This is a genomic window from Streptomyces sp. C10-9-1, from assembly GCF_024497955.1.
In the GTDB taxonomy this organism is placed as follows: domain Bacteria; phylum Actinomycetota; class Actinomycetes; order Streptomycetales; family Streptomycetaceae; genus Streptomyces; species Streptomyces sanyensis.
Window position 1 is genome coordinate 1 of record NZ_JANHKP010000003.1, and the last position, 227,753, is coordinate 227,753.

Annotated in this window: 196 protein-coding genes, 5 tRNA genes, 2 pseudogenes and 1 riboswitch (1 of these 204 running past the window's edge); of the genes and pseudogenes, 56 read left to right on the top strand and 147 right to left on the bottom strand. The window is 73.7% G+C overall.

Annotated features, from left to right (window positions below):
- Positions 1–218: 218 nt before the first annotated feature.
- The 3 genes from NPS70_RS04585 to thyX form a co-directional block, all read right to left on the bottom strand.
- A complete protein-coding gene (locus tag NPS70_RS04585; RefSeq protein WP_256522708.1) occupies positions 219–1,904 on the bottom strand; it encodes a ribonuclease J in 1,686 nt (561 codons plus the stop codon).
- 184 nt (positions 1,905–2,088) lie between these two features.
- Complete coding sequence (gene dapA, locus NPS70_RS04590) at positions 2,089–2,988, bottom strand: 4-hydroxy-tetrahydrodipicolinate synthase (protein WP_256522709.1); 900 nt, start codon at positions 2,986–2,988, stop codon at positions 2,089–2,091.
- 241 nt (positions 2,989–3,229) lie between these two features.
- The gene (thyX, locus tag NPS70_RS04595; RefSeq protein WP_256522710.1) at positions 3,230–3,967 is read right to left on the bottom strand and encodes an FAD-dependent thymidylate synthase; all 738 of its coding nucleotides are present in this window, start codon (positions 3,965–3,967) and stop codon (positions 3,230–3,232) included.
- A 248-nt stretch (positions 3,968–4,215) separates the two neighbouring features.
- Between thyX and NPS70_RS04600 the strand changes: the two genes are divergently transcribed.
- Positions 4,216–4,479, top strand: coding sequence for a hypothetical protein (locus tag NPS70_RS04600; RefSeq protein WP_256522712.1), 264 nt, complete (start codon positions 4,216–4,218; stop codon positions 4,477–4,479).
- Positions 4,480–4,578: 99 nt separating this feature from the next.
- Entirely contained in the window at positions 4,579–5,127 is a 549-nt protein-coding gene (locus tag NPS70_RS04605) for a hypothetical protein (protein ID WP_256522713.1), read from the top strand.
- Between the two features lie 79 nt (positions 5,128–5,206).
- On the opposite strand, the gene NPS70_RS04610 is transcribed toward NPS70_RS04605, so the two are convergent.
- The 6 genes from NPS70_RS04610 to eccD all read right to left on the bottom strand — a co-directional run bounded on the left by NPS70_RS04610 (position 5,207) and on the right by eccD (position 12,407).
- Complete coding sequence (locus NPS70_RS04610; RefSeq protein ID WP_256522714.1) at positions 5,207–5,659, bottom strand: hypothetical protein; 453 nt, start codon at positions 5,657–5,659, stop codon at positions 5,207–5,209.
- Between the two features lie 12 nt (positions 5,660–5,671).
- Entirely contained in the window at positions 5,672–6,424 is a 753-nt protein-coding gene (dapB, locus tag NPS70_RS04615) for a 4-hydroxy-tetrahydrodipicolinate reductase (protein ID WP_256522715.1), read from the bottom strand.
- Between the two features lie 46 nt (positions 6,425–6,470).
- Positions 6,471–7,850: a pitrilysin family protein gene (locus tag NPS70_RS04620; protein ID WP_256522716.1), complete on the bottom strand. Its 1,380-nt coding sequence runs from the start codon at positions 7,848–7,850 to the stop codon at positions 6,471–6,473.
- A complete protein-coding gene (locus NPS70_RS04625) occupies positions 7,847–10,060 on the bottom strand; it encodes a polyribonucleotide nucleotidyltransferase (protein WP_256522717.1) in 2,214 nt (737 codons plus the stop codon). Before NPS70_RS04625 ends, NPS70_RS04620 begins: the two co-directional genes overlap by 4 nt.
- Positions 10,061–10,466: 406 nt before the next feature.
- On the bottom strand, positions 10,467–10,754 hold the full coding sequence (gene rpsO, locus NPS70_RS04630; RefSeq protein ID WP_033529274.1) for a 30S ribosomal protein S15: 288 nt from the start codon (positions 10,752–10,754) through the stop codon (positions 10,467–10,469).
- Between the two features lie 156 nt (positions 10,755–10,910).
- Complete coding sequence (eccD, locus tag NPS70_RS04635; RefSeq protein WP_256522718.1) at positions 10,911–12,407, bottom strand: type VII secretion integral membrane protein EccD; 1,497 nt, start codon at positions 12,405–12,407, stop codon at positions 10,911–10,913.
- Between the two features lie 232 nt (positions 12,408–12,639).
- On the opposite strand from eccD, the gene eccCa reads away from it, so the two are divergent.
- Positions 12,640–16,605, top strand: coding sequence for a type VII secretion protein EccCa (eccCa, locus tag NPS70_RS04640; RefSeq protein ID WP_256522719.1), 3,966 nt, complete (start codon positions 12,640–12,642; stop codon positions 16,603–16,605).
- 179 nt (positions 16,606–16,784) lie between these two features.
- On the opposite strand, the gene NPS70_RS04645 is transcribed toward eccCa, so the two are convergent.
- From NPS70_RS04645 to eccB, 4 genes are all read right to left on the bottom strand, one after another.
- A complete protein-coding gene (locus NPS70_RS04645) occupies positions 16,785–17,087 on the bottom strand; it encodes a WXG100 family type VII secretion target (RefSeq protein ID WP_256522720.1) in 303 nt (100 codons plus the stop codon).
- A gap of 126 nt (positions 17,088–17,213) precedes the next feature.
- On the bottom strand, positions 17,214–17,552 hold the full coding sequence (locus NPS70_RS04650; protein WP_256522721.1) for a WXG100 family type VII secretion target: 339 nt from the start codon (positions 17,550–17,552) through the stop codon (positions 17,214–17,216).
- 476 nt (positions 17,553–18,028) lie between these two features.
- Positions 18,029–19,306: a type VII secretion-associated serine protease mycosin gene (mycP, locus tag NPS70_RS04655; RefSeq protein WP_374211941.1), complete on the bottom strand. Its 1,278-nt coding sequence runs from the start codon at positions 19,304–19,306 to the stop codon at positions 18,029–18,031.
- Between the two features lie 11 nt (positions 19,307–19,317).
- A complete protein-coding gene (eccB, locus tag NPS70_RS04660) occupies positions 19,318–20,841 on the bottom strand; it encodes a type VII secretion protein EccB (protein WP_256522722.1) in 1,524 nt (507 codons plus the stop codon).
- 179 nt (positions 20,842–21,020) lie between these two features.
- Here eccB and eccE point away from each other — a divergent pair, with 179 nt between their 5' ends.
- The 9 genes from eccE to NPS70_RS04705 all read left to right on the top strand — a co-directional run bounded on the left by eccE (position 21,021) and on the right by NPS70_RS04705 (position 32,960).
- Positions 21,021–22,385 (top strand): type VII secretion protein EccE, encoded by a 1,365-nt coding sequence (gene eccE / locus NPS70_RS04665; protein WP_256522723.1) that lies wholly within the window; start codon positions 21,021–21,023, stop codon positions 22,383–22,385.
- Positions 22,385–23,098, top strand: a complete 714-nt coding sequence (locus tag NPS70_RS04670; RefSeq protein WP_256522724.1) for a hypothetical protein — start codon at positions 22,385–22,387, stop codon at positions 23,096–23,098. The genes eccE and NPS70_RS04670 overlap by 1 nt, the downstream gene beginning before the upstream one ends.
- A gap of 203 nt (positions 23,099–23,301) precedes the next feature.
- On the top strand, positions 23,302–23,535 hold the full coding sequence (locus tag NPS70_RS04675; protein ID WP_256522725.1) for a DUF397 domain-containing protein: 234 nt from the start codon (positions 23,302–23,304) through the stop codon (positions 23,533–23,535).
- A gap of 329 nt (positions 23,536–23,864) precedes the next feature.
- Positions 23,865–26,888, top strand: coding sequence for an SCO5717 family growth-regulating ATPase (locus tag NPS70_RS04680; RefSeq protein WP_256522726.1), 3,024 nt, complete (start codon positions 23,865–23,867; stop codon positions 26,886–26,888).
- 201 nt (positions 26,889–27,089) lie between these two features.
- Positions 27,090–29,003 carry an ABC transporter substrate-binding protein gene (locus NPS70_RS04685; protein ID WP_256522727.1) on the top strand — a complete coding sequence of 638 codons (1,914 nt, stop codon included), beginning with the start codon at positions 27,090–27,092 and terminating at the stop codon, positions 29,001–29,003.
- Between the two features lie 81 nt (positions 29,004–29,084).
- Positions 29,085–30,062, top strand: coding sequence for an ABC transporter permease (locus tag NPS70_RS04690; RefSeq protein ID WP_256522728.1), 978 nt, complete (start codon positions 29,085–29,087; stop codon positions 30,060–30,062).
- Positions 30,059–31,009 (top strand): ABC transporter permease, encoded by a 951-nt coding sequence (locus NPS70_RS04695; protein WP_256522729.1) that lies wholly within the window; start codon positions 30,059–30,061, stop codon positions 31,007–31,009. The genes NPS70_RS04690 and NPS70_RS04695 overlap by 4 nt, the downstream gene beginning before the upstream one ends.
- Positions 31,006–31,983, top strand: a complete 978-nt coding sequence (locus NPS70_RS04700; RefSeq protein WP_256522730.1) for an ABC transporter ATP-binding protein — start codon at positions 31,006–31,008, stop codon at positions 31,981–31,983. The genes NPS70_RS04695 and NPS70_RS04700 overlap by 4 nt, the downstream gene beginning before the upstream one ends.
- Positions 31,980–32,960: an ABC transporter ATP-binding protein gene (locus tag NPS70_RS04705; protein ID WP_308314979.1), complete on the top strand. Its 981-nt coding sequence runs from the start codon at positions 31,980–31,982 to the stop codon at positions 32,958–32,960. Before NPS70_RS04700 ends, NPS70_RS04705 begins: the two co-directional genes overlap by 4 nt.
- A 99-nt stretch (positions 32,961–33,059) precedes the next feature.
- Here NPS70_RS04705 and NPS70_RS04710 read toward each other — a convergent pair whose 3' ends face one another.
- The 9 genes from NPS70_RS04710 to rimP all read right to left on the bottom strand — a co-directional run bounded on the left by NPS70_RS04710 (position 33,060) and on the right by rimP (position 44,620).
- The gene (locus NPS70_RS04710) at positions 33,060–34,034 is read right to left on the bottom strand and encodes a bifunctional riboflavin kinase/FAD synthetase (RefSeq protein WP_256522731.1); all 975 of its coding nucleotides are present in this window, start codon (positions 34,032–34,034) and stop codon (positions 33,060–33,062) included.
- Positions 33,935–37,453, bottom strand: coding sequence for a serine protease (locus tag NPS70_RS04715; RefSeq protein ID WP_256522732.1), 3,519 nt, complete (start codon positions 37,451–37,453; stop codon positions 33,935–33,937). Before NPS70_RS04715 ends, NPS70_RS04710 begins: the two co-directional genes overlap by 100 nt.
- Before the next feature lie 212 nt (positions 37,454–37,665).
- A complete protein-coding gene (gene truB / locus NPS70_RS04720; RefSeq protein WP_256522733.1) occupies positions 37,666–38,562 on the bottom strand; it encodes a tRNA pseudouridine(55) synthase TruB in 897 nt (298 codons plus the stop codon).
- Positions 38,559–38,996 carry a 30S ribosome-binding factor RbfA gene (rbfA, locus tag NPS70_RS04725; RefSeq protein ID WP_256522734.1) on the bottom strand — a complete coding sequence of 146 codons (438 nt, stop codon included), beginning with the start codon at positions 38,994–38,996 and terminating at the stop codon, positions 38,559–38,561. The genes truB and rbfA overlap by 4 nt, the downstream gene beginning before the upstream one ends.
- 62 nt (positions 38,997–39,058) lie before the next feature.
- Positions 39,059–39,352, bottom strand: a complete 294-nt coding sequence (locus NPS70_RS04730) for a DUF503 domain-containing protein (RefSeq protein WP_256522735.1) — start codon at positions 39,350–39,352, stop codon at positions 39,059–39,061.
- A 137-nt stretch (positions 39,353–39,489) separates the two neighbouring features.
- Positions 39,490–42,555 (bottom strand): translation initiation factor IF-2, encoded by a 3,066-nt coding sequence (gene infB, locus NPS70_RS28680; protein WP_256522736.1) that lies wholly within the window; start codon positions 42,553–42,555, stop codon positions 39,490–39,492.
- Positions 42,556–42,708: 153 nt separating this feature from the next.
- On the bottom strand, positions 42,709–42,987 hold the full coding sequence (locus tag NPS70_RS04740) for a YlxR family protein (protein WP_256522737.1): 279 nt from the start codon (positions 42,985–42,987) through the stop codon (positions 42,709–42,711).
- A gap of 134 nt (positions 42,988–43,121) precedes the next feature.
- On the bottom strand, positions 43,122–44,120 hold the full coding sequence (nusA, locus tag NPS70_RS04745) for a transcription termination factor NusA (RefSeq protein WP_256522738.1): 999 nt from the start codon (positions 44,118–44,120) through the stop codon (positions 43,122–43,124).
- 2 nt (positions 44,121–44,122) lie between these two features.
- Positions 44,123–44,620 carry a ribosome maturation factor RimP gene (gene rimP, locus NPS70_RS04750; protein ID WP_256522739.1) on the bottom strand — a complete coding sequence of 166 codons (498 nt, stop codon included), beginning with the start codon at positions 44,618–44,620 and terminating at the stop codon, positions 44,123–44,125.
- A gap of 357 nt (positions 44,621–44,977) precedes the next feature.
- Between rimP and NPS70_RS04755 the strand changes: the two genes are divergently transcribed.
- The 3 genes from NPS70_RS04755 to NPS70_RS04765 are packed head-to-tail and all read left to right on the top strand — an operon-like array spanning position 44,978 to position 46,901.
- On the top strand, positions 44,978–45,520 hold the full coding sequence (locus tag NPS70_RS04755) for a hypothetical protein (RefSeq protein ID WP_308314980.1): 543 nt from the start codon (positions 44,978–44,980) through the stop codon (positions 45,518–45,520).
- On the top strand, positions 45,517–45,966 hold the full coding sequence (locus NPS70_RS04760; protein ID WP_256522740.1) for a ferritin-like domain-containing protein: 450 nt from the start codon (positions 45,517–45,519) through the stop codon (positions 45,964–45,966). Before NPS70_RS04755 ends, NPS70_RS04760 begins: the two co-directional genes overlap by 4 nt.
- Positions 45,967–45,989: 23 nt before the next feature.
- Positions 45,990–46,901, top strand: a complete 912-nt coding sequence (locus tag NPS70_RS04765; protein WP_256522741.1) for an aminoglycoside phosphotransferase family protein — start codon at positions 45,990–45,992, stop codon at positions 46,899–46,901.
- 100 nt (positions 46,902–47,001) lie between these two features.
- On the opposite strand, the gene NPS70_RS04770 is transcribed toward NPS70_RS04765, so the two are convergent.
- From NPS70_RS04770 to NPS70_RS04830, 13 genes are all read right to left on the bottom strand, one after another.
- Positions 47,002–48,696, bottom strand: a complete 1,695-nt coding sequence (locus NPS70_RS04770; RefSeq protein ID WP_256522742.1) for a proline--tRNA ligase — start codon at positions 48,694–48,696, stop codon at positions 47,002–47,004.
- Between the two features lie 65 nt (positions 48,697–48,761).
- Entirely contained in the window at positions 48,762–49,310 is a 549-nt protein-coding gene (locus NPS70_RS04775) for a GNAT family N-acetyltransferase (protein WP_256522743.1), read from the bottom strand.
- A 153-nt stretch (positions 49,311–49,463) separates the two neighbouring features.
- Positions 49,464–50,324: a GNAT family N-acetyltransferase gene (locus tag NPS70_RS04780; protein ID WP_256522744.1), complete on the bottom strand. Its 861-nt coding sequence runs from the start codon at positions 50,322–50,324 to the stop codon at positions 49,464–49,466.
- Between the two features lie 175 nt (positions 50,325–50,499).
- Positions 50,500–51,657 (bottom strand): flavodoxin-dependent (E)-4-hydroxy-3-methylbut-2-enyl-diphosphate synthase, encoded by a 1,158-nt coding sequence (gene ispG, locus NPS70_RS04785; protein WP_256522745.1) that lies wholly within the window; start codon positions 51,655–51,657, stop codon positions 50,500–50,502.
- Between the two features lie 162 nt (positions 51,658–51,819).
- A complete protein-coding gene (locus tag NPS70_RS04790; protein WP_256522746.1) occupies positions 51,820–53,118 on the bottom strand; it encodes an RIP metalloprotease in 1,299 nt (432 codons plus the stop codon).
- Positions 53,115–54,386: a 1-deoxy-D-xylulose-5-phosphate reductoisomerase gene (dxr, locus tag NPS70_RS04795; protein ID WP_256522747.1), complete on the bottom strand. Its 1,272-nt coding sequence runs from the start codon at positions 54,384–54,386 to the stop codon at positions 53,115–53,117. The genes NPS70_RS04790 and dxr overlap by 4 nt, the downstream gene beginning before the upstream one ends.
- A gap of 139 nt (positions 54,387–54,525) precedes the next feature.
- Positions 54,526–55,812, bottom strand: coding sequence for a 3-phosphoshikimate 1-carboxyvinyltransferase (gene aroA, locus NPS70_RS04800; RefSeq protein ID WP_256522748.1), 1,287 nt, complete (start codon positions 55,810–55,812; stop codon positions 54,526–54,528).
- Between the two features lie 154 nt (positions 55,813–55,966).
- Complete coding sequence (locus NPS70_RS04805; protein WP_256522749.1) at positions 55,967–57,961, bottom strand: acyl-CoA dehydrogenase family protein; 1,995 nt, start codon at positions 57,959–57,961, stop codon at positions 55,967–55,969.
- Between the two features lie 146 nt (positions 57,962–58,107).
- Positions 58,108–58,422 (bottom strand): MazG-like family protein, encoded by a 315-nt coding sequence (locus tag NPS70_RS04810; protein WP_256522750.1) that lies wholly within the window; start codon positions 58,420–58,422, stop codon positions 58,108–58,110.
- Positions 58,423–58,618: 196 nt separating this feature from the next.
- The gene (locus NPS70_RS04815; protein WP_256522751.1) at positions 58,619–60,064 is read right to left on the bottom strand and encodes an aldehyde dehydrogenase family protein; all 1,446 of its coding nucleotides are present in this window, start codon (positions 60,062–60,064) and stop codon (positions 58,619–58,621) included.
- A complete protein-coding gene (locus NPS70_RS04820) occupies positions 60,061–61,209 on the bottom strand; it encodes an EamA family transporter (protein ID WP_256522752.1) in 1,149 nt (382 codons plus the stop codon). Before NPS70_RS04820 ends, NPS70_RS04815 begins: the two co-directional genes overlap by 4 nt.
- 250 nt (positions 61,210–61,459) lie before the next feature.
- Positions 61,460–63,034 carry a PucR family transcriptional regulator gene (locus NPS70_RS04825; protein ID WP_256522753.1) on the bottom strand — a complete coding sequence of 525 codons (1,575 nt, stop codon included), beginning with the start codon at positions 63,032–63,034 and terminating at the stop codon, positions 61,460–61,462.
- A gap of 131 nt (positions 63,035–63,165) precedes the next feature.
- Positions 63,166–65,460 (bottom strand): ATP/GTP-binding protein, encoded by a 2,295-nt coding sequence (locus NPS70_RS04830; RefSeq protein ID WP_256522754.1) that lies wholly within the window; start codon positions 65,458–65,460, stop codon positions 63,166–63,168.
- Positions 65,461–65,953: 493 nt separating this feature from the next.
- Between NPS70_RS04830 and gabT the strand changes: the two genes are divergently transcribed.
- Together gabT and NPS70_RS04840 are read left to right on the top strand one after the other, a co-directional pair.
- On the top strand, positions 65,954–67,288 hold the full coding sequence (gene gabT, locus NPS70_RS04835) for a 4-aminobutyrate--2-oxoglutarate transaminase (RefSeq protein WP_256522755.1): 1,335 nt from the start codon (positions 65,954–65,956) through the stop codon (positions 67,286–67,288).
- 379 nt (positions 67,289–67,667) lie between these two features.
- Positions 67,668–68,252 (top strand): phosphatase PAP2 family protein, encoded by a 585-nt coding sequence (locus tag NPS70_RS04840; protein ID WP_308314981.1) that lies wholly within the window; start codon positions 67,668–67,670, stop codon positions 68,250–68,252.
- On the opposite strand, the gene NPS70_RS04845 is transcribed toward NPS70_RS04840, so the two are convergent.
- The 8 genes from NPS70_RS04845 to NPS70_RS04880 all read right to left on the bottom strand — a co-directional run bounded on the left by NPS70_RS04845 (position 68,203) and on the right by NPS70_RS04880 (position 78,005).
- On the bottom strand, positions 68,203–69,999 hold the full coding sequence (locus tag NPS70_RS04845; RefSeq protein ID WP_256522757.1) for a glycoside hydrolase family 18 protein: 1,797 nt from the start codon (positions 69,997–69,999) through the stop codon (positions 68,203–68,205). The genes NPS70_RS04840 and NPS70_RS04845 overlap by 50 nt on opposite strands.
- 112 nt (positions 70,000–70,111) lie before the next feature.
- Positions 70,112–70,597, bottom strand: a complete 486-nt coding sequence (locus NPS70_RS04850) for a hypothetical protein (protein WP_256522758.1) — start codon at positions 70,595–70,597, stop codon at positions 70,112–70,114.
- A 211-nt stretch (positions 70,598–70,808) separates the two neighbouring features.
- Entirely contained in the window at positions 70,809–72,221 is a 1,413-nt protein-coding gene (locus tag NPS70_RS04855) for an FAD-binding oxidoreductase (protein ID WP_256522759.1), read from the bottom strand.
- Between the two features lie 33 nt (positions 72,222–72,254).
- The gene (locus NPS70_RS04860) at positions 72,255–73,052 is read right to left on the bottom strand and encodes an ABC transporter permease (protein WP_256522760.1); all 798 of its coding nucleotides are present in this window, start codon (positions 73,050–73,052) and stop codon (positions 72,255–72,257) included.
- A complete protein-coding gene (locus NPS70_RS04865; protein ID WP_256522761.1) occupies positions 73,052–73,981 on the bottom strand; it encodes an ABC transporter permease in 930 nt (309 codons plus the stop codon). The genes NPS70_RS04860 and NPS70_RS04865 overlap by 1 nt, the downstream gene beginning before the upstream one ends.
- A complete protein-coding gene (locus tag NPS70_RS04870; protein ID WP_256522762.1) occupies positions 73,978–75,129 on the bottom strand; it encodes an ABC transporter ATP-binding protein in 1,152 nt (383 codons plus the stop codon). The genes NPS70_RS04865 and NPS70_RS04870 overlap by 4 nt, the downstream gene beginning before the upstream one ends.
- A 39-nt stretch (positions 75,130–75,168) precedes the next feature.
- Positions 75,169–76,416, bottom strand: a complete 1,248-nt coding sequence (locus tag NPS70_RS04875; protein WP_256522763.1) for a spermidine/putrescine ABC transporter substrate-binding protein — start codon at positions 76,414–76,416, stop codon at positions 75,169–75,171.
- Positions 76,417–76,487: 71 nt separating this feature from the next.
- A complete protein-coding gene (locus NPS70_RS04880) occupies positions 76,488–78,005 on the bottom strand; it encodes a gamma-aminobutyraldehyde dehydrogenase (protein ID WP_256522764.1) in 1,518 nt (505 codons plus the stop codon).
- Between the two features lie 175 nt (positions 78,006–78,180).
- On the opposite strand from NPS70_RS04880, the gene NPS70_RS04885 reads away from it, so the two are divergent.
- On the top strand, positions 78,181–78,726 hold the full coding sequence (locus tag NPS70_RS04885) for an NADAR family protein (RefSeq protein ID WP_256522765.1): 546 nt from the start codon (positions 78,181–78,183) through the stop codon (positions 78,724–78,726).
- A gap of 101 nt (positions 78,727–78,827) precedes the next feature.
- Here the strand turns inward: NPS70_RS04885 and NPS70_RS04890 are convergent, their stop codons facing one another.
- On the bottom strand, positions 78,828–79,526 hold the full coding sequence (locus tag NPS70_RS04890; RefSeq protein WP_256522766.1) for a DUF4190 domain-containing protein: 699 nt from the start codon (positions 79,524–79,526) through the stop codon (positions 78,828–78,830).
- Positions 79,527–79,637: 111 nt separating this feature from the next.
- Between NPS70_RS04890 and NPS70_RS04895 the strand changes: the two genes are divergently transcribed.
- Positions 79,638–80,663 (top strand): adenosine deaminase, encoded by a 1,026-nt coding sequence (locus NPS70_RS04895; protein ID WP_256522767.1) that lies wholly within the window; start codon positions 79,638–79,640, stop codon positions 80,661–80,663.
- On the top strand, positions 80,660–81,397 hold the full coding sequence (locus NPS70_RS04900) for a glycerophosphodiester phosphodiesterase (protein WP_256522768.1): 738 nt from the start codon (positions 80,660–80,662) through the stop codon (positions 81,395–81,397). Before NPS70_RS04895 ends, NPS70_RS04900 begins: the two co-directional genes overlap by 4 nt.
- A gap of 169 nt (positions 81,398–81,566) precedes the next feature.
- Here NPS70_RS04900 and NPS70_RS04905 read toward each other — a convergent pair whose 3' ends face one another.
- A complete protein-coding gene (locus tag NPS70_RS04905; protein WP_256523054.1) occupies positions 81,567–82,727 on the bottom strand; it encodes a spermidine/putrescine ABC transporter substrate-binding protein in 1,161 nt (386 codons plus the stop codon).
- A 172-nt stretch (positions 82,728–82,899) separates the two neighbouring features.
- Here NPS70_RS04905 and NPS70_RS04910 point away from each other — a divergent pair, with 172 nt between their 5' ends.
- On the top strand, positions 82,900–83,262 hold the full coding sequence (locus NPS70_RS04910) for a DUF1304 domain-containing protein (protein ID WP_256522769.1): 363 nt from the start codon (positions 82,900–82,902) through the stop codon (positions 83,260–83,262).
- A complete protein-coding gene (locus tag NPS70_RS04915; protein WP_256522770.1) occupies positions 83,259–83,813 on the top strand; it encodes a TetR/AcrR family transcriptional regulator in 555 nt (184 codons plus the stop codon). Before NPS70_RS04910 ends, NPS70_RS04915 begins: the two co-directional genes overlap by 4 nt.
- A gap of 111 nt (positions 83,814–83,924) precedes the next feature.
- On the opposite strand, the gene NPS70_RS04920 is transcribed toward NPS70_RS04915, so the two are convergent.
- Positions 83,925–85,364: a gamma-aminobutyraldehyde dehydrogenase gene (locus NPS70_RS04920; protein ID WP_256523055.1), complete on the bottom strand. Its 1,440-nt coding sequence runs from the start codon at positions 85,362–85,364 to the stop codon at positions 83,925–83,927.
- 167 nt (positions 85,365–85,531) lie between these two features.
- Here NPS70_RS04920 and NPS70_RS04925 point away from each other — a divergent pair, with 167 nt between their 5' ends.
- The 4 genes from NPS70_RS04925 to NPS70_RS04940 all read left to right on the top strand — a co-directional run bounded on the left by NPS70_RS04925 (position 85,532) and on the right by NPS70_RS04940 (position 89,547).
- Positions 85,532–86,044 carry an Lrp/AsnC family transcriptional regulator gene (locus NPS70_RS04925; RefSeq protein WP_256522771.1) on the top strand — a complete coding sequence of 171 codons (513 nt, stop codon included), beginning with the start codon at positions 85,532–85,534 and terminating at the stop codon, positions 86,042–86,044.
- Positions 86,029–87,417 carry an aspartate aminotransferase family protein gene (locus NPS70_RS04930; RefSeq protein WP_256522772.1) on the top strand — a complete coding sequence of 463 codons (1,389 nt, stop codon included), beginning with the start codon at positions 86,029–86,031 and terminating at the stop codon, positions 87,415–87,417. The genes NPS70_RS04925 and NPS70_RS04930 overlap by 16 nt, the downstream gene beginning before the upstream one ends.
- A gap of 259 nt (positions 87,418–87,676) precedes the next feature.
- Positions 87,677–88,405, top strand: a complete 729-nt coding sequence (locus tag NPS70_RS04935) for an ABC transporter ATP-binding protein (RefSeq protein ID WP_256522773.1) — start codon at positions 87,677–87,679, stop codon at positions 88,403–88,405.
- The gene (locus NPS70_RS04940) at positions 88,387–89,547 is read left to right on the top strand and encodes a hypothetical protein (RefSeq protein ID WP_256522774.1); all 1,161 of its coding nucleotides are present in this window, start codon (positions 88,387–88,389) and stop codon (positions 89,545–89,547) included. Before NPS70_RS04935 ends, NPS70_RS04940 begins: the two co-directional genes overlap by 19 nt.
- A 51-nt stretch (positions 89,548–89,598) precedes the next feature.
- Here the strand turns inward: NPS70_RS04940 and NPS70_RS04945 are convergent, their stop codons facing one another.
- The 9 genes from NPS70_RS04945 to rpsB form a co-directional block, all read right to left on the bottom strand.
- A complete protein-coding gene (locus NPS70_RS04945; RefSeq protein ID WP_256522775.1) occupies positions 89,599–90,627 on the bottom strand; it encodes an ABC transporter ATP-binding protein in 1,029 nt (342 codons plus the stop codon).
- The gene (locus NPS70_RS04950) at positions 90,627–92,243 is read right to left on the bottom strand and encodes an iron ABC transporter permease (protein WP_256522776.1); all 1,617 of its coding nucleotides are present in this window, start codon (positions 92,241–92,243) and stop codon (positions 90,627–90,629) included. Before NPS70_RS04950 ends, NPS70_RS04945 begins: the two co-directional genes overlap by 1 nt.
- Positions 92,244–92,311: 68 nt before the next feature.
- Positions 92,312–93,406 carry a thiamine ABC transporter substrate binding subunit gene (locus NPS70_RS04955; RefSeq protein WP_256522777.1) on the bottom strand — a complete coding sequence of 365 codons (1,095 nt, stop codon included), beginning with the start codon at positions 93,404–93,406 and terminating at the stop codon, positions 92,312–92,314.
- Positions 93,400–93,505: riboswitch (TPP riboswitch) on the bottom strand. (Overlaps the previous gene by 7 nt.)
- A gap of 103 nt (positions 93,506–93,608) precedes the next feature.
- Positions 93,609–94,715 carry a 23S rRNA (adenine(2503)-C(2))-methyltransferase RlmN gene (rlmN, locus tag NPS70_RS04960; RefSeq protein ID WP_256522778.1) on the bottom strand — a complete coding sequence of 369 codons (1,107 nt, stop codon included), beginning with the start codon at positions 94,713–94,715 and terminating at the stop codon, positions 93,609–93,611.
- Between the two features lie 78 nt (positions 94,716–94,793).
- Entirely contained in the window at positions 94,794–95,936 is a 1,143-nt protein-coding gene (locus NPS70_RS04965) for a phosphatidate cytidylyltransferase (protein WP_256522779.1), read from the bottom strand.
- Positions 95,936–96,493, bottom strand: coding sequence for a ribosome recycling factor (frr, locus tag NPS70_RS04970; protein ID WP_256522780.1), 558 nt, complete (start codon positions 96,491–96,493; stop codon positions 95,936–95,938). The genes NPS70_RS04965 and frr overlap by 1 nt, the downstream gene beginning before the upstream one ends.
- 211 nt (positions 96,494–96,704) lie before the next feature.
- Positions 96,705–97,469 (bottom strand): UMP kinase, encoded by a 765-nt coding sequence (gene pyrH, locus NPS70_RS04975; protein WP_256522781.1) that lies wholly within the window; start codon positions 97,467–97,469, stop codon positions 96,705–96,707.
- Between the two features lie 158 nt (positions 97,470–97,627).
- On the bottom strand, positions 97,628–98,464 hold the full coding sequence (gene tsf, locus NPS70_RS04980; protein ID WP_256522782.1) for a translation elongation factor Ts: 837 nt from the start codon (positions 98,462–98,464) through the stop codon (positions 97,628–97,630).
- Between the two features lie 140 nt (positions 98,465–98,604).
- Entirely contained in the window at positions 98,605–99,489 is an 885-nt protein-coding gene (rpsB, locus tag NPS70_RS04985) for a 30S ribosomal protein S2 (protein WP_256522783.1), read from the bottom strand.
- A gap of 257 nt (positions 99,490–99,746) precedes the next feature.
- On the opposite strand from rpsB, the gene NPS70_RS04990 reads away from it, so the two are divergent.
- Positions 99,747–100,526, top strand: coding sequence for a M23 family metallopeptidase (locus NPS70_RS04990; protein ID WP_256522784.1), 780 nt, complete (start codon positions 99,747–99,749; stop codon positions 100,524–100,526).
- A gap of 171 nt (positions 100,527–100,697) precedes the next feature.
- Here NPS70_RS04990 and NPS70_RS04995 read toward each other — a convergent pair whose 3' ends face one another.
- From NPS70_RS04995 to NPS70_RS05075, 17 genes and pseudogenes are all read right to left on the bottom strand, one after another.
- Positions 100,698–101,255 (bottom strand): TetR/AcrR family transcriptional regulator, encoded by a 558-nt coding sequence (locus NPS70_RS04995; RefSeq protein ID WP_256523056.1) that lies wholly within the window; start codon positions 101,253–101,255, stop codon positions 100,698–100,700.
- A 60-nt stretch (positions 101,256–101,315) separates the two neighbouring features.
- Positions 101,316–102,152, bottom strand: a complete 837-nt coding sequence (whiG, locus tag NPS70_RS05000) for an RNA polymerase sigma factor WhiG (protein ID WP_256522785.1) — start codon at positions 102,150–102,152, stop codon at positions 101,316–101,318.
- A 240-nt stretch (positions 102,153–102,392) separates the two neighbouring features.
- Positions 102,393–103,673, bottom strand: a complete 1,281-nt coding sequence (gene dprA / locus NPS70_RS05005) for a DNA-processing protein DprA (protein ID WP_374211944.1) — start codon at positions 103,671–103,673, stop codon at positions 102,393–102,395.
- A gap of 83 nt (positions 103,674–103,756) precedes the next feature.
- On the bottom strand, positions 103,757–105,388 hold the full coding sequence (locus tag NPS70_RS05010) for a YifB family Mg chelatase-like AAA ATPase (protein ID WP_256522786.1): 1,632 nt from the start codon (positions 105,386–105,388) through the stop codon (positions 103,757–103,759).
- Positions 105,388–105,750 (bottom strand): YraN family protein, encoded by a 363-nt coding sequence (locus NPS70_RS05015; RefSeq protein WP_256522787.1) that lies wholly within the window; start codon positions 105,748–105,750, stop codon positions 105,388–105,390. The genes NPS70_RS05010 and NPS70_RS05015 overlap by 1 nt, the downstream gene beginning before the upstream one ends.
- 258 nt (positions 105,751–106,008) lie before the next feature.
- Positions 106,009–106,317 (bottom strand): DUF2469 domain-containing protein, encoded by a 309-nt coding sequence (locus tag NPS70_RS05020; protein WP_055510545.1) that lies wholly within the window; start codon positions 106,315–106,317, stop codon positions 106,009–106,011.
- A 55-nt stretch (positions 106,318–106,372) separates the two neighbouring features.
- Positions 106,373–106,897, bottom strand: coding sequence for an NUDIX hydrolase (locus tag NPS70_RS05025; protein WP_256522788.1), 525 nt, complete (start codon positions 106,895–106,897; stop codon positions 106,373–106,375).
- Positions 106,887–107,627, bottom strand: a complete 741-nt coding sequence (gene lepB, locus NPS70_RS05030) for a signal peptidase I (RefSeq protein ID WP_256523058.1) — start codon at positions 107,625–107,627, stop codon at positions 106,887–106,889. Before lepB (NPS70_RS05030) ends, NPS70_RS05025 begins: the two co-directional genes overlap by 11 nt.
- A gap of 148 nt (positions 107,628–107,775) precedes the next feature.
- A complete protein-coding gene (gene lepB, locus NPS70_RS05035; RefSeq protein ID WP_305885504.1) occupies positions 107,776–108,588 on the bottom strand; it encodes a signal peptidase I in 813 nt (270 codons plus the stop codon).
- Positions 108,589–108,598: 10 nt separating this feature from the next.
- A pseudogene (gene lepB / locus NPS70_RS05040) lies at positions 108,599–109,673 on the bottom strand (signal peptidase I); the annotation flags it as partial.
- Entirely contained in the window at positions 109,666–110,451 is a 786-nt protein-coding gene (gene lepB / locus NPS70_RS05045) for a signal peptidase I (protein WP_256522789.1), read from the bottom strand. The gene lepB (NPS70_RS05045) and the pseudogene lepB (NPS70_RS05040), both read right to left, overlap by 8 nt.
- 79 nt (positions 110,452–110,530) lie before the next feature.
- On the bottom strand, positions 110,531–110,881 hold the full coding sequence (gene rplS / locus NPS70_RS05050; protein ID WP_256522790.1) for a 50S ribosomal protein L19: 351 nt from the start codon (positions 110,879–110,881) through the stop codon (positions 110,531–110,533).
- Between the two features lie 128 nt (positions 110,882–111,009).
- A complete protein-coding gene (trmD, locus tag NPS70_RS05055) occupies positions 111,010–111,831 on the bottom strand; it encodes a tRNA (guanosine(37)-N1)-methyltransferase TrmD (RefSeq protein ID WP_256522791.1) in 822 nt (273 codons plus the stop codon).
- Entirely contained in the window at positions 111,828–112,436 is a 609-nt protein-coding gene (gene rimM, locus NPS70_RS05060) for a ribosome maturation factor RimM (RefSeq protein ID WP_256522792.1), read from the bottom strand. Before rimM ends, trmD begins: the two co-directional genes overlap by 4 nt.
- Before the next feature lie 148 nt (positions 112,437–112,584).
- Entirely contained in the window at positions 112,585–112,824 is a 240-nt protein-coding gene (locus NPS70_RS05065) for an RNA-binding protein (RefSeq protein WP_071267134.1), read from the bottom strand.
- A gap of 2 nt (positions 112,825–112,826) precedes the next feature.
- A complete protein-coding gene (rpsP, locus tag NPS70_RS05070) occupies positions 112,827–113,264 on the bottom strand; it encodes a 30S ribosomal protein S16 (protein ID WP_256522793.1) in 438 nt (145 codons plus the stop codon).
- A gap of 358 nt (positions 113,265–113,622) precedes the next feature.
- A complete protein-coding gene (locus NPS70_RS05075) occupies positions 113,623–114,216 on the bottom strand; it encodes a hypothetical protein (RefSeq protein ID WP_256522794.1) in 594 nt (197 codons plus the stop codon).
- A gap of 809 nt (positions 114,217–115,025) precedes the next feature.
- Here NPS70_RS05075 and NPS70_RS05080 point away from each other — a divergent pair.
- Positions 115,026–115,886 carry an SAM-dependent methyltransferase gene (locus NPS70_RS05080; protein WP_256522795.1) on the top strand — a complete coding sequence of 287 codons (861 nt, stop codon included), beginning with the start codon at positions 115,026–115,028 and terminating at the stop codon, positions 115,884–115,886.
- Positions 115,887–115,960: 74 nt separating this feature from the next.
- On the opposite strand, the gene ffh is transcribed toward NPS70_RS05080, so the two are convergent.
- From ffh to NPS70_RS05105, 5 genes are all read right to left on the bottom strand, one after another.
- Complete coding sequence (gene ffh, locus NPS70_RS05085; RefSeq protein ID WP_256522796.1) at positions 115,961–117,511, bottom strand: signal recognition particle protein; 1,551 nt, start codon at positions 117,509–117,511, stop codon at positions 115,961–115,963.
- A 188-nt stretch (positions 117,512–117,699) separates the two neighbouring features.
- Complete coding sequence (locus NPS70_RS05090) at positions 117,700–120,150, bottom strand: [protein-PII] uridylyltransferase (protein WP_256522797.1); 2,451 nt, start codon at positions 120,148–120,150, stop codon at positions 117,700–117,702.
- 128 nt (positions 120,151–120,278) lie between these two features.
- Positions 120,279–120,617, bottom strand: a complete 339-nt coding sequence (locus tag NPS70_RS05095) for a P-II family nitrogen regulator (RefSeq protein WP_256522798.1) — start codon at positions 120,615–120,617, stop codon at positions 120,279–120,281.
- On the bottom strand, positions 120,614–121,972 hold the full coding sequence (locus NPS70_RS05100; protein WP_256522799.1) for an ammonium transporter: 1,359 nt from the start codon (positions 121,970–121,972) through the stop codon (positions 120,614–120,616). Before NPS70_RS05100 ends, NPS70_RS05095 begins: the two co-directional genes overlap by 4 nt.
- 372 nt (positions 121,973–122,344) lie before the next feature.
- A complete protein-coding gene (locus NPS70_RS05105) occupies positions 122,345–123,820 on the bottom strand; it encodes a hypothetical protein (protein ID WP_256522800.1) in 1,476 nt (491 codons plus the stop codon).
- 426 nt (positions 123,821–124,246) lie between these two features.
- On the opposite strand from NPS70_RS05105, the gene NPS70_RS05110 reads away from it, so the two are divergent.
- Entirely contained in the window at positions 124,247–124,912 is a 666-nt protein-coding gene (locus NPS70_RS05110; protein WP_256522801.1) for a bifunctional DNA primase/polymerase, read from the top strand.
- Positions 124,913–124,996: 84 nt separating this feature from the next.
- Here NPS70_RS05110 and ftsY read toward each other — a convergent pair whose 3' ends face one another.
- The 5 genes from ftsY to NPS70_RS05135 form a co-directional block, all read right to left on the bottom strand.
- Complete coding sequence (gene ftsY / locus NPS70_RS05115; RefSeq protein ID WP_256522802.1) at positions 124,997–126,223, bottom strand: signal recognition particle-docking protein FtsY; 1,227 nt, start codon at positions 126,221–126,223, stop codon at positions 124,997–124,999.
- Positions 126,224–126,424: 201 nt separating this feature from the next.
- Positions 126,425–127,846 carry a sugar porter family MFS transporter gene (locus NPS70_RS05120; protein WP_256522803.1) on the bottom strand — a complete coding sequence of 474 codons (1,422 nt, stop codon included), beginning with the start codon at positions 127,844–127,846 and terminating at the stop codon, positions 126,425–126,427.
- A 225-nt stretch (positions 127,847–128,071) separates the two neighbouring features.
- Positions 128,072–131,635, bottom strand: coding sequence for a chromosome segregation protein SMC (smc, locus tag NPS70_RS05125; RefSeq protein WP_256522804.1), 3,564 nt, complete (start codon positions 131,633–131,635; stop codon positions 128,072–128,074).
- A 204-nt stretch (positions 131,636–131,839) separates the two neighbouring features.
- Positions 131,840–132,058, bottom strand: a complete 219-nt coding sequence (locus tag NPS70_RS05130; protein ID WP_256522805.1) for a hypothetical protein — start codon at positions 132,056–132,058, stop codon at positions 131,840–131,842.
- Positions 132,059–132,471: 413 nt separating this feature from the next.
- Positions 132,472–132,753, bottom strand: coding sequence for an acylphosphatase (locus tag NPS70_RS05135; protein ID WP_256522806.1), 282 nt, complete (start codon positions 132,751–132,753; stop codon positions 132,472–132,474).
- Between the two features lie 149 nt (positions 132,754–132,902).
- Between NPS70_RS05135 and NPS70_RS05140 the strand changes: the two genes are divergently transcribed.
- The 3 genes from NPS70_RS05140 to NPS70_RS05150 all read left to right on the top strand — a co-directional run bounded on the left by NPS70_RS05140 (position 132,903) and on the right by NPS70_RS05150 (position 134,888).
- Positions 132,903–133,808 carry a CAP domain-containing protein gene (locus NPS70_RS05140; RefSeq protein ID WP_256522807.1) on the top strand — a complete coding sequence of 302 codons (906 nt, stop codon included), beginning with the start codon at positions 132,903–132,905 and terminating at the stop codon, positions 133,806–133,808.
- Between the two features lie 244 nt (positions 133,809–134,052).
- Positions 134,053–134,355, top strand: a complete 303-nt coding sequence (locus NPS70_RS05145) for a DUF1540 domain-containing protein (RefSeq protein WP_256522808.1) — start codon at positions 134,053–134,055, stop codon at positions 134,353–134,355.
- A 110-nt stretch (positions 134,356–134,465) separates the two neighbouring features.
- Positions 134,466–134,888, top strand: a complete 423-nt coding sequence (locus NPS70_RS05150) for a helix-turn-helix domain-containing protein (protein WP_256522809.1) — start codon at positions 134,466–134,468, stop codon at positions 134,886–134,888.
- Here NPS70_RS05150 and mutM read toward each other — a convergent pair.
- The 9 genes from mutM to NPS70_RS05195 form a co-directional block, all read right to left on the bottom strand.
- Positions 134,855–135,721 (bottom strand): bifunctional DNA-formamidopyrimidine glycosylase/DNA-(apurinic or apyrimidinic site) lyase, encoded by an 867-nt coding sequence (gene mutM, locus NPS70_RS05155; RefSeq protein WP_256522810.1) that lies wholly within the window; start codon positions 135,719–135,721, stop codon positions 134,855–134,857. The genes NPS70_RS05150 and mutM overlap by 34 nt on opposite strands.
- Before the next feature lie 153 nt (positions 135,722–135,874).
- Positions 135,875–136,711, bottom strand: coding sequence for a ribonuclease III (rnc, locus tag NPS70_RS05160; RefSeq protein ID WP_256522811.1), 837 nt, complete (start codon positions 136,709–136,711; stop codon positions 135,875–135,877).
- Positions 136,712–136,730: 19 nt separating this feature from the next.
- Positions 136,731–136,904 (bottom strand): 50S ribosomal protein L32, encoded by a 174-nt coding sequence (gene rpmF, locus NPS70_RS05165; RefSeq protein WP_026165248.1) that lies wholly within the window; start codon positions 136,902–136,904, stop codon positions 136,731–136,733.
- A gap of 2 nt (positions 136,905–136,906) precedes the next feature.
- Entirely contained in the window at positions 136,907–137,545 is a 639-nt protein-coding gene (locus NPS70_RS05170) for a DUF177 domain-containing protein (RefSeq protein WP_256523060.1), read from the bottom strand.
- A 147-nt stretch (positions 137,546–137,692) separates the two neighbouring features.
- The gene (locus tag NPS70_RS05175; RefSeq protein WP_256522812.1) at positions 137,693–138,799 is read right to left on the bottom strand and encodes a cell division initiation protein; all 1,107 of its coding nucleotides are present in this window, start codon (positions 138,797–138,799) and stop codon (positions 137,693–137,695) included.
- A gap of 146 nt (positions 138,800–138,945) precedes the next feature.
- Positions 138,946–139,428 carry a pantetheine-phosphate adenylyltransferase gene (gene coaD, locus NPS70_RS05180; RefSeq protein ID WP_256523061.1) on the bottom strand — a complete coding sequence of 161 codons (483 nt, stop codon included), beginning with the start codon at positions 139,426–139,428 and terminating at the stop codon, positions 138,946–138,948.
- Positions 139,429–139,454: 26 nt separating this feature from the next.
- On the bottom strand, positions 139,455–140,039 hold the full coding sequence (rsmD, locus tag NPS70_RS05185; protein ID WP_256522813.1) for a 16S rRNA (guanine(966)-N(2))-methyltransferase RsmD: 585 nt from the start codon (positions 140,037–140,039) through the stop codon (positions 139,455–139,457).
- A gap of 87 nt (positions 140,040–140,126) precedes the next feature.
- Complete coding sequence (gene recG, locus NPS70_RS05190) at positions 140,127–142,343, bottom strand: ATP-dependent DNA helicase RecG (protein WP_256523062.1); 2,217 nt, start codon at positions 142,341–142,343, stop codon at positions 140,127–140,129.
- A gap of 157 nt (positions 142,344–142,500) precedes the next feature.
- Positions 142,501–144,093, bottom strand: coding sequence for a DAK2 domain-containing protein (locus NPS70_RS05195; RefSeq protein WP_256523063.1), 1,593 nt, complete (start codon positions 144,091–144,093; stop codon positions 142,501–142,503).
- A 265-nt stretch (positions 144,094–144,358) separates the two neighbouring features.
- Between NPS70_RS05195 and rpmB the strand changes: the two genes are divergently transcribed.
- Positions 144,359–144,544, top strand: coding sequence for a 50S ribosomal protein L28 (gene rpmB, locus NPS70_RS05200; RefSeq protein ID WP_003957616.1), 186 nt, complete (start codon positions 144,359–144,361; stop codon positions 144,542–144,544).
- Positions 144,545–144,710: 166 nt separating this feature from the next.
- Here rpmB and thiD read toward each other — a convergent pair whose 3' ends face one another.
- A complete protein-coding gene (gene thiD / locus NPS70_RS05205) occupies positions 144,711–145,499 on the bottom strand; it encodes a bifunctional hydroxymethylpyrimidine kinase/phosphomethylpyrimidine kinase (protein WP_256522814.1) in 789 nt (262 codons plus the stop codon).
- Positions 145,500–145,509: 10 nt separating this feature from the next.
- A complete protein-coding gene (locus tag NPS70_RS05210) occupies positions 145,510–146,499 on the bottom strand; it encodes a thiamine-phosphate kinase (protein WP_256522815.1) in 990 nt (329 codons plus the stop codon).
- Positions 146,500–146,756: 257 nt separating this feature from the next.
- On the opposite strand from NPS70_RS05210, the gene NPS70_RS05215 reads away from it, so the two are divergent.
- Both NPS70_RS05215 and NPS70_RS05220 read left to right on the top strand, forming a co-directional pair.
- A complete protein-coding gene (locus NPS70_RS05215) occupies positions 146,757–146,990 on the top strand; it encodes an Lrp/AsnC ligand binding domain-containing protein (protein WP_256522816.1) in 234 nt (77 codons plus the stop codon).
- Positions 146,991–147,010: 20 nt separating this feature from the next.
- Positions 147,011–147,484 carry a DUF3515 domain-containing protein gene (locus NPS70_RS05220; protein WP_256522817.1) on the top strand — a complete coding sequence of 158 codons (474 nt, stop codon included), beginning with the start codon at positions 147,011–147,013 and terminating at the stop codon, positions 147,482–147,484.
- Between the two features lie 44 nt (positions 147,485–147,528).
- Here the strand turns inward: NPS70_RS05220 and NPS70_RS05225 are convergent, their stop codons facing one another.
- The 3 genes from NPS70_RS05225 to NPS70_RS05235 are packed head-to-tail and all read right to left on the bottom strand — an operon-like array spanning position 147,529 to position 150,480.
- Positions 147,529–148,686 (bottom strand): D-alanine--D-alanine ligase family protein, encoded by a 1,158-nt coding sequence (locus tag NPS70_RS05225; RefSeq protein ID WP_256522818.1) that lies wholly within the window; start codon positions 148,684–148,686, stop codon positions 147,529–147,531.
- A gap of 34 nt (positions 148,687–148,720) precedes the next feature.
- Entirely contained in the window at positions 148,721–149,731 is a 1,011-nt protein-coding gene (locus NPS70_RS05230) for an NAD(P)H-dependent glycerol-3-phosphate dehydrogenase (protein WP_256522819.1), read from the bottom strand.
- On the bottom strand, positions 149,728–150,480 hold the full coding sequence (locus tag NPS70_RS05235) for a lysophospholipid acyltransferase family protein (RefSeq protein ID WP_256522820.1): 753 nt from the start codon (positions 150,478–150,480) through the stop codon (positions 149,728–149,730). The genes NPS70_RS05230 and NPS70_RS05235 overlap by 4 nt, the downstream gene beginning before the upstream one ends.
- Before the next feature lie 204 nt (positions 150,481–150,684).
- Here NPS70_RS05235 and cofC point away from each other — a divergent pair, with 204 nt between their 5' ends.
- The gene (gene cofC, locus NPS70_RS05240) at positions 150,685–151,329 is read left to right on the top strand and encodes a 2-phospho-L-lactate guanylyltransferase (protein ID WP_256522821.1); all 645 of its coding nucleotides are present in this window, start codon (positions 150,685–150,687) and stop codon (positions 151,327–151,329) included.
- A 150-nt stretch (positions 151,330–151,479) separates the two neighbouring features.
- Positions 151,480–151,683 carry a hypothetical protein gene (locus tag NPS70_RS05245; protein WP_256522822.1) on the top strand — a complete coding sequence of 68 codons (204 nt, stop codon included), beginning with the start codon at positions 151,480–151,482 and terminating at the stop codon, positions 151,681–151,683.
- 148 nt (positions 151,684–151,831) lie between these two features.
- Here NPS70_RS05245 and NPS70_RS05250 read toward each other — a convergent pair whose 3' ends face one another.
- The 4 genes from NPS70_RS05250 to leuC form a co-directional block, all read right to left on the bottom strand.
- The gene (locus tag NPS70_RS05250) at positions 151,832–152,488 is read right to left on the bottom strand and encodes an HU family DNA-binding protein (RefSeq protein ID WP_256522823.1); all 657 of its coding nucleotides are present in this window, start codon (positions 152,486–152,488) and stop codon (positions 151,832–151,834) included.
- Positions 152,489–152,631: 143 nt separating this feature from the next.
- Positions 152,632–152,859 (bottom strand): hypothetical protein, encoded by a 228-nt coding sequence (locus tag NPS70_RS05255; protein ID WP_256522824.1) that lies wholly within the window; start codon positions 152,857–152,859, stop codon positions 152,632–152,634.
- 104 nt (positions 152,860–152,963) lie between these two features.
- Positions 152,964–153,557, bottom strand: a complete 594-nt coding sequence (leuD, locus tag NPS70_RS05260) for a 3-isopropylmalate dehydratase small subunit (RefSeq protein WP_256522825.1) — start codon at positions 153,555–153,557, stop codon at positions 152,964–152,966.
- A 6-nt stretch (positions 153,558–153,563) separates the two neighbouring features.
- The gene (gene leuC / locus NPS70_RS05265; protein WP_256522826.1) at positions 153,564–154,994 is read right to left on the bottom strand and encodes a 3-isopropylmalate dehydratase large subunit; all 1,431 of its coding nucleotides are present in this window, start codon (positions 154,992–154,994) and stop codon (positions 153,564–153,566) included.
- A 144-nt stretch (positions 154,995–155,138) separates the two neighbouring features.
- Between leuC and ndgR the strand changes: the two genes are divergently transcribed.
- Together ndgR and NPS70_RS05275 are read left to right on the top strand one after the other, a co-directional pair.
- Positions 155,139–155,855: an IclR family transcriptional regulator NdgR gene (gene ndgR, locus NPS70_RS05270; RefSeq protein ID WP_256522827.1), complete on the top strand. Its 717-nt coding sequence runs from the start codon at positions 155,139–155,141 to the stop codon at positions 155,853–155,855.
- A gap of 121 nt (positions 155,856–155,976) precedes the next feature.
- On the top strand, positions 155,977–156,225 hold the full coding sequence (locus NPS70_RS05275; protein WP_256522828.1) for an SCO4226 family nickel-binding protein: 249 nt from the start codon (positions 155,977–155,979) through the stop codon (positions 156,223–156,225).
- 76 nt (positions 156,226–156,301) lie between these two features.
- Here NPS70_RS05275 and NPS70_RS05280 read toward each other — a convergent pair whose 3' ends face one another.
- Complete coding sequence (locus tag NPS70_RS05280; protein ID WP_256522829.1) at positions 156,302–156,781, bottom strand: DUF4188 domain-containing protein; 480 nt, start codon at positions 156,779–156,781, stop codon at positions 156,302–156,304.
- A gap of 76 nt (positions 156,782–156,857) precedes the next feature.
- On the opposite strand from NPS70_RS05280, the gene NPS70_RS05285 reads away from it, so the two are divergent.
- On the top strand, positions 156,858–157,502 hold the full coding sequence (locus NPS70_RS05285) for a MerR family transcriptional regulator (protein ID WP_256522830.1): 645 nt from the start codon (positions 156,858–156,860) through the stop codon (positions 157,500–157,502).
- Positions 157,503–157,629: 127 nt separating this feature from the next.
- On the opposite strand, the gene NPS70_RS05290 is transcribed toward NPS70_RS05285, so the two are convergent.
- The 9 genes from NPS70_RS05290 to NPS70_RS05330 all read right to left on the bottom strand — a co-directional run bounded on the left by NPS70_RS05290 (position 157,630) and on the right by NPS70_RS05330 (position 161,806).
- Positions 157,630–157,702: transfer RNA gene (locus NPS70_RS05290), tRNA-Glu, on the bottom strand.
- 27 nt (positions 157,703–157,729) lie between these two features.
- A tRNA-Gln gene (locus NPS70_RS05295) sits at positions 157,730–157,801 on the bottom strand.
- Between the two features lie 18 nt (positions 157,802–157,819).
- A tRNA-Glu gene (locus NPS70_RS05300) sits at positions 157,820–157,895 on the bottom strand.
- Positions 157,896–157,956: 61 nt separating this feature from the next.
- Positions 157,957–158,029 (bottom strand) — tRNA-Glu (locus NPS70_RS05305).
- 21 nt (positions 158,030–158,050) lie between these two features.
- Positions 158,051–158,122 (bottom strand) — tRNA-Gln (locus NPS70_RS05310).
- A gap of 91 nt (positions 158,123–158,213) precedes the next feature.
- Positions 158,214–158,936: an HAD family hydrolase gene (locus NPS70_RS05315; protein WP_256522831.1), complete on the bottom strand. Its 723-nt coding sequence runs from the start codon at positions 158,934–158,936 to the stop codon at positions 158,214–158,216.
- Positions 158,937–159,080: 144 nt separating this feature from the next.
- Positions 159,081–160,556, bottom strand: coding sequence for a glutamate--tRNA ligase (gene gltX, locus NPS70_RS05320; RefSeq protein ID WP_256522832.1), 1,476 nt, complete (start codon positions 160,554–160,556; stop codon positions 159,081–159,083).
- Positions 160,549–161,322: a fumarylacetoacetate hydrolase family protein gene (locus tag NPS70_RS05325; RefSeq protein WP_256522833.1), complete on the bottom strand. Its 774-nt coding sequence runs from the start codon at positions 161,320–161,322 to the stop codon at positions 160,549–160,551. Before NPS70_RS05325 ends, gltX begins: the two co-directional genes overlap by 8 nt.
- A gap of 307 nt (positions 161,323–161,629) precedes the next feature.
- Positions 161,630–161,806 (bottom strand): hypothetical protein, encoded by a 177-nt coding sequence (locus tag NPS70_RS05330; RefSeq protein ID WP_256522834.1) that lies wholly within the window; start codon positions 161,804–161,806, stop codon positions 161,630–161,632.
- Between the two features lie 569 nt (positions 161,807–162,375).
- Between NPS70_RS05330 and NPS70_RS05335 the strand changes: the two genes are divergently transcribed.
- The 8 genes from NPS70_RS05335 to NPS70_RS05370 all read left to right on the top strand — a co-directional run bounded on the left by NPS70_RS05335 (position 162,376) and on the right by NPS70_RS05370 (position 172,922).
- Positions 162,376–166,047: a nitrate- and nitrite sensing domain-containing protein gene (locus tag NPS70_RS05335; RefSeq protein ID WP_256522835.1), complete on the top strand. Its 3,672-nt coding sequence runs from the start codon at positions 162,376–162,378 to the stop codon at positions 166,045–166,047.
- Between the two features lie 9 nt (positions 166,048–166,056).
- On the top strand, positions 166,057–166,470 hold the full coding sequence (locus NPS70_RS05340) for a roadblock/LC7 domain-containing protein (protein ID WP_142214992.1): 414 nt from the start codon (positions 166,057–166,059) through the stop codon (positions 166,468–166,470).
- Between the two features lie 128 nt (positions 166,471–166,598).
- The gene (locus NPS70_RS05345) at positions 166,599–167,003 is read left to right on the top strand and encodes a DUF742 domain-containing protein (protein ID WP_256522836.1); all 405 of its coding nucleotides are present in this window, start codon (positions 166,599–166,601) and stop codon (positions 167,001–167,003) included.
- Positions 166,984–167,565, top strand: coding sequence for an ATP/GTP-binding protein (locus NPS70_RS05350; protein WP_159686641.1), 582 nt, complete (start codon positions 166,984–166,986; stop codon positions 167,563–167,565). The genes NPS70_RS05345 and NPS70_RS05350 overlap by 20 nt, the downstream gene beginning before the upstream one ends.
- A gap of 336 nt (positions 167,566–167,901) precedes the next feature.
- The gene (locus NPS70_RS05355) at positions 167,902–171,231 is read left to right on the top strand and encodes a nitrate- and nitrite sensing domain-containing protein (protein ID WP_256522837.1); all 3,330 of its coding nucleotides are present in this window, start codon (positions 167,902–167,904) and stop codon (positions 171,229–171,231) included.
- Between the two features lie 10 nt (positions 171,232–171,241).
- The gene (locus tag NPS70_RS05360) at positions 171,242–171,655 is read left to right on the top strand and encodes a roadblock/LC7 domain-containing protein (protein WP_256523064.1); all 414 of its coding nucleotides are present in this window, start codon (positions 171,242–171,244) and stop codon (positions 171,653–171,655) included.
- 96 nt (positions 171,656–171,751) lie between these two features.
- Complete coding sequence (locus NPS70_RS05365) at positions 171,752–172,360, top strand: DUF742 domain-containing protein (protein ID WP_256522838.1); 609 nt, start codon at positions 171,752–171,754, stop codon at positions 172,358–172,360.
- Positions 172,341–172,922, top strand: coding sequence for an ATP/GTP-binding protein (locus NPS70_RS05370; RefSeq protein WP_050791473.1), 582 nt, complete (start codon positions 172,341–172,343; stop codon positions 172,920–172,922). Before NPS70_RS05365 ends, NPS70_RS05370 begins: the two co-directional genes overlap by 20 nt.
- Positions 172,923–173,123: 201 nt before the next feature.
- Here NPS70_RS05370 and NPS70_RS05375 read toward each other — a convergent pair whose 3' ends face one another.
- Both NPS70_RS05375 and NPS70_RS05380 read right to left on the bottom strand, forming a co-directional pair.
- Complete coding sequence (locus tag NPS70_RS05375) at positions 173,124–173,333, bottom strand: acyl-CoA carboxylase subunit epsilon (RefSeq protein ID WP_256522839.1); 210 nt, start codon at positions 173,331–173,333, stop codon at positions 173,124–173,126.
- 25 nt (positions 173,334–173,358) lie between these two features.
- A complete protein-coding gene (locus tag NPS70_RS05380) occupies positions 173,359–174,942 on the bottom strand; it encodes an acyl-CoA carboxylase subunit beta (RefSeq protein ID WP_256522840.1) in 1,584 nt (527 codons plus the stop codon).
- A 367-nt stretch (positions 174,943–175,309) separates the two neighbouring features.
- Here NPS70_RS05380 and NPS70_RS05385 point away from each other — a divergent pair, with 367 nt between their 5' ends.
- Positions 175,310–175,906, top strand: coding sequence for a YceI family protein (locus NPS70_RS05385; RefSeq protein WP_256522841.1), 597 nt, complete (start codon positions 175,310–175,312; stop codon positions 175,904–175,906).
- Positions 175,907–176,058: 152 nt separating this feature from the next.
- On the opposite strand, the pseudogene NPS70_RS28850 reads toward NPS70_RS05385, so the two are convergent.
- The 7 genes and pseudogenes from NPS70_RS28850 to ureA form a co-directional block, all read right to left on the bottom strand.
- Positions 176,059–177,246: pseudogene (locus NPS70_RS28850) on the bottom strand (S8 family peptidase).
- A gap of 111 nt (positions 177,247–177,357) precedes the next feature.
- A complete protein-coding gene (locus tag NPS70_RS05395; protein WP_256522842.1) occupies positions 177,358–178,731 on the bottom strand; it encodes a hypothetical protein in 1,374 nt (457 codons plus the stop codon).
- Positions 178,732–178,883: 152 nt separating this feature from the next.
- The gene (gene cimA, locus NPS70_RS05400; RefSeq protein WP_256522843.1) at positions 178,884–180,497 is read right to left on the bottom strand and encodes a citramalate synthase; all 1,614 of its coding nucleotides are present in this window, start codon (positions 180,495–180,497) and stop codon (positions 178,884–178,886) included.
- A 316-nt stretch (positions 180,498–180,813) separates the two neighbouring features.
- A complete protein-coding gene (locus NPS70_RS05405) occupies positions 180,814–181,419 on the bottom strand; it encodes a TetR/AcrR family transcriptional regulator (RefSeq protein WP_256522844.1) in 606 nt (201 codons plus the stop codon).
- A gap of 95 nt (positions 181,420–181,514) precedes the next feature.
- Positions 181,515–182,522: an agmatine/peptidylarginine deiminase gene (locus NPS70_RS05410; protein ID WP_256523065.1), complete on the bottom strand. Its 1,008-nt coding sequence runs from the start codon at positions 182,520–182,522 to the stop codon at positions 181,515–181,517.
- 21 nt (positions 182,523–182,543) lie between these two features.
- The gene (locus NPS70_RS05415; RefSeq protein WP_256523066.1) at positions 182,544–184,226 is read right to left on the bottom strand and encodes an urease subunit alpha; all 1,683 of its coding nucleotides are present in this window, start codon (positions 184,224–184,226) and stop codon (positions 182,544–182,546) included.
- A gap of 47 nt (positions 184,227–184,273) precedes the next feature.
- Entirely contained in the window at positions 184,274–184,966 is a 693-nt protein-coding gene (gene ureA / locus NPS70_RS05420; RefSeq protein WP_256522845.1) for an urease subunit gamma, read from the bottom strand.
- 139 nt (positions 184,967–185,105) lie between these two features.
- Between ureA and NPS70_RS05425 the strand changes: the two genes are divergently transcribed.
- On the top strand, positions 185,106–186,578 hold the full coding sequence (locus tag NPS70_RS05425) for a cytosine permease (protein ID WP_256522846.1): 1,473 nt from the start codon (positions 185,106–185,108) through the stop codon (positions 186,576–186,578).
- 102 nt (positions 186,579–186,680) lie between these two features.
- Here the strand turns inward: NPS70_RS05425 and NPS70_RS05430 are convergent, their stop codons facing one another.
- The 6 genes from NPS70_RS05430 to NPS70_RS05455 all read right to left on the bottom strand — a co-directional run bounded on the left by NPS70_RS05430 (position 186,681) and on the right by NPS70_RS05455 (position 192,672).
- Entirely contained in the window at positions 186,681–187,769 is a 1,089-nt protein-coding gene (locus tag NPS70_RS05430) for a branched-chain amino acid aminotransferase (RefSeq protein ID WP_256522847.1), read from the bottom strand.
- Positions 187,770–188,046: 277 nt separating this feature from the next.
- Positions 188,047–189,090: a 3-isopropylmalate dehydrogenase gene (locus NPS70_RS05435; protein ID WP_256522848.1), complete on the bottom strand. Its 1,044-nt coding sequence runs from the start codon at positions 189,088–189,090 to the stop codon at positions 188,047–188,049.
- 197 nt (positions 189,091–189,287) lie between these two features.
- Positions 189,288–189,416: a hypothetical protein gene (locus NPS70_RS05440; RefSeq protein ID WP_256522849.1), complete on the bottom strand. Its 129-nt coding sequence runs from the start codon at positions 189,414–189,416 to the stop codon at positions 189,288–189,290.
- A 291-nt stretch (positions 189,417–189,707) separates the two neighbouring features.
- On the bottom strand, positions 189,708–189,947 hold the full coding sequence (locus NPS70_RS05445) for a hypothetical protein (RefSeq protein ID WP_256522850.1): 240 nt from the start codon (positions 189,945–189,947) through the stop codon (positions 189,708–189,710).
- Between the two features lie 112 nt (positions 189,948–190,059).
- Positions 190,060–191,691: an L-glutamate gamma-semialdehyde dehydrogenase gene (gene pruA, locus NPS70_RS05450; protein ID WP_256522851.1), complete on the bottom strand. Its 1,632-nt coding sequence runs from the start codon at positions 191,689–191,691 to the stop codon at positions 190,060–190,062.
- 54 nt (positions 191,692–191,745) lie between these two features.
- The gene (locus NPS70_RS05455) at positions 191,746–192,672 is read right to left on the bottom strand and encodes a proline dehydrogenase family protein (protein WP_256522852.1); all 927 of its coding nucleotides are present in this window, start codon (positions 192,670–192,672) and stop codon (positions 191,746–191,748) included.
- Positions 192,673–192,850: 178 nt separating this feature from the next.
- Between NPS70_RS05455 and NPS70_RS05460 the strand changes: the two genes are divergently transcribed.
- The gene (locus tag NPS70_RS05460) at positions 192,851–194,092 is read left to right on the top strand and encodes a helix-turn-helix domain-containing protein (protein ID WP_256522853.1); all 1,242 of its coding nucleotides are present in this window, start codon (positions 192,851–192,853) and stop codon (positions 194,090–194,092) included.
- Between the two features lie 35 nt (positions 194,093–194,127).
- Here NPS70_RS05460 and NPS70_RS05465 read toward each other — a convergent pair whose 3' ends face one another.
- Positions 194,128–194,853 carry a hypothetical protein gene (locus tag NPS70_RS05465; RefSeq protein ID WP_256522854.1) on the bottom strand — a complete coding sequence of 242 codons (726 nt, stop codon included), beginning with the start codon at positions 194,851–194,853 and terminating at the stop codon, positions 194,128–194,130.
- The gene (locus NPS70_RS05470) at positions 194,850–195,311 is read right to left on the bottom strand and encodes a MerR family DNA-binding protein (protein WP_256522855.1); all 462 of its coding nucleotides are present in this window, start codon (positions 195,309–195,311) and stop codon (positions 194,850–194,852) included. The genes NPS70_RS05465 and NPS70_RS05470 overlap by 4 nt, the downstream gene beginning before the upstream one ends.
- A 198-nt stretch (positions 195,312–195,509) precedes the next feature.
- Here NPS70_RS05470 and NPS70_RS05475 point away from each other — a divergent pair, with 198 nt between their 5' ends.
- Entirely contained in the window at positions 195,510–196,964 is a 1,455-nt protein-coding gene (locus NPS70_RS05475; protein WP_256522856.1) for a hypothetical protein, read from the top strand.
- Between the two features lie 66 nt (positions 196,965–197,030).
- On the opposite strand, the gene serA is transcribed toward NPS70_RS05475, so the two are convergent.
- From serA to NPS70_RS05505, 6 genes are all read right to left on the bottom strand, one after another.
- Complete coding sequence (gene serA / locus NPS70_RS05480; protein ID WP_256522857.1) at positions 197,031–198,623, bottom strand: phosphoglycerate dehydrogenase; 1,593 nt, start codon at positions 198,621–198,623, stop codon at positions 197,031–197,033.
- Positions 198,624–198,856: 233 nt separating this feature from the next.
- Positions 198,857–199,858 carry a ketol-acid reductoisomerase gene (ilvC, locus tag NPS70_RS05485; RefSeq protein ID WP_256522858.1) on the bottom strand — a complete coding sequence of 334 codons (1,002 nt, stop codon included), beginning with the start codon at positions 199,856–199,858 and terminating at the stop codon, positions 198,857–198,859.
- A gap of 99 nt (positions 199,859–199,957) precedes the next feature.
- On the bottom strand, positions 199,958–200,482 hold the full coding sequence (gene ilvN / locus NPS70_RS05490) for an acetolactate synthase small subunit (protein ID WP_071263920.1): 525 nt from the start codon (positions 200,480–200,482) through the stop codon (positions 199,958–199,960).
- A gap of 20 nt (positions 200,483–200,502) precedes the next feature.
- Entirely contained in the window at positions 200,503–202,356 is a 1,854-nt protein-coding gene (locus NPS70_RS05495; RefSeq protein WP_256522859.1) for an acetolactate synthase large subunit, read from the bottom strand.
- Positions 202,357–202,577: 221 nt separating this feature from the next.
- On the bottom strand, positions 202,578–205,415 hold the full coding sequence (locus tag NPS70_RS05500; protein ID WP_374211942.1) for a putative bifunctional diguanylate cyclase/phosphodiesterase: 2,838 nt from the start codon (positions 205,413–205,415) through the stop codon (positions 202,578–202,580).
- 377 nt (positions 205,416–205,792) lie between these two features.
- Entirely contained in the window at positions 205,793–206,746 is a 954-nt protein-coding gene (locus tag NPS70_RS05505) for a 2-hydroxyacid dehydrogenase (protein WP_256522860.1), read from the bottom strand.
- Positions 206,747–206,821: 75 nt separating this feature from the next.
- Here NPS70_RS05505 and NPS70_RS05510 point away from each other — a divergent pair, with 75 nt between their 5' ends.
- From NPS70_RS05510 to NPS70_RS05520, 3 genes are all read left to right on the top strand, one after another.
- Positions 206,822–207,820 carry an aldo/keto reductase gene (locus tag NPS70_RS05510; protein ID WP_256522861.1) on the top strand — a complete coding sequence of 333 codons (999 nt, stop codon included), beginning with the start codon at positions 206,822–206,824 and terminating at the stop codon, positions 207,818–207,820.
- Positions 207,821–208,024: 204 nt separating this feature from the next.
- On the top strand, positions 208,025–209,188 hold the full coding sequence (locus NPS70_RS05515; protein ID WP_256522862.1) for a PQQ-dependent sugar dehydrogenase: 1,164 nt from the start codon (positions 208,025–208,027) through the stop codon (positions 209,186–209,188).
- A gap of 102 nt (positions 209,189–209,290) precedes the next feature.
- Positions 209,291–209,515 (top strand): DUF6191 domain-containing protein, encoded by a 225-nt coding sequence (locus NPS70_RS05520; protein ID WP_256522863.1) that lies wholly within the window; start codon positions 209,291–209,293, stop codon positions 209,513–209,515.
- 34 nt (positions 209,516–209,549) lie between these two features.
- On the opposite strand, the gene NPS70_RS05525 is transcribed toward NPS70_RS05520, so the two are convergent.
- The 4 genes from NPS70_RS05525 to NPS70_RS05540 all read right to left on the bottom strand — a co-directional run bounded on the left by NPS70_RS05525 (position 209,550) and on the right by NPS70_RS05540 (position 215,547).
- The gene (locus NPS70_RS05525) at positions 209,550–210,311 is read right to left on the bottom strand and encodes a GNAT family N-acetyltransferase (protein WP_256522864.1); all 762 of its coding nucleotides are present in this window, start codon (positions 210,309–210,311) and stop codon (positions 209,550–209,552) included.
- Positions 210,312–210,393: 82 nt separating this feature from the next.
- Positions 210,394–210,963, bottom strand: a complete 570-nt coding sequence (locus NPS70_RS05530; RefSeq protein WP_256522865.1) for a GNAT family N-acetyltransferase — start codon at positions 210,961–210,963, stop codon at positions 210,394–210,396.
- A gap of 72 nt (positions 210,964–211,035) precedes the next feature.
- Entirely contained in the window at positions 211,036–213,273 is a 2,238-nt protein-coding gene (locus NPS70_RS05535) for an MMPL family transporter (RefSeq protein ID WP_256522866.1), read from the bottom strand.
- A gap of 168 nt (positions 213,274–213,441) precedes the next feature.
- Positions 213,442–215,547, bottom strand: a complete 2,106-nt coding sequence (locus tag NPS70_RS05540; RefSeq protein WP_256522867.1) for a phosphocholine-specific phospholipase C — start codon at positions 215,545–215,547, stop codon at positions 213,442–213,444.
- A gap of 285 nt (positions 215,548–215,832) precedes the next feature.
- Here NPS70_RS05540 and NPS70_RS05545 point away from each other — a divergent pair, with 285 nt between their 5' ends.
- Complete coding sequence (locus tag NPS70_RS05545) at positions 215,833–216,738, top strand: hypothetical protein (RefSeq protein WP_308314984.1); 906 nt, start codon at positions 215,833–215,835, stop codon at positions 216,736–216,738.
- 63 nt (positions 216,739–216,801) lie between these two features.
- Here NPS70_RS05545 and NPS70_RS05550 read toward each other — a convergent pair whose 3' ends face one another.
- The 10 genes from NPS70_RS05550 to NPS70_RS05595 form a co-directional block, all read right to left on the bottom strand.
- A complete protein-coding gene (locus tag NPS70_RS05550; protein ID WP_256522869.1) occupies positions 216,802–217,065 on the bottom strand; it encodes a hypothetical protein in 264 nt (87 codons plus the stop codon).
- 139 nt (positions 217,066–217,204) lie between these two features.
- Positions 217,205–218,713, bottom strand: coding sequence for an Asp-tRNA(Asn)/Glu-tRNA(Gln) amidotransferase subunit GatB (gatB, locus tag NPS70_RS05555; protein WP_256522870.1), 1,509 nt, complete (start codon positions 218,711–218,713; stop codon positions 217,205–217,207).
- A 14-nt stretch (positions 218,714–218,727) separates the two neighbouring features.
- Positions 218,728–218,970, bottom strand: coding sequence for a hypothetical protein (locus tag NPS70_RS05560; protein WP_256522871.1), 243 nt, complete (start codon positions 218,968–218,970; stop codon positions 218,728–218,730).
- Positions 218,967–220,466: an Asp-tRNA(Asn)/Glu-tRNA(Gln) amidotransferase subunit GatA gene (gene gatA / locus NPS70_RS05565; RefSeq protein WP_256522872.1), complete on the bottom strand. Its 1,500-nt coding sequence runs from the start codon at positions 220,464–220,466 to the stop codon at positions 218,967–218,969. The genes NPS70_RS05560 and gatA overlap by 4 nt, the downstream gene beginning before the upstream one ends.
- Positions 220,467–220,471: 5 nt before the next feature.
- A complete protein-coding gene (gene gatC / locus NPS70_RS05570) occupies positions 220,472–220,768 on the bottom strand; it encodes an Asp-tRNA(Asn)/Glu-tRNA(Gln) amidotransferase subunit GatC (RefSeq protein ID WP_256522873.1) in 297 nt (98 codons plus the stop codon).
- A gap of 159 nt (positions 220,769–220,927) precedes the next feature.
- A complete protein-coding gene (locus tag NPS70_RS05575) occupies positions 220,928–223,045 on the bottom strand; it encodes a bifunctional diguanylate cyclase/phosphodiesterase (RefSeq protein ID WP_256522874.1) in 2,118 nt (705 codons plus the stop codon).
- Positions 223,046–223,459: 414 nt separating this feature from the next.
- Positions 223,460–225,658 carry an NAD-dependent DNA ligase LigA gene (gene ligA / locus NPS70_RS05580; protein ID WP_256522875.1) on the bottom strand — a complete coding sequence of 733 codons (2,199 nt, stop codon included), beginning with the start codon at positions 225,656–225,658 and terminating at the stop codon, positions 223,460–223,462.
- 30 nt (positions 225,659–225,688) lie between these two features.
- Positions 225,689–226,693 (bottom strand): methionine synthase, encoded by a 1,005-nt coding sequence (locus NPS70_RS05585; RefSeq protein ID WP_308314985.1) that lies wholly within the window; start codon positions 226,691–226,693, stop codon positions 225,689–225,691.
- 161 nt (positions 226,694–226,854) lie between these two features.
- The gene (locus NPS70_RS05590) at positions 226,855–227,544 is read right to left on the bottom strand and encodes an SDR family oxidoreductase (RefSeq protein ID WP_256522876.1); all 690 of its coding nucleotides are present in this window, start codon (positions 227,542–227,544) and stop codon (positions 226,855–226,857) included.
- A 16-nt stretch (positions 227,545–227,560) separates the two neighbouring features.
- On the bottom strand, positions 227,561–227,753 hold the final stretch of the coding sequence (locus NPS70_RS05595; RefSeq protein ID WP_256522877.1) for a TIGR00730 family Rossman fold protein. Its footprint extends 347 nt past the window's final position; the window shows 193 of its 540 coding nt (coding positions 348–540); its start codon lies off the right edge, out of view; it ends in the stop codon at positions 227,561–227,563.

Here is a 227,753-nt window from a genome sequence, read left to right on the forward strand (position 1 = left end):
GGCGGGACTGCCTCAAAGGGGCCGCTCTCGCGTTTTCCTTTTCAGCGCAGCCGACTTTATCAGAGATTCTGAGTCGGAATTTCCCGCCCCGGCCCGGGCTGCCTCCCGCAGCACGTCGTGTGCGGGCGCCCCGTTCGAGCGGAGGTGACAACGTACTGGAGCGGGGCGCCCCGATGCAAATCGAGGCGCCCCGCTCCCGTGTGCGGCCCGACGGACCGTCAGACCTCCACCACCACGGGCAGGATCATCGGGCGTCGGCGGTAGGTGTCGGAGACCCACTTGCCGACCGTGCGGCGGACCAGCTGCTGGAGCTGATGGGGCTCGGCGACGCCGTCGGCTGCCGAACGTCCGATCGCCTCCTCGACCTTGGGAAGCACGGCGGAGAACGCCCCGTCGTCGATGCCGGAGCCCCGGGCGTGGATGTGCGGCCCTCCCACGACCTTGCCGGTGGTGCTGTCCACCACGACGAAGACCGAGATGATGCCCTCCTCCCCGAGGATGCGGCGGTCCTTGAGTGCGGGCTCGGTGACGTCACCGACGGAGAGCCCGTCGACGTACACGTAGCCCGCCTGGACCTTGCCGACGATCCGGGCCCTGCCGTCGACCAGGTCGACGACCACGCCGTCCTCGGCGATCACGATGTGGTCCTTGGGGACGCCGGTGAGCGCGCCGAGCTCGGCGTTGGCCCGCAGGTGGCGCCACTCGCCGTGGACCGGCATCAGGTTCCGCGGCTTGCAGATGTTGTAGAAGTACAGCAGCTCGCCGGCCGAGGCGTGGCCCGAGACGTGGACCTTCGCGTTGCCCTTGTGGACGACGTTCGCGCCCCACCGGGTGAGCCCGTTGATCACGCGGTAGACCGCGTTCTCGTTGCCCGGGATCAGGGACGAGGCCAGGATGACGGTGTCGCCCTGGACGATCCTGATCTGGTGGTCGCGGTTGGCCATCCGGGACAGGGCCGCCATCGGCTCGCCCTGGGAGCCGGTGCAGACCAGCACGACCTCGTCGTCCGGCAGGTCGTCGAGGGTCTTGACGTCCACGACCAGGCCGGCCGGGACGCGGAGGTAGCCGAGGTCGCGGGCGATGCCCATGTTGCGGACCATGGAGCGGCCGACGAAGGCCACCCTGCGCCCGTACTCGTGGGCCGCGTCGAGGATCTGCTGGATGCGGTGCACGTGACTCGCGAAGCTGGCCACGATGATGCGCTTCTGCGCGTTGGCGAACACCGTGCGCAGCACGTTGGAGATGTCGCGCTCCGGCGGGACGAAGCCCGGCACCTCCGCGTTGGTGGAGTCGGAGAGCAGCAGGTCGATGCCCTCCTCGCTGAGCCGTGCGAAGGCGTGCAGGTCCGTGAGGCGGCGGTCCAGCGGGAGCTGGTCCATCTTGAAGTCGCCGGTGTGCACGGCGAGGCCCGCGGGCGTGCGGATGGCCACGGCCAGGGCGTCCGGGATGGAGTGGTTGACCGCGATGAACTCGCAGTCGAAGGGCCCGATGCGCTCGCGGTGGCCCTCGGCCACTTCCAGCGTGTACGGGCGGATGCGGTGCTCCTGGAGCTTGGCCTCGATCAGGGCCAGGGTCAGCTTGGAGCCGATCAGCGGGATGTCCGGCTTCAGCCGGAGCAGGAACGGCACGCCGCCGATGTGGTCCTCGTGGCCGTGGGTGAGGACGATGCCCTCGATGTCGTCGAGGCGGTCCCGCAGGGTGGTGAAGTCCGGAAGGATCAGGTCGATACCGGGCTGCTCCTCCTCCGGGAAGAGCACGCCGCAGTCGACGATGAGCAGGCGGCCCTCGTACTCGAAGACCGTCATGTTGCGGCCGATCTCGCCGAGGCCGCCCAGGGGGGTGACGCGCAGGCCGCCCTTGGGCAGCTTCGGGGGCGCGCCGAGTTCGGGATGCGGATGACTCAAAAGACTCTCCTCACCATGTACGCCACGCACCGCGTGGGCACGTGGCGTACATGACATTCGTGCACGTGCTGTCGCCCGGCCTGCCGACCCGGGTGCAGGCACTCCGCCCTCGGGGCCGCGTCGGCCGGTTCCTTCTCTCTCGTGTGCAGCTCAGCTGCCGTTCTTCAGTTGTGAAGTCCTGGTGTCAGATGTGTACCCCGCCCGCGGCAAGGTCCAGCCTGAGCTGCTGGGTCTCCTCGGGGGAGAGCTCGACCAGCGGCAGGCGCAGGGGGCCGGCGGGCAGGCCCTGGAGGGACAGGGCCGCCTTCGTCGTGATGACGCCCTGGGTGCGGAACATGCCTGTGAAGACGGGGAGCAGCTTCTGGTGGATCTCCGTGGCCTTCTGGACGTCGCCGCCCCGGTGGGCGTCGACGAGGGCCCTCAGCTCCGGGGTCACCACATGGCCGACGACGGAAACGAAGCCGACGGCGCCGACCGAGAGCAGCGGCAGGTTCAGCATGTCGTCGCCGGAGTACCAGGCGAGGCCGCTGCGGGCGATGGCCCAGCTGGCCCGCCCGAGGTCGCCCTTGGCGTCCTTGTTGGCGACGATCCGCGGGTGGCTCGCAAGGCGCACGATCGTCTCGGTGTCGATCGGGACACCGCTGCGCCCGGGGATGTCGTAGAGCATCACGGGAAGTCCGGTGGAGTCCGCGATGGCCGTGAAGTGCCGGAACAGGCCCTCCTGAGGGGGCTTGTTGTAGTAGGGCGTCACGGCGAGCAGGCCGTGGGCGCCGGCGCGCTCGGCCGCGCGGGCGAGTTCGACGCTGTGGCGGGTGTCGTTGGTGCCGACGCCGGCGACGACGTGGGCGCGGTCTCCGACCGCCTCCAGCACGGCCCGTACGAGCTGGTCTTTCTCCGCGTCGCTGGTGGTGGGCGACTCCCCGGTGGTGCCGTTCACGACGAGGCCGTCGTTGCCGGTGTCCACCAGGTGGGCGGCCAGGCGCTGGGCGCCCGCGATGTCGAGTGCGCCGTCCGCCGTGAACGGCGTGACCATGGCGGTGAGGACCCGTCCGAAGGGGGTCTGCGGAGTGGAGATCGGAGCCATGGGTGACACGCTACTCGCTGCTCAGTGCGCGGTGTCCCCTCGGGGGACGTGACGTACGCCGTGGGATGGGGAACCCGGCACTGCCTGCTCGGGGGTTCAAGCAGTGCCGGGTCCGTTTGATCAGCCTAGATGAACTTCTCGAAACGCCGCAATACGGACACTTCACCTGGGTTACTCGTACATGAGTGCCCCGATCCGTCCCCTTGAGGGTCCGGCGGGCGCCGGCACCCCGCGGCGCGGGTCAGGGGGCGATACGGCCGTTGGCGTTGAAGGCCGCGTAGGTGAGCGGCATCAGCGCCGCCCAGTGCCGCTCCATCCGCTCGCCGACCATCTCGATCTCCCGCTGCGGGAACGAGGGCACCCGGGCGTCCTCGTGCTGCGTCCGCAGGCCGAGGAAGTGCATGAGCGAGCGGGCGTTGCAGGTGGCGTACATCGAGGAGTACATGCCGACGGGCAGCACCGAACGCGCCACCTCCCGGGCGACGCCCGCGTCGAGCATCTCCCGGTACGCCTCGTAGGCGTGCGCGTAGGCGTCCTCCATCGCCCGGCCCGTGAGCTCCTGCTGCGCCTGCGTCCCCTCGACGAAGGTGTACTTGCCCGGGCGGCCCTCCTGGACCAGCTTGCGCTCCGCGTCCGGGACGTAGAACACCGGCTCCAGCTGCCGGTAGCGGCCGGACTCCTCGTTGTACGACCAGCCCACCCGGTGCCGCATGAACTCGCGGAAGACGAAGATCGGGGCACTGATGAAGAAGGTCATCGAGTTGTGCTCGAAGGGGCTGCCGTGGCGGTCGCGCATCAGGTAGTTGATCAGGCCCTTGGAGCGCTCCGGGTCACGGGAAAGCTCGTCCAGGGACTGCTCGCCCGCGGTCGAGACCCGGGCCGCCCACAGCACGTCCGAGTCGCCGGCCGTGTGCTTCACCAGCTCGACCGTGACATCGCTGCGATAGGTCGGCTTGACGTCTGCGGGGGTTTCGGGCACGGGGAGTCCTTCCGGTGGTCGCGAGGGGCGGCGCTCACCTTAACGACGAGCGGCCGCTCGCGTTTCCCCAGGGTGGTCCTCCCCCTCCGGCGGGCCCCCGCGGCGGGCGCAGAACGCCGGGACGAAGGCCGGGACGGAAGAATCTCGCCGGAATCGGGCACCGAACGGCTCCCGGATGCGTCTTCAGAGACGACAGCGCCTGCTGCGGCGGTCCCCGCCCGCCGCACCGAACCGAGGAGATGTGCCCGATGTCCCTGCCCCGCCCCGCCGGTGGTGGCTCCAGCCCGGAAGCCGTACCCTTCGCGTTCGTCGCCGAGGCCGGCGCCTTCCGGAGCAATGTCGCTCCCCCTCCGCGGCGGCGGGCGAGCGCGGGCGAGCTGCTGGGTCGCGCGATGGTGGGGATGGCCGTCGTCGGGGGCATCGTCGGCGCCCTGCTGCTCGGGGTTCCCGCCCTGGACACGGAACGGGCGCCGGGGCAGACGCAGAGCTCGGAGGCCGCTCCGGGCCGCTGACGGCGCGCCCGGAGGCCCCGGGGGTGGTCCCCCACCAGCCGTCTCGATAGCCTCACCGGGCACAGTTCCATCGAGCGTGCTGGTGAGTGAGGATCCGCCGTGCCCCTGCCCTTCCTGACGGCCGACCGTGCATACGACGCGCAAACGGACGACGTCGCGCTGCCCTTCGACGACCACGACCAGTGGCGGCGGCCCTACCGGCCCGGTCCCTGGCGGGTCGGCACGGCGGCCGTGCTGCTGCTGCTCGCGTCCTTCGTGTTCATCGCCGGGATGATCATCGTCTTCGCGGGTGCCGTCACAGGCGCGTCGGTGTGCATGCTCCTCGGCCTCGCCCTCGTCGCCGGGGCCCTGCGCCTGCTCCGCGTGGGGACCTGGGTCAGCCGCCACGGCGTCCGCCGGGTCGGCTTCCTCACCACCACGACCCTCCCGTGGAACCGCACCACGGCCCTGCGCACCGTGCAGCAGCCGGTGCGCTGGCTGGGGCTGCCGCGGACGGTCCAGGGGCAGGCCCTGACGCTGGTGCGCCAGGGCGCGGACCCGCTGGTGCTGCTCACCGACCACAACGCGGACTTCCTCGCCCGGCTGGAGGCCTTCGACCGCGCGGCCGACACCGTCGAGGCGTGGGGCGCGGAGTACCGGGGCGCCTGACCGGCCGCCTCGTGTGTGCGGGGCCGACCCCTCTGAGAGGGGTCGGCCCCGCACACACGAGCGGCGGCGGGCGGCCGGTTCAGCCGGCTGCCGGACGGCCCCCGTGGAGGGCGATCGCGCGCTGCATCGCCCGGCGGGCCCGCGGGGTGTCCCGGGCGTCGTGGTAGGCCACGGCGAGCCGGAACCAGCAGCGCCAGTCGTCCGGGGAGTCCTCCGTCTCGGCCTTCCGGCGGGCGAACACCGCGTCGGCGGAGTCCCGGTCGATCCGGCCCCCCGCGGTGCGCACCAGCTCGTCGACCGGAAGCCCTCCCTCGGCCTCCAGCTCCGCCGCGAGCCGGTTGGCCCGGCGGACGAACTGCGTGTTCTTCCAGAGGAACCAGACGCCGATCAGCGGGATGACCAGCACGGCCACTCCGAAGGCGACCGTCAGCGGGGTCCCGTGCCGGATGAGCACGACGCCCCGGCCTCCGGCCAGCACGAAGTAGACGACCAGGACGGCCGCCGTGACGGCGTAGGTGATCTTCGCTCGCATGGCCGCCACCGGTCAGCCGAGGTCGAGGAAGTTCTCGAGGCCGAGGGTGAGGCCCGGAGCGGAGACGACGCGGCGCACGCCCAGCAGGACCCCCGGCATGAAGCTGCTGTGGTGCAGGGAGTCGTGGCGGATGGTGAGGGTCTCGCCCTCGCCCCCGAGCAGGACCTCCTGGTGCGCGAGGAGTCCGCGCAGCCGGACCGAGTGCACGGGCACGCCGTCCACGTCGGCACCGCGGGCCCCGTCCAGGGCGGTCACGGTGGCGTCCGGCTGAGGGGCGCAACCGGCGTCGGCCCGCGCCTGCGCGATCAGCCGGGCGGTGCGCGTGGCCGTGCCGGAGGGGGCGTCGGCCTTGTTCGGGTGGTGCAGCTCCACCACCTCCGCCGACTCGAAGTAGCGGGCGGCCTGCCGGGCGAACATCATGCTCAGGACCGCACCGATGGAGAAGTTCGGGGCGATGAGGACCCCCGTCTCCGGGGAGGCGTCGAGCGAGGTGCTCAGCTGGCCGAGCCGTTCGTCGGTCCAGCCCGTCGTCCCGACCACCGCGTGGATCCCGTGGCGCACGCAGAAGTCGAGGTTGCCCATCACCGACGCCGGGGTGGTCAGCTCCACGACGACCTGCGCCCCGGCGTCGACCAGGCTCTCCAGCCGGTCGCCCCGGCCGAGGGCGCCGACCAGCTCCATGTCCTCCGCGGCCTCCACGGCCCGGACGGCCTCCGAGCCGATACGGCCCTTGGCTCCGAGAACGGCCACGCGCAGCTTGCTCATCGACTACTTCCTCACGGGTTCACGGTTCACGGGTTCACGGCACGGGTCAGGCGACCGCGTCGTGCAGGCGGTCGGCCTGCCGGTCCTTCAGCGGGCCGATGACGGCCAGGGACGGACGGCGGCCCAGGACCTCACCGGCCACCGCGCGCACCTCGTCCGGGGTGACGGCGGATATCCGGGCGAGCATCTCGTCCACGGACATCTGGGAGCCCCAGCAGAGCTCGCTCTTGCCGATGCGGTTCATCAGCGCACCGGTGTCCTCCAGGCCGAGCACGGTCGAGCCGGACAGCTGGCCGACGGCCCGCGCGATCTCGTCGTCCGACAGGCCCTCGGCGGCCACCCGGTCGAGCTCCTCGCGGCAGATCTTCAGCACGTCGTGGACCTGGGCGGGACGGCAGCCCGCGTACACGCCGAACAGCCCGGTGTCGGCGAAGCCGGAGGTGTACGAGTAGACGCTGTAGGCGAGGCCCCGCTTCTCGCGCACCTCCTGGAACAGCCGGGAGGACATGCCGCCGCCCAGGGCCGCGTTCAGCACGCCGAGCGCCCACCGGCGCTCGTCGGTGCGGGCGAGGCCCGGCATGCCGAGGACCACGTGGGCCTGCTCGGTGCGGCGGCCCAGGTGCTCGATCCGCCCGGCGGTACGCAGCGCGCGGGTGCCGTCCCGGGGCGGGACGGGGAGGGCGTCGGAGCGGTCCAGGGCACCGGAGCGCTCGAAGGCCCGGCGGACCTGGCGGACCACGGCGGCGTGGTCGACGTTGCCCGCCGCGGCGACGACGAGGTGGGTCGGGTCGTAGTGCCTGCGGTAGAAGCGGCGGATGCGCTCCGCGGTCAGGGCGTTCACGGTCTCGACCGTCCCGAGGACGGGACGTCCGAGGGGCGAGTCGCCGAACATGGTCCGGGCGAAGAGGTCGTGGACGCAGTCGCCCGGGTCGTCCTCCGTCATCGCGATCTCTTCGAGGATCACGCCGCGCTCGGCGTCCACGTCCTCCTGCCGGATCAGCGAACCGGTGAGCATGTCGCACACCACGTCGATCGCGAGCGGGAGGTCGGTGTCGAGCACCCGCGCGTAGTAGCAGGTGTACTCCTTGGCGGTGAAGGCGTTCATCTCGCCGCCGACCGCGTCGACCGCGGCCGAGATGTCGAGCGCGGAGCGCCTCCCGGTGCCCTTGAACAGCAGGTGCTCGAGGTAGTGGGTGGCACCGCCGAGGGAGGGGGTCTCGTCGCGGGAGCCGACGTGGGCCCAGATGCCGAAGGTGGCCGAGCGCACCGAGGGCAGCGTCTCGGTGACCACGCGCAGCCCGCCGGGCAGGGTGGTGCGCCGGACGGTGCCGATGCCGTCCCGGCCCTTGAGCAGGGTTTGGGTACGGGCGACGGCCCGCGCCTCCGAGGAGGTGCGGGCCGTCGCTCGCGGACTACGGGACGTCACTGCTGGGCGTCGTCCTTCTTCTCGTCGTCCTCGCCCTCGATCACGGGGATGAGGGAGAGCTTGCCGCGGGAGTCGATCTCGGCGATCTCGACCTGGACCTTGGCGCCCACGGCGAGCACGTCCTCGACGTTCTCCACGCGCTTGCCGCCGGCCAGCTTGCGGATCTGCGAGATGTGCAGCAGGCCGTCCTTGCCCGGGAGCAGGGAGACGAACGCACCGAAGGTGGTGGTCTTGACGACCGTGCCCAGGTAGCGCTCGCCGACCTCCGGCATGGTCGGGTTGGCGATGCCGTTGATCGTGGCGCGGGCGGCCTCGGCGGCCGGGCCGTCGGCGGCACCGATGTAGATGGTGCCGTCGTCCTCGATCGTGATCTCGGCGCCGGTGTCCTCCTGGATCTGGTTGATCATCTTGCCCTTGGGGCCGATGACCTCGCCGATCTTGTCCACGGGGATCTTCACGGTGATGATCCGCGGGGCGTTGGGGGACATCTCGTCCGGGGTGTCGATCGCCTCCATCATCACGTCGAGGATGTGCAGGCGGGCGTCGCGGGCCTGCTTGAGGGCCGCGGCCAGGACGGAGGCCGGGATGCCGTCCAGCTTGGTGTCGAGCTGGAGGGCGGTGACGAACTCCTTGGTGCCGGCGACCTTGAAGTCCATGTCGCCGAAGGCGTCCTCGGCCCCGAGGATGTCGGTGAGCGTCACGTAGTGCGTCTCGCCCTCGATCTCCTGGGAGATCAGGCCCATGGCGATACCGGCGACGGGGGCCTTGAGCGGCACACCGGCGTTCAGCAGCGACATCGTGGAGGCGCAGACCGAGCCCATCGAGGTCGAGCCGTTGGAGCTCAGCGCCTCGGAGACCTGGCGGATCGCGTAGGGGAACTCCTCGCGGGTCGGGAGCACCGGCGTCAGGGCGCGCTCGGCGAGGGCGCCGTGGCCGATCTCGCGGCGCTTGGGGGACCCGACGCGGCCGGTCTCGCCGGTGGAGTACGGCGGGAAGTTGTAGTTGTGCATGTAGCGCTTGCGGGTCACCGGGGAGAGGGTGTCCAGCTGCTGCTCCATGCGGAGCATGTTGAGGGTGGTGACGCCCAGGATCTGGGTCTCGCCGCGCTCGAACAGGGCGGAGCCGTGGACCCGCGGGATGGCCTCGACCTCGGCGGCCAGGGTGCGGATGTCGGTGACACCGCGGCCGTCGATGCGGACCTTGTCCTTGATCACGCGCTCGCGGACCAGGGCCTTCGTCAGGGAGCGGTAGGCGGCGGAGATCTCCTTCTCGCGGCCCTCGAAGGCCGGGAGGAGCTTCTCGCCGGCCAGCGCCTTGACGCGGTCCAGCTCGGTCTCGCGCTCCTGCTTGCCGGCGATGGTCAGCGCCTGGGCGAGCTCGCCCCTGACCGCGTCGGACAGGGCGGCGTAGACGTCGTCCTCGTAGTCGAGGAAGATCGGGAACTCGCCCTCGGGCTTGGCGGCCTTGGCGGCGAGGTCCGACTGGGCCTTGCACAGGACCTTGATGAAGGGCTTGGCGGCCTCCAGACCGGCGGCCACGATCTCCTCGGTCGGCGCCTCGGCGCCGCCCTTGACGAGCTCGATGGTCTTCTCGGTGGCCTCGGCCTCGACCATCATGATCGCGACGTCGCCGTCCTCCAGGACGCGGCCCGCGACGACCATGTCGAAGACGGCGTCCTCGAGCTCGGTGTGCGTCGGGAAGGCGACCCACTGGCCCTTGATCAGCGCCACGCGGGTGCCGCCGATCGGGCCGGAGAAGGGCAGGCCGGCGAGCTGCGTGGAGCAGGAGGCGGCGTTGATCGCGACCACGTCGTAGAGGTGGTCGGGGTTGAGCGCCATGATCGTCTCGACGACCTGGATCTCGTTGCGCAGGCCCTTCTTGAAGGAGGGGCGCAGCGGGCGGTCGATCAGGCGGCAGGTGAGGATCGCGTCCTCGGAGGGGCGGCCCTCCCGGCGGAAGAAGGAGCCGGGGATCTTGCCGGCCGCGTACATCCGCTCCTCGACGTCCACCGTGAGCGGGAAGAAGTCGAGCTGGTCCTTGGGCTTCTTGGAAGCGGTGGTGGCCGACAGCACCATGGTGTCGTCGTCCAGGTACGCCACGGCGGAACCGGCGGCCTGGCGGGCGAGCCGGCCGGTCTCGAAGCGGATGGTGCGGGTGCCGAAGGCGCCGTTGTCGATGACGGCCTCGGCGTAGTGGGTCTCGTTCTCCACTAGCGGTTTCTCCTACGTTTCGTCTTTGCGTTCCGGCGCCCGTGTGGAGCCGGACCGGTGGAGGAGAAGCACGCCCTGTGTGCGGGCCGGTCTTCGATCGAAGCACCCGGACTGGTGTGTCGCGTATGTCCGGGGGCCACTACCGAGGACCGGCGGCGGGCAGGCGGCTTCCCTCCTGTGTCGCTGGTGCGTTTGTGACCAGACTAGTTGCCGTACGGCCGGTCGCGCACGCACAGGCGGGCGCGGCGGCGGTGCGGCGGCCGCCCCGAGGGGGGTCGGAGCGGGGTACGGGCCGTGCCGGAACAGGGCGGGAGCCCCGTTCCCGGCGGTGCGGCGAAGACGGCCGCGGGCCGGTACGGCGAAGGGAGCGGCTCCCGACTGCGGGAACCGCTCCCTTGCGAGCGCGTTACTTGGCGCCGGCCGCACCACGGCGGATGCCGAGGCGGTCGACCAGCGTACGGAAGCGCTGGATGTCCTTCTTGGCCAGGTACTGCAGCAGACGGCGGCGCTGGCCGACCAGGATCAGCAGACCACGGCGGGAGTGGTGGTCGTGCTTGTGGGTCTTGAGGTGCTCGGTCAGGTCCGAGATGCGGCGCGAGAGCATGGCGACCTGGACCTCGGGGGAGCCGGTGTCGCCCTCCTTGGTGCCGAACTCGCTGATGATCTGCTTCTTCGTGGCGGCGTCGAGAGACACTCGGTACTCCTCTTGGTGTGCGATGCGCCCGCGAGTGCCCCTGGTCTCTTTCTCAGGGGAGCTTCCGTGACTCGGAGGCGGAGGTCCGATGGGCGCCGCCCCCGGGGAACCGGGGAGCGCGCACACATACGGCCACCGGACACCCTACCAGGCGGTTCAGGAGGTCAGTGCGCGGATGGAGTGGTAGACGCCGAAGACCGCCAGGCACAGCGGGATCAGCGTGAGCAGGACGAAGCTCTCGGCGATCTCCAGGAAGCGGCCCCAGAAGGGGGTCACTCCCTTGCGCGGGACGATCAGGCCGATGGCCGTCAGCGCCGCGGCGACGGCGGCGACCGCGGCCGACAGCCAGATGGTGCGGACGTCGAGGGCCGCGCCCTGCCCCCGCAGGGCGTCGTGCACCATCTCGGCGGGCGGGTTCAGCGCGAGACCGGTGCCGAGCAGGAGCAGCGCGCCGAGTCCCGCGGCCAGGGCGCAGGCGACCTGTGCGGTGTAGCGGAAGAGGTGGGCGCGCATCAGCATCGCGACGCCGGTGGAGAAGGCGAGCAGCCGGGCCCAGACGTCGTCCGAGAACCCCAGCACCGCGGCGGCGCCGACCGCGGTGAGGGCGCAGCCCCCGACGAGGCCGACCAGCAGCTCGTGGCCGCGGCGCGCCTGTGCGCCGATGCGCTCGGCGTCCACCGGCCCGGACGGCTCGGGGTCGGGGTCGCCGCCGACGCCCGTGCGGGGCGGGTCGAAGCCGATCGGCAGCCGGGCGAAGCGCGTGGAGAGCCCGGGCAGGAAGGCGAGGGCCCCGACGGCGACGGGGGCGCAGAGCGCGGCGGCCTCGGAGGGGGTGAGCTCGGCCAGGACGGCGGTGAAGGTGGCACCCATGCCCAGGGCGGCGGCGAGGGCGAAGGCGACGAAGGGCCCGTCCCCGGCGGGTGCCACGAAGGTGAGCACGACGGCCCAGAGCAGGACGGCGGCACAGGCCAGCAGGAACTGGAGCCTGCCGACGCCCTCGCCCGCCCCGGGTGGCAGCAGTCCGGAGCCGCCGACGGCGGCGTTCGCCATCGCGCCGATGCCCACGGCCACGGCGGACGCACGGTCGTCGTAGACCCGGGCGCGGGTGCAGGCCAGCGCGAGGAGCAGCACGGCGGCGACGCCGGCGAGGATGCCGGGCAGCCCGTGCATGTCGTGGCGCGGGTCCGCGGACCAGAGGACGAAGGCGAGCAGCACGAGCAGGGCGGAGCCCGCGAGGAGTCCCGCGCCGCGCATCAGGGCGTCCGACCACAGGGTGCGGTCGCGCGCCACGGCGGAGGCGACGGCGTCGGAGACGTCGTCGAAGACCGCCGGGGCCAGGGACTCGGCGAAGGGGCGCAGGGACAGCAGCTCCCCGTCGAGGATGCGCTGGTGCGCGAGGGAGCGGCCGCCTTCCAGGACCGTGCCGTCGCGGCGCACCAGGTGGTAGCCGACCGGGGCGCCCTCGGCCGGGGTCTGGCCGGACAGGCGGAGGATCTCCGGGTACAGGTCGGCGACGGCGATGTCGTCGGGCAGGGCGACGTCCACCCGGCCGTCGGGTGCGACGACGGTGACGCGGCAGAATCCGGTGCCGCCGCCGGTCACGGTCACGGCGGCCGCCTGACCGGTGCCGGCGGCCGGCGCTGAGGCCGTCATGCTCACGTACTGCTCCCCCTCGTGGTGATCTGGCCTGCTGGTGGGGCCTGTTCGGCGCGGGCGCTCCCAATGACCCTTTTTGCAGTAGTTCACCGGAACGCAAAGAACGCCGCGCCACCCTACCCCTCAGCCGCGCGGCACCGCGCAAGTAGGATCCCTCACCGCGGGCGGAAGCCGTCGCCACGGGGGCGCCGATAGGAACATTCCGCCCGGCAACGGGAATTGGTGAGCTGTGAGTCAGATCGTCGTCAAGCGCCCACCACGGGCGCTGCCGTCCGAAGTACCCAGTGAGCAGGTGCTGCTGCAACCGCCGCCGGAGCTTCCCCGCGGCCAGCAGGAGGGCGCGCTGATGCAGCTCCTGCCGATGCTCGGCATGGGCGGCTCGGTCGTGTTCTTCTTCATGACGCCCAATCCCGTGATGCGCATCATGGGCATGGTCATGATCGCGTCCACGGTGGCCATGGCCATCGCCATGCTGGTGCGCTACCGGCGGGGGACCCAGGGGCAGTTGGCGGACTTGCGCCGGGACTACCTCAAGTACCTGACGCAGACGCGGCGTGCCGTGCTGCGCACGGCGCACCGGCAGCGCGACGCACAGTTCTACCTGCACCCTTCGCCGGAGCAACTGTGGGCGCTGGTGGCCGAGGGCAGCCGGCTCTGGGAGCGCCGGACCGGGGACGACGACTTCGCGCAGGTGCGCGTCGGCCTCGGCAGCCAGCAGCTCGCGACGCCGCTGGTGGCGCCGGACACCGCCCCCGTCGACGAGTTGGAGCCGCTGACCGCGGGCGCCATGCGGCAGTTCCTGGCGGCCCACGGCACCGTCGACGACCTCCCCATGGCGCTCTCGCTGCGGGCCTTCTACCAGGTGGCCGTCGGCGGCGAGCGGGATGCGGCCCGTGCCACGGTGCGGGCCATGGTCGGCTCCCTGGCCGCGCTGCACTCCCCCGAGGACCTGGTCGTCGCGGTGGGCGCGGGCCCCGAGGCGGCGGCGCACTGGGAGTGGGCCAAGTGGCTCCCGCACAGCCAGGACGGCGGGCCGGGCGACGGCGCCGGCACCCGGCGGCTGATCGCCACCGACCCGCACGCGCTGGAGGACCTGCTGGCGGTCCGTCTGGAGGGGCGGCCGCGCTTCCAGGGCGCCGAGCACCCGCTGCTGGACCAGCCGCACATCGTGGTCGTGCTCGACGGCCTGTCCGTTCCGCCGACCTCGGCGCTGGCCTCGCCGGAGGGACTCCAGGGCGTGACCCTGGTGGAACTGGTGCCCGGTGAGGCGGCGCAGCAGCGCGGCGGGCTCAGCGTCACCGTCCGTCCGGGGCTGCTGCGGCTGGAGTCCGGCCACGGCTTCGTCTACGACGGGACCCCGGACCAGCTCGGCCCCGAGGCCGCCGAGGCGCTCGCGCGCCAGCTGGCTCCGCTGCGCGCCGGCGGAGGCTCCGACGACGACGAACCCCTGCTCGCCAACCTGGACTTCACGGACCTGCTGAACCTCGGCGACGCCGCCTCCGTGGACGTCGGGCGGACCTGGCGGCCGCGCTCGCAGTCGGAGCGGCTGCGGGTGCCGATCGGTGTCGGCGAGGGCGGCTCCCCGGTGATGCTGGACCTGAAGGAGGCCGCGCAGGAGGGCATGGGCCCGCACGGCCTGTGCGTCGGGGCGACGGGTTCGGGCAAGTCGGAGCTGCTGCGCACGCTGGTCCTCGGGCTGGCCGTGACCCACTCGTCCGAGACGCTCAACTTCGTACTCGCGGACTTCAAGGGCGGCGCGACGTTCGCCGGCATGTCCCAGATGCCGCACGTCGCGGCCGTCATCACCAACCTCGCCGACGACCTGACGCTGGTCGACCGCATGGGCGACTCCATCCGGGGCGAGCTCAACCGCCGCCAGGAGATGCTGCGGGACGCGGGCAACTACGCCAACATCCACGACTACGAGAAGGCGCGTGCCGCCGGGGCGGCGCTCCAGCCGATCCCCTCGCTGGTCCTGGTGATCGACGAGTTCAGCGAACTGCTCACCGCCAAGCCCGACTTCATCGAGATGTTCGTGCAGATCGGCCGGATCGGCCGGTCCCTCGGCGTGCACCTGCTGCTGGCCTCCCAGCGGCTGGAGGAGGGGCGGTTGCGGGGTCTGGAGACCTACCTGTCCTACCGGATCGGTCTGCGCACCTTCTCGGCCGCCGAGTCGCGCGCCGCGATCGGCGTGCCGGACGCCTACCAGCTCCCGAACGTCCCCGGCTCCGGCTTCCTGAAGTACGGCACCGACGAGATGGTGCGCTTCAAGGCCGCCTATGTCTCGGGGGTGTACCGGAGCGGCCGGCACACGGCCGGCACCGGCGGCCCCCGTCCGGTCGACCGGCGGCCCGCGCTGTTCACCGCCGCACCGGTCCCGGTGCGGTACGTGCAGCAGGAGCAGCGGGCGGAGGTGCCGCAGGCGCGCACCTCCGAGGACGACGCCCTCGCCGACTCCGTGCTCGACGTCATCGTCCGCAGGCTGGAGGGCCGCGGCGTGGAGGCGCACCAGGTCTGGCTGCCCCCGCTGGACAACCCGCCGCCGCTGGACGAGCTCCTGCCGGGGCTCACCGCCGTGGAGGGGCGCGGCCTGACCCAGCCCGGGTACGAGGGCGCGGGCCGGCTCGTGGTCCCGCTGGGCGTGGTGGACAAGCCCTTCGAGCAGCGGCGCGACGTGCTCCTGCGGGACTTCTCGGGCGCCGCCGGGCACATGCAGATCATCGGCGGACCGCAGTCGGGCAAGTCCACGCTGCTGCGGACGCTGATCGCCGCCTTCGCCCTCACCCACACCCCGCAGGAGGTCCAGTTCTACGGGCTGGACTTCGGCGGCGGCGGCCTGTCCTCGGTGGCGGGCCTGCCGCACGTCGGCGGCGTGGCATCCCGGCTGGACCCCGAGCGGGTGCGGCGGACGGTCGCCGAGGTGTACGGCATCATGAACGCCCGCGAGGAGTACTTCCGCAGCGCGGGGATCGACTCCATCGCCACCTACCGCAGGCTCCGCGCCCGCGGGGAGATCTCGGCCGCGGAGCAGCCCTGGGGGGACGTCTTCCTGGTCGTCGACGGCTGGGGCAGCTTCCGCGCCGACTACGAGGGGCTGGAGCACGCGGTCCTCGACATGGCCTCCCGCGGTCTCGGCTACGGCATCCACGTGGTGCTCACGGCCTCCCGCTCCATGGAGGTCCGCTCCAACATCAAGGACCACCTCATGAACCGGCTGGAGCTGCGGCTCGGCGACGTCATGGACTCCGAGGTGGACCGCAAGATCGCGGTGAACGTGCCGAGCGGGGTGCCCGGGCGCGGCCTCGTACCGGAGAAGCTGCACTTCATGGCCGCGGTACCGCGGATCGACTCGATCAGCTCGGACAGCGACCTGTCCGAGGCCACCGCGGCGATGGCGCAGGAGGTCGGGCGGCACTGGACCGGGGCCGGGGCCCCGCAGGTGCGGCTGCTGCCGCGGGAGCTGCCCGCGCACCGGCTGCCCGCCGGCCACGCCGAGCCGCGGCGCGGGGTGGCGTTCGGTATCGACGAGAACGCCCTGGAGCCGGTGTTCGTCGACTTCGACCGGGACCCGTTCCTCCTGGTGTTCGGCGAGAGCGAGTCCGGCAAGTCGAACCTGCTGCGGCTGCTCATCAAGCAGGTGACGGAGCGCTACGACGGCGCCGCGGCCAAGTTCTTCGTGATCGACAACCGCCGTGCGCTGCTGGACGTCACCCCCGCCACCCACCTGGCGGAGTACGTGCCGATGTCCAACGCCATGGACCACCACGTGGACGCGCTGGCGGAGCTGATGCAGCGGCGCACGCCGTCGGCCGACGTCACGGCCCAGCAGCTGCGCGACCGCAGCTGGTGGACGGGCCCGTCGGTCTTCGTGGTCGTCGACGACTACGACCTGGTCTCGACGTCGAGCGGCAACCCGCTCGCCCGGCTGACCGAGCACCTGCCGTTCGCGCGGGACGTGGGTGTCCGCTTCATCATCGCCCGCAGCAGCGCGGGCGTGAGCCGGGCCGCGTACGAGCCGTTCATGCAGCGGATGACGGAGCTGGGCGCTCAGGGCGTGCTGCTGTCCGGCGACCCGCACGAGGGTGACGTCCTCGGCGCCCGGATGCGGCCGATGCCGCCGGGCCGGGGCGTCTTCGTCTCCCGGCAGCGGGGCAACCCGCTGGTCCAGACGGGGTGGCTGGGCGACCCCGAGTGAGCACGAACGCCCCGCCTCCCCGGTCCGGGGAGGCGGGGCGTTCGTGCTGCCGCCGCGGAGCGGCCGCCCGGCACCGGGGCCGGCTCCCGCGGGCAGACGCCCCGGGAACGGCTCGGGGTGGGCACCCCTCGCGCGTGCCCACCCCTGGTCGCCGCCGTGCGGCGTACCGCCCGTCGCGCTCAGGCGAAGTAGCTGGCGGCCTTCTTGTCGCCGCCCATGTAGTCGCCGCCCGCGTTGGCGACGACCTGGGCGATCTGGGTCAGGGCCCGGTGGATGTCCTCGGCCTCCTTGTCCCACTTCGCCTGCTGCTCGACGTAGAAGGTGTGCGCCTCACCCTCCCAGCCCGCGGCGACGCTGGCCACGGCCGTCTTGATGGACCGCAGGTCCTCCTCCAGGCGCTTGGCCTGGTTGCCGAGGACAGTGGCGGTGGCGTCGAGAGCGCCGTACTTGACGACGAGCTCGTCGCTCGAGTGCATTCCCATGGTTACCTCTTCCGTCTTCTCGTGGTGTCCGGCCGGCTCCCGCGACGGGACCGCAGGCCGGCTCCGGCCGGCCCCGTCGGCCGGCGGGACCGGGCCCCGTGGGGGGTCTCGGCTCCCCGGCCGGGACTACAGGCCGGCCAGGCTCGACTTCGGCGCGCCGTCGTTGACGTTGATGGCCTGCACGGCGGCGCGGACGTCGTCCTCGGTACCCGCCTTGATCTTGCGCGTCGCGTTCATCGCCTCGAGGTACTTGGCGAGGATGTTGCCGATGTTCACCATCGAGGTGTTGATCTCGTACTGCTTCTTGTCGAAGGCACCGGCTCCGATGCCCTTCCACTGGCCTTCGAGGCTGTCGATCGTGCCCTGGATCTGGTGGAGCTGACCCTTGATCGAGTTGAACTTCTCCAGGATCTGCTTCTCCAGTGCGATGAGTTGCTCATCGGAAAGCTTCTGGCCCTGCGACACGGTGGTGGTTTCCTTTCTGAACTGCCGTTCCTGCTGGCTGTGCTGCCGGGGGGTTCGTGCGCCCGGCCGCCGGCGGGGTCACGCTCCGGAGCGGGATCCGCTCCGGGCGGCCGGGCGCGGCGCCGGGCCGCCCCCGGTGCGCTCCGCGGCGCCGGGGGGCGGGGCCGGGGGTCCCGCGAGGGCCGCGCCCGCCGCAGGGGCGCCGGGCGCCGCCGGCGCGACGGTCCCGCGCGGGTACCCGGGGGACGCAGCGGCCTCCCCCGTCACCGTCAGCTCGGACATGAGCCGTTCCTCCCCGTTTGCTACCGTCGTCCTGCGTTGCGATCGTGGTAGCCCGCCGCCCTCCGGCGGCGTCCCGCCTCACTCTAGCCTCTGCTGACACGGGCCCAAGTGTCTTATCCGTCACGAGACTTCAACAGTCCGGGCCATGGCTGCGCATGTGCGGCTGCAACCGCGGGGAGGGGCGTCCGCCCATGTCACCGCGCGGGGGCGCCCTGCCCGGCCCGCCGCCGCCTGCGTCGTGAGTCCCGGACCGCCACGGCGCCGCCGCTCGCCGCGGCGACCAGCACGACCCCGCCCACGACCACGTAGGTCGCGAGGCGTGCCGTGCGCTGCTGGGGGCTCTCCCCGAGATGGACCTCCGCGGGGGTCGGCGCCTCGGCGCGGGTGACGCCCTCGTGCGCCACGGGCTCCTCGATCCGCACGTCGTCCTCGGTGAGGGCGCGCACCGGGTCGACCACACCCCAGCCGACGAGGCGGTCGTGACCGGCGACGGAGCGCTCCGCGGTCTGCTGGATCTGGGCCACGATCTCCCTGGCCGTCCAGTCGTCGTGCTTGGCCTTCACGAGCGCGGCCAGGCCGGCGACGTAGGGCGCGGAGAAGCTCGTGCCGTGGTCGGCGCAGTGGCCGCCACCGGGCACGGTGGAGACGATGTCCACCCCCGGGGCCGCGACGCCCACGAACTCGCCGGACTGGGAGAACGGCGCCCGCTCGTTGTTGCGGTCGGAGGCGGCCACGGCGAGTACCCCGGGGTAGGAGGCGGGGTAGGTCTTCTTGACGTTGCCGCCCAGCCCGTCGTTCCCGGCCGATGCGACGACGACGATCTCCTCCGCCAGGGCGGCGTCGACGGCCTGCTTCAGCTCGGGTTCCGGCTCGACGGCCTCGGCGGTGTCCTGGGAGATGTTGATGACGTCGGCGTCCTGGGCGATGGCGTGCCGGATGGCCTGCGCCAGGGTGGCCGCGTTGCCGTTGCCGTCGGCGTCGTTCTGCTGGATGGGGATGATCACGGCGTCCGGGGCCAGCCCGACGAAGCCGGTGCCCTTGGCCGGGCGGGCGGCGATGATGCCCGCCACCCTGGTGCCGTGGCCGGCGGTGTCGGTGGTGCCGTCCTCCCTGCCGCGCTCCAGCTTGTTGCCCCCTGCGTCCTTGGCGTCCTTCGGCAGCAGGTTGGCTCCGGCCCCGGTGTCGACGGCCTTCCTCAACTGCGGGTGGCGGGCGTCGACACCGCTGTCGATCACCGCGACCCGGACGCCCTTCCCGGTGGACTGCTTCCACAGTTCGTCCAGCAGGACGCGCTGCAGCGCCCAGGGCCGTCCCGTGTAGACCTCGCCGGGGTAGGAGCAACTGGACCCGTCGGCGGTGGCGGTGGGCAGCGGCAGGCCGACGAAGGCCAGGGCCGCGGCGGCCGTGACGACCGCCGGGCGGAGTGCCGTGCGGTGCCCGCGGGCGCTCTTCATCAGTGGTGCGCTCGTCATCCCGTCCGCCCTCAGGAGCCCTGCGGCTGGCTGGCGGCGCCGGTGGAGAGCCGGGGACCGGTGGGCAGGAACGTCGACCACGCCGCGGGGACGGGCAGCGGTTCAACGCCCTTGTACCCCAGGCGGTTCTGCGCCTGTGCGGCCTCCGTGGCGCGCTGCCGCCGCTCCTCCTCGGTACCCGAGGAGCCGATACCGGAGTCGTCCGAGGCGCTGTCGCCGTTGGACTGCATCGCATAGCGCAGACCGGTGTCGGTGACGAGGAAGAGGAAGCCGGAGTCCGTCTTGGCCCCCTTGAACTGACGGAACAGCTGACCGGATCCGGGGGTGACGTAGGCGCTGGTGGCACCCGTGGGCAGCGGGGCGGGGAAGTCGTCGCCGGCCCAGGTGCTGAGGGTGGTGGTCCCCTTGTTCCGGTCGACCTTCCGCAGCACGTTGCAGACGGTGTTGCGGCTGCCGGACCGGGTACCGGCCTCGTTGACCGGCACGGGCTCGGCGGTGGGCCACCGCCTGTCCTCGTTGAAGGCGCGCCCCGGGCGGAAGGCTCCGGCGCTGACGGCGGACGCCTGGCCGTTCTGCCCCAGCTCCACGTGGCGGCTCGCGTTCAGCAGCAGCTTGGCCGTGAAGTCCGAGACGGGGGCGACGCTGCCCTCCAGGACCACGTACCGCTGCTTGCGGGTGCCGTCGGTGGCGGAGATGACCATGCCGACCCTGTCCACCTCCTCGGGGAGGCCCTCGACCCCGGCGGGCGCGCCGGGCTGCCCGGGGATCTCGGGGAAGGTGACGGCGTCGCCCTTGTGCAGGGTGTCCAGCCAGGCGCCGGAGACCTTCTGGGGCGCGCCCTCCCGGCCGACGATGGTGCGCAGCAGCAGTTCGTCCTCGGCCACCGGGTACGCCGTGCCCCGGGCGTCGACGATGTACCGCTTCCCGTCGGGGTCCTCGACGTAGAGGAGTTCACCGCCGGTGAGCCGTTCGGACCCCTCGGTGCGGTCCTGCTCGCGCTCGGCGAGGACGAAGGCGGCCTTCTGGATCGACCGGCCGCCTCCGCCGGGCCGTTCGCACACCACCCACCGCTTGGCCGAGCCGGCCTCCTCCGCACTCGGCAGGCGGTCGGGGGCGTAGGGGATGCCGAGCGTGGGGCCGTGGGGGATCTTGCCGCTGTCCAGCACCGACTCGTCGACGTTGATGACCTTGCCCTTGTCCGGGTAGAGCAGCAGCTTGGCCGAGGACATGTTGAGCACGGGGTGGAGCTGGACCTTCTTGCCGGTCTTCAGCACCACGTAGCGGGTGGTCGACTTGCTGGCGATGATGACGTTCTCCCCCGGGGTGTCCCACCCCTTGGGCGCGACCGGCTTGAACATGCCCCAGGCGCCGAAGACGGCGAGCACGACGACTCCGACGATGGCACCGGGTGCGACCGCCCGCAGGGGACGCGGGGCGCCCTCCTCCGAGCCCGTGGTGTTCGGCTGAAGGAACTGCGCCACCAGTCTCCGCTTCGCGAAGGTGTAGGCGTTCAGCTCGTCCCGTCGTGATGCCATCTGTCCGCAGTCCCTCTTCCCCGTCGGGCGGCCGGGTTCCCACACACGTCGGTCACGGCCCGACCGTGCCCCCCTACTATGCCTGTCGCGATCGGCGCCCATGTGCTCAGGTAGGCTGATCGCCCGGTCAACACCCAAGCGGAAGTTGGCCAATACGGACACGAGGGGGCAACGCGGCGATGGGTACGGCGACGCGCGCGCGCAACGGGCGCACCACCGGCCGGCCGCCCGGCAGGCGTGCCGGGACTTCCCGGCGGCAACGCAGCAACCCCTCCGCCCGGCACCAGTCCGCCGCGGCCCCCGCCACGCCGGGGCCCCCCGCGCGGACGGTGCTGCGTCCGCTGTCCCGGGCGGACCGCATCGGCCCGTTCCCGCTGCGTCAACTGGTGCTGCTCCAGGCCGCGCTGGCCCTGGTCGCCGTCGGCCTGGTGCTCGGCGGGCTGTGGCTGGTGCCCGCGGCGACGGCGGCCGGGCTGCTCGCCCTGCTCGCGGTCGTGCGCCGGCGCGGTCAGGCCGTACAGGACTGGCTGGCCACCGCCCGTGCACTGCGCACCCGCAGGAAGCGCACCCTCCCGGCACCGCCGGAGGCCGACGCCTCGCTGGCCCCGGTCGCCGAGAGCGTGCCCGGCCTCGGGCCGTTCCCCTATGTCGACCGCGACCGGCGCACGGTGGGGATGCTCGGCGACGGGTCCTTCCTGACCGCCGTGGTCCGGGTGGAGGCGGAGGGTGCCGCCCTGCGGCCCTCCTCCGGCGCGCGCGCCCTGTCACTGGCGCTGCTGGGCGACGCGCTGCGGGTGGACGACATCGCCGCGGAGTCCGTGCAGTTGGTGCAGCAGGTGCGCCCGGCCCCGGCTCCCCACCTGCCGCAGCAGTCGGTGGCCCGCCTGTCCTACGCCCCGCTCCAGGAGCGCACCGGTGCACCGGCCCTGCGGATGACCTGGATCGCGGTGAAGCTGGACCCCGAGCAGTGCCGGGAGGCCGTGCAGGCCCGCGGCGGAGGCGTCCCCGGCGCCCAGCGGTGCCTGGTGCGGCTGGCCGACCATGTGGCGAGCCGGGTGACCGGGGCCGGGTTCCGTGCCGCGGTGCTCGACCAGGAGGGGCTCAACTCGGCGGTGGCCACGGCCGCCTGCGCCTCGCCCCGGGCGGCCGCCCGCGCCGGGCGGCCCGACACCGCGGCGCAGCGCCGCACCGCGGAGACCTCCCGCGTCTGGCGCTGCGACGACCGCTGGCACACCGCCTACGCGGTCGGCCGCTGGCCGGAGTTGGGCCGGGCGGCCACGCCGCTGCCGAAGCTGGTCGCCCTGCTGACCGGGGTCCCGGCGTATGCGACGACGATCAGCCTCACCGTGCGGCGGGGCGTGCGGCAGGGGGCGGTGGACATCGCGGGCCATGTGCGCATCACCGGCGCCTCGGACACGGAACTGGTCGGCGTACGGCGCGACTTGGAGCAGGCCGCACGCGGTGCGAAGGTCGGCCTGCTGCGCCTGGACCGCGAGCAGCTGCCGGGCGCCCTGGCCACCCTGCCGCTCGGAGGTGTCCGCTGATGGCCGGCCCGACGACCAGGAGCCTGCGCTCCCTGCTGGGTCCCCGTCAGGCGGGGCACTCGCTGCCCGCGACGGACCTCGGTGCGCTCTCCCTGCCCGTGGGTGATGACGGCGTGGTCCTCGGCGAGGACGCCGAGGGCCGGTCCCAGGTGCTGGGGCTGCACCGCTCGACCCCCTACGACGTCCTGCTGATCGGCGGCCTGTGGACGGCCCAGGTCCTGGCGCTGCGCGCGGCCGGCACCGGTGCCCGCGTGAGCGTGGAGACCGGACGGCCGCAGGCGTGGACGACGCTCGCCCAGGCGGCGGGGGCGGGGCTGGAGTGCATCACCCTGCACGAGGTGGGGCGGGTGCCGCCGATGGGTGCCTCCGTCGGAAGCCCCGTGGTCGTCCTCCGGGACTGCGGCATGCGGCCGCCGCGCGGCCGGGTGGTGTCCTCGCCCTGGCAGTCGGTGGTGACGCTGCTGCCGTACCTGAGCCCGGTGGCACCCCGGTTGCTGCGGTCCTCGACGCTGGTGGGCATCCAGCGGGTGTCCCCGCAGGAGGCCGGGCAGATCGGGCGCATCCTGGGGTTGACGGAGCAGGAGGTGGCCGCGCTGCCGACGCTGGCCGACGGCGTCACGCTCTGGTGCGCGGGCAAGGACCGCCAGTGGATCATGACGAGCGCGACGGACGCCGAGTCGGGGCTGCTCGGTTCGCCGCGCCGGATGGACTGACCCCCTGCTCCCGGGCGGGCGAGGGGGTCCTCGGCCCGTACCGGGTCGCGGCGCACTCCCTTCCCGCCGGCCGGACTTCGCCCGCAGCGGGGCGGGCACCGCCCGGCGCGGCACTAGGATGCAGGGGTGGCGCCGGGGCGGGACTCCCGCGGGGCGTCGCACGACCTCCGGTCATCGGCAGGGCAGCGGCGGAAGGGGAACACGTGGGCAGCGCGCAGGAGAAGGACGAGCTGTACGCCTTGGACATCTCCGGCGTGGAGTGGCAGGGCCCTCCGGGAACCAGCCCCGACGAGGAACGGGTCGAGATCGCGCATCTGCCCGGCGGCGCCGTCGCGATGCGCTCGTCGCTGGACCCGGACACGGTGCTGCGCTACACCGAGGCGGAGTGGCGGGCGTTCGTCCTCGGCGCCCGGGACGGCGAGTTCGACCTCACGTGAGCGGGGGCCGCTCCTGAGAGCCCCCTGCCCGGATCCCGGCGCCCGCCCCGGTGCGGGCGCCATCGGCCCCTGCGGCTGCGGACGTTGACGGTACACACCCCGAAGGCGCGTCCCGCCGTCCTCCACGGCGTGACGCACGGGACACCGGCCGGGGGCGGACGGGCCTGACGAAGTGGCGCGGGCGGCGACTAGGGTGGGTGGGGCGCGCGGTGCGCGGCCCTTCGGTCGCGCATGCCGTGCGCAGGGGGAGAGCCGGGCCCGTCCGGAGTGAAACGGTGGCCCCCACACCCATGACGGCACCAGGGTGCTCGACCACTTCAGGAGGCACAGTGAACGGCGATCGGGACGACATCCACGGGGGCTGGAACCTTCCCGTCGACGAGTCCGACGCGGAGTCCGTCGAGCTGACGGGCGAGTTCACCATCGACTACACCCCTCCCGCCTGGTACACGCAGAACGCGTCGGCGGACACCGCCGGAGGAGCGGCCGCGCAGGACCCGTCCCCTCCTCCGCCGCAGGGGACTCCCGTGCCGGGGCTGCCCTCGGACGGCGGGTACGAGCCCAACTGGTCCATCGCGCCGCCGAATCCGCCCGCCGCCGCCCCGGCGCCGGACCGGGCTCCCGGGCCGGACGGGGGACCGTCGGCGCACCAGCCACCCGGGCCCTCCCCGTACGCCCCCGGTCCCGGGGCCCTCCCGCCGTCGGCAGCCGGGGCGCACGCCCCCTCCGCCGCCCCCGAGGCGGCGGCCGGCGATGCGGCCGGCGACGTCGAGAGCGGCGCGACGATGCGCTTCTCCCCCGCGGCCCTCCGCCGGGAGATCGCCGAGCGCACGGCCGCCGAGGAGGCGGCCCGGGGCGGTGCCCCGACGGCGCCGGAGGCCGGTCCCGGTGCGGCCGGTGCCCCGGACACGGCGGCGGACGCCGCCGCCCCCGCACCCCCGGCGGCCGCCGCGGACGGCCCCGGCGCCCCGGCGCCGCACGAGGCCGCACCGGCAGCCCCCGAGGCCGGCCACCCGGCGGGTGCACACGAGGACGCCCCGCCGGCAGCCGCCGGGGACGAGGACCCCGCCGAGGAGCCGTCCGCCCCGACCGCCCCGCCGGCTCTTCCGGCCGACGGCCCGCTGCCGGACGGCGGCGGTGCTCCGCAGGCCGACGGCTCGGCCGAGCAGGGGCGGGACCTCGGCGGCGACGGCCCGCTGCCGGACGGCGGCGGTGCCCCGGCCGTCCGTCCGGGAGTGCCCGGAGCCGCCCCGGAGGGCGGCACCGGCGTGCCGGAGGCCGCCGCGCCCGCTCCCGCCCCGGCGCCCGAGCCCGGACCCCCCGTCCCGGACGTCCCGGTGGCGGTGGCCCCCCCGGGCCCCTCCGTGCCCGGCGCCCCGGATGCCGCGCTGCCTCCGGGTCTGCCGCCGCTGCCGCCCTCGTACCACCCGGCCGCGCCCGCCGCCGCGCAGCAGTGGCCCGGGACCGGGCAGCCGGCACCGCAGGCCGGGGGCCCCGCGCAGGGCCCGGCCGCCCCGCAGCCCCCGTCGGACGCGCCTGCCGGGGCGCACGGTGCCCCGCAGCCCCCTCACGCGCCCGGACACCTGCCCCCGCAGGCGCCCCCGCCCGGACCGGGCGGCTACGGCTTCCCCCAGCAGGCACCGCCGACCACCGTCCCGCCCCAGGCGCCCCCGGCCCCCCACGCGCCCGGACACCAGCCCCCGCAGCCGCCGCCACCCGGACCGGGCGGCTACGGCTTCCCCCAGCAGGCACCGCCGGCACCCGGCACCACCGGCTACGGTTTCCCACCCCCCGGCCACGCCCCCCAGCACGGGCACCCCGCACCCCCGGCCCCCCACGCGCCCGGACACCAGCCGCCGCAGGCGCCCCCGCCCGGACCGGGCGGCTACGGCTTCCCCCGGCAGGCACCGCCGGCCGGGCAGGCGCCGGGGGCGGCGGTCGACCCGAGGACCGGCGGCGCCTGGCCGACGCCCGTCGCGCACGACCAGCGGGAGCGCTCCGTCCCGGGTGCGCCGCTCGGCTACACCGCGGCCGTGGAGCTCTCCTCCGACAGGCTGCTGCGCAGCAACAGGCAGAAGCCCAAGTCGAGTCGCGGCCCCTCGGCCGCCTCCCGCTTCAAGCTCGGCGGGAAGAAGGAGGAGGCGGAGCGCCAGCGGAAGCTGGAGCTGATCCGCACGCCGGTGCTGTCCTGCTACCGGATCGCGGTGATCTCCCTGAAGGGCGGGGTCGGCAAGACGACCACCACCACGGCGCTGGGCTCGACGCTCGCCACCGAGCGCCAGGACAAGATCCTCGCCATCGACGCCAACCCCGACGCCGGGACGCTCGGGCGCCGGGTGCGGCGGGAGACCGGGGCCACCATCCGGGACCTGGTGCAGGCCATCCCGTACCTGAACTCGTACATGGACATCCGGCGCTTCACCTCGCAGGCGCCCTCCGGGCTGGAGATCATCGCCAACGACGTGGACCCGGCCGTGTCCACCACGTTCAACGACGAGGACTACCGGCGGGCGATCGACGTGCTGGGCCGCCAGTACCCGATCATCCTGACGGACTCGGGAACGGGCCTGCTGTACAGCGCGATGCGCGGGGTGCTGGACCTGGCCGACCAGCTCATCATCATCTCCACTCCCTCCGTGGACGGCGCGAGCAGCGCCTCGACGACCCTGGACTGGCTCTCGGCCCACGGGTACGCCGAGCTGGTGCAGCGGTCCGTCACGGTGATCTCGGGGGTGCGCGAGACCGGAAAGATGATCAAGGTCGACGACATCGTGGCGCACTTCCAGACGCGCTGCCGGGGGGTGGTCGTGGTGCCCTTCGACGAGCACCTGGCCGCCGGGGCCGAGGTCGACCTCGACATGATGCGGCCCAAGACCCGGGAGGCGTACTTCAACCTCTCGGCGCTGATCGCCGAGGACTTCGCCAGGGCCCAGCAGCAGCAGGGGCTGTGGACGGCTGACGGCAACCCGCCGCCGCAGGCGGCACCGCCGATGCCCGGACACCCCGGCGGTCCGCACGGGGCGCCGCAGATGCCTCCGGGGGCGGCGGGCGGGCAGCCCTGGCAGCAGGGACACCCCCAGGCGCCCGGGCAGCCCTATCCACCGCAGGCGCAGCCCCCGGCGCCGCCCCAGCACCCGCACCCGCCGCAGGGGTACGCCGGGCCTCCGCAGGCACCGGCGCCCCCGGCGTGGCAGCAGGGGCCGTTCCCCGGCCAGGGTGCCGCCCCGGGGGCACCGGGGTCTCCCGCCGCCCCGCAGGACCCCGCTCCCGCCGACCCGGCCCAGGGGGGGCACGTCCCGCCTCACGGCTGGCCCGGTCAGCAGCCTCCGCCGCCGCCGGCCCCTCAGCAGTAGGGCGGCAGAGGTCTACACCCTCGCAGGGCCCGCACCGGATTCCCGGTGCGGGCCCTGTGCCGTGTCCCCGCAGCCCACCGGGGGTTTGGGCGGCCGCTGGCGCGGCATGACCACAGGGATGCACCGTCGCTTCACCCGAGCGCGAACCCGAGCCCACCCGCCCGTCTCGTCCCGGCGACACCTGACGCGAGGTCACCGCCCATGCGCCTGCCTGCATTAGCCCGCACTCCGTGGCACCGCACCCCCGCTCGCCGCGCCCCCGTCCGGCGCGCTCCCGTCTTCCGCGCCTCCGCCGTGGCGGCCGCACTCGCCGCCCTGCTGCTCCCCGCCCTGCCCTCCCCCGCAGCCGCCTCGCACCCTCCTGCCCACGCACCCGCCGCCGCACCGGGCCGGACCGCCGCCGGCGACGGGGAGCGCCGGGTGCTCACCGTCGCCGTCTCGCAGAGCGTCGACTCGCTCAGCCCGTTCCTGGCCCAGCGCCTGGTCAGCACCTCGATCCACCGCCTCGCCTACGAGTACCTGACCAACTACGACCCCGCCGACGGCCGCACCGTCCCGGGCTTCGCCACCGCCTGGAAGGCCTCGGCGGACAAGCTCACCTGGACGTTCACCATCCGCTCCGACTCGACCTGGTCCGACGGGCGGCCCGCCACCGCCGAGGACGCCGCCTGGACCTTCACCACGATGATGCGGGACCGGGACGCCGCCACCGCGAACGGCAGTTTCACCGCCAACTTCCGCAAGGTCACGGCGCCCGACCCGAGGACCCTGGTCATCGAGCTGAAGAAGCCCCAGGCGACGATGACCGCGCTGGACGTGCCGATCGTGCCCCGGCACGTCTGGGAGAAGGTCGACGACTTCGCCGCTTTCGGCAACGACGCCGCCTTCCCCGTGGTGGGCAACGGGCCCTTCGTGATCACCGGCTTCGAGGTGGACCGCTTCATCCGGCTGGAGGCCAACAAGGACTTCTGGCGCGGCGCGCCCGGCTTCGACGAACTGGTCTTCCGCTACTACAAGGACGGGGACGCGGCGGTGTCCGCGCTGCGCAAGGGGGAGGTCTCCTTCGTGCAGGGGCTCACCCCCGCCCAGGCGGACTCGCTGGAGGACGCGGCGGACATCGCGGTCAACGACGCGCCCGGGCGCCGCTTCCTGGCCCTGGCCGTCAACCCGGGCGCCCGCGCCCAGGACGGCACGTCCTTCGGCAACGGCCACCCCGCGCTGCTCGACCCCGACGTACGCAGGGCGCTCTTCCACGCCGTGGACCGCACCGCGCTCGTCGGCAGGGTCTTCCAGGGGCACGCGGTGGAGGGCGAGGGGTACATACCTCCTCGCTTCTCGCAGTACTTCTGGAAGCCCGCACCCGACCGGCGCATAGGCCACGACCCGCAGCGCGCGGCACGGCTGCTGGACGAGGCGGGGTACCGCAAGGACGGGGACGGCCGCCGCGCAGGTCCCGACGGCAGACCGCTGGAGCTGCGGCTGCTGTGCCACGCGACGGACCCCAACGACAAGGCGGTGGGCCGCTACCTCCGGGAGTGGTGGGGCGCGTTGGGCATCACGCTCACCGTCGAGTGCCTGGACAACGTCTCCGACCCGTGGCTGAAGGGGGACTACGACCTCGCCTTCGACGGCTGGTCGGTCAACCCCGACCCGGACTTCGTGCTCTCCATCCACACCTGCGCCGCCCTGCCGGAGACCCCCGGGGCGAGCGGCGCGACGGACAACTTCATCTGCGACCGGACCTACGACGAGCTGTACGAGCGGCAGGCGGCCGAGTACGACCCGGAGAAGAGGGCCGCGCTGGTCAGGCGGATGCAGTCGCGGCTCTACGACACGGGGTACATGAACATCCTGGCCTACCCGAACGCGATGGAGGCCTACCGGACCGACCACATCGCCTCCCTCACCACAATGCCGGAGGCAGCCGGGAACATCTACGGGCAGGACGGCTACTGGAGCTGGTGGTCGGCCGAGCCGGCCGCCCCCCGCGAGGCCTCCGGCGGCGGCGCGGCCACCGGGTTCGCGCTCGGCGCCGGGGCGGCCGTGCTGCTGGCGGTGGCGGCCGGTTCGGTCGTGGTGATGCGCCGCCGGTCCACGGCGGACGACCGTGAGTAGCCGGGCGGCACTCCGGTGAGCGCCGCCGCGGGCGGCGCCGCGACCGCCCCCGCGGTGGGGGCCCCGGGGGGCCGCGGGCGGATGCGCGCCTATGCGTCCCACGCGGCCGGTCGGCTCGGCGGGGCAGCCGTCTCGCTGGTGGCGGTCCTGGTCACGGGCTTCTTCCTCTTCCGCGTCGTCCCGGGCGACCCCGTGCGGGCCATGACGCACGGGATGCCCACCTCGGCCGAGCAGATGGACACCCTGCGCCGCCAGTTCGGCCTCGACCAGCCGCTGTGGCGGCAGTTCACCGACTACTGCACCGGGGCCCTCACGGGGGATCTGGGCACCTCGTACCAGTTCCGCGCCCCGGTGGCGGAGCTGATCGCGGACCGGCTGCCGGCCACCCTGCTGCTGACCGGCACGGCGGTCGTGCTGTACTCGGCGCTGGGGCTGTGGCTCGGCACCCGGTCGGCATGGCACCGCGGCGGGCCCGGGGACCGGATCAACACCGGTGTGGCGCTGACCCTGTGGTCGATCCCCTCCTTCTGGCTGGGCCTGCTGCTGATCACGGTCCTCTCGGTGGGGGTGGGGCCGCTGCCCGGGCTGTTCCCGACGGGCGGGATGGACTCCGGGGACACGGCCGGAGCGGCCCGTGTCCTCGACACCGCCCACCACATGGTCCTGCCCGTGCTGACGCTGGTCGCGGTCGGCTACGCGCAGACCCTGCTGGTGATGCGCTCCTCACTGCTGGACGAGATGGGCGGGGACTACCTCACCACCGCCCGCGCCAAGGGCCTGCGGGACGCGGCCGTGCGCCGCCGCCACGCCGTGCCCAACGCGCTGCTGCCCACGGTGACCATGGTCTTCATCAACCTGGGCCATGTGGCCGCGGGTTCGATCCTGGTCGAGACGGTGTTCTCCTGGCCGGGTCTCGGCGGGCTGTTCTACCAGGCGCTGAGCGTGCCCGACCTGCCCCTGGTCCAGGGGCTGTTCCTCGTCTTCGCCGGAGCCATGATCCTGATGAACCTGCTGGCGGACCTGCTGTATCCGCTGCTCGACCCCCGGGTGGCACGATGACCGCGGGTCCCGGGCCGGGGGCCGTCCCCTCCCCCGCCGCGGAGGGCGACGGGGTACCGACGGCCCGGGCGCTGGCCCGGGCCCGCCGCCGCCGCTCCGCGGCGCGCTTCCTCGCGGCGTACCGCGCCCACCGCGGCGGCGTCGCCGGGCTCGGCGCCCTGGTGCTGATCGGGATCCTGGCGCTCGGGGCACCGCTGCTCGTCGGCTCCGGAGTGCGCAGCGTCGCCGACGCCCCCGGCTCCGCGCTGGAGCCGCCGAGCGCCCGGTTCCCCCTCGGGACGGACCGCTTCGGGCGGTCGCTGCTGGGGCTGCTGGTGTGGGGCGCCCGGATCTCCCTGACGGTGGGCCTGCTCGCGGCGGTGCTGTCGGTGGCCATCGGCACGCTGGTGGGGATCATCGCGGGGCACTTCGGCGGGTGGCCCGCCACCGTGCTGATGCGGGTCACCGACTGGTTCCTGGTGATGCCCACCCTGGTCCTGGCGATCGTGCTGGCGACGGTGATGTCGCGCGGCGTCGCGACGGTGGTCGTCGCGATCGGCGTCACCAGCTGGCCGACGACCGCGCGCCTGGTGCGCGCCCAGACGATCGCCGTGGAGTCGCGCCCGTACATCGAGCGGGCCAGGGCCCTCGGGGGCGGCCACGGGCATGTGATGCGGCGGCACGTGCTGCCCAACGTGATGCCGCTGGTCCTGGCGCAGACGACGCTGGGCATCTCCGGGGCGATCCTCACCGAGGCGACCCTGGCCTTCCTGGGACTGGGCGACCCGACGGTCGTCTCCTGGGGCGGCATGCTCCAGGACGCCCGTGAGGCGGGGGCCGTCTCCTCCGGCCACTGGTGGTACCTGGCACCGCCGGGCATCGCCATCGCGGTGGTGGCGCTGGCGTTCACCCTGTGCGGGCGTGCCGTGGAATCGGTGCTCAACCCGAGGCTGGGGGTGGGGCGGTGACGCTCCTGAGGGTCAGGGACCTGCGGGTGACCTACGGTTCGGGCGCGGGGGCCGTGCCCGCGCTGCGCGGCGTGGACCTCTCCCTGGAGGCGGGGCGCACACTGGGCCTGGCGGGCGAGTCCGGCTGCGGCAAGTCGACCCTGGCGCTGGCACTGCTGCGGCTGCTGCCCGCCTCCGCCCGGACCACCGGCGAGGTGCTGCTCGCCGGTGAGGACGTCCTCACCATGCGGTGGGGGCGGCTGAGGGCGGTGCGCTGGGCGGGGGCGTCCATCGTCTTCCAGGGCGCGATGCACTCGCTGAACGCCGTGCACCGCGTCGGTGACCAGATCGCCGAACCGGTCCTGCTGCACGAGGGCGTCTCCCCCGGCGAGGCGCGCTCCCGGGCAAACGTGCTGCTCCGCCAGGTCGGACTGCCCGCCTCCCGGGCGGACGCCTATCCGCACGAGCTCTCCGGCGGCCAGCGCCAGCGCGTCATGATCGCCATGGCGCTGGCCTGCCGTCCGCGGCTGCTGGTCGCCGACGAGCCCACCACGGCGCTGGACGTGATGGTCCAGGCACAGGTGCTGCGGCTGATCGGCGGGCTGGTGGCCGGACAGGGCATCGCCCTGCTGATGATCAGCCACGACCTGGGGATGCTCGCACGGACCTGCGACACGCTCGCCGTGATGTACGCGGGGCGGATCGTCGAGGAGGGCCCCGCGCGGGCCGTCCACGAGGCGGCCCGGCACCCCTACGGCCGGGCGCTGTCCGCCGCCTTCCCCCGGATCGGCGACCCGGCCTCCCGCCGCGCCCCGCAGGGCCTCCCGGGAGATCCGCCCGACCCGGCGGCGCTGCCCGCCGGCTGCGCCTTCCATCCGCGCTGCCCCGTCGCCGTCGCGGCCTGCACCACCGAGGACCAGGTCCTGGTCGCGGCGGGCGAGGCCCACCGGGCGGCCTGTCTGCACCTCTCTGCCCCGGAGGCGAGTACACCGTGACCGCACCCGCCCTGCTGTCCGCCACCGGCCTGCGCGTCGCCTTCCCCGGGCGGCGGGGCACGGCTGCCGCCCGGGCGGTCGACGGCGTCGACCTGGACGTCGGACGCGGGGAGATCGTCGCCCTGGTCGGCGAGTCCGGCTGCGGGAAGAGCACCCTCGCCCGTGCGCTGCTGGGACTGGTCGCCCCCACGGCGGGGCGGGTCCTCTTCGACGGGCGGGAGCCGGGACGCGGCACCCGGGCGCTGAAGGAGTACCGCAGACGGGTGCAGCTGGTGCTCCAGGACCCCAACGGCTCCCTCAACCCCCGGCACACGGTGTACGAGGCGGTCGCCGAGGGGCTGCGGATCCACGGCCTGAGGGGGGACGAGCGGGCCGCCGTCGCAGGGGCGCTGGCGAGGGCCGGGCTGCGTCCGCCGGAGCGGTACCTGCTGCGCCACCCCCATGAGCTGTCCGGGGGGCAGCGCCAGCGAGTGGTGATCGCGGGGGCTCTGGTGCTGGGCCCGGAGCTGATCGTCGCGGACGAGCCAGCGGCCTCGCTGGACGCCTCGGTACGCGGCGAGATCCTCGCGCTGCTGCTGCGGCTGCGCGGGGAACTCGGCCTGTCGGCCCTGGTGGTGACGCACGATCTGGGGCTCGCCTGGAACGTGGCGGACCGGGTGGCGGTGATGTACCTGGGGCGGATCGTGGAGTCCGGGCCGGTGGAGGAGGTGCTGACGGCACCGCGGCACCCCTACACCCGGGCGCTGCTGTCGGTGCTGCCGGAGTCGGGGGCCGAGCCGGTGGTCCTGGAGGGCGAGCCGCCGGACGCCTCACGGATCCCGGCGGGGTGCCGGTTCCACGTCCGCTGCCCGGTGCTGGCGTCCGGGGCGGCGGAGCGGGCCGGGGTGGCGCGGGCGTGCCGCGGGACGGAGCTGCCGGTCCTGCCGGGCGGCCCGGCCCCGCGGGTGGCCTGCCACTGGGCGGCCGCCGGGGCGTGACGGTCGGACGTCCGCGGGGCGGTGCGCTGGCCGGCCGCCCGGGGGCTCCGGGCGGCGGTCAGCGGCGCCCGGCGGTCCGGGGCATGCGCCGGGCGGTGCTCAGGCGCCGCCGCCCGGGGCACCGGCCCCGTCGGCGTCGGCGACGAGCTGCCGGCAGCGGGTGACGTCGGCGGCCATCGCGACCAGCAGGGCGTCGATCGAGTCGAACTTCCGCTGGCCCCGCACGTACGCCAGGAAGTCCACGGTCACGTGCAGTCCGTAGAGGTCGAGGCCGACCCGGTCGATGGCGTAGGCCTCGACCGTCCGCTCGGTGCCGTCGAACTGGGGGTTGGTCCCGACGGAGATGGCCGCGGGCATCCGCTCGCCGTCGGCGGTGAGCCATCCGGCGTAGACGCCGTCGGCGGGTACGGCGGTGTGCGGGAGGGTCTCCACGTTGGCCGTCGGGAAGCCCAGTTCGCGCCCGCGCTGGGCGCCCCGGACCACCACGCCCTCGACCCGGTGCGGGCGGCCGAGGATCTCCGCGGCGCCGGTCATGTCGCCCTCGGCGACCAGCCGGCGGGTGAGCGTGGAGGAGAAGGGCTCCCCGCCGCCCGCCTCGCCGCGCACGAACAGGTCGACGACCTCGACCTCGTAGTCGTAGGTGCGGCCGAGTTCGGTCAGGTACGCCACGTCCCCCGCGGCCTTGTGGCCGAAGCGGAAGTTGGGGCCCTCGACGACGGCCCGGGCGTGCAGCTTGTCGACGAGGACCTTCACGATGAAGTCGGCGGGCGACAACCGGGAGAAGTCCGGGGTGAAGGGCAGGACGAGCACGGCGTCGACCCCGAGCGCGGCCATCAGCTCGGCGCGGCGGTGATGCGGGGCGAGCAGCGGCGGATGGCTGCCCGGCCGCACCACCTCGCTGGGGTGCGGCTCGAAGGTGACGACGACGACGGGCACGCCCAGTTCGCGCGCCCGCTCCACGGCACGGCCGATGATCAGCTGGTGGCCGCGGTGCACCCCGTCGTAGGAGCCGATGGTGACGACGCTGCGCCCCCAGTCCTGGGGGATGTCCTCCAAGCCACGCCAGCGCTGCACTGTGACCGCTCCTCGCCCGAACCCGTGTTTTCGATGACCGACTGCGCAGGTCTAAGACTGCCATGCCCGCCGTCCGCCGTCGGCAGCGGCTCCGGCATCCGCGCCGGGCCGGCGGACAGCAGGCGCCAGGTCCGCGGTCCGGCGACCCTGGCCCATTCCTCCGGGTCCGCCGCGGCCCAGCTCTGCAGTGCGAGCGCGAAGGACGGCGCCCGGCGGGCCAGCTCCTCCAGCCTGCGGTCCAGCCGGGCGGCGCCGAGCGGGCAGCGGACCAGCAGCAGGGCCGTGCGGTGCACCAGGTGGCGCGCGAAGGGGCGGTCGGCCGGCTCCCGGTCCGCCGCCGTGCAGGAGAGGGCCGCGGTCGTCAGCACCGCCTCCAGCACCTCCAGGTCCCGCGCCGCGTACTGCTCGTAGTGCAGCAGGACGTCGAGGAGTTCGGCCCTCAGCACCCGCGAGGCGGCGGTGCCCGGCGAGGCCAGTACGGGCGCCAGGGCGGCGCGCACCGCAGGGGGCCGGGCCCGGACGAGCCGGGTGACCAGCGGGAAGAGCACCGCCCGGTCGGGTGGCTGCTGTTCCAGGCGGTGGTCGACGTAGGCGGCGGCGTGGGCGGCGCCGTCCGGCCGGTGGTCGACGTACTCGCACACCAGGGCCGCGACGGGGCGCGCGGTGGCGGGTGTGGTGGCGGCGGCGAGCGCGGCCGTCAGGGCGGCGCCGTCGGCCGCGCCGGGGGCGAGGAGCCGGGCTCGGACGGCGGCGAGCACGGGAGTCGGGTGGGTGTCGAGGGCGGCGAGGACGGTGGCCGGGCCCGTGCCGCCGCGGAGGAAGCGGGCGAGGGCCTCCTCCAGATGGGCACCGCGGCTCTCCGGGTCGCGGACCAGCAGGTCGAGGGCGGGGGCCCGGTGGCGGGGCTCGCCCCGGGCCAGGAGCGACCGGGCGGCGGCGCGCAGCAGGGCGCGGTCGCTGCCCGCGGTGGCCCTCGCCGCGGCGGCGGCCAGATGGGAGGCCGCGGCGGCCCGGCGGCGCGGCCCGGGGTCGGTGGCCGCATGGTGCACGGCGCGGCAGTACGCGGTGGGGAGGTCGTCGGCGAGGGCGGCGAGCAGTTCCCGGGCCCGTGGGTGGCCGCTGTCGAGGAGCACCTGGGCCAGCGGCCCCGGGGCGTGGGCGCGCCGGGCGTAGAGCAGTGCCTGGGCGGCGGCGGCGACGGTGGGGCGGACCGCGGCGGACGGGTCGGCGGCGAGCGGGGTGTCGTCGTCGAACCAGTGGCACAGCAGCGGCTGGACGACCTCGGGGGCCGCCGCGAGGCGCTGCGCCGCGCGGTCGAGGTGGCGGGGGGCGCCGTGTGCCCGGTCGGGGGGCGGGTCGGCGGGGACGAGGACGCGCAGCAGGGCGAAGCGGGTCTCCTCGCCGAGGGCGAGACCGTCCCAGAAGCCGGGGCCGAAGGTCTCCCGGTCGCCGGGCGTGGCGGCGGTGTGGCGGGCGAGGGCGTCGAGCACCTCGCGGCAGGGCTCCGCGTCGGGCAGGCCCGCCAGGGTCCCGGCGAGCAGGCGGGCCGCCCACCAGCGGGGCTCGTCCGCGGTGGGGCCGCCCAGGGTGCGCACCAGGCCGAGGAGGCGGCCGGTGAGGGCCGCGGGGCCCTGGCGGCGGGCGGCGAGCAGCAGGGCCTGGACGAGCGTTCCGGCCCGGTGGCGCGGCACGGGGGTGCCGGGGCCGGGAGTGTCGTGGACCAGGCTGCGAAGAGCTGCGTCGAGGTCGAGGTGGGCGCCCTGGATCCAGTCCGCGAAGGCCTGGTGGCGGAACCGGTACCCGGTGCCGGCGGGGGTGAGCAGCCCTTCGGTGAGCACGGCGGCGGCCCAGCCGTCCCGCCAGGGGAACAGGGTCTCGAAGGCGGTGCCGTCCAGGCCGCCGCCGGAGGCGAGGCAGTGCCGGGCGGCCTCGTGGACGCGGCCCGCGGCGCGGGCGGCGAGGCGGCGCACCCGGCCGCCGCACGGCGGCCCCGCGGCGGTGGCGGCCACCCGCACGGCGATCCGCAGGCAGACCAGGTCCAGCCAGGCGGCGTGGACCTCGTCGCGTCCGGGCGTGCCGGGGACGGGGCCGGGCAGGGCGGCGTGCACCTCGGCGAGCAGCCGCAGGGTGAGCGGATGGCGGGCGTCGCGTTCGGCGAGGGCTCCCTCGGGCAGTCCCCAGGCCGCGCGCAGCCGCCGGGCCTGCTCGGCGCCGAGCAGGCCGAGGGTCGCGCGGTCGCGCGGACCGGCACCGTAGTGGGCGGCCGCCTCCTCGAAGTGCTCGGGGCCGCAGCCGAGGACGAGCCGGGCGCCGTGGCCGTCCAGCCATGCGCGGGAGCGGGCCGCCCAGGCGGCGAACCGGTCGCCGGACTGGGCGGGCATCTCCTCGGGGCCGTCGAGGACCACGAGGAGCGGGCGGCCCGCCGCCGCGGCCAGGAGTGCGACGTCCCCGGGGGCTGCGGGGGCCGGGGCGGGGCGCCCGTCGGCCGCGGCGGTGATCCGCCCCGCGCGGCGCAGCACGCGGGCGAGGGCGTCCGCGAGTGAGGCGTCCCCGGGTTCGGTGTCGGCCCCCCGCAGCCACAGGGTGGGGCCGGGGCGCGGTCCGCGGGCGCGCTCGGCGGCGAGGGCGGCGAGACGGGTGGTGCGCCCGGTCCCCGGGGCGCCGACCACGGCGCGCACCGGGGCGTCCGGGCCGTGGAAGGCCGGGGGCGTGCAGGGGGCGCCGCGGCCGCCGTCCGGCGGCGCGGGGACGGTGGTGGCCGCGAGCAGCAGGACGGCGGCGAGGTTGAGGTCCCGCCCGTAGGCGGGGGCGCAGCCGGCGTTGCGGCGGAGGAGCTCGGCGAGCGGGTCCGCCTCCTCGGGCTCCTCGGGTCCGGCCGCGCCGGCCGGACCGGAGCGGTGCCGCGGGGCGGGCGGGGCCAGCAGGCGACGGGCGGGCACGGTGGTGCGGTGGGCGGGCGGGCGTCCCAGGACGGCGAGGACGGCGCCGGTTCCGGCGTCGAGCACGGGCCCGCCGGCGCTCCCGACGAGCCGGAGGGCGTCCCGGGCGTCGGCGCCCATGGCCAGCTCCAGGGCCGGCCCGCCGCCGTCGAGGACCCGGGCCTCCCGCCAGCCGGCGGCGGCGAGGCGGACATAGGTGCCGGGCGGGACGGTCCCCCGGGTGCTGATCGGCACCGGGGGCAGGGCGAGGCCCTCGGTGCGGACCAGGGTGACGCCGTGCTCGGGAAGGGGGACGAGGGCGTCGGGGCCCGCCCTGTACGAACGGCCGTCCGGGGCGCGGACCGTCACGGCCCGGTGGCCGTCGAGCGCGTCGCCGCCGACGACGACCGTGCCGAGGTCGTCGGCGGCGAAGCCGGTGGCCAGGGGCCTGCCGGCGGTGTCCGAGATCCGGGCCGGTGCTGCCGGTGTGCCGCAGTGCATGGGACCGACGGTAGGGCGCCGGTGATCTTCCCAGGACCCCGGAGGGGAAAGCGCCCCCGAGTGCGCCCCGCCGGTACTCCGAGCGCCCGCACGAAGAGGTGAATCCGGCGTGTCGGAGGGACAGACCTCTGGGTGGGGGAAACGAGGGGGTCGTGGAACGGGCGGCGCCGCCGCCCGTTCCACGCGCGGCCCCCGGAGCCGGGGGGCCGCTCTCAGACGAACACCGCGAGGCTCTTGGCCTTGCCCTTGTGCTCCTCGACGAGCGCGAGCAGCCGGCCCTCGGGCCCGAAGACGGCCACCGGCGAGCGCTCGCCGGTGGGCATGTCCAGCCGGACGCCGTTGGCCAGCAGCCGGGCCCGGTGGGCGTCGACGTCCCAGCGGGGGAAGGCCGCCGCGGCCGCCTCGGCGACGGGCATCACCGTCAGCTCCTCCTGGAGCTGCTCCAGGGTGCGCGCCGCGTCGAGACCGTAGGGGCCGACCCGGGTGCGCCGCAGCGCGGTCAGGTGGCCGCCGACGCCGAGCCCGGCGCCCAGGTCCCGGGCGAGGGCCCGGATGTAGGTGCCGGAGGAGCAGACCACGGAGACGACGAGGTCGACCACCGCGTGGCCGTCCTCGGTGGTCGCCTCGCGCACGTCGTAGACGCGGAAGGAGGAGACGGTGACCGGCCTCGCCGGGATCTCGAACTCCTCGCCGCCGCGGACGCGCGCGTAGGACCGCTTGCCGTCGATCTTGATGGCGCTGACCTTGGAGGGGACCTGCATGATGTCCCCGGTGAGTGCGGCGACCCCGGCGTCGACGGCCTCCCGGGTCACCCCGGAGGCGTCGGCGGAGGCGGTGATCTCCCCCTCCGCGTCGTCGGTGACCGTGCTCTGGCCGAGCCGGATGGTGCCCAGGTACTCCTTCTCGGTCAGGGCCAGGTGGCCGAGGAGCTTGGTCGCCCGCTGCACGCCCAGGACGAGCACCCCGGTCGCCATGGGGTCGAGGGTCCCGGCGTGCCCGACGCGGCGGGTCCTGGCGATGCCGCGCATCTTGGCGACGACGTCGTGCGAAGTGAAGCCCGACGGCTTGTCGACGATGACAAGGCCGTCGGGCACGGTGTGCTGTGTCATTCCGAGACGTCGTCCTCGGGCTTGCGGTACGGGTCGGCTTCACCGGCGTACGCGGCCCCCGAGGACGCCTCGCGCACCTTGGCGTCGGAGGCCCGCGCCTGGTCGAGGAGGTCCTCGATGGTCCGGGCGTTCTCCGGCAGGGCGTCGGGCACGAAGGTCAGGGTGGGCGTGAACTTGGTTCCCGCCGCGGCACCCACCGCCGACCGCAGGACGCCCTTGGCGCTCGCCAGACCGGCCGCGGCGCTGGCGCGGTCCTCGTCGTCGCCGTAGACCGTGTAGAAGACCGTGGCCTCCCGCAGGTCACCGGTGACACGGGTGTCGGTGATGGTCACGTGCGTCCCCAGACGAGGGTCCTTGATGCCGCGCTGAAGCTTCTCGGCAACCACCTCCCGGATGAGGTCTGCCAGTTTCTTCGCCCGCGCGTTGTCGGCCACTGGTCCTTCTCCCTTTTGCTGCTGAAACTGCTGTTGCTGCTGTTGTTGCCGTTGCTGCTCATTCAGTCTTCGTCGCCGTGGAGCCGGCGTCTAACCGAGAGCAGTTCCACCTCGGGGCGGGCGGCGACGAGGCGCTCGCACCGGTCGAGCACGTCCGTGACGTGCCCGGTGTCCCCGGAGACGACCGCGAGGCCGATCTCGGCCCGTCGGTGGAGGTCCTGCCCGCCGACCTCGGCCACGCTCACGGCGTACTTGCGCTGGAGCTCGGCGATGATCGGGCGGACCACGGAGCGCTTCTCCTTCAGCGACCGTACGTCGCCGAGAAGCAGATCGAAGGACAGTGTCCCCACGTACATGTGTGTGCCGGATGTCCCGCCGGTACGGGGTCGTCAGTCCTGCCGGTCGATGGCAGGGGCATCAGAACCGTACACGCAACGGCCGGGGCCGATCGACGGAAATTCCTTCCGCCGACCGGCCCCGGAGTCGATGCGTGTCAGCCGCGGGGCTTCTCGCGCATCTCGTACGTCGCGATGACGTCGTCGACCTTGATGTCGTTGAAGTTTCCGAGGTTGATACCGCCCTCGAAGCCTTCGCGGATCTCGGTGACGTCGTCCTTGAAGCGGCGCAGGCCCTCGATGGTGAGGTTCTCCGCCACGACCTTGCCGTCGCGGACGAGGCGGGCCTTGGTGTTGCGCTTGACCTCGCCGGAGCGGATGAGGACACCGGCGATGTTGCCCAGCTTGGACGAGCGGAAGACCTCGCGGATCTCCGCCGTGCCGAGCTCGACCTCTTCGTACTCCGGCTTGAGCATGCCCTTCAGGGCCGCCTCGATCTCCTCGATGGCCTGGTAGATCACCGAGTAGTACCGGACGTCCACGCCCTCGCGCTCCGCCATCTGCGCGGCACGGCCGGCCGCTCGGACGTTGAAGCCGATGACGATCGCGTCCGAGCCCATGGCCAGGTCGATGTCGGACTCGGTGACCGCACCCACGCCGCGGTGCAGCACGCGGATGTCGACTTCCTCGCCCACGTCGAGCTGGAGCAGGGACGACTCGAGCGCCTCGACGGAACCGGAAGCGTCACCCTTGATGATGAGGTTGAGCTCCTGGATCTGCCCGGCCTTGAGGACCTTGTCGAGGTCCTCGAGCGACACCCGGCGGGTGCGCTTGGCGAACGCGGCGTTGCGCTCGCGCGCGGCGCGCTTCTCGGCGATCTGGCGTGCCGTGCGGTCCTCGTCGACGACGAGGAAGTTGTCGCCGGCCCCCGGGACGTTGGTGAGACCCAGGACGAGGACGGGAGTCGACGGGGTCGCCTCCTCGACGTTGTTGCCCTTGTCGTCGAGCATGGCCCGCACGCGGCCGTAGGCGTCGCCCACGACCATCGTGTCGCCGATGCGCAGCGTGCCGCGCTGGACCAGCACCGTGGAGACGGCACCGCGACCGCGGTCGAGGTGGGACTCGATCGCGATGCCCTGCGCGTCCTGCTCGGGGTTGGCCCGCAGGTCGAGCGAGGCGTCCGCGGTCAGGACCACGGCCTCCAGCAGGTCCTCGATGTGCAGGCCCTGCTTGGCGGAGATGTCGACGAACATGGTCTCGCCGCCGTACTCCTCGGCCACCAGGCCGAACTCGGTGAGCTGGCCGCGCACCTTGGTCGGGTCCGCGCCCTCGACGTCGATCTTGTTGACCGCGACCACGATCGGCACCTCGGCCGCCTTGGCGTGGTTCAGCGCCTCGATCGTCTGGGGCATCACACCGTCGTTCGCCGCCACCACGAGGATCGCGATGTCGGTGGACTTCGCACCGCGGGCACGCATGGCGGTGAACGCCTCGTGACCCGGGGTGTCGATGAAGGTGATCGCCCGGTCCTCGCCGTTGACCTCGGTCGTGACCTGGTAGGCACCGATGTGCTGGGTGATGCCGCCGGCCTCGCCCGCCACCACGTTGGTCTTGCGGATGGCGTCGAGCAGCCGGGTCTTGCCGTGGTCGACGTGACCCATGACGGTCACCACCGGCGGACGGGAGACCAGGGCCTCCTCGCCGCCCTCGTCCTCGCCGAACTCGATGTCGAAGGACTCGAGCAGCTCGCGGTCCTCCTCCTCCGGGCTGACGATCTGGACGGTGTAGTTCATCTCGTCGCCGAGGAGCTGCAGCGTCTCGTCGGAGACGGACTGCGTCGCGGTGACCATCTCGCCGAGGTTCATCATGACCGCGACGAGCGACGCCGGGTTGGCGTTGATCTTCTCCGCGAAGTCGGTGAGCGAGGCACCGCGCGACAGGCGAATGGCTTCGCCGTTGCCGCGGGGCAGCATCACGCCGCCGACCGACGGGGCCTGCATGGCCTCGTACTCCTGGCGCCTCTGCCGCTTCGACTTGCGACCGCGACGGGCCGGTCCGCCGGGACGGCCGAAGGCGCCCTGCGTGCCACCGCGGCCACCCGGGCCGCCGGGACGGCCGCCGAAGCCGGGACGGCCGCCGAAGCCGCCGCCACCGGGGCCACCGCCGCCGGGACGACCGGCGAAGCCGCCGCCGCCACCGGGACGGCCACCGCCGCCGGGACGACCGGCGAAGCCGCCGCCGCCACCGGGACGACCGCCGCCGCCGGGACGACCCGCGCCGCCGGGACGGCCGCCGCCACCGCCCGGACCGCCGCCCGGACGCGGGCCGGCAGCGGGACGCTGCGGCATCATGCCGGGGTTGGGCCGGTTACCGCCGGGGCCGCCGCCGGGGCGGGGCGCCTGCGGACGGGGCATGCCGCCCGGAGTCGGGCGCGGAGCGCCGCCCGGACCGCCGGCGGGGCGCTGACCGCCGCCGGGGCCGCCCTGCGGGCGGGGACCCGGGGCGGCACCGCCGCCGGGGCGGGGGGCACCGCCGGGACGGGGCGCCTGCGGGCGCGCCATGCCGGTGGAGCCGCCGGAGGTGAAGGGGTTGTTCCCCGGACGCGGGCCGGACGGGCGCTGCCCGCCGGGACGCGGGGCGCCCTGGCCCGAGGCGGGACGCGCGGGGCGGTCGCCGCCGCGCTGGCCGCCGCCGGGACCCGGACGCTGGCCGCCCGTGGGACGGGGGCCGGGGGTCGCGCCGGGGCGCGGGGACTGCGGTGCCGCGGGCTGCGCCGGGGCCGGGGCCGAGAACTCGGCGGCCGGGACCGGCGCCGAGGGCTTGGCCGGGGCCGGACGCGGACCCGGGGTGGGGCGCGGACCCGGCGTCGGGGCCGCGGACGGGGTGCCGCCCGAGGGTGCCGGCTTGGGGGCCGGTGCACCGGGCTTGGGGGCGGCGGGACGGGCCGCCTGCGCCGGGGAGGGCGCGGCGGGGCCACCCGGGCGGTTCTGCGCCGCCGGGGAGGGCTTGGGTGCCGCCTTGCGGGGCGCACCCGGCTTCGCTGCGGTCTTGCCGGCGTTGCCACCGGGACCCTGCAGCGCGTCGGTCAGCTTGCGTACAACCGGCGCCTCGATCGTCGAGGACGCCGAACGGACGAATTCACCGAGTTCCTGGAGCTTGGCCATGACGACCTTGCTCTCCACACCGAACTCCTTGGCGAGCTCGTATACCCGGACCTTAGCCACTTCGCTCCTTTGAGGTCCGGTTACCGCCGGACCGTCGCTACTTCATGGGCGTACTCATCGCGTACTCATCGAGTGCTCATCGCAATCTCGACCTACTTCCAACTCGCGAGGTACCTGACCGCACGGGGGATCCCGTGCCGTACTTCTTTCATCTCACTGTGCCGTCTGCTCGACGAACCGCCTCAGACCGTCGGTGGCGAGCGGTCCCGGGACCCGGAGGGCCCGCGGGAACGCCCGTCGGCGTACCGCCTGGTCGAGACAGACCACGGCGGGGTGCACGTACGCACCCCGGCCGGGCAGCGTACCGCGATCATCGGGGACGCACTCGCCCTCGATCACCACGATGCGCAGCAAGTCGCTCTTGGCCGCTCGCTCCCGGCAACCCACACAGGTTCGCTCAGGGCACACGCGGGCATGCGTCCGGCCAGACACGCTTAAGTCTACCTCCCCGCACCGACCTCACCCCTTTGGGGCAAAAATCGAACGGTTGTTGTCCTGATCTACCCGAGGTTTCGCCCGGTGGGGCGCGCCCCTGGAGGGAGCGCCGCCCTGCGCGGGCGTGCTCCTCAGTCCCGCTCCGGGGCCTGCTGCTCTGTGTCGGGGCGGATGTCGATGCGCCAGCCGGTGAGCCGCGCGGCGAGGCGGGCGTTCTGCCCCTCCTTGCCGATGGCCAGCGACAGCTGGTAGTCCGGCACGGTGACGCGGGCGGAGCGGGCACCGAGGTCCACGACCTCGACCCTGCTCACCCGGGCGGGGGACAGCGCGTTGGCCACCATCTCCGCCGGGTCCTCCGACCAGTCGACGATGTCGATCTTCTCGCCGTGGAGCTCGGCCATCACGTTGCGCACCCGGCCGCCCATCGGGCCGATGCAGGCACCCTTGGCGTTGAGGCCGGAGCGGGTCGAGCGGACCGCGATCTTGGTCCGGTGGCCCGCCTCCCGGGCGATCGCCGCGATCTCCACGCTGCCGTCCGCGATCTCCGGGACCTCCAGCGCGAAGAGCTTCTTCACGAGGTTGGGGTGGGTGCGCGAGAGGGTCACGGACGGGCCGCGCACGCCCTTGGCCACCCGCACCACGTAGGTGCGCAGCCGCAGGCCGTGGGTGTACTCCTCGCCGGGCACCTGCTCCTGCACCGGCAGGATGGCCTCCAGCTTGTCGTCCAGCTTGACCAGGACGTTCTTGGGGTCCTTGCCCTGCTGGACCTGGCCGGCCACCACGTCCCCCTCGCGGCGGGCGTACTCGCCGAAGGTGACGTCGTTCTCGGCGTCCCGCAGCCGCTGCTGGATGACCTGGCGCGCGGTGGTGGCGGCGATCCGGCCGAAGTCCGACGGGGTGTCGTCGAACTCCTTGGGCTCCTGGCCCTCCTCCAGCTCTGAGGGGTCCTCCCTGGCCCACACCGTCACGTGGCCGGTCTCCCGGCTCAGCTCCACGCGGGCGTGGCGGCGGCTGCCCTCGGTGCGGTGGTAGGCGATGAGGAGGGCGGACTCGATGGCCTCGACCAGCAGGTCGAAGGCGATCTCCTTCTCCTGTGCCAAGCCCCTCAGGAGCTTCACGTCGATGTCCACGGCTACGCCTCCTCTTCCTTCTTGTCCTTGCGGTTGAACTCGATCTCCACGCGCGCCCGGGCGATGTCCCCGAAGGCGATCCGGCGGGCGGTGGGCCTGCGGCCCTTCACGCCCGGGACCTCGGTGTCGAGCCCCTCCTCGTCGACGGCGAGGACGCGGGCCACCACCTCCTGGCCCTCGTGCAGCCGGAAGGCCACCAGGCGGCCGGTGGCGCGCACGTAGTGGCGGTGCCGGGTCAGCGGGCGGTCGGTTCCGGGGGACGTGACCTCCAGGACGTACTCGTCCTCGCCCATGGCGTCGGTCTCGTCGAGCTTCTGCGAGAGCACGCGGCTCAGGTCCGCGCAGGCGTCCAGCTCCACACCGTCGTCGGAGTCCACGATGACCCGCAGCGTCCGCCGCCGCCCTGCCCGGGAGACCTCGATCTCCTCCAGGTCCAGTTCCGCGGCGCTGACGAGCGGTTCCAGCAGCCCGCGCAGCCTCTCGCTCTGGGTGGTGCTCATCCGGGTGACTCCTCGGCCGCGTGTGCTGTTGTGGGATCCGTCGCGTGTCGAGGGAAAGGGTATCCGGTCCCGGGGGGTGTTGCCGTCCACCCGCGCTGCTGCCACGGGTACGCTCGCCTGCGGCGACGATCACCAGGAGGGTCCCTCTCCCGGATCGGTCCACACCGGTGGGCGGGCCCGCGCACGGACGGGCGCGGCAGGCCCGGCGCCGGGCACCGCGGAGCGGAGAAGGGAGACGAGGGCGCAGCCATGGCGAGCGACGCTGAACGTGCGGGATGCGGAACCAGGCCCCGCGGGACCCGGCGGGACCCGGGCGGCCGGGCGGAACCCGGGACGGGCGCGACCACCCGCCGGGCGGTGCTCCTGGCCGCCGGCGCGGCGGGAGCCGCCGCGCTGACGGGCTGTTCCTCCGGCGCGCCCCCCGGCGGGCGGACCGTCGCCGCCGTCGACCCGGTGCGGGCCGAACGGGCGCTGCGGAGCCGCCTCGCCGCCCGCAGCACGGCCCTGCTGGGCGAGTACGACGCGGTGCTCGGGAGCCATCCCGGGCTGGCCGGCCGGCTCGGTCCGCTGCGCGCCGCGGTCGCCGCGCACGCGGCGGCGCTGGCGGGCGAGTCGGCCCCGCAGCGCCCGTCCGGCCCCGGGGAGGGGTCCGCCTCCCCGTCCGGCGCCCCCGCGCGGCCCGCCGCGCCCTCGGGCTCCGCTCCCGCCGTCGCCGCCGGGCCGGTGCCCGAGGATCCGGGCGCCGCGCTGAAGGCGCTGGCCGCCGCCGAGCGCAGGGCCTCCGACGAGCACCTGGCCGCGGTGACCGAGGCCGGACCGGAGCTCGCCCGGCTGCTGGCCTCCGTGGCCGCGGCGGACGCCGCCCACGCGTACCTGCTGACGAAGGGTGAGGAACGGTGAACGAGGCTGACACCGCAGGCACCCTGACGGCGGTTCAGGCCGCGCTGGCCGCCGTGCACGCCGCCGTCTACGGCTACGGCGTGGTCGGTGCCCGGGTCGGCGCCCCGAGGAAGGCCGAGGCCGCCGCCGCGCACACCGCGCACCGCGCCCGGCGCGACGCGCTGGCCCGGACCGCCCGCGACCTCGGCGCGGCCCCGGCCGCCGCGGCGGCCGCGTACGCACTGCCGTTCCCGGTGCCCGACGAGGCCGCGGCGGTGCGCCTGGCGGCCGTCCTGGAGGACCGGGTGGCGGGCGCCTGGTCGGACCTGGTGCGGGCCTCGCAGGGCCCGCTGCGCCGTGAGGCGGCCGCCGGGCTGCGCGAGGCCGCGGTCCGCGCGGTGCGCTGGCGCGGCAGCGGCGTAGCCTTTCCTGGGCTCGCGGAGCGTGCCCCCGGCCGAACCGGCTGACGGCGAAAGGGAACACACGGCGTATGGCTTTCGAACCGCCCCAGCGGCTGGTCAGGGCTCTCGGCGGCGACGGGGGGTGGCTCGGGCGGCTGCCGGGGATCGTCACGGAGGCGGTGGACCGGCGGAAGCTGGACGTCGAGCGGATCGTCTCGCCCGGCGGGCGCAGCAGCGTGGTGCTGCTGGTCCGGCAACCGGACGGCACACCGGCCGCCCTGAAGCTCACTCCCCCGGCCGCCGCGCCGGACCGGGAGCGTGCCGCGCTCGCGGCCTGGGGCGGTGGCGGCGCGGCCCGGCTGCTCGACGGCGGCATCGGCGGGGAGACCGGTGGCGACGGGGGCGCCCCGGAGGCGGCGGCCGGCGGGGAGCTGCTGCTGGAGCGGCTGCACCCCGAGGTCTCCCTGCGCTCCCTGCCGGAGGCGAAGGCACTGCTGGAGGCCGCGGGCACCGTACGGCGGCTGTGGGTGGAGCCGCCGCCCGGCCACGGCTTCGAGACGGTGGCGGCGCGGACGGCACGGCAGTCAGAGGCTCTGCGGGCGGTCGGCGGCCCCCTGGCCGGGGCGGCCCTGGCCGCCCGCGAGGAGCTGCTGGCGGAGGAGCCGGAGGAGCTGCTGCTGCACGGCAACTTCCGCCAGGGCAAGGTCCTCGCCGGGGACCGTGCGCCGTGGCTGGCGGTCGGGCCGGAGCCCGTGGTCGGCGAACGCGCCTACGAACTGGCCCGGCTGGCGCGCGACCGGGTCGAGGACCTGATCGCCGCCGCAGCGGGTGCCGCGGCGGCACGCCGCCGGGTCAAGCGGCTGGCGGACTCCCTGGAGGTGGACCGCGACCGGCTGCGCGGATGGACGCTGTTCCGCGCCGTGGAGTCGGGCACCCGCGCCCTCGCGGACGGCCGCCGCACGGAGGCCGAGCACGCGCTGGAGTTCGCCGGCTGGCTGTAGGACCGCCCGGCCGCGCGGCCCCCGCACGGCGGGGTGTCCGCCGGGACGCGGCGAGGGCCCCCGGCAGCCGTCTGCCGGGGGCCCTCGCCGCGTCGTACGGTCAGGCGCTCAGGCGCGCGACCGCCTCGGCGACGGGCAGTTCCTCGCGCTCGCCCGTGCGGCGGTCCTTGAGCTCCACCACGCCCTCGGCGGCACGGCGGCCGGCCACCAGGATCTTCGGCACGCCGATGAGCTCGGCGTCGGTGAACTTCACGCCCGGGGAGACACCGGCGCGGTCGTCGACCAGGACCCGCAGGCCCGCGGCACCCAGCTGCCCGGCGACGTCCAGCGCCAGCTCCGTCTGGGCCGCCTTGCCGGCGGCCACCACGTGCACGTCGGCCGGGGCGACCTCGGCGGGCCAGCACAGCCCCTGCCCGTCCGCCGTCTGCTCGGCGATGGCGGCCACCGCACGGGAGACGCCGACGCCGTAGGAGCCCATGGTGACGCGGACGGGCTTGCCGTTCTGCCCGAGGACGTCGAGCTGGAAGGCGTCGGTGTACTTGCGGCCGAGCTGGAAGATGTGGCCGATCTCGATGGCGCGGTCCAGCTTCAGGCCGGTACCGCAGGAGGGGCAGGGGTCGTTCTCCTCGACCACCACGACGTCCAGGTACTCGTCGACCTCGAAGTCCCGGCCGGCCACCACGTTGCGGGCGTGCCTGCCCTCCTGGTTGGCACCGGTGATCCAGGCGGTGCCGGGGGCCACCCGGGGGTCGGCCAGGTAGCGCACCTTGTCCAGGCCCTGGGGGCCGACGTAGCCGCGCACCAGGTCGGGGCGGCCGACGAAGTCCTCCGCGGTGACGAGCTCCACGGAGGCGGGTGCCAGCCGGTCGCCCAGCTTGCCCAGGTCCACCTCGCGGTCGCCGGGCACGCCGACGGCGACGATCTCGCCGTCGACCTTGACGAGCAGGTTCTTCAGGGTCGCGGAGGCCGGGACGCCCAGGTGCTCGGCGAGGGTCTCGATGGTGGGGGTGTCGGGGGTGTCCAGCTCCTCGACGGGGCCGTGCGCGGTGCCGTCCGCGGCGGACAGCGCGAAGGTGACCGCCTCGGTGTTGGCCGCGTAGTCGCAGGAGGGGCAGTAGACGAAGGTGTCCTCGCCGGCGGGCGCGGGGGCGAGGAACTCCTCCGAGGCGGAGCCGCCCATCGCGCCCGAGACCGCGGAGACGATCTTGTGCCGGAGGCCGAGGCGCTCGAAGATCCGCACGTACGCCTCGCGGTGCAGTGCGTAGGACTCGGCCAGGCCCTCCTCGGTGGTGTCGAAGGAGTACGAGTCCTTCATGTGGAACTCGCGGCCGCGCAGGATGCCGGAGCGGGGGCGGGCCTCGTCGCGGTACTTGATCTGGATCTGGTAGAGGATCACCGGCAGGTCCTTGTAGGACGTGCACTGGTCCTTGACCAGCTGGGTGAAGATCTCCTCGTGGGTGGGGCCGAGCAGGTACTCGGCGCCCTTGCGGTCCTTCAGGCGGAAGAGCTCCGCGCCGTACTCGTCCCAGCGGCCCGTCGCCTCGTAGGGCTCCTTGGGCAGCAGGGCGGGCAGCAGCACCTCCTGGCCGCCGATGGCGTCCATCTCCTCGCGCACCACCCGCGCGACGTTCTCCAGGACCCGCTTGCCCAGGGGCAGCCAGGACCAGATGCCCGCGGCGTTGCGGCGGACGTACCCCGCGCGGACGAGGAGCTTGTGGCTGAGCGTCTCGGCGTCCGCCGGGTCGTCACGCAATGTCTTGACCATCAGACGGGACATGCGCTGGACCTGGGCCATGGTGAACTCCTGCTCGGAACGTGTGATGGGCAGGAGGTTATCCGGGCGGGACCGGCTGGCGGAAATCAGTTCCCGCGCAGCAGCGGCAGGGGGGCGCCCATGACGGCGTACCGGCTCGGTGCGCTCGGGAAGGCCACCCGGCGGGCGAGATCCTGGTAGCCGAGGCTCCGGTAGAGGCGGCGCGCGCGGCTGTCGATGTCGACGGCCGACAGGATGGAGCGCGGCTCCGCGGCCGAGTCGGTGATCGCGGTGATCAGCTCCCTGCCGATGCCGCGCCCCTGGTAGGCGGGGTGGACGTGCAGTTCGGTGATGGCGAAGGAGTCGTCGAGCCAGCCGTCGCGGCCGTCGGCCCGCAGGTAGGGCTCGACCACGCCGGACCACCAGTGGGAGCGGTCGTTGGGCATGCCGTAGACGAAGCCGACGAGCCGGTCGTCCGCCGTGGTGGCGCCGAGCGCGCGGGCTCCGGGGCCGGTCAGGTGCCGCAGCACGATGTACCGGCGGATGTCCACCTCCTCCGGTCCGAGCCCGAAGGCGAGCGCCTGTACCGCGAGGGCCTCGTCGACACGGTCCGCGAGGTCGAGCGGGCCGATGGCGACGTGGGGGTCTGCTGCCATGGCCGCACCCTACTGGCCGCCGGGACCGCCCGTGTACCGGAGCGGGCACGGGGAGCGCGGGCCCGCGGTGCGGAGGCCGGGCGGCAGGGGGGACCCGCGCCTCCCGCCGGGGCGGCCCGCCCGCGAGGGCGTCCGGGCAGCACGCCCGGGAACTCAGAACAGCACGCTCATGAAGGTGCCGACCTCGCGGAATCCGACGCGTCGGTAGGAGGCCCGGGCGGGGGTGTTGTAGTCGTTGACGTAGAGGCTGACGACGGGCGAGACATCGGCCAGCGCATAGCGCAGGACGGCGGCCATCCCGGTCTCCGACAGACCGCGGCCCCGGTACTCGGGGGCCACCCACACGCCCTGGATCTGGCAGGCCCTGGCGGTCGCGGCGCCGATCTCCGCCTTGAAGACGACCTTGCCGTCCTCGATGCGGGCGAAGGAGCGCCCGGCGGCGACCAGCTCGGCGACGCGGGCCTGGTAGAGCAGTCCGCCGTCGCCGGCGAGCGGGGAGACGCCGACCTCCTCGGTGAACATGTCCACGCACGCGGGCATGATCAGGTCCATCTCGTCCTTGCGGATCCGGCGGACGCAGGGGTCGGGCTCGATGTCGTCCGGGACCTTCTCGGTCACCATCAGCGGCTGGTTGGGGCGGACGTCGCGGGCCGGTCCCCAGCTCGGTTCGAGCAGTTTCCACAGGGCGGCGGTGGGCTCGGCGGCCCCGACGATCGAGGAGCAGCGGCGGCCGGCCCGGCGGGCGCGGTCGGCGAAGGCGCGGACCGCGGCGGGGGTGGCGCAGATCGGCACCAGGTTGGCGCCCGAGTAGCACAGCGAGCGCAGCCGGTTGTCCTCGTACCAGCCCCAGAGCTCGCCGCCGAGGCGCCAGGGGTCCAGGCCGGCGACCTGGACGCGGGCCGTGACGAAAGCATTCTCCACGGGCGCGCTCTCCAGGACGGCGAGCGCCGCGCCGAGTTCGCCCGGGTCGAGGACCCGCGTGGTGGTCTGGGTCAACACAAGGGGCCTCACCATACGGTTTGCTGGTTCTGGCACTGTACCCGGAGCTTCGGCGGGGTGCCGATCGATCGGGGAAGGGAGCCCGGGCCGAGGGGTGCCCCGCAGGCGGCCGGCCCCGCAGCCGTCGGGCTGCGGGGCCGGTGGCACCGGGTCGTGCGGGGCCCGCCGGGGCGCCGCGTGGGCCGTGTCCTCAGCCGGCCACGGAGATCTGCGGTTCGCCGGAGGCGACGCCGTCCTTCTCCATCTGCTCGGCGATCTTCATGGCCTCGTCGATCAGGGTCTCCACGATCTTGGACTCGGGCACGGTCTTGATGACCTCTCCCTTGACGAAGATCTGCCCCTTGCCGTTGCCGGAGGCGACGCCGAGGTCCGCTTCGCGGGCCTCGCCGGGGCCGTTGACGACACAGCCCATGACGGCGACGCGCAGCGGCACCTCCATGCCCTCCAGGCCCGCGGTGACCTCGTCGGCGAGCTTGTAGACGTCGACCTGGGCGCGGCCGCAGGAGGGGCAGGAGACGATCTCCAGGCGGCGCTGGCGCAGGTTGAGCGACTCCAGGATCTGGATGCCGACCTTGACCTCCTCCGCGGGCGGGGCGGAGAGGGAGACGCGGATGGTGTCGCCGATGCCCTCGGACAGCAGGGCGCCGAAGGCGACGGCGGACTTGATGGTGCCCTGGAAGGCCGGCCCGGCCTCGGTGACGCCGAGGTGCAGCGGGTAGTCGCAGCGGGCGGCCAGCTGCCGGTAGGCGTTGACCATCACCACGGGGTCGTTGTGCTTGACGGAGATCTTGATGTCGTGGAAGCCGTGCTCCTCGAAGAGCGACGCCTCCCACAGCGCGGACTCGACCAGGGCCTCGGGGGTGGCCTTGCCGTACTTCTCCAGCAGGCGGCGGTCGAGGGAGCCCGCGTTGACGCCGATCCGGATGGGGGTGCCGGCCTCCCCGGCCGCCTTGGCGATCTCCCTGACCTTGTCGTCGAACTGCTTGATGTTGCCCGGGTTGACGCGGACCGCGGCGCAGCCGGCGTCGATCGCGGCGAAGACGTACTTCGGCTGGAAGTGGATGTCGGCGATCACCGGGATCTGCGACTTCCGGGCGATGGTCGCCAGCGCGTCGGCGTCGTCCTGGGTGGGGCACGCGACACGGACGATCTGGCAGCCCGAGGCCGTGAGCTCGGCGATCTGCTGGAGGGTGGCGCCGACGTCGGAGGTGCGGGTGGTGGTCATGGACTGCACCGAGACCGGTGCGTCACCGCCGACCGCGACGGAGCCGACCTGGATCTTCCGGCTGACCCTCCGGTCGGCGAGCTTCGTCGGAACGGACGGAATTCCGAGAGAAATTGCAGTCATCTGCTGTGCAACCCCAAGATGTGGATCGAGGTCCCGGCGTCGGCGGGCTCCAGACCCCGAGGTTACGGCACGGGCGTTCGGCCCGGCACATCGCACGCGGCGAGTCCACCCGATGGAGACGGCGGGCGCGGTGCGCGCCCGCCGCCCCCGGGCGGGTGGGGATCAGCTGATCTTCACCGGGTTGACGATGTCGGCGACCAGGACGAGCAGCGTGAAGCAGATGAAGATCCCGGCCACCACGTAGGCCACGGGCATCAGCTTGGCCACGTCGAAGGGCCCCGGGTCGGGGCGCCGGAACAGCCTGGCGAAGCCCCGCCGCAGCGACTCCCACAGCGCCCCCGCGATATGGCCGCCGTCCAGCGGCAGCAGAGGGAGCATGTTGAACAGGAACAGCGACAGGTTGAACCCGGCGAGCAGCATCATGAACGTGGCGACGATGTTCTGCGTCGGCATGTCGAGGTTCAGCACCTCGCCGCTGAGGCGGGCCGCCCCGACCACGCCGACCGGGGAGTCGTCCTTGCGCTCGCCGTCGCCGAAGGCCGCGTCCCACAGGTCGGGGATCTTGGTCGGCAGGGCGATGATCGCCTCGGCGCCGTTCTCGATCATGTCGCCCATGCGGTCCACGGAGTCGCCGAAGGACAGCGGCACGATCTCCGTGCGGGCGGCGAAGCCGAGGTAGCCCGCCGACTCGAAGCCCTCGACCACCTCTCCGTCGGCGTCCTTCTTGACGACCGTGTTCTCGATGAGCGTGGCCTGCAGCGTGCGCTCGGATCCGTCCCGCTCGACGGTGAGGGTGGCGGGGCCGATCGTCGCGCGGATGCGCTCGGAGAGGGTGGGCCAGTCCTCGATGGGCGTGCCGTTGAAGGCGACGATCCGGTCGCCCGCCTCCAGCCCGGCGAGCAGCGCCGGGGACTCGGGGTCGCCGGGCGCGCAGGTGTCGCGGTCCTCGCTCTGCTCGATGACGCACTTCTGCACCCCCGCGACCTCGGTGGTCTGGGTGGGGGTGCCGAAGGTCATCAGCACGCTCAGGAAGATCGCCACCGCGAGGACGAGGTTCATGAAGGGGCCGGCGAACATCACGACGACGCGCTTCCACGGCTTGCGCGTGTAGAACAGGCGCGTCTCGTCCCCGGGCTGGAGCTCCTCGTACGCCGCCGAGCGGGCGTCCTCGATCATGCCTCGCCACGGCGAGGTGGAGCGCGCCTCGATCCTGCCGTCCTCACCGGGCGGGAACATGCCGATCATGCGGATGTAGCCGCCCATGGGGATGGCCTTGATGCCGTACTCGGTCTCCCCCTTCTGGCGGGAGAACAGCGTCGGGCCGAAGCCGACCATGTACTGCGGCACCCGGATGCCGAACATCTTCGCCGTCGACAGATGGCCCAGCTCGTGCCAGGCGATGGAGATCAGCAGCCCCACGCCGAACAGCACTATGCCGAGGACCGTCAACAGAATCGTCATGCGCGAGCCTCCGCAGGCCGTTCACCGCCGCTGTGGGCGTACTTCGCTGCCGTCTCACGGGCCCGGACCCGGGCCCAGGCGTCCGCCTGGAGGACGTCCGCCACCGTGAGGGAGGTTCCGGGCGCGGGGGTGCCGTGCTCGGAGACCACCTCCGTGACCGTATCCATGATGGCGTTGAACGGCAGCCGTCCGGCGAGGAACGCCTCGACGCACTCCTCGTTCGCCGCATTGAACACCGCCGGAGCCGTGCCGCCCAGCCCGCCCACGTGCCGGGCGAGTCCCACCGAGGGGAAGGCGTCCTCGTCCAGGGGGAAGAACTCCCAGGTGGAGGCCGTGGACCAGTCGAAGGCGGGCGCCGCGTCCGGCACCCGCTCCGGCCAGCCGAGCCCGATGGCGATCGGCCCGCGCATGTCGGGCGGGGTGGCCTGGGCGACGGTGGAGCCGTCGGTGAACTCCACCATCGAGTGGACGTAGGACTGGGGGTGGACGACGACCTCGATCCGCTCGAAGGGGATGTCGTACAGCAGGTGCGCCTCGATGACCTCCAGCCCCTTGTTGACCAGGGTGGCGCTGTTGACGGTGATCACCGGACCCATGGCCCAGGTGGGGTGGGCCAGCGCGTCCTCGCGGGTGACGCCCTCCAGCTCGGCCCGCGTGCGACCGCGGAACGGGCCGCCGGAGGCCGTCACGACCAGCTTGCGGACGTCGGCGCGGGTGCCGGCGGCGAGTGCCTGGAAGAGCGCGGCGTGCTCCGAGTCCACCGGGATGATCTGCCCCGGCTTGGCGAGGGCCTTCACCAGCGGGCCGCCGACGATGAGCGACTCCTTGTTGGCGAGCGCGAGGGTGCGGCCGGCCTCCAGGGCGGCGAGGGTGGGTGCGAGGCCGATGGAGCCGGTGATGCCGTTGAGCACGGTGTGGCAGGGGGACGCGGCGAGGTCGGCCGCCGCGTCCGGGCCGGCCAGCACCTCGGGCAGCGGCTCGGTGCCGAACTGCGCGGCCAGCGCCTCGCGCAGGGCGGGCACGGCGTCCTCGCGGGCCACCGCGACGGTCCGGGCGCCGAGTCTGCGGGCCTGTTCGGCGAGCAGGTCCACCCGTCCGCCGGCGGCGGACAGCGCGGTCACACGGAAGCGGTCGGGGTTGCGCAGGACGAGGTCGATCGCCTGCGTGCCGATGGACCCGGTCGAGCCGAGGACGACGATGTCGCGCCGTCCGTGGGAGGCGTCGAACCTCAGATGCGGGTCGGCGAGGGGTGCTGGGCTGTCGCTCATCCCCCCATTGTGGCCGGTGATCCCCCGGCTCCGGGCGGCGCGCCCCCCGCACGGGCGCGCGCCGCTCCCTCCCGGGGCGCCGGGGCCCGGGAGGGAGGGGCCTCCAGGGGGGCGCGGGCGGGGCCCGGCCGGGAGGCGGTCAGCGGGCGCCGGCGGTCCCGGGGAGGACGCCCGGCGCGGGGTGCCCGGTCTCCCAGGCGGCACGCAGTGCGGCGAACTCCTGGTGGAAGCCGGGGAAGGTCTTCCGGACGCAGCCGGGGTCGTCGAAGGTGATCCCGGGGGTGCGCAGGCCCGTGACGGCGAAGGACATGGCGATGCGGTGGTCCGAGCGCGTGGCGATCTCGGCCGCGCGGGGGGTGCCGGGCCGGATGTCGATGTGGGCCGGGCCGGTGGTCGCCGCGACACCCAGCCGGGCGAGGTTCTCGGCGCAGGCGTCGAGCCGGTCGCACTCCTTGACCCGGGTGTTGGCCACGTCCTCGATGCGCACCGGGCCGTCGGCGTAGGGGGCGATGCCTGCGAGGGTGGGCATGGTGTCCGAGATGTCCCGCATGGCGACGGTCAGGCCGTGCAGCCGGCCGGTTCCGCGGACGGTGGTGGCGTCCGCGGCGACCCGCACGTCGGCGCCCATCCGGCCCAGCACCTCGACGAAGCGCAGGTCGCCCTGGAGGGCGCCGGTGCCGAGCCCCGGGACGGTGACCTCCCGCCCCGGGGTCAGGGCGGCCGCCGCGAAGAAGTAGCTCGCCGTCGAGGCGTCGGGTTCGACGGCGTAGTCCGTGGCGCGGTAGCCGCCGGGCGGCACGGCGAAGACGTTCCCCTCGCGCTGCACCTCGACGCCGAAGCTCCTCATCATCGCCAGGGTGATCTCCACGTACGGGGCGGAGACCAGGTCGGTGACGGTGATCCGCAGTCCCCTGCGGGTGAGCGGCCCGAGCATCAGCAGGGCCGTCAGGTACTGGGAGGACTCACCCGCGTCCAGGGTGAGGGCGCCGCCCTCCACACCCCGGGCGGCGACGGTGAGGGGGTGGTGCCCCTCGGCCCCCGGGTGCCGCAGGTCGGCGCCGAGGGCACGCAGCGCCCGGGTGAGCGGGCCCAGCGGGCGGCGGCGCATCTGCGCGGAGGCGTCGAAGCGGTAGGTGCCGCGGGACCCGGCCGCGGCGAGGGTCGGCAGGAACCGGGCGGTGGTGGCGCCGTCGCGGCAGTGGACGTCGGCCTCGGGGGCCGCGGGGCCCTCGGGGCGGCCCTCGACGCGCCAGACGGCGGGCTCGCGCTCGACCCGGTAGCCGAGGGCGAGCAGCCCCTCGGCGAAGCCCTCGGTGTCGTCGGAGGCGAGGGGGCGGCGGAGCGTGGTCGTGCCGTCGGCGGCCGCGGCGAGGAAGAGCGCGCGGGCGGTGACGGACTTGGAGCCGGGGATCTCTATGACGGTCACGTGCGCCCATCCTGCCGCGTGGGACGGGCCCGGGCGGGGGGTGTCCAGGGTGTGGACGCACCCCGGGACACGGAGGCGCCCCGCGCGCCGGGGCCACCGGGGGAGGGCGGGACGGCGCCCCGCCCTCCCCCGGGTCCGGGCCTTCCCGCCGGCCTCAGGGGATGGGGCGGTGCAGGTTCTCCCGCGACGTCGGCCCCGGGGTGGCGTCGGCGATCCAGGCGCCCTCGCCGCTCGGGTCGACGATCCCCTCCTCCAGCCAGGTGTACGTCCCCGACAGCACTCCCCTGACCACGGTGCGGTCGAGGTCGTCGGTGTTGGACCAGAGCCGGCCGAAGAGCTCCTCCACCCGCAGCCGGGCCTGGCGGCAGAAGGCGTCCGCGAGCTGGTACGCCTCGCGGCCGTGGTCGCCGGACGCCCGCAGGTGCTCGGCGCGCACACAGGCCGCGCTCATCGCGAACAGCTCCGCGCCGATGTCGACGATCCGGCCGAGGAAGCCCTGCTTGGTCTCCATCCGCCCCTGCCACCGGGACATGGCGTAGAAGGTGGAGCGGGCCAGCTTCCGCGAGGTGCGCTCGACGTACCTGAGGTGGACGGCGAGGTCGGGGTGGCCGGAGGGGCGGAAGTCCCCGTAGGCGCCGGGCAGCTGCCCCGGACCGGCGACCAGTCTGGGCAGCCAGCGGGCGTAGAAGGCGGCCGCGTTCGCCCCGGCCCTCGCCTTGGCCCCGACGGGCTTGTCGGGGTCGATGATGTCGCCGGCCACCGAGAGGTGGGCGTCCACGGCCTCCCGGGCGATCAGCAGGTGCATGATCTCGGTCGAGCCCTCGAAGATGCGGTTGATCCGCAGGTCGCGCAGCAACTGCTCGGCGGAGACGGCCCGCTCGCCGCGCGCGGCGAGCGACTGCGCGGTCTCGAAGCCCCGGCCGCCGCGGATCTGGACCAGCTCGTCGGCCATCAGCCAGGCCATCTCCGAGCCGTAGAGCTTGGCGAGGGCGGCCTCGATACGGATGTCGTTGCGGTCCTCGTCGGCCATCTGGGAGGCCAGGTCGACCACGGCCTCCAGGGCGAAGGTGGTGGCGGCGATGAAGGAGATCTTGGAGCCCACGGCCTCGTGGCGGGCGACCGGCCGCCCCCACTGCTCGCGCACCGCCGACCACTCACGGGCGATCTTCAGGCACCACTTGCCCGCGCCGACGCACATCGCGGGCAGCGAGAGCCGGCCCGTGTTGAGCGTGGTGAGGGCGATCCTCAGCCCGGCGCCCTCCGGCCCGATGCGGTCGGCTGCGGGGACGCGCACCCGGTGGAAGCGGGTGACGCCGTTCTCCAGACCGCGCAGGCCCATGAAGGCGTTGCGGTTCTCCACCGTGACGCCCTCGCTCGCGGCCTCGACGACGAAGGCCGTGATGCCGCCCGGGTGGCCCTCGCTCCGCGGGACCCGGGCCATCACGACGAGCAGGTCCGCGACCACCCCGTTGGTGGTCCACAGCTTGACCCCGTCGAGCACGTAGTGGTCCCCGTCGGGTACGGCGGTGGTGGCGAGCCGGGCGGGGTCGGAGCCCACGTCGGGCTCGGTGAGCAGGAAGGCCGAGATGTCGTGCCGCGCCAGGCGCGGCAGGAGGCGCTCCTTCTGCTCGTCGGTGCCGAAGAGCTTCAGCGGCTGCGGCACGCCGATGGACTGGTGGGCGGAGAGCAGGGCGCCGACGGCCGGGCTGACCGAACCGACGAGCGACAGCGCCTTGTTGTAGTAGACCTGGGTCAGGCCGAGACCCCCGTAGCGGGGGTCGATCTTCATGCCGAGGGCGCCGAGTTCGCGCAGGCCCTGGACGACCTCGTCGGGGATCAGCGCCTCGCGCTCGATGCGCGCGCCGTCGATCCGCGTCTCGCAGAAGCGCCGCAGCTTCGACAGGAACTCCTCGCCGCGGCGGACGGCCTCGCCGGTGGGCTGCGGGTGGGGGTGGATCAGGTCGAGGCGGAAGCGCCCCAGGAAGAGCTCCTTGGCGAAGCTCGGCTTGCGCCACTGCTGTTCGCGCGCCGCCTCGGCGACCTGGCGCGCCTCGCGCTCGGTCACCTTGGGTGCGCTCCCGGAGGCACCGGGGGCTGTCCCGGGGACGCCGGAGTCCGTGCCGATCGGCTTGTCGGGTGGGGCGGTCATGAGGCTCACCTCGCCGCGAGTCGGGGACGTGACCGGACGGGGTACCGGTCGGTCGCTACTCGTTCCTCGTACCCGATATCGCGGACGGCCACCAGCCCGGTGGCGCACCGGCGGTACGCCGGAGGCCGGTACCGGCCGATCGGGTGTCAGACGCCGGCCCGGTCCACCAGGTGCCCCAGGCGCTCGCGGAGGGCGGCCGGGGCGTCGGGGCGGAGGGTGCGGAGCGCCACCATGGCCGTCACGATCACGTCGCAGAGTTCCCGCTCCACGTCCTCCCAGCCGTGTGAGGCGCCCTTGCGGGGATTGGCGCCCAGCGCGCCGTGGAGCGCCTCGGCGACCTCTCCGAACTCCTCCCCGATCTTCAGCACGCGCAGCAGACGGATGTCACCGGAGGCCGCGGGGGCCGCCTCCGCGTCCAGCCAGCGGCGCAGCCGCTCCACGTGGTCCCACACCTCGTCCATCGGGCCCTCCTCGGCGGCGTCCGCCCGCGTCCCGCGGGCGGGGCGGAGGGCCAGCATCCCGCACGGGCGGGGCGCCCGGGGGCGGTGCGTCACCCCCGGGCGACGGCCGCATCCGGGTCCGGCCCCGCACGCGGGCGGCCGGAGCCCCCGCACAGTGGGCTCCGGCCGCGGTCTCACGATGCCTTCCGGCGGTGGTTCAGAGGGCCAGGCCGGTCAGGACGAGCACGCGCTCGTAGGTGTAGTCGTCCATCGCGTAGGCCACGCCCTCACGGCCGACGCCGGACTGCTTGGCACCGCCGTAGGGCATCTGGTCCGCGCGGTAGGAGGGGACGTCGCCGATGATCACGCCGCCGACCTCCAGCGCACGGTGGGCGCGGAAGGCGGTCCGGACGTCGTGGGTGAACACACCCGCCTGGAGGCCGTACTTGGAGTCGTTGACGGCGGCGAATGCCTCCGCCTCGCCGTCGACCCGGGTGACGCTGAGCACCGGGCCGAAGACCTCCTCGCAGGCCAGGGTGGAGTCGGCGGGCAGGTCGGTGAGGACGGTGGGGGCGTAGGAGGCGCCCTCGCGCTTGCCTCCGGTCAGGAGCCGTGCGCCGCCGCGGACGGCCTCGTCCACCCAGCTCTCCACGCGCCGGGCCGCGTCCTCGCTGACGAGCGGGCCGACGTCGGTGGCGTCCTCGGAGGGGTCGCCGGTGACCTGGGACTCGACGGCGGCGACGATCTTCGGCAGCAGGCGGTCGTAGACGCTTGCGTCGGCGATCACCCGCTGCACGGAGATGCAGGACTGGCCGCCCTGGTAGTTGGAGAAGGTCGCGATGCGGGAGGCCGCCCAGTCCAGGTCGGACTCGCTCGCCCAGTCGGAGAGGACGACGGCGGCGCCGTTGCCGCCGAGCTCCAGGGTGCAGTGCTTGCGCGGCACCGAGTCCATGATCGCGTAGCCCACCGGGCCGGAACCGGTGAAGGAGATCACCGGGAGCCGCTCGTCCTGCACCAGGGCGGGCATGCGGTCGTTGGGCACCGTCAGCACCGACCAGGAGCCGGCGGGCAGCTCGGTCTCGGCCAGCAGTTCACCGAGGACCAGCGCCGACAGCGGCGTGGCCGGGGCGGGCTTGAGGATGATCGGCGCGCCGACGGCGATGGCCGGGGCGACCTTGTGGGCGCTGAGGTTCAGCGGGAAGTTGAAGGGGGCGATCCCGAGGACCACGCCCTTGGGCACCCGGCGGGTGAGCGCCAGGCGGCCCTGGCCGCCGGCGTCGGTGTCGAGGCGCTGGGCCTCGCCGCCGTTGAAGCGGCGGGCCTCCTCGGCGGCGAAGCGGAAGACCGAGACGGCCCGGCCGACCTCGCCGCGGGCCCACTTGACCGGCTTGCCGTTCTCGGCGGAGATCAGACGGGCGATCTCCTCCGTGCGCTCGGCCAGGCGCCTGGAGACGTGGTCGAGGGCGGCGGCGCGCACATGGGCGGGCGTGGCGGCGAACTCGTCCACGGCGGCGTGTGCGGCGGCCACCGCCTCCTCGACCTGTGCCTCGGTCGGCACGGAGACGCTGCCGACGAGGCGGCCGTCCCAGGGGGAGGTGACGTCGAAGGCGGTCTCGCCGGTGGCCTGGCGGCCGGCGAGCCAGAAGGCGTGGGTGGAAGTCATCGTGCGGGTCCCGGCCCTTCCGAAGGAGTGGGGGTTGCTGCTTCTGTGGACACGGTAGGGCCGCGACCGGCTCCGGTCGTTTGTCCGCCGTGGAGTGGTGCGCCGTCCGCACTGGACCATTCGGCGGGTGCGGACAGGGGCGCCGCCCCCGCCGGAGGTTCCGTCCGCGGCGGGCCGCCGCGCCGCTCGGTGCTGACGATGAGGCACACACCCGTCACGACCACCGCACCGCCGAGGAGGACGGGCCAGGTCAGCGCCTCTCCGAGGACCAGCGCACCCAGGAGCACGGCGACCACGGGATTGACGTAGGCGTAGGTCGCCACCAGGGACAGCGGTGCCGTGTGCAGGAGCCAGGCATAGGCGGTGAAGGCGATCAGCGAGCCGAACACGACGAGGAAGGCGAAGGCGCTCCAGGACCGGGCCGAGACCTCGCCGAGGGAGAAGCCGCGGTGCTCGCCGCGCAGCAGCGCCACCGCGGCGCAGCCGAGTCCGCCCGCGACCATCTCGTAGGCGCTGGCGGCGAAGGGGTCGGAGGGCATCGGTATGCGGGACGAGGAGAACGAGCCCACCGCCCACAGCGCGGTGGCGGCGACCACGGTGAGCACGCCCGCGATGTGGACCGCGCCGCTGAGGCCGGGCAGGGTGAGCGCGGCGAGGCCCGCCAGCCCGAGGGCCACCCCGGCGTAGGCGCCGCGTCCGGGCCGGTCGCCGGACGCGCGGCGCAGCAGGACCACCCAGGCGGGGACGACGGCGATCAGGAGGGCGGTCAGTCCGGAGGGGACGGTCGTCTCGGCGAGGACGACGAGTCCGTTGCCGCCGAGGAGCAGCAGCAGGCCGACGACGGCCGCACCGGCCAGCTGCCGGGGAGCGGCCCGCAGGGCTCCCGGCCCCCGGCGCCAGGCGACGAGGCCCGCGAGGACCAGGCCCGCGACGACGAAGCGGCCCGCCGCCGACAGGAACGGGGGCATCGTCTCCACGACGATCTTGATGCCGAGGTAGGTCGAGCCCCAGACCACGTAGACGATGGCCAGGGCGATCCACACGGCGCCCCCGGTACGGCGGCGCGGTGCGCCGGGGGGCGGCGCCGTGGCCGTGCGCGAGGACGGACGGCGGGAGGCGGCAGGCTCTGCCGCGGGGCTTGTCATGACCAGGAGACTAGGATCCGAAGCCTCAAACGCCAAGAAATCTGCCCGAGTTCGGGCAGAAATCGCGCGTTCACTGCCCCGGGAGGCCATGGGCCGGCGATCCCGACCCGTCCGGCCTCGCCCCGTGGGACGGACGCCCCACGGCCGGCGCGGCGCCGGGCGGGCGGCCGCCGGTGCCCGCCGGGCGGGGCCGGGGCGGCGGACGCGGACCGGGGGCGCGCGCTCCCGGCCCGGGACCGGGAGCGGGGTGTCAGCGGCCCTCGCGCCGCTCGCCCGCCGTCTTCAGCGCGAGCCAGAGCTCCATGCGCACGTCCGGGTCGTCCAGGGAGCGGCCGAGGATCTCCTCCACCCTGCGCATCCGGTAGCGCAGGGTGTGCCGGTGCACCCCCAGGTCCGCGGCGGCGGCGTCCCACTGGCCGTGGTGCGCCAGCCAGGCGCGCAGCGAGGCGACGAGGTCCCCCCGTCCCGTGGCGTCGTGCTCGCGCAGTGCGCGCAGCGTCCCGTCGGCGAAGGCCCGGACCGCGTCGTCCGCGAGCAGGGACACGATCGACCCGGCCGCGAGCTCCTCGTGCTCCACCAGCGCCCGGCCCCGCCGCCTGGCCACGGACAGGGCCTGCTCCGCCTGCCGGTAGGCGGCGGCCGCGGCACTGGGACCCGCCGGGGCGGAGAGACCGACGACCACACCCGCCTCCTCGGCCTCCCGGTCGCCGTGGGCCCCGGCGCAGTGGGCGACGACCTCGCCGCCTTCCGGGGCCAGGACCACCATCCGGTCGTCGAGGTCGGGCACCGCGAGCACGGCCTCGCCCGCCCGGGCGGCCGCCGCCTCCACGGCCTCGGCGAAGGCCGCCGGGGGACGCCGCGGCTCGCGGCCGGAGGGATCCCCGGCCGGCTCGGCCAGCAGCAGCCGGAAGGGGGCGTCGAGCAACCCGCCGTAGAGGTCTCCGGCGACGGCGCGGGCGTGCTCGGACTGGCCGGCCAGCAGCATCCGCAGCACCGCGGTGCCCAGCCGCTGCTCCGCCGCCTGGAGGGTGCGCGAGCGGGCCGTCGCCAGGGTGAGCAGGGCGACCGCCGAGTGCACCGCGTAGCGCTCGGCGGTGCCCAGCGGCGCCGCCGTCCCCACGGCAAGGGCCCCACGCACCCTGCGCCCGGTTCCGAGGGACTGGAGTTCCACCCGGTCCTCGCCCGTGTCCGCGCCGACGACCGCGCTTGCGGGGGCGGTGCGCTCGCGCAGCCGGGCGACGTCGCCCGCATACCGGCCGGCCCGGCGGGCGGCCCAGTCGGGAGCGGCGGCGACGACGGCGCCGGAGGCGTCGTACAGGGCCGCCCAGCCGTCGATATGGGCGGCGAGCCGCGCCACGATGCCGTCCGGGCCCTCTGCGAGCGCGGCCCGGGTCATCTCCCGCTGCACCTCGAACCCCGCCGTGACCGCACGGTACGTCTCGGCGGCGATGGCCGCGGAGACCGCCTTGGCGATGGCCAGGAAGGGGGTGCGGCGCGGGACCGCCAGCAGCGGCAGCCCTTCGGCCTCGGCCGCCTCCACCAGCGCCTCGGGCACGTCCTCGTAGAAGACGCCCACCGCGAAGCCCAGGCCCACGACGCCGGCGCCGACCAGGCGGCGCACGTAGCGGCGCATGGCCTCGCGGTCCTCGGCGTCCAGGTTCATGGCGGTGACCAGCAGCAGCTCCCCGCCCTCCATGTACGGCACGGGGTCGGCGAGCTCGCTGACATGCGCCCAGCGCACGGGGGTGTCCAGCCGGTCCTGGCCGGCGCGCACGGCGAGCTTGAGCGCCGAGTGCTGGACGAGCGAGGCGAGTGTGGGCGGCATGGACCGGGGGCCCTTCGAACGGGAGCACGGGATTGCGCCGTCCCGTATGAACGGCTCGGCTCGATTCTGCCAGGGTGTCGCACTCCCGCCCCCGCTCGGCGGGGGCCCGGGGCGGGAGGCGGCGGGGCGCCTCAGGTGCGCAGGTCGACCAGGAGCGGTGGCGCGTGCTCTCCCGCGACGCTGGCGAGCGAGAGCACCGCGTGCCCGGCGGGCACCGCGTGGGCCAGGTCCGAGGCGGACCAGCGCGCCCGCTCCACCTCGCGGACGGTGACCGCCTGCGCGGTGACGGCCTTGCCGGTGACCAGGCGGCGCATCGTGTGCAGCGCCTTGGTCAGGGGCTCGTCCACGACGATCTGGCGGTCGGTGACATCCCGCGTCTGCACCCACTCGGTGCCCCAGGTGTCGGCGAAGCGGCCGCCGTCCCAGGGGGCGAGCCCCGCGAAGGCCATCCGGCAGCCGACCGCGCCGAGCAGCGGCCCGCGCAGCGGCTCGGGCACGTCCTCCAGGGAGCGCAGCGCCAGCACCACGCCCGCGTTGGCCCCGCGCAGCCGCTGGAGCGCGCGGACCGACTCGGCGGTCACGGTGGAGGAGGCGTCGTCCAGGACGAGGCAGGCGAAGAGCGAGCGGTCCTCCCGGCCGAGGACGGCCTCGGTGAACTGGGCCAGCACCAGGCGCGCGATGATCCGGGACGCCTCCGCGTGGCCCCGCTCGGGGAGGTCGACGCGCACCCGCAGGGGGTGCTCCACGGCCCGGAGGGAGAACGGCCGGCCGCCGCCGTCGGTGCGGAAGGAGCCGGCGAAGGCCGGGCGGTCGAGGAAGGCGATGCGCTCCGCCAGCAGGACGCCGATGTCGTCCGCGCGGGCCGACTGGCGCTCGCGGGCGTCCAGCTCGCGCAGCTGGGCGGCCTCGCCCGCGGCCTGGAGCGCGGTGCGCAGCTCCCGGAGCGCGGCCGGGGCTCCGCCCAGCAGCTCGCGCAGGTCCGGCACGGCGGGGAAGCGCCCGTGGACGCACCGGTAGGGGCCGATGAGCTGGGCGAGTGCGGTGGCGGCGCGGCGGCTGTCGCCGCCCGGCAGGGCGGCCGCGAGGTCGCCGACCAGCGCCTCGGCGAGTCCGCGGGCGGCCTCGTCGGGGTCCTCGGCTCCGCCGTAGAGGTCCAGGTCGTGGGTGGAACCCGGGTCTCCCGGGGAGACGACCAGGTCGAAGCAGTGGTCCGGGGCGAGGCCGGAGCCCTGGGCGGTCACGGTGACCACGGCCGCCCGGTTGGCCAGGGCGAGCAGGCACAGCGACTCCACGACGGGCCTGACCAGGCGGACGCTCTTGCCGCAGCCCGACGGGCCGACGGCGAGCAGCGAGGTGCCGAGCAGGGCGGGCTCCAGGGCGAGCCCGGTGGTCCGGCGGGCATAGGGGTTGCGGGGGTCGTCGGCGACCGTGCCGATGCGCACCTGCCCGGTGGCCAGGTCGTGGGCGGCGGTGCGGGCGGGCAGGTCGCGCAGGCCCGAGGGGTGGGCACAGGCCGCGGGGCCGTGGCGGCGCACGGTGTCGGCGAAGGCGGCGATCCGGTCGGGGCGGGCCTGGACGCCCTGCCAGGCGCGGCGGATACGGGCGTAGTCGACGTCGCCGAGGGCCCCCGAACGGGTGGCGGCGGCGAGCGTGGCGGCGGCCTCCGGCAGGCCGGCCCGGTGGATCTCGGGCCATTCCACGGGGTCGGCCTCGGGCGGCGGCGGTGCGGCGGCCCCCCGGCGGGCGGCCAGGCGGCGGCGGACGGCGGGCCAGGAGCCGGCCCGGCCGACCGCGGCCACCAGCGCCACGGCAAGCAGGAGGTAGTAGGCGTTGGAGACCCACAGCAGCCAGGAGGTGCGGGGCATCTCCCGCCAGACGCCGGGGAGCAGGACGAACAGGGGCCACAACGGCACCCCGTACCGCTGCCACACCTCGCGCCAGTTGCCCACCTTGCCGAACAGGTGCGCGAAGAGGGAGAGGATGAGGGCGTAGTAGAGGTAGATGACGACGACGAACAGCTCGGCGAAGGAGCTGGTGCCCGAACGCCACTCCTCGGGCACCACCCACAGCATGGGCAGCAGCCACCAGTCGTCGACGAAGATCCACCAGCCTTCGAGGTACCCGTTCCACAGCAGGGACCAGACGAGCCAGCCGCACAGGTAGGCGATGAAGGCGCCGCTGAACAGCTGGCGCGCGGGGACGGCCTCGGGCTCCTCGGCGGGCCGCTCGTGGTGGCCGAACCGCCAGACGCCGGGAGCCGCCTCGGGCCTGCGGGTGCGCAGCCACTCCACGACCCCGGGCCGGGTGGCGGGCGCCCGGGAGGGGCGGGCCGGGACGCCCGGAGGCAGCTGCGGCGGCGGTCCCGCCGGACGGGGCACGGGATGGGCGCGGGTGCCCCGCGCGTCGAAAGTGCCTTCGGATTCCATGAACCGCTGCCCCCTGACCAGCCAGGCCCGCATCTGTGCACCCGTCAATCTAGTGCCCCCGGGCGGGCAGTCCACCGATTCCCCGGGGCTCCGGCGCTCCCGCGCCGCACGGAAGGGGGCGTACCGGGCGCGGGAGGGGCCGCGTCCCCCGTGGCACCGCGTGCCCGGGCGGGAGTGCCCGGCGCAGGAGGGCGGGCACCGGACCGCGGGACCGCCGCACCGGGGCGGCGGCTCCCGGCACCCCGCGGCCCGAACGGGCGCGGGTCGGCGCAGCGACGGGACGGCTCAGAGACAGACGGCGCGGGGCGGCGCGGGGCGGGGCGGCGCGGGGCGGCCGGGCCCCCTCGCCACCGGGCCACGCCCGCCCGGGTATGTCCGCGGCGGACAACGACACACCCCCAACACTCCCGAACGGCGCATGCCCGGTCCGCTCCGGCGGACCTAGCCTGCGGGAAGACAGCAAGCGTCCGCAAGAACCCCCCAGGAGCCCCGCATGACCGCCATCCCGCAGGAGCGCCGCGTCGTCACCGCCATCCCCGGCCCGAAGTCGCAGGAGCTTCAGGCCCGCCGCACGGCCACGGTCGCCGGCGGCGTGGGGTCCGTGCTGCCCGTCTTCACGGCGCGCGCGGGCGGCGGGATCATCGAGGACGTCGACGGCAACCGCCTGATCGACTTCGGCTCCGGCATCGCCGTGACCTCCGTGGGCGCCTCGGCCGAGGCGGTCGTGCGGCGCGCCTCCGCCCAGCTCGCCGACTTCACCCACACCTGCTTCATGGTCACCCCCTACGAGGGCTACGTGGAGGTCTGCGAGGCCCTCGCGGAGCTGACCCCGGGAGACCACGCCAAGAAGTCGGCGCTGTTCAACTCGGGCGCCGAGGCCGTGGAGAACGCGGTGAAGATCGCCCGCGCCCACACCGGGCGCCAGGCGGTCGTGGTCTTCGACCACGGCTACCACGGCCGCACCAACCTGACGATGGCGCTCACGGCGAAGAACATGCCGTACAAGCAGGGCTTCGGTCCGTTCGCGCCCGAGGTGTACCGCGTGCCGGTGGCCTACGGCTACCGCTGGCCGACCGGCCCGGACAACTGCGGCCCCGAGGCCGCCGCGCAGGCCGTCGACCAGATCAGTAAGCAGGTCGGCGCCGGGAACGTGGCCGCGATCATCATCGAGCCGGTCCTCGGCGAGGGCGGTTTCATCGAGCCGGCCAAGGGCTTCCTCCCCGCGATCGCCCAGTTCGCCAAGGACAACGGCATCGTGTTCGTCGCCGACGAGATCCAGTCCGGCTTCTGCCGCACCGGCCAGTGGTTCGCCTGCGAGGACGAGGGGGTCGTCCCCGACCTGATCACCACGGCCAAGGGCATCGCCGGTGGTCTGCCGCTGGCCGCCGTCACCGGCCGGGCCGAGATCATGGACGCCCCGCACGCCGGCGGCCTGGGCGGAACCTACGGCGGCAACCCGGTGGCCTGCGCCGGAGCGCTCGGCGCGATCGAGACCATGAAGGAACTCGACCTCAACGGCCGGGCCCGGCGCATCGAGGAGCTCATGAAGGGCCGCCTCGCCGCCATGCAGGAGAAGTACGGGATCATCGGTGACATCCGCGGCCGCGGCGCCATGATCGCCATCGAGCTGGTGAAGGACCCGGCTTCCAAGGAGCCGCACCCCGAGGCCGCCGCCGCGCTGGCCAAGGCGTGCCACGCCGAGGGCCTGCTGGTACTGACCTGCGGCACCTACGGCAACGTGCTGCGCTTCCTGCCGCCGCTGGTGATCGGCGAGGACCTGCTGAACGAGGGCCTGGACATCATCGAGCAGGCGTTCGCCGCCGTCTGAGGTGCTCCGGTGAGGGCGGGGACGGCGCTGTGAAGAAGGTGTGGGGGGCCGATGGCGGGATGGGAATCCGGCTGTCGGGCCCCCTGCGGCTGTCGTACGGTTCCGGCAGATGAGTGAGACACCCCGCCCGGGCGAGAGCCCGGACGGCACCCGGGCCGAGCCTCCCCAGGCCCGTTCCGGGCGTGCCACCGCGCACACCCCCGGAGCCCTGTGCTCCGGAACTCCTCACCGATCGGACGGCCGCCCGCCCCACACCCCCCGGGGCGCGCGGTGGACCGATCCGGCCGGCCGCGGCGGAACAACCCCCCCTGTTCCGATGCGGCCGGCCTCTTCGCGTTCTCCGCGGCTTCGTTCGGCGTACCTGGCGGCCCTGTGCGGTGTGCTCTTCGCCCTGGTCACCTGGCAGGTGGCGGCAGAGGGGCCGCTGCGCGCGGCGGACGAGCGGCTGGGCCGCGCCCTGTTCCGGACGGCGCCGGACGCCGTCACCCAGCCGCTGGCGGATCTCGGTGCGATGGCCGTCGCGCCGCCCGTCCTCGGACTGGCGGCCGCGTGGGTCGTCTGGCGCCACCGTCGATGGCGGCATGCGGCATGGGCGCTGGCGGCGATGGCCGCCGTCCCGGCAGTGGTCGCTCCGCTGAAGGCGCTGATCGCCCGGCCCGGCCCCCTGGAGCCGGGCACGGGCTGGTATCCCTCCGGGCACACGGCGACGGCCATGGTGGCCTATCTGGGCGCCGCGCTGCTGCTGCACCCGCACACGAGGCGCCGCTGGCCCCTGCCCGTCGCCGCGGGACTCGCCCTGGCGACGGGCATCGGCCTCGTCCTGCGCGGCTACCACTGGCCACTGGACGTGCTCGGGAGCTGGTGCCTGTTCGGCGCGGTCCTGGTGATGCTGGACCGCGCCCTCGGCGGTCCGCTCAGCTCCAGGGGTAGGCGTCGAAGTTCCGCGAGAACTCCCGGTTGTTGAAGCGGTCCCAGTTGATGGACCAGGTCATCAGCCCGCGAAGGGCCGGCCAGGTGCCGTGGGTGCGGTAGCTTCCGCAGCCGGTGCCCCGGGTGAGGCAGTCGAGCGCCTTGTTCACCTCGGCCGGAGTGGTGTACCCGTTGCCGGCCTGCGTCGAGGCGGGCAGCCCGATGGCTACCTGCTCGGGCCTCAGGGCGGGGAACACCCTGCTCTGGTCGCCCGCGACGGGGAAGCCCGCGAGGAGCATGTCGGTCATGGCTATGTGGAAGTCCGCACCGCCCATCGAGTGGTACTGGCCGTCCAGGCCCATGATGGGACCGGAGTTGTAGTCCTGGACGTGGAGCAGGGTCAGGTCGTCCCGCAGTGCGTGGATGACGGGGAGGTAGGCGCCGGCGCGCGGGTCCTGCCCGCCCCAGGGTCCGGAGCCGTAGAACTGGTGGCCGAGCTGGACGAAGAAGGTCTCCGGGGCCATGGTGAGGACGAAGTCCGCTCCGTAGCGGGCCTTGAGCGTCTTGAGCGCGGAGATCAGGTTGACGATGACCGGCGAGGTCGGGTTGCGGAAGTCGGTGTCCCCGGTGTCCAGGGACAGCGAGTGGCCCTCGAAGTCGATGTCGAGGCCGTCGAGGCCGTACTCGTCAATGATCTCCGAGACGGAGGAGACGAAGGCGTCCCGGGCGGCGGCGTCGGCGAGGCGGACCTGCCCGTTGGCGCCGCCGATGGAGATCAGCACCTTCTTGCCCGCGGCCTGCTTGGCCTTGATAGCCGCCTTGAACTCGGCCGGGGACTCCACGTTCGGGCACTCGGACGCAGGGCAGAGGCTGAAGCGGATGTCCCCGGAGGTGGCGGTGGTCGGTTCACCGAAGGCGAGGTTGACGACGTCCCAGGAATCGGGGACGTCGGCCATGCGCACGTAGCCCGAGCCGTTGGCGAAGCTGGCGTGCAGGTAGCCGACGAGGGCGTGGGCGGGCAGTTCGCCCCCGCCGCCGGCCGCGGCCGTGGTCGCGGTGACGGCTCCGGACTGCGGCGACTCCCCGGCCTCGTTGAAGGCGGAGACGCGGAAGCTGTAGCTCGTCTCGGGTGTGAGCCCGGTGGCGGTGGCCGAGGTCCCGCCGACCGTGGCGATCCGCTCGGTGCCCCGGTAGAGGTGGTAGCCCACGGCGCCGGACGAGGGGCTCCAGCCGAGCGGCACCGAGGTGGCACCGGGGGTGCCCGCGGTGAGCGACGTGGGCGCCGCGGGGACGGTCACCGGGTCGCCGCCCGGGCCGAGGACGGAGACGTCGTCCGCGTGGTAGGCGGGGGTGCCGTACCAGCCGTGGAGGTAGACGGTGACCCGGGTGGTCGAGGGGCCGGTGCGGAAGGTGGTGGCCAGCCGCTGCCAGGTGGGGGCCGAGCCCGTCCAGGTGGAGACGTCCGTGGTGCCCGTCCCGGAGGCCCCCAGGTAGACGTAGGAACCCTGCACCCAGGCGCTGAGGCTGTAGGCGGAGTCGGGCTTGACCGCCACGGTCTGGGAGCACCGGGCGTTGTCGCTGCCCGCCGGGGCGGCCTTGAGCGCGGAACTCCCGCCGTGGACGGGCGAGGAGACGGCGGAGCCGCTCCCGGCGGTGCAGTTCCAGCCGGTCAGCCCGGCCTCGAAGCCTCCGTTGCGGGCGAGTTCGGTGTCGGCCGCGGCCGCCGGGGAGGCGACGGCCACGAGTGCCGATGCGGCGAGGGCGGCGGCCGCCAGGGCGGCGCCGAGTCTGGTGCGGTGCACAACTGCCTCCGGGCATGGGGGATGGAGAGGTGCGGACGCGCGGGATAGAGGGAGCGCGCACAACATGGTCCAGACCAATGAGGTTGTCAAGACCTCTGGCACCGGACGGCGTTCACCGGACCGCTCCCTCCGGGCCCCTCCCGGCCCGCCTGCGCGCCTCCGCGACCCCCGCCGCGGCCTCGTGCAGGGCCAGTTCGAGCAGGGCGGGGTCGTTCAGCGCCCCAGAGCCGTCGGGGGCCACCAGCCAGCGCACCCTGCCGGTGGCTCGCCCCGGGTACGGCACCGCGATCCAGGTGCCGTACCCGGCCGTGCGCACCCCTGATCCCAGCCAGTGATCGGCCGTGCCCGGCGGGACGAAGAAGCCCGTGCGCTCCTCGCCGGAATCCGCGAGCACCGGGCCGGGCCGGGCCACCAGCCGGGTGAGGACGTCCAGTGCGGGATAGCCCAGCTCACCGGGGAGGATGAGGACGTCCCAGCGCCTGCCCGCCGGCAGCAGCGCGATCCCCAGGGCGCTGCGCTCCCAGGCCCACCGGCAGGCGTCGGGATCCGGTGCCGCGCCGGCCAGCCACTCCACCGCGCTCTTCGCCCCCGTGTCCATGGTGTCTCTCCCTCTGTCGGTACGTGCCGTCACCTGTACAGAGAGCGGAAGGGACCGTTCATGACGCGGATTCGGCTCACTCGTAGGGGTGAACCTGGATTCCTCCGGGCGCGCCCGGCACCGGGCGCGGGCAGGCCGCCGCCCCGCCCCCGTCCGGGCCGGAGGGGGGCGGGGTCCGGCCCGGGGCACCGCCCGGGCCCGGGCGGCCGGGTCAGCTGTCGAAACCGAGTCCCAGGCGGTCCATCGCCCGCAGCCAGAGGTTGCGCCGCCCGCCGTTGGCGTCGGCCCGGGCCATCGACCACTTGGTGATGCCGATGCCCGCCCAGGCCACGGGCTCGGGCGGGAAGGGCAGCGGCTTGGAGCGGACCATCGCCAGCCGGGTGCGCTCGGTGTCCGCGCCGTCGAGGAGGTCGAGCATCACCTCGGCGCCGAAACGGGTCGCACCGACCCCGAGCCCGGTGTACCCGGCGGCGTAGGCGACCCGCCCGGCGTGGGCCGTGCCGAAGAACGCGGAGAAGCGCGAGCAGGTGTCGATCGCCCCGCCCCAGGCGTGGGAGAACCGCACCCCCTCCAGCTGCGGGAAGCACCGGAAGAAGTTCCGGGCGAGGGTCAGGTACGTCTCGGGGCGGTGGTCCCGCTCGGCGCTGAGGCGGCCGCCGAACGGGTAGATCGCGTCGTAGCCGCCCCACAGGATGCGGTGGTCGGCGGTGAGGCGGAAGTAGTGGAACCGGTTGGCGCTGTCGCCCAGCCCCTGCCGCCGCTTCCAGCCGACGGAGTCGAGCTGCTCCGTGCTCAGCGGCTCGGTCATCAGCGCGTAGTCGTAGACGGGCACGGTGTAGGGGCGGACGCGGCGCACCAGGGAGGGGAAGACGTTGGTGCCGAGCGCGACCGTGCGCGCGAGGACGCGGCCGTAGGGGGTGCGGACGGCCATCCCCGCACCGTGGCGGACGAGGTCGAGGCCCGGGGTGTTCTCGTAGACGCGGACGCCGAGGTCGCGGCAGGCCCGCTTGAGCCCCCAGGCGAGGCGGGCCGGGTTCAGCATGGCCACGCCGTCGCGGTCCCACAGCCCGCCGAGGAACGTCGGCGAGTCCACCTCGGCGCGCACGGCGTCCCGGTCGAGGAGCTCCCGGCCGGAGAAGCCCAGACGGGTCGCCTCCTCGTGGACCTCGTGGAGTTCGCGGAGCTGGTGGGGCTCGGTGGCGACGTCGATCTCACCGGTGCGCTCGAAGTCGCAGTCGATGCCGTGGCGGGCGACGGCCTCCCCGATGGCGTCGAGGTTGCGCGCGCCCAGCTCCTCCAGCAGCGGCATCTCCTCGGGCCAGCGGGCGAGACCGTTGCCGAGGCCGTGGGTGAGGGAGGCCGCACAGAACCCCCCGTTGCGGCCGGAGGCGGCCCAGCCCGCCTCCCGGCCCTCGATGAGCACGACGTCCCGGCCGGGATCGCGCTCCTTGGCGAGCAGTGCGGTCCACAGGCCGCTGTAGCCGCCCCCCACCACGAGCAGGTCGCACTGCTCGGTGCCGGTGAGCGCCGGCAGCGCGGCCGGCCTGCCGGGGTCGTCCAGCCAGAAGGCGACGGGCTGGGCGTCGGAGAGCGACGAGGCAAAGGTCATGGCTGCTGGGGCCATGGTTTCCACTCCTTCGTCGGCCGCGGGTGCGGCCTACTTGGGCAGGGCGGACTTCTGCCGCCGGTTGCTGATCGCCTGTCCGGCCACCACGACCAGGACGGCGATCACGAACATGGCCGTGCCGATGACGTTGATCTGCACCGGGGTGCCGCGCTGCGCCGAGCCCCAGACGAACATCGGGAAGGTGACCGTGGAGCCGGAGTTGAAGTTGGTGATGATGAAGTCGTCGAAGGACAGGGCGAAGGCGAGCATGGCGCCCGCGGCGATGCCGGGCGCGGCGATCGGGAGGGTGACCCGCCAGAAGGTCTGGAAGGGGCCTGCGTACAGGTCGCGCGCCGCCTCCTCCAGTCTCGGGTCCATGGACATCACCCGCGCCTTGACGGCGACCACCACGAAGCTGAGGCAGAACATGGTGTGGGCGATGAGGATCGTCCAGAAGCCCAGCTGCACCCCCAGGTTGAGGAAGAGGGTGAGCAGCGAGGCCGCCATGACGACCTCGGGCATCGCCATCGGCAGGAAGATCAGGGAGTTGATCGTGCCGCGGGCGCGGAAGCGGTACCGGACCAGGGCGAAGGCGATCATCGCGCCGAGCACGGTGGCGCCGATCGTCGCCCACAGGGCGATCTGGAGCGAGAGGGCGAGCGAGCCGCACATGTCGGCGACGCCGCAGGGGTCGGTCCAGGCGTCGGTCGAGAACTCCTGCCAGGAGTAGTTGAAGCGTCCGGCCGGCTTGTTGAACGAGAACACCAGCACGACGATGTTCGGGACGATCAGGTAGCCGAGGGTGAGCAGACCGGCCAGGACCACGAGGTTGCGCTTGAGCCAACGCATCAGACCAGGTCCTCCGTTCCGGCGCGGCGGATGTAGACGGTGACCGAGACGAGCACGGCCGCCATGAGGATGAACGACAGGGCGGCGGCCGTCGGGTAGTCCAGCACCCGCAGGAACTGGGACTGGATGACGTTGCCGATCATGCGGGTGTCGGTGGAGCCGAGCAGTTCGGCGTTGACGTAGTCGCCGCTGGCGGGGATGAAGGTCAGCAGCGTCCCGGAGACCACACCCGGCATGGAGAGCGGGAAGGTCACCTTGCGGAAGACGGTCGCGGGGCTCGCGTAGAGGTCGCCCGCCGCCTCGTGGAGCCGGGGGTCGATCCGCTCCAGCGAGGTGTAGAGCGGAAGGATCATGAACGGCAGGAAGTTGTAGGTCAGACCGGTGACCACCGCCAGCGGGGTGGCCAGCACCCGCTCCCCGGAGGTGAGCCCGAGCCAGGAGGTGACGTCGAGGACGTGGAGGGCGTTCAGGAGGTCCACCACGGGCCCGGCGTCGGCGAGGATCGTCTTCCAGGCGAGTGTGCGGATCAGGAAGCTGGTGAAGAAGGGGGCGATCACCAGGACCAGCAGCAGGTTGCGCCAGCGGCCGGCCTTGAAGGCGATCAGGTAGGCCAGCGGGTAGCCGAGCAGCAGGCACAGGGCCGTGGCCGTTCCCGCGTAGAGCAGCGAGCGCAGGAACTGGGGCCAGTACTCGGCGAGCGCCTCCCAGTAGGTGGCGAAGTGCCAGGTGACCTCGTAGCCCTCCTCCAGGGAACCGGTCTGCACCGAGGTGGACGCCTGGTAGAGCAGCGGCAGCGCGAAGAACACCAGCAGCCACAGGATGCCCGGGAGCAGCAGCAGGTAGGGCACGAGCCGGCGGCGTGAGGGGATCCTGCGCACGACGGGTGCCGGAGGTGAGGGGGGCGCGGGTGGCGCGTCGGTGAGGGTCACGGCGTCTCCTCCACGGACTCCACTCCGGCCGCGATGTCCTGGGCGGCGTCCAGGCCGAAGGTGTGCTCGGGGCTCCAGTGCAGGACGACCTCGGCTCCCGGGACCAGCCCGGCGCGGTGCTCCACGTTCTGGACGTAGACCTCCAGGGCCTTGCCCGCCGGGCTCTCCACCACGTACTGGGTGGAGACGCCGATGAAGGACGAGGCGGCTATGCGGCCGGTGACGGTGTTGCGTCCGGGTGCCACGGAGTCGGCCTCCGCCGCGGGGGTGAGGGCGATCTTCTCCGGGCGGACGCCGACGAGGAGCCTGCTGCCCGTGCGGACGCCCTCGGGGCACCTGTCCGCGGGCAGCCGGAGCTTGCCGCCGCCCGCGGTGACGACCACCTCTCCGCTCCCGGTGTCGACGGCCTCGGCCTCGATCAGGTTGGAGGAGCCGAGGAAGTTGGCGACGAAGGTGGTGCGCGGGCGCTCGTACAGCTCCGCGGGGGCGCCGAGCTGCTCGACCCGGCCGCCGTTCATGACCGCGACCGTGTCGGCCATGGTCATGGCCTCCTCCTGGTCGTGGGTGACGTGGACGAAGGTGATGCCGACCTCGGTCTGGATGCGCTTGAGCTCCAGCTGCATCTGGCGGCGCAGCTTGAGGTCGAGGGCGCCGAGCGGCTCGTCGAGCAGCAGGACCTGCGGGTGGTTGATCAGGGCGCGGGCCACGGCCACGCGCTGCTGCTGCCCACCGGAGAGCTGGTGCGGCTTGCGGTGGGCGAAGTCGCCGAGCTGGACGAGGTCCAGCATCTCGGCGACCTGCTTCTTCACCGAGGCGACGCCGCGGCGGCGCAGGCCGAAGGCGATGTTCTCGTGGATGTCGAGGTGCGGGAAGAGCGCGTAGCTCTGGAAGACGGTGTTGACCGGCCGCTTGTGCGGCGGCAGCGCGGTCACGTCCCGCTCGCCGAGCGAGACGGTCCCGGTGGTGGGGTCCTCCAGGCCCGCGATCATGCGCAGGGTGGTGGTCTTGCCGCAGCCGGAGGCTCCGAGCAGGGCGAAGAAGGAGCCCTGCGGCACGGTCAGGTCCAGCGGGTGGACGGCGGTGAAGGAGCCGTAGGTCTTGCTGATCCCGGCGAGGCGGACGTCCCCGCCCGCGGTGGTGTCTGTCATGGGTCGCGTCCCAGGTGTGTCGGTCCGATGGCGGGCGGGTCAGGCTCCGATGAGCCCGGCGAACTTCTCCTCGTACGCCGTCTCCTCCTCGCTGCTGAGCGAGCGGAAGGAGTGGGACTTGGCCGCCATGGCCTCGTCCGGGAGGATCAGCGGGTTGCTCGCCAGCTCCGGGTCGATCCTGGCGAGCTCGGGGCCCACGCCGGCGACCGGGGTGACGTAGTTGATGTAGGCGGCGAGCTGCGCCGCGACGGGCAGCTCGTAGTAGTAGTCGATCAGGCGGGTGGCGTTGGCCTTGTGCCGCGCCTGGGCGGGGACGAGCAGGTTGTCGGTGGCGGTCATGTAGCCCGCCTCGGGGACGGTGTAGCGGATGTCGGGGTTGTCCACCTGGAGCTGGATCAGGTCGCCGGCCCAGGCGATGCAGGCCGCGATGTCGCCCTTGTCGAGGTCCGAGGTGTAGTCGTTGCCGGTGAACCGGCGGATCTGCTTGCGGTCCACGGCCTTCTGCAGCCGGGCGAGCGCCGCGTCGTAGTCCGCGTCGGTGACCTTGCCCGGGTCCTTGCCCATGTCGAGCAGGGTCAGGCCGACGGTGTCGCGCATCTCGGTGAGCAGGCTCACCCGGCCGCTGAGCCGGGGGTCGTCGAGGAGCTGCGAGACGGACGTGACGCGGCGGCCGCCGGTGGCCTTGATGTTGTAGGCGATGACGGCGGGGATACCGGTCCACGGGTAGCTGTAGGCCCGGCCCGGGTCCCAGTCGGGGCTGCGGAACTGCGGAGCCAGGTTGGCGTAGGCGTTCGGGAGCAGCGAGGGGTCGAGCTTCTGCGCCCAGCCGAGCCGGATCATGCGGGCGGCCAGCCAGTCGGTGACGTTGACCAGGTCCCGGCCGGTGTCCTGCCCGGCGGCGAGCTGCGGCTGGATCTTGCCGAAGAACTCGACGTTGTCGTTGATGTCCTCGGTGTACTTCACGGCGATGCCGGTGCGCCTGGTGAACTCGGCCAGCGTCGGCCGCGTCTTGCCGTCGTCGCTGATGTCCATGTACTCGGTCCAGTTGGAAAAGGACAGGCGCTTCTCCTGGTCCGAGCGGTCGTCCGACTCGGCCGCCCCGGGCTCCCTTCTGGCGGGCGGGATGCCGCACGCGCTCAGCAGGCCGGCACCGCCGGCGGTGAGCGCGCCGGCGCCCGTCGCGCGCAGCAGTGAGCGGCGGGAGAGGGCGCCCCGGCCGTTCGTGAGGCTGCGCCGCATCGCGGCGATCTGGGCCGCCGAGAGGCGTTCGGGCTGGTACTGCTCCATGGCGCTTGCCCTTTCGGGTGGGTCGGCCGCCCGCCGCGGGCTGGTCCCTCGCGGCGACGGCCGGTGCTTCGTTACGGTCGGTCCCCGAAGACGGTGCGGTGCCAGTCCTTCCTGGCCACCGCGGTGTTGTCGTACATCACGTGCTTGACCTGCGTGTACTCCTCGAAGGAGTACGCCGACATGTCCTTGCCGTAGCCCGAGGCCTTGTAGCCGCCGTGCGGCATCTCGCTGATGATCGGAATGTGGTCGTTGACCCACACGCAGCCCGCCTGGATCTCGCGGGTGGCACGGCCCGCGCGGTAGACGTCGCGGCTCCAGGCGGAGGCCGCGAGGCCGTAGGGGGTGTCGTTGGCGAGGGCGATGCCCTCGTCGTCGCCGTCGAAGGGGAGGACCACCAGCACCGGGCCGAAGATCTCGGAGCGGACGGCCTCGCTGTCCTGCGCGGCGCCGGTGATCAGCGTGGGGCGGTAGTAGGCGCCGCGGGCGAGTGCGCCGCCGGGGGCCTCGCCGCCGGTGACCACGGTGGCGTAGCCGCGGGCGCGCTCCACGAAGCCGGCCACCCGCCCGCGGTGCGCGTGGGAGACCAGCGGGCCGAGGTCGGTGGCGGGGTCGAGCGGATCGCCCAGGCGCACGGTGGCCATCAGGTCGGCGACGGCGGCCACGAAGGCCTCGTACAGGGGGCGCTGCACATAGGCGCGGGTGGCGGCGGTGCAGTCCTGGCCGGAGTTGATCAGCGCGCCGGCCACGGCTCCGTGGGCCGCGGCCTCCAGGTCGGCGTCGTCGAAGACCAGGAAGGGGGCCTTGCCTCCCAGTTCCAGGTGGAGGCGTTTGACGCCGGCGGTCGCCAGCTCGGCGACGCGCCGGCCCACGGCGGTGGACCCGGTGAAGGAGGTCATGGCGATGCCGGGGTGGCCGACGAGGTGTTCTCCCGCGTCCCGGCCTGCGCCGCCGACGATGTTGACGACACCGTCCGGGATGCCCGCCGCGGAGGCGGCCTCCGCGAAGAGGAGCGAGGTCAGGGGGGTGATCTCGGCGGGTTTGAGGACGATGGTGTTTCCTGCGGCGACGGCCGGGAGGATCTTCCAGGCGGCCATCTGGAGCGGGTAGTTCCAGGGGGCGATCGACCCGACGACGCCGATCGGCTCCCTGCGCACGTAGGACGTGTGGTCGGGGCTGTACTCGCCGGCCGCCTGGCCCTGGAGGTGGCGTGCGGCGCCGGCGAAGAAGGCCGTGTTGTCCACGGTGCCCGGGACGTCGAACTCGCGGCTGAGCCTGATCGGCTTGCCGCACTGGAGGGTCTCGGTGTGCGCGAGCTCCTCGGCGCGGTCCGCGAGGACGGCGGCGAGGCGGTGCAGGGCGTCCGAGCGCTCGCCCGGGCTCGCCCCGGCCCACTCCGGCAGGGCGGTGCGCGCCGCGCGGACGGCCGCGTCGACGTCGGCGGTGCCCGCGAGGTCGTAGCGGTACAGCGTCTCGCCCGTGGCGGGGTCGACGACGTCCTGTGTCCGCCCGGAGGTGCCGGGGCGCAGCCGTCCGGCGATGTACTGCGCACCGGCGGCGAAGCGGTCCTGCACCCGGTCGGGATTGCCCATGACGCTCTCCGTTGTTCCAGCTCGATGTGAGTGCCGATCCTGGCAGAGGGTGACCCATGCAACAAGGGATTCCGTTGTTGCCTTTTGATTACGCGACGGAATCGGTCGACCAGTTGTCGATTCCGCGACCGGATCCCCGTACGCAGTGTCCGTGGCGGCTGCCAGACTCCCGTGCATGGGGAAGGACGAGTTGATCAGGCGTGCCGCCGCGGGACAGCGAATCAAGTACCTGCCGTTCTGGGGCCATGCGCCACGCCGGGACGGCACCCTCGGGCCGGGTTGCCTGAGCCAGTGGTGGCCGTCGCCCTTCGAGGTCGCCGGGGTGCGCTACGCCACCGCCGAGCACTGGATGATGGCCGCCAAGGCCCGGCTCTTCGAGGACGCCGAGGGCGAGCGGGCGGTGCTGGCGGCGGCCCACCCGGCCGCGGCGAAGAAGGCCGGCAGGAGGGTCCGCGGCTTCGACGAGGCGGTGTGGCGGCGGGCGCGTTCGCGCATCGTGCGCGAAGGCAGCGTGCACAAGTTCGGGCAGGACGCCGGGCTGCGGGGATTCCTGCTGGGCACGGGGGAGCGCGTGCTGGTCGAGGCCAGTCCGGTGGACCGGATCTGGGGCATCGGCCTGGCGGCCGACGACGAGCGCTGCGAGGACCCGGCGCGGTGGCCCGGGCTCAATCTGCTGGGCTTCGCCCTGATGGAGGCCCGTGAGGAGCTGCGGCGCCGGTAGGGGGAAGCCGCCGGACCCCGCACCGCGGGGGCCCGGAACACGTGTGCGGGGCGGGACCCTCCGCCCGGAGGACCCCGCCCCGTACGCGGCGCGACGCCGGTTCAGCCGCGGTCGTCGACGACCAGCTGGTTCGAGTAGGGGCCGGAGTCCCAGCCGTCGGTGTCGCCGCTGTACCGCTCCTCGTTGATCGCGGTGGTGATGCCCCAGGCGACCAGGACGATCATGAGGACGCCGAGGACGATGCCCACGGCTCCGGTGATGATCCCCGCCAGCGCCATCCCGCCGTTGGTGGCCTCGCCGCGCTGGGCCCGCTTGCGGCCCAGGACGCCGAAGACCACCCCGAGGATGCCGAGGACGATGCTCACGACGCCGTACACGCAGAACAGCGGGATCGACACGATGCCGAGCACCATCGCGGTGATGCCCAGGCCGTTGGCGGGCTGCGGGGCCCAGACGCCGGCGGGCTGGGTGTAGGGCGCCGGATAGCCCGGGGCGCCCGTGCCCCCGTAGGGGTCGGCGGGCGCGCCGAAGCCGCCCTGGGCCGCCGCGGAGGGCGGCGGCGGGACGGTGCCGCCGCCGGGGTAGCCGTAGCCACCGGGGGCCGGCGGGGGCGCCGGCACCGACCCCGGCTCGCCCGCTCCCGGCATACCGGTGACGGTGGCCTGGTCGTGCACGCCCGAGGGCGGGGGCGTCGCCCCGGGCTTGTCCAGCGGCACCCGCCCGAGGGCCTCCGCCCCGGACGGCGGCGCCCAGGGGTCGTGCGGCTGCGGTGCGCCCGCGGGGTCCTGATTGTCAGACATTCCTCTCCCCCATTGGTGATCCGGCCATGCTACGGCCTCGGTCCGCGCGCACCCCGGCCGCCTACGATGATCCCCGGACACGCAGCGCCGCACGTCACACGGAGGTACCCCATGGCCGATCTGCACCCCTTCATCGCGGGACTGCCCAAGGCGGAGCTGCATGTCCACCATGTCGGGTCCGCCTCGCCCCGGATCGTCTCCGAGCTCGCCGCGCGCCACCCGGACTCCGCGGTTCCCCAGGACCCGCAGGCGCTGGCCGAGTACTTCACCTTCACCGACTTCGCCCACTTCATCGAGGTCTACCTCTCGGTCGTGGACCTGGTGCGCACCCCGGACGACGTGCGGCTGCTCACCTACGAGGTGGCCCGTGACATGGCCCGGCAGAACATCCGGTACGCCGAGCTGACCGTCACACCGTTCAGCTCCACGCGGCGCGGGATCGAGGAGAAGTCCTTCATGGCGGCCATCGAGGACGCCCGCACGGCGGCGGAGCAGGACCTCGGCGTCGTGCTGCGCTGGTGCTTCGACATCCCCGGCGAGGCGGGACTGGAGGCGGCCGAGGAGACCGCGCGCCTGGCGGTGGACCTCCGGCCCGAGGGGCTGGTCTCCTTCGGTCTCGGCGGCCCGGAGATCGGCGTCCCCCGCCCGCAGTTCAAGCCGTACTTCGACCGCGCCCGGGCGGCAGGACTGCACTCCGTGCCGCACGCCGGGGAGACCACCGGCCCGGAGACGGTGTGGGACGCCCTGAACGAGCTGGGCGCCGAGCGCATCGGGCACGGCACCAGCTCGGTGCGGGACGCCTCCCTGCTGGCCCACCTCGCGGAGCACCGCATCCCGCTGGAGGTGTGCCCCACGTCCAACATCGCCACCCGGGCGGTCGACGACCTCGAGCGGCACCCGATCCGCGAGATGGTCGCGGCGGGTGTGCTCGTGACGGTCAACAGCGACGACCCGCCCATGTTCGGCACCGACCTCAACTCCGAGTACGCGGTGGCCGCCGGGCTCCTCGGCCTCGACGAGCGGGGGGTGGCCGAGTTGGCGAAGAACGCGGTGGAGGCGTCCTTCCTCGACACCGAGGGCAAGGCGCGCATCGCCGCCGAGATCGACGCCTACACGACCGCCTGGCTCGCCCGGTGACCGCTGCGGCCCGGACCCCGCGGGTGCCCGGGGACGAGGAGCGGCAGGTCACCGTCGTCGGCCACCGCGGCGACCCCTACCGCTTCCGGGAGAACACCCTCCCGTCGCTCCAGGCGGCCTTCGAACGGGGCGCGGACCAGGTCGAGGTGGACGTACGGCTCACCCGGGACCGGGTACCGGTACTGCTGCACGACGCCACGCTGGAACGGCTGTGGGGCCATGAGCGGACCCTTGCCCGGCTGACCGCCGCCGAACTCCGTGAGCTGACGGGCGGCGGTGTGCCCACCCTGGCGGAGGCCCTGGAGGCGGCGGACGGGCGGCGGCTGCTGCTGGACCTGCCCGGCGAGGTCGACGGCCGAACCGCCCGGGCGGTGGTGGGCGCGGTACACGAGGCCGGGGCCGAGGGCGGCGTCGCCTACTGCGCGGGCACCTCCGCGATGCTGGCGGTCCGGGCGGCGGACCCCGAGGCGGAGATCTCGCTCACCTGGACGACCCTGGCCCCGCCCCGGCCCGTGGTGCTGGACGCGGTCCGTCCGCGGCTGCTCAACTACCGCTTCGGGCTGCTCGGCCCGGAGCTGGTGGAGCGGGTGCACGCCCGGGGGCTGCTGGTGTCGGCCTGGACGGCCGACACCCGGCGCTCGATGCGCCGGCTGGTGGGCTGCGGTGTGGACTCCGTCACCACGAACCGGCCGGACGTCCTGCGCGGGGTGCTCGACCGGGGGCGCCGGGGCTGAGCGACGTCGGGACGGGATCGGGACGGCGGGCACGCGTCCCGTCACCGGCCGTCGCCGATGCCGGAGTCGGCAACGGTCGGCACGCCCTGCTCCTCCCGTACGACCGGCAGGTACGTGCCCTGGGCGTCCGGACGTCGTGCAACCGCTCGACCGCGCCGCCGCTACCGCCTCACAGCCCCACCATCGTGTTCCACCGCCGCGCCAGCTCCCTGCGCTCGCGCGGGGTGATGTCCCGCGCGATCGCCAGCCGGGCGCGCATGGCCGCGTCCGGGAAGATCAGCGGGTCCTCGGCGAGCGCGGCGGTCTCCTCGTCGCCGGAGGAGGCCAGCACCTCGCGCGCGGCGGGTACCGGGCAGACGTAGTTGACCCAGGCGGCCAGTGCGGCGGCGGTCTCCGGGTCGTAGTAGTGGTCGACCAGGCGCTCGGCGTTGGCCTTGTGGCGGGCCCGGTTGGGGATCAGCAGGCTCTCTGACCACAGCTCGCCGCCCTCCTCGGGCACGACGAAGGCGATGTCCGGGTTGTCCGCCTGGAGTTGGATGACGTCGCCGGAGTACGCCTGGCAGGCGAGGACGTCGCCGGAGGCGAGGTCCTTGATGTAGTCGTTGCCCGTGAAGCGCCGGATGTGACGGCGGTCCACCAGCTCCTCGACGTGCTCGCACATCCGGTGGAAGTCGTCGGCGCGCCAGCGGGTGATGTCCACGCCGTCGCCCTGCATCAGCATCCCGAACGCCTCGTCGAGCCCGGACAGCAGGGTGACCCTGCCGCGCAGGTCGTCCGCCCACAGGTCGGCGGTGGCGCGGATCTCCCGGCCGAGTCGGCGGCGGTCGTAGGCGATGCCCGTGATGCCGCTCTGCCAGGGGACGCTGCTGCGCCGGCCCTCGTCGAAGGCCGGGTCCAGCAGCTGCGGGTCGAGGTGCCGCGCCACGTTGGGCTGCCGGGAGCGGTCCATCTCCTGCACCCAGCCGAGCCGGACGAAGCGGGCGGCCATCCAGTCGCTGACCACGACGAGGTCGCGGCCGGTCTCCTGGCGGTTGATCAGCGACGGGCCGATCTTGCCGAAGAACTCGTCGTTGTCGTTGATCTCCTCGCGGTAGCGGACGGAGATCCCGGTGCGGCGGGTGAAGGCGTCGAGGGTGGGGCGCCGGGAGGTCTCCTCGTCGACGTCGATGTAGAGCGGCCAGTTGGCGAAGTCCACGCGGGGCTCCGCCTCGGAGAGGTCGCTGCGGGCACGGTCCCCCGGCGCCACCCGGGCCGGCGGCACGCCGCAGGCGGACAGTGCGAGGCCGGCGCCTCCCGCGCCGAGGGCGCCGAGGAGGGTCCGGCGGGACAGGAGGTGCTTCCGGGTCGCCGTCACGCCCGCAGGATGGCGCCCGGCGGGCGCGGCGGGCAATGGACGCTGCGTCGACCTCTGCCCGCGCACGGCGGTCGAGGTGTCGATCTCCCTCTGCCCTCATGGACAAGTGTCCAGTATTGTTGGACACCTGTCCACGAAAGGGAGTCCCGTGACCCTCATCGCGCAGGTGCTCGTCGGCCTGGTCGCCGCACTGCACGCCTGGATCCTGGTGCTGGAGATGTTCCTGTGGGAGCGCCGCCCCGGCCGCTCGCTCTCCGGGTTCGACCCGGCCATGGCCCGCGCCACGGCACCGCTGGCCGCCAACCAGGGCCTGTACAACGGGTTCCTGGCCGCCGGGCTGGTGTGGGGCCTCGTCGCGGCCGACCCCACCGGCCACCGGGTGCAGGTGTTCTTCCTGACCTGCGTGGTGGTGGCCGGCGTCTACGGGAGCCTGACCGCCAACCGGCGCATCCTCTTCGCACAGGCGCTGCCCGGCGCGGTCGCCCTCGCCGCGGTGCTGGTGGCCCGGTGAGCGACGCACGGGCCGAGCGCACCCGCACCAGGCTGCGGGCGGCACTGCTCGGGGAGTGCGCCGAGCGGCCGCTGGCGGAGGTCAGCGTGGCCGCCGTCGTGCGCCGCGCGGGAGTCGGCCGCGCCACGTTCTACCTCCACTACCCGGACCTGGAGGCCCTCGCCGTCGACGCCTGCGCGCAGGTCGTGCGGGAGGCGGTCGACGCGCTGCACGCATGGCGCGGGACGCCCGACCCCGGGGCGCCGCCCGGTCCTCTCACGGAGTTCTTCCGCGAACTGCACCTGCAGGCTCCGCTGCACCGGGCGCTGCTCCGGGAGGGCGGCGGAGGGCCCCTCGGCGAGCTGCTCCACCGGGAGCTGCGGGCCCGCAGCCGGCGCGAGCGGGAACTGGCGGGCGCTCCCGCCCCCGAGGTGGTGGCCTCGGCGGTGGCGGCCGCCTTCACCGGGCTGCTGGCGGACTGGCTCCACGGGGACCCGGACCGGGGCCCCGAGGAGATGGCCCACCTCACCTGGCGCCTGCTGATCTCCCTGCACCGCACCCCCCTGCCCTGACGCACCCGCCCCGACCGCGAGCGGAACCCGCCGGGAGGACCGGCCGACGGCCCGAAGGGGCGGACCCGGGGTGCGCCGACCCCGGACCCGCCCCTTCGCGGCGGTCGCGCCTCAGGCGTCGAGCGAGGTCATCACGTGCTTGATGCGGGTGTAGTCCTCGAAGCCGTAGGCCGAGAGGTCCTTGCCGTAGCCGGACTTCTTGAAGCCTCCGTGCGGCATCTCCGCGACCAGCGGGATGTGGGTGTTGATCCACACGCACCCGAAGTCCAGGGCCTTGGACAGGCGCATCGCCCGCGCGTGGTCCTTGGTCCACACCGAGGAGGCCAGCGCGTAGTCCACGTCGTTCGCCCAGGTGACGGCCTGCGCCTCGTCGGTGAAGGACTGCACGGTGATCACGGGGCCGAAGACCTCGTTCTGGATGATCTCGTCGTCCTGCCTGAGGCCGGAGACCACCGTCGGGGCGTAGAAGTAGCCCTTGTCGCCGACCCGCCGGCCACCGGCCTCCACCTTGGCGTGCGCCGGGAGGCGGTCGATGAAGCCGGACACCTGGGCGAGCTGGTTGGCGTTGTTCAGCGGGCCGTACAGCACGTCCTCGTCGTCCGGGGCGCCGGTCCTCGTCTCGGACGCGGCCTTCGCGAGCGCCGAGACGAACTCGTCGTGGATCGACTCGTGGACCAGGACGCGGGTGGCGGCCGTGCAGTCCTGCCCGGCGTTGAAGAACCCGGCCACCGAGATGTCCTCGACGGCCTTGGCGATGTCGGTGTCCTCGAACACCACCACCGGGGCCTTGCCGCCGAGCTCCAGGTGCACGCGCTTGACGTCCTTGGCGGCCGAGGCGGCGACCTGCATGCCCGCGCGGACCGAACCGGTGATGGAGGCCATGGCGGGCGTCGGGTGCTCGACCATCATGCGGCCGGTGTCGCGGTCGCCGCACACCACGTTGAAGACGCCCTTGGGGGCGATGGCACCGATGATCTCGGCCATGAGGACCGTCGAGGCCGGAGTGGTGTCGGAGGGCTTGAGCACCACGGTGTTGCCGGCGGCCATGGCCGGGGCGAACTTCCACACCGCCATCATCATCGGGTAGTTCCACGGGGCGACCTGCGCGCACACGCCCACCGGCTCGCGGCGGACGATGGAGGTCAGCCCCTCCATGTACTCGCCCGCGGAGCGGCCTTCCAGCAGCCGTGCGGCGCCCGCGAAGAAGCGGATCTGGTCCACCATCGGCGGGATCTCCTCGGTGCGGGTGAGCCCGAGCGGCTTGCCGGTGTTCTCCGACTCGGCCTCGATCAGCTCCTCCGCCCGCTCCTCGAAGGCGTCCGCGATCTTCAGGAGCACCTTCTGGCGCTCTGCGGGCGTGGTGTCGCGCCAGGCGGGGAAGGCGGCTGCCGCAGCGTCCATGGCCGCGTCGACATCGGCCTGGCCGGACAGCGGGGAGGTCGCGTACGCCTCTCCGGTGACCGGGTTGACGACGTCGATGGTGCGGCCGTCGGCGGCGTCCTTGAACTCCCCGTTGATGTAGTTGCGCAGACGACGCAGCTCGGTGGTCACTGTTGCCACCCCTCCTGTCAGATGTCCGATGGGTGAGACACCACCACCCTAATCGGAGTGTCGACGCTTTCAACAGGCCCGACCCTCCACAACTTCGGATTCGGTGAGATTGATAGCTGTGAACAACGAATTTCATCGGTCGGGGCTTGCCAGACCAACGAGTCCCGGTGCAAAGTGAGTCCGTGGCCAGCCGTAGCGCAGATTCCAGGAACGGGACCGGCAGCGCGTCGTCGCCGACGATCGACTCCGTATCCCTCGCGATCATCGAACAGCTCCAGGAGGACGGTCGCCGTCCGTACGCCGCGATAGGCAAGGCCGTCGGCCTGTCCGAGGCGGCCGTACGGCAGCGCGTCCAGAAGCTGCTCGAACAGGGCGTGATGCAGATCGTCGCCGTCACCGACCCTCTCACCGTGGGCCTGCGGCGCCAGGCGATGGTCGGCATCAAGGTCGAGGGGGACCTCGACCACGTCGCCGACGCGCTCACGGCGATGGCCGAGTGCGAGTACGTGGTCATGACCGCGGGCTCGTTCGATCTGATGGTCGAGATCGTCTGCGAGGACGACGACCACCTGCTCGAAGTGATCAACAAGCGGATCCGCGCGCTCCCCGGCGTGCGCTCCACCGAGAGCTTCGTCTACCTCAAGCTCAAGAAGCAGACCTACATGTGGGGAACCCGATAGCCGTGAGCCAGGACCGCAGCGACCTCTCCAAGTCCGCCTACGACCACCTGTGGATGCACTTCACCCGCATGTCGTCGTACGAGAACGCCCCCGTTCCCACCATCGTGCGCGGCGAGGGCACCTACATCTACGACGACAAGGGCAAGCGCTACCTCGACGGCCTCGCCGGGCTGTTCGTGGTCCAGGCCGGTCACGGCAGGCACGAGCTCGCCGAGACGGCCGCCCGGCAGGCGAAGGAGCTGGCCTTCTTCCCCGTGTGGTCCTACGCCCACCCCAAGGCGGTCGAGCTCGCCGAGCGCCTGGCCCTCGCCGCCCCGGGCGACCTGAACAAGGTCTTCTTCACCACCGGGGGCGGAGAGGCGGTCGAGACCGCCTGGAAGCTCGCCAAGCAGTACTTCAAGCTCATCGGCAAGCCGACCAAGTACAAGGTCATCTCCCGTGCGGTGGCCTACCACGGCACCCCGCAGGGCGCCCTGTCGATCACCGGCCTGCCCGGGCTCAAGGCCCCCTTCGAGCCGCTGGTACCCGGCGCCCACAAGGTGCCGAACACCAACATCTACCGCGCCCCGCTCCACGGCGAGGACCCGGAGGCCTTCGGCCGCTGGGCCGCCGACCAGATCGAGCAGCAGATCCTCTTCGAGGGCCCCGACACCGTGGCCGCGGTCTTCCTGGAGCCCGTGCAGAACGCGGGCGGCTGCTTCCCGCCCCCGCCCGGGTACTTCCAGCGGGTGCGCGAGATCTGCGACCGGTACGACGTGCTGCTCGTCTCCGACGAGGTCATCTGCGCCTTCGGCCGGCTCGGCACCACCTTCGCCTGCGACAAGTTCGGCTACGTACCCGACATGATCACCTGCGCCAAGGGCATGACCTCGGGGTACTCCCCCATCGGCGCCTGCATCGTCTCGGACCGCCTCGCCGAGCCCTTCTACAAGGGCGACAACACCTTCCTGCACGGCTACACCTTCGGCGGCCACCCCGTCTCCGCGGCGGTGGGCCTCGCCAACCTCGACCTGTTCGAGAAGGAGGGACTGAACCAGCACGTCCTCGACAACGAGGGCGCGTTCCGCGCCACCCTGGAGAAGCTGCACGACCTGCCGATCGTCGGCGATGTCCGGGGCAACGGCTTCTTCTACGGCATCGAGCTGGTCAAGGACAAGAACACCAAGGAGTCCTTCAACGAGGAGGAGACCGAGCGCGTCCTGTACGGCTTCCTGTCCAAGGCGCTCTTCGACGCCGGGCTCTACTGCCGCGCCGACGACCGCGGCGACCCGGTCGTCCAGCTGGCGCCGCCGCTGATCTCCGACCAGTCGACCTTCGACGAGATCGAGCAGATCCTGCGCGGCGTGCTCACGGAGGCATGGACCAGGCTCTGACCTCCCCGCCGGGCTCGGGCGCGGGCCCGGCCCCGCACGCCTCGCGTGACGCGTCAGCAGGGAGGCCCCCGGCCCGGCCCCGCCGCGCTCCCCGGCACACGGCCCGGGTGCCCCCATCCGAGTGAGATGGGCGGCGCCCGGGCCGCGTGCTTCCCTGCACCCCGGCGACGAGTCCTTACCGTGCCCAGTGACCCTTCGGACCGGTCTTCGTTCCCCCGTACGGGGGTCCGGAAATCCGATCAGCAGCGAGGAGTACACGATGGTGGCCCCGCCGGACAACGATGTGATCTGGGCTCGCTCCCTGCACCACGCCCACCGCGGTTCCCCGGCCCTGGCCGGCGTGTCGCTCGGCGTCCGGGAGGGCGAGATCCTCGCCGTGTGCGGCCCCCGCGGCAGCGGGAAGACCACCCTGCTCCAGTGCCTCTCCGGGCAACTCGTCCCGCAGCAGGGCGAGGTGTGGTTCAACAGCTCCCCCGTGCACAGCCTGCCCCCGCTCCAGCGCGAGCGCCTGCGCCACGAGCGGTTCGGCTGGATCGACCCCGTGCCCGCCCTGGTGCCCGAACTCACGGCCTGGGAGAACGCGGCACTCCCCCTGCTGCTCCGGGGAGTCGGGCGCAGGGCGGCCAAGGCCGCGGCCCTGGAGTGGATGGAGCGCCTCGACGTCGGGGGCGCGGCCCGCAAGCGGCCCCACGCCCTGGTCCGCGCGGAGCAGCAGCGCGTCGCCGTGGCCCGGGCCCTGGTCGGCGAGCCCGAGGTGCTCTTCGCCGACGAGCCGACAGCCGCGCTGCACAGCGCCGACGCCGCGCACGTGCTGCGCACGGTGACGGCCGCCGCCCGCTCGCACCGGATGACCATGGTGCTCGCCACCCACGACCCGGAGACCGCCGCCGTGGCCGACCGCATCCTGACGGTCCTCGACGGCCGCCGCACCGGCAGCACCGCCACCCCCGCAGCGGAAGGCCGGGCCGCGTGCTCGCTCTCCGTCTAGCCCGCGGCGGGCACGCGGCCGTCCAGCTGCGCCGCCTGCTGGTGGCCGCCGCATCGGCCGGGGTCGGCTTCCTGCTGCTGTGCGCGCTCGCCTACGCCCTGTCCCACCCCGCCGAGTCGGGGGCCGCGGCGCTGCGGCTGCTGTGGTGCCTGGTGCCCCTGGCCGCCACCGTGTACTTCGCGGTGGCGGCCGCCCGCAGCGACCCCGGCAGCCGACCGCGGCCGGGCCTGTCCTCGGTGGGCCTCGGCCCCGCCCGGCTGGCCGCGGCCGCCGCGGCGACCACGGCCGTCGCCGCGACGCTCGGCAGCTCCGTGGCCCTGCTCTTCTTCCTCCACCTGCGCGGGGACCTCACCGGACTGCCCTTCGACGGGGCCGCCGCGGAGCTGCTCGCCGCAGGCGAATCGCTTCCGCTGGGCGCGGCCCTGCTGCTGCTCGCCCTGGTCCCGCTCGCCGCGTCCACGGCCGCCGCCCTGGCGCTGCGGCCCGGCCGCGGGCCCGAGGCGGCCGCGGGGGGCGAGGAAGGCGAGGCCCCGGTGGACGCCCCGGGCGGGCTGCCCTGGGGAATCGCCCTGGTCGCCGCCGGACTGGCGGTGGAGACCTATGCGAGCGGGGGCGCCTCCGGCCGGGTGCTGCCGCTGCCCGGCCGCGTCGAGGGGCATCCCGCCGGGGTGCTCGCCGGCTGGTCGCTCACGGCGGTGGGGCTGTGGCTCGCCGGACCGGCGCTCGCCCACCTCTGCGGCCGGCTGGTGCAGGCCGTCCGCCCGGGCGCCACCCGGATGCTGGCCGGGCGGGTCCTCATGACGCAGTCCCGGCGGATCGGCAGGCCGCTGGGCGTGGTCAGCGCGGTGGCCTCCGGGGCACTGGCCGCCGCGACGGTCTACGGCGACGTGCCCCGGCAGTGGGGGCCGCTCAGCGTCCTCGGCGCCGCCCTGGTCGTGGGGTGCACCGGCGCGGCCCTGCTCACCGCGCTGCTCGACGCCCGCCGTTCCCGGAGCACCCTGCGCGCCGCGCTGCTGAGGGCGGGGACCCCCGCGGCGGCACTGCGGCGGGCCGCCGCACTGCGGACGGCGGCACTGCTGCTGGTCTTCGGTGCGGTCACGTGGCTGGTGGCCGTGCTGGCCGCCGCACCGCTGGCCCTCTGAGGGCCGCGGGTACGGGCGGCACCCAGCCGGGCGGCCGCACACCCGCGGTCCTCAGGCCCGGTCCAGGACCACCGTCTCCCCGACGCCGAACCGCAGCCCGACCCTCGCGCCCTCGGGCGGCACCTCGCCCAGGGCGCAGTCGGCCTCCAGCCCGGGGCCCGCGTCGGGCCTCAGGCGGACGGCCACCCGGCCCGCTCGGAAGGTCCGCGCCTCGACGGTGGCCGCCAGTCCCTCGCCCTCGGGGCCCACGCGCACACCGGAAGGCCGCACGAGCAGGGTCCCCTCCCCCTGCGGCGCCCCGGCGGGGACCTCCACGGCTCCCCAGGGGGTGTCGGCACGGGTGCCCGAGACGGTGCAGTCCGCGAGGTTGTCGAAGCCGAGGAAGCGTGCCACGAACCGCGACGCGGGACGCTGCCAGACCTCCAGCGGAGTGCCGCTCTGGGCGACCCGCCCGTCCCGCATCACCACGACCCGGTCGGCGAGGGCAAAGGCCTCGCCCTGGTCGTGGGTCACGGCCAGCACGGTCGTGCCCAGGCGGCCGAAGAGTCCGCGCAGCTCGGTGACGAGCCGCTCGCGCAGGCCGCGGTCCAGCTGCCCGAGGGGCTCGTCGAGCATCAGCAGCTTCGGCTCCGGGGCGAGCGCCCTGGCCAGCGCCACGCGCTGCTGCTCGCCACCGGAGAGGGTGGGCACCGCGCGGCGCTGCGCCCCGGGCAGTCCGACCAGTTCCAGCAGCTCCCCCACCCGGCGGGCCCGCTCCTCGCGCCCCGCCCCGCGCATCCGCAGCCCGAAGGCCACGTTGCCCGCGACGTCCCGCTGCGGGAAGAGCTGGTGGTCCTGGAACATCAACCCCACGCCGCGCCGGTGCGGGGGCACCCCCGCCTGGTCGGCCCCGGCCAGCAGCACCCGGCCGCGGTCGGCGCGCTGCAGCCCCGCCACCACGCGCAGCAGCGTCGACTTCCCGCTCCCGCTGGGGCCCAGCACGCACACCGTGCGGTGCTCCGGGACCTCCAGGTCCACCCCGTCCAGCGCCGCCCTCCCACCGAAGCGGACGCCCACGTCCTCCAGCCGCAGCAGCGCCATCAGAACTCCCCGGAGGTCTTGTCGGGACGGAAACGTTCGAGCAGCAGCAAAGCCGCCGCGCAGACCGCCATCAGCAGGGTGGCCAGGGCCATCGCCTGGCCGTAGTTGAGCTCCCCGGGCCGGCCCAGCAGCCGCGCGACGGCCACCGGCAGCGTCGGGTTGTCCGGGCGGGCGATGAACACCGTGGCCCCGAACTCGCCGAGCGAGACGGCGAAGGCGAATCCGGCCGCCACCAGCAGGGCACGGCGCACCAGCGGGAGGTCGACCTCCCGCCAGGCACGCAGCGGCGAGGCCCCCAGCACGGCGGCGGCCTCCCGGAGCCGTTCGTCGACCGCGCGGAGCACCGGCAGCATGATGCGCACCACGAAGGGGATGCCGACCAGCGCCTGCGCGAGCGGCACCAGGATCCAGGACGTGCGCAGGTCGAGCGGCGGCTCGTCGAGCGTGATCAGGAAGCCGAAGCCGACGGTGACCGCCGACACCCCGAGCGGGAGCATCAGCAGCGCGTCGAAGCCGCGGACCAGCCGGCCCGCCCGGCGGGTGAGGGCGGCCGCCGCGAGTCCGCCGACGGTGACCGAGACGGCGGTGGCCGCGAGGGCGTACCCCAGGGAGTTGCCCACGGCCTCGATCGGCGGGACGAGGAAGGACCCGCCGCGGGAGTCCACCTCGAACAGGGCGCGGTAGTAGTCGAGGCCGTAGCCGCGCGGGGTGTCCAGCGACCGCTCCACGAGGACGGCCGGCGGGGCGAGCAGCAGCGCGGCCACCGTGGCTCCGACGCCGCCCAGCAGCAGCCACTGCGCGGCGCCCCGCGGGCGGTGCGCGGTGTGCGCGGGGTCCACCAGGCGCAGCGCGGTCTCCCGGCGCCGGACGATCCGGGCGTGGACCGCGAGGACGGTGCCCACCGCGGCGAACTGCAGGAGGGTCAGGACGGCGGCGGTGGGCAGGTCGAGGAGGTCGGCGGTCTGCCGGTAGATCTCGACCTCCAGGGTGGTGAAGGTCGGCCCGCCGAGGATCTGGACCACGCCGAAGGAGGTGAAGGTGAACAGGAAGACCATCAGCGCGGCCGCCGCCAGGGAGGGGGCCAGGGCCGGCAGGGTGACGCTGCGCCAGGCGGCGAAGCGGCCCGCGCCGAGCATCCGCGCGGCCTCCTCCTGGCGCGGGTCCAGCTGCGCCCACAGACCGCCGACCGTGCGGACGACCACGGCGTAGTTGAAGAAGACGTGCGCGAGCAGGATGGCCCAGACGGTCGTGTCCAGGCGCACCCCCCACAGGTCGTCCAGCAGGCCGCCGCGGCCCACCAGGGCCAGGAAGGCCGCGCCGACGACGACCGTCGGCAGGACGAAGGGCACCGTGACGACGGCCCGCAGCAGGCGCCTGCCGGGGAAGTCCAGCCGGGCGAGGACGTAGGCGCCGGGGAGGGCGAGGAGCAGGGTGAGCGCCGTGGAGGCCAGCGCCTGCCAGGTGGTGAACCACAGCACGCCCAGGATGTCCGGGCGGGTGGCGGTCGCGACGATGCGTCCGGGGTCCCAGCCGCCGCCGTGGTGCAGGCCGCGGGAGACGATGGCGGAGACCGGGTAGGCGAAGAAGACCGCGAAGAACGCGACCGGCACCGCCATCAGGGCGAACCGGACCGCCGTCCCGCGCGGCGCCGTCCCCGCGGGGGGCGCCGCGCGGGCGGAGTCGTCTACTTCAGGACGATCGAGGACCACGAGCGGACCCACTGCTCCCGCTTGTCGGCGATGGTGGCGGGCGCGACGGTCGCGGGCTCCTCCACCACGACGCCGTGCTCGGTGAAGAGCTCCGGCAGCTTCGCGTCCGCCACGACGGGGTGGACGAACATGTTCAGCGGCATGTCCTCCTGGAAGGCGGTGGACACCAGGAAGTCGATCAGGGCCTTGCCGCCCTTCTCGTTCTTCGCGCCGTCGAGCAGGCCCGCGAACTCGATCTGGCGGAAGCAGGTCCCGGTCGCGACCCCGGTGGGCGCCTCCTCGGGCTGGGGCTCCGCGTACAGGACCTCGACGGGCGGGCTGGAGGCGTAGGACACGACGAGCGGCCGCTCCGCCCCGGACTGCCTGCCGCCCGCCGAACCGGAGAACTCCTCGTTGTACGCCTGCTCCCAGCCGTCGACCACCTTGACGCCGTTGGCCCGCAGCTTCGTCCAGTAGTCCTGCCAGCCGTCCTCGCCGAAGGCGCCGACGGTGCCCAGCAGGAAGCCCAGGCCGGGCGAGGAGGTGGCCGCGTTCTCCACGACCAGCATGTCCTTGTAGGCGGGCTCGGCGAGGTCGGCGAAGGTGCGGGGCGGCTCCAGCTTCCGCTCCGCGAAGAACTCCCTGTCGTAGTTCACGCAGATGTCGCCCGTGTCGACCGGGGTGACGCGCTTCTTCTCGCCGTCCAGTTGGAACTCGGCGGCGACCCGGTCGAGCCCCTTCGCCTCGTAGGGCGTGAAGAGGTCGTTGTCGAGGGCGCGGGAGAGGAGGGTGTTGTCGACGCCGAAGAAGACGTCGCCCTGGGGGGATCCCTTGGTCAGGATCTCCTTGTTGAGCGCGGTGCCCGCGTCGCCGCTCTTGAGGACCTTGACCGTGTAGCCGGTCTGCTCGGTGAACTCCTTCAGCACCTCTTCGGAGGCGGCGAAGGAATCGTGGGTGACCAGGGTGACGGTGGACCCGCCGCCGTCCTGGCCGCCGGTGCCGCCGGACTCGCCGCCGCAGGCCGCGAGGGCGGTGGCGCCGAGGGCGGTGGCGAGGGCCGTGCCGACGGCACGGCGAAGCTGGCTGTTCATGACGGTTGACTCCCTACGCCGGTATGACCCGGATCAGGTCCGAGGGTCTGCGGCCGTGCCGCACTCTCAGCGCTGTGGTGCGCTCCCCTGTCGGAAGGATGTGCTGTTCATTTGTGCGATCGCACGGGGCACAGTACCAGCCATGGCCCCGGAGCATTCCGGCCGTCCGGGCCGCGGCGGCGGAGGCCGCGGCCCGGGGCGGTCAGCGCTCCTGCGCCGCCAGCTGGCCGCAGGCCCCGTCGATCTCCTGGCCCCGGGTGTCCCGGACGGTGACCGGCACGCCGTGGGCGGCGATCGCCGCCACGAACGCCCGCTCGTCCTCCGGCCGCGAGGCCGTCCACTTGGAGCCGGGGGTCGGGTTGAGCGGGATCAGGTTCACATGGACGCGCCGCCCCTTGAGGAGGCGGCCGAGCAGGTCGCCGCGCCAGGCCTGGTCGTTGATGTCCCGGATGAGGGCGTACTCGATCGAGATGCGGCGGCCCGACTTCTCCGCGTACTCCCAGGCCGCGTCGAGCACCTCGCGGACCTTCCAGCGGGTGTTCACCGGGACGAGCGTGTCGCGCAGTTCGTCGTCGGGCGCGTGGAGGGAGACCGCGAGACGGCACTTGAAGCCCTCGTCGGCGAAGCGCAGCATGGCCGGGACCAGGCCGACGGTGGAGACCGTGATGCCGCGCTGCGACAGGCCGAGGCCGTCCGGCTCCGCGTCGGTGAGGCGGCGGATGGCGCCGACGACCCGCTTGTAGTTGGCGAGCGGCTCGCCCATGCCCATGAAGACGATGTTGGACAGCCGGGCGGGGCCGCCGGGGACCTCGCCGTCGCGCAGGGCGCGCATGCCGTCGACGATCTGGTGCACGATCTCCGCGGTCGACAGGTTGCGGTCCAGACCCGCCTGCCCGGTGGCGCAGAAGGGGCAGTTCATCCCGCAGCCCGCCTGCGAGGAGATGCACATGGTCACCCGGTCCGGGTAGCGCATCAGCACCGACTCCACGAGGGTGCCATCGTGGAGCCGCCACAGGGTCTTGCGGGTGGTGTCGCTGTCGCAGGAGATGTGGCGCACGACCGACATCAGCTCGGGCAGCAGTTCACCGGCGAGCTTCTCGCGGGCGGCGGCGGGGATGTCCGTCCACTGCGCGGGGTCGTGGGCATAGCGCGCGAAGTAGTGCTGGGACAGCTGCTTGGCGCGGAACGGCTTCTCGCCGATCGCGGCCACGGCCTCCTTGCGCTCGGCGGGCGTGAGGTCGGCGAGGTGCCGCGGCGGCTGCTTGGCTCCGCGGGGGGCGACGAAGGTCAGTTCTCCTGGCTTGGGCATGGTGCGTCCAGTGTCGCAGAGATACGGGCGGGGCCCGCCACCGCGGGGGAGGCGGGCCCGGCCGGGCGGCTGTGCGGGTCAGCCGGAGCCGACGAAGAGGACGAGGAGCAGCCAGACCACCGGGGCGGTGGGCAGCAGCGAGTCCAGGCGGTCCATGATGCCGCCGTGGCCGGGGAGGAGCGTGCCCATGTCCTTGATGCCGAGGTCACGCTTGATCATGGACTCCCCGAGGTCGCCCAGGGTGGCGCTGACCGCCACCGCGAGGCCCAGCAGCAGCCCCTGCCACCAGCTGCCGCCGTCCACCAGGAACTGCATGCACAGGGCTCCGGCGACCATCGCGAAGGACACCGCCCCGAGCAGGCCCTCGCGCGTCTTGCCGGGGCTGATGCGGGGGGCGAGCTTGTGGCGGCCGAACCGCCAGCCCACCGCGTAGGCCCCGGTGTCGCTGACGATGGTGAGCACCAGGAAGGTGAGCACCCGCTGGGGACCGTCGTCGGCGGCGAGCATCAGGGCGACGAAGGTGGCGAGGAAGGGGACGTAGAACGCGGCGAACACACCGGCGGTCACGTCCTTGAGGTAGCCCTCGGGCGTGTCCGCCATCCGCCAGACGAGCACCGCGAGCGCGGTGAGCGCCATGGCGACCCAGGCGCCTTCGGCCCCCCTCAGGTAGCCCGCGACGACCATGGCGGCGCCGCCCACCGCCAGCGGGACCAGCGGAGCCTTGATCTGCTTGCGCTCCTGGAGCCGGGTGGTGAGCTCCCACAGCCCCACGACGACCGCGACCGCGATGACCCCGACGAACACGGCCTTCACCACGAACAGCGAGGCGACGATCACCGCGCCGAGGCCGACGCCGACCCCTATCGCCGCCCGCAGGTCGCGGCCGGCCTTCTTCTTCTGGGGCGGCTGCGACGCGGCCCGGGGCGACGCCGGAGGCGGGGTGGGCATGGGCTCCTGCGGATGGTCGTCGCGGAACAGGGGGCCGCCGAGCCGGGCGGTCGCCCCGTCGGCGGCCCCGGAGCCGCCGGGGCCGAGGGGGTGGTCTGCTGACCGGGCGTCTCCGCCCGGGTCGGGAAAGTCCGGCACGATGGGCATGGGCCGAGTCTGCTGTGCGTCGCGCCCATCGTGTGCGGGACCCGCCGGGAGGGGCCCCTGGTCGGGCGGCGGCCAGGCGCCGGCGTATCCCGCGCCGGCGGAGGCCCCCCAGGAGGAGTCGTTCATCAGACCTCGAGCAGCTCGGCTTCCTTGTGCTTGAGCAGCTCGTCCACCTGCGCGACGTACTTCGCGGTGGTGTCGTCGAGCTCCTTCTCGGCGCGGCGGCCCTCGTCCTCGCCGACCTCGCCGTCCTTGACCAGCTTGTCGATGGCCTCCTTGGCCTTGCGGCGCACGGCGCGGATCGAGATCTTGGCGTCCTCGCTCTTGGTCTTGGCGACCTTGATGTACTCCTTGCGGCGGTCCTGCGTGAGCTCGGGGAAGACCACGCGGATGATGTTGCCGTCGTTGCTCGGGTTCACCCCGAGGTCGGAGTCGCGGATGGCCTGCTCGATGTTGCGCAGCGCGGACTTGTCGAACGGCGTGACGACCGCCATCCGCGGCTCCGGCACCGAGAACGAGGCCAGCTGGTTGATCGGGGTGAGGGCACCGTAGTAGTCCGCCACGATCTTGTTGAACATCGCCGGGTGCGCACGTCCGGTGCGGATCGCGGCGAAGTCCTCCTTGGCGACCAGGACGGCCTTCTCCATCTTCTCCTCGGCCTCGAGGAGGGTCTCTTCGATCACCACTTGCTCCTGCGTGTCTTGAGTTGGGCCCGGTTGTCGGGCTGGCCGGCGGAACGGTGCGTCGCGTGTTCCCTGCACGGTGTCCGACCGGGCAGGTCTTTGTCCATCCCCCGGGGTCCGCGCGGGTCCCCGGCTGTCCCCCGGTCGTCCGGGGTCCCCCCGGTCCGGGGACCCGGTGCCTCTCGGGCGCCCGGGACCCCGTACGGGTGGTTCAGGCCCGGGTGTCCCGGTCGCTCACGAGCGTGCCGATCTTCTCACCCTTCACGGCCCGCGCGATATTGCCCTCGGCGAGGAGCTCGAAGACGAGGATCGGCAGGGCGTTGTCACGGCAGAGCGTGACGGCCGTGGCGTCGGCGACCTTGAGGTTGCGCGCGATCACCTCGCCGTACGCGAGGGCGTCGAACTTGACCGCGTCCGGGTTGGCCTTGGGGTCGGAGTCGTAGACGCCGTCCACACCGTTCTTGCCCATGAGCAGGGCCTCGGCGTCGATCTCCAGGGCGCGCTGGGCCGCGGTGGTGTCGGTGGAGAAGTACGGCATGCCCATGCCCGCACCGAAGATGACGACCCGGCCCTTCTCCAGGTGGCGCACCGCACGCAGCGGGATGTAGGGCTCGGCCACCTGCCCCATGGTGATGGCGGTCTGGACCCGCGAGTCGATGCCCTCCTTCTCCAGGAAGTCCTGGAGGGCGAGGCAGTTCATCACGGTGCCGAGCATGCCCATGTAGTCGGAGCGAGCCCGGTCCATGCCGCGCTGCTGGAGCTCGGCGCCGCGGAAGAAGTTGCCGCCGCCGATCACGACCGCGATCTCGGCGCCGTCGCGGACGACCGCGGCGATCTCGCGGGCGATGGCGTGCACGACGTCGGGATCGACGCCGAGCCCGGTGCCCCCGGAGAACGCCTCGCCGGACAGCTTCAGCATGAAGCGGCCGGCCTTCTTGCCGTGGTTGTCGTCGCCTTTACCGGCGCCCTGATTCATGGGGATCTCCTTGTGCACATACGAAGAAGGCCATTGCCTTGGGGTCCTTGCGGTTTCCCGTACGGCAATGGCCTCCTCGTCAGATCTGCGGTCGTCCGGCGCGGACGCGGACGACTGCCTCAGACCCTACCGGGGTCCGGTGTCCGTCGCGTACGGACTCAGATGCCGACCTTGATGCGCGAGAAGCGCTTCAGGGTGACGCCGGCCTCGTCCAGGATCTGCTGGACGGTCTTCTTGTTGTCCAGCGCGTAGGGCTGGCCCAGGAGGGTGGCCTCCTTGAAGAAGCCGTTGACCCGGCCCTCGACGATCTTCGGGAGGGCGGCCTCGGGCTTGCCCTCGGCGCGGGTGGTCTCCTCGGCGACGCGGCGCTCGGACTCGACGACCTCGGCCGGGACGTCCTCGCGGGACAGGTACTTCGGCGCGAAGGCGGCGATGTGCTGCGCGACGCCCTTGGCGATCTCCGCGTTCTCCTTGTCGAGTTCGACGAGGACGCCGATCTGCGGGGGCAGGTCGGGCATGGTGCGGTGCATGTAGGCGGTGACGTAGCCGCCGGAGAACTGCGCGAAGCGGTCCAGGACGATCTTCTCGCCGAGGTTGGCGTTGGCCTCGTCGACGTACGCCTGGACGGTCTTGCCGGCCTCGATCTCGGAGGCGAGCAGCGCCTCGATGTCCGCGGGGCCGGTCTTGGCGACGTGGGCGGCGAGGGCCGCGGCCACGGCCTGGAACTTCTCGCCCTTGGCGACGAAGTCCGTCTCGCACTTCAGCTCGACGATGACACCGGAGGCGTTGTCGTCGGCGATGAGGGAGACCACGGCACCGTTCTCGGCGGAACGGCCCTCGCGCTTGGCGACGCCCTTCTGGCCCTTGATGCGCAGCGCCTCGACGGCCTTGTCGACGTTGCCCTCGGCCTCGTCCAGGGCCTTCTTGCAGTCCATCATGCCGGCGCCGGTGAGCTCGCGGAGCTTCTTGACGTCAGCGGCGGTGTAGTTCGCCATGAGTCTGGCTTTCTCTCTCGAGGTATGAAAGATCTACGAAGATCGGGAAGTTCGGGCAGACCGGGAAGGTCTACGGGTGGACGGCGGGGGCGTGGCGCCCCCGCCGTCGTCAACCGGACCCGTGAAGGTCAGGCCGTGGTTCAGGCCTGCTCGGCCTCGGCAGCCGGAGCCTCGGCAGCCGGGGTCTCGGCAGCCGGAGCCTCGGCGGCGGCCTCGGCCGGCTTGGCCTCGGCGTCGTCGGCCTTCTTCTCGCCCTCGAGCAGGTCGCGCTCCCACTCGGCCAGCGGCTCGCCCGCAGCCTTCTCGCCCGGCTTGGAGTCGCCGGTGGCGGCGCCGGAACGGGCGATGAGGCCCTCGGCGACGGCGTCGGCGATCACGCGGGTGAGCAGGGTGACGGAGCGGATCGCGTCGTCGTTGCCCGGGATCTTGTAGTCGACCTCGTCCGGGTCGCAGTTGGTGTCGAGGATCGCGACGACCGGGATGTGGAGCTTGCGCGCCTCACCGACGGCGATGTGCTCCTTCTTGGTGTCGACGATCCAGACGGCGCTGGGCACCTTCTGCATCTCGCGGATGCCGCCGAGGGTCTTCTCCAGCTTCGCCTTCTCGCGGGAGAGGACCAGGAGCTCCTTCTTGGTGAGGCCGGAGGCGGCCACGTCCTCGAAGTCGATCTGCTCCAGCTCCTTCAGGCGCTGGAGGCGCTTGTAGACGGTGGAGAAGTTGGTGAGCATGCCGCCCAGCCAGCGCTGGTTGACGTAGGGCATGCCGACGCGGGTGGCCTGCTCGGCGATGGCCTCCTGCGCCTGCTTCTTCGTGCCGACGAACATGATGGAGCCGCCGTGGGCGACGGTCTCCTTGACGAACTCGTAGGCGCGGTCGATGTACGACAGCGACTGGAGCAGGTCGATGATGTAGATGCCGTTGCGCTCGGTGAAGATGAAGCGCTTCATCTTCGGGTTCCAGCGACGGGTCTGGTGACCGAAGTGGACGCCGCTCTCCAGCAGCTCCCGCATCGTGACGACGGCCATGGCCGTATCTCCTTGGATTCTCGGTTGTGTCCTGACGCCCCGATCGCGCCGTGCCACTGAGGGACCGAGGAGCGCGGCCACGGACCGTCGACGGTCCTGTGGCGGGGCGTGCGAAGTCGACCCGGTGACCCGGATCGCCAGATGAAGTGTACGGGACCCGCAGAGCGCCGGGTGACGCAGCTGTCCACATCGGGATGGTCGTCCACAGATGCGGGACGTGTCCGGCACCGGAGGCGCCGGCACGGCACGGTGGTCCCATGAACTGCTCGTTCCCCCTGCTCGGGCGGGCTGTGCCGGTACTCGCCGCGCTGCTCGCCGCCGCCGCGGCGCCCTGCGCACCGGGCGGAGCGACCGCCGCCGCCTCCCGCCCCGCGTACGCGGGCGCGGTCCCGGGCCCGGATGCGCGGGGCGCTCCCGCCTCCCTGCCGTCCGGCGGGTGGCGGGGCGCAGGCACCCGGCAGGACGGGGCCGCGGCGGGGGACGGGGCCGACGGGACGGGCCTCCGCCGCGGCGCACACCGGGCGGTCGACGGGCCGGGACAGGGCCGGGGCTGGCCCGTGGGCCGCCCCCGGCCCGTGGTCCTGAGGGGCTGGGACCCGCCGCCGACGCCCTACGGGGCGGGCCACCGGGGTGTCGACCTGGCCGCACCGGCCGGGAGCCCGGTGCGCGCGGCGGCTGCCGGACGGGTCTCCTTCGCGGGCCGGGTGGCGGGGCGGGGGGTGCTCTCGATCGAAGTCACCGGTACGGGTGAGCCGCCCTTGCGTCTCACCCATGAACCGGTGCGCGCACTGGTGGCGAGGGGGGACGAGGTGGCGGCCGGGCAGACGGTCGGGGTCCTGGAGGAGGGGCGGGGCCACTGCTCGCGGAACTGCCTGCACTGGGGGCTGCTCAGAGGGGAGGAGTACCTGGATCCGCTGTCGCTGCTGCCACCGGGGCTGCTGCGCCGGGGGCCGTCGCGGCTGCTGCCGGTGTCGGGTGTACCGCTTCCCGGCGCGGGACGCACCGGCCCCGCGGCCACCGGCCCGGGGCGGCGTTGAGCCCGGGCCGCGCGGACGGGCGGCAGGTGCCCGGAGCCGGTGCGGTGTCCGGCGTCGCACGGTTCCCGGGGCACAGGGGAGGAGCTTGGGTCCGGGGACCTCCTGCCGGCCGCGGCGAAGGGTGCGGGGCGGGCCGGACGGGTGCGGGCGCCCCGGCGGGGTGATCGGGGTTCAGCCGCGCACGCCGTGCAGGGCCATGGCCACCGCCGCGTCGGTGATGGCGGCCGGATCCTCCGCGGCACCGAGTTCCACCCGCCGGACGGCGGCGTCCACCACGCCCTGCAGGAGCATGGCCGTCAGCCGCGGCTCGGGCCGGCCGAGGGCGCCGAGGGCATCGACGATCATGGCGACGAGCCCGCCGTGCGCGGCGCGGATCCTCTCGCGCGCCCCGGTGTCCAGCTCCCTCATGGAGATCGCCACGACGGCCCGGTGCCGCCGGTCGCCGACCAGCTCCAGCTGGCGCCGCACATAGGCCTCGACCTTGCCCTCCGGTGTGACGGCCCGGTCCATGGCAGCCTCCACCTCGGCCGCCCATACCGGCAGGTCCACCGCGCAGAGCTCCTCGACGACCGCGGCGCGCGAACGGAAGTACTCGTAGACGGAGGAGCGCGCGAGGCCGGTGCGCTCGGCGAGCGCCGGGAAGGTCAACGCCTCCGTACCGCCTTCGGACAGCAGGGAACGGGCGGCCTCCAGCAGGGCGGCACGCTGCATCGTCCGGTGCTCGGCCACCGAGGCCGCTCGAATCCTGGGCACCCCTCCACTGTACGGACGAGCGACGGGTAGCGGGGCTCAGCGCCCCACGTCGGCCAGTTTGGCCCGGAGTTGGAGCACCGACTTGGTGTGGATCTGGCTCACCCGGCTCTCGGTCACCCCCAGCACATGGCCGATCTCCGCGAGCGTCAGGCCCTCGTAGTAGTAGAGCGTGACCACGGTCTTCTCCCTGTCCGGCAGGGTGTTGATGGCCCGGGCCAGGAGCCGGCGGAGTTCGCGGTCCTCGGCCACCTCCACCGGGTTGTCGGCGGCGGTGTCCTCCAGGGTGTCCATCAGGCTGAGCCCGTCGCCGCCCTCCCCCCCGACGTGCAGCATCTCTTCGAGGGCGACCACGTTGGCCAGCGACAACTGACTGAAGACCGCGTGCAGTTCCTCGACCCCGACGCCCATCTCGGCAGCCACCTCCACCTCGGTGGGCGTCCGCCGCAACCGGGCCTCCAGGGTGGCGTAGGCCCGCTCCACGGCCCGTGCCTTCTGGCGCACGGAGCGGGGAATCCAGTCCAGCGCCCGGAGCTCGTCGATCATCGCTCCGCGAATGCGGGTGATGGCGTAGGTCTCGAACTTGATCGACCGTTCGACGTCGAACTTCTCGATCGCGTCGATCAGCCCGAAGACACCGGAGGAGACGAAGTCCGCCTGCTCGACGTTGGACGGCAGACCCACACTCACACGGCCCGCCACGTACTTGACCAGCGGGGAGTAGTGCAGGATCAGCTGCTCCCGCAACCGCTCGTCGCCCGTGGCCTTGTACGAGCGCCACAGCTCCTCGAGTGACGAGGGAGCGGGCGGCCGCACGCCGCCACGGGCAGCGGGTGGCGCTGCCGCGCGGTCGGACCCGGAGGTGTGCTGTGGCATGCGTTGCCTGAGCCGTTCTGCTGTGAGGGGGCGGGGAGGGGCGGACGGGGCCGGAACCCGGCGAGCGTAGCGTGACTGCGCCGTCGCGGTGGGCGAGGGCGGGCTATCGGCCCGGTGGGAGGTATCAGGCATCGTCCACACCTTCGAATCGGGGCCGATGCGCCGCGCACCGGCCCCTCCGGCGTCTCACGCGGGACTGGGAAGGCCATCGCTCTCACCTTTTCACCCGAATGCTCCAGGTCAAGCACCGCCTCGCCGGAGGTTCCCGGCTCCCGACGCGTCGCGTGCCAGCCGCCAGACGCCCCCGGAACGCTCCGCGAAGCCCAGAGCGTGCAGCTCGTAGAGCCTGCTGAGCGCCTCGTCCTCCGAGGCGGCGGCGGACCGGGCAACGGTCCGCAGGGAGGCCGCTCCCTTGCCCGGCAGAGCCTCCAGCACCCGTCTGCTCGCGGGATCCAGCAGGTCGCGGGGGAGCACGGGGCCGGAGTGCTCCGGTGCCAGCTCTCCCATGTCACCCACAAGCTCGATGACCTCCGCCGCGTCGCTGACGAGCACGGCTTCGCCGCGCAGGAGTTCGTGGACGCCGGCGGACAGGCCGCTGGTCACCGGACCGGGTACCCCCATCGTGAAGCGCCCGAGCCGCTGTGCGGCCCGCGCGGTGACCAGCGAACCGCTGCGCCGGGCGGCCTCCACCACCACGGTGCCCCGGGTCAGCGCGGCGATCACCCGGTTGCGCAGGAGGAACCGGCTCGGGGTGGGGTGCTCCCCGGGCGGCAGCTCACCGACCAGGACCCCCTGCCGGAGGATCCGGCCGATCAGCTCGGTGTGGCCGCGCGGGTAGGCGGCGTCGACACCGCAGGCCAGTACCGCGACCGTGGCTCCCCCGGCCGCGAGTGCGCCGCGGTGCGCGGCGCCGTCGACCCCGAAGGCCGCCCCGGAGACCACCACCCAGCCGCGCTCGGCCAGTCCGGCGGCCAGCGACCCGGCCGTGTGCGCGCCGTACGGAGTGCAGCCGCGCGCGCCGACGACGGCCACCGAGCGCAGGGCCCAGCGGCGCAGGTCCGGCAGGCCGCGCACCCACAGCCCGACCGGGCGGGCGTCCCCCAGGTCGTCGAGCTGGGAGGGCCACTCGTGGTCCCCGGGGACGAGGAACCGCCCGCCGAGTTCACGGATCCGTGCGAGCCGGAGCCCGGGGACGACACCGGCGGCACGGGCCCGGAGGCCGGCCGCGCGGGCGGCGGTGAGCCCGGGGAGGGCTCCCTCCCGCGGCGGTGGGGAAGCGGGCGCGGGCCGGCTGCCGGGAGGGGACACCGGGCAGCCGGGCCCCGGCGGCCCGGTGCGGCCCCCGAGCAGCCGCTCCAGCAGCGGCACCGCTCCCAGCTCGCGCAGCCAGCGGCCCGCCAGGGGGTCGCCCGGCTCCAGGATCTCCGTCAGCGCCGACCGCGCGGCACGCTCCTCCTCCGGCTCGCGGGCCCGGGAGGGCGCTCCCCGCTCCCGTGGACGGATCGCCGCGGGCTCCCCCAAGCACCCGCGGACGGGTTCCCCGGGCGGACGGCTGCCGGTCGCGCCCTCCGGCGGACGGCCGGGGGCGGAGCGCTCCTCGTACGTCACGGTGCCGCCCCTGCCGTCGCCCGCACGACCGCGGCCCGGATCCCGGCCCCGCGGGGGATCCCGGTGCGCAGCTCCAGCGCCAGCGCCACCTCCTCGGCCCCGGGGCGGTCCTGCCCGGCCAGGTCGGCCAGGGTCCAGGCGACACGCAGCACGCGGTCCAGCCCGCGGGCCGTGAGCGTGCCGCGGTCCACGTCCCGCTCGGCGGCCCCGAGGGAGCCGGGTGCCAGGGGCCAGCGGGTGCGCAGCGCATGCCCCGGCACCTCGGCGTTGACCGTCCAGCCGGTGCCCTCGTAGCGGGCGGCGGCACGGGCCCGCGCGGCCGCCACACGGGCCGCCACCGCCGCGGAGGGCTCGCCCCCTCCCCCTCCGGTCAGCTCCGCGCGGTGCACCGGCTCGACCGTGATCCGCAGGTCGACCCGGTCCAGCAGTGGTCCGGAGAGCCGCGCCCGGTAGCGGCGCACGACCGCGGGAGGGCATTCGCAGCCGCCGTGGGGCCCGTGCCTGCCGCAGGGACACGGGTTGGCGGCGAGGACCATCAGGAATCGGGCCGGCAGGCGGACCACGCCCGCGCTCCGGGCGACCACGACGTGGCCCGACTCCAGGGGCTGGCGCAGCGCGTCCAGGACCTTGCCCGAGAACTCGGGTGCCTCGTCCAGGAAGAGCACCCCCCGGTGGGCGAGCGACACGGCTCCGGGCCTCGGCAGTCCGTTGCCGCCGCCCACCAGGGACTGCATGGTCGCCGAGTGGTGCGGAGCGCAGTACGGGGCGGTGCGGACCAGGGGCTCGCCGGGAGGCAGGAGCCCGGCGACCGAGTGGACGGCCGTGACCTCCAGGGACTCGTGGCGGGCCAGCGGGGGCAGGATGCCCGGCAGCCGCTCGGCCAGCATGGTCTTGCCCGCCCCCGGCGGGCCCGACAGCAGCAGGTGGTGCCCGCCCGCGGCGGCCACCTCCAGCCCGGTGCGGGCGAGGAGCTGCCCGGCGACGTCGGCGAGATCGTGGCCGGGGCCCGGCCGTGCGGCCGGAAGGCCCGCTCCGGCTCCCGTCCCGGGGATCAGGAGTCCGGCCAGCGCCGGGTCCGGCCGGCCCGGCGGCTCCGGCGCCTCGTCGGGTACGGGCTCGTCGGAGAGGATCGCGATCAGCTGCCGGAGGCTGCGGACGCCCAGCACGGAGACCCCGGGCACCAGGGACGCCTCGCCCGCCGTGCGCTCCGGGACGACCACCTGGCGGTAGCCCGCCTCGGCCGCCGCGAGGACCGCGGGCAGGACACCGCGCACCGGGCGGACCGTGCCGTCGAGACCGAGCTCGCCGATGAGCACCAGGTCGGCGATGCGGCTCGGGTCGACGCGCTCCGCCGCTCCGAGGACGGCACTGGCGACGGCGAGGTCGAAGCCACTGCCCGCCTTGGGCACCGAGGCGGGGCTGAGGCCCACGGTGAGCTTGCGCTGCGGCCACTCCGCACCCGAGTTCACCACGGCCGCACGCACCCGGTCGCGGCTCTCCACGAGGCTCTTGTCCGGCAGGCCGACCAGGGTGAAGGCGGCGACGCCCGGTTCCAGGTCGGCCTGGACTTCGACCACGACTCCCTCGACGCCGACCAGGGCCACGGAGCAGGCGCGGGCGAACCCCATCACGCCACCCCCTTGGCGTGCTCCAGGACGGCCGCTCCGCGGCGGGGCAGCACCACCCCCACCAGGTCGATGCGCACCCCGTCGGGCGGTGCGCCTCCGTGGCGGGCCAGCCAGCACTCGGCGAGCAGCCGGAGCCGGGCGGCCTTGCGCGGGGTCAGGGCGGCCATCGGGTGCTCGAACACCGCCGATCTACGGGTCTTGACCTCGCACACGACGAGCGCCCCGCCGTCGCCGGCCACGATGTCGATCTCTCCGGTGCGGCCGCACCGCCAGTTCCTGGCCAGGAGCCTCATCCCCGAGCGGACCAGCAGGCGTGCCGCCAGCTCCTCGCCGTACCGTCCGAGTGCACGTGTCGCGTCCATCGCGTTCCACCTCCGGAAGCGACTGTGCGCGCACCGTGCCCAAGGGAGTGGATCTTGGTGGATTCCTGTGGACGCTCGTGCCCGTGTGGACAACTCGGTCACCCTCGGGGGTGAACTGCCCGGCGGGAGCCGGAGGCGGCGCGGAGGCACGGCGCAGGAGGCGGCGCGGAGGCCCGGGGCGGGAGCCGGAAGCGGCGCGGAGGCCCGGGGCCAAGGGGGGCCCGGTGCGCAGGCCCGCGCAGGAGGTCCCGTGGCGGGTCAGCTGCTCGGGAGTTCCAGGTCGCTCTTGTTGAGCTCCTCGATGTTCACGTCCTTGAACGTGAGGACGCGCACCTGCTTGACGAAGCGGGCGGGCCGGTACATGTCCCAGACCCACGCATCGGCCATGGAGACCTCGAAGAACACCTCGCCCTGCACGGAGTGGACCTGCATCTCGTAGTCGTTGGTGAGGTAGAAGCGGCGCTCGGTCTCGATCACGTATTTGAACAGCCCGACGACGTCGCGGTACTCCCGGTAGAGCTTCAGCTCCATCTCGGTCTCGTACTTCTCGAGGTCCTCGGCGCTCATGGCATGTTCCCCTTCAGCCTTGCGTCTCCCTATTGTGCTCCAGCCGCCCGCGCCGCTAGGCGGTTTCGGGCGCGAGAAGCACCGGGGCACTCGGAGGCCCCTCGTCGAGCAGCGTACGCAGCAGCTCGGCGAGCCTGGTCGGGTACACCGTCTCACGCGTCGCGGAAAGTTCCGCGGAGGTCCACCACCTCAGTCCGGCGACGCTCCGCCGCTCCAGTTCGGTCAGTCCGGCGGGCGCGGTGGCCGTCTGGGAGGTACGTGCCAGGTAGTACCACTCGTCCTGGTCCCAGCGGCGTCCGTCGAACGGGAAGGAGCAGTGCCGCCGCCAGAGCACCGGCCCCAGGCGGACCTCCGTGACGCCGGTCTCCTCGGCCAGCTCGCGCAGCGCGGCCTCCGCCCGGCTCTCCCCGCCCTCCACGCCCCCACCGGGGGTGAACCACCAGTCGGTTGCGGGGTCGGACGGCTCGAAGCCGTGGACGAGCAGGATGCGGTCCTGCGGGTCCAGCAGGACGACACGGGCGACCTTGCGCTGGACGCGGCCGCCGCCGCTGCCCGGCGGGGGCGGTGTCTCAGGCGGCACCGGCGGCCTCCCCTCTCCGGCGGCGCCCCGCGGCGATCCGCTCCGCCACGGGTCCGTAGGCCGCACCGCCCGCGATCAGCAGCGCGCCCGTGACAACGGCGGCGAGCATCCACCGGATCGGTCCGGTCTGGGAGACGCCGCCCGGCAGGGCCGCGAAGGCCTCCGGGCGCTCGACGCTCCCGCCGCCCAGCGGCCAGGCGATGGCGTCGACCCGGGCGTCCACCGCCGAGCGGGGTACCGAGCCGTTGCCCTCCTGCTCCAGGTGCGAGCGGGAGTCGAGCGAGGTGCGGCGGTCGTCGCCGAGCAGGAACAGGTTCCCCTCGGGGACACGGGCGGTGAAGTCCTGGGCCGCCGGGCCGGAGGCCCGCAGGTAGGGCTCGTCGATCTCCTGCCCGTTCACCGTCAGGCGGCCGCTCTCGCCGCAGCAGGCGATCTCGTCGCCGCCCACGCCGACCACCCGCTTGATCATCGGGAGGTCCCCCCACAGGCCGTCCCGGAAGATCACGACGTCACCGCGGCGGACGTCGCCGCCGTCGACCCGCTCCGCGAGGACCCGGTCGCCCACGTTCACCGTCGGGACCATGGAGTCCGTCGGGACGGTGTAGGGCCGGTAGACCAGGGCGCCCCAGACGAACCCGCCGAGGAAGAGCACACATCCCGCCGCCACCGCGAGCCCGGACAGGACGCCGCCCAGACGGCTGCCTCCGTCGCCTCGTGTCCCGCCCACCAGCACCACTCCCCGGGTCGGCTCCCGGCCCCGGGGCGGGCGCCCCGGGGACTCCTCCGCCCCCGGCGCACCCTACCCGGCGGTACGTGCGAGGTCAGCCCCCTTCCGGGCCTTCCCGCCGCCTCTGCCACGGGCGGCGGGAAGCCGTCCGTCAGCGGCCGGCGGGAAGGCTCCCGTCAGCGCGGCCGGCCACCCGGCGGCGGCGCCAGAGCACCAGGGGCACCGCGCCCGCGAGGCCCAGGGCGGACGGCGCCACCACCGCGGCGGCCGACGCGGCGGAGCCGATACCGGGCTGGTCGTAGGTGTCCGGAACCGGCAGGGTCGACAGCCGGTTCAGGGGCCAGGCCACGACGACCGCGCGGCCGACGACCTCGTCGACGGGCACGAAGCCGCGGTTGACGTCCTCCATGTGGTAGCGCGAGTCCTGCGAGTTCTGGCGGTTGTCGCCCATCACCCAGATGCGGTCCTCGGGCACCTTGAACGGCCCGAAGGGCTGGTCGTCGCAGGCCGAGCTGCCCGGGTAGAGGTAGGGCTCGTCCAGCGCCTTGCCGTTGACCCTGACCGGGCCGCCCTTCTTGCACTCCACGGTGTCCCCGGCGACCGCGATGGTGCGCTTGATGAGGTCCTTCTCCTCCGCCGAGGGCATCAGCCCGATGAAGCTCAGGAACTTCTGGACCACGTTCTGCTCGGGGACCGGCTCCCCGTCGAGCCAGCCGCCCGGGTCGTGGAACACGACGACCTCGCCGCGCTCGGGCTCGGAGCCGAACCACGGGGTCAGCTTGTCCACGAGGACGCGGTCCCCGCGCTGGAGCGTGTTCATCATCGAATCCGACGGGATGGAGAACGCCTGCACCAGGAAGGTCTTGATCAGAAGCGCCAGCACCAGCGCGATACCGATCAGGAGCGGCAGTTCCTTCCAGAAGGATCGCTGCTTCTTCTGATCCGTACCGTCGTCTTCCGGCATCTCGTCGCCGCCCGCCGCGGGCGCGCCCTCCGCGTCCCCGTGCGTGCCGGGATGCCGCTCGGGCTGCTCCTCGGGATCATCGTGCCCGGACCGTGCGCCGACCGCCACGTCCCCCACATCCACTCCTCACTCCGTGCGAACCGCCTGCCCCGTACAAGGAACAGGCCCACCACTCCCATAACGAGCGGGAGTTCCGCAGGGGTCGGGAGCAGGACCATTCCGTTCAGATCCCGGGAGGACAGGGTATGCGACGGGGCATCCGCGGCCACTGCCCCGGCGCGCCCGTCGGGCACGGCACGGAAGGTGTCCCGCTCCTCCAGCCCCCGCCAGTGCGGCAGCGGCCACACGATGTACACGGCGCGGCCCACGACCTGGTCCTCGGCGACCGTGCCCTGGCCCTCCTCCTCCAGGTGGAAGCGGGAGTCCGCCGAGTCCGAGCGGTGGTCCCCGAGGACGAAGATCCGCCCTTCGGGCACCCGCACCTCGAAGGGGATGTCCGACGGGGTGTTCCCGGGATGCAGATACGGCTCGTCCAGCGGGACGCCGTTGACGGCGAGCCGTCCGTCCGCCCCGCAGCAGGTCACGGTGTCGCCGCCCACGGCGACGACCCGCTTGATCAGGTCGCGCTCGTCGTCCGAGGGCAGCAGGCCGATGAAGGTGAGGAACTGCTTGACCTGCTTGACCCCGATCGGGTCCTCCTCCGCGGGCTTCTCCTCCTGCGGGAGCCAGCCCCCGGGGTCCTTGAAGACCACCACGTCGCCCCGCTCGGGACGGGACCCGAACCAGGGGGTCAGCTTGTCGACCAGCACCCGGTCGCTGATCCGGATGGTCTGCTCCATGGAACCGGAGGGGATGACGAACGCCTGGACGAGGAAGGTCTTGAGGCCCAGCGCTATCAGCAGGGCCACGGTGATCAGGACGGGCACCTCCTTGATCGCGGACCGTCGGCGCCGCCGCTTGACCCGCTGCGCCAGCCTGCGCCGCTCGGCGCGGCCGGGCAGCTGCCGCCTCCCGTCCGTGGGGCGCGTCCCGGTGGGCAGGCGGGTGTCCGCACCGTGGCCGGCGCGCCGCCCCCGGTTACCCATGGCCACCGCCGGTCCGGTCGGGTTCGGGCACGTGCCGGAAGGCGTCCGTTCCGCCCAGGGAGGTCCAGCGCCCGGCGGGCCAGCCGATCCACTCGGCCCTCCCGATCACCCGGTCGACGGGAACCATGCCGCCGCCCGGGGATCCGAGGTGGTCGCGGGAGTCGCGGGAGCTGCTGCGGTGGTCCCCCATGACCCACAGGCGCCCCTCGGGCACGACGATGTCGAAGTCGACCTCGGACGCGGTGTCGCCGGGGTACAGATAGCTCTCGTCGACCGCTGCACCGTTCACCTCGATCCTGCCCTGCGCGTCGCAGCAGACCACCCGGTCGCCGCCGGTGCCGACGACCCGCTTGACGAAGTCGGTGTCGGCCGGTTCGGCGAGCCCGAGTGTCGCCAGCCCCTCTCGTACTACAGAACTCACGGGGTTGTCCGTCGGTTCCGGAGGCGCGAAGGAACCCGCGCCGTCGAAGACCACGACGTCGCCGCGGGCGGGGCCGGAGTCCTCGCCGTAGGCCAGCTTGTTGACGAGGATGCGGTCGCCCTCGCGCAGTGCGGGCTCCATCGAGCCGCTGGGAATCAGGAAGGGCTGGAGCACGAACCGGCTGAACAGCAGGACGACGGCCGTGCAGGCGACCCCGGCGAGCGCGGCGGTGCGCAGCGACATCCGGGCGGAGCGGCCGGAGGGGGAACGACGCACGGAGCGCGACCCCTCCCCCGTCGGGCCCGTCTCCGGGCCGGGGGAGCGGTCGCGCTCCGTGTGCTGTGCTTCGGTGTCCATCGGGGACGAGCCTATCCGGCCGCCCTGTGGACCGAGCGCGTGTGTGAGCCGGGGCTCACGCGCGAACGGGAGCCGGGGCTCAGTTGTCGCGCTTCTCCTTGATCTTGGCGGCCTTGCCGCGCAGCTCGCGGAGGTAGTAGAGCTTGGCGCGGCGGACGTCACCGCGGGTGACGAGCTCGATCTTCTCGAAGATCGGGCTGTGCACCGGGAAGGTGCGCTCGACGCCGACGGAGAAGGAGACCTTGCGGACCGTGAAGGTCTCGCTCACGCCCGCGCCCTGGCGGCGGATGACGACGCCCTTGAACTGCTGGATACGGGAGCGGTTGCCCTCGATGACGCGGACGTGCACGTTGACGGTGTCGCCGGGGCGGAAGGCCGGGATGTCGGAGCGCAGCGAAGCCGCGTTGACGCTGTCGAGCAGGTGAGCCATGGTGGTCTGCTTCCTCGCCGATGCCACAGGTCATCGACGGAATGTCGTGAGGAGATCAGGGGTGCCGGTGGCCGGGCGGGCGTCGTTCCCCCTGTGGCAGGGGCGCCGGCCGGGCGCACAGCAGCGGCTTATTCTTCCACGGCCTCGGGCCTGCGCCAAAATCGGCCTCCCGGGTCCGGTGCCCAGCCCAGGATGGAGAGGATCTCGCGGTCCTTGCGGTCGAAGGCCGCGGCGTCGCAACGCTCGATCAGGTCGGGCCTGTTGGCGGCGGTGCGGCGCAGCGCCTCGTCCCGCCGCCACCGCGCGATCTTCCCGTGGTGGCCGCTGACCAGCACCTCGGGGATCCCGCGGCCGCGCCAGACGGGCGGCTTGGTGTAGACGGGGCCCTCCAGCAGGTTGGCCATGGCACCGGGGGCGAAGGAGTCGTCGCGGTGGGACTCGGCGTTGCCGAGCACGCCCGGGAGCAGCCGGGCCACCGCCTCCGTGACGACGAGCACCGCGGCCTCCCCGCCGGCCAGCACGTAGTCCCCGATGGACACCTCGTACACCGGCATCCGGGTGGCGTACTCCTCCACGACGCGCCGGTCGATGCCCTCGTAGCGCGCGGGCGTGAAGAGCAGCCAGGGGCGCTGCGAGAGTTCGACGGCGAGTTCCTGCGTGAAGGGCCTGCCGCTGGGGGCGGGGACGACGAGCGCGGGGGTGCGGGCGCCCTCCTCGTAGCCCTCGGCGAGGACCGTGTCCAGGGCGTCGCCCCAGGGCCCGGTCTTCATGACCATGCCGGGGCCGCCGCCGTAGGGCGTGTCGTCCACGGTGCTGTGCCGGTCGTAGGTCCAGCGGCGCAGGTCGTGCACCCGCACGTCGAGCTGCCCGCGGGCGCGGGCCTTGCCGACGAGCGAGACGTTCAGCGGGTCGAGGTACTCGGGGAAGATCGTGACGACGTCGAGCCTCACCGGGCGGCCCCGTCCGCGTCGCCGTCGCCCTGGGCCCCGTCCGCCGGGGCGCCCTCCCCGGCGGCGGCCTCGCGGGCCGAGGCGACGAGGGCGTCGCGCTCGTCGAGGAGGCCCGGCGGCGGGTCCACGACGGCCCGCTGCTCCTCCAGGTCGATCTCGGTGACGATCTCCTCCACGAAGGGGATCATCACCTCGCTGCCGTCCGGGCGCTCGACGATGAAGAGGTCCTGCGAGGGAAGGTGGCTGATCTCGGTGATACGCCCGACGGGTGTCCCGTCGGTGAGGACGACGTCGAGGTCCATCAGCTGGTGGTCGTAGTACTCGTCCGGGTCCTCGGGGAGCTCCTGCGGGTCCACCTCGGCGATGAGCAGCGTGTTGCGCAGCGCCTCGGCGGCGGTGCGGTCGCCGACGCCCTCGAAGCGCAGCAGCAGGCGCCCGCTGTGGACGCGGCCCGTCGCGATCGTCAACGGCCCGGCCGCCGGCGGGTCGGTGGCCAGGACGGCGCCGGGGCCGAGCCTGAGCTCCGGCTCGTCGGTACGCACCTCGACGGTGACCTCGCCCTTGATGCCATGGGCGCGGCCGATCCGCGCCACTACCAGCTGCACGCTTGCCCCTCTTCGTCTTCGCGGCGGTCTGCCCGGTTGCGGGTGGCCGCGGGCGGGGTCGGGAGCCCTGCCCCGGCCCCATGGAACGGCAAGGGCCGGGGCAGGGCGGAAGGCCCTCCCCCGGCCCGAGCCGGTGTTCAACTGCGGATCAGCGGACCTGGTCCACGTCGACGAGGTCGACGCGGACGCCCCGTCCGCCGATGGCGCCCACGACGGTGCGCAGGGCGCGGGCGGTGCGGCCGTTGCGGCCGATCACCTTACCGAGGTCGTCGGGGTGCACCCGGACCTCCAGCACGCGGCCGCGGCGCAGGTTGCGCGCGGCCACCTGGACGTCGTCCGGGTTGTCGACGATGCCCTTCACGAGGTGCTCGAGAGCCTCCTCGAGCATGCTCAGGCCTCGGTGGACTCGGCGGCCTCGGCCTCGTCCGCCTTCTTGTCGGCCTTCTTGGCCTTCGGCGTGATGGCCTCGCCCTTGGCGTCGTCACCCTCGAGGGTCTTGGCGAAGGCGTCGAAGGAGGCGCGCTTGTCCTCCTTGGCGGCCGGGGCCAGCAGCGGCTTCTCCGGGGCGGGCAGGCCCTTGGCCTTCTGCCAGTCGCCGGTGAGCTTCAGGATGGCGAGGACCGGCTCGGTCGGCTGGGCGCCGACGGACAGCCAGTACTGCGCACGCTCCGAGTCGACCTCGATGCGCGAGGGGTTGTACGTCGGGTGGTACAGCCCGATCTCCTCGATGGCCCGGCCGTCACGGCGGGTACGGGAGTCGGCGACGACGATGCGGTAGTGGGGCTGGCGAATCTTGCCGAGACGCTTCAGCTTGATCTTGACTGCCACGGGAGTGGTGTCTCCTGGTGTTGACGTGGTTGGGCACAACGGGATGCCACGTGGGGTTGCGGTACTCGGGTGCCCGATGGACGCGTCAGCCGGAGGCGAGAGGGTTCCTGTGCGGCTGTCGAGTACAGCTAGCCATTGTGCCACATGCACGGCACCGCCTCTCACCCTCCCCGGGGCATCGCGGACCGACCCGCGGCGGGCCGCCGCGGGTGCCGCGCGGGAGCCGGTTCGCGCCCCCGTACCGGCCCTGCCGCGGCAGGGCCGACGACCCGCCCGGCCCGGGCGCACGGCCCGGTCGCCGGCGGCCCCGGGGCCGCACGCCGGAGCGGCCCCGGCGGCGGGATGCCCGCGGCGCCGGTCAGCCGGTGGCGCCGAGCGCCTCGGGGATGCGGAAGGGTTTGCCGCACCCGCCGCACACGATCGGCGCCTGGGCGAGGACGGACGGGACGACCCGGACGTTGCGTCCGCAGTCGCACACGGCCTTCACCCGGACGCCGCCACCGGAGGAGCCGTGGCGTGCCGCGGGACCCCGGAACGTGCGCTTGGTGTCGGAGGCGGTGGCGGCCGTGTGCGCCTTCAGCGCGCGCTGGAGGCGCTCGATCGTCGCACGGTACCGGCGTTTCGCCTCGGGGTTGAGCGTGACCAGGGAGAAGCCGCTGCTCGGGTGCGGCTCGTCGGCGTGGTCGAGGCCCATCTCCTCGGCGATCGCGAGGAAGCGGCGGTTGTGGTAGCGGCCGGCGCGGGAGGTGTCGCGGACCCCTCTCGCGGCGGCGATGCCGTGGACTGCCTCGTGGAGCAGCCGTTCGAAGGAGAGTTCGGCGCCGCAGGCGGACGACGACTCCCCGATCAGGGACTCGGGCGCGGCAAGATCGGGCAGTTCGGGGTGGTGCCGCTGAATGTCGGCCCACGCCTGTGCCAGCTCTGCGGCGAGGACAGGTGGTGTCGTGCTCACGTCGTGACAACGAGCCGGGGGCCACTCGGGTTCCATTCCGGGGCATCCCAAATAATTTGCACGTACCCGTCAGTCGCACTCGATGCGGCCCGACCGGGGCGGGCGGCGCCGAACTGCACGGAAGCCTCACAGCTCGCGGCAAGGCGGTGCGTAAGCACCGGCGCGCGCGGCGGGGCGCGTACCGCCTCCCGGCGCACCGTGCGAGCCCGCTCGGTGCGGGGCGCCGGGGCGGGAGCCGCACGCCGATGCGACCCCACCGGGCGCACGGCGCCCGTCCACCGGCCGGCGGGCCGAGGCCGAGGGCGGGCCGGGGAGCGACGTGCCGGGGGCCGGACCGGAGGGGGCCCGCCCCGGCGTCCGCCGGCTCCCGCCGCGCGCGCTCCCCGAGGTGCCCGCAGCGGCGGGCCGGGTCAGACTGGGCGAGGAGCGGAAGGGCGGTGCTCCTCAGGCGCGCCCCCGTCCGTTCCGGCGTGCCGCCCCGTGCCGCGCCCGGTCACCGCCCGGGGCGCGGCGGTCGGGGCGGAGCGCCGCGGCGCGGGCCGGCCGGGCGCCGCGACGGGACCGGAGTTTCTGCGCAGCGGCGTCACCGCGGCCTCACCGGCGTCAGAGGCCCGGTCGCGGCGGTGCGGGACCCCGGGGAATCCGGCCATCCGCCCGGGGCGCACACCCCGGGCGCACAAGCAGTGCCGTACGACCTCTGGACGCCGGGGCGCACGCGCAGTTCCCTGGCGTGGGGGGACCGGGCGCGGACGCACACGGGGGCGGCCCTCGGAACACACGCGACTCTCTCGGCGGATTGGGGCGTATTGATGGCATCCACGCTCGTCCGGCACCGGCCCCGCACGGCGTCGGCGTCCTCATCACAGGCTGCTGCGGCGGCACCGGCGTGCGAACGGGCCCGGGACTGGGCCGAGATCCAGGAGCGGATGCTGGTGCCGCTGTACGAGGCGGTGTACGACCGGCTCGACGTCGGCGCGGGCACACGGCTGCTGGGGCTCGGCTGCGGTTCCGGTCTGGCCCTGCTGATCGCCGCCGCGCGGGGCGCCCTCGTCACCGGCGCCGACACCGACGGGGCGCGGCTGGCGCTGGCGCGCGAACGGCTGGCAGCCGGGGACCGGGGGCCCGGCGGCGCCCGGCTGGTCGCGGGCGGCCCGCAGGAGGCCCGCGAGGGATGGCAGGCGCCGTACACCCTGGTCACGGCCTTCCAGCCGATGGGCGGTGCACCCGAGGACGCCGACGCGCTGGCCGCGGCGGTGCACGGCGCCGTGCCGCTGTGCGAGCGCGGCGCCGCGGTGGTGCTCACCGGGTGGGGACCGCCGGAGCGGTGCGCCACCTCCGGGGTGCTGCGCGCCGCGGGGGCCGCGGTGCGGCCGCGGGGAGCGGCGCTCCCGGGGCCCGGACCCGCGCGGGACTCCCTGGAGGACGTCGCGGCCCGGGCGGGGCTGCGGCCGGACGGATCGGGCCGCGTGGCCTGCCCCTTCGGCTACGCGGACACCGACAGCGCGGTGCGCGGCCTGCTGTCGACGGGGGCGTGCGACGCGGCGCTGCGCGCGAGCGACCGGGACCGGGTGGCGAAGGAGCTCGCGGAGGCGCTGCACCCCTACCGGCGGCCCGACGGCACGGTCTGGATGCCGAACGTGTTCCGGTACCTGATCGCCAGGACGCCCTGAGGGGACCTCCGTGGCCGGGGGCCGCGGTCCGGGGGTGTGCCCTGCCCGGACCGCCGCGCCCCGGCGGGGGCCTCTCAGCCCATGAACTTCTTGAACTCGTCCGGCAGCTCGAAGTCCTTGCCGGGCTCACCGGCGGGAAGCCCGAAGGCGCCGCCCTGCTGCGCCTCCTCGCGGCGGGCGGCGGCAGCCGCCTCCTCCGCCTTGCGCTTCATCGGGTTGCCGCTCTTGCGCTTGCCCTTGGCCTGCTTCTGCTGCTTCTTCTGCCGCCCCGGTCCGCCGCCCATGCCGGGCATGCCGGGCATCCCCGGCATGCCGCCGCCCTGGGCCATCCGCGACATCATCTTGCGGGCCTCGAAGAACCGCTCCACCAGGTTCTTCACGGCGCTGACCTCGACACCGGAACCGCGGGCGATACGGGCGCGGCGCGAGCCGTTGATGACCGTCGGGTCCTGGCGCTCGCCCGGGGTCATCGACTTGATGATCGCGGCGGTGCGGTCCACGTCGCGCTCGTCGATGTTGTTGATCTGGTCCTTCATCTGCGCCATGCCGGGCAGCATGCCGAGGAGCTTGCTGATGGAGCCCATCTTGCGGACCTGCTCCATCTGGGCCAGGAAGTCGTCGAGCGTGAACTCCTTGCCCTTGCTGCTCGCCAGCTTGGAGGCCATCTTGGCGGCCTCTTCCTGGCTGAAGGTCTGCTCGGCCTTCTCGATCAGCGAGAGCATGTCGCCCATGCCGAGGATGCGGGACGCCATGCGGTCCGGGTGGAACGCGTCGAACTCGTCCAGCTTCTCGCCGTTGGAGGCGAACATGATCTGCTTGCCGGTGACGTGCGCGATCGACAGCGCGGCGCCGCCGCGGGCGTCTCCGTCGAGCTTGGAGAGCACCACGCCGTCGAAACCGACGCCGTCGCGGAAGGCCTCCGCGGTGTTCACCGCGTCCTGGCCGATCATCGCGTCGACGACGAAGAGGACCTCGTCGGGGCCGACCGCGTCGCGGATGTCCGCGGCCTGCTCCATCAGTTCCCGGTCGATGCCGAGGCGGCCGGCCGTGTCGACGACGACCACGTCGTACTGCTTGGTCCGCGCGTACTCGACGGAGTCCTTGGCCACCTGCACCGGGTCGCCGACGCCGTTGCCCGGCTGGGGGGCGTAGACCCCGACGCCCGCCCGCTCGGCGACCACCGAGAGCTGGTTGACGGCGTTGGGGCGCTGCAGGTCGCAGGCCACCAGCAGGGGCGAGTGCCCCTGCGCCTTGAGCCAGAGGCCCAGCTTGCCCGCGAGCGTCGTCTTGCCCGCGCCCTGGAGGCCCGCGAGCATGATCACGGTCGGCGCGGTCTTCGCGAACCGCAGCCGCCTGGTCTCGCCGCCGAGGATGCCGACGAGCTCCTCGTTGACGATCTTGACGACCTGCTGGGCGGGGTTCAGCGCCTTGGAGACCTCCGCGCCCTGGGCCCGGGTCTTGACCTGCTTGATGAACTCCCGGACCACCGGGAGCGCCACGTCCGCCTCCAGCAGCGCGATACGGATCTCCCGTGCCGTGGCGTCGATGTCGGCCTCGCTGAGGCGGCCCTTGCCCCGGAGGTTCTTGAAGGTCGCTGCAAGGCGGTCGGAGAGGGTGTCGAACACGGCGGTCGCGGGTCCTCGGGTGTAGGCGGCGGGCGGACAATCGCCCCCCAGGGTATCCGGACACCGCGGATGGGGAGCAGCCCCGCGGGTGCGGTCGGCTTCGGGCGCCCGGGAGCGGGGCCGGCGCCCCCGCGGGGCCGTCGCCGCGCCCGGCCGCTCCCGGGCGTCCCGGGCACGCGCCGCCGACGCTAGCGCAGCGCGCTCCCCAGTGCGTCGGCCAGGTCCCCGGCCCGGCCGGGCTCCAGCGGGGCGCCGTCGGTGCCGGTGACGTAGAAGGCGTCCACGGCGTTGGCGCCGAGGGTCGAGACATGGGCGCTGCGCACCCGTACACCCGCGCCCTCCAGCGCACGCCCGATGCGGTGGAGCAGCCCCGGGGCGTCCTGGGCGCGGACCTCGATGACGGTGGCGCGGCGCGACCCGGCCGGGGCCACCCTCACCCGCGGCGGCGGGGCGGTGATCCCGCGCCGCCGCGGGTAGGCGGCCTCCCGTTCGGCGAGCCGCGCGCGGATGTCCAGGCTGCCGTCGAGGACGCGGACGAGGTCTGTCCTGAGCCGGGCGGCCTGGGGCAGGGAGCCGTACTCGGCGGCCACGCGCCAGTCGAGCACCAGGGCAGCGCCCTCGCCGCCGGTGACGCCGGGCAGGCGGACGGAGCGGAGTTCGGCGGCGCGCACGGTCAGCCGGTGGAGGGCGAGCACGCCCGCCACGGCGGGGAGCACCCCGGGCTGGTCGGGCAGGGCGATGAGCAGTTCCACGCCGACCGGCTCGGGCTCGGCACCGTCCTGCACCTCCGCGGGCTGGGTGCGCAGGGCCAGCACGGGCTCGCCGGTGCGCAGCGCCTCGACGGCCAGCCGCTCCTGCTCGGCGCTGGGCTCGACCTCCTCGGGTTCCCCGGCCGAGGCCCCGGCGAGCGCGGCGGCGGCGCGCCGGGCCAGGTCGGCGACGAGGGAGCCGCGCCAGGAGGACCAGGCGGCGGGTCCGGTGGCCAGGGCGTCCGCCTCGGTGAGGGCGTGCAGCAGTTCCAGGGTGCCCACGGAGCCGACGGCCTTGGCGACGGCCTCCACGGTGGCCGGGTCGTCCAGGTCCCGGCGGGTCGCGGTCTCCACCAGCAGCAGGTGGTGGCGGACGAGTACGGCGAGGACCTCGGCGTCCTCGCGGTCGAAGCCGATCCGCGCGGCGATGTCCCGGGCGATCGTCTCCCCGACCTGGGAGTGGTCCCCGGGCCAGCCCTTGCCGATATCGTGGAGCAGCGCGGCGACCAGGAGCAGGTCGGGGCGGCCGACGTGGCGGGTGAGCGCGGCGGCCCTGACGGCCGTCTCCACCAGGTGGCGGTCCACGGTCCAGGTGTGCACCGCGTTGCGCTGGGGGCGGCAGCGCACCCGCTCCCAGTCGGGCACGAAGCGGGTGATCAGGTCCTCGGCCTCCAGCGCCTCCCACACCGGCACGGTGCTCTCGCCCGCGCCGAGCAGGGTGACCAGTTCCTCGCGGGCCTCGGCGGGCCAGGGAGTGGGCAGGCGGGCGGCGGAGGCGGCGAGGCGGCGGACGGCGTGCCGGGACAGCGGGAGCCCGGACTGGGCGGCCGCGGCGGCGGCGCGCAGCGGCAGCACCGCGTCGCGGTCGGGGCGCGCGGCCAGGGCGAGCACGACCTCGCCGTCCTGTTCGACGACGCCTTCGGCGAGCGGGGTGCGCTCGGGGCGCCGGGCGCGGGCGCCGGAGAGCATGGCGCGCAGCCGGGGGCGGGCCGCTCGGGAGCGCAGGACCCGGTGGACCTCGCGCCAGGTGACGTCCTGGGCGTAGGAGACGGTGCGGGCGGCCTCGTAGACGGTGCGCAGCAGCGCGTCGGCGTCGAGGAGGCCGAGCTCCTCGGCGACCTGGTCCTGGTCCTGGAGGCTGAGCCGGTCGGTGGCGCGTCCGGTCGTCCGGTGCAGGGCGTCGCGGACGTCGAGGAGGACGCCGCGCGCCTCGGCGAGCCCCTCGCGGGGGGCGTCGGCCACCCAGGAGGAGGCGACGGCGCGGAGGGCGGTGAGGTCCCTCAGCCCGCCGCGGGCCTCCTTGAGGTCGCCTTCGAGGAGGTACTGGAGTTCGCCCTGCCGCTCGGCGCGCTCGCGGCACAGGGCGTCCAGTTCGGGCAGGCGGCGGGGGGCCTGGTTGCGCCAGTCGGCGAGGACGGCGGTGCGCAGGGCCGAGACCGGGGCCGGGTCTCCGGCGACCGGCCGGGCGTCGAGCAGGCCCAGCTGGACCTTGAGGTCCTCGGCGGCGGCCGCGCGGGCCTCGGCGGGGGTGCGCACGGAGTGGTCGAGGGCGAGCCCGAGGTCCCACACCGGGTACCAGATCCGGTCGGCGAGTGCGGCGACGGCGGCGGCGTCCGCCCTGCCGTCGTGGAGGAGCAGCAGGTCGAGGTCGCTGCGGGGGGAGAGTTCGGCGCGCCCGTAGCCTCCGACGGCGACGAGGGCCGCGCCGCGGACCCCGCTCTCGGCCGCGGCGGCGGCGAAGAGGGCGGCGAGCCAGTCGTCGGTGAGGGCGGCGAGCGCGGAGCGGCGCGCGGGCCCGGAGGGCGCCGTGCCGTTGAGGAGGCGCAGGCGGGCCGCCGCGTATCCGCCGGGTGCGTCCTCGGCGGCGTCGGCCGGGTGGGGGCTCGTCACTGCTGCGCTCCTTCGTCTCGTGTCGTGCGGGCGGCTCGGGCGCCCCGCGGCCCGTCCGGGGCGGGTCCCCGGACGGGGCCGGGGCGGCGCGGTCACCGGTGTGACCGCGCCGCCCCGTGCGGGCCGTCCTACAGGGCGTCCGGGCCGCGCTCGCCGGTGCGGACGCGGACCGCGGTGTCGACCGGGACGCTCCAGACCTTGCCGTCACCGATCTTCCCGGTCCGGGCCGCCTTGACGATCACCTCGACGAGCTGCTCGGCGTCCTCGTCCTCGACCAGGACCTCGATGCGGATCTTGGGCACGAGGTCGACGGTGTACTCGGCGCCGCGGTAGACCTCGGTGTGGCCGCGCTGGCGGCCGTAGCCGCTGGCCTCCGTGACGGTCAGGCCGTGGACCCCGAAGGCCTGGAGGGCTTCCTTGATCTCGTCGAGCCGGTGGGGCTTGACGACTGCGGTGATGAGCTTCATGCGTCCACCTTCTTCGATTCTGCCGCGGCGACGGCGGTCTCCGCGGGAGCGGGCACGGCCTTGCGCGAGGAGGCGCCGCCGCCCGCACCGCTGAAGTCGTAGGCCGTCTCGGCGTGCTCGACCTGGTCGATGCCGGAGATCTCGTCGTCCTCGTCGACCCGCATCCCCATCGTCTTGTGGATCACGAGGGCGAGGAGGCCGGAGACGACCAGGGAGTAGGCCAGGACCGCGACCACGCCGACGGCCTGCTTGGTGAGCTGGTCGACGCCGCCGCCGTAGAAGAGGCCCTTGGCGTCGGACTGCACGCCGCCGGTGGCGAAGAAGCCGACGAGCAGGGAGCCGATGACGCCGCCGACGAGGTGGACGCCGACGACGTCGAGGGAGTCGTCGTAGCCGAACCTGTACTTCAGGCCGACGGCCATGGCGCAGACCAGGCCCGCGATCGCGCCGACGGCGATGGCGCCGAGCGGGGAGACCGAGCCGCCGGCGGGGGTGATGGCGACCAGGCCGGCGACGGCGCCGGAGGCTGCGCCGAGGGTCGTGAAGGCCCCGTGGCGGATCTTCTCGTAGATCAGCCAGGCGAGGACGGCGGCGCCGGTGGCGACCTGGGTGTTCACGAACATCACGGCGCCGACGCCATCGTCGTTGCCGAGCCAGGAGCCGGCGTTGAAGCCGAACCAGCCGAACCACAGCAGGGCCGCGCCGAGCATGACCAGGGGCAGGCTGTGGGGGCGCATCGGGTCCTTCTTGAAGCCGATGCGCTTGCCGATGACGAGGATGACGCCCAGGGCGGCCGCACCGGCGTTGATGTGCACCGCGGTGCCGCCGGCGAAGTCGATGACGCCCATCTCGAAGAGCCAGCCGCCGGAGCCCCAGACCCAGTGGGCGACGGGGAAGTAGACGACGGTGACCCACAGGGCGATGAACAGGGCCCAGGCGGTGAACTTGACCCGGTCGGCGAGGGCGCCGCTGATCAGCGCGGGGGTGATGATCGCGAACATCAGCTGGAAGACGGCGAAGACGAACACCGGGATGGTGGTCGGGTCCCACAGCTCGTTGACGCCGATGCCGCTCAGCCCGACGTAGTCGGCGCTCCAGCCGACGACGGAGCCGATGTCGGTGCCGAAGGCCATGCTGAAGCCGTAGAGCACCCACAGGATGGTGACGATCCCGAGGCTGATGAAGCTCATCATCAGCATGTTCAGGGTGGACTTGACGCGGACCATGCCTCCGTAGAAGAAGGCGAGACCCGGTGTCATGAGCATCACCAGGGCGGAACAGATGAGCATGAACCCTGTGTTGGCGGCAGACAGCTCGGGGGCGTCTGCGGCAAGGGTCGAGATGCCTGGGGGCATCGGCGTCTCCTCGTCGTCGTGCGGCCGCGTGCGGGGCGGAGCCTCGGCGGACTGCGGGCGGTGCCTTGCGGGGGCGGGCCGGCTGCCCCCTTTGCGCCATGAGGTTGGCGCAGCGCGGTTTCCGCAAGGGCCACCCGATGTTTCACCGCAGTGACGAAGAGGTCCGGCGTGTTACGCCGCCATGAACAGGCTGATCGTCCGGGGGCGGCGGACGTACCATCTGCCCACGTCACGGTCCGGCCGCGGCACCCGCCCGGATGACTTGGCACGGGGGGAGCCGAGTCGGATGGTTCGGGGCGGATACCGCGGCCGGGGTGTGCTGCCCCGCGGTCCCGGCCGCCGGTGGGCCGGTGCGGGGCTGTCGGGGGGGTGTCAGACGGCCTCCGCCGTCTCGGGGAGCTGGGCGGTCAGCCGCTCGGTGAACCGGACGACGTCGGCCACGTCCGCGTAGTCCCGGGCCGCGGTGTCCACGGTCTTGCGCAGCCGGGTGTTCACCCGCTCGGAGCGGACCTTCCGGGCGACGCCGAGGGCCCGGTCGGCCAGCGAGGTGGCCTGCTCCGGCTCGCGCTTGAGCAGGTGCACGGTGGCCATGCCGACGAGGTTGAGTGCGTACGACCGCTGGTGCTCGGCGTCGCGGCTGAAAAGCTCCACCGCGCGCTCCATGATCGGCTCCGAGAGCGAGGCGTAGGTGGGGCTGCGTCCGGCGACATAGGCGAGGTCGCGGTAGGAGTGGGCGTTCTCGCCGTTGAGCTCGGCCTCGGAGAAGAAGCGGATCCAGTCCGGCTCGGGCTCGCCGTCGAGCCCGGCGTCCGCGAAGGTGTCCTCGGCCATGCGGACGGCCCGCTTGCACTTGCTGGGCTGGCCCATGTTGGCGTACGCCCGGGCCTCCATCGCATACAGCATGGCCTGGGTGCGGGAGGTGGCACAGTCGCGGCTGCCGTACTGGGCGAGGTGGATGAGCTCCAGGGCGTCGTCGGGCCTGCCGAGGTGGATCATCTGGCGGCTCATCGAGGACAGGACGTAGGAGCCGAGCGGCTTGTCCCCCGCCTCCTTGGCCGCGTGCAGGGCGAGCACGAAGTACTTCTGCGCGGTGGGCTGGAGCCCGACGTCGTAGCTCATCCACCCGGCGAGCTCGGCCAGTTCGGCGGCGCAGCGGAACAGGCGGCGCTCGGTGGCGGCGGGCTGCGGCTCCTGGAGCAGGTCGGTGACCTCGTGGAGCTGGCCGACGACGGCCTTGCGGCGCAGCCCTCCCCCGCACTGGGCGTCCCACTGGCGGAACATGGCGGTGGTGGACTCCAGCAGGTCCAGCTCGGGGCCGGAGAGCCGGGGGCGCCGCACGGAGGCACCCTCCGGGGCGCGGGGCTGGTCCCCGCCGGGAGTGGGTACCAGCCAGCGCTGCATCGGCTCGACCAGCGCGGGGCCGGCGGCGAGCGTGAGGGAGGTGCCGAGGAAGCCGCGGCGGGCGAGCATCAGGTCGCTGCGGGAGAACTCACTGAGCAGGGCGACCGTCTGGGGACCGGCCCACGGCAGGTCGACGCCGGAGACGGACGGCGCCTGGTGCGCGGTGCGCAGGCCGAGGTCCTCGATCGCGACGACGCTGCCGAAGCGCTCCGAGAACAGCTCGGAGAGGATGCGGGGGATCGGCTCGCGGGGCTGCTCGCCGTCGAGCCAGCGCCGGACCCGGGAGGTGTCCGTGCTGATGTGGTGCGCGCCCATCTGACGCGCCCTGCGGTTCACCTGGCGCGCCAGCTCGCCCTTCGACCAGCCGCTGCGCAGGAACCACGAGTTCAGCTTCTCGTTGGGGCGCTTGCCGGTGCCGCTCGTACCGTCTGCCCCGCTGCCGCTCACAGGAATGCCCCCATCCGTCCGACTTCGCCACCCGAACCCCTACCAGAATGCCGCGTGTTGCGGCACCCGGTCCCCCGCTTGCACCGTGCGGAACAGCCCGTCGGGTTGCCTGCGGCATACCCGGAACCGAACTGCAATTGCAGGCTCGCATACCGAAAGTAATCCTACGATCACGTGCGCAGCGAGTGGGATTGCAGAAACGCCACCATTCGCCACCCCTCCGAGTGAACCCATCCCGGGCCAGGCGCGATTGACTTGACACAGCACGATCCAGGGTTGTTGCACGGTTGCAGCCGCGGGCGCGTGTCGCCCGGCGCACTCCCCCGGACACCATCACGCGCCACCCGTACGAGTCGATCGGACACGCAGCGTAACCGCGGGGCTCCAGGTCGTAACCACCGGCGCGCTCGACCCGTTGGAGGGGGCATGGGCTTCACGATCGGCGGCACCCGGGGGATCGGACTGATCCGGCCCGGCGCCAGACGCCGCGGGCGCACGACGGAGGCCACCGCGGTGGCCGAGTACACGGGACTGTGGGGCTGGGCCGTGGTCCCCGGGGCACGGGCGGTGGCCGGGCGCTGCTCCTGCGGCTCCCCCCACTGCGAGCGGCCGGGCGCGCATCCGCTGGACTTCGCCCGGGAGGTGCCCCCCGGGGCGACCCTGGCCGAGGCGGGCGGGGCGTGGGCGCAGGTGCCCGGCGCCGCGCTGATGCTGCCGGTGGGCCGCGCCTTCGACGTCCTGGAGGTGGCGGCGGCGGCCGGCCGGCGGGCCCTGGTGCGGATGGAGCGGATGGGGCTGCCCCTCGGCCCCGTGGCCCTGACCCCGGAGGGGCGCTGCCAGTTCCTCGTGGCGCCGGGCGCCGCGGTCTCGCTGCCCGGACTGCTGTACCGGATGGGCTGGGACGACGCCGACCTGGACCTGCACTGCCTGGGGCCGGGCGACCACATCACCGCGCCGCCCTCGGACCGGGGCGGCCGCGGTCCGGTCAGCTGGCTGCGCGCCCCGGAGCCCGACACCGCGACCTCCCCTCCGGAGGCCCGGCTGCTCCTCGGGACGCTGGCCTACATCTGCCACCGCTCCCGGGCCTGCTGACACGGCCCCTCGTCTCCCCCGGAATGCCCGAGGGCCCCGCGACCGATGGTCGCGGGGCCCTCGGGCATTCCGGGGGTACGGGGCTCAGTCGCCGATCAGCGCGTCGACGAACGCCTCGGGCTCGAAGGGCGCGAGGTCGTCCGCGCCCTCGCCGAGGCCCACCAGCTTCACGGGCACGCCCAGCTCGCGCTGGACCGCGACCACGATGCCGCCCTTGGCGGTCCCGTCGAGCTTGGTGAGCACGATGCCGGTGATGTCCACGACCTCGGCGAAGACCCGGGCCTGGACGAGCCCGTTCTGGCCGGTCGTGGCGTCGAGGACCAGCAGCACCTCGTCCAGCGGACCGTGCTTCTCCACGACGCGCTTGACCTTGCCCAGCTCGTCCATGAGACCGGTCTTGGTGTGCAGGCGTCCGGCGGTGTCGACGAGGACGACGTCGGCGCCCTCGGCGATGCCCTCCTTGACCGCGTCGAAGGCGATCGAGGCCGGGTCGCCGCCCTCCGGGCCGCGCACGGTACGGGCACCGACGCGCTCGCCCCAGGTCTGCAGCTGGTCGGCGGCCGCGGCGCGGAAGGTGTCCGCGGCGCCGAGGACCACCGAGCGTCCGTCGGCCACGAGGACCCGGGCCAGCTTGCCGGTGGTCGTGGTCTTGCCGGTCCCGTTGACACCGACGACCATGACGACGCCCGGGGTGTCGGTGCCCGACTCGGTGCGCACGGCGCGGTCGGCCTCGGTGCCGATCAGCGCGAGCAGCTCCTCGCGGAGCAGGGTGCGCAGCTCCTGGGGGGTGCGGGTCCCGAGCACCTTCACCCGCTCGCGCAGCCGCTCCACCAGCTCCTGCGTGGGCGCGACGCCCACGTCGGCGGTGAGCAGCGTGTCCTCGATCTCCTCCCAGGTGTCCTCGTCGAGGTGCTCGCGCGACAGGAGCGTGAGCAGGCCCTTGCCGAGGGAGTTCTGGGAGCGGGCGAGACGGGCGCGCAGCCGGACCAGCCGTCCGGCGGTCGGCTCCGGGATCTCGATCTCCGGGGCGACCGGTTCGGCCACCACCGGGTCCTCGACGGCGACCGGGGTGCCGGTGGCCTCCTCGGCCGTGGGGAGGCCGACGTCGTCGAGAGGGCGGCGGGGTTCGTCCCGCGGTGTCTCCGCCTCGTCACCGACACGGGGTTCGGCGGGCGGAGCGGTGATGGTCGGCGTGCTCGGCGGTGCCGATGGCGGCAGCTGCTGCTTCTTCCTGCGGCTGCTGACCACGAGCCCGCTGATGGCGCCGATCGCGACCAGGGCGATGACTACAGCGAGAATGACGATTTCCATGGTCCGTCCAGTATGCGCGACACCCGGGAAGGGGCCGGTCGCCGCGGTGCGGGGCGTCGCGGGCCGGCCGCGGCGCGGGAGGGCAGCGGCGGCGGGACCGGCGGGACGGTGGCCCTCCCGGCCGCGCGGCGGGACGGGGCAGCGGACCGCCCCGGCTCACGCGCGGAGCCGGGGCGGTGCAGAGGAGCGGGGCAGCGGGGTTTAGCCCATCTCCTCCAACGCCCTGCCCTTGGTCTCCTTCACGAACCTGAGCACGAAGGGGACGGAGAGCACGGCGAAGACCGTGTAGATCACGTAGGTGCCCGAGAGGTTCCACTCGGCGAGGCTCGGGAAGGTCGCGGTGATCACCCAGTTGGCGATCCACTGGGCGGAGGCGGCCACGCCCAGCGCGGCGGCCCGGATGCGGTTGGGGAACATCTCGCCGAGGAGGACCCAGACCACGACGCCCCACGAGAGGGCGAAGAAGAGCACGAAGCCGTGCGCGGCGACGAGGGCCACCACGCCCTGCGTCCCGGGCAGCCTGCCGTCGACCAGTTCGGCGGAGAAGGCCCAGGCCTCCAGGGCCAGCGCGACCGCCATGCCGCAGGAGCCGACGAGGGCCAGCGGCCGGCGGCCGACCCGGTCGACCAGGACCATGGCGATCACCGTGCCCACGATGTTGATGATCGACGTGGTGAAGGAGAAGAAGAAGGAGCCGCTCGGGTCGATGCCGACCGACTGCCAGAGGGTGGCCGAGTAGTAGAAGGCCACGTTGATGCCGACGAGCTGCTGGAAGACCGACAGCCCGATGCCGATCCAGACGACCGGGAGGAAGAGGAAGCCGCCGCCGAGCAGGTCCCGGAAGGTGGACCGGTCCTCGCGGTGCATCGCGAGGCGGATCTCCTCCACCCGGGCGTCCAGGTCGGTGCCGCGCCCCTCGGCCTCCCCCAGGACCGCCTTGGCCGCCTCGGTCCTGCCGACGGAGACGAGGAAGCGCGGCGACTCGGGGATGGCGAACGAGAGCAGGCCGTAGAGGACGGCGGGGACGACCATGACGCCGAGCATCCACTGCCAGGCCTCCAGGCCGGCGATCTCGCCGCGCTGCCTGCCGTCCGCCATCCGCAGGATGGCGTAGTTGACCAGCTGGGAGACGGCGATGCCGATGACGATCGCCGCCTGCTGGAAGGAGGCGAGGCGGCCGCGGTAGGCCGGCGGCGAGACCTCGGCGATGTAGGCGGGGCCGATGACGGAGGCCATGCCGATGGCGAAGCCGCCGACGACGCGCCACATCGCCAGGTCCCAGAGGGCGAAGGGCAGCGCGGAGCCGACGGCGCTGACGCAGAAGAGCACGGCGGCGATCCGCATGCAGCGGATGCGGCCGATGCGGTCGGCGATCCGGCCGGCGGTGGCCGCGCCGACCGCGCAGCCGATGAGGGCGACGGCGATGACCTGCGCCAGCGTGCCCGAGCCGATCCCGTAGCGGTCCCGAACGGCCTCGACGGCACCGTTGATGACGGAGCTGTCGTAGCCGAAGAGGAAACCGCCCATGGCGGCGGACGCCGCGATGAAGACGACATGCCCGAGATGGTCGGGGCGCGCCCGACGGGCGTCCGGTCCCGCAGGGGGCTGCGCAGTGCTGGTCACGTGTACTCCTGGGGTCACCGGCAGCGTCGCCGGATGACGGACAAGCCCTTCGTGCGAGGCAGAGCGTCCGTCCACCCACCACATGAAGATAAAAACAACGCTGGAGAGACTATGTGTTCAAGTTTCGAAGTCAAGTGTGGGGTCGGATCTTCACCAGACCATCATGACGGCACGAGATGTTCAATTATTGAAGATCTGAAGAGGGAGCTGCCGCTACCCGCCCGATCACCGCAGCCGCTGGCTGATCACCTTGGAGACGCCGTCTCCCTGCATCGAGACGCCGTAGAGCGCGTCCGCGACCTCCATGGTGCGCTTCTGGTGGGTGATGACGATCAGCTGCGAGCTCTCCTGGAGCTCCTGCATGATCCGGATGAGCCGCTGGAGGTTGGTGTCGTCCAGGGCCGCCTCCACCTCGTCCATCACGTAGAAGGGACTCGGCCGGGCCTTGAAGATCGACACCAGCATGGCGACCGCCGTCAGCGACCGCTCGCCGCCGGAGAGCAGCGACAGGCGCTTGACCTTCTTGCCCGGCGGCCTCGCCTCGACGTCGACACCGGTCGTCAGCATGTCGGCCGGGTCGGTGAGCACCAGCCTGCCCTCACCGCCCGGGAACAAGCGGGCGAAGACGCCCTCGAACTCGCGGGCGGTGTCCCGGTACGCCTCGGTGAACACCTGCTCGACCCGCTCGTCGACCTCCTTCACCACCTGGAGCAGATGGGCGCGGGTCCTGCGCAGGTCCTCCAGCTGCTCGGACAGGAACTGGTGGCGCTCCTCCAGCGCCGCGAACTCCTCAAGGGCGAGCGGGTTGACCTTTCCGAGCTGCTGGTACGCCCGCTCGGCCGCCCTGAGGCGCTTCTCCTGCTCGGCCCGGACGAAGGGACGCGGCCGGTTGCGCGGGTCCTGCGGGTCCTCGGGGAGTTCCTCGCCAGCCGCGGGGGGCGACGGCGGCACGGGCTGGTCGGGGCCGTACTCGGCGACCAGCGCGGACGGCTCCACCCCGAGTTCCTCCAGCGCCCGGGACTCCAGCTGCTCGATCCGCAGCCGTTTCTCCGCGCCGAGCACCTCGCCCCGGTGGACGGAGTCCGTGAGCTTGTCGAGTTCGCTCTTGAGGTCGCGCCCCGCGCTCCGCGCCGCGCCCAGTTCCCCCTCCCGTCCGGCACGGGCGGCCTCGGCCGCGGCCCGTTCCTGCTCGGCGCGGGCGAGCGAGACCTCGATGTGCGCCAGGAGCTGCCGGGCCCCGTCGGCGACCGCAGAGGCGACCTGCGCCTCGTGCCGCAGCCGGTCCCGCAGGCGCGCGGCCCGCGCCCGCGCCTCGCGCTCCGCGCGGGCACCCCGGTCGAGTGCGTCGGCCCGGCCCGCGAGCCCCTTGACCCTCTCCTCGTGGGTGCGGACCTGGAGCCGGGCCTCCATCTCGGTCTGCCGCGCGTTGGCGCCGTCGGCGGCGAGCCGGTCGCGCAGCTGGGTGTCGGGTTCGTCCTCGGCGGGGGCCTCCTCGGCCACCAGCAGCCGCTCGGCCAGTTCCTCGGCCTCCTCCCGCGCCTGCTCCAGCGCCTCCAGCGCCCGCGCCGTCGCCTCCTCGGCCCGCTCCGCCTCCCCCGCCGCGGCCCGCGCCTGCCCGGCGAGCCTGCCCAGCCGGCCGGAGACGGCGGACTTCTCCCGGTCGGAGTTCCTGCGCCGCTCCCCGTACTCCTCCACCCGGGCGGCGCAGTCCGCGCGCCGCCCTGCCGCCCCGCGCTGGGCCCCGGCGAGCTGCTCGCACTCCGCGTCGAGCCGCTCCAGCTCGGCACCGGCCTCGTCCACCGACGCCTGGACCTCCAGCAGGCTCGGCGCCCCGGCGGACCCCCCGTGCGCGAGGTGGGCGCCCAGCACATCGCCCTCCGCCGTGACCGCGACCAGCCCCGGCCGCGCCCGCACCAGGTCCTCGGCCTCCGCGAGGCTCCCCACGACCACCGTGTCGCGCAGCAGCCTGCGGACGGCGGGCATCAGCCGCTCCGGCCCCTGCACCAGGTCGGCCGCGCGGGGGTGGCCGGCCGCCTGGTGTCCGCCGTCGGCCTGCCCCGCCTCCGGCCCGCACCCGGCGAGGAGCAGCACGGCCCGCCCGCCGTCCTGCTTGCGCAGCAGGCGCAGCGCCTCCACGGCGGCGGCGGGGCTCTCGACCGCCACCGCGTCGGCGGCCGCGCCGAGGGCCGCGGCGATCGGGACCTCGTGGCCGGGCGCGACCGTGAGCAGCGAGGCGACCGGACCCAGCAGGCCGTCCAGACGGTCCCCGGCACCGAGCAGCATCCCGGTGCCGTCCTTGCGGCGCAGCCCGAGCGCCAGGGCCTCCCGCCGGGCGGCGACCGCGGCACGGGAGCGCTCGGCGGTGGTCAGCGCCTCGCGGGCGGCGCCCAGCTCGGCCTCGGCGGCGGCGAGCTCACGGCGCGCGGTGTCATGGAGTCCGGCGAGGTCGGCGTCCTCGGCGTCCAGCCCCTCGACTTCTGCCCTGAGCTGCTCGTACTCCTCCCGGGCCGCGACGGCGCGCTCCCGGGCCCCGTCCCGTGCGGCGGCCAGGCGGTCGATCTCCGCCTGTGCGGCGGCGGCCCGCGAACGGGCGGCGCCGACGCGGCCGCTGAGCCGGGCGAGCCCTTCGCGGCGGTCGGCGATGGCGCGGGCGGCGTCCTTGAGACGCCGCTCCTCCGCGGCGAGCTGCGCCTCCAGTTCGGCGCGGTGGGCGACCGTGTCCTCCCGCGCCCGCTCGGCCGCCTCCAGCGCCGCTTCCAGTTCCGCCTCCTGCTCGCGGATGCGGGCGGCCTCCCGCTCCATGCTCTCCGGGTCCCGGCCCTGGCGCTCCTCCGCCGGACGGGAGGCGGCGCTCCTGACGCGGGCCTCGGCGAGCGAGATCGTGCCGCGGACCCGCTCGGCCAGCTGGGAGAGCTCGTACCAGGTCTGCTGGGCGCGCTGGAGACGCGGCACCAGGCGGCGGACCTCGTCCTCCAGGGCGGCCTCCCGCGCCTGGGCCTGCCTGAGTTCGGCCTCGGCGCCCTCCTTGCGGCGCTTGAGCTCCGCCTCGTCGGCGATCTCGGCGCCGAGTGCCTCGCGCAGGGCCACCAGGTCGTCGGCGAGCAGCCGCAGCCGGGTGTCGCGCAGGTCGGCCTGGATGACGGCGGCCCGCCGGGCGACCTGCGCCTGGCGGCCGAGCGGCTTGAGCTGGCGGCGCAGTTCACCGGTGAGGTCCTGAACGCGCGCGAGGTTGGCCTGCATCGCGTCCAGCTTCCGCAGCGCCTTCTCCTTGCGCTTGCGGTGCTTGAGGACGCCCGCCGCCTCCTCGATGAACGCGCGGCGCCCCATCGGATCGGCGTGGAGGACGGAGTCGAGCTGCCCCTGCCCGACGATCACGTGCATCTCACGGCCGATGCCGGAGTCGGAGAGCAGTTCCTGGATGTCGAGGAGCCGGCAGGTGTCCCCGTTGATCTGGTACTCGCTGCCGCCGTTGCGGAACATGATCCGCGTGATGGTGACCTCGGCGTACTCGATGGGCAGGGCGCCGTCGGAGTTGTCGATGGTGAGGGAGACCTCGGCCCGGCCCAGCGGGGGGCGGCCCGTGGTCCCGGCGAAGATGACGTCCTCCATCTTGCCGCCGCGCAGCGACTTGGCGCCCTGCTCCCCCATGACCCAGGAGAGGGCGTCGACGACGTTGGACTTGCCCGACCCGTTGGGCCCGACGACGCAGGTGATGCCCGGCTCGAAGCGCAGCGTCGTGGCGGACGCGAAGGACTTGAAACCGCGCAGGGTCAGGGCCTTGAGGTGCACGCCGCCGGACTCTACCTCCCACTCGCGGTTTCGCCCCGGAAGGTGCAGGGCACATCAGACGGTACGAGGACGGCCGCCCGGGGAGCCGGGGGCACGGGGCGGGGCAGGAGAGGCGGGTCGGCGAGGCTCGGAAAAGAAAGAAGGGACGCCGGTGGCGTCCCTTGCAGATCCTGGTGCTGGTGGTGGTCCGGCAGTGCTCCGGCGTCAGGTGAGCGCCGGTTCAGCCTGGGGTACTTCGATGTCGATGCCTTCGAGCAGCGACTCTCCGGGGTGCTTGGCGACGGCAGCACTGAGCGCGTCGTTCTCGGACTGAATCCTCACGAGCTCGGATTCGAGGTCCTGGACGCGCTGCTGAAGCCGTCGCATCTCGGCGAGGAGTCGCGGGTCGGAACCGCCGACGTAACCGAGAAGCGCCTTTGCCATGATGGATGGTCCTCCACAATGAGTGACCGACCGATGCGGTGTGGGTCGTGAGGGAATCGCACCCGCGATGCCGGCAGTGCTTCGTGTACTGCTTGTCATTACTGCGGTTCGTACTGCCAAACAGCTAAGGTGCGCGGGGATTCCAGAGTCTCACCAAAAAGTTTGACGGTCAACACGATCACACCCCGTATCGGCGGGCGTCCCGGGAGCTACGGCCGCTTCACGACGCGGCGGTGCCTGACCTGCGGGGCCCTGGGGGCGTGGCGATCATCTTTCCCGTCGGGGGCCGCCACGGCAACCCCTTCTCGCCAATCACCAGGACGTTCTCCCCGGACACGGGGCGCGCGGAGCGGTCCCGGGCGCCCCCGGGGAGCCCTTCGGAGCTGCCCCGCGGGCGCGCCGGAGGGCCTCGCTCAGCGGATCGCGAAGTCCGGGTAGCCCCCGCGCGGAGTGGCCCAGATCTCAGTGACACCGTCGACTCGTCCGGGTGTGTCGCCCGAGCGGAGCCAGTCGAGCAGACGGTGGCAATTCTCACGCGGCCCCTCCGCGACGATCTGGACCCGCCCGTCGTCCAGGTTGAGCGCGAACCCGCGGAGCTCTCCGATGGCCATCGCGTTCTCCCTGGTGAACCAGCGGAAGCCCACTCCCTGTACCCGGCCGCGTACCCACGCCGTGAGGCGCACATCGTCGTTCATGCCGAGCACGGTAACGGGCCGAATACGGATGGATCATCCCGACCCCGGCACCCATGGCGTACAGTCCGGACGCAATGCGCCTCACCCGTACGGGTGAGGCGTCGACGTCGAGGCCGCCGAGGGACCGCGGCCGACCGGGAGGACACCACATGGGCCGCCATCGGAAGAAGCGGGCGGGCACGCCCGTACGCACCGGGCTGCTCGGTGCCTCCGCCGCCATGGCCGTGGGCGCCGTGGCCGTCACGGCCGGGCTGCTGCCCGGTGGGGACACCTTCACCATCGGCTCCTCGGGCAGCGACACCCCTGCGGAGATACGCACCCAGGGGGCTCCCCGCCTCCAGCCGCACGGCGCGGCCGAGACCCGGGAGACCTCGCCGTCCCCGTCCACCGCCTCCGCGAGCCCCTCCGCCTCGCCCTCGCGCAGCGCGGCCTCGCCCTCCCCCTCCGGCTCCCCCTCGACGTCCCCCTCGGCCTCGACGTCGCCCTCGGCCGAGAAGTCGGGGACGGCCTCGGCCCCCGCCGAGACCTCGGAGCCCGCGGAGGAGAAGACGGCAGAGAAGGCCCCGGCGCCCTCGAAGACCAAGGCCGCCGACCCCGCCCCGACCCGGCAGAAGGCCGCCCCGGCCCCGAAGCCCTCCGCCGAACCCGCCGCCCCGGGCACCTCCGCCCCCTCGGAGGCGGCGGCACTCGCCGCCGCGGTGTTCACCCTCGTCAACGAGGAGCGCGCCACGGTCGGTTGCGCACCCGTCACGGCCGACGCCGCGCTGTCCGGCCTCGCACGCGCCCACTCCGCCGACATGGCGGCGCGGGGCTTCTTCGACCACACCGACCCCGACGGCGCCAGCCCCTGGGACCGGGCCGAGAAGGCGGGGGTCACCGACCTGGGCGCCGAGAACATCGCCCGCGGCCAGGCGGACGCCGGGGCCGTCATGAACGCCTGGATGCAGAGCGAGGGCCACCGCGCCAACATCCTCAACTGCGACTTCACCACCATGGGGGTCGGCGTCCACGAGGGCGACGGCGGTCCCTGGTGGACCCAGAACTTCGGCTACTGAGCCGGTCCCCCAAGGGGACGGCCCTCCCGGCGCCGCCCGTGCAACGGCCGAGGTGTGGTGGGGGCGCATGAGGAGGACAGTGGAGTACGGGGCGGGCGCGGTCCACGGATCACGAGCTGCCCGGTGCGACGGCCCCGCGCCCCGGGTCCCGGCGGCGGAAGGACGAGGCCACGGCGCCGTCCGGCGGGTCCGGGCCGAAGGCAAGGCCGCCCCCTCGACGCCCCGGAGGAAGGCAGGCCCCGACATGGCAGCGACACCGGTCATGCAACTGCCCGTCATCAGCGAATGCTCGGCCGAAGGCTGCGCGTACAACCACGAGCACACCTGCCATGCGGTGGCCATCACGGTGGGCGACACCGACGCCCCCGTCTGCGACACCTTCGTCAGCGCGGACACGGACGGCGGGGAGCCCTCCGTCACCGGCCGGGTGGGCGCGTGCAAGATGGCCGACTGCCGGCACAACTCGGGGCTGGAGTGCCACGCCCCGGCGATCAGCGTCGGTTACGAGCAGGAGCAGGTCGACTGCCTCACCTACGCACGGGCCTGAGCGCGGCGGGCCGCCCGGCGCACCGGGGACGCCCGCCCCGCCGGGTGCGATGGCGCCGGGCGGGTGCCACGGGGCCGGTCCGGTGGTGAGGCCGGACGTATCCTCGTCGGATGGACCAGCACCAGGACCCCGCGTTCGACGTCTTCTCCCGGCAGTGCCCCTCGCGGCGCACCCTGGAGCACGTCACCGGGCGCTGGGGCGGCCTGGCCCTGGGGGCGCTGTACGAGGAGCGCCTGCGTTTCGGGGAGCTGCGCCGGAGGGTGGACGGCGTGAGCGACAGGATGCTCGCGCAGACGCTGCAGGCACTGGAGCGGGACGGCCTGGTGCGCCGGGAGGTCCGGCCGGTGCACCCGCCGCGGGTCGACTACGAGCTCACCGCGCTGGGCCGGGCCGTCACCGAGCGGCTGCTCGGCCTGATCCGGCTGGTGGAGGGGCACATGCCCGAGGTGCTGGCCGCCCGGGAGCGGTACGACGCCGCCCGCCCCCCGGCCGCCGCGGCTCAAGCCCCGGGGCCTGAGCGGGGCGGGCGCTGACAGCGCGGGCAGAAGTAGCTGGACCGGTTCATCCAGGCCCGGCGCCGCACGGGGGTGCCGCAGCGGCGGCAGGGCTCGTCCTCCCGGCCGTAGGCATCGAGCGAACGGTCGAAGTAGCCGGACTGCCCGTTGACATTGACGTAGAGGCTGTCGAAGGAGGTCCCGCCGACCTCCAGGGCCTCCGCCATGACCTGGCGCACGTGTCCGAGCAGTTCGGCGGACCGGGGGCGGGTGAGCGTGGCGGTCGGCCGGTCGTAGTGGAGCCGCGACCGCCACAGCGCCTCGTCGGCGTAGATGTTGCCGACCCCGCTGACCAGCGACTGGTCCAGCAGGGCCCGCTTCACGGTGGTCCGGCGGGCGCGGAGCGCGGTGTGGAAGGCGTCGTCGTCGAAGAGCGGGTCCAGCGGGTCGCGCGCGATGTGGGCGATGGCGTCCGGGAGGCCCTCGGTGGTGTCCTCGTGCACGGAGAGCCCGCCGAAGGTGCGCTGGTCGACGAAGCGGAGCTCGGTGCCGAGGGTGTCGTCGAAGCGGACGCGGATGCGCAGGTGCTTCTCGTCGGGCGCGTCCAGGGGCTGGACCAGCAGTTGTCCGCTCATGCCGAGGTGGCCGAGGACCGAGCTGCCGGTGCCGTGGAGCGGCAGCCAGAGGTACTTGCCCCGGCGCCGGGCCTCGGCGACGGTCCGCCCGGTGAGCCGCGCGGCGAAGTCCGCCGCACCGGCCGGGTGCCGGCGGACGGCCCGCGGGTGCAGGACCCGGACCTCGGCCACGGTCCGACCGGCGACCCAGGTGGCGAGTCCGCGGCGGACGACTTCGACCTCGGGCAGTTCGGGCACGGTTCCTCCGGCGGGCGGGATGCGGTCGCCCGCAGCGTACCGCCCGGGCGACGGCGGGCGGGGCGGCGGGGCCCGGGGCCCCGGGAACACCGAGGGCCCCCGCCGGAGCGGGGGCCCTGCGGGTGGCTTGCGGAGCCGGGTCCGCGCGGACCGTCAGGCGGTGGCCCGGTCGCCCGGCTCGGCGGCCTGCGGGGCGGCGGTGGCCGAAGGGGCGTCGGCGCCCCCTTCGTCCGGCGCCTCCCCGGCGGTGGCCGCGGCTTCCTCCGCCTTGGCCCGTGCGTCGGCGGCGGAGCGGATCTCCCGCCAGGCGGACTCCGCCGCCTGCTGCTCCGCCTCCTTCTTGCTGCGGCCGGTGCCGGTGCCGTACGAGACACCACCGACGCGGGCGGCAGCAGTAAAGGTCTTCTCGTGGTCCGGCCCCGTCTCGGAGACGACGTACTCCGGCACGCCCAGGCCCTCGGCGGCGGTGAGTTCCTGGAGGCTGGTCTTCCAGTCCAGGCCCGCACCGAGGTTGGAGGACTTCTCGATCAGCGGGTCGAAGAGCCGGTGCACCAGCTCGGAGGCCGCTTCGAGGCCCTGGTCGAGATAGACCGCGCCGATCACCGCTTCGAGGGTGTCGGCGAGGATGGAGGCCTTGTCCCGGCCGCCCGTGCCCTCTTCGCCCCGGCCGAGCCGGATGAAGGAACCCAGGTCCAGGCCGCGGCCGACCTCAGCCAGCGCACGTGAGTTGACCACCGCGGCCCGCAGCTTGGCCAGCTGGCCCTCGGGCAGGTCCGGGTGGGTGCGGTACAGCGTGTCGGTGACCACCAGGCCGAGCACGGAGTCCCCGAGGAACTCCAGGCGCTCGTTGGTGGGCAGCCCGCCGTTCTCGTACGCGTAGCTGCGGTGGGTCAGCGCACGCACCAGAAGGGCGGTCTCGAGTCGGTACCCGAGCCGCCCTTCCAGAAGCGTGTGGGACGAGGCATTGTCCGTCTTGTTGGACTCAGACATCGCGCCTCTCACCAGCCGCTCAGACCTCGAGGACCTGGCGCTTGTTGTAGGTGCCGCAGCTCGGGCACGCGATGTGCTGCTGCTTCGGCTCCTGGCAACGCTCACACGAAACCAGGGTGGGGACCGCAGCCTTCCACTGCGACCGGCGGTGGCGCGTGTTGCTGCGCGACATCTTCCGCTTCGGAACAGCCACGGCTACTTCTCCTGCTTCTCGTCGACGCCCGCTTCGGCGCCGCCCATGTTGTCCTTCTCGCCGTCCTGGATGGTCTCGGCGAGTCCCTGCAATGCCGCCCAACGGATGTCGACGGCGTCGTGGTGGTGGTCCGGGTCGTCGTTCAGGCTGGCCCCGCATGTGAAGCACAGACCCTCGCAGTCCTCCCGGCACACCGGCTGCATCGGCAGTGCGAGCACCACCGCGTCCCGCAGCACGGGTTCGAGGTCGAACAGGCCGTCCTCGAGGTGGAGGATGTCCTCGTCCTCGTCGTCGCCGGGCTCCGCGGGGCGGCCCCGTTCGTCGGCGTCGGGGTACGTGAACATCTCCTGGAAGTCCGCTGCGAGATCGACGCGCACCGGCTCCAGACACCTTACGCACTCCCCCTCGGCCCGCGCACAGGCGGTGCCCGTCACGAGCACGCCCTCCATGACGGATTCGAGGCGGAGGTCCAGTTCCACCGGCCTGCCCTCGGGCACGCCGATCACCCCGTCGATGCCGAACACGGCCGGCGAACCGGGTGCGTCCACCGTACGGGAGAGCCGCTGGAGGGCACCCGGCCGCCGTCCCAGCTCGTGTGTGTCGAACACGAGGGGATTGCGGTGGTCGAGACGCGTGCTCAGGGCTCTTCCTGCTTTCGGATCGTGGGGAGGTCCCGCCCGGCTCACGGGTCGGAGCGGGCAGGGGAGATCGCGGAAACCACGCGACCGAAGAGCCAGGATACTTCAACGGCCCCCCAGGGCCCAATCCGGTCTTCGGCCGCTTCCGGCTCAGCGCTCCTGCTCGTAGCTGCGCAGCCGGTCCAGGTCGATCATGCTCGTGTCGAAGAGGCTGGTCTCGTCCAGCGAGGCGGGCGGCTGCGGAGGGGCGGGCGGCTGCGGAGGGGCGTAGGAGTAGGGGTCCTGGTGGGCGTAGCCCTGCTGCGCGTACCCCTGCTGCCCCTCGTAGCCCTGCTGCCCCTCGTAGCCCTGCTGCGGTTCGTATCCGGTGGGCGCGTAGGCGTCCTGGCCGCCGTAGCCGGGGTAGCCGTCCTGCCCGCCGTAGGGGTACGGCGCCTCCTGCTGCGCGGGGATCCGCGGGGCCTCTGCGGCGGGCTCGTAGCCGTAGTGCTCCTGCCCCCCGGCGGGGACGGGCTCCGCGGCGGCCGGTTCGGCGGGGGCGGCCAGTCCCGCGAGGTAGTCGGCGTCGCTGGTGGGGCCGAGGCCGCTCACGGCGTCCTGGGCGGCCAGGTGCGCCCCCAGGTCGTCGGTGGCGGTCCGGCCGTGGAGCTTCTGCCTCCCTCGCCCGACGGCCTCCAGGGTCTTGGACAGGACCGCCTCGAAGGCGCCCAGCTTTGCGTCCACGTACCCGTCGGCGCGCTCGATGAGGGTGCGCGGGTCACTGCTGTGCTCGGGGGCGTCCTCGTCCGCGTAGCCCCGGTCGTCGAGGCCGGGACCGCGGCCGAGGAGCTTCTCCCGCCCGCGGTCCACCGAGCCGATGGTCTTGGTGAGCACGACCTCGAAGTTGGCCAGCTTGGAGTCGACGTAGTCGTCGGCCTCGGCGCGGATCTCCTCCGCCTCCCTGCGGGCCTCCGCCACGATCCGGTCCGCCTCGCCCTGGGACTCGCGGGCGACCCGGGTGCCGGAGATCAGCGAACCGCGCTCCGCGTGTGCGGAGTCGATGATCCGCTGCGCCTCCCTGCGGGCCTCCGCCACGACCTGCTCACGGTCGCCGATGAGCTCCCGCGCCTGGGCGAGCGAGCCCGGCAGCGCCTCGCGCACCTCCTCGAGCATGGCCAGCAGTTCCGCGCGGTTGACCACGCAGGAGGCCGACATGGGCATCGACCGCGCGCTCGTCACCGCCTCGACGATGTCGTCGAGCTTCTTCTGCACATCCACGGTGGTTCGCCACTCTCTCCCGCTGATCCGAGCCACGGCCGCCCCAAGGAGGGACGGCACGACTGTACGGCCCCCCGGGGCCGCGGTGACACCGGATGCCCGGGTACGGCCGCGCGGGGTGACGGGCCGTCACGGTCCCGGCGGGGTCACCCCTTGGGCCCGAGGCGCTCCACCAGCGCGCGGTGCACGGGCTCGGGCAGCAGGTGGGAGACGTCGCCGCCCCAGGCCGCGACCTCCTTGACCAGGCTGGAGGAGAGGAAGCTGTAGGTGGGGTTGGTCGGGACGAACAGCGTCTCCACCCCGGACAGGCCGTTGTTCATCTGGGCCATCTGGAGCTCGTAGTCGAAGTCGCTGACCGCCCGCAGCCCCTTGACGATGGCCGGGATGTCCCGCTCCTTGCAGAAGTCCACGAGCAGGCCGTGGTGGGACTCCACGACGACGTTGCCGTAGTCGCCGGTGACCTCGCGGATCAGTGCGATCCGCTCCTCCACGGTGAACAGCCCCTTCTTGGACTGGTTGATCATCACCGCGACGTGCACCACGTCGTACAGCTTGGAGGCTCGGGCGATGATGTCGAGGTGTCCGTTGGTGATGGGGTCGAACGACCCCGGACAGACTGCGCGGCGCAACTGGTGTCCCTCGCTCTCCGGTCCGGTCATGGTGCGTCTTCGCACGTAGAGGCGGCGCGACCGTACCAAAGCGTGCCCTCGCCGTAGCGACGGGCCCGCAGCGGCTCGAAACCCTCCGGCCACCGGAACTCCCCGCCTCTGGTGCTGCGCTCCACGGTGGCGATCGCCTCGTCCGCGAGCCAGCCCCCGCGGCGGAGTGTGAGCAGAATCTCGCGGAGATCATCGTCGGTGACGGCGTAGGGCGGGTCCAGGAAGACCAGGTCGTAGGGGTCGGCGGGCGCCGGTCCGGCGGCGATCTGCTCGGCCCGGCCGGCCCGGACCTCGGCGCCGGGCAGGCCCAGCGCCCGGGCGTTGTCGCGGACGGTGCGCACGGCGCGGGCGTCCGCCTCGACGAGCAGCGCGTGGGCCGCGCCCCGGGACAGCGCCTCCAGCCCGACGGCCCCCGACCCGGCGTAGAGGTCGGCCACCCGGGCGCCCCGCAGGGAGCCCAGGCGCGCCTCCCAGGCGGAGAACAGGCCCTCGCGGGCGCGGTCGGAGGTGGGGCGGGTGCCGTTGCCCGGCGGTACGGCCAGGCGGCGTCCGCCGGCTGCTCCGGCGATCACGCGGGTCATGCGGGGCCTTCCTGTGGGACGTGTGCCGTCAAGTCTCGCAGCCCGGGACGGGCCGCGGGTGCGCCGCCCCGTCGGGGAGCCGGCCGGTCAGCCCTTGTCGAGGTAGCTCTCCCGCTCGGCGTCGAGCAGGGCGTCCAGGGCGCTGCGCAGGGCCGGCAGCCCCGACAGCTCGGGGTCCTCGCGCACCACGGCGACGGCCTCCTCCCGGGCGGCGGCGATGACCTCCTCGTCCTCGATGACGGCGAGCATCCGCAGCGAGGACCGCACCCCGGACTGGGCCTGGCCCAGGACGTCCCCCTCGCGGCGCTGCTCCAGGTCGATCCGCGAGAGCTCGAAGCCGTCGAGGGTGGCGGCGACCGCGGCGAGCCGGGCGCGGGCGGGGCTCGCCTCGGGCATCTCGGAGACCAGCAGGCACAGTCCGGGGGCGGAGCCGCGCCCGACGCGGCCGCGCAGCTGGTGCAGCTGGGAGACGCCGAAGCGGTCGGCATCCATGATCACCATGGCGGTGGCGTTGGGGACGTTCACGCCGACCTCGACGACGGTGGTCGCGACCAGGACGTCGACCTCGCCCGCGGCGAAGCGGCGCATCACCGCGTCCTTGTCGTCCGGGGCCATCCGGCCGTGCAGCACGGCGACCTCCAGGCCGGCCAGGGGCCCCCCGGAGAGCTGCTCGGCGATCTCCAGGACCGCCAGCGGGGGCCGCCGCTCCGCGTCGCCCTCGGCGCCCTTGGCGGCCCGCGAGTCCTCCGCCTCGTCGCCGATGCGGGGGCAGACCACGTAGGCCTGGTGGCCCCCGGCGACCTCCTCCCGGACCCGCTCCCAGGCCCGGGCCAGGAAGTGGGGCTTGTCGGCGGCCGGCACGACGTGGGTGGCGATCGGGGAGCGCCCGGCGGGCAGCTGGTCGAGGACCGAGGTCTCCAGGTCGCCGAAGACCGTCATCGCCACGGTGCGCGGGATGGGGGTGGCGGTCATGACCAGCAGGTGCGGGGGCCGGGAGCCCTTGGAGCGCAGGGCGTCGCGCTGCTCGACCCCGAAGCGGTGCTGCTCGTCGACGACGACCAGGCCGAGGTCGTGGAAGGCGACCTTGTCCTCGATCAGCGCGTGGGTGCCGATGACGATCCCGGCCTCGCCCGTGACCAGGTCGAGCAGGGCGCGGCGGCGGGCGGCGGCTCCCATGGACCCGGTCAGCAGCACGACGCCGGTCGCGTGGTCGGCCCCGCCGAGCATGCCCCGCTCGGCGAGGTCGCCCATCATCTCCGTGACCGAGCGGTGGTGCTGCTGGGCCAGGACCTCGGTGGGGGCCAGCAGGGCGGCCTGCCCGCCGGCGTCGACCACGGCGAGCATGGCCCGCAGCGCGACCATGGTCTTGCCGGAGCCGACCTCCCCCTGGAGGAGCCGGTGCATCGGGTGCTCGGTGGCCAGGTCGTCGAAGATCTCCCGGCTGACCTTCCGCTGGCCCTCGGTGAGGGTGAAGGGGAGCCGGGCGTCGAAGGCGTCCAGCAGCCCGCCGGGGGCGGGGCGGCGGGCGACCGCGGGCAGCTGGGTCTCGGCGTACCGGCGGCGGGCGAGGGCGACCTGGAGGACGAAGGCCTCGTCCCACTTCAGGCGCTCCCGGGCCCGCTCGACGTCGGCCCGTGTCCGGGGCCGGTGGATCCGGCGCAGGGCGTCGGGGAGGGTCGTCATCCCCCGGCCCTCGCGCAGGGTCTGGGGGAGCGGGTCCGGCGCGTCCGCGGCGCGGCCCAGCACCGCGTCCACGGCCTTGGAGATCTTCCAGGACTCCATCTGCCTGCACGCCGGGTAGATCGGGATGAGCCGGGCGGCGAAGGCGTCCACCGCGTCGGCCGCCCCCTCGGCACCGAGGAGTTCGTAGGCGGGGTGGGCGAGCTGGAGGCGGCGGTTGAACACCGACACCTTCCCGGCGAACATCGCCCGGGTGCCGGGCAGCAGCTCCTTGTGGGGCTTGTGGACGCCCTTGCCGAAGAAGACCAGCTGGAGGCGGCCGCTGCCGTCGGTGATGGTGACCTCCAGCCGCCGGCCCCGGCCCTGGTTGAAGGTGTGGACGCGGGCGTCGGCGACCTGGGCGACGACGGTGACGTGCTCGTCGAGCGGCAGTTCGGACAGCGCGGTGAGCTCGCCCCGCTCGGCGTACCGGCGCGGGTAGTGGTGCAGCAGGTCGCCGAGGGTGCGGAGGTCCAGGTGCTCGGCCATCACCTTGGCGGTGGCGGCTCCGAGCGCGTTCTTGAGGGGTTCGTCGAGCGCGGGCACGCCCCCATTGCACACCACGGCACCGACAGGGGGGCGCATCACGGGGGTGGCGGGACGGGCTCCGAGGGCTGCCCCGGTCGTCCCCGGCGGGCGCGCGAGGGCGGCTGAGGCGTCCCGCCGCCCTGCCCCGCCGCCCGGACGCGCCGGGCACCGGGGCGGCTCGCCGCCGCGCGCCGGCCCGCCGGGCCGGCGGCCCTCATTCGACGCCGATCAGCAGCGGGGCGTCCCCTCCGCCCTCGTGGACGACGGTGTCGACGGCCAGGTAGCCCTCGCGCACATGGGCCTCCAGCAGGCCGGGGAGCCCGTCCGGGGCGCGGTCGCCGAGGACGAGGGTGACGAGTTCGCCGCCCGAGGAGAGCATCCGGTCCAGCACCGCCCTGGCCGTGTCCGCGAGGTCGGCGCCGATGACCGCCACGTCGCCGTCGATGAGCCCGAGCACGTCGCCCGCCTGGCACACCCCGGCGGAGGTCCACGAACGGCTCTCGGCGACCGCCAGTTCGGCGTGGCGGGTGGCGCCCGCGGCCGCGGTCATGGCGACCACGTCCTCGTCGAAGCTGCGGCCCGGCTCGTGCACGGCGAGGGCCGCGAGGCCCTGTACCGGGGAGCGCGTCGGGATGAGCGCCACCCGCACGCCCTCGGTGCGGGCCTGCTCGGCGGCGGCGGCCGCGGTGTGGTGCAGCGCCGGGTCGTTGGGCAGCAGCACCACCTCGCGGGCGTGGGCCCGGCGGACGGCCTCCACCAGCTCGCCGCTGGCGGGGGGTTCCCCGGGGCGGCTGGGCACCGTCGTCGCACCGGCCTCGGCGCACAGCGCGGGCAGCCCGTCCCCGGGGACGACGGCGACGACCGCGCGCTGGGCCTGCTCGCGGGCGGGCGGGGCGGCGGTGGCCAGGTGGGTGATCCGGATGCGGTGGGGGCGGCCCGCCTCGATGCCGGCCTCGACGGCGGCGCCCGCGTCGTCGACGTGGACGTGGACGTTCCAGAGCCCGTCGCCGCCGACCACGACCAGGGAGTCCCCGAGGGCGTCCAGGCGGGTCCGAAGGCGGGCGACCGCGGCGTCCCCGGCCTCCAGCAGGTACAGGACCTCGAAGGCCGGGCCGCCGTCGGGCCCGCAGGCGCCTCCGGCGTCCGCCGGGGGCGCCTGCGGGCGGCGCGCCGGGGGGCCTCCGGCGGGCGAGGGGGCCCGGCCGGTGAGGGTCTCCACGAGCGCGCCGAGCACGGTCAGCAGGCCGCGCCCGCCCGCGTCGACCACGCCCGCACGGCCGAGGACGGCCAGTTGGTCCGGGGTGGCGTCGAGCGCGGCGCCGGCCCCCTTCCAGGCGGCCAGCGCGGCCTCGGCGGGCCCCGCGCCGGTGCCCGCGGTGCGGGCGGCACGGGCGGCGGCCGCGGCCACGGTGAGGATGGTGCCCTCCACGGGGTGGGCGACGGCCTCCCGCGCGAGGTCCGCGGCGCGCTGCAGCGCGTCCGCGAGTCCCGCGCCCTCGCCCGTCCGCTCCGCCATGCCGCGCAGCAGCTGGGCGAGGATGGTGCCGGAGTTGCCGCGGGCTCCCAGGAGGGCTCCGTGGGCCATGGCGTGCACCACGTCCCCCGGCGGCGGGGCGGTGCGCCCCGTCTCGTGCGCGGCGAAGACGGCCTCGACGGCCCGGGCCGCGGACTCGACGGTGAGGTAGAGGTTGGTGCCCGTGTCGCCGTCGGCGACGGGGTAGACGTTGATCGCGTCGATCGCCTCGCGCTCGCGGCCGAGGGCCTCCAGCGCCAGTGAGCACCAGGTGCGTACCGCTTCGGCGTCCATCGTCTGCGGCACCTGGGGGTCCTCCTCGGTCGGCCGTGCCGGCCCTGGGCGGCGGGCCGATCCGCAGGGTAGACCCCGGCCGTGCCCCGGGCGCGGGCCGGGGGCGGTCCGGACCATGGTAGTTTCGTAACCCCGGAGCGGGCGTTGTATGCTGCTTCGGTTGCCCGATGAGGATCGGGCGTTTCCCCCGGCAGGCCACTTCAGATCAACTGATCCGGCACGCCGGATTTCACTGTAAGTGCATCTGAAGTCTTTGGAGTGACCCGTGGCTGCCAACTGCGACGTCTGCGGCAAGGGGCCGGGCTTCGGCAACAACATTTCGCACTCGCACCGCCGTACGTCCCGTCGCTGGAACCCGAACATCCAGCGCGTGCGTGCCGTGGTCGGTCGGACGCCGAAGCGGCTCAACGTCTGCACCTCGTGCATCAAGGCCGGCAAGGTCTCGCGCTAAGGATGCTCCCCGCGCCTGCGGGGACATTCCCGCCGACGTCTCGTCGTAGCGCAGCCCCTCCGGTTGCCTGGGAAGCCGGTCCACCTCGGTGGGCCGGCTTTTCGCCTGTCCGGACCCGGCCGGGTCCGCGGGGCCTGTCCGGGGTGCCCGCGGGACCCGGCCGCCGTCAGCGCTGCCGCCAGGCGTGGTCGACGGGCCCGATGCCGGAGCCGAGGGCGAAGCCCGCGGCGATGGCGCCCGTGACGTAGTCCTTGGCCCGGCGTACGGCCTCCGGTACGTCGAGCCCCGTGGCGAGGCCCGCGGCGACGGCCGAGGCGAGGGTGCAGCCGGTGCCGTGGGTGTGCCGGTTGTCCAGCCGCGGGGCGCGCAGCCAGTGCTCCTCGGTCCCGTCGGTGAGCAGGTCCACCGCCTCGCCCTCCAGATGGCCGCCCTTGATCAGCGCCCAGCGCGGACCGAGGCCGAGGACCGCGGCGGCGGCCTTCCTCATGTCGCCCTCGCCCGCGACCCCGACACCGGTGAGCTGGGCGACCTCGTCGAGGTTGGGGGTGGCCACGGTCGCCGCGGGCAGCAGCCGGGTGCGCACGGACGCGAGGGCCGACTGCGCGAGGAGCGGGTCGCCGTGCTTGGACACCCCCACCGGGTCCACCACCACGGGCGCGTCGGTGGCGGCGAGCAGCTCGGCGACGGCCTCCACCAGCTCGGCGGTGGCCAGCATCCCGGTCTTGACCGCCTGGACGCCGATGTCGTCGACGACGCTGCGGTACTGGGCGCGCACCGCCTCGACGGGCAGCTCCCAGGTGCCCTGGACCCCCGTGGAGTTCTGGGCGGTCACCGCGGTGAGCACGCTCATCCCGTGCACACCGAGGGCGAGCATGGTCTTCAGGTCGGCCTGGATGCCTGCCCCGCCGCCGGAGTCGGAGCCGGCGACGGTCAGCACGCGCGGGGGTGTCTGCATGCCGCCGAATCTACTGCCCGGCCGCTCCCCCGCCGTCCTCGATGTCCCCGCCGAAGTGGTCCCAGCCCCCCGTGCTGGTCCAGGGCGCACCGTCCACGGTGACCTGCGGGAGCGCGGAGGGGTGGAGCACCTCCCCGATGACCTTCCAGCGGGCGGGGAGCTTGGCGTCCGGGGGGAACGTCGCCACGATGGCGTGGTCCTCGCCGCCGGTGAGGACCCACTGGAGGGGGTCGACGCCGACGGCCTGGCCGATGTCGTGCATCTGCGTGGGGATGTCGATCAGGCCGGAGCGCAGGTCGATGCGGGCCTTGCTGGCCTCGGCGATGTGCCCGAGGTCGGCGACCAGTCCGTCGCTGACGTCGCACATGGCGGTGGCCCCGAGGCCCGCCGCCGCCGGGCCCGCGTGGTAGGGCGGCTCGGGCCTGCGGTGGGCCTCGACGAACGCGCGGGGCGAGCGGAAGCCGCGGGAGAGCACCGCGTGGCCCGCCGCGGACCAGCCCAGCCAGCCGGTGTAGGCCACCACGTCCCCGGGGCGTGCGCCGCCGCGGGTGACGGGCTCGTGGCCGCGCAGGTCCCCGAGCGCGGTGATGGCGAGGGTGATGGCCTCCCCGCGGACCACGTCGCCGCCGACCACGGCCGCCCCCGCCACCTGGCATTCGTCGCGGATGCCGTCCATGAGCTCGGTGGCCCAGGTCGCGGGCAGTTCGGCGGGGACGACGAGTCCGAGGAGCAGCGCGGTGGGCACCGCGCCCATGGCGGCGATGTCGGCGAGGTTCTGCGCCGCCGCCTTCCGGCCGACGTCGTAGGCGGTCGACCAGTCGCGGCGGAAGTGCCGCCCCTCCAGCAGGATGTCCGTGCTCGCCACGACCCGCCGGTCGGGTGCGGAGACGACCGCGGCGTCGTCGCCGGGCCCGATCCGCACCGCCGGCGTGGTGGTGAGCCGGGAGGTGAGCTTCTCGATGAGCCCGAACTCCCCCAACTCGCCCACAGTGCCCTTCACCGAGGTTCACCTCTCCATGCGTCGGCGGTACACGGGACTCCGGTGGGCGGCCTCGTGCCGAGGTCGCGTGCGGTGACCGTCCTGGGTACCGTCAAGGGATACGTCAACTTCTGCTCCGTACACGCCGCGCCGGGGGTGCCGCGGCCAGCGAGGGTCTCCCCGCGGCCCGCGGCGACGCGATACCGTGGCGACCCTTCTCCTCGGGATCTCCGCGCCGTCGTCCGGCGACGGGATCCAGCTGCCGCCCTGGAGGCTTCGTGGTACAGGCGTACATCCTCATCCAGACCGAGGTGGGCAAGGCGTCCGTGGTCGCCGAGACCATCGGCTCGCTCCCGGGCGTGATCCAGGCCGAGGATGTGACCGGCCCCTATGACGTCATCGTGCGCGCGCAGGCGGACACGGTCGACGAACTCGGACGCATGGTGGTCGCCAAGGTCCAGCAAGTGGACGGCATCACCCGCACCCTGACCTGCCCGGTGGTTCACCTCTAGCCCCCGTCTACGCTTGGCCGGTGACGTCTTCGCGCCGCCGGCCCCTTCCCGTACTCCTGACCGCCGCTGCCGTGCTGGCCGCCGCGGCGGGCTGCGCCGGCGGCGCTCGCGCGTCCGTCGCCGCTCCCAGCCCCCCGGCCGACGAGGCCGCCCTGTGCCGCGCCCTGCACGACGCCCTGCCGCGGTCGGTCGCCGGGCAGGAGCGCCGGGACCCCGAGCCGGCGTCCGAGCTGACCGCCGGGTGGGGTGATGCCGCGATCGTACTGCGCTGCGGTGTACCGCGGCCCGAGCGGATGAGCGACCCCCAGGCGCAGGGCGTCGAGGTGGACGGCGTGGGCTGGATGCTGGAGGAGCGGGAGGAGGGGCCCCGGTTCACCACGACGTACCGCAGGACGTACGTGGAGGTGACCCTGGACCGGCGCTATCTGCACGACGCGAGCCCGCTGACGGACCTGGCCGGGCCGGTGGCCGAGGCGGTCCCCTCGGCCCTGTGAACGCCCCCTCCCCCGCCCGCGCCGGGCGGGGGTCCGGGGCCGGGTCAGCGCAGGCCGGTGGAGCGGCGCAGCGCCGCCTGGATCAGCCGGTCGACCAGCTCGCCGTAGCCGACGCCGCTCTCCTGCCACATCCGCGGGTACATGGAGATCGGGGTGAAGCCCGGCATGGTGTTGATCTCGTTGATGACGAAGGAGCCGTCCTCGGTGAGGAAGAAGTCCGCGCGGACCAGGCCCTCGCAGGAGGCCGCCTCGAAGGCGGCGACGGCGAGCCGCTGCACCTCGGCGGTCTGTTCGGGGGTCAGCGGAGCGGGCACCAGGCCGGTGGCGGCGTCGATGTACTTGGCCTCGAAGTCGTAGAAGTCGTGCGAGGTGACCGGCGGGATCTCGGCCGGGACGCTGGCCCGCGGCCCGTCCTCGAACTCCAGCACCCCGCACTCGATCTCGCGTCCGCTGAGCAGGGACTCCACCAGGACCTTGGGGTCGTGGCGCTGCGCCTCGGCGATCGCCTCGTCCAGGCCGGAGAGGTCGTCCACCTTGGTGATGCCCATGGAGGAGCCGCCGCGGGCGGGCTTCACGAACAGCGGCCAGCCGTGGTCGCCGGCGAAGTCGACGATCCGCTTGCGGGCGGCGGCAGGGTCCTGCGCCCACTCGCGGGGGCGGATCACCTCGTAGGGGCCGACCGGGAGGCCGAAGGAGACGAAGACGCGCTTCATGTACTCCTTGTCCTGGCCGACGGCGGAGGAGAGCACCCCGGACCCGACGTAGGGCACGCCGGAGAGCTCCAGCAGCCCCTGGAGGGTGCCGTCCTCGCCGTAGGGCCCGTGGAGCACCGGGAAGACGACGTCGACGTCGCCGAGCGCCTTGGGGACGGCCCCGGGCTCGCTGTAGACCACCTCGCGGCTGCCGGGGTCGACGGAGAGCACCACGCCGCCCTCCGCGGACTCGGCGAGCTCGTCGACGCTCGGGGTGCGGCGGTCGGTGATCGCCATGCGGTCGGGCTCGTCGGCGGTCAGCGCCCAGCGGCCGTCGGCGGTGATGCCGATGGGCAGCACGTCGTAGCGGGCGCGGTCGATGGCGCGCAGGACCGCGCCCGCGGTGACCACGGAGATCCCGTGCTCGGAGCTGCGGCCCCCGAAGACGACGGCCACGCGGGGCCTGCGGGGCTGCTGCTCGGGACTCTGGGGGAGGTTCTCGGTGCTCATATCGCGATGAGACTACCCGCTGGTCCTGGCGCCGTCAGCGCCGCTCCGGCTTGGCCGCGCGGGACATCAGCTCCTTGAGCGCGACGACCGGCGGCTTCCCCTCGTGGACGATCCCGACCACGGTCTCCGTGATGGGCATGTCGACGCCGTGGCGGCGGGCGAGGTCGAGCACGGACTCGCAGGACTTCACGCCCTCCGCGGTCTGGCGGGTGACGGCGATGGTCTCCGCCAGCGTCATGCCGCGCCCGAGGTTGGTGCCGAAGGTGTGGTTGCGCGAGAGCGGGGAGGAGCAGGTGGCCACCAGGTCGCCGAGGCCGGCCAGCCCGGAGAAGGTGAGCGGGTCGGCTCCCATGGCGAGTCCGAGGCGGGTGGTCTCGGCGAGGCCGCGGGTGATGAGGGAGCCCTTGGCGTTGTCCCCGAGGCCCATGCCGTCGGCGATGCCCACCGCGAGGCCGATGACGTTCTTGACCGCGCCGCCGAGTTCGCAGCCCACCACGTCGGTGTTGGTGTACGGCCGGAAGTAGGGGGTGTGGCAGGCCGACTGGAGCCGGCGGGCGGCCTCCTCGTCCCGGCAGGCGACCACGGCGGCGGCGGGCATCCGGGAGGCGATCTCCTTGGCCAGGTTGGGCCCGGTGACGACCGCGACGCGGTCCGCGGCCACCCCGGCGACCTCCTCGACCACCTCGCTCATCCGCTTGGCGGTGCCGAGTTCGACGCCCTTCATCAGGGAGACCAGGACGGTGCCGGGCGCCAGCTTCGGGGTCCAGGCCGCGAGGTTGGCCCGCAGGGTCTGGGAGGGCACGGCCAGGACGGTGAAGTCGGCGCCGGACAGCGCCTCGCCCGCGTCGGTGGTGGCGCGCAGCCCGGCGGGCAGCTCGATGCCCGGCAGGTAGTCGGGGTTGGTGCGGGTGGTGTTGACGGCCTCGGCGAGCTCGGGGCGGCGGCCCCACAGGACGACCTCGCAGCCCGCGTCGGCGAGCACCATCCCGAACGCGGTACCCCACGAGCCCGTCCCGAGGACGGCGGCCTTGACGGGCTGGGTCACTTCACTTCCTCCCCGGCGGCCTTGCGGCGCAGCTGGGCGCGCGCCTCGCGCAGATCGTACGGCCTCTCGGGCGCCTTCTCGCCGCGGAGGTCCTCCAGCAGGCGGGTGATCGCGGCCATGATCTCCTCGGTCGCCTCCTTGAGGACCTCGGGTGTGGGGTCCTGGTCGTAGAAGCGGCTGAGGTCGACCGGCGGACCGGCCTTCACCTGCAGCGTCTTGCGCGGGAAGAGGTTGACCTTGTTCTCCTTGGCGTAGGGCGGCATCGCCAGGTTGGCGCCCCACTGGGCGACGGGGACGACCGGCGCCCTCGTCTGCAGGGCCGCCCGCGCGACACCCGTCTTGGCGGTCATCGGCCACACGGCGGGGTCACGGGTGAGGGTGCCCTCGGGGTAGAAGGCGACGCACTCGCCCCGCTCCACGGCCTCGACGGCCGCGCGGAAGGCGCCCACGGCGTTGGAGGACTCCCGGAAGACCGGGATCTGCCCGGTGCCCCGCAGCATCAGGCCCACGCCGGGCGTCCGGAACAGCGCGGCCTTCGCCAGGAAACGGGGCACTCGTCCGCTGTTGTACTGGAAGTGCCCGTAGGAGAACATGTCGAGGTACGAGTTGTGGTTGATGGCGGTGATGAATCCGCCCTCGGCCGGAATGTGTTCCATTCCCCGCCAGTCCCGCTTGAACAGAATCAGCAGCGGGGGCTTAGCGATGACCGCCGCCAGGCGGTACCAGAAGCCGACTCTACGGCGGGACACTCGTACACCTTCCTCTTCGGGCGGGCATCGGCCCTCGTGCCGGGGGTCAAGTGTCGCCCCGGGCCCCTGGTCTGTCGAGGACACCGTACGCCCAGACTCCGCCGCCCGGGCCCCGGACCCGTCCGCCCCCGGGCGACAATGGTCCGGCAACGGCTCCGCTGGGAGCTCCGCGCGCGCAGGGAGGGAGAGTTCGCCACGGACAGGATGCCGCGGCCCGGCTGGTCGCTGGTCGTGCCGCTCAAGCCCTTGGCCGCCGCCAAGAGCAGGCTCGCCCCCGCCGCGGGCGACGCCCTCCGGCCGCGGCTCGCGCTGGCGTTCGCCCAGGACACCGTGGCAGCGGCGCTGGCCTGCCCTGCGGTACGGGATGTGGTGGTCGTCACGGACGACCGCACGGCCGGTGCCGCGCTGGCGGCGCTGGGCGCCCGGGTGGTGCCGGACTCCCCGGGCGCCGGCCTCAACGCGGCCCTGGCGCACGGGGCCCAGGCGGTCCGGGCCCACCGCCCGGGGGCCGCGGTGGCGGCGCTCAACGCCGACCTCCCGGCATTGCGCGCCGGTGAATTGCTGCGTACTCTCGCCGCCGCATCGGCATTTGATCGGGCTTTTCTCGCGGATGCCTCGGGAATCGGGACGACTTTGCTGTGCGCCCGCCCGTCCGTGGAATTGCGCCCCGCATTCGGCGGACCTTCACGCCGCCGCCATTCGGCCTCCGGGGCCGTGGAAATCACACTCGACGGGGTCGATTCGGTGCGCCGCGACGTGGACACCGGCCGGGATCTGGCGGCCGCGCTGGAGCTGGGCGTCGGACCGCGCACCGCGCTGCACACGGCGGGGCTCGCGGGTCGGCACTGAGCGCCGCCCCCCACCCCGGGGGACGGCGCACGGCGGCGGATGCGCCACGGGCCGCAGCCGTACCGGGTCCGTCCGGGCGGCCCGGCCGGGTGCCGCGGCGGCCGTCGTGCGCCGGCCGGGGGTGGCGGGGCAGGCCTTAGTCTGGGGCGCATGCAGGCCACCTCGTACACCTACGACCCGGACACCCGCAGCGGGAGCGTGCTGCTCGACGACGGGACACCCGTGCCCTTCGGCACCGCGGCGTTCGACGCCGGGGGGCTGCGGCTGCTGCGCCCCGGGCAGCGGGTGCGGATCGAGACCGAGGGCGAGGGCGGGGCGCTGCGCATCACCCTGATCACGCTGCAGACGTTCTGAGCGGACGGCCTTCGGCAGGCGTGCCGGTTCCCGGGCGTCCGGCCGGGTACGCCGCGCGGCGGGGCACAGGGGGCGGCGGGCACGCCGCGGGCCGGTCTCCCGAAGGGGAGGCCGGCCCGTCGCGTGGGGTGCAGGGGGTGGAGGCGCCCTACTTCTTGCGGGCGGTGGTCTTCTTGGCGGCGGTCTTGCGGGCCGTCGTCTTCTTGGCGGGCGCCTTCTTCGCGGTGGCCTTCTTCGCGGGGGCGGTCTTCTTGGCCGTGGTCTTCTTCGCGGCCGACTTCGCCGGGGCCGCCTTCTTCGCGGTGGTCTTCTTCGCCGCCGTGGCCTTCTTGGCAGCGGTGGTCTTCTTCGCCGCCGTGGCCTTCTTGGCGGCGGTGGTCTTCTTCGCCGCGGTGGCCTTCTTGGCGGCGGTCTTCTTCGCCGTGGCCTTCTTGGCCGCGGCCTTGGCGGTCGTACGGGTGGAGGAGCCACCCGAGAGGCTGCCCTTGGGCGCCTTCTTGACCGCGACCTCGCCTCCCTTGGGGAGCTTCTTCGACCCGCTGACCAGGTCCTTGAAGCCCTGGCCCGCACGGAAGCGCGGCACCGAGGTCTTCTTGACCCGCACGCGCTCGCCGGTCTGCGGGTTGCGGGCGTAACGGGCGGGGCGCTCGACCTTCTCGAACGAGCCGAAGCCGGTGACCGAGACCCGGTCCCCTGCGACGACCGCCCGGACGATCGCGTCAAGCACCGCGTCGACAGCGTCGGCGGCCTGCTGCCGGCCACCGAGCTTGTCGGCAATCGCTTCTACGAGCTGCGCCTTGTTCACGTCTTCCCCTTCGGAGACATTTGGCCGGAACGATTGCGTCCAGGCGTTTTCGCACGTTAGGCAGATATATACCGCAAATCAAACACGAAACGGTCTAATCACCCTAGTGCCGCAACGAAGTCGACCTTGGCGGAGTTCTGGGGTCAGTCGCCGGGAGGGAAACGGCCCTCGTCGAGGTCCTTCATCAACCGGTCCAGACGCCTTGCGGCGTCCGGGAGATCGTGCTTCGCCGCCGCCGTCACGACGAGCAGCTTCCGGGACAGCGCCATCCTCACGCCCTCCGGGACTTGCAGTGCGCGCACTGTCGCGTGCGCTTCCTTGAGTCGGGCCGCGACCGCCTCGTAGAGCTCGAGTTGGCTGTCACGTTCCATGCACCGATTGTGCCATCTGGGGCGAGTTGTCGCCCCACGGGGTCTCAACGCACGACTGCGCCCCCCGCCGGGCGGCAGGGGGCGCAGTTCGGGAAAAGCGCTGCTCAGACCTGAAGCGTGCGGGGTTTGAAGGACGGGCGCCCCGCCTCGTGGGCCGCGATGTCCGACTCGTTCTGAAGAGTGAGGCTGATGTCGTCGAGGCCGTTCAGCAGCCGCCAGCGGGCGTTCTCGTCGAGTTCGAAGGCGGCGGTGACCCCGGGCGCGGAGACGGTGCGCGACCGGAGGTCGACCGTGACCTCCGCGGCGGGGTCGGCCTCGGTCAGCTCCCACAGGGCGTCGATCACCGACTGCTCCAGGACGACCGTCAGCAGGCCGTTCTTGAGGGAGTTGCCGCGGAAGATGTCGGCGAAGCGGGAGGAGAGCACGGCCCGGAAGCCGTAGTTCTGCAGGGCCCAGACGGCGTGCTCCCGGGAGGAGCCGGTTCCGAAGTCGGGTCCGGCGACGAGCACCGAGGCTCCCTGGCGCTCCGGGCGGTTCAGCACGAAGCCGGGGTCCTTGCGCCAGGCCTCGAACAGGCCGTCCTCGAATCCGTCGCGGGTGACCTTCTTCAGCCAGTGCGCGGGGATGATCTGGTCGGTGTCGACGTTGCTGCGGCGCAGCGGGACGGCGCGACCGGTGTGCGTGGTGAAGGCTTCCATGGTTCCTCAGACCCCTACGGGAGTGGAGACGTCGGCGTCGGACAGGTCGGCCGGGGAGGCCAGGTGGCCCAGCACGGCGGTGGCCGCGGCCACCTGCGGCGAGACCAGGTGGGTCCGGCCGCCCTTGCCCTGCCGGCCCTCGAAGTTGCGGTTGGAGGTGGACGCGGAGCGCTCACCGGGGGCCAGTTGGTCGGGGTTCATCCCCAGGCACATGGAGCAGCCGGCGTGCCGCCACTCGGCACCGGCCTCCTTGAAGACCGCGTCCAGCCCCTCCTCCACGGCCTGGAGCGCCACCCGCACCGAACCGGGGACGACCAGCATCCGTACGCCGTCGGCGACCTTGCGGCCGCCCAGCACCGAGGCCACCGCGCGCAGGTCCTCGATACGGCCGTTGGTACAGGAGCCCACGAAGACGGTGTCCACGGAGATGTCCCGCAGGGGCTGCCCGGCGGTCAACCCCATGTACTCCAGTGCCTTTTCGGCGGCCATGCGCTCCGAGGCGTCCTCGTACGAAGCGGGGTCGGGGACGCTGGATCCCAGCGGGGCGCCCTGGCCGGGGTTGGTGCCCCAGGTGACGAACGGGCTCAGCTCGGCGGCGTCGATGACCACCTCGGCGTCGAAGACGGCGTCCTCGTCGGTGCGCAGCGTGCTCCAGTAGGCGACCGCGGCGTCCCAGTCCTCGCCCTGCGGCGCGTGGTCCCGTCCGCGGAGGTAGGCGAAGGTGGTCTCGTCGGGGGCGATCATGCCCGCCCGGGCACCGGCCTCGATGGACATGTTGCAGATGGTCATCCGGGCCTCCATCGAGAGCTTCTCGATGGCCGCGCCCCGGTACTCCAGCACGTAGCCCTGGCCGCCGCCGGTGCCGATCCTCGCGATGACGGCGAGGATGAGGTCCTTCGCGGTGACCCCGTCGGGCAGTTCGCCGTCGATGGTGATCGCCATGGTCTTCGGGCGGGCCATGGGCAGGGTCTGGGTCGCCAGGACGTGCTCGACCTGCGAGGTGCCGATGCCGAAGGCCAGCGCGCCGAAGGCGCCGTGCGTGGAGGTGTGCGAGTCGCCGCAGACCACGGTGGTACCGGGCTGGGTCAGACCCAGCTGCGGGCCCACCACGTGGACGACGCCCTGCTCGACGTCGCCCAGCGGGTGCAGGCGCACGCCGAAGTCCGCGCAGTTCTTGCGCAGGGTCTCCAGCTGGGTGCGGGAGACGGGGTCGGCGATGGGCTTGTCGATGTCCAGGGTCGGGGTGTTGTGGTCCTCGGTCGCGATGGTGAGGTCGAGGCGCCGCACCTGCCGGCCGTTCTTGCGCAGGCCGTCGAAGGCCTGGGGGCTGGTCACCTCGTGCAGCAGGTGCAGATCGATGTAGAGGAGGTCGGGCTCGCCCTCTGCGCGCCGGACGACGTGGTCGTCCCAGACCTTCTCCGCGAGTGTCCTACCCATCGCTTTCCCTCCGGCCGGCCTGTGCCTCCGGCGCATCTAGAGATCGTGTGCGGCCCCATGGATCCGCGGGCCGCGACTACAGCGTGACAAGTTCCATGGAAAATTGAACTTGCGTTTCACAGAGTGAGACGGGAGTATCGTTGCATGGACAACTCTAGCGGCGTCGGCGTTCTCGACAAGGCAGCCCTTGTCTTGAGCGCCCTGGAGTCCGGTCCGGCCACCCTCGCGGGCCTGGTCGCGGCCACGGGACTCGCACGACCCACGGCCCATCGCCTGGCCGTGGCACTGGAACACCACCGTATGGTGGCGAGGGACATGCAGGGCAGGTTCATCCTGGGCCCGCGGCTGGCGGAGCTCGCCGCGGCGGCGGGCGAGGACCGGCTGCTGGCCACCGCCGGCCCCGTGCTCACCCACCTGCGGGACGTGACGGGCGAGAGCGCGCAGCTCTACCGCCGGCAGGGCGACATGCGCATCTGCGTGGCGGCGGCGGAGCGGCTCTCCGGGCTGCGCGACACCGTGCCGGTCGGCTCGACGCTCACCATGAAGGCGGGCTCCTCGGCGCAGATCCTGATGGCCTGGGAGGAGCCGGAGCGGCTGCACCGCGGGCTCCAGGGGGCCCGGTTCACCGCCACCGCCCTCTCCGGCGTGCGCCGCCGCGGCTGGGCCCAGTCGATCGGCGAGCGCGAGCCGGGCGTCGCCTCGGTCTCCGCCCCGGTGCGCGGCCCGTCGAACCGGGTCGTCGCCGCCGTGTCCGTCTCGGGCCCGATCGAGCGCCTGACCCGGCACCCGGGGCGGATGCACGCCCAGGCCGTCATCGACTCCGCCGCCCGCCTGAGCGAGGCGCTGCGCCGCTCCGGCTGAGCACCCCCCGACCACCACGTCCGGCCGGCCCCTCCAACGCCGCAGGGGCCGGCCGGACGTGTCCGCGGGGGCCGCCGGGTGGACCATGGAAGTACCACCGACCGACGGAGGTGCAGCAGCCATGGCCGAGTTCATGGACGTCCACCACGGCATGAAGGACATCACGAGCGAGAAGCTCCGGGAGGCCCACAACGCGGACCTCGCCATCGAGGGCGAGGAGGGCGTGCACTTCAAGCAGGCCTGGGCCGACCCCGAGACCGGGACGGTGTACTGCCTGTCCGAGGGCCCGTCCGCCGACGCCATCCGGCGCGTCCACGAGCGGGCCGGGCACCCGGCGGACGAGATCCACCCGGTACCGATCACCGCCTGACCCCGCGCCGCGCGGGCACCCGCCGCGGACGGGTGCGCCGGGGCCCCGCCCGCGGCGCGGACCCCGGCGCGCCCCCTCAGACGCCCAACCGGTCCCGCGCCTGCACCCCGGGGCTCAGCGGCATCGTCCCGTGGGCCCTGCCGAGCCCGTGGGCCGGCATGTCCGCGTAGATGGACTCGTAGGAGCCCGCCGGGACGACATAGGTCTCGTGCCAGATGCCGACATGGCGCCCGCCCCTGCGCACCGCCCGGTTCATCCGCCCCCACCAGGAGCGGTGGAGGTGCTCGGGGGCGGCGGCGTAGGCGAGCAGCTTGTCCTTGGACTCCCAGTACTGGACGAGGTAGTAGGTCCGCGGGGAGCCGGTGAGCAGCAGATGGTGGAGGAGCCCGAGGGAGCGGTCGCGCCCCAGCTCCCTGAGCATCATCGGCATGGCGAGGAGCACGGGAAGCCAACGGTGCACCGCCAGGAGGCGGTTGATCCGCATCCCGATGAGGAAGACGACCACCTCCCCGTCCGCCGCCGCGGTGGTCCGGCCCGGCTGGATCCTCACGCCCATGACGCCCCCTCGATACTGTTGGATAGTTTCACTCTCCTGATGAGATAGTCGCACTACCCAACGAAGGGCACAAGTCGTGCGTCTCGGCGAGCTGAGCGAGCGGAGCGGCGTCTCCATCGCGACGATCAAGTACTACCTGCGCGAGCGGCTGCTCCCGCCGGGCCGGCGGGTCACGGCCACCCAGGCCGAGTACGACGAGTCCCACCTGCGCAGGCTGCGGCTGGTGCGGGCGATGATCCAGGTCGGGCGCGTCCCGGTGGCCACGGCACGCGAGGTGCTCGGGCACGTGGACGACGAGTCGCTGGGCCTCACGATGCGCCTCGGCGCGGCCACCTGGGCCCTGCCGCAGCCCGAAGACGAGGTCGGGGACGACGCGGCCGCGGCCTCGGCGCGGGGGACCCTGGACGCGCTGCTGGCCGAGCTGGGCTGGGACACCGCCCGGGAGATCGGGGACCTCTCCCCCGTCCACCGCGGCCTGGTCACCGCCATCGCCACCCTGAACCGGCTGGGGTTCCCGCTGTCGCTGGACGAACTCGTGCCGTACGCACGCCACATGGGGGAGGTGGCGGCGCACGACCTGGATCTGCTGGAGACCCGTCCGCCGGGTTCGGAGCAGGTGGAGGCCGCGGTCGCCTCGGCGGTCCTGTACGACCCGCTGCTGCTCGGTCTGCGGCGGCTGGCGCAGGAGGTGGAGTCGGCACGGCGCTACGGGATCACCTGAGGGCCGTCCGCGATCCGGCGCCGGGGTCCACCGCGGGGCGCCGCTCCGTGGCGGACGCGCTCCGGCCGGCGCGACCCCGGCAGGGAACGCCGAAGGGGCCCTTCAGAGAAGGGCCCCTTCGGACTCGTACCCCCGACCGGATTCGAACCGGCGCTACCGCCTTGAGAGGGCGGCGTGCTAGGCCGCTACACAACGGGGGCAAGATGGTGATCCCTGATGGGGATCCGCTGGCCTACCTGGACTCGAACCAAGACTAACTGAACCAGAATCAGTCGTGCTGCCAATTACACCATAGGCCACTGGTGGTTTAGACCAGCTGGTACCCCCGACCGGATTCGAACCGGCGCTACCGCCTTGAGAGGGCGGCGTGCTAGGCCGCTACACAACGGGGGCCCTGGCGATCCTGCATCGGTGCCATCGGGAGCGACCCGGATGACCCCGCGAGAAGGATCTGTACCCCCGACCGGATTCGAACCGGCGCTACCGCCTTGAGAGGGCGGCGTGCTAGGCCGCTACACAACGGGGGCCTTGCAGATGAGCTCTGCGAGCTGGCCTACCTGGACTCGAACCAAGACTAACTGAACCAGAATCAGTCGTGCTGCCAATTACACCATAGGCCACCAGAACACAACCCCCGCTAAGGGATCTTGTTCGGGTTTACGCTTCCGGGTCCGGGCTTTTCGGCCCGCTCCCCTCGGCGCAGGAAGAACATTACCCGAAGGTGGACGGCGCTCCAAAACGGGTATCCCCGCGCAGCAGCGGGGCCAGCTGATCGAGCCCCGTGATCCGTGTGAGCTCGGGCCTTCCGCCCAGTCCCTCGCGGTCCAGCCAGATCCCCGCGAGGCCCGCCTCGACCGCGCCCCGGGCGTCGATGTCCGGCTGGTCCCCCACGTAGGCGACCTCGTGCGGGGGCAGGCCGATCGCCTCGCACGCGGCCAGGAAGGCACCGGCCTCGGGCTTGGAGACCCCGAGTTCGACCGCGCAGACCACGGCCTCGAAGCGGTCCCGCACACCGAGGGTGCGCAGCTTGCGCTCCTGGTGGGCGAGGCTGGAGTTGGACAGCACGGCGTGGCGGTAGTCGCCCGCCAGCAGGTCGAGCGCGGGAACGGCGTCGGGGAACAGGGACCATGCGGCCTCGTAGTGCACGAGGTGGCGCCCGAACCAGTCGTCGGCCTCCGCGTCGGTCATGGACGGTGCACGAAGGAAGTCCCGCACCCGGTCGCGGCGCTGGCCCGGGAAGTCGGTCAGCCCGCGGGCGACGCGGTCCCAGTGGACCTGGGTGAGCCTCTTCCAGGCGGCCAGGGCCTGGTCCACGTCGGCGTATCCGCCCGGCAGGCCCTCGCGCCCCAGGTGGACGCTCATGCCGGTGCGGTCGGCTCCCGCGTAGTCGAAGAGGGTGTCGTCGATGTCCCACAGCACGGCGCGGATCGGCATGCCAGGACGCTACCGCCGCGGCGGGCCCGCCCGCACCCGGAGTGACGAGGCGGCAGGGGGAGGCGGTGCCCGGTACAGCGGCGGTGCCCGCCGGGCGGGGTGGCGGTCGGGCCACCCCGCCCGGCGGGCACCGGGGAGGGGTTCTCAGGCGGTGAGCCTGGCCAGGGCCGCGTCGACACGGGCCAGGGTGCGCTCCCTGCCGAGGATCTCCAGGGACTCGAAGAGCGGCAGGCCGACGGTGCGGCCGGTGACCGCGACGCGCACCGGGGCCTGGGCCTTGCCCAGCTTGAGGCCGTGCGCCTCGCCCGCGGCCAGGACCGCCTCCTTCAGGGACTCGGCGCTCGTCCAGTCCGCCGCGTCGAGCTTCTCGCGGGCCGTGGTCAGCAGGGCGGCCGGATCACCCTTCATCGCCTTCGCCCAGGACGCCTCGTCCTCCACCGGCGCGTCGAGGAAGAGGAAGTCGACGTTGGCGGTGATGTCGGAGAGGACCGTCAGGCGGGTCTGGGCGTACGGGGCGATCGCCTCCCACTTCGCCCGGTCGAACGACTCCGGGGCCCAGTTGGCGTGCGGGGCGGTGAGCCAGGGCTCACACGCCTCGGTGAAGGCCTTCACGTCGAGCATCCGGATGTGGTCGCCGTTGATCGACTCGGCCTTCTTCAGGTCGAAGCGGGCCGGGTTGGCGTTGACGTCGGCGACGTCGAACCGCTCGATCATCTCGGGAACGGTGAAGACGTCCTGGTCGGCGGAGAAGGACCAGCCGAGCAGCGACAGGTAGTTCAGCAGCCCCTCCGGGAGGAAGCCGCGCTCCCGGTAGAGGTTGAGCGAGGACTGCGGGTCGCGCTTGGAGAGCTTCTTGTTGCCCTCGCCCATCACGTAGGGCAGGTGGCCGAAGGCCGGGATCTCCTTGGCGAGGCCGAGTTCGATCAGGGCCCGGTAGAGGGCGATCTGCCGGGGGGTGGAGGAGAGCAGGTCCTCGCCGCGCAGGACGTGGGTGATCTCCATGAGGGCGTCGTCCACCGGGTTGACCAGTGTGTACAGCGGGGCGCCGTTGGCCCGCACGATGCCGAAGTCGGGGACGTTGTCCGGGGTGAAGGTCAGCTCGCCGCGCACCAGGTCGGTGAAGGTGATCGGCTCGTCGGGCATCCGGAAGCGGACGATGGACTCCCGGCCGTCGGCCTCGAAGGCGGCGCGCTGCTCCTCGGTGAGGTCGCGGCAGGTGCCGTCGTACCCGGAGGGCCGCCCGGCGGCGCGGGCGGCGTCGCGGCGGGCCTCCAGTTCCAGGGCGGTGCAGTAGCAGCGGTAGGCGTGGCCGGCAGCGAGCAGCTTCCCGGCGACGTCCCGGTAGAGGTCCATCCGCTCGGACTGCCGGTAGGGGGCGTGCGGGCCGCCCACCTCGGGACCCTCGTCCCAGTCGAGACCGAGCCAGCGCAGCGAGTCGAGCAGCTGCCGGTAGGACTCCTCCGAGTCGCGGGCCGCGTCGGTGTCCTCGATGCGGAAGACCATGGTGCCGCCGGTGTGCCGGGCGTAGGCCCAGTTGAACAGCGCCGTGCGGACCAGGCCCACATGGGGGTTGCCGGTCGGGGAGGGACAGAAACGTACGCGGACGTTCGCGTTAGCCACGCTTGATCACCTTGTTGGTGAGAGTGCCGATGCCTTCGATGGTGACGGCGACCTCGTCGCCGACGTTGAGCGGGCCGACGCCCGCGGGGGTGCCCGTGAGGACGACGTCGCCCGGGAGCAGGGTCATCGCCTCGGTGATGTGGACGATCAGGTCCTCGATCGAGCGGACCATGTCGCCGGTGCGGCCCAGCTGGCGCTGCTCGCCGTTGACGGTGCACTGGACGCCGAGGTCCGAGGGGTCGAGGTCGGTGACCACCCAGGGGCCGAGGGGGCAGGAGGTGTCGAAGCCCTTGGCCCGGGCCCACTGCGCCTCCCGGCGCTGCACGTCGCGGGCGGTGACGTCGTTGGCGCAGGTGTAGCCGAAGACGACGTCCTTGACGCGCTCGCGGGGGACCTCGCGGCACATGCGGCCGATCACGACGGCCAGCTCGGCCTCGTGGTGCAGCTCCTGCGAGAAGGAGGGGTACTCGATCGGGTCCCCGTGGCCGATCACCGAGGTGGTGGGCTTGAAGAAGGCGACGGGCACCTCCGGGACCTCGTTGCCGAGTTCCGCGGCGTGCTCGGCGTAGTTGCGGCCGATCGCCACCACCTTGTTGGGCAGCACGGGCGGCAGCAGGCGGACGCCCTTCAGCGGGACCTTGGTGCCGGAGAGCTCGAAGTCGGCGTACGGGATGCCCTTGATGATGTCGAGGACCGGGCCGTCGGGCCCGTCCTCGACCGCGCCGAAGGCGACATTGCCGTCGATGGAGAACCTGGCGATGCGCACGGGATGCTGTCGCCCCTCACTTCTTCCTGCGTGACGAGCCGGCCGGGCGCTCTCGGCGCGGGCCGGTTGCTGACGCTCCAGGCTAGCGCGCCGCGGGGGCCCGCCCCGTCGGACGGGGAGCCGGGGCCGGGAGCCGTCCGGGGCGGCGGGCCGGCGACGGCGCCCGGACGCGGCGGGGAGCCGGGGGCCGCGGCACGGCGGGCGCCCGGGACGGGAGGGTGCGGCTCCCGGAACGCGGCGATGCCCGGGCCGCCGGGCCCGGGCATCGCGACGTGCCGGTGCGGGCCGACTCGGGGCCCGGGGAGGCTCAGGAGGAGACGGGCGCCTCCATGAGGACGGTGCGGCGCGGGTTCGCCGTCTGCTCCGGGAGGTCGAGGGAGTGCTCCGTCTGCTCCGCGGCCACCAGCTCCCCGGCGTCCTTCAGGTGCGCGAGGGTCGTCCGGCGGGGGTTGGCGGTGGTGCGGACCGTCATCGTCGTCTTCATCGGTGGGTTCAGACCTCGTCGGCTCAGGGGCGGGGGTGCGGTTGACATCCGGGCCAACCTTGCAAAGCGCCAGGCTAAACACCCGATTCCCATGGAATGCCAGAGGAACTCACCGATCATCGTGTGAGTTTGCTCACGAGATGAGTAATAATTCGGGCAAGTCACCCGCGACCCACCGGGCAGCGGAACGGACATTCCGCCACTGAACCCTTCATTCCGCTCCTGATCATGGCGACTGGGACACCCCCTACCCGTAAGGGACTCGCACCGGAACGTCCGCTTTGCCCGGGGGGCTTTTCTACGTCTCGTGACACGACACTCACAAAGTGTCACTCAGGTCACAGCCCGGTACACGGCCCTTGTTGGAGATCCTGCACTGTGCTGGAATTCCCGCACCGCCGCGGTTTGGAGATCGGCGCGCATGGGCGCAACGCAGCGCCGAGCGGCGGCGGGAAAGGGGGAGAAGCGCCGGTCAATCACGACCACCAGGGGCTCGAACGAAGCCCCGAGACGCCGACACCGTCCCGCCGCGAAGCGGAGGGACGCCTGGTCCAGAGGTTGCGACGCTAGTGCAGGGACGTTTCAAGAGGGATGGCAGCGGGCGTCCCCAGGCCCGTGAGGCCCATGGGGAAGTCGCGGCGGAGCAGGAGCCGCGTGGCGGGACCGACCGCGGCCCCTCGCCCCAGCGCACCCAGAACCAGGGACTGGCCGGAGCAGGCGAGGGCGCGGAGCGCCCCGGCTCCGCCGCCGGCAAGCGCGACGGCGCCGGTGACGCCTCCGCGGCCACCCCGTCCACCGGGAGGCCGGCCGACACCGGGTCGCGAATAGCGCTGCGCAACTGGCGCATCAGCACCCGGCTCGTCTCGCTGCTGACGCTCCCCGTCGTCGCGGCGACCACGCTGGGAGGACTCCGCATCCAGGAGTCCATGGACGACATGCGGCAGCTCGACCACATGCAGCTGCTCACCGAGATGACCAGGGCGGCGACCGACCTCGCCCAGGCCCTCCAGTCCGAGCGCGACCTCTCCGCCGGCCCGCTCTCCAACGGCTCCTCCGCGGCCGACTTCAAGGTCTCCGGTCCGCGCACCGAGACCGACCGCGCCCGCGACGCCTTCCTCGACACCACGCTCGACATCCCCAACACGGACGATGACGAGACGCTGGAGAGCATCCGCGCCAACGCCAACCAGATCGCCGTCCAGGTCAAGGGCCTGACGAAGATCCGCGCCACGGCCTACGAGTCGGACGCCCCCACCTCGCAGACGGTGGAGGCCTACAGCCGTCTCATCGAGTCGCTGCTCAGCCTGTCCCAGGACATGGCCCAGGCGACCAGCAACCCCGACATGATCAAGCGCACCCGCGCCCTGGCGGCCTTCTCCTCCGCCAAGGAGTACGCCTCCATGCAGCGCGCGATCATCGCCGCCGCCCTGCCCGGCGGCGCCGAGACCAAGGCACCGGGCCTGGACGAGACCGACCGGCTCTACGGCAAGGCCGCCGTGGAGAACGGCGAGTCCGAGCTCAAGGCCTTCAAGTCCCTCTACGAGTCCACCGGCGGCGACGCCGAGGAGCTGACCGCCTCCCTCGACGGCGGCAGCAACCCCACCATCGCGGCCGCCGAGCTCTACGCCAAGCGCGTCCTGGACAACAAGGACGGCTTCAGCAAGCGCCCGCTGCGCTCGCACCTGGACTGGACCGACGACTACTCGGTCCGGATCAACGCGATGAAGCAGATCGAGGCCACGCTGCTCGGGCAGATGGAGACCAAGGCCCGCGAGCTGCGCGAGGAGTCGCAGCGCGACGCGATCATCAACGGTGCCCTCATCCTGGTCGTCCTCGGCGTGTCGCTCGTCGGCGCGTTCGTGGTGGCGCGCTCCATGATCCGCTCGCTGCGCCGGCTGCAGGACACGGCGACCAGGGTCGCCCAGGACCGCCTGCCCGAGCTGGTCAAGCAGCTCTCCGAGTCGGACCCGCAGGACGTCGACACCTCCGTGGAGTCCGTCGGCGTGCACTCCCGGGACGAGATCGGCCAGGTGGCCGCGGCCTTCGACGACGTGCACCGCGAGGCGGTCCGCCTCGCCGCCGAGCAGGCCCTCCTGCGGGGCAACGTCAACGCGATGTTCACCAACCTCTCGCGCCGCTCCCAGGGCCTCATCCAGCGCCAGCTCTCGCTCATCTCCGAACTGGAGTCCCGCGAGGCCGACCCCGACCAGCTGTCCTCGCTGTTCAAGCTGGACCACCTGGCGACCCGTATGCGCCGGAACGGCGAGAACCTCCTCGTCCTCGCGGGCGAGGAGCCCGGCCGCCGCTGGACCCGCCCGGTCCCCCTGGTCGACGTCCTGCGCGCCGCCGCCTCCGAGGTGGAGCAGTACGAGCGCATCGAACTGGCGGCCGTGCCCGCGACCGACGTCGCCGGCCGGGTCGTCAACGACCTCGTGCACCTCCTCGCCGAGCTGCTGGAGAACGCCACCTCGTTCTCCTCGCCGCAGACCAAGGTCCGGGTCACCGGCCACGCACTGCCCGACGGCCGGGTCCTGGTCGAGATCCACGACACCGGCATCGGCCTCTCGCCCGAGGACCTCGCGGCGATCAACGAGCGGCTCGCCTCGCCGCCCACCGTGGACGTCTCCGTCTCCCGCCGCATGGGTCTCTTCGTGGTCGGCCGCCTGTCCCTGCGGCACGGCATCCGCATCCAGCTGCGGCCCTCCGACTCCGGCGGCACCACCGCGCTGGTCATGCTCCCGGTCGACGTCGCCCAGGGCGGCAAGAAGGCCCCCGGCAAGCCCGGCCCCCAGGGCGGCTCCGGCGGTCCGGCGTCCGGTGGCGGCGCGAGCGCGGCCATCGCCGGCCGTGCGGCCGCACAGGGCGCCCGCTCCGGTCAGGGCGGACCCGGCGGCGGTGGCGGTGGCGCCGGACGCCTCGGTGCCGGTGCGCCCCGCGGCCAGGTGAACGCCCCCTCGGCACCGCGTCCCGCGCTGCCCGGTCAGGGCGGCGGCCCCCAGCAGGGCCGGCCCCAGGGCGGGCGCCCGCAGCAGGGCCCCGGAGGCGGGGACCCCTTCGGCGGCGGACGCGGGCCGGGCGCTCCGGCCCCGGCCGGTGCCGACGCCCAGGCGGGTTTCCGTCAGGGTCCGCCCTCGGGCGACGACGGCCGCCGTCTCCCGCCCACCGGCGGTCCCCGGGCCGAGCTGCCCGGTTCGGGCGCCCCCGACGAGCGCGCTCCGCAGCGCTCCCAGACCACGAGCTGGGGCAGCGGCCAGGGTGCTCCCCAGCAGCGCCCGGGCTCCGAGACGCCGCGCGGTCACGAGGACCACGACGCCTCGCGGGGCGTCGGTGCCACCGCGGAGCTTCCGCGCGCGGAGTACGGCGCTCCGGCGGGCGGTCCCCAGGACCCGTTCGCCCGGCCCGACGTGTACGGCGGCCCCTCGTCCACCGGCCAGTTCGGTCACCCGGGCCAGGACTCCTCCTCCACCGGCCAGTTCGCCCGGCCCGGCGCGGCGCAGGACTCCTCGTCCACCGGCCAGTTCGGCCACCCGGCCCAGGACTCCTCCTCCACCGGCCAGTTCGCCCGGCCCGCGGCCCCCCAGGACGCGGCCTCCACGGCCCAGTTCGCCCGGCCCGAGTTCGGCGGCCCCCAGGTGCCCGCCCAGGGCTCCGGCGGCTACGGCAGGCCGGACGCGCACGTGCCGCAGCAGCCGGCCCCCCACCGGGCCGACGACGGCTTCGCCCCGCAGCGCCACGCCGCACCGCTGCCCGGTCCGCAGCAGCCGGAGGCCCTGCCTCCCGCCGCCGCCCCGGGTGACGGCCGCACTCCGCTGTACGACACCCTGGAGACCAACTGGTTCCACGGTGGCCAGGGCGGGGGCGACCGGTCCGGCGACCGCCTCCCCGAGCGCTCCGCTCCGCACGCGCCGGAGCCCGCCCCGGAGAGGCCCGCCGAAGGGACCAACGGCGCCGGCTGGCGCACCTCGCCCAACGACGAGCTGGTCCGCCAGGCCGAGCGGGTGCGCAAGCCCGCTGCCGGCGGGGTGACCACCTCGGGGCTGCCCCGGCGGGTCCCGCGTGCCAACCTGGTGGCGGGCACCGCGCAGGAGCAGAACCACCAGACCGGTCCGCAGGTCTCCCGAGCCCCCGACGACGTGCGCGGTCGACTGACCAACCTGCGTCGGGGTATCCAGCAGGGCAGGCAGCAGAACAACCCGACCGGTAGCTTCAACGCCGGCCCCACTCACCAGCAGGAGCGTTAGTTGAGCCAGATGAGCCAGGCGGCGCAGAATCTGAACTGGTTGATCACCAACTTCGTGGACAACACCCCAGGGGTGTCGCACACGGTGGTGGTCTCCGCCGACGGACTCCTGCTGGCGATGTCCGAGGGCTTCCCCCGCGACCGCGCCGACCAGCTGGCCGCCGTGGCGTCCGGGCTGACCTCGCTCACCGCGGGGGCCTCCCGGATCTTCGAGGGCGGCCCCGTCAGCCAGACGGTCGTGGAGATGGAGCGGGGCTTCCTGTTCCTGATGTCGGTGTCCGACGGATCGTCGCTCGCGGTGCTCGCGCACCCCGAGTGCGACATCGGCCTGGTGGGCTACGAGATGGCCCTCCTGGTCGACCGCGCGGGCAGCGTCCTCACCCCCGATCTGCGGGCCGAGCTCCAGGGAAGCCTGCTGCACTGACCGGTGACCCCACTCACCGGCCGGCTGCGCCGCCACCGAAAATCGACAACCGACCGGCCGCCACCAGGCCCCCCACCGGCCCCATCAGACGGCACAGCCGACCACTTGCTGTCACGCCCGGAGGATTCATGACCCCGCCACCCGCCTCTCACGATCCGTACGGCGCGTCCGTCGACGCGTACGGGGACGAGGGCGACCAGCCGCTGGTCCGTCCTTACGCGATGACCGGCGGCCGGACCCGCCCGCGCTACCAGCTCGCCATAGAAGCGCTGGTGAGCACCACCGCCGACCCGTCCGTCATGGCCGGACTGCTCCCCGAGCACCAGCGGATCTGCCACCTGTGCCGGGAGGTCAAGTCGGTCGCCGAGATCTCGGCGCTGCTGACCATGCCGCTCGGCGTGGCGCGGATCCTGGTCGCCGACCTGGCGGAGGCCGGCATGGTGGCGATCCATCAGCCAGGCAACGGAGAGGCCGGCGGCACGCCGGATGTGACACTGCTCGAAAGGGTGCTCAGTGGACTTCGCAAGCTCTAGCGGCGGTGCAGCACGGTCGACGACCTCCGCGAAGATCGTGGTGGCGGGCGGCTTCGGCGTGGGCAAGACCACGTTCGTCGGCGCCGTCTCGGAGATCAACCCGCTGCGTACCGAGGCCGTCATGACGTCTGCGTCCGCGGGCATCGACGACCTCACCCACACCGGCGACAAGACGACCACGACCGTCGCCATGGACTTCGGCCGCATCACCCTCGACCAGGACCTCATCCTCTACCTGTTCGGCACCCCCGGACAGGACCGCTTCTGGTTCATGTGGGACGACCTCGTCCGCGGCGCCATCGGCGCCGTCGTCCTCGTCGACACCCGACGCCTCGCCGACTGCTTCCCCGCCGTCGACTACTTCGAGAACTCCGGGCTCCCCTTCGTCATCGCCCTCAACGGCTTCGACGGACACCAGCCCTACAACCCCGAAGAAGTCCGCGAAGCACTCCAGATCGGCCCCGACACCCCCATCATCACCACCGACGCCCGCCACCGCGCGGACGCCAAGAGCGCCCTCATCACCCTCGTCGAACACGCCCTCATGGCACGACTCAAGTAGACGGCGCCATACGGCAGTTGCCGTAGTCACCGAGAGTCGGGCTGTGTCGTTGGACACGGCCCGTCCTCGCGTTCATAACATTTCGACAGAGAATTGGCGGAGCGCGACCACCCGGCGCGTACGACCGGTATCACTGTGCTCACATGAGACTCGCCTTTTGACGAGACTCGCTCTTTATGTCCGATTTAACCTGCGCTCCTCACAGTCGGAATCCCGGATTCCAGGTGTTTGGAGCGGGGCCCCTCGACGTGCTGGAATTCCTCGAACTGCCGGGTAGTACGGCTGTGAACGAACCACGGCACAGGTCAGGTGCCGAGCCGAGAGGTTGTTGGTCGAGTGAGGCGAAGCAAAACGAGCTCCGCAGAGCAGCAGGAGCGGGGCAACTTCACCCCGTCGCGCACGGCGGCGTCGCCTGCGGAAGCCTCGGGTGCTTCGGGCGACTCCGCCGCCGCGGGCGGCTCCGGCCGCATGTCCCCGCGGAACTGGCGGGTGGCCACCCGCCTGAACGCGATCCTCCTCATACCCGCGCTCATCGGCCTGGTCATGGGCGGCTTCCAGGTGAAGCAGTCCATCGACACCTGGAGCGAGGCCCAGGACGCCGAGAAGACCGCGCTGATCGTGCGCGCCGCCGCCGAGTACGGCGAGGCCCTGCTGAACGAGCGCGACCTCACCGCCCAGACCCTGCTGCTGGCCACCAGCGAGGCGGACCGCCAGGGCCCGGTGGTCACCGAGGCGTACAAGACCACCGACGCGGCCGCGGCGAAGTTCCGCGAGGCCGTGCAGGACATGCCCGAGGGGCAGGGCCTGGAGCGCCGCCTGCAGCTGTTCGACAAGGAGGAGCCCAGCCTCGCCGACCTGCGCGAGGCGGCCTACTCCCGCGCCCTCGACCCGGTGAAGACCGAGGAGGGCTACGTCAGGGTCCAGCACGTGCTCATGGAGTTCTCCAACGAGCTCGGCCTGGGTACCGGCAACGTCACCAGCTACGGCCGCACCGTGTACGCCGTCCAGCTGGCCAAGGCGGCCACCTCCCTGCAGCGCTCCATCGGCATGCACCTGCTGGTGCGCCCCGGAAGCGGCGACGTGCTGGCCCAGCAGAAGGTCGCGTTCAACTCGTACAACTACCTGGAGCAGATCGCCATCGGCGAGTACGTCTCCGGTGGCACCGAGGCGGACACCGCACGCCTGCAGCAGGTCATGGCGGGCAAGGCCGAGGACGGCGAGAAGCGGTTGAAGGCCGCCGGCCTCAACCCGCCGGTCGGACCGGACAAGTCGGTCTTCACCGGCATGGCCTCGGCCATCGGCTCCGACTTCACACCCCAGCAGCTCGCCTCCCAGGACGTCACTCCCGAGACGTGGATGGGGGCCGCGACCGCCAAGTTCGAGGGCTACAGCGAGATCGAGAAGGACCTCGTGGACCGGGCGGTCGAGGAGGCCGCCGCGATCTCCGACGACGCCCGCAACGACGCGGTCACCACCGGTGTCATCGTCGTCGTCGCCCTGCTCGCCGCCTTCGTCCTGGCCGGGTTCATGGCCCGGCAGATGAGCCGTTCGATGCGCCAGCTGCGCACCGCCGCGCTCGGCATCGCCGAGCAGCGGCTGCCGATGCTGGTCGACCAGCTCTCCCGCACCGACCCGGGCCGGGTCGACACCCGCGTCCAGCCCATCCCGATCGACTCCCGGGACGAGATCGGCGAAGTCGCCCGCGCCTTCGACCAGGTCCACCGGGAGGCCGTCCGGCTGGCCGCGGAGCAGGCGATGCTCCGGGGCAACGTCAACGCGATCTTCACCAACCTCTCGCGCCGCAACCAGTCGCTCATCGAGGGCCAGCTGACCCTGATCACCGACCTGGAGAACAACGAGGCCGACCCGGACCAGCTGGAGAACCTCTTCAAGCTGGACCACCTGGCGACCCGTATGCGCCGCAACGGCGAGAACCTCCTCGTCCTCGCGGGCGAGGAGCCCGGCCGCCGCTGGAACCAGCCGGTCCCGCTGGTCGACGTCATGCGGGCCGCCTCCTCCGAGGTCGAGTCCTACGAGCGCATCGAGCTCACGGGCGTCCCGGAGACGGACATCCACGGCCAGGCCGTGACCGACCTCGTCCACCTGCTGGCCGAGCTGCTGGAGAACGCCACCACCTTCTCCTCCCCGCAGACGAAGGTCCGGGTGACGGCCACGCGCCTGCCCGACGGCCGGGTGATGATCGAGATCCACGACAAGGGCATCGGCCTGACCGCCGAGGACTTCGCGGACATCAACCACAAGCTGGCCAACCCCCCGACGGTGGACGCCGCGGTCTCGCAGCGGATGGGCCTGTTCGTGGTCGGCCGCCTGGCCGACCGCCACGGCATCCGCGTGCAGCTGCGCCCCTCGGGCGAGCAGGCCGGCACCACCTCGCTGGTGATGCTCCCCGACGCCATCACCCACGGCGGTGGGGGCGAGGCGCTGCCCGACGACGACTTCATGGTCTCCCAGATCATCCCGCAGCAGCAGAGCTTCGACGCTGCGCCGATGCGCACGGCGGCCGAACTCGGCTTCGACGACTCCCGCTACGAGCAGCAGGGCGAGAACGCCCCGCTCGACCCGGTGGGCCGGTCGCTGATGCGCGGGGAGCGCCGAGCGGCGCTGGAGGCGCAGACCCAGGGCCCGGACCCCGCGCACTACGCGGACGGCTCCGAGGAGCACGCCGCGGAGCAGCAGGAGTACGGCACCGGCTACGACCGGGAGTACGGAGCCCGGGAGGCCCAGGGGTACGCCCAGGACCAGCAGGACCAGGGATACGCACAGGACCGCCGGGAGTACCCCGCGGCACCCGGGGACCGGTCCTACGACCCGCAGGAGGCGTCCGGCTACGCGCCCGGGTACGGGGACGGCTACGGCGAGCAGGGCTACGACGGCTACGCGCCGGCGGACGGCTTCCCCGAGCACCGGGAGGGCCAGGACCCGGGGCGTCAGGAGCACGTGCAGACGGCATATGCGGAGACGGGCTACGACGGTCCGTCCGCCACCGGGGCCTCCCCCGACGGCTCCTACGACGACCGCTCCCACCAGCACCAGTGGCCGGCGCAGGAGACCTACCAGGCCCCGTACGAGCCGGAGTACCGCGGGGAAGCGGAATCTTCCTCGGACGCTCCCGCGAACGGCTCGGAGCGCGTAGGCTTCGAGCGTCCGGGCTCGGCCTCCAGTGCGAGCCACGGACTGACCGCCTCGGGCCTCCCGCGACGCGGTTCCGGCCAGCGGCCCGTCTCCGGGCAGCAGCCCCAGCAGCAGTGGCAGCAGCCCGCCGACCAGGCGCAGGCGGCTCCGCAGGGCAGCCAGGGCTCACAGGAGACGGCCGAAGGCCACTCCGACCCCTCCTCCGGTGAGTGGCGCTCGGCGAACGACGAGCGCTGGCAGCGGGCGGAGAGGCTCCGCGACCCGAAGGCGGGCGGGGTGACCTCCTCGGGTCTCCCCCGGCGCGTGCCCAAGGCGAACCTCGTCGAGGGCGCCGCGGAGCAGACCCCGCAGGGCGGCCCACAGGTCTCCCGCGCCCCCGAGGACGTCCGGGGCAGGTTGAGCAACCTGCGCCGCGGCGTCCAGCGGGGACGCACCGCGGGGACCGACACGAACGGACCGGCCACCTACGATCGACACGGTGGCCCGGGTAGTACCTACAACCAGGAGCGTTAGTGTGAGCCCGATGAGCCAGGCGGCGCAGAATCTGAACTGGTTGATCACCAACTTCGTGGACAACACCCCTGGTGTGTCGCACACGGTGGTGGTCTCCGCCGACGGACTCCTGCTGGCGATGTCCGAGGGTTTCCCCCGCGACCGCGCGGACCAGCTGGCGGCGGTCGCCTCCGGGCTGACCTCGCTCACCGCGGGAGCCTCCCGGATCTTCGAGGGAGGCCACGTCAACCAGACGGTCGTGGAGATGGAGCGCGGCTTCCTCTTCATCATGTCGATCTCCGACGGATCGTCGCTGGCCGTGCTCGCCCACCCGGAGGCCGACATCGGCCTGGTGGGCTACGAGATGGCCCTGCTGGTCGACCGGGCGGGCAGCGTCCTCACCCCCGACCTCCGCGCCGAACTCCAGGGAAGTCTGCTCAACTGACAAACGGACAGTGCATTTCCCGCCACCGCACCATAGGGTGCGGTGGCGCGGCCCGGCAGGGACAGGGGCCGCCAACCGGCGGTCGGAGGAGGAACCGTGACCACACCCCCAGGCGGACACCCGTACGACGGTGCTCACCAGCCCCAGGGTGAGTACCGTCACAACCACTTCAACTTCCCTTCGGAGCCGAGCAGACAGGGCGGCAACCAGCCCTACCGGCAGCCGCAGGCACCGGGGGCCTCGCCCTACACCCCGTCCTACGGGTCCCCCTACGACCGCCACGGGCAGCAGGGGACCCCGGCCGCCCGGCAGGGCGGCCGGCGCAGGAGCCCCGATCCGCAGGCGGACTCGGGGACGCCCCGGCACAACCCGCTGGTGCGCCCCTACGCGATGACCGGCGGCCGCACCAGGCCGCGCTACCAGCTCGCCATCGAGGCGCTGGTCAGCACCACCGCCGACCCCGCGCGGCTGCAAGGGCAACTGCCCGAGCACCAGCGGATCTGCCGGCTGTGCTTCGAGATCAAGTCGGTCGCCGAGATCTCGGCACTCCTCTCCATCCCCCTCGGCGTAGCCCGGATCCTCGTCGCCGACCTGGCCGAGGCCGGACTCGTCGCTATCCATCAGCCCGGCGGCGACGAGGCCGCGGGTGGCCAGCCAGACGTGACACTGCTCGAAAGGGTGCTCAGTGGACTTCGCAAGCTCTAGCGGCGGTGCAGCCCGCTCAACCACCAGCGCGAAGATCGTGGTGGCGGGCGGCTTCGGCGTGGGCAAGACCACGTTCGTCGGCGCCGTCTCGGAGATCAACCCGCTGCGTACCGAGGCCGTCATGACGTCTGCGTCCGCGGGCATCGACGACCTCACCCACACCGGCGACAAGACGACCACGACCGTCGCCATGGACTTCGGCCGCATCACCCTCGACCAGGACCTCATCCTCTACCTGTTCGGCACCCCCGGACAGGACCGCTTCTGGTTCATGTGGGACGACCTCGTCCGCGGCGCCATCGGCGCCGTCGTCCTCGTCGACACCCGACGCCTCGCCGACTGCTTCCCCGCCGTCGACTACTTCGAGAACTCCGGGCTCCCCTTCGTCATCGCCCTCAACGGCTTCGACGGACACCAGCCCTACAACCCCGAAGAAGTCCGCGAAGCACTCCAGATCGGCCCCGACACCCCCATCATCACCACCGACGCCCGCCACCGCGCGGACGCCAAGAGCGCCCTCATCACCCTCGTCGAACACGCCCTCATGGCACGACTGCGGTAGTACCGGGCACCGGGCACGACGACGGCCCCGGACCGCCCGCGCGACGCCTCGGCGTCCGCGGGCGGTCCGGGGCCGTCGTGCTCCCCGCTGCCGCCTGCCCCGCGCCCCCTGCGAACGGGTCCCGGAACGCCGACGAGGCCCCGTACACGGGGCGTGTACGGGGCCTCGGGAGGCGGGGAGGCGCGGGTGGCGCCGCCGGGGTCAGCCCTGCCAGGAGTGGGAGGGCTGGAACCCCCTCTGGCGCTCCAGCCGGCGCCAGCCGGCCGTGGTGCGCGGGCCGTCCGGCGCGGGGGCGTCCGTACGGGAGGCGGCGCGGGCCATCAGGATCGCGGTGATCGCCGCGAGCTCCTCGGGCTCGGCGTGGCCCTTCTCGACGCGCAGCAGCGAGGAGGGGTCGGCAGGAGTGCTCATGTGGGCTCCAGTCCAGTGCGCAGGGTTACTGCGGGGGGTTGCCGTGCTTGCGGGACGGCAGGTCGGCGTGCTTGGTGCGGAGCATGGCGAGGGACCGGACGAGGACCTCGCGGGTCTCCGACGGGTCGATCACGTCGTCGACCAGACCGCGCTCCGCGGCGTAGTAGGGGTGCATCAGCTCGGCCTTGTACTCCTTGACCATGCGGGTGCGCATGGCCTCGGGGTCCTCGGCGTCGGCGATCTGGCGGCGGAAGATGACGTTCGCCGCGCCCTCCGCGCCCATGACGGCGATCTCGTTGGTGGGCCAGGCGTAGGTGAGGTCGGCGCCGATGGACTGGGAGTCCATCACGATGTACGCGCCGCCGTAGGCCTTGCGCAGGATCAGGGAGATCCGCGGCACGGTGGCGTTGCAGTAGGCGTACAGCAGCTTGGCACCGTGGCGGATGATCCCGCCGTGCTCCTGGTCCACGCCGGGGAGGAAGCCGGGCACGTCCAGCAGGGTGATGATCGGGATGTTGAAGGCGTCGCACATCTGCACGAAGCGCGCGGCCTTCTCCGATGCCTCGATGTCCAGCACGCCGGCCAGCGACTGCGGCTGGTTGGCGACGATGCCGACGACCTGCCCGTCGAGCCGCGCGAGGGCGCAGACGATGTTGCGGGCCCAGCGCTCGTGGATCTCCAGGAAGTCGCCGTCGTCGACGAGTTCCTCGATGACCTTGTGCATGTCGTACGGCCGGTTGCCGTCCGCGGGCACGAGGTCGAGGAGGACCTCGGACCGGCGGTCGGCCGGGTCGTCGGACGGGGCGGCCGGGGGGTTCTCGCGGTTGTTCGAGGGGAGCATCGACAGCAGGTAGCGGACCTCCGCGATGCAGGTCTCCTCGTCGTCGTAGGCGAAGTGCGCCACGCCGCTGGTCTCGGCGTGCACGTCGGCACCGCCCAGGCCGTTCTGGGTGATCTCCTCGCCGGTGACCGCCTTGACGACGTCCGGACCGGTGATGAACATCTGGGAGGTGTCCCGGACCATGAAGACGAAGTCCGTGAGGGCCGGGGAGTAGGCGGCGCCGCCCGCGCACGGACCGAGCATCACCGAGATCTGCGGGATCACGCCCGAGGCGCGGGTGTTGCGCTGGAAGATGCCGCCGTAGCCGGCGAGCGCCGAGACGCCCTCCTGGATGCGGGCGCCCGCACCGTCGTTCAGCGACACCAGCGGCGCACCCGCCGAGATGGCCATGTCCATGATCTTGTGGATCTTGGTGGCGTGGGCCTCGCCCAGCGCACCACCGAAGATCCGGAAGTCGTGCGCATACACGAAGACCGTGCGGCCCTCGACCGTCCCCCAGCCGGTGATCACACCGTCGGTGTACGGCTTCTTCGCCTCCAGGCCGAAGCCCGACGCACGATGCCGCCGCAGCTGCTCGACCTCGCGGAACGAGCCCTCGTCCAGCAGCAGCTCGATACGCTCGCGCGCCGTCAGCTTGCCCTTGGCGTGCTGCGCCTCGGTCGCCCGGTCGCTCGGGCCGCGCACCGCCTGCTCACGCAGCGCCTGCAACTCCGCGACACGACCGCGCGCATCGGCCGGTTCGCTGGTGGTCTGGTCCAGAAGGGTCATGCCTCGACCCTACGGATCCGACCAAGAAAACCCTGCCGTCGACTCTGCACAGTCTCGCGCCCGTTCTCCTGTCGGGCTTGCACAGAACCACTTCGTCCACAGCGCCAACCGCCAGCGGAGCACCGCCGCCCTTTGTGAGGGTCCGACAACACCGTGCCGAGCGGCACGAAGCGCGGGGACCCGCGCGCCGCTGCGCCGCGCGGGTTAACGGGGACTGCCGGGCGGGTGACCCAGAGCCGACGGCCGTACGTCCCGCGGGCACGGAAACAGAGATGTTGAAAGTTGAACGGAATAGCCCTACAGTCGACGTGGTTGAAGCTTAAACAACATGCCGGGTCCCCGGCATCCCGTCCCCGAGGAGCACGCCATGGGCATCTTCACCCGCAAGACCGACACCGCCGTCGCCACCGTCGACCCCGCCCTCGCGGCCCTGACGGGCGAGTACACCGTCGACCCGGCCCACAGCAGCCTGGGCTTCACCGTCCGGCACGCCATGGTGACCAACGTCCGCGGCTCCTTCGGCTCCTTCGAGGGCACCCTCGTGCTCGACGGCCGCGACCCCGCCGCCTCGTCCGCCTCCCTGGACGTCGACATCGCCTCCGTCGACACCGGCATCGCGGACCGGGACGGCCACCTGCGCAGCGCCGACTTCTTCGACGCGGAGACCTTCCCCGCGATGACCTTCCGTTCCACCGCCGCCGAGCAGCTCGGCGGCACGTCGTACCGGATCACCGGCGAGCTGACGATCAAGGACGTCACCCGCCCGCTCTCCATCGACCTGGAGTTCCAGGGCTCGGCCACCGACCCCTTCGGCAACGAGCGGGTGGGCTTCGAGGGCACCACCGAGATCCTCCGCTCGGAGTGGGGCCTCACCTGGAACACGGCCCTGGAGACGGGCGGTGTCCTGGTGAGCGACAAGGTCAGGCTGGCCTTCGACATCTCCGCCATCAGGAAGTCCGGCTGACGGCGGCCGCCGCCCGCGGCCCCCTGCCGCCGTGCGGGCAGCACCCCGGCGGGCGCCCGCTCGGCCGGCCCCTCCCGGCCCGGAGCGGGCGCTCCGCCCGTGCGGGCGGGCACGAGGGGGCGGGCACGAGGGGGCGGCCGCCCCGCCCCCGGTCAGAGCCCGCCGGTCTGCAGCAGGCGGTCGGGGGAGCCCTCGGTGACCGCGAGGCGGCCCTCGGCCGAGACCTCCAGCAGCAGGCGCTCCACGGCGGCCACGTCCGCCGCCGGGGCGGCCGCACGGGCCAGCAGCGCCACCCCGGCCACATGGGGAGCCGCCATCGAGGTCCCGTCGAGCGCGAGGCCGCCGCCGCCGAGGCGGGCCGAGACGATCTGCGTTCCGGGGGCGTACATCGCGAGGCAGGCGCCGTGGTTGGAGAAGCCCGTCTGGCGGTCCTGCGCGTCGGTGGCCCCCACGGTGAAGGCGCTCGGCGCCGAGGCGGGCGACACCCCGCAGGCGTCCCCGCCCTCGTTCCCGGCGGCGACGACGGGGACCACCCCGCCCGCGGCGACCCGGTCCAGGGCGTCGTTCACCGTCCGGGAGGCGGGCCCTCCGAGCGAGGCGTTCATGACCGCGGGCCCGGAGGCGTCGCGCGCGATCCAGTCCAGGCCGGCCATGATCCCCGACCAGGTGCCCCGGCCCCGGCAGTCGAGCACCCGCACACTGACCAGGTCCGCACCGCGGGCCACTCCGTAGCTCGCGCCCCCGACGGTGCCGGCGACATGGGTGCCGTGCCCGTCGCAGTCGGCCCCGTCGCGGCCGTCGCCGACCGCGTCGTAGCCCGGACGGGCCCGCCCGCCGAACTCCTCGTGCGCGTAGTCGATCCCGGTGTCGAGGATGTAGCCCGTGGTGCCCGCGCCCGAGCCGTGCACGGCGAACTCCCCGTCCAGCGGAAGGTCCCGCTGGTCGATGCGGTCCAGCCCTCAGGAGGGGGTGCCCGCGCGCGCACCCCCGGCCGGGACGGCGGCGACGGCGGAGACCTCGGCGTCCTGCTCGACGGCGGTGACCCCGGGCGCGCCGCGCACGGCGGCCAGTTCCCCGGGCGTGAGCCGGGCGGCGAAGCCCCTGGCCACGGAGGAGTAGGTGAACAGCGAGACCAGGTCCAGCTCCGCGAGGAGGGACTCGGCGTCGGCGGACTCGCCGAGCGTGACGATGTACTGGCCGGCGAGGGGCGCGGCGGACCGGTACAGCGGGGCGGGGGCGCGGGCCGGGCCCGGTCCGTCGAGGGCGGTGGCGGGCGGGACGGGTGCGAGGAGGGCGGCGAGGGCCGCCGCGCAGGCGCTGAGCCTGGTTCGGGTACGCATGCGCACGAGGGAAGCACGCAGCGTAGGCGATTCCTACGCACCGTGGCGACAGCTCCACGCGTCCCCACCGTTGCCGTACAGGCGCCCCGCCGCCGGAGTGCGGCGGTCCGGTCAGAAGCCGCCCCCGTCGAAGCCGCCGAACCCGCCGCCGCCTCCCCAGTCGCCGCCGCCCCAGCCGCCCGAACCGAAGTCCGAGGAGCCGAAGTCGCCGCCGAAGTCACCGGCGCCGTCGGCCCCGGCCTCCCCCGCGCCGAACTCGCCGCCGCCGTAGTCCGCCGCGTAGGCGGGGGCGGCGAGCATGTGGCCGAGCATGGTGCCCATCAGCAGGCCGGGCAGGATCCCGCCGCCGAAGTAGCCGCCCGCCCACGGGCCGTAGGCGGGTCCGGCCTCCCAGTACGGGCGGCGGCCGGACTCGGTCTCCACGGTGCGCGCGTCCGGGTCTCGGCCGTCGGCGATGCGCGCCCGGTCGGCGGCGCAGACCGGGACCTCGCGCTCGGTGCCCGCGGTCGGCGCCCAGGCGACATCGGCCACCGAGGGGCCGTGGCGGGGGTCGAAGAAGCAGGGTGCGCGCCGCTCGGGCAGCGGGCTGCCCTCCCTGCGCGCGGCGAGCACGGCCAGCGAGAAGCGGCCGTCCTGAAGCGCCTCGGTGACGGGGCGGACGTCCGCGGGGCGCTCGGCGGCGGACATCCGGTCCTTCGCCGTCTCGTAGGCGTCGAGGGCGTGGGCGTAGTCCGCCCGCATGGTGTCGTCCGCGCCCTTCTCGCCGGGGTGGAAGTCCAGCCGGTCCAGGGCCTCGCCGTAGGCGGTGATGTCCTCGTCGACGACCACCCGCAGCTTCTCCAGCGCGGCCCGGTCCTCGGCCACCTTGCGACGGCGCCGGGTGGTGCGGACGGTGAGAACCGCCGTGCCGGCCGCCGCCGCCAGGACGCCGAGGGCGATGAGCGCGCCCGCCCCGGAGCCGCCGGGCCCGACGGGCTGCGCGCCGGAGTCCCAGGTGGCGGGCGCGGTGCCGCGGGCCTCGGGCAGGGCCTGGCCGACGAAGTTGTCCAGCTGGGTGGCGGCGTCGACGGGGCCGCCCACCTTGACCGCGTCCGAGAGCCGGGCGACCTCCGCACCCGGCATGACGACCGAGTCGGCGGCCGCGTTGAAGCCCTCCCCCAGGCGCACCGCGTAGATCCCGGCGATGCCGGTGCGGGCCCGCAGCTCCTCGAGCAGCCCGTCGGGCGCGAACTCCTCGGTGGCGGGCAGGACGGCGACGAACAGGGGTTTGTCGGCGCTCTCGATCCGGTCGGCCAGCACGGCCGCCTCGCCGGGTGTGAGCTCCTCGGCCATGGACGGGTGGACGTACACCGGGCCCTGTTTCAGGGCGGCGGCGGCGTCCGACAGGTCCGGGTCGGCCGCCGAGGCGGTCGGGACCAGGACCAGCAGCAGCGTCAGCGTCAGCCCCGCGAGGGCCGACACCCAGGTGAACGGCCGTGTCCTCATACATCGACGCTACCCGAAGAGCACGGCGAACCGGGCATGTCCGGCGGAACGGAGTCCGGTGCGGAGGCCCCGCCCGGGGCCTTTGCACGGGGGCGGGCGCGGCGGGAGCCCGGAGGCCGGGACCCCGCCGCCGGCGCGCCCGGCCGCGGGCGTCACTCGGTGGGCTCGACCCCGGCCCGCAGCAGCCCGTAGGTGTAGGCGTCCTCCAGGGCCTGCCAGGAGGCCGCGATGATGTTGTCCGCGACGCCGACCGTCGACCAGTCGCCGGCGCCGTCCCCGGTGGAGATGAGCACCCGGGTCGTCGAGCCGGTGCCGTGGCGGCCCTCCAGGATGCGGACCTTGTAGTCGATCAGCTCCAGCTTGGCCAGCTGCGGGTAGATCTTCTCCAGGCCGACGCGGAGCGCCTGGTCCAGGGCGTTGACGGGGCCGTTGCCCTCGGCGGTCGCCAGGATGCGCTCGCCCTTGGCCCACAGCTTGACGGTGGCCTCGTTGGCGTGGGTGCCGTCGGGGCGGTCCTCGACGATCACCCGCCAGGACTCGGTGCGGAAGTAGCGCCGGGCGCGGCCCTCCGCCTCCTCGCGCAGCAGGAGTTCGAAGGAGGCGTCGGCGGCCTCGTAGGTGTAGCCCGCGAGTTCGCGCTCCTTGACGCGCTCGACCACCCGGCCCACCAGGTCCCGGTCGCCGCCGAGGTCGATGCCGAGCTCCTTGCCCTTGAGCTCGATGGAGGCGCGGCCCGCCATGTCGGAGACCAGCATCCGCATGGTGTTGCCGACCTGCTCGGGGTCGATGTGCTGGTACAGGTCCGGATCGACCTTGATGGCGGAGGCGTGCAGTCCGGCCTTGTGGGCGAAGGCCGAGACGCCCACGTAGGGCTGGTGGGTGGAGGGGGTGAGGTTGACGACCTCGGCGATGGCGTGGGAGATCCGCGTCATCTCCGCGAGGGCGCCCTCGGGCAGCACCTTCCGGCCGTACTTCAGCTCCAGGGCGGCGACCACCGGGAACAGGTTGGCGTTGCCGACGCGCTCGCCGTAGCCGTTGGCGGTGCACTGGACGTGGGTGGCGCCGGCGTCCACGGCCGCCAGCGTGTTGGCCACCGCGCACCCCGTGTCGTCCTGCGCGTGGACGCCGATCCGGGCCCCGGTGTCGGCGATCACGGTGGCGACGACGGCCTGGACCTGCGCCGGCAGCATCCCGCCGTTGGTGTCGCACAGGACGACCACGTCGGCGCCCGCCCCGTACGCGGTGCGGACGACCTCCTTGGCGTAGGCCGGGTTGGCCTGGTAGCCGTCGAAGAAGTGCTCGCAGTCGACGAACACCCGCCGGCCCTGCTCCCGCAGGTGGGTCACGGTGTCGCGGACCATCTCCAGGTTCTCGTCCAGCGTGGTGCGCAGCGCCAGCTCGACATGGCGGTCATGGGCCTTGGCGACCAGGGTGACGACCGGGGCCCCCGAGTCGAGCAACGCCTTGACCTGCGGGTCCTCGGCCGCCGAGCCCCCGGCGCGGCGGGTGGCGCCGAAGGCGACGAGCCGGGCGTGGCGGAAGTCGATCTCGCGCCGCGCGCGGGCGAAGAACTCGGTGTCGCGCGGGTTGGCACCCGGCCAGCCGCCCTCGATGAAGCCCACGCCGAAGTCGTCCAGATGGCGGGCGATGGTCAGCTTGTCGGCGACCGTCAGGTTGATGCCCTCGCGCTGCGCCCCGTCGCGCAGCGTGGTGTCGAAGACGTGGAAGGCGTCGTCGACCCGGGTGTCCTGGCCGTTGGTGGTCATGCTGTCGGGACTCCTGTCGGATGAGTGGCTCCGGAATGTCTGGATCCACTTGCCCCCATCATCGCGCGCCGTTCGCCTCGGCCGGGGATGGGGCCGTAAAACGAAAAGACCCCTCGCGGGTGCGAGAGGTCTGCGCGCGGGTCTGGGGCACGGTGTCCGCCGTCCGCGGGATTGCGTCCACGGGTTCAGCGGTCACTGCGGACCGGCGCGCTGCTGCCGATAATCATGGCGAACGAGAGCACGGACGCAGTCTGCCACAGCCGGACCGGAACACGGACGGCGGTCTCACCATGCGGGCACCGCAGGGGCGACCGCGTCACTGCCGGAGCAGCCCCTCCGAGACGAACTCCTCCACGTGCGCCAGCACCTGCTCCCGGCCCGTCCCCGGTATCCCGACCGCCACATGGACGCTGAAGCCGTCCAGCAGGGCGCGGAAGCGGGCGGCCCACCGGTCGGGGTCGACGGGGCGGAACTCCCCGCGCGAGACGCCCTCCGCGAGCAGGGCGACCAGGTCCCGGTGCCAGGCGCCCTCGATCGCGGCCTGGCGGGCGCGGGCGTCGGCCTCGGCGTTCTGCGAGCGGTTCCAGACCTCCAGCCACAGGGTCCAGTGCGGGTCGCGGGGCCCGTCCGGCACGTACAGGTCCACATAGGCGGCCAGGCGCTCCCGCGCCGTGGCCGGGCGCGAGAGCAGCGCCCCCCGCTCGGCCCCGAGGCGGCCCTCGCTCCACTCCAGCGTCTGGAGCAGCAGTTCGTCCTTGGTGCGGAAGTAGTAGAGCAGGTGGCCGCTGCTCATGCCGACCTCGCGCCCCAGCCCGGCCATGGTCAGGTTGTCCAGCCCGTGCTCGGCGATGGTGGCCATCGCCGCGGCGAGCAGGTCCTCGCGCGGGGGCGCGGCGTTGCGGCGCCTGGCGGCGGGGGTCACGGGGCCGCCGCCGGGGAGCGGGGCGCGGCAGGAGGTGCGTTGCGGTTCACCCGTACGTTCTACCCGATCACCGCCCCCGGGCGGGCCCCGAGGGGTCAGCCGACGCGCGGCTGCTGCTGGGTGATGCAGTGGACGCCTCCGCCTCCGGCGAAGATCGGCCGGGCGTCGACCAGGGTGACGGTGCGGTCGGGGTAGACGCGGCGGAGGATGCCCGCCGCGATCTCGTCCCGGGGGTCGTCGAAGGCGCAGAGCACCACACCGCCGTTGCAGACGTAGTGGTTGATGTAGGAGTAGTCGACCCACTTCCCGTCCTCGTCCCGCAGCACGGTCGGGGCGGGGACCTCGACGACCTCCAGGGGGCGGCCGCGGGCGTCGGTCTGGGCGCGCAGCAGCGCGGCGTTGGCCTTGCCGAGTTCGTGGTCGGGGTGGGCGGGGTCCGGCTGGGTGTGGCAGAGCACCGTCCCGGGCCCGGCGAAGGCGGCGACGATGTCGACGTGGCCCCGGGTGCCGTACACGCCGTAGTCCGCGGTGAGGCCGCGCGGCAGCCAGACGGCCTTGGTGGTGCCCAGGCGGGCGTGCACCTCGCGCTCGACTTCGGCGCGGCTCCAACCGGGGTTGCGCTCGGGCCCGAGCTGAACCGTGTCGGTGAGCAGAACGGTGCCCTCCCCGTCCACGTGGAGGGCGCCGCCCTCGTTGACCAGCGGGGAGGCGTGGACCGGCACCCCCGCCAGCTCGGCCACGTGGGCGGCGATCCGGGAGTCGTGCTCCCAGCGCGCCCACCCGGCCGCCCCCCAGCCGTTGAACACCCAGTCCACGGCGGCCAGCCGGGTGCCGTCGCTGACGAAGGTGGGGCCGATGTCCCGCATCCAGGCGTCGTCCAGCTCGCGTTCGACGACGTCGATCGCGTCGCCGAGCAGCTGCCGCGCCGATTCGGCCTGGCCCGTCCCGGCGATCACGGTGACCGGCTCGAAGCGGCGCACGGCGTGGGCGACGGCCGCCCAGGCCGCGCGCGCCTCGGCCAGTTCGGCCGCGTCGGTGAAGGTCGGGTTGGGCCCCGGCCAGGCCATCCAGGTGCGCTCGTGCGGTGCCCACTCGGGCGGCATACGGAAGGTCACAGGGGGTTCCTAGAGGAAGTAGAGGCGGTTGAGGGAGACGGAGTCGGCGGGTTCTGAGCGCAGCGGATCGCCGTCGAGCGTGACCCGCCCGGTCGGCCCGTCCACCTGGACGTCCCCGATGCGGGAGTTGAGCAGGAGGTCGCCGGGGCCGATGCCGCGGGTGCCGCGGACGGGGACCCTCCTGCGCCCGGTCGGCATGCGGTCGGAGCCGTTTCCGGCGGCGGCCTCGGCGACGAAGGCGACGGAGATGTCGGCCGGGGTCGCGCCGTGGGCGCCGAACTGCGGCCCGAGGACGAGCGGTTCGCAGGTGTCGGTCGCCGCGTTCGGGTCGCCGGTGACGCCGTAGGCCGGGAAGCCCGACTTCAGCACGAGCTGCGGCTTGGCGCCGAAGAACTCGGGCCGCCAGAGCACGATGTCGGCCATCTTGCCGACCTCGATGGACCCGACCTCGTGGGCGAGGCCGTGGGCGATCGCCGGGTTGACGGTGAGCTTGGCGATGTAGCGCAGCACCCGGGCGTTGTCGTCGTGGGCGCCGTCACCCGGCAGCGGCCCGCGTTCGGCCTTCATCTTGCCCGCCATGGCGAAGGTGCGGCGCACGGTCTCCCCGGCGCGGCCCATGCCCTGGGCGTCGGAGGAGGTGATCCCGATGGCGCCGAGGTCGTGCAGCACGTCCTCGGCGCCCATCGTCCCGGCGCGGATGCGGTCGCGGGCCATGGCCGCGTCGCCCGGCAGGTCGGTCTTGAGGTCGTGGACGGAGACGATCATCCCGTAGTGCTCCGCGACCGCGTCCCGCCCGAAGGGCAGGGTGGGGTTGGTGGAGGAGCCGATCACGTTCGGCACGCCCGCCATCCTCAGCACGTTCGGGACGTGGCCGCCGCCGCAGCCCTCGATGTGGAAGGCGTGGATGGTGCGCCCGTCGAGGACGCCGAGGGTGTCCTCCACCGAGAGGCACTCGTTGAGGCCGTCCGAGTGCAGGGCCACCTGCACGTCGTGCTCCTCGGCGACGCGCAGCGCGGTGTCCAGGGCACGGGCGTGCGCGCCCATGTCCTCGTGGACCTTGAAGCCGCAGGCGCCCCCCTCGGCGAGGGCCTCGACCAGGGGGGCGGGGTCGGAGGAGGAGCCGCGCGCGAGGAAGCCGATGTTGACCGGCCAGGCGTCGAAGGCCCGGAAGGCGTGCCGCAGCGCCCAGGGCGAGTTCACCCCGACGCCCCACACCGGCCCGAACTCCTGGCCGATCAGAGTGGTGACCCCGCTGGCCAGGGATGCCTCCATGACCCGGGGCGAGAGCAGGTGGACGTGGGTGTCGACGGCGCCGGCGGTGGCGATCAGGCCCTCTCCGGAGACGATGGAGGTACCGGTGCCGACCACCACGTCGACCCCGTCGAGGGTGTCGGGGTTGCCCGCGCGGCCGATGGCGTGGATGCGGCCCTCGCGGATGCCGACGGAGACCTTGCGGATGCCGAGCACGGCGTCGATGACCAGCACGTTGCTGATCACGACGTCGCAGGTGTCGCGGACGGAGGCGGCCTTCAGGTGCAGGCCGTCGCGGGCGGTCTTGCCGAAGCCGGCGAGGAACTCGTCGCCCGGGCGCTGGCTGTCCGACTCCACGCGGACCACCAGCCCGGAGTCGCCCAGCACCACCCGGTCCCCCGCGCGGGGGCCGTGCACGGAGGCGTACTCGCGGGCGTCCATGCGGCGGGGGGCGGGCCGGTGGTGGTCGTGGTGGCGGGTGGGTCTGCTCATGGGGTCGTTCCCTCCGTTCCCAGGTAGCCGCAGGCGGCGGCCCTGCGCAGTGCCTCCTCCTTGGCCCCGGGGGCGTCGAGGGGGCCGTCGACGAGGCCGGCGAAGCCGATCGCGATCCGGTCCCCGCCGAGGGGCACCAGACCCACCTCCGACTCCTCCCCGGGGCCGAAGCGCACCGAGGAGCCGGCGGGCACGGCGAGCCGCATGCCGTAGGCGGCGGAGCGGTCGAAGCGCAGCCTGGGATTGGCCTCGAAGAAGTGGAAGTGGGAGGTGACGCTGACCGGGACGTCCGCCGTGTTGCGCACGTCCAGCACCAGGTCCGGGGCGGGGTCGGGGGTGTCCGGGCCGGGGAGCACCGCGCCGGGGGCGTCGTCGCCCAGGCGGCCCCCGCCGATGGGGTCGGCGACGACCGCGAGGCGGGATCCGTCCTCGAAGACGGCCTCGACGTGGACCTCGGTGACGACGTCCGCCACGCCGGGCAGCACGTCGTCCGGACCGAGCACCGAGCGGGCCGCCTCGACCGCCTCGGCGAGGCGGCGGCCGTCCCGGGCGGCCTCGCAGACGGTGTCGGCGACGAGCGCCGTGGCCTCGGGGACGTTCAGCCGCAGTCCGCGGGCCCGGCGGGCCCGGGCGAGCTCGGCGGCGCCGAAGAGCAGCAGCCGGTCGCGCTCGGTCGGGGTCAGCCTCATGCACCACACCTCCCATGTTTGAGCAACACTCTAACAAGCAAGGTCTTCCGAGGAAACCATTGACTTAAAGCGAGGCATGGCCCACATTGAGCACCGCTCAATTAGAGCGCCATTCAAACGCAGTACGGGAGCGAGCCTCATGCCGATGGAGCAGCGCGGAGTCGACACCATCCCCGAGCCGGAACGCACCAGCACCCCCCGCGACCTGGTCTCGATCCTGCTGGGATCGAACCTCTGCCTGGGGGTGATCGTCTTCGGCTGGCTGCCGGTCTCCTTCGGGCTGGGCCTGTGGCCCGCGGTGACCTCGATCGTCGCGGGCACCGTCGTGGGCGTGGCGGTCACCGCCCCGCTCGCGCTGATCTCCCTGCGCACCGCGACCAACCTCTCGACCTCCAGCGGAGCGGCCTTCGGCGTCCGGGGGCGCCTGGTGGGATCGGTGGTCGGCCTGCTGCTCTCGCTGGGCTACACCGCCCTGACGCTGTGGATCGGCGGCGACGTGATGCTGGGGACACTGGCCCGGATCGCGGGGGTGCCCACCGGTGGGGCCGCGCACACCGTGGTCTACACGGCGCTCGCGGCCTGCACCGTGGTCGGCGCCGTCTACGGCTACCGCCTGCTGCTGCGGGTGAGCCGGGTGCTCGCCGTCGGCATGTCGGTGCTGCTCGCTCTCGGGCTGCTCGCCTACGGCCCCGAGCTGACCACCGCGGCCCCACCGGACACGCCGTACCTGCTGGGCTCCTTCTGGCCGACGTGGTTCCTGTCCGCGGTCGCCGCCGGTCTCAGCGGCCCCGTGGCCTTCATCACCCTGCTGGGCGACTACACCCGCTACATCTCACCGGCGCGCCACACCCCGCGCCGGGTCCTGCGCGCCACCTGCCTGGGGCTCCTTGCCGGCCTGCTCGTCCCCCAGCTCTTCGGCACCCTCACCGCGCTGGCCGCCCGCGCGGGCGCCGACTACGCCGGCCCGCTGGTCGCCGCCGCGCCCGGCTGGTACCTGGTGCCGCTGCTGATCGCCGCGGCGGCCGGATCGGTGGGCAACGCGGGGCTGATGCTCTACTCGATGGGGCTGGACCTGGACGCGATCCTGCCCCGCGCCACACGCACCCGGGCCACCCTGGTCGTGGCGGCCGTCGCCACCGCCTTCGTCTTCCTCGGCCACTTCGTGTGGGACGCCCAGTCCGCGATGACCTCCTTCGTCCTGCTGCTCACCGCCGTCGGCACCCCCTGGGCCGTGATCACCCTGACGGCCCATGCGCGGTGCGGCGGCGTCTACGACGAGGGGGCGCTCCAGGTGTACAACCGCCGGGCACGGGGCGGCGCCTACTGGTACCGCGCGGGCTGGCACCCGGGGGCCGTGCTGTCCTGGGCGGCCGGAGCGGGCGTGGGGCTGGCGGCCGTGTCCACCCCGCTCTACGAGGGCCCGCTGCTGCCGCTCACCGGCGGGGTGGACACCAGCTTCGTCCTGTCGGGACTGGTCGGCGGCGCGCTGTACACGCTGGTGGCCCCAGCCCGCGCCGGGGCCGTCCCCGGACCGCGGACCGCCGGCGGGGCGGGCGGCCCGGCGCCCGCCACCGACGGGGCCGCCCGCCCGAAGGCGCCGCAGGCGGGCTGAGCGGGGCGGGGCGGCCGTGCATCGCCCGCCCGCCGGCGCACGGCGGCCCGCCGCACCGGACGGGGCCGGGGCGGCGGGCCGGCTGCCGGACCGCAGGACGGGTCAGGCGACGGGGTGCGTCCAGCCGTGGGCGTCCGCGGCCTTGCCGGTCTGGATGTCCAGCAGCGCCTTGCGGAGCTTGAGCGTGACCTCGCCCGGCTCCCCGCCGGACTGCTGCCACTCGCCCCGGGCCGACTTCACGGTGCCGACGGGCGTGATGACGGCGGCCGTGCCGCAGGCGAAGACCTCCTTGAGGGCACCGCTCTCGCTGTCCGCCTGCCACTGGTCGATCGAGACGCGCCCCTCCTCGGAGGTGTACCCGAGGTCCCCGGCCAGCTTCAGCAGGGAGTCGCGGGTGATGCCGGCGAGCAGGGAGCCGGTCAGCGTCGGGGTGACGATGCGGTCCTCGTAGACGAAGTAGAGGTTCATGCCGCCGAGCTCCTCGACCCACGTGTGCTCGACGGCGTCGAGGTAGGCGACCTGGTCGCAGCCCTTGGCGGCCGCCTCGGCCTGGGCGAGGAGGGAGGCGGCGTAGTTGCCGCCGGTCTTGGCGTCGCCCATGCCCCCGGGGACGGCGCGCACCCGGTCCTCGGACAGCCAGATGGAGACCGGCTTCACGCCGCCCGGGAAGTACGCACCGGCGGGCGAGGCGATGACCAGGAACAGGTACTCGCTGGCCGGGCGCACCCCGAGGCCGACCTCGCTGGCGATCATGAAGGGCCGCAGGTAGAGCGACTCCTCGCCGCCGTGGGCCGGGACCCACGCCTCGTCCTGGCGGACGATCGCGTCACAGGCGGCGACGAACAGGTCGACGGGCAGCTCGGGCATGGCCAGCCGACGGGCCGAGGCCTGGAACCGCCGGGCGTTCGCCTCGGGGCGGAAGAGGGCCACCGAGCCGTCGGGGTGGCGGTAGGCCTTGAGCCCCTCGAAGATCTCCTGCGCGTAGTGGAGGGTCATGTTGGCAGGGTCGATCGACAGCGGCGCGTAGGGGACGAGCTCCGCGTCATGCCAGCCGCGCCCCTCGGTCCACTTGATGACGACCATGTGGTCGGTGAAGTGGCGGCCGAAGCCGGGGCTGGCCAGGATCGCGTCGCGCTCCGCGTCGGACAGCGGGTGCGAGGAGGGCTTGAGCTCGATCGAGGGCGTCGTCATGAGTGGAGTCCTTCACCGGTTGGCAGTGGCGGACCGCGTCACGCGGGGCGGATGCCCGACGCCGCGCGGGTGCTTGGACGTCCGAACATCGCCGTGTACACGGCCCACGTTCGATTATCGCCCGCGTGGGCCCGGACGGGGAACAGCGTGGAGCGCGGCCCGGTGTCGATGGTGGCACCCGTCACGGCGCAGCAGAAGCCGCCGGGCGCGGTGGGAAGGCGACCCGGCGGCGGGGCGGGGGCCGGAAACGGCCCCCGCGGGGATGCGGTCCGTCGGGTCAGCCCGCTACGCGTACCGCGAGCGCGTCGCCGATCTCGTCCGTGGTGCGGACCTTCTCGGGGCTGCGCTCCGCCAGGTCGGCGGTGACCGCCGCCTCGATGCGGTCGGCCTCGGTCTCGTGGCCGAGGTGCCGCAGCAGCAGGGCGACGGACAGGACGGTGGCCGTGGGGTCGGCCTTGCCGGTGCCCGCGATGTCCGGGGCCGAGCCGTGGACGGGCTCGAACATCGAGGGGAAGGCACCGCCCGGGTTGATGTTGCCGGAGGCGGCCAGGCCGATACCCCCGGTGACCGCGGCGGCGAGGTCGGTGATGATGTCGCCGAAGAGGTTGTCGGTGACGATCACGTCGAAGCGCTCGGGCTGCGTGACGAAGAAGATCGTCGCGGCGTCGACGTGCAGGTAGTCCGTCGTGACCTGGGGGTACTCCCGGCCCACCGCGTCGAAGATCCGCTTCCACAGGTGGCCCGCGTGGACGAGGACGTTGTTCTTGTGGACCAGCGTCAGCTTCTTGCGCGGCCGGGCAGCGGCGCGCTCGTAGGCGTCGCGGACGACCCGCTCCACCCCGAAGGCCGTGTTCAGGCTGACCTCGGTGGCGACCTCGTGCGGGGTGCCGGTGCGCAGCGAGCCGCCGTTGCCGGTGTAGGGGCCCTCGGTGCCCTCGCGGACCACCACGAAGTCGATGTCGGGCCGCCCGGCGAGCGGGGTGGCGGTGTTGGGGAACAGCTTGGACGGCCGCAGGTTCACATGGTGGTCGAAGGCGAAGCGGAGCTTGAGCAGGAGGCCGCGCTCCAGGACGCCGGACGGCACCGAGGGGTCGCCGACGGCGCCGAGCAGGATCGCGTCGTGCCCCTTGAGCGCCTCCAGTTCGGCGTCCGGGAGGGTCTCCCCCGTCCGGTGCCAGCGCTGGGCGCCCAGGTCGTACTCCTTGGTCTCCAGCTTCACATCCTGCGGGAGGACGGCGGCGAGGACCTTGAGGCCCTGAGCCACGACTTCCTTGCCGATGCCGTCACCGGGGACCACTGCGAGATTGATGCTGCGAGACATGTCGGCACCCTACTCCGCGTCCCATTCGTTGACACGCGATGTCCACCATCTGGACGCCTCTCCGTCGGACGCGGACCGGACGGCGGCGGCGCGGGCACGCGGCAGGCACCGCGGCCCCTCCCCCGGGCCCGAGGGGGCGCCGCGGAGGAGGGACCTCGGAAAGGGAGCGCGTGCGGGGACCGGGGCGGAGCCCCGGCTCAGTGGCCGGTGTCCCCGCCGTTGTCGCGGCGGTCCAGGGCGCGCTGGAGCGCGGCGGCGGCGTTCCTGCGGTCGGCGTCGGCGGTGCGGGCGGAGCGGCGGACGCGGCGGACGGTCTCAGCGGGCATGGTGATCGACTCCTTGGAGATCGGAAGGATTTCGAAGGCGCCGGAAGGGGCGGGGAGCGAGGCCGCAGGGGTTGCCTGCGCGAAGGCACTGGCTCACGACCGCCGTTCGCTGGATCGAGCGAGACGTTCGGCTCCTACAAACGTAAGGCAGCCGCACCGTTCTGTCTCCACAGTTAGTCGGGCTTCCTACTATCTGAGACGGCGGGAGGCGTGCCGCTCGTCACAGCAGGCCGCCGCGGCGCCGGGCCGCCCGCCCCGGGGCCCCCGGCCGCCGCTGCCGGCGCGGCCGCGTCAGCCCCCGGTGGCCGTGCGGAGCACCCGGGCCACCCGCTCGGTCCAGGCGGTCAACTCCTCGCGGGAGGAGTGGTCGTCGCCGCAGAGGGCGGCCGCCTGGGCGTCGCTGAGCCGCTCGGGGCCCTCGGCCTCCAGCAGGGCGTGCAGACTGCGGGCGAGGTGGGCCAGTCGGCGCGCGTCCTCGTGCTCGACGCTGTCGACCCCGTGGCCGGGGCCGAGGGTGGTGGATCCGGGCATGGTTCCTCCTCGAAGCGCCCCCTCCCGGGCAGCCTATGCCCGCCGGACGCGAACCGCCCCCGCCGGTCTGGGGGGACCGGCGGGGGCGGTGTCCGCGGGGCGGTACGGAGGGTCAGCCCATGTGCGGGTAGGTGTAGTCGGTCGGCGCGACCAGCGTCTCCTTGATGGCGCGGGTCAGCGTCCAGCGCATCAGGTTCTGCGGGGCGCCGGCCTTGTCGTTGGTGCCGGAGGCGCGGCCGCCGCCGAAGGGCTGCTGGCCGACGACGGCGCCGGTGGACTTGTCGTTGATGTAGAAGTTGCCCGCCGCGTAGCGGAGCTTGTCCATCGTGTGGGCCGCGGCGGCACGGTCCCCGGCGATGACCGAGCCGGTCAGGGCGTAGGCGGAGACCGACTCCATCTGCTCCAGCACGGCCTCGTACTGGTCGTCCTCGTAGACGTGGACGGCGAGGATCGGGCCGAAGTACTCCGTGGTGAAGACCTCGTTGCCCGGGTCGGTGCACTCGATGACGGTCGGGCGGACGAAGTAGCCGACCGAGTCGTCGTAGGTGCCGCCCGCGACGACGGTGCAGGTCGGGTCCTCCTTGGCCCGGTCGATCGCGGCCTTGTTCTTGGCGAAGGCCCGCTCGTCGATCACCGCGCCGATGAAGTTCGTCAGGTCGGTGACGTCGCCCATCGGGATGCCCTCGACCTCGGCCGCGAACTCCTCCCTGAAGCCCGTGTTCCAGATCGACGCCGGGATGTAGGCGCGCGAGGAGGCGGAGCACTTCTGGCCCTGGAACTCGAAGGAGCCGCGGGTCAGGGCGGTCTTCAGCACGGCGCGGTCGGCGCTCGGGTGGGCGACGACGAAGTCCTTGCCGCCGGTCTCGCCGACGATGCGCGGGTAGGAGCGGTACTTCTCGATGTTGTTGCCGACCGTCTTCCACAGGTGCTGGAAGGTCCGGGTCGACCCGGTGAAGTGGATGCCCGCGAGCATCGGGTGCTCCAGCGCCACCTCCGAGACGGCGATGCCGTCGCCGGTCACCAGGTTGATGACGCCCTTGGGCAGCCCGGCCTCCTCCAGCAGCTGCATCAGCAGCACGGCCGCGTGGGTCTGCGTCGGGGACGGCTTCCAGACCACGACGTTGCCCATCAGGGCCGGGGCGGTCGGCAGGTTGCCGGCGATGGCAGTGAAGTTGAAGGGCGTGATCGCGTAGACGAAGCCCTCCAGCGGGCGGTGGTCCAGGCGGTTCCACACACCGGGCGAGTTCGCCGGGGGCTGCTCGGCCAGCAGGTCGCGGGCGTACTTGACGTTGAAGCGCCAGAAGTCGACGAGCTCGCAGGGGGTGTCGATCTCGGCCTGCTGCGCGGTCTTGGACTGGCCCAGCATGGTGGAGGCGGCCATCGTCTCGCGCCAGGGGCCGGCCAGCAGCTCGGCGGCGCGCAGGATGATCGCGGCGCGGTCGTCGAAGGACATGGCGCGCCAGGCCGGGGCCGCGGCGAGCGCGGCGTCGACGGCGTCCTGGGCGTCCTGCCGGGTGGCGCCGGCGAAGGTGCCGATGACGGCCCGGTGGTTGTGCGGCTGCACGACGTCGACGCGCTCGCCGCCGCCCATCCGCCTGACACCGCCGATGGTCATCGGCAGCTCGATCGGGTTCTCGGCCAGCTCCTTGAGCCTGGCCTCCAGCCGGGCGCGCTCGGGCGAACCGGGGGCGTAGCCGTGGACCGGCTCGTTGACGGGAGCGGGGACCTGGGTGACGGCGTCCATGACTTCCGTGACTCCTTAAGCGAGGGGGGGTGAGGGCCCTGGGTTCGGTCGGGGTCAGTTCTTGGTGATCATCGAGCGCAGGAAGAACAGCAGGTTGGCCGGCTTCTCCGCGAGACGGCGCATGAAGTAGCCGTACCAGTCGGTGCCGTACGCGGTGTAGACGCGCATCCGGTGGCCCTCGGCGGCGAGCCGGAGCTGCTCGTCGCCGCGGATCCCGTAGAGCATCTGGAACTCGTACTCGTCCAGCTTGCGCCCGGCGCCGCGGGCGAGTTCCTGCCCGATGGCGATCAGGCGCGGGTCGTGGGACCCGATCATCGGGTACCCCTCCCCCTCCATCAGGATGCGCAGGATCCGCACATAGGCCTTGTCGATCCCGGCCCGGTCCTGGATCGCGACGGAGGCGGGCTCCTTGTAGGCCCCCTTGACCAGGCGGACCCGGCTGCCGTCCGCGGCGAGGCGGCGGGCGTCCTGCTCGGTGCGGAAGAGGTACGCCTGGATGACGCAGCCGGTGTCCGGGAAGTCCTTCCGCAGCTCCTCGTGGATGGCGAACATCGAGTCGAGGGTGGTGTGGTCCTCGGCGTCCAGGGTCACCGTGGTGCCGATGGCGGCGGCCGCCTCGACGACGGGGCGGATGTTGGCGAGGGCCAGCTCGTGGCCGCCCTCCAGGGACTGGCCGAACATCGACAGTTTGACCGACATCTCGACCCTGGGCCCGAAGTCCAGCCGGGCCAGGCACTCGACGAGCTCCAGATAGGCGTCCCGGGCCCCGGCGGCCTGCTCGCGCGTGGTGATGTCCTCGCCCACCACGTCGAGAGTGACCTCCAGGCCCCGGGCGACCGCGTCCCTGACGATGGGGACGACCTGGTCGACGTTCTCACCGGCGATGAACCGGGCGACGACCTGCTTGGTCCCCGGGGCGGCCGAGACGAAGCGGCGCATTCTGTCGCTGCGCGACGCGGCGAGGATCACGGGACCCAGCACGGGCACCTCCATGGCACGGATGAAGAGCGGCGTAACCCGGACAGAAGACACAGTCCGGGAACAGCACGATGAACCACCGTGAAACCTAAGGATCGCGCGGATGCCGAGCCATCGACAGCTGTCACGCATCCGTGTCCGGGATCTCAGACATATGTACAAGGAGTGCGAGAATGGCCGCGTGAAGGGCGACTACCAGGATCTGGTCGACGAGATCTCCGGCCTGCTCGCGGCCCCCGCCACACTGGAGGACCGGGACTTCCGGCTGATCGCGTTCGGCGCGCACGACAGCGACGACGACACGATGGACCCGGTGCGCACCCGGTCCATCCTCACCAGGACGTCGACCCCGGCCGTCCGGTCCTGGTTCGAGGGCTTCGGCATCGCCCGCGCCGCCGGGCCCGTCCGCATCCCCGCCGCACCCGAGGCCGGGGTGAACCGCGCCCGGCTCTGCCTGCCGGTGCGCCACCACGGGGTGGTGCTCGGCTACGTGTGGCTCCTGGACTCCGCCCCCGGCCCGGGTCCGGACCGGCTGGCCGCCGCCATGGAGGTGGCCGGGCGGATCGGGACCCTGCTGGCGGACGAGGAGCGCGCCGGCTCCGACCTCTCACGGGAGCTGCGCGCGGTGCTGACCGCCGACCGCGGCTGGCAGTACGACATGGCGGTCTCCGCCTTCGCCGAGGCGCTCGGCCCCGCGGGCGAGGGACTGCACGCGCTGGTCTGCGTGCTGCCCTGGCAGGCGGACGACGCCCCCTCGGTCCGTGCCCTGCCCGGCGCGGCGGCACTGGCCACGGTCCCGCTGCACACCGGGCACCCGCCCGGGGAGCCCGGCGGCGCCGAGGCCCCGGCGGACGAGGGCCTCGCCGCCCTGGTCCGGCTGCGGTCGGCGGACAACCCCGAACCGGCGCTGGCGGCCGCGGTCCGGCTCCGCGACCGGGCCTCCGGCGGCACCGCCCGGGGCACGGGCCGGGGGGACGCGCCCGCCACCGGGGCGGGGGTCTCGGCGGCCCACCGCGGGCTGGGCGAGCTGGGGACCGCCTGGCGGGAGGCCGCGGCCGCGGCACGCACCGCGCTCGCCGAGCCCCGCCACTCCCCCGTGGCGCACTGGCCGGAGCTCGGCGCCTTCCGGATGCTCACCGCACTGCCCCCGGACCGTCTGGACGACCCCTGCGTGCGGCAGCTGCTGACGGCCTCCCACCGCGAGCTGGCCCGCACCGCCGAGGTGTTCCTCGACTGCGCGGGCCAGGCGGGCCGGACGGCCGCGGCGCTGGGCGTCCACCGGCAGACGCTGTACTACCGGCTGTCCCGGGTCGAGCAGCTGACCGGCCTCGACCTCGACGACGGGGGTCACCGCCTGCTGCTGCACATGGCGCTCAAGGGCGCCCGGCTGCGGGCCCGGGCCCCGGAGCCGCACCGGTCCTGAGCCGCGGGGGAGGCCGGGGCCCGCCCCCGGCGGACTCAGCCCGCGGCCCCTGCCGCGGCCGCGCCCCCGGGGAGGGCCGGGCCCGCCGGTGCGGCCGGGCCGCGACCCGGTGCCGTCGCGCGCAGACGCCCGGCGAAGACCGCCGCGAGGAGTCCGGTGAGCAGCAGGATCGGCAGCGCCTCCAGCGGTGCCAGCGCGGGGACGGCCACCCCGGCCGCGGTCACCGCCACGAAGGCGGCGGCCGCGGCGACCGCCGCGCGCAGCAGCCGGGTTCCCGTGGGCAGGGCCAGGGCGAGCAGCCCGATGCCGGCCGTCGCGGCGGTCCCCTTGAGCTGGGCGACCGTGTACAGGGCAGCCACCGGAACGGAGGCGAGGGGCTCGCCCGCTGCCGCCTGGGCGGCGTGGACGGCCAGCACGGCGTTCTCCACCATGTCCAGGACACCGGTGGCGATCATCGCGCCCATGCTCAGGTTGCCGAGCACGCGGGAGGCGGTCAGCCCCCGGGCCGCGGTGAAGGTGACCACGTAGGCCAGGACGAAGAGCGCGTCGAAGCCCATCCAGAGGAGCACGGCCTCCGGCCGGTCGTGGAGCGGTGCGGCGAACTCCGCCAGCGTCAGCGGCACGTCGGTGGGCTGGAGGTGCACGCCGGAGTGGACGGCCGTCAGCACGGGAAAGGCGACCGCGCAGGCGAAGGCGGCGAGCGCCGCGAGGAGTCCGGCCCGGTCCAGCACCCGGGTGTCCGGGGACGGGGAGGCGCTCACCGGCCCTCCTCCGCCCCGTCGCCAGGGGCGTCCGCGTCGGCATCGGGACCGAGGAGGTCCTCCAGGGAGTCCCGGTGGGCGCCCAGCCGCCCGACGACGTGCACCAGGCGGTCGCGGAGCGCCGCCAGCTCGCCCAGCTGCCGCTCCACGTCGGCGATCCGGCCGCGCAGGAGCGCCTCGGCGTGGTCGGCCGGGCAGTCGGTCACATGGTCGCAGGCGTCGGCGAGTTCCCGGATCTCCTCCAGGCGCAGCCCGAGGCGCCGGCCGACCCGGATGAAGGTCAGGCGGTCCACCGCTTCCTGCGGGTAGCGGCGGTGGTCCCCGCTGGTGCGCTCCGCGGGCGGGAGCAGGCCCTCCCGCTCGTAGAAGCGGACGGCGTCCACCGAGATGCCGGCGGCGCTGGCCAGCGCACCGGTGCTGAGCCGGGCGGTGGTGCCCGGCAGGATCGCTGTGGTCATGGCCCCGACGTTAGATCCTGGAGTGGACTCCAGGATCAAGCCGGGCCCGGGTGACGCCTGTCACACCGGCGCCCCGGGCGGTCCCCCGACCTGCGCGGTGAGCCCTCCGGGAGGACGGCGGGCGCTCCCGGCGTACGCCGGAGGTGGCACACGGGCGCGACCCCGGACGGATGCGGCGGCACGGGCAGGGTGCCGAGCATGGCGGGTGTGACCGAGTCGATCACGGGGCTGAACCTGTCCCTCTCCGAGACCCTTCTCGTCCTCGCCGCGACCGCCGCGGTCGCGGCCCGCTGGCTGCCGCCCGCGGCCCGCGGCCCGGTCGCGCTCACCTCGGCCGGTGTCGCGGCGGCCTCCGCGGGCGCCGTTGCCCTGTCCGGCCTCCGGTGGCAGCTGGTGCCCGTGCTGGTCGCCGCGGGCCTGGCCCTCCCCTTCGCTCTCGCCCCGGTGCTCCGCAGGGGCGCGCCGCGTGCCCCGCGCCGGGCTCCGTGGTGGGCGGCGGGGCCCGCGACGCTGCTCTGCGGCGTGCTGATCGCGGCCGGGCCCGCGGCCTCCTGGGCCCTGCCCGTGCCGGTGCTCCCCGAGCCCACCGGACCGTACGGGGTGGGCACCGGCACGGTGCAGTGGACGGACCCCGTCCGGCCGGAGCCCGCCACCGCCGAGCCCGGGGACCGGCGCACCGTGGTGGTCCAGCTGTGGTACCCGGCGGACCGGGCCCCGGGTCCGCGAGCCCGCTACCTCGGCAGGACCGCGGACGAGGCGCGGACGGTCGGGGACGCCCTGGCCGGCTACGCCGGGCTGCCGGCCTTCGCCCTGGACGGGGCGGCGGCGGCGCGCGGGCACGCGGTGCCGGACGCACCGGTCGCCGCGCGCGGCGGGCGCTTCCCGGTGGTGCTGTTCTCCCCGGGCCTCGGCGGTGTGCGCACCCAGAACACGGCCTGGGCCCAGGAGATCGCCTCCCACGGCTACGTGGTGGCCGCGCTGGACCACCCCTACGACTCCGCGGCGGTCGTCCTGGACGACGGGCGGACCGTGCGCACCGAGGTAGCCGCCTCCGGGGACAGCGCCGAGGACGAGCGCCGCGCCGCCCGGTGGACCGCGGTGCGCGCGGCGGATCTCCGCTTCGTCCTGACCCGGCTGGGCCGGATCGACCGGGGCGAGGCCCCCGGTCTCCTGGCCGGACGGCTCGACACACGGCGCGCGGCGGTCGCCGGGCACTCCCTCGGCGGGGCGGCGGCCCTGCTCGCCGCGGCGCAGGACGACCGCTTCGCCGCCGCGGTGGACCTCGACGGCTTCCCCCGCGACACGGGCCCGGGGGTGCGCACCCGGCCCGTCCTGGCGCTCACCCAGGCCGTGGGCCCGGACACCGACCCCGACTACCTGCCGCGGCTTCGCCGGGCCCTGGAGGCGGGGACGGCCCCCGGCTACCGGCTCACCGTCCCGGGCGCCGCGCATCTGACCTTCACCGACGCGCCGCTGTACCTGCCGCCGCTGCCCTCGCTGGTCGGTTCGCTGGGCCGCACCGGGGGGCACCGGATCACCGCGGGGGCCACCCTCGCCTTCCTGGACGCGGTGCTCGCCGCCGAGCCGGCCGACCCCGCTCGCGCGCTCGCCGCCTACGGCGAGCTGACCGTGCACCGGCCCCGGGGCGGCTGAGCCCCGCACGCGTGCGGGGCCCCGGTGCGCTCGGCACCGGGGCCCCGTGCAGGCGGGCCGCCGCTCTCAGTCGGTGAGGTTCACCGAGCGGGCGGAGGCGGCGCCGATCTCCTCGGCGATCTCGGCGAGCACGGTGGGCGGGACCGTGTCGTCGACGGTGAGCACGACGAGCGCCTCGCCGCCCTCCTCCGCACGGGAGACCTGCATTCCCGCGATGTTGAGGCCCGCCTCGCCGAGGATCCGGCCGACGGTGCCGACGACGCCCGGGCGGTCGTCGTAGCGGAGCACCAGCATGTGGTCGGCGAGGGCGAGGTCGACGTCGTGGTCGCCGATCGCGACGATCTTCTGCAGGTGCTTGGGGCCGGCCAGCGTGCCGGAGACCGCGACCTCCTCCCCGCCGGAGAGGGTGCCGCGCACCGTGACCACGTTGCGGTGGTCGGGGGACTCCGAGCCGGTCGTGAGCCGCACCTCGACACCGCGCTCCTGGGCGAAGAGCGGGGCGTTCACATAGGAGACGGTCTCGTCCACGACGTCCTCGAACACGCCCTTGAGCGCCGAGAGTTCGAGGACCTTCACGTCGTGCTGGGTGATCTCGCCGTACACCTCGACGTCGAGGCGGACCGCCACCTCGCCGGCCAGGGCGGTGAAGATGCGGCCCAGCTTCTCGGCCAGCGGCAGGCCCGGGCGCACGTCCTCGGCGATGACTCCGCCCTGGACGTTGACCGCGTCGGGGACCAGCTCCCCGGCCAGGGCCAGGCGCACCGAGCGGGCCACGGCGACCCCGGCCTTCTCCTGGGCCTCGTCCGTGGAGGCGCCCAGGTGCGGGGTGCACACGACCTGGTCCAGCTCGAACAGCGGGGAGTCGGTGCAGGGTTCCTTGGCGTACACGTCGAGGCCCGCGCCGGCGACCCGGCCCTCCTTGAGCGCCGAGTACAGCGCCTCCTCGTCGACGATGCCGCCGCGGGCGGCGTTGACGACGCGTACGGAGGGCTTGACCTTGTGCAGCGCCTCGTCGCCGATCAGGCCCAGCGTCTCGGGGGTCTTGGGGAGGTGGACGGTGATGAAGTCGGAGACCTCCAGCAGCTCGTCCAGGGAGAGCAGCTTGACGCCCATCTGCGCGGCGCGGGCCGGCTGGACGTAGGGGTCGTAGGCGACGACCTTCATCCCGAAGGCGGACATCCGCTGGGCGACCAGCACGCCGATGCGGCCGAGTCCGACGACGCCGAGGACCTTCTCGCTCAGCTCCACGCCGGTGTACTTCGAGCGCTTCCACTCGGCGTTCTTCAGGGCGGTGTTGGCCTGCGGGATGTTGCGGGCGGTGGCGAGCAGCAGGCCGCAGGCGAGTTCGGCGGCGGTGACGATGTTGGAGGTCGGGGCGTTGACCACCATCACGCCGGCCTTGGTGGCGGCGGAGACGTCGACGTTGTCGAGGCCGACGCCGGCCCGGGCGACGACGCGCAGCTTGCGGGCGGCGGCGATGGCCTCGGCGTCCATCTTGGTGGCGGAGCGGATGAGGACGGCGTCCACGTCGGCGAGGGCGGGGATCAGCTCCGCGCGGTCGGCGCCGTTGCACTGCCGGATCTCGAAGTCCGGACCGAGCGCGTCCACGGTGGCGGGCGACAGCTCTTCAGCGATGAGTACGACAGGTTTCGAGCTCACGTGAGTCCTCACATGTCCGGTGCAGACGGCCGTCCCGACGGCCGCAGCGGTGGAGGGGGCTAGCCGCGTGGAAGACGCACGACACTGTGGGCCTGACGCGTATGTAGGGATGAGTGTAGTGGCGGCGCGGGCCGCGGCATGCGCCTCGTCGGAAGGATCACCCGTCCGTGGCTGGACGAGGCGGCGGGTGCGGCCCGGGGGCCCCGATCGGGGCCCCCGGGCCGGCGGGTCCTTCAGGACTCGTCGTTGTCGACCCAGCTCATGAGCTTGCGCAGCTCCTTGCCCGTGGTCTCCAGCAGGTGCTCGGAGTCCTGGGTCTTGTACTCGTTGTACTTCTTCAGACCGCCGTGGTACTCGTCCATCCAGTTCTTGGCGAAGGTGCCGTCCTGGATCTCGGCGAGGACCTTCTTCATCTCGGCCTTGGTGGCGTCGGTGATGATCCGCGGGCCGGTGACGTAGTCGCCCCACTCGGCGGTCTCGGAGACCGACCAGCGCATCTTCTCCAGGCCGCCCTCGTACATCAGGTCCACGATCAGCTTCAGCTCGTGGAGGCACTCGAAGTAGGCGATCTCCGGCTGGTAGCCGGCCTCGGTCAGGGTCTCGAAGCCCGCCTTGACCAGCGCCGCCGTGCCACCGCAGAGGACGGCCTGCTCACCGAACAGGTCGGTCTCGGTCTCCTCCTTGAAGGTGGTCTTGATGACGCCGGCGCGGGTGCCGCCGATGCCCTTGGCGTACGACAGCGCCAGGTCGAAGGCCTTGCCGGTGGCGTCCTGCTCGACGGCCGCGATGCACGGCACGCCGCGGCCCTCCTCGTACTGGCGGCGGACCAGGTGGCCCGGGCCCTTGGGCGCGACCATGGCGACGTCCACGCCCGCCGGGGGCTTGATGAAGCCGTAGCGGACGTTCAGGCCGTGGCCGAAGAACAGGGCGTCGCCGTCCTTCAGGTTGGGGGCGATGTGCTCCTCGTAGACCTGGGCCTGGATCGGGTCCGGGACGAGGATCATGATGACGTCGGCCTCGGCGGCGGCCTCGGCGGGGGAGACGACCCGCAGGCCCTGCTCCTCGGCCTTCGCCTTGGACGTGGAGCCCTCGTGCAGGCCGACCCGGACGTCGACGCCGGAGTCGCGCAGCGACAGCGCGTGGGCGTGGCCCTGGCTGCCGTAGCCGATCACCGCGACCTTGCGGTTCTGGATGATGGACAGGTCGGCGTCGGCGTCGTAGAACAGCTCGGCCACTGGGATTCTCCTTGGAATGCTCGTGTTGCGACCCACCGTACGGCGGGATGGGGCGGAAGGGTCACGCGGTCTCGCCTGGCGAGACCTCGGGGCGGGGGCTCAGGCGCTGCGGTCGAGGGCCCTGAGCGAGCGGTCCGTGATGGACCGCGCGCCACGCCCTATGGCGATCGTGCCGGACTGGACGAGTTCCTTGATGCCGAACTGCTCCAGCATCTTCAGCATCGCCTCCAGCTTGTCACTCGAACCGGTGGCCTCGATGGTGACGGCCTCGGGTGAGACGTCCACGGTCTTGGCCCGGAACAGCTGGACGATCTCGACGATCTGGGAGCGGGTCTCGTTGTCGGCGCGGACCTTGACCAGGACCAGCTCCCGCTGGATCGCGGCGCCGGGCTCCAGCTCGACGATCTTCAGCACGTTGACCAGCTTGTTGAGCTGCTTGGTCACCTGCTCCAGCGGAAGGTCCTCGACGTTGACCACGATGGTGATGCGGGAGATGTCGGGGTGCTCGGTGACCCCGACGGCGAGGGAGTCGATGTTGAAGCCGCGGCGCGAGAACAGGGCGGCGATGCGGGCCAGGATGCCGGGCGTGTTCTCGACCAGGACCGAGAGCGTGTGCTTGGACATGTCGGTAACTCTGCTCTCTCTCAGTCGTCTTCGCTGTCGCCGAAGTCGGGGCGGACGCCGCGGGCGGCCATGACCTCGTCGTTGGAGGTGCCGGCGGCGACCATCGGCCACACCTGGGCGTCCTCGTGGACGATGAAGTCGACGACGACCGGGCGGTCGTTGATCGCGTTGGCCTCGGCGATGACCTTGTCCAGCTCGTCGGGGGACTCGCAGCGGATCGCGTGGCAGCCCATGGCCTCGGAGAGCTTCACGAAGTCCGGGACGCGGGTGCCGGCACCGGCCTGCTTGCCCTCGGCACCGGGGCCGGAGTGGAGCACGGTGTTGGAGTAGCGCTGGTTGTAGAACAGGGTCTGCCACTGGCGGACCATGCCGAGGGCGCCGTTGTTGATGATGGCGACCTTGATCGGGATGTTGTTCAGCGCGCAGGTGACCAGTTCCTGGTTGGTCATCTGGAAGCAGCCGTCGCCGTCGATCGCCCAGACGGCGCGTTCCGGGCGGCCGGCCTTGGCTCCCATGGCGGCGGGGACCGCGTAGCCCATGGTCCCGGCGCCGCCGGAGTTCAGCCAGGTGGCGGGCTGCTCGTAGTCGATGAAGTGGGCGGCCCACATCTGGTGCTGGCCGACGCCCGCGGCGAAGATCGTGCCCTCGGGGGCCAGTTCGCCGATGCGCCGGATCACCTGCTGGGGGGCGAGGCTGCCGTCCTCGGGCTGCTCGTACCCCAGCGGGTAGGTGGTGCGCCAGCGGTCCAGGTCCTTCCACCAGGCGCTGTAGTCGCCGGCCCTGCCGTCGTTGTGCTCGGCCTGGACGGCCTGGACGAGGTCGGCGATGACCTCCCGGGCGTCGCCGACGATCGGCACGTCCGCGGCCCGGTTCTTGCCGATCTCGGCGGGGTCGATGTCCGCGTGGACGATCTTGGCGTAGGGGGCGAAGCTGTCCAGCTTGCCGGTGACGCGGTCGTCGAAGCGGGCGCCGAGGGCCACGATCAGGTCGGCCTTCTGCAACGCGGTCACGGCGGTGACGCTGCCGTGCATCCCGGGCATGCCGACGTGCTGGGGGTGGCTGTCGGGGAAGGCGCCGAGCGCCATCAGGGTGGTGGTGACGGGCGCGCCGGTGAGTTCGGCGAGGACCTTCAGCTCGGCGGTGGCACCGGCCTTGAGGACGCCGCCCCCGACGTAGAGCACCGGGCGCCGGGCGGCGGTGATCAGCCTGGCGGCCTCGCGGATCTGCTTGGCGTGCGGCTTGGTGACCGGGCGGTAGCCGGGCAGGTCGGTCCCCGGCGGCCAGCTGAAGGTCGTCTTCGCCTGGAGGGCGTCCTTGGCGATGTCGACCAGGACCGGGCCCGGGCGGCCGGTGGAGGCGATGTGGAAGGCCTCAGCGATGGTGCGGGGGATGTCCTCGGCCTTGGTGACCAGGAAGTTGTGCTTGGTGATCGGCATGGTGATGCCGCAGATGTCCGCCTCCTGGAAGGCGTCGGTGCCGATCGCCTTGGAGGAGACCTGACCGGTGATGGCGACCAGCGGCACCGAGTCCATGTGCGCGTCGGCGATGGGGGTGACCAGGTTGGTGGCGCCCGGCCCCGAGGTGGCCATGCAGACTCCGACGCGGCCGGTGGCCTGGGCGTAGCCGGTGGCGGCGTGGCCCGCGCCCTGCTCGTGGCGGACCAGGACGTGGCGGACCCGGGAGGAGTCCATCATCGGGTCGTAGGCGGGGAGGATGGCGCCGCCCGGAATGCCGAAGACCGTGTCGGCCCCCACTTCCTCGAGGGAGCGGATGAGGGACTGCGCGCCCGTCACGTGTTCGACGGGGGCGGCGGGCTGTCCGCCGCTGCGGGGCCGCGGCGAAGGATGGTGGGCCCCGGTGGCCTGCTCGGTCATCGGCATTCTCTTCTCGATGCTGAGGGTTTTTGCGAGGGTTTGGAGCGGTTTCGCTTGGTGCCGGTGCAACAAAAAACCCCTCGTGCCGTGAGGCAAGCGAGGGGAGCGCGTCGGAGGTGTCCGCAGGGCCTGTCGAAGGGCCGCTGCTCAGCCGACGCGCCGTCCAAGTACGAGAATTCGGGTGCGCATGGCACTGACCCTCCCCCGACGCGCTGTTACTGTCAAGTGGGTGGGACGCGCGTCTCACTATTCGAGCCACTTCGGGCCTGGGGAATGCCGGCCGTGAGCAGGGGCACGGGCATGCCGGCGGGGACCGGGAACTCGCCGCCGACCAGCGCGCGCCGCAGCCGGTACTCGTCCAGTGGCCCGGAGAAGGCAAGCCCCTGCCCGTGGGTGCAGCCCATCGCGCGCAGCGCCAGCACCTGCTCGGGAAGGTCCACGCCGTCGGCGACGCACCTCATGCCGAGGTCCCGGGCGATCCGCAGCAGCCCGCTGGTGATCTTGTGCAGGCGGGTGGACTCCACGACGCCCTCCACCAGGCCGCGGTCCAGCTTCAGGATGTCCACCGGCAGGCGGCGCAGCGCGTTGATCGCGGCGTAGCCGCTGCCGAAGCCGTCCAGCGCGATGCGGACACCGAGGCGCCGCAACGCGGCGAGGCGCTGCTCCAGCTCCTCGAAGGAGATCCTCGGGTCGCTGTCGGCCAGCTCGACGATCAGCGCGCCGGAGGGCAGCTGGTGGCGGGTGAGGAGCGCCTCGATCGAGCCCGGCGGCAGCGACCGGTCCAGCAGCAGCCGCGCGGAGAGCCGCACGGAGACCGGCGTGGGGTGCCCCAGCCGGGCGCGCTCCGCCGCCTGGGCCACGGACTCCTCCAGCAGCCACCGGCCGAGTTCGGCGGCCCGGTTGCCGTCGTCGGCGACGCGCAGGAACTCGGCGGGCGTGAAGAGTATGCCCTGGGCGGACCGCCACCGGGCCTGGGCGGACACCGCGTCGACACGGCCCGTGGTCAGGCTGACCACGGGCTGGTGCAGCAGGGCGAACTCCCCGTCGTGGAGGGCGCTGCGCAGCCGGGCGGCCAGCTCGGTGCGGCGCACCACCTCCGCCTGCATCTGGGGGGCGTAGAGCTCCACCCGGTCCTTGCCGCCCGCCTTGGCCCGGTACATCGCGAGGTCCGCGTTGCGCATGAGGTCGGTGGCGTCGATGGACGGCTCGGCGAAGGCCACCCCGATGGAGGCGGCGACGCGCACCTCCGCCCCGTCGATGCGGTAGGGCTGCGAGAGCGTCGCCCGCAGCCGCTCCGCGATCTCGTGTACCTGGAGTTCGCGGTCGGTCTGGTCGCAGGCGCCGTCACCGACGATCAGGGCGGCGAACTCGTCCCCGCCGAGGCGGGCGGCGGTGTCCCCGGCCCGTACGGACTCGGCGAGCCGGCGGGCGGCCTGGACCAGCAGCTCGTCGCCGGCCTGGTGGCCCAGGCGGTCGTTGACCCCCTTGAAGCCGTCCAGGTCGATGAAGAGCACCGCGGTGCCGCGGTCCCCGGCACGGCGCCCGGAGAGGGAGCCCCGCACCCGCCGGGTGAACAGGGCCCGGTTGGGCAGGTCGGTCAGCGGGTCGTGCTCGGCGTTGTGCTGCAGCTGCGCCTGGAGGCGGACCCGCTCGGTGACGTCCCGGCTGTTGAAGATCAGGCCGCCCTCGTACCGGCTGACCGTGGACTCCACATGGAGCCAGGTGCCCGAGCCCGAGCGGAAGCGGCACTCGATCCGGGTCGTGGGCTCGTCGGCGTGCCGGGCGGCGAGGAAGCGGCGCACCTCGTGCACCACCCTCCCGAGGTCCTCGGGATGGATCAGCGAGGCCAGCTCGGAGCCGACGAGCTCCCCCGCCTCCCGGCCGTAGACCTTGGTGGCGGCGGGTGAGACGTAGCGCAGCACCCCGGTGGGCGCGGCGATCATGATCACGTCGCTGGAGCCCTGCACCAGCGAGCGGAAGTGGTTCTCCTTCTCGGCCAGCTCGTGGGCGAGGGCGATGTTCTCCAGCAGCATGATGCCCTGGCGCACCACCAGCGCGAGCACCACGGTGCAGGCGGTGATGACGACGACGCGGTCGACCCGGCGCCCCTCGGTGACGCTGTAGAGGATGCCCAGGGTGCACACGGCCGCCGCCAGGTACGGGGTGAGCGCCGTGATCGACCCGGCCGGGGGACGGCCGGCGCGGCGGGGCCGCCCGGGACGGCGCGGCCCGCCGACGGGCCCGCCCGCCGCCTCGGCCGCGCGCCGGGCGCCCCAGGGCGCGTAGGCGAGCAGCAGCGAGCCGGCGAACCAGCCGGCGTCGAGGAGCTGGCCGGAGCTGTAGTTCTCGCGCAGCAGGGGCGAGGTGAACAACGCGTCGCACAGCACGGTCATGGCGAGGCCGCCGATCGCCGTGTTGACGGCGGAGCGGTTGGCCGGAGAGCGCCTGAAGTGCAGCGCCAGCACCATGCTCACCAGCACGATGTCCAGCAGGGGGTAGGCCAGGGCCAGGGCCGCCGGGGCGACGCTGCGCCCGCCCTGGGCGTTCGCGGTGTGGGCGAGCGCCAGGCTCCAGGACAGGGTGAGCAGCGAGCCGCCGATCAGCCAGGAGTCCAGCCCCAGGCAGACCCAGCCCGCCCGGCTCGCCGGGCGCTTGGCGAGGACCAGCAGGCCGACGATGGCCGGCGGCGCGAAGCAGAGGAAGAACACGTCCGCCGCGGAGGGGGTCGGCACCTCGGTGCCGAGCACCACCTCGTACCAGCCCCACACCCCGTTGCCCGCCGCGGCCATGAAGGAGGACAGCGAGAACAGCAGCCAGGCGGGGCGGAAGCGGCAGCGGGGTGTACGCGCATAGAGCAGGCAGGAGACGGCGGCCACCAGTGCGGCCGCGCTCAGCCCGAAGTCGCCCATGACCAGGGCCAGTCTCTCGGAGCCCCAGCCGAGGGCGGCGCCCACGCCGTAGGCGGCGCACACGGCGGCGAGGGCGAGCTGCTGGCGGAGGGCGGGGTTCCCGCCGCCGCGGGCGGACTCGCGTGCGGCGAGCACCCCCGGCGCGCTCACCGGACCGCCCCCCGGCGCCCGGCGGGCCGCTGGGGGCGGTCCGGTCGGGGGAACGGCCCCCGCGGCGGGCGCTCCGGGGTGTGCTCGCGGAGGGCGGCGGCCCGCACCGCCGCGCCCGCAGGCGGTCGTCGTCGGCACCGCCGCGTCGGTTCGTCGGTCCATCGGCCCATCGCCCGTCGCCCCCCTCAGGTCTGATCGGCTGTCAGCTCACGTAGCGGCACCGCCGCTCCGTCCGGAGCAGCCCCCAGGTCGGGACGATACACCAATATCGTCACTCAGGGACATAGCCCCTCTACTCTCCGTGACCACCTGCGGCAACAAGGGCACGCGGTGCATTCGAGTGACTGCGGAGCGTGCCCGAACGGCTCCCCGGCGCCTCACCCGCCGGTGGTGAGCACGACGTTCCGCAGCTCCTCCCCGGCGGCGAACCGGGCGATCTGCCCGGCCAGCAGGCGCTTCGCACGGGGCATGAACGCGGACGTGGAGCCGCCGACATGGGGGCTGATCAGCACCCCGGGTGCGTGCCACAGCGGGTGGCCCGGGGGCAGCGGCTCGGGGTCGGTGACGTCCAGCGCCGCGCCGATCCGGCCGGTCCCCACCTCCGCCAGCAGGGCCTCGGTCAGCACCACCGGTCCGCGGGCGACGTTCACCAGCAGCGCCCCGTCCTTCATCCGGGCGAGGAAGCGGGAGTCCACCAGCCCCCGGGTGGCCTCGGTGAGCGGCGTCGACAGGATCACCACGTCGGCCTCCGGCAGCAGCACGGGCAGTTCAGTGAACGCGTGCACCTCGCCGCGCTCCGACGTCCGTGCGGAGCGCGCGACGCGCACCACCCGCGCGCACTCGAACGGCGTGAGCCGGTCCTCGATGGCGGCGCCGATGGAGCCGTAGCCCACGATCAGTACGGACTTGTCGGCGAGCGCCGGGTAGAAGCCCGCCCGCCACTCCTCGCGCTGCCGGCCCTCGACGAACCCCGGGATGCCGCGCAGCGAGGCCAGCACGAGGGCGAGGGCCAGCTCGGCCGTGGACGCCTCGTGGACCCCCTTGGCGTTGCACAGGCGCACCCCCGGGTGCAGCCCGGTCAGCCCCGGCTCCACATGGTCCGTCCCCGCGGACAGGGTCTGCACCACGCGTACCGAGCGCATCGCGGGCAGCGGGCGTATCGCCACGTCCATGCCCTGCATGTACGGCACCGCGTAGAAGACGCAGTCCGCGGGGTCGGCGGGGAAGTCCGGCCCGCCGTTCCAGAACCGGTAGGTCAGGCCCGCCTCGGCGGAGGCGGGCAGCCCCTCGATCTCCTCGGCCGCCACGGGCAGCCACACGTCGTTTCCCATGCCCGGAGGCTATGCCACGAGGCCTCCCGCGCATTGGTTAGGTTTTGGGGGCGGCCGAGCGGAAGGTACGGGGAGTTGGAGCGCAGGACGATCGGTGCGGCGGCGCTGGAGGTGGGCGCCGTCGGGCTGGGCTGCATGCCGATGAGCTGGGCGTACACCGGCTCGCAGCGGCAGGGGGAGCGCTCGTTGCGCACGGTGCACGCCGCACTGGACGCGGGGGTGACACTGCTGGACACGGCGGACGTGTACGGGCCGTTCACCAACGAGCTGCTCCTGGGCCGGGCGCTCAGGGAGCGCCGCGGGGAGGCCTTCGTGGCCACCAAGGTCGGGCTGCTCGTGGGCGAGGGGCACACGGTCGCCAACGGCCGCCCCGGCTACGTGCGGCGGGCCTGCGACGCCTCGCTGAGGCGGCTCCAGACCGAGGCGATCGACCTGTACCAGCTGCACCGGACCGACCCCGAGGTCCCCGTGGAGGAGACCTGGGGCGCGATGGCCGAGCTGGTGGCGGCCGGCAAGGTGCGCGCGCTGGGGTGGAGCGCGGTGGGTGCGCGGGCGCCGCGCCGCCCCGGGGCCGACCTGCACGAGACGACGATCCGGCAACTGGAGCGCGTGCAGCAGGTGTTCCCGGTCAGCGCGGTGCAGGCCGAGCTGTCGGTGTGGTCGCGCGAGGCGCTTGCCCGGCTGCTGCCCTGGTGCGAGGCGAGGGGGGTGGGGTTCCTGGCCGCGATGCCGCTGGGCAGCGGCTTCCTGACGGGGACGCTCACCCCGGGCCAGGGTTTCGAGCCGGACGACGCCCGGGCCCGGCACCCCCGGTTCACGGCCGAGATGATGGCCGCCAACCAGGGCGTGGTCGCCGGGTTGCGCCGGGTCGCCGCCCGGCACGGCCCGGGGGCCACCCCGGCGGCGGCCGCGCTGGCCTGGGTCCTGGCGCAGGGGCGGCACGTGGTGCCGGTGCCGGGCACCAAACGGCCGGAGTGGGCGGTCGCGAACGCGGGCGCCGCGGATCTGCGGCTCACCGGGCGCGACCTGGCGGAGATCGCCCGGCTGCCGCCCGCGCTCGGTTCCTGGGACTGAACGGCCGGGACGGGCGGCGCCGGCGCGCCCCTCTCCGCCGCCGCCCCGCACCCTGCCGGAGCGCGCCCGCCCGGGTGCGCCGGAGCCGCCCCCCGCCGCGGTCGGGAGGGACCCTGAACCCCGGAGTGCGGCAGAGGTGTATGAACGAAGGAGTACGCACCTCTGGCGCTCGCACCCGCGAGCGGCGTTCGAAGGGACAGCATCGTGCACCGTCCAGTCCTGCGGGCCGCCCTGGCCGCCGCCGTGCTCGCCCTGACGGCGGGCTGCTCCTCGGACGGGTCTCGGGGGCCGCTGCCCGGTACCCCGTCCGGGGACCCCGCCGCCTCCTCCCCCGCCGCCGCGGCCTCCTCCACCGAGCCCTCCGCGCCGCCCGCCCGCGGGGCGGCGGACGTGGTGTCCACCCTCGCGGAGGACCTGGAGTCCCCCTGGGGGGTGGCGGTGCTCCCGGACGGGGACCTGCTGGTCTCCTCGCGGGACCAGGGCACCATCACCCTGGTGTCGGCCGGGGACGGGACCACGGCCGAGCTCGGCTCCGTGCCGGGCGTGGCGTCCGGCGGCGAGGGCGGCCTGCTGGGCCTCGCCGTCTCGCCGGACTTCGCCACCGACCGGATGGTGTACGCCTACTTCACCACCGCGTCGGACAACCGGATCGCACGGCTGCTGTACGACGAGGGCCGCCCGGAGGGCCGCCGGCTCGGCGCCCCGGACACCGTGCTGCGCGGCATCCCCAAGGGGACGATCCACAACGGCGGCCGGATCGCCTTCGGCCCGGACGGGATGCTCTACGCGGGCACCGGCGAGGCCGGGGACAGGGGGCTGTCACAGGACCGGGAGTCGCTCGGCGGCAAGATCCTGCGGATGACGCCCGACGGCGAGCCGGTGCACGGCAATCCCGAGGCGGACTCCGTCGTCTACTCCCTGGGCCACCGCAACGTGCAGGGGCTGGCCTGGGACGGCGACGGGCGGCTGTGGGCGGCCGAGTTCGGGCAGAACACCTGGGACGAGCTGAACCTGATCGAACCGGGCGCGAACTACGGCTGGCCCGAGGTGGAGGGCAGGGGCGGCGGGGCGGACTTCACCGACCCGGTGGCCCAGTGGCGCACCTCCGAGGCGTCGCCGAGCGGCATCGCCTGGGCCGAGGGGTCGATCTGGATGGCCGGGCTGCGCGGGGAGCGCCTGTGGCGGATCCCGCTCGCCGGAGCGGAACCCTCCGCGGAGCCCCGGGCGTTCCTGGAGGGAGAGTACGGCCGTCTGCGCACCGTGGTGGCGGCCGGCGGGGACCGGCTCTGGCTGGTCACCAGCGAGACGGACACGCGCGGTACCCCGGGCCCGGGGGACGACAGGATCCTGGGCCTGCGGGTGCGGTAGGGCGGCGCCGGCCGGGCTTCGGCACGGCACGGCACGGCACGGCACCAGCAGAACCGTTCCCGGAGGGACCGGGGGCGCCCTCCACGGAAGGCGGGCCGATCGGTGTTCAACCTGTTCGACGAGATCTTCGCTCCCGGGCGCAGGCACACCGAGGAGGAGCGCAACCGGCTGGCGCTCACCCGGGAGGACCCCGGCGACGGGGCCCCCGGCGGCGGGCCCATCGACCTGGCCTCGGGCAAGGTCACCATACGCAGGCCGGCCGCGGGCGGGGCCGAAGCGGCGGACGGGGAGCGCCCCGGGGCCGCCGAGCCGCCCCCGGAGGCGTGAGGGCGCCCGGAGCCGGGCCGGCGGACGCGGCCCCTCAGCTGCTGCGGGCCCGCAGTACGTACGGCGTCGTGGTGGCCACGGCGGCGAAGCCCAGGCGCCGGAGGATCGGCCGGCTCTCCGCGGACGCGTCCACCTGGAGGAAGGACACGCCCCGTGCGGCCGCGGCGCACGCCCGGTGGGCCACCAGGGCCCGGTAGATGCCGCGCCCGCGCCAGTCCGGGTGGGTGCCGCCTCCCCACAGGCCGGCGAAGCCGGTCCCGGGGAGGTACTCGATGCGGGCGGCGGACACCGGGAGACCGCCATCGGTGAGCGCCACGGTGAGCGTGAGTTCCCCGGGAGCGTTCTCCAGGGCGTGCAGCAGGCGCGCGCGCAGGTGCTCGCCGCCGCCGCCGAAGGCCGCGTCGTGCGCCCGGATCGCCAGGTCCACGCCGTCGGCGTCCCGCACGTCCACCAGCCGGACGCCCTCCGGGAGGCGCACACGGGTGTCCAGCGCGGCGGTCTCGGCGATCATCAGGGTCTCGGGGGGCTCGGGGACGAAGCCCGCCCGGCGCAGCCGGTCGCCGAGGTCCGCCGGGAGATCGTGGTCGTAGAGCTTCCACTCCGTGTCCCGGCCGAGGGCCTCCGCACGGCGCACCTCCTCGGCGATCGCCGCGTCGGCCGTGTGCGCGTCGAGGTCGGACCAGACGACGCCGCACCAGCCCTCCTCCTCCGCGTCGAAACGGCGCACCCCGGGTGCGGTGGCGGGTCCTCGGCGTACCCGGAGGTCGTAGGCGTCGCGCAGGGCAATCGGTTCCATGGGCCACAGCAGAGCACGGCGCACGGCCGGGGGACCAGCGATTTCGGCCGCGGACGCCTCCGCCCGCGGCGGAAGGGCCGCTTCAGCGCGGGGCGTCAGCCCGCCGGGCGCGCCACTCGGGGGCGAGCACCGACCAGACCTCCATGTCGTGCCGCTCCCCCCGGTGGAGGTAGCTCTGGCGCAGCACCCCCTCGCGGGTCATCCCCAGCCGGGCGGCGACGGCGAGACTGGCGGCGTTGGCCGAGGAGGCGAACCACTCCACGCGGTGGATGCCCCGCTCCTCCACCGCCCAGTCGATCAGTGCGGTGGCGGCCCGGGTGACCAGGCCCCGGCCGGTGGCCGACGGCTCCAGCCAGCATCCCGCCTCGCAGACCCCCTGGACCAGGTCCAGGGTGCGCAGCAGGACCCCGCCGACGAGTGTGCCGTCCTTCTCGCGGATGCCGTGGAGGCGCCCGGTGTCCGCGGCCGCCTTCTCCGCGTACGAGGTGAGGAAGGCCCGGGCCGTCTCCTGGTCCGTCACCGCGTCCGCGAGGCCGACATAGCGGCCGATGGCCTCCCTGCCGCGGTCCATGTGCGCCAGGAACTCCCCGGCCTGCCAGGGCTCCAGGGGCGCGAGCACCGCGCCGTCCTCCCCGAGTTCCACCGCGTACACGGCCCCACCGCTCCCCATGCCCGCCCGCCGGTGCTCCCGGCGGGTCCCGCCTCTGCCGTCGTGTCGCGCCTCTCAGGAGGCGGACTCCCCGCCGCCGCCCTGGCGGACGAGGTCCTCGTCCGCGCCCGTGCGCTGCACGGGGATCTTCGCACGTGCGGCCTCGCGGCACCCGGGCTTTTCGATGCTGATCCGGGGCAGCAGGCGGTCCATCCAGCGGGGGAGCCACCAGTTGGCACCGCCGAGCATGTGCATCAGCGCGGGCACCAGCAGGGTGCGGAGCACGAAGGCGTCCAGCGCGACGGCGGTGGCCAGGCCGATGCCGAACATGGCCACGACCCGGTCGCCGCTGAGCACGAAGGCGAGGAACACCGAGATCATGATCACGGCCGCGGAGTTGATCACCCGGCTGGTCTCCGCGAGGCCCACACGCACCGCGCGCCGGTTGTCCCCGGTCTCCAGCCACTCCTCGTACATCCGGCTCACCAGGAACACCTGGTAGTCCATGGACAGCCCGAACAGGACCGACACCATGATCACGGGGAGGAAGGGCTCGATGGGCCCGGCCCGGCCCAGGCCGATCAGCTCGCTGCCCCACCCCCACTGGAAGATCGCGACGACGACGCCGAAGGCGGAGGCGACGGCGGCGACGTTCATCGCCGCGGCCTTGAGCGGGATGCCGATCGACCGGAAGGCGAGGAGCAGCAGGAGGCAGCCGAGGGTGATGACGACGCCGATGAACAGGGGCAGCTTGCCGACGATGATCGAGGCGAAGTCGTCGTAGCCGGCCGTGACGCCGCCGACGTGGGTCTGGAGCGAGGTGCCCTGTCCGGCGGCGGGCAGGACGTCCTCGCGCAGCCGGTCGACCAGCTCGCTGGTGGCCTTGGACTGCGGGGAGGTCTCGGGGACGACGGTGAGGAAGGCGGTGTCGCCGCTGCCGTTGTAGACCACCGGGGATGCCTCGGCGACGCCGGGCGTCGTGCGCAGCGTCTCGGACAGCCCGTCCATGGCGACCTTGTCGTCCGCGCCGTCGAGGGTGGCCACCACGGTCAGGGGTCCGTTGACGCCGGGGCCGAAGCCGTCGGCGAGCAGGTCGTAGGCCTGGCGGGTGGTGGAGGTGGCGGGCCCGTTGCCCTGGTCGGAGGTGCCGAGGTGGAGCGAGAGCGTGGGGAGGGCGAGCAGGGCCATGGCCGCGGCGGCCAGGGCGCCCAGGAGCTTCGGGTGGCGCTCGACGAAGGCCGACCAGCGCGCGGCGAAGCCGGTGGGCAGTTCGGGGCGGGGGCCGTGCTCGGCGAGCCGCCGCCGCTCCCCGCGGCCGAGGGCCCGCATGCCGATGAAGGACAGCAGGGCCGGGAGCAGGGTGACGGAGGCGGCGACGGTGAGCACGACGGTCAGCGAGGCCGCGACGGCCACGCCGTTGAGGAAGCTCAGCCGCAGGATGAGCATGCCCAGCAGGGCGATGCAGACGGTGGCCCCCGCGAAGACGACGGCCCGCCCGGTGGTGGCGGTGGCCTCGCGCGCCGCGTCGGCGACGGGCAGCCCGCGTTTGAGGCCCTGCCGGTGCCGGGTGACGATGAACAGCGCGTAGTCGATGCCCACGCCCAGTCCGATGAGCAGCCCGAGCATGGGCGCGAAGTCCGCCACGGTCATGACGTGGCCGAGGAGCACGGTGCCCGCGTAGGCCGTGCCGACCGAGACGAGCGCGGTGGCGATGGGCAGCAGGCTGGCGGCGAGGGAGCCGAAGGCGAGGAAGAGGACCACGGCGGCCACCGCCACCCCGACGGCCTCCGCGAGGTGCCCGCCGGGGGCCTCGGACTGGGCGATCGCGGTGCCACCGAGTTCGACCTGGACGTCCTCGTCGGCCGCCGCCCGGGCGGTGTCGACCAGGTCCTGCACCTGGGCGGGCGGGACGTCGTCCGCCCGCTCGTCGAAGGTCACCACGGCGTAGGCGGTGCGCTCGTCGGCGCTGATCCGGCCCGCGCCCTCGTCGCCGTACGGTCCGGCGACCGAGGCGATCCCGTCGAGCCCGGCGACGCGGTCGAGCATCGCCGTCATCCGCTCCTCGACCGCGGGGGCGCGGACGCTGCCGTCGTCGGTGTGCCACACCACGGTGTCGCTGTCCCCGCCGAGACCGTGGAAGCCCTCCTGGAGCAGGGTGGCGGCGCGGCCGGACTCCGTTCCGGGGACGTCGTAGTCGTTGGAGTAGGCGGACCCGGCGGCGACCGCTCCGGCGGCGGTGCCGCCCAGGGCCAGCAGCCAGAGCAGGACGACGACGAGACGGTGCCTGACGCACCACCGGGCGATGGCTGCCAACGACTGCTCCCAGGGGGTTCGTGGCCCTACGGGCGGGAATGCCCGGATAGTGGCGCATGACCTGCACGAGACACTGTCGCAGCAGTTGATGATCCTTTGTCCGGTTCGTGTGCATCGTCACAGGGTGGGCGGCCCGCGGACCGCCCACCCTGCGCACACTCCCCCGGATCAGCCGGAGACGCCGGCGCGACCGTTCTCTATGCGGCCCATCAGCCGCCGCCGGAAGCCCTTGTCCTCCGCGGCCGTCACCTCCAGGTCGTACCAGCCGTGCGCGTCGGCGGCGGAGTGGACCACACTGCGGCTGCGCCCCGGCCGGACGGTGATCTCCCGGGTCCAGTCGTGCAGGTCCGCCTCGTCGACGTACCCCAGCGGCCGCAGGGTGAAGGTCAGCGGCCGGGTTCCGTGGTTGCGCAGGCGCAGGTGGATGTCGCGCTCGCGGGGGTCCACCCGGGAGGCCACCTCCGCGGTGCCGCCGCGGCGGCCCTCGAACTCGCGCCGGAACCCGCCCGGCCCGGTGATCGTGAAGCGGTACCCGGCGCCCGTGAGGGGCACCCGCCAGCGGGCCTCGCCGCGCACGTCCCGGTGCTGGGGGACGGCGAACTCCCCCGCATACGGGTAGAGCGCGAAGTGCGCGCTGGACCGGCCCGTGTTGCGGAGCGTGACGACGAACTCCGCGGCCCCGCCCCGGCTCTCCCGGCCGTGGGCGTCCGGCTGGTAGGGCAGCGGCCGCGAGGGCCGCACCCCGGGCTCCTGCACGGGCATCCGCTGCTCGTCCGGCGGGGCGGGCCGCCAGCGGCCGGAGAACGGCGGCACCGGAGCGGGCCGGGCCACCTCGGGCTGGCGGCGGCCGCGGCGGAAGTCGAAGGCGGAGGTGAGGTCGCCGGTGACGGTGCGACGCCAGCGGGTGATGTTCGGCTCCTCGACCCCGGTCCACCGCTCCAGCAGCCGGATCACCGAGGTGTGGTCGAAGACCTCCGAGCACACGTAGCCGCCGACGGACCAGGGGGAGACGACCAGCATCGGCACCCGCACGCCCAGGCCGGTCGGCAGCCCCTGCCAGCGCTCCTCGGTGTCGTCCTCGGGCGGCACCGGCGGGGGCACGTGGTCGAAGAAGCCGTCGTTCTCGTCGTAGGTGACAAGGAACACCGTCCGGCGCCACACCTCGGGATGGGAGGCCAGCGCGTCGAGGATCCGGTAGACGAGGGAGGCGGACGCGGCGGGCGAGGAGGCACCCGGGTGCTCGGAGTCGACCGCGGAGGGGACCAGGTACGACACCTCCGGCAGGGTGCCGGCGGCCACGTCGGCGCGGAAGGACTCCGCGAGCGTCCCCGTCCCGACCCTGCGCAGCCCCCGCTCGAAGAGGGAGCGCTCGCCCTCGTCCAGCACGGCGACGCCCTCGTCGAGCGCGGCGAGCAGCCGGGTGCGCTCGGCCGGAGCGGCGGAGCGCACCGCCGCGTAGAACGCCTCCATGTGGGTGTGGCCTCCGCCCGTGCGGGACAGGGCCTTGCGCGCGATCTCCTTGAAGGTGGTGAAGAACTCGATGTTGTTGTCGGTGAAGTTCTCCCACTCCGTGTACGTCCGCCAGGTGCGCCCGGCCCGCTCCAGCCGCTCCGCGTAGGTGGGCCACGGATAGCCGGGATGGGTGTCCTCGGCGTAGGCCGCGTTGGTCACGGCCCGGGTGCCGTCGGCCTCGTACCCCGTCCAGCCGCTCCACAGGTGGTTGCGGTTGGGGCTGGTGGAGGTGTGCACCGAGGCGTGGTAGGCGTCGCAGACGGTGAAGGTGTCGGCCAGCTCGTAGTGCAGGGGGAGGTCCCTGCGGTCGTAGTAGGCCATGGTGGCGGCCGTCTTGGCGGGGACCCAGCCGTCCATCCACCCCTCGCGCCAGGCCCGGGCCCCGCCGGTCCAGGAGTGGTCGAGGTCGCCGATGTACTGGAGGTCCCTGCTCTGCGCCTCGGCGGCCTCGCGGACCGGGAAGGGCAGGACGCTGCCGCCCGAGGGGCCCGGCTGCTCGAAGACGCTCCGCCCGGAGGGGAGTTCCACCGCGTTGCGGTCGCCGAAGCCGCGGACGCCGCGCAGCGCGCCGAAGTAGTGGTCGAAGGACCGGTTCTCCTGCATCAGGATCACCACGTGCCGCACGGCGTCGAGCCCTCCCGCGGCCGGTCCGGCCGCGAGCGCGGCGTGCACGGAGGGCGGCAGCACCGATCCGGCCGCCGCGGCGCCGAGCGCCCCGGTGCCGAGTGCGAGCATCCTTCTGCGGGACATGTCCGGTGGCATCCGCGACCTCTTCGTCCGGTCCTCGACGGTTCGTTGGCGGTCCGGCGGACGGCGCCGGCCCGGTGGCCGGGCCCGAGCACCGGACACGGCGGGACGCTAGTCGGCACGGATGGCGCCGAGGCGGCGTGGGGGCGGCCCGGGGGTGAATGCGCGGACGGGGCCCCGAGTCGACTTCCGGCCACGGCGCACGGCGGCCCTGCGCGGCGGCGGACCGGCCCGTCGGGAATCGGTCCGCGGTCGCGGGGAGGCAGCGCGGTGTCACCCTCTGCTGGCACGATGGCCGGCATGGACAACTGGGGGATTCGTCAGGCGGCGCTGACGCCGGTGGAGTCCGCGGAGTTCGCCCGTGCGCTCCACACCTCGCCCGGCCCGCTCCCGGGGTCCGGGACGGCGCCCTTTCCGGTCGTCGTGCACCGGCCCGGGGCCTCGCTGGCCGAGCGCCGGGAGTCACTGCGCGAGGTGTACCGGGCGATCGTGGCCCGGCTGGGCGAACCGACGCTCTACGGCGGCTCGGCGTACGGTCCGCGGGTGCGGTGGCGGGACGGCCGCCGCACGGTCCTGCTCTCCGGGGACCAGCAGCGCGTGGGCCTGTCCGTGCACGACACGGCGACCCTGGAGTGCGAGGAGCACCGCGTCTTCGCCTGGGGCGGCACCGGTCGCGACGACGCCCCGTACGACACCGGCTTCCTGCCCTACGTGTGGCAGCTGGACCGCGGCGGGCCGGGCGAGCGGCCCGTGGAGGCGCCCCCGGCCCGGGGCGCGGCGAGCCTCGACCACTTCGGCAGCAGCCTGGAACTGCTGCTGGCGGCGTGGATCGAGCAGCTGCCGGTTCAGGTCGGCACGGACTGGGCCAGCTTCTGCCTGACCAGCGCCGCCGACCGGGGCCGGCAGCTGGTGGTGTCCTTCAGCGTCGAGGACGGTCTGCACGCGGCGATCGACGACCGGGACGCCCCCCGGGACGAGCTGCGCACCCGGACGATGCGGGACCGGGGCTGGCAGTCGCACGACCGGGGGTGGTGGCAGACGGAGTACCCGGTTCCCGACCGTCCGGAGACGGCGGCCCTGGCCCGGCTGGTCATCACCGAACTCCGGGCCCGCGGCACGGGGGCGCCGGAGGAACTTCGGGCCCGCGACGTCAGCTGCAAGGACAACGGCGACATGCGGCTGCCGGGCCTGGGCATCCGCCACTGAACCGGTCCGCCCACCGGGCGGCCCCCGCGCCCCGGACCGGGCCCGGGGCCGCCGGGAGGCGCGTCAGGAGCCGAGGAGGCCGGTGACCGGAGCGAGCTGGCTCGTCAGCGGGTCCAGGTCGTGCGGGACTCCGGCGAGCCGGTTGAGGCCGGCCAGCTGCTCGGAGGGGGCGGGGAGGGCCTCGCCGTGCTCGGGGCCGACCGAGTCGGCGGACAGGGCGTCGAGCTCGTCCATCACGGAGAGCGGCTGGAGGGGGGACACGGGGGCCGCGGTGGCGGCGGGCGCCGCGAGGGCGGACGCCCCGGCGGCGAGGGCCACGGCTGCCATTACACGCTGTGCAGTGCTCATGCCGTGACAACGCCCCGCCCCCGCCATCGGTCACGGGGTGCCCGTCCCCCGGTGGGACGCGGAAGGGGCGGTGCGCACCACCGTGCGCACCGCCCCTTCCGACCGCGGCCGGCCGGTGTCAGCCCTCGACGCCCAGCCGCTGGAGGATCAGCTCCTTGACGCGTGCCGCGTCGGCCTGGCCGCGCGTGGTCTTCATGACCGCGCCGACCAGTGCGCCGACGGCCGCCACCTTGCCGCCGCGGATCTTGTCGGCGACGGCCGCGTTGCCCGCGATGGCCTCGTCGACGGCCGCACCCAGCGCACCGTCGTCCGAGACGACCTTCAGGCCGCGCTTCTCGACGACCGTGTCCGGGTCGCCCTCGCCCGCGAGCACACCCACGATGACCTGGCGGGCCAGCTTGTCGTTGAGCTCGCCGGCCGCGACCAGCTCGGCGATCCGGGCGACCTGCGCCGGGGTGATGTCCAGCTCGTCCAGCGAGCGCCCCGACTCGTTGGCGCTGCGGGCCAGCTCGCCCATCCACCACTTGCGGGCCGCGGCGGGCCGCGCGCCGGCCTCGACGGTGGCCGCGATCAGGTCGACGGCGCCCGCGTTGAGGATGGCCTGCATCTCCAGTGCCGGGACGCCCCACTCCTCGCGGAGCCGGTTGCGGCGCAGCCGGGGAAGCTCGGGCAGGGTGGCCCGCAGCTCCTCGACCCAGGCACGCGGCGGGGCGACGGGGACCAGGTCGGGCTCGGGGAAGTAGCGGTAGTCCTCCGCCTCCTCCTTGACCCGGCCGGAGGTCGTGGAGCCGTCGTCCTCGTGGAAGTGGCGGGTCTCCTGCACGATGCTGCCGCCGGAGGACAGCACCGCGGCGTGCCGCTGGATCTCGAAGCGGGCCGCCCGCTCCACGCTGCGCAGCGAGTTGACGTTCTTCGTCTCGGAGCGCGTGCCGAACCGCTCGGAGCCCTTCGGCATCAGCGAGAGGTTCACGTCGCAGCGCATCTGGCCCATCTCCATGCGGGCCTCGGACACGCCGAGAGCCCGGATGAGTTCGCGCAGCTCGGCGACGTACGCCTTGGCGACCTCGGGGGCGCGCTCGCCCGCGCCGGTGATCGGCTTGGTGACGATCTCGATGAGCGGGATGCCGGCGCGGTTGTAGTCCAGCAGGGAGTGGGAGGCGCCGTGGATGCGGCCGGTGGCCCCGCCGACGTGGGTCGACTTGCCGGTGTCCTCCTCCATGTGGGCGCGCTCGATCTCGACGCGGAAGACCTCCCCGTCCTCCAGCTGCACGTCGAGGTAGCCGTCGAAGGCGATGGGCTCGTCGTACTGGGAGGTCTGGAAGTTCTTCGGCATGTCCGGATAGAAGTAGTTCTTCCGGGCGAAGCGGCACCACTCGGCGATCTCGCAGTGCAGCGCGAGGCCGATCTTGACGGCCGACTCGACGCCGGTCGCGTTGACGACCGGGAGGGAGCCGGGCAGGCCGAGGCAGGTGGGGCAGGTCTGCGCGTTGGGCTGGGCGCCCAGCTCCGTGGAGCAGCCGCAGAACATCTTGGTCTTGGTGCCGAGCTCGACATGGACCTCCAGGCCCATGACGGGGTCGTAGGACGCCAGGGCGTCCTCGTACGACACCAGGTCAGTGACGGTCACGTGAAACTTCCCTCTCAGCCCAGCAGGACGTCGTCGTCGCCGAGCCGCTTGAGCTCGCGGTACAGGATGGCGAGGCCCGTGACGATCGCGGCGGCGGACACCGCGGCGTCGGCGAGGCGCAGGAAGTCGTTGTCCTTGCGGGCCATCTTGATCTGCTTGGCCACGCTGATCCCACCGAAGGCGGTGCTGGCCAGCGACACGTACAGACCGGTCTTGGACTTCTTGAAGTTCTTGGCCTTCTTTGCCATGGCGCTCATAGCGAGGGTGCCTCCTCCAGCAGGGTGTGGCCCCACCTTTCCACGAAGGCGGCCTCGACGGCGGCTCCGACCTTGTACAGCCGGTCGTCCTTCATGGCGGGGGCGATGATCTGCAGGCCGACGGGCAGGCCGTCCTCGGGCGCGAGACCGCACGGCAGGGACATCGCCGCGTTGCCGGCCAGGTTGGTCGGAATGGTGCACAGGTCGGCGAGGTACATCGCCATCGGGTCGTCGGCGCGCTCGCCGATCGGGAAGGCGGTGGTCGGGGTCGTCGGGGAGACGATCACGTCGACCTGCTCGAACGCCTTCTCGAAGTCGCGCGTGATCAGGGTGCGGACCTTCTGCGCGGAGCCGTAGTAGGCGTCGTAGTAGCCGGAGCTCAGCGCGTAGGTGCCGAGCATGATGCGCCGCTTGACCTCGGCGCCGAAGCCGGCCTCCCGGGTGAGGGAGGTGACGTCCTCCGCGGACCGGGTGCCGTCGTCGCCGACCCGCAGCCCGTAGCGCATGGCGTCGAAGCGGGCGAGGTTCGAGGAGCACTCGGACGGCGCGATCAGGTAGTACGCCGCGAGCGCCAGGTCGAAGGAGGGGCAGTCCAGCTCGACGACCTCCGCGCCGAGCTCCTTCAGCAGCCCGACGGACTCCTCGAAGCGCTGGACGACGCCGGCCTGGTAGCCCTCGCCGCGGAACTGCCTGACCACGCCCACGCGCATGCCCTGCACGCTGCCGTTGCGGGCCGCCTCGACGACCGGCGGGACCGGGGCGTCGATCGAGGTGGAGTCGAGGGGGTCGTGGCCCGCGATGGCCTCGTGCAGCAGGGCCGCGTCGAGGACGGTCCGGGCGCAGGGGCCGCCCTGGTCCAGGGAGGACGAGAAGGCCACCATGCCGTAGCGGGAGACCGCGCCGTAGGTGGGCTTGACGCCGACGGTAGCGGTGACGGCCGCGGGCTGGCGGATGGAGCCGCCGGTGTCCGTGCCGATGGCCAGCGGGGCCTGGAAGGAGGCGAGGGCCGCGGAGGAGCCGCCGCCGGAGCCGCCGGGGATCCGGGTGAGGTCCCACGGGTTGCCCGTCGGGCCGTAGGCGCTGTTCTCGGTGGAGGACCCCATGGCGAACTCGTCCATGTTGGTCTTACCGAGGATGACCACGTCGGCGTCCTTGAGCCGCTTGGTCAGCGTGGCGTCGTAGGGCGGGATCCAGCCTTCGAGGATCTTCGAGCCCACGGTGGTGGGCATGGAGCGCGTGGTGAAGATGTCCTTCAGCGCGAGCGGCACGCCGGCCAGCGGGCCGAGCTCCTCGCCGCGGGCGCGCTTGGCGTCGACCTCGCGGGCCTGCGCGAGGGCGCCCTCGCGGTCGACGTGCAGGAAGGCGTGGACCTTCTCGTCCACGGCCTCGATGCGGGCGAGATGGGCCTCGGTCACCTCGACGGCGGTGAGTTCGCCGGCGGCGATCCGCCGGGCCGTCTCGGCTGCCGTGAGCTTGATGATGCTGTTGTCCGTCATGGCGGTCACTCCTCACCCAGGATCTGCGGCACCTTGAAACGCTGCTGCTCCTGGGCCGGCGCGCCGGAGAGCGCCTGCTCGGGGGTGAGCGACGGGCGGACCTCGTCCGCGCGCATGACGTTGGTCAGCGGCAGCGGGTGGGAGGTGGGCGGTACGTCTTGGTCGGCGACCTCGGAGACGCGGGCGACCGCGCCGATGATGTCGTCGAGCTGTCCGGCGAAGTGGTCGAGCTCTTCACCGGACAGCTCCAGGCGCGCCAGCCGGGCGAGGTGGGCGACCTCCTCGCGCGTGATGCCAGGCATGCAGCGATCCTCAGGGTGAGTGTGTGGGCTTTGGCCCAATCCTATGGGGCGGGGCGGGGTGCCCGTGCAACGGATGCGGCCCGCCCCCGCCCCGGCTGCCGGGCCCGCCTCCCGCCGCCGCCCCGGTGCGGGCCGGGGCACCGGGTGGGGAGGCCGCCGTCAGGTCACCGCGCGGCGCGGGGAGGGCTGCGGCGGGGGCCTCTCCCCGGCCGGGAGGGCGGGGCGGCCCCAGCCGCGCCCGCCGCGCGCCAGCAGCCACGCCGTGGTCTCGGCGGGCGGCATCGCCGCCGCGACCAGCCACCCCTGCACCGCGTCGCAGCGCAGGTCCCGCAGTCGCTCCCAGGTCTCGTCGTCCTCCACGCCCTCGGCGACGACCAGCAGCCCCAGCGAGTGGGCGAGGTCCACGGTGCAGCGGACGATCTCGGCGTCCTCGGCGTCGCGGGCCAGCCGGGCGACGAAGGAGCGGTCGATCTTCAGCTCGCTGACGGGCAGCCGCCGCAGGTGCACCAGGGAGGAGTAGCCGGTGCCGAAGTCGTCCAGCGACATCTTCACCCCGTGGTCGGCGAGACCGGCGAGGGTGTCGGCGGCCCGCTGGGGCTCCTCCAGCAGCACGTGCTCGGTGATCTCCAGCTGGAGCGCGGCCGGGGGCACGCCGTGGCGGGCCAGCCGGGCGGCGACCGCACCGGCGAAGCCGGGGGTGTGGACGTCGCGGGGCGAGACGTTCACCGCGACGGGGACGTCCAGTCCCTGGGCCCGCCAGGTGGCCGCCTGGGCCAGGGCGGTCTCCAGCACGTACTCCGTCAGGTGCGGCATCAGTCCCGAGGACTCGGCGATCGCGATGAACTCGTCCGGAGGCACCCGGCCGCGCTCCGGGTGCACCCAGCGCACCAGGGCCTCCAGGCCCGAGACCTGGCCGTCGAAGCGGACCTTGGGCTGGTAGTGGAGCTCCACGTCGCCCGCGTCGAGCGCCCGGCGCAGGTCGCCGAGGAGGCCGAGGCGGTCGGGGGTGTTGCTGTCCCGCTTGGACTCGTACACCTCCACGCCCGTGCGGTCCCGCTTGGCCTGGTACATGGCCACGTCGGCGCGGCGCAGCAGACCCTCCGCGTCGAGAGCGTGGTCGGGGAAGACGGCGAGCCCGGCACTGGCCTCCAGGACGAGGGTGAGCCCGTCGAGGTCGAGCGGGGAGGACAGCTCCGCGACCAGGTGCCGGGCGACGCGCTGGGCACTGGTCGTGGAGTCCGCGGCGGGCAGCAGCACGGCGAACTCGTCACCGCCGAGGCGGGCTGCCTCGGCGCCCCGCGGCAGGGCCAGCCGCAGGCGCTCGGCGATCTGGAGCAGCAGCCGGTCCCCGGCCAGGTGGCCGAGGGTGTCGTTGACCGAGCGGAAGCGGTCGAGGTCGATCAGCACCAGCGCGGAGCGGGCGCCGGAGTTCTCGGCGTCGTCCAGGGCCGTCCAGGTGCGCTCCAGGAGCCACTGGCGGTTGGGGAGCCCGGTCAGCGGGTCCTTGAGCTGCTCCTCGGCCCGGGCCCGGGCGATCCAGAGGGTGGAGTCCAGGGCGATCAGCGGCACGGCGAAGAGCGGGAGCAGCAGCGGAACGGCGACGGCCACCACGCAGATCAGGGGCGCGATGCCGACCAGGGCGACGGCGAACAGGCCCTGCCGCAGCAGCGCCGTGCGGGCGAGGGTGGGCAGCCCGCCGCCCTGCGGGGCGAGGGCGTACCACAGGAGCAGCCGGGTGACGGCGATGCAGGCGGTGGCCGCCAGCACGATCTCGGGAGCGGCGCCGACCCCCCAGTGGAGCGGGTCCCACGGCTCCTCGACCGTGGGGACGGTGCCGAAGCAGGCCAGCACCAGCGCCGCGGCGCCGATGCCGAGGATGTCGGCGGCGCCGTGCACCAGGCCCTGGCGGCGCCGGGTGCGCCCGACGGCCGCGACGAAGGCGGCCACGGCGAGGCCGACGAGGGAGGCGGGCACCCAGCCGTAGAGCAGCAGGGTGGCCAGGGCGAGCGCGGAGCCCGAGCCCGTCCCACCCCACCAGCGTTCGCGCCCGAGGGCGACGAGATGGGCGACGATGGTGCCGGAGAGCACGGCGAGGGACCAGCCGGCCGTTCCGCCGGGGAAGAGCGCGCCGCCCGCCGCGAGCGTGGTGGCCACGCCCGCGAGGACCATCAGCCCGGCGGCGGCGACGACCGCAGCGGGCAGCACGGGGACCGCCCTGGCCAGGGCCGTGAGTGCACGCGGTCGCGAGACCGTGGCGGCGCTCTCGGTCGGTTTCATTCCCGTCCCTCTCACAGCCGGCGGTACCGATGCCCGGGTGACTTCCGGTCGTTCGTGCCGGGACCGCCCGGCCGTGCGCCCGGCCGCCCCGGCGGGAACCGGACGGCGACCGGTGGTGGTTGCCCGAGCCGTGCCCCCGCGGCCGCGGGGCCCCTGCGCTGCTGTGCACGGCGGGCGCACAGCTCAACAGTAGGACGCGGGACGGGTGAACGGGCAGCGCTCTACTGCTCTTGCCCGAATGCGACCGGGCCACCCTTCTTCTTCTGATATGCACGGAACGTGTGACCTGTACTCGGCGTTCCACCGGCGCGGAACACGGCGCGTTTCGGCCGAGCGCACCCCGGCGGGAACCCCCGCGCACGCCCGGGGACGGGCGGCCCCCGGGCTCCCGAGCGGCCCGGGCGCGCCCCGGCGTCACTCCTCCCCGGTCACAGCCGCCTCCCGCGCCGCGTCGGGCCCCTCCTCCAACAGGACGGCGAAGCCTGCCTCGTCGAGGACGGGCACCTTGAGCTGGACGGCCTTGTCGTACTTGGAACCGGGATTGTCCCCGACGACGACGAAGGACGTCTTCTTGGAGACAGAACCGGCCACTTTCGCTCCGCGGCTCTGCAACGCCTCTTTCGCGCCATCCCTGGTGTGGTTCTCCAGGGTGCCCGTGACCACCACGGTGAGCCCCTCCAGCGGCCGGGGGCCCTCGTCGCCCTCGGGGGCCTCGTCCTCCATGCGCACGCCCGCGGCGCGCCAGCGCCGCAGGATCTCCTGGTGCCACTCCTCGGCGAACCACTGCTTGACGGCGGCCGCGATCGTGGCGCCCACTCCCTCGGTGGCCGCGAGCTCCTCCTCGGTCGCCTGCTCGATCCGCTCGATGGAGCGGAACTCGCGCGCGAGCGCCTGGGCGGCGACGGGCCCGACGTGCCGGATGGACAGCCCGTTGATGATGCGCGCCAGCGGCCGCTGCTTGGCCTCCTCGATGTGGGCCAGCAGCTTCAGCGCGTTGGCCTTGGGTGTGCCCGCCTTGGTGGCGAAGACCATGGCGGTCTTGTCCTCGCCGGTCTTCGGGTCCCGCTTCGGCAGGCCGCTGTCCTTGTCGACCACGTACGCCTTGATGGGCAGCAGCTGCTCGATGGTGAGGTCGAACAGGCCGCCCTCGTCGGCCAGGGGCGGCTCGGCGGGCTCCAGCGGTCTGGTGAGGGCCGCGGCGACCACCTCCCCGAAGAACTCGATGTCGAGCGCCTCACGGCCGGCCAGGTAGGACACGCGCTCGCGCAACTGGGCCGGGCAGGAGCGGGCGTTGGGGCAGCGGAGGTCGATGTCGCCCTCCTTCATCGCCCGCAGGGCGGTGCCGCACTCGGGGCACTCGGCGGGCATCACGAACTCCCGCTCGGTGCCGTCCCGGAGGTCGACGACGGGCCCGAGGATCTCCGGGATGACGTCGCCGGCCTTCCGCAGCACCACGGTGTCGCCGATCAGCACGCCCTTGGCCTTGACGACCTCCTGGTTGTGCAGGGTGGCGAACTCGACCTCCGAACCTGCCACGGTGACCGGCTCGACCTGGGCGTAGGGCGTCACCCGGCCCGTGCGGCCGACCCCGACGCGGATGTCGACCAGCTTGGTGTTGACCTCCTCGGGGGCGTACTTCCAGGCGATGGCCCAGCGGGGCGCGCGGGCGGTGGAGCCGAGGCGGCCCTGGAGCCGGATCTCGTCGAGCTTCACGACGACGCCGTCGATCTCGTGCTCCACGGAGTGGCGGTTCTCGCCGTAGTGGGCGATGAAGGCGCGGACCTCCTCCAGCGAGGAGACGACCTTGTAGTGGCGCGCCGTGGGCAGGCCCCACTCGTGCAGCAGTTCGTAGGCCTCGGAGAGCCTCTCGATGTCCAGGCCCTCCCGGGCGCCGATGCCGTGGACCACCATGTGCAGCGGGAGGGTGGCGGTGACCCTGGGGTCCTTCTGCCGCAGCGAACCGGAGGCGGAGTTGCGGGGGTTGGCGTAGGGCTGCTCCCCCGAGGCGACGCGCCGCTCGTTGAGGGCGAGGAACTGGTCCATGGGGAAGTAGACCTCGCCCCGGATCTCCACCAGGTCCGGGACGCGGTCGCCGTGGAGGCGGTCGGGGATCTCCGCGATGGTGCGCACGTTGGGGGTGATGTCCTCCCCGACGCGCCCGTCGCCGCGGGTGGCGGCGCGGGTCAGGCGGCCCTTCTCGTAGGTGAGGTTGACGGCCAGGCCGTCGACCTTGAGCTCGCACAGGAAGTGGTGGCCCGGCGCACCCACCTCGCGTGCGACCCGCTCGGCCCAGGCGGCCAGCTCCTCGTCGTCGAAGGCGTTGTCCAGAGAGAGCATGCGCTCGCGGTGCTCGACCTTGGTCAGCTCCGTCTCGTAGTCCCCGGCGACCTTCTGCGTCGGCGAGTCGGGGCTGCGCAGGGCCGGGTACTCCTCCTCGACGGCCTCCAGGGCCCTCAGGAGCGTGTCGAACTCCGCGTCGCTGACGACCGGGGCGTCCTTCACGTAGTAGCGGAAGCGGTGCTCCTCGACCTGCTCGGCGAGCCGGGCGTGCCGCTCCCGCACGTCGGCGGGCAGCGCCGCCCCCGTCTCGGCCGTCTGCTCTTCGCCAGCCACCGTCTCGTCCTCCCGTGTCCCGTGACCCCGTCACTCAGGGTTGTCTGCGAGTGATCTCGCGGCCCGGACGCAGTGGGCCAGCGCGGCGCGCGCGAACGCGGGCGAGGCACCCGCGAGACCGCACGACGGGGTGAGGGTGACGGACTCGGCGAGAGTCCCCGGATTCAGCCCCAGCCTGCGCCACAGCGTCCTGACACCCCTGACGCTACCGCCAGGGTCGGACAATGCGGCCTCCGTGGAGGGCACCACGCCCGCGAGCAGCCGGGTGCCGCCCTCGACGGCCTCGCCGATCGCCTCGTCCTCACGCTCGGTGAGGAGCCCGAAGTCGAAGGAGACGCCGGCCGCCCCGGCCCGGCGCAGGAGCGCGAACGGAACCTCCGGGGCGCAGGAGTGCACCACCACCGGGCCGTCGTGCACGGCCACCAGGTCACGCAGCGCGGACTCGGCGACCTGCCGGTCGACCGCGGGGTGGGTGCGGTAGCCGCTCGCGGTGCGGACGCGCCCGCGGAGCACGGCGGTGAGCGAGGGCTCGTCGAGCTGGAGCACGATCCGGGCCCCGGGGACCCGGCGGCGGACGTCGGCGAGGTGCCCGCGCAGGCCCTCGGCCAGCGAGGCGGCGAGGTCGCGGCAGGCCCCGGCGTCGCCGAGGGCCGCCTCGCCGCCGCGGAGCTCCAGGGCCGCGGCGAGCGTCCACGGGCCGACGGCCTGCACCTTCAGCGGGCCCTGGTAGCCCTGGGTGAACTCCTCCAGCGCGTCGAGGTCCTCGCCGAGCAAGGAGTGGGCCCGGCGGGTGTCCCGTCCGGGACGGTCGCTGACCCGCCAGCCGCTGGGCTCCACGTGCGCGTACATCTCGACCAGGAGGCCGAGGCTGCGGCCGATCATGTCGGCGCCGGGTCCGCGGGCGGGCAGCTCGGCGAGGTGGGGGAAGTCCTCGAAGGTGCCGGTCACGGTCTTCGCGCTCTCGCGGGCGTCCCCGCCGGGCATGGACCCCACTCCGGTCGCCGGGGCCCAGGGGAAGGTGTTCGTGTCGCTCACCCGGGCAGCGTACGCGGCGCGCGGGGAGGACCGCGGGACCGGTGCCCGGCGGGGCCCGGGGGCCGGGCCTGCCGGGCTCCGCCGGGCGCCGCCTCCGGGCGGGGCGGGCGGCGCGCACCGGCGGCAGGCGGCCCCGGGGGGCGGTTCCCGGCTGCCCCGGGTCAGCGTCCCGGACGGACCGTCAGGTCGTTGACCTCGGCGTCGCGCGGCAGGTCGAGGGCCATGACCACGGCGGTGGCCACCGACTCGGGGTCGATCCAGCGGCCCGCGTCGTACTCCTTGCCCTCCTGGGCGTGCACCTTGGCCTGCATCGGGCTGGCGGTGCGCCCCGGGTAGACGGAGGTGACCCGCACCCCGGATGCGTGCTCCTCGGCGCGCAGCGAGTCCGCGAGCGCCTTGAGGCCGTGCTTGGAGGCGGCGTAGGCGGACCACTCGGCGTGGGCGTTCAGCCCGGCACCGGAGTTGACGAACACCACGTGCCCGCGGGAGACCCGCACCTGCGGCAGGAGCAGCCGGGTGAGTTCGGCGGGCGCCATCAGGTTGACCTCCAGCTGGTGGCGCCATGCCTTGGGGGTGAGTTCGCCGACCGGTCCGAGGTCCACGACGCCCGCGACGTGCAGCAGGCCGTCGACACGCTCCGGCAGCTCCTGGTGCCCCAGGGCCCAGGAGATGCGGTCCGGGTCGCCGAGGTCGGCCACGAGCGTCCGGGCTCCGGGGAAGCGCTCCGCGAGTTCCCTCGCGCGGCCCGCGTCGCGCGCCACGAGGACGAGGCCGTCGCCGCGCTCGTGCAGCCGCCGGGCGACGGCGGCGCCGATTCCGGATCCGGCACCGGTGATCACATGTGTAGGCATGTCCGCCATGCTCGCACTACCGGATGCCCGCGGCCTCCTCCAGGTAGGCCATCGCCCCGACGCCATCCTCCGCGAAGAACACCAGGTCGGTGAGGGGAAGCGGCAGGAAGCCCTCCGCGTCCATCCGCCGGAACTGCTCCTTGAGGCCGTCGTAGTAGCCGGCCGTGTTCAGCAGGACCACCGGCTTGGCGTGGTGGCCGTGCTTCTTC

What these genes read in the sequence shown, in the direction of transcription:
- NPS70_RS05415 (WP_256523066.1), bottom strand. Translation starts at nt 184,226, where the DNA reads ATGGACGCCCGCGAGTACGCCTCCGTGCACGGCCCCCGCGCGGGGGAC.
- eccD (WP_256522718.1), bottom strand. Translation starts at nt 12,407, where the DNA reads ATGACGGCCTCAGCGCCGGCCGCCGGCACCGGTCAGGCGGCCGCCGTG.
- NPS70_RS05225 (WP_256522818.1), bottom strand. Translation starts at nt 148,686, where the DNA reads ATGAGCACCGAGAACCTCCCCCAGAGTCCCGAGCAGCAGCCCCGCAGG.
- NPS70_RS04670 (WP_256522724.1), top strand. Translation starts at nt 22,385, where the DNA reads ATGGCCGGCCCGACGACCAGGAGCCTGCGCTCCCTGCTGGGTCCCCGT.
- NPS70_RS05095 (WP_256522798.1), bottom strand. Translation starts at nt 120,617, where the DNA reads ATGAAGCTCATCACCGCAGTCGTCAAGCCCCACCGGCTCGACGAGATC.
- cimA (WP_256522843.1), bottom strand. Translation starts at nt 180,497, where the DNA reads ATGACCACCAACGGCCAGGACACCCGGGTCGACGACGCCTTCCACGTC.
- NPS70_RS05100 (WP_256522799.1), bottom strand. Translation starts at nt 121,972, where the DNA reads ATGCCCCCAGGCATCTCGACCCTTGCCGCAGACGCCCCCGAGCTGTCT.
- NPS70_RS05340 (WP_142214992.1), top strand. Translation starts at nt 166,057, where the DNA reads ATGAGCCAGGCGGCGCAGAATCTGAACTGGTTGATCACCAACTTCGTG.
- rsmD (WP_256522813.1), bottom strand. Translation starts at nt 140,039, where the DNA reads ATGACCCGCGTGATCGCCGGAGCAGCCGGCGGACGCCGCCTGGCCGTA.
- NPS70_RS04645 (WP_256522720.1), bottom strand. Translation starts at nt 17,087, where the DNA reads ATGGGAATGCACTCGAGCGACGAGCTCGTCGTCAAGTACGGCGCTCTC.
- ftsY (WP_256522802.1), bottom strand. Translation starts at nt 126,223, where the DNA reads ATGGAAATCGTCATTCTCGCTGTAGTCATCGCCCTGGTCGCGATCGGC.
- NPS70_RS05430 (WP_256522847.1), bottom strand. Translation starts at nt 187,769, where the DNA reads ATGACGACGCCCTCGATCGAGCTCAAGCCCTCCTCGCACCCGCTGTCC.
- gatC (WP_256522873.1), bottom strand. Translation starts at nt 220,768, where the DNA reads ATGCCTGGCATCACGCGCGAGGAGGTCGCCCACCTCGCCCGGCTGGCG.
- NPS70_RS05495 (WP_256522859.1), bottom strand. Translation starts at nt 202,356, where the DNA reads ATGACCGAGCAGGCCACCGGGGCCCACCATCCTTCGCCGCGGCCCCGC.
- NPS70_RS04955 (WP_256522777.1), bottom strand. Translation starts at nt 93,406, where the DNA reads ATGAACAGCCAGCTTCGCCGTGCCGTCGGCACGGCCCTCGCCACCGCC.
- NPS70_RS05425 (WP_256522846.1), top strand. Translation starts at nt 185,106, where the DNA reads ATGCCGATGGAGCAGCGCGGAGTCGACACCATCCCCGAGCCGGAACGC.
- NPS70_RS04875 (WP_256522763.1), bottom strand. Translation starts at nt 76,416, where the DNA reads ATGGAGCAGTACCAGCCCGAACGCCTCTCGGCGGCCCAGATCGCCGCG.
- ureA (WP_256522845.1), bottom strand. Translation starts at nt 184,966, where the DNA reads ATGAGGCTGACCCCGACCGAGCGCGACCGGCTGCTGCTCTTCGGCGCC.
- recG (WP_256523062.1), bottom strand. Translation starts at nt 142,343, where the DNA reads ATGCGCCCCCCTGTCGGTGCCGTGGTGTGCAATGGGGGCGTGCCCGCG.
- NPS70_RS05590 (WP_256522876.1), bottom strand. Translation starts at nt 227,544, where the DNA reads ATGCCTACACATGTGATCACCGGTGCCGGATCCGGAATCGGCGCCGCC.
- NPS70_RS05375 (WP_256522839.1), bottom strand. Translation starts at nt 173,333, where the DNA reads ATGAGCACTCCTGCCGACCCCTCCTCGCTGCTGCGCGTCGAGAAGGGC.
- NPS70_RS05150 (WP_256522809.1), top strand. Translation starts at nt 134,466, where the DNA reads ATGGACCAGCACCAGGACCCCGCGTTCGACGTCTTCTCCCGGCAGTGC.
- NPS70_RS04895 (WP_256522767.1), top strand. Translation starts at nt 79,638, where the DNA reads ATGGCCGATCTGCACCCCTTCATCGCGGGACTGCCCAAGGCGGAGCTG.
- rnc (WP_256522811.1), bottom strand. Translation starts at nt 136,711, where the DNA reads ATGTCTGAGTCCAACAAGACGGACAATGCCTCGTCCCACACGCTTCTG.
- NPS70_RS05020 (WP_055510545.1), bottom strand. Translation starts at nt 106,317, where the DNA reads ATGAGCGCCGAGGACCTCGAGAAGTACGAGACCGAGATGGAGCTGAAG.
- pruA (WP_256522851.1), bottom strand. Translation starts at nt 191,691, where the DNA reads ATGGACGCCGTCACCCAGGTCCCCGCTCCCGTCAACGAGCCGGTCCAC.
- NPS70_RS04860 (WP_256522760.1), bottom strand. Translation starts at nt 73,052, where the DNA reads ATGCGTTGGCTCAAGCGCAACCTCGTGGTCCTGGCCGGTCTGCTCACC.
- NPS70_RS04775 (WP_256522743.1), bottom strand. Translation starts at nt 49,310, where the DNA reads ATGGCAGCAGACCCCCACGTCGCCATCGGCCCGCTCGACCTCGCGGAC.
- rlmN (WP_256522778.1), bottom strand. Translation starts at nt 94,715, where the DNA reads ATGCCCAAGCCAGGAGAACTGACCTTCGTCGCCCCCCGCGGAGCCAAG.
- eccB (WP_256522722.1), bottom strand. Translation starts at nt 20,841, where the DNA reads ATGGCATCACGACGGGACGAGCTGAACGCCTACACCTTCGCGAAGCGG.
- leuC (WP_256522826.1), bottom strand. Translation starts at nt 154,994, where the DNA reads ATGGGTAGGACACTCGCGGAGAAGGTCTGGGACGACCACGTCGTCCGG.
- NPS70_RS05245 (WP_256522822.1), top strand. Translation starts at nt 151,480, where the DNA reads ATGCAGGCCACCTCGTACACCTACGACCCGGACACCCGCAGCGGGAGC.
- NPS70_RS05445 (WP_256522850.1), bottom strand. Translation starts at nt 189,947, where the DNA reads ATGCCCGGATCCACCACCCTCGGCCCCGGCCACGGGGTCGACAGCGTC.
- NPS70_RS04850 (WP_256522758.1), bottom strand. Translation starts at nt 70,597, where the DNA reads ATGGACACGGGGGCGAAGAGCGCGGTGGAGTGGCTGGCCGGCGCGGCA.
- NPS70_RS05380 (WP_256522840.1), bottom strand. Translation starts at nt 174,942, where the DNA reads ATGACCCTTCTGGACCAGACCACCAGCGAACCGGCCGATGCGCGCGGT.
- NPS70_RS04765 (WP_256522741.1), top strand. Translation starts at nt 45,990, where the DNA reads ATGGCTTTCGAACCGCCCCAGCGGCTGGTCAGGGCTCTCGGCGGCGAC.
- NPS70_RS04950 (WP_256522776.1), bottom strand. Translation starts at nt 92,243, where the DNA reads ATGGCGGTGCCGGTCGCGTTCTTCGCGGTCTTCTTCGCCTACCCGGTC.
- NPS70_RS05145 (WP_256522808.1), top strand. Translation starts at nt 134,053, where the DNA reads ATGGCAGCGACACCGGTCATGCAACTGCCCGTCATCAGCGAATGCTCG.
- NPS70_RS04780 (WP_256522744.1), bottom strand. Translation starts at nt 50,324, where the DNA reads ATGGTGAGGCCCCTTGTGTTGACCCAGACCACCACGCGGGTCCTCGAC.
- NPS70_RS04815 (WP_256522751.1), bottom strand. Translation starts at nt 60,064, where the DNA reads ATGACTTCCACCCACGCCTTCTGGCTCGCCGGCCGCCAGGCCACCGGC.
- ndgR (WP_256522827.1), top strand. Translation starts at nt 155,139, where the DNA reads ATGGACAACTCTAGCGGCGTCGGCGTTCTCGACAAGGCAGCCCTTGTC.
- NPS70_RS05575 (WP_256522874.1), bottom strand. Translation starts at nt 223,045, where the DNA reads ATGAAACCGACCGAGAGCGCCGCCACGGTCTCGCGACCGCGTGCACTC.
- rplS (WP_256522790.1), bottom strand. Translation starts at nt 110,881, where the DNA reads ATGGCTCACCTGCTCGACAGCGTCAACGCGGCTTCGCTGCGCTCCGAC.
- NPS70_RS04820 (WP_256522752.1), bottom strand. Translation starts at nt 61,209, where the DNA reads ATGACAAGCCCCGCGGCAGAGCCTGCCGCCTCCCGCCGTCCGTCCTCG.
- gabT (WP_256522755.1), top strand. Translation starts at nt 65,954, where the DNA reads ATGACCGCCATCCCGCAGGAGCGCCGCGTCGTCACCGCCATCCCCGGC.
- NPS70_RS05395 (WP_256522842.1), bottom strand. Translation starts at nt 178,731, where the DNA reads ATGAGGACACGGCCGTTCACCTGGGTGTCGGCCCTCGCGGGGCTGACG.
- NPS70_RS04790 (WP_256522746.1), bottom strand. Translation starts at nt 53,118, where the DNA reads ATGACGATTCTGTTGACGGTCCTCGGCATAGTGCTGTTCGGCGTGGGG.
- mycP (WP_374211941.1), bottom strand. Translation starts at nt 19,306, where the DNA reads ATGACGAGCGCACCACTGATGAAGAGCGCCCGCGGGCACCGCACGGCA.
- NPS70_RS04805 (WP_256522749.1), bottom strand. Translation starts at nt 57,961, where the DNA reads ATGACCGCCCCACCCGACAAGCCGATCGGCACGGACTCCGGCGTCCCC.
- NPS70_RS05010 (WP_256522786.1), bottom strand. Translation starts at nt 105,388, where the DNA reads ATGGGGTTCGCCCGCGCCTGCTCCGTGGCCCTGGTCGGCGTCGAGGGA.
- dapB (WP_256522715.1), bottom strand. Translation starts at nt 6,424, where the DNA reads ATGAGCAAGCTGCGCGTGGCCGTTCTCGGAGCCAAGGGCCGTATCGGC.
- NPS70_RS04685 (WP_256522727.1), top strand. Translation starts at nt 27,090, where the DNA reads ATGCGCCTGCCTGCATTAGCCCGCACTCCGTGGCACCGCACCCCCGCT.
- NPS70_RS04880 (WP_256522764.1), bottom strand. Translation starts at nt 78,005, where the DNA reads ATGGGCAATCCCGACCGGGTGCAGGACCGCTTCGCCGCCGGTGCGCAG.
- truB (WP_256522733.1), bottom strand. Translation starts at nt 38,562, where the DNA reads ATGACACAGCACACCGTGCCCGACGGCCTTGTCATCGTCGACAAGCCG.
- NPS70_RS05435 (WP_256522848.1), bottom strand. Translation starts at nt 189,090, where the DNA reads ATGTCTCGCAGCATCAATCTCGCAGTGGTCCCCGGTGACGGCATCGGC.
- whiG (WP_256522785.1), bottom strand. Translation starts at nt 102,152, where the DNA reads ATGCCACAGCACACCTCCGGGTCCGACCGCGCGGCAGCGCCACCCGCT.
- NPS70_RS05505 (WP_256522860.1), bottom strand. Translation starts at nt 206,746, where the DNA reads ATGGGAAACGACGTGTGGCTGCCCGTGGCGGCCGAGGAGATCGAGGGG.
- rpsB (WP_256522783.1), bottom strand. Translation starts at nt 99,489, where the DNA reads ATGGCCGTCGTCACGATGCGGGAGCTGCTGGAGAGCGGCGTCCACTTC.
- NPS70_RS05315 (WP_256522831.1), bottom strand. Translation starts at nt 158,936, where the DNA reads ATGCCGATCCGCGCCGTGCTGTGGGACATCGACGACACCCTCTTCGAC.
- NPS70_RS05110 (WP_256522801.1), top strand. Translation starts at nt 124,247, where the DNA reads ATGGGCTTCACGATCGGCGGCACCCGGGGGATCGGACTGATCCGGCCC.
- NPS70_RS04810 (WP_256522750.1), bottom strand. Translation starts at nt 58,422, where the DNA reads ATGGACGAGGTGTGGGACCACGTGGAGCGGCTGCGCCGCTGGCTGGAC.
- NPS70_RS04945 (WP_256522775.1), bottom strand. Translation starts at nt 90,627, where the DNA reads ATGGCGCTGCTGCGGCTGGAGGACGTGGGCGTCCGCTTCGGTGGGAGG.
- NPS70_RS05080 (WP_256522795.1), top strand. Translation starts at nt 115,026, where the DNA reads ATGGCATCCACGCTCGTCCGGCACCGGCCCCGCACGGCGTCGGCGTCC.
- lepB (WP_256522789.1), bottom strand. Translation starts at nt 110,451, where the DNA reads ATGGACACCGAAGCACAGCACACGGAGCGCGACCGCTCCCCCGGCCCG.
- NPS70_RS05525 (WP_256522864.1), bottom strand. Translation starts at nt 210,311, where the DNA reads ATGGAACCGATTGCCCTGCGCGACGCCTACGACCTCCGGGTACGCCGA.
- NPS70_RS05195 (WP_256523063.1), bottom strand. Translation starts at nt 144,093, where the DNA reads ATGGACGCCGAAGCGGTACGCACCTGGTGCTCACTGGCGCTGGAGGCC.
- NPS70_RS05330 (WP_256522834.1), bottom strand. Translation starts at nt 161,806, where the DNA reads ATGAAGACGACGATGACGGTCCGCACCACCGCCAACCCCCGCCGGACG.
- NPS70_RS05545 (WP_308314984.1), top strand. Translation starts at nt 215,833, where the DNA reads ATGGACAACTGGGGGATTCGTCAGGCGGCGCTGACGCCGGTGGAGTCC.
- NPS70_RS05255 (WP_256522824.1), bottom strand. Translation starts at nt 152,859, where the DNA reads ATGGAACGTGACAGCCAACTCGAGCTCTACGAGGCGGTCGCGGCCCGA.
- lepB (WP_305885504.1), bottom strand. Translation starts at nt 108,588, where the DNA reads ATGCCGGAAGACGACGGTACGGATCAGAAGAAGCAGCGATCCTTCTGG.
- NPS70_RS04990 (WP_256522784.1), top strand. Translation starts at nt 99,747, where the DNA reads ATGAACTGCTCGTTCCCCCTGCTCGGGCGGGCTGTGCCGGTACTCGCC.
- NPS70_RS05345 (WP_256522836.1), top strand. Translation starts at nt 166,599, where the DNA reads ATGACCCCGCCACCCGCCTCTCACGATCCGTACGGCGCGTCCGTCGAC.
- tsf (WP_256522782.1), bottom strand. Translation starts at nt 98,464, where the DNA reads ATGGCGAACTACACCGCCGCTGACGTCAAGAAGCTCCGCGAGCTCACC.
- NPS70_RS05550 (WP_256522869.1), bottom strand. Translation starts at nt 217,065, where the DNA reads ATGGCAGCCGTGGCCCTCGCCGCCGGGGCGTCCGCCCTCGCGGCGCCC.
- NPS70_RS04690 (WP_256522728.1), top strand. Translation starts at nt 29,085, where the DNA reads ATGCGCGCCTATGCGTCCCACGCGGCCGGTCGGCTCGGCGGGGCAGCC.
- leuD (WP_256522825.1), bottom strand. Translation starts at nt 153,557, where the DNA reads ATGGAAGCCTTCACCACGCACACCGGTCGCGCCGTCCCGCTGCGCCGC.
- NPS70_RS05385 (WP_256522841.1), top strand. Translation starts at nt 175,310, where the DNA reads ATGGGCATCTTCACCCGCAAGACCGACACCGCCGTCGCCACCGTCGAC.
- NPS70_RS04870 (WP_256522762.1), bottom strand. Translation starts at nt 75,129, where the DNA reads ATGACAGACACCACCGCGGGCGGGGACGTCCGCCTCGCCGGGATCAGC.
- NPS70_RS05560 (WP_256522871.1), bottom strand. Translation starts at nt 218,970, where the DNA reads ATGAGCGCCATGGCAAAGAAGGCCAAGAACTTCAAGAAGTCCAAGACC.
- pyrH (WP_256522781.1), bottom strand. Translation starts at nt 97,469, where the DNA reads ATGAATCAGGGCGCCGGTAAAGGCGACGACAACCACGGCAAGAAGGCC.
- NPS70_RS04825 (WP_256522753.1), bottom strand. Translation starts at nt 63,034, where the DNA reads ATGCCGCCCACACTCGCCTCGCTCGTCCAGCACTCGGCGCTCAAGCTC.
- NPS70_RS05410 (WP_256523065.1), bottom strand. Translation starts at nt 182,522, where the DNA reads ATGCCGCCCGAGTGGGCACCGCACGAGCGCACCTGGATGGCCTGGCCG.
- NPS70_RS04715 (WP_256522732.1), bottom strand. Translation starts at nt 37,453, where the DNA reads ATGCACTGCGGCACACCGGCAGCACCGGCCCGGATCTCGGACACCGCC.
- NPS70_RS05440 (WP_256522849.1), bottom strand. Translation starts at nt 189,416, where the DNA reads ATGCCCGCTGAGACCGTCCGCCGCGTCCGCCGCTCCGCCCGCACCGCC.
- NPS70_RS04770 (WP_256522742.1), bottom strand. Translation starts at nt 48,696, where the DNA reads ATGGCCCAGGTCCAGCGCATGTCCCGTCTGATGGTCAAGACATTGCGT.
- ispG (WP_256522745.1), bottom strand. Translation starts at nt 51,657, where the DNA reads ATGACTGCAATTTCTCTCGGAATTCCGTCCGTTCCGACGAAGCTCGCC.
- NPS70_RS05540 (WP_256522867.1), bottom strand. Translation starts at nt 215,547, where the DNA reads ATGCCACCGGACATGTCCCGCAGAAGGATGCTCGCACTCGGCACCGGG.
- NPS70_RS05130 (WP_256522805.1), bottom strand. Translation starts at nt 132,058, where the DNA reads ATGGCAAAGGCGCTTCTCGGTTACGTCGGCGGTTCCGACCCGCGACTC.
- NPS70_RS05470 (WP_256522855.1), bottom strand. Translation starts at nt 195,311, where the DNA reads ATGACCACAGCGATCCTGCCGGGCACCACCGCCCGGCTCAGCACCGGT.
- dapA (WP_256522709.1), bottom strand. Translation starts at nt 2,988, where the DNA reads ATGGCTCCGATCTCCACTCCGCAGACCCCCTTCGGACGGGTCCTCACC.
- rimP (WP_256522739.1), bottom strand. Translation starts at nt 44,620, where the DNA reads ATGAGCACCACCCAGAGCGAGAGGCTGCGCGGGCTGCTGGAACCGCTC.
- NPS70_RS05135 (WP_256522806.1), bottom strand. Translation starts at nt 132,753, where the DNA reads ATGAACGACGATGTGCGCCTCACGGCGTGGGTACGCGGCCGGGTACAG.
- thiD (WP_256522814.1), bottom strand. Translation starts at nt 145,499, where the DNA reads ATGCAGACACCCCCGCGCGTGCTGACCGTCGCCGGCTCCGACTCCGGC.
- NPS70_RS04695 (WP_256522729.1), top strand. Translation starts at nt 30,059, where the DNA reads ATGACCGCGGGTCCCGGGCCGGGGGCCGTCCCCTCCCCCGCCGCGGAG.
- NPS70_RS04610 (WP_256522714.1), bottom strand. Translation starts at nt 5,659, where the DNA reads ATGCGAGCGAAGATCACCTACGCCGTCACGGCGGCCGTCCTGGTCGTC.
- dxr (WP_256522747.1), bottom strand. Translation starts at nt 54,386, where the DNA reads ATGAGCGACAGCCCAGCACCCCTCGCCGACCCGCATCTGAGGTTCGAC.
- NPS70_RS04890 (WP_256522766.1), bottom strand. Translation starts at nt 79,526, where the DNA reads ATGTCTGACAATCAGGACCCCGCGGGCGCACCGCAGCCGCACGACCCC.
- NPS70_RS04935 (WP_256522773.1), top strand. Translation starts at nt 87,677, where the DNA reads ATGGTGGCCCCGCCGGACAACGATGTGATCTGGGCTCGCTCCCTGCAC.
- NPS70_RS05475 (WP_256522856.1), top strand. Translation starts at nt 195,510, where the DNA reads ATGGCGGGTGTGACCGAGTCGATCACGGGGCTGAACCTGTCCCTCTCC.
- NPS70_RS04965 (WP_256522779.1), bottom strand. Translation starts at nt 95,936, where the DNA reads ATGAACGACTCCTCCTGGGGGGCCTCCGCCGGCGCGGGATACGCCGGC.
- ilvN (WP_071263920.1), bottom strand. Translation starts at nt 200,482, where the DNA reads ATGTCCAAGCACACGCTCTCGGTCCTGGTCGAGAACACGCCCGGCATC.
- NPS70_RS04885 (WP_256522765.1), top strand. Translation starts at nt 78,181, where the DNA reads ATGGGGAAGGACGAGTTGATCAGGCGTGCCGCCGCGGGACAGCGAATC.
- NPS70_RS05065 (WP_071267134.1), bottom strand. Translation starts at nt 112,824, where the DNA reads ATGCTCGAGGAGGCTCTCGAGCACCTCGTGAAGGGCATCGTCGACAAC.
- NPS70_RS05140 (WP_256522807.1), top strand. Translation starts at nt 132,903, where the DNA reads ATGGGCCGCCATCGGAAGAAGCGGGCGGGCACGCCCGTACGCACCGGG.
- NPS70_RS04855 (WP_256522759.1), bottom strand. Translation starts at nt 72,221, where the DNA reads ATGGCCCCAGCAGCCATGACCTTTGCCTCGTCGCTCTCCGACGCCCAG.
- NPS70_RS04830 (WP_256522754.1), bottom strand. Translation starts at nt 65,460, where the DNA reads ATGGAATCCGAAGGCACTTTCGACGCGCGGGGCACCCGCGCCCATCCC.
- NPS70_RS04730 (WP_256522735.1), bottom strand. Translation starts at nt 39,352, where the DNA reads ATGTACGTGGGGACACTGTCCTTCGATCTGCTTCTCGGCGACGTACGG.
- NPS70_RS05280 (WP_256522829.1), bottom strand. Translation starts at nt 156,781, where the DNA reads ATGGGCGTGAGGATCCAGCCGGGCCGGACCACCGCGGCGGCGGACGGG.
- NPS70_RS05015 (WP_256522787.1), bottom strand. Translation starts at nt 105,750, where the DNA reads ATGGACGCGACACGTGCACTCGGACGGTACGGCGAGGAGCTGGCGGCA.
- eccE (WP_256522723.1), top strand. Translation starts at nt 21,021, where the DNA reads ATGGGTACGGCGACGCGCGCGCGCAACGGGCGCACCACCGGCCGGCCG.
- gatA (WP_256522872.1), bottom strand. Translation starts at nt 220,466, where the DNA reads ATGACGGACAACAGCATCATCAAGCTCACGGCAGCCGAGACGGCCCGG.
- NPS70_RS05360 (WP_256523064.1), top strand. Translation starts at nt 171,242, where the DNA reads ATGAGCCAGGCGGCGCAGAATCTGAACTGGTTGATCACCAACTTCGTG.
- NPS70_RS05275 (WP_256522828.1), top strand. Translation starts at nt 155,977, where the DNA reads ATGGCCGAGTTCATGGACGTCCACCACGGCATGAAGGACATCACGAGC.
- cofC (WP_256522821.1), top strand. Translation starts at nt 150,685, where the DNA reads ATGCCGCGGCCCGGCTGGTCGCTGGTCGTGCCGCTCAAGCCCTTGGCC.
- NPS70_RS04600 (WP_256522712.1), top strand. Translation starts at nt 4,216, where the DNA reads ATGTCCCTGCCCCGCCCCGCCGGTGGTGGCTCCAGCCCGGAAGCCGTA.